The 191,359-nt window shown below is 44.9% G+C and carries 168 protein-coding genes, 1 tRNA gene, 3 pseudogenes, 1 riboswitch and 1 other annotated feature (1 of these 174 running past the window's edge); of the genes and pseudogenes, 100 read left to right on the plus strand and 72 right to left on the minus strand.

The genetic code is table 11. The features are described 5' to 3' along the window. From R7E00_RS05910 to R7E00_RS05995, 18 genes and pseudogenes are all read left to right on the plus strand, one after another. On the plus strand, positions 1–403 hold the 3' portion of the coding sequence (locus R7E00_RS05910; RefSeq protein WP_065870470.1) for a DUF2586 domain-containing protein. Its footprint begins 728 nt before the window's first position; 403 of the gene's 1,131 nt are visible here — the last part of the coding sequence; its start codon lies beyond the left edge, outside the window; the stop codon is at positions 401–403. 3 nt (positions 404–406) lie between these two features. After that, entirely contained in the window at positions 407–856 is a 450-nt protein-coding gene (locus R7E00_RS05915; RefSeq protein ID WP_065870471.1) for a phage protein, read from the plus strand. Between the two features lie 12 nt (positions 857–868). Next, entirely contained in the window at positions 869–1,087 is a 219-nt protein-coding gene (locus R7E00_RS05920) for a TraR/DksA C4-type zinc finger protein (RefSeq protein ID WP_065302675.1), read from the plus strand. Then, positions 1,084–1,581, plus strand: coding sequence for a hypothetical protein (locus R7E00_RS05925; protein ID WP_065870472.1), 498 nt, complete (start codon positions 1,084–1,086; stop codon positions 1,579–1,581). The genes R7E00_RS05920 and R7E00_RS05925 overlap by 4 nt, the downstream gene beginning before the upstream one ends. Further along, positions 1,578–1,808 (plus strand): hypothetical protein, encoded by a 231-nt coding sequence (locus R7E00_RS05930; protein ID WP_065870473.1) that lies wholly within the window; start codon positions 1,578–1,580, stop codon positions 1,806–1,808. Before R7E00_RS05925 ends, R7E00_RS05930 begins: the two co-directional genes overlap by 4 nt. Before the next feature lie 2 nt (positions 1,809–1,810). Further along, the gene (locus tag R7E00_RS05935; RefSeq protein WP_025517570.1) at positions 1,811–2,095 is read left to right on the plus strand and encodes a hypothetical protein; all 285 of its coding nucleotides are present in this window, start codon (positions 1,811–1,813) and stop codon (positions 2,093–2,095) included. Then, positions 2,092–2,355 carry a putative phage tail assembly chaperone gene (locus tag R7E00_RS05940; RefSeq protein ID WP_047508669.1) on the plus strand — a complete coding sequence of 88 codons (264 nt, stop codon included), beginning with the start codon at positions 2,092–2,094 and terminating at the stop codon, positions 2,353–2,355. Before R7E00_RS05935 ends, R7E00_RS05940 begins: the two co-directional genes overlap by 4 nt. A 41-nt stretch (positions 2,356–2,396) precedes the next feature. Then, complete coding sequence (locus tag R7E00_RS05945; RefSeq protein WP_258501159.1) at positions 2,397–2,537, plus strand: DUF6890 family protein; 141 nt, start codon at positions 2,397–2,399, stop codon at positions 2,535–2,537. A gap of 11 nt (positions 2,538–2,548) precedes the next feature. Further along, entirely contained in the window at positions 2,549–4,435 is a 1,887-nt protein-coding gene (locus tag R7E00_RS05950) for a phage tail tape measure protein (RefSeq protein WP_065870474.1), read from the plus strand. Beyond that, a pseudogene (locus tag R7E00_RS05955) lies at positions 4,435–4,775 on the plus strand (DUF2590 family protein). Before R7E00_RS05950 ends, R7E00_RS05955 begins: the two are co-directional and overlap by 1 nt. Then, entirely contained in the window at positions 4,775–5,962 is a 1,188-nt protein-coding gene (locus tag R7E00_RS05960) for a baseplate J/gp47 family protein (RefSeq protein ID WP_318124414.1), read from the plus strand. The pseudogene R7E00_RS05955 and the gene R7E00_RS05960 overlap by 1 nt, the downstream one beginning before the upstream one ends. Continuing rightward, positions 5,949–6,551, plus strand: a complete 603-nt coding sequence (locus R7E00_RS05965; protein WP_065870476.1) for a phage tail protein — start codon at positions 5,949–5,951, stop codon at positions 6,549–6,551. Before R7E00_RS05960 ends, R7E00_RS05965 begins: the two co-directional genes overlap by 14 nt. A 13-nt stretch (positions 6,552–6,564) precedes the next feature. After that, on the plus strand, positions 6,565–9,423 hold the full coding sequence (locus tag R7E00_RS05970; RefSeq protein WP_065870477.1) for a phage tail protein: 2,859 nt from the start codon (positions 6,565–6,567) through the stop codon (positions 9,421–9,423). A 159-nt stretch (positions 9,424–9,582) separates the two neighbouring features. Further along, positions 9,583–10,119 (plus strand): adenine glycosylase, encoded by a 537-nt coding sequence (locus tag R7E00_RS05975; RefSeq protein WP_140098596.1) that lies wholly within the window; start codon positions 9,583–9,585, stop codon positions 10,117–10,119. 9 nt (positions 10,120–10,128) lie between these two features. Then, the gene (locus R7E00_RS05980; RefSeq protein WP_065870479.1) at positions 10,129–10,818 is read left to right on the plus strand and encodes a hypothetical protein; all 690 of its coding nucleotides are present in this window, start codon (positions 10,129–10,131) and stop codon (positions 10,816–10,818) included. After that, the gene (locus tag R7E00_RS05985) at positions 10,809–11,480 is read left to right on the plus strand and encodes a hypothetical protein (protein ID WP_025518650.1); all 672 of its coding nucleotides are present in this window, start codon (positions 10,809–10,811) and stop codon (positions 11,478–11,480) included. Before R7E00_RS05980 ends, R7E00_RS05985 begins: the two co-directional genes overlap by 10 nt. A 1-nt stretch (position 11,481) precedes the next feature. Beyond that, entirely contained in the window at positions 11,482–11,679 is a 198-nt protein-coding gene (locus R7E00_RS05990) for a hypothetical protein (RefSeq protein ID WP_140098592.1), read from the plus strand. A gap of 763 nt (positions 11,680–12,442) precedes the next feature. Beyond that, a complete protein-coding gene (locus R7E00_RS05995; protein WP_053304219.1) occupies positions 12,443–13,072 on the plus strand; it encodes a DsbA family protein in 630 nt (209 codons plus the stop codon). A 78-nt stretch (positions 13,073–13,150) separates the two neighbouring features. Here the strand turns inward: R7E00_RS05995 and R7E00_RS06000 are convergent, their stop codons facing one another. Both R7E00_RS06000 and rnt read right to left on the minus strand, forming a co-directional pair. Continuing rightward, on the minus strand, positions 13,151–14,476 hold the full coding sequence (locus R7E00_RS06000; protein ID WP_171342875.1) for a Na+/H+ antiporter family protein: 1,326 nt from the start codon (positions 14,474–14,476) through the stop codon (positions 13,151–13,153). 28 nt (positions 14,477–14,504) lie between these two features. Continuing rightward, a complete protein-coding gene (rnt, locus tag R7E00_RS06005) occupies positions 14,505–15,149 on the minus strand; it encodes a ribonuclease T (protein ID WP_005384888.1) in 645 nt (214 codons plus the stop codon). A gap of 341 nt (positions 15,150–15,490) precedes the next feature. Here rnt and motY point away from each other — a divergent pair, with 341 nt between their 5' ends. Beyond that, the gene (gene motY, locus R7E00_RS06010) at positions 15,491–16,372 is read left to right on the plus strand and encodes a flagellar protein MotY (RefSeq protein WP_005384887.1); all 882 of its coding nucleotides are present in this window, start codon (positions 15,491–15,493) and stop codon (positions 16,370–16,372) included. 120 nt (positions 16,373–16,492) lie between these two features. Here the strand turns inward: motY and R7E00_RS06015 are convergent, their stop codons facing one another. The 11 genes from R7E00_RS06015 to R7E00_RS06065 form a co-directional block, all read right to left on the minus strand. Continuing rightward, entirely contained in the window at positions 16,493–16,927 is a 435-nt protein-coding gene (locus R7E00_RS06015) for a DUF2753 domain-containing protein (protein ID WP_005384886.1), read from the minus strand. 150 nt (positions 16,928–17,077) lie between these two features. Beyond that, on the minus strand, positions 17,078–17,494 hold the full coding sequence (gene gloA / locus R7E00_RS06020; protein ID WP_005380739.1) for a lactoylglutathione lyase: 417 nt from the start codon (positions 17,492–17,494) through the stop codon (positions 17,078–17,080). A gap of 32 nt (positions 17,495–17,526) precedes the next feature. After that, positions 17,527–18,168, minus strand: a complete 642-nt coding sequence (nth, locus tag R7E00_RS06025; RefSeq protein WP_005380743.1) for an endonuclease III — start codon at positions 18,166–18,168, stop codon at positions 17,527–17,529. 64 nt (positions 18,169–18,232) lie between these two features. Then, positions 18,233–18,925: an electron transport complex subunit E gene (locus tag R7E00_RS06030; protein WP_005396543.1), complete on the minus strand. Its 693-nt coding sequence runs from the start codon at positions 18,923–18,925 to the stop codon at positions 18,233–18,235. After that, positions 18,925–19,557 carry an electron transport complex subunit RsxG gene (gene rsxG / locus R7E00_RS06035; protein ID WP_054577634.1) on the minus strand — a complete coding sequence of 211 codons (633 nt, stop codon included), beginning with the start codon at positions 19,555–19,557 and terminating at the stop codon, positions 18,925–18,927. The genes R7E00_RS06030 and rsxG overlap by 1 nt, the downstream gene beginning before the upstream one ends. A 7-nt stretch (positions 19,558–19,564) precedes the next feature. After that, the gene (gene rsxD, locus R7E00_RS06040) at positions 19,565–20,611 is read right to left on the minus strand and encodes an electron transport complex subunit RsxD (protein WP_054577635.1); all 1,047 of its coding nucleotides are present in this window, start codon (positions 20,609–20,611) and stop codon (positions 19,565–19,567) included. Continuing rightward, a complete protein-coding gene (rsxC, locus tag R7E00_RS06045) occupies positions 20,611–23,361 on the minus strand; it encodes an electron transport complex subunit RsxC (protein WP_171342876.1) in 2,751 nt (916 codons plus the stop codon). Before rsxC ends, rsxD begins: the two co-directional genes overlap by 1 nt. 8 nt (positions 23,362–23,369) lie before the next feature. After that, positions 23,370–23,966: an electron transport complex subunit RsxB gene (gene rsxB / locus R7E00_RS06050; RefSeq protein ID WP_005380760.1), complete on the minus strand. Its 597-nt coding sequence runs from the start codon at positions 23,964–23,966 to the stop codon at positions 23,370–23,372. A 3-nt stretch (positions 23,967–23,969) separates the two neighbouring features. Beyond that, complete coding sequence (gene rsxA / locus R7E00_RS06055) at positions 23,970–24,548, minus strand: electron transport complex subunit RsxA (RefSeq protein ID WP_005380762.1); 579 nt, start codon at positions 24,546–24,548, stop codon at positions 23,970–23,972. Between the two features lie 305 nt (positions 24,549–24,853). Beyond that, a complete protein-coding gene (gene pflB, locus R7E00_RS06060; RefSeq protein ID WP_262606213.1) occupies positions 24,854–27,151 on the minus strand; it encodes a formate C-acetyltransferase in 2,298 nt (765 codons plus the stop codon). Positions 27,152–27,502: 351 nt separating this feature from the next. Next, a tRNA-Asn gene (locus R7E00_RS06065) sits at positions 27,503–27,578 on the minus strand. Positions 27,579–28,137: 559 nt separating this feature from the next. On the opposite strand from R7E00_RS06065, the gene uvrB reads away from it, so the two are divergent. From uvrB to luxU, 3 genes are all read left to right on the plus strand, one after another. Next, a complete protein-coding gene (gene uvrB / locus R7E00_RS06070; protein ID WP_017636056.1) occupies positions 28,138–30,168 on the plus strand; it encodes an excinuclease ABC subunit UvrB in 2,031 nt (676 codons plus the stop codon). 291 nt (positions 30,169–30,459) lie between these two features. Next, a complete protein-coding gene (gene luxO / locus R7E00_RS06075) occupies positions 30,460–31,866 on the plus strand; it encodes a quorum-sensing sigma-54 dependent transcriptional regulator LuxO (RefSeq protein WP_005380768.1) in 1,407 nt (468 codons plus the stop codon). Then, complete coding sequence (luxU, locus tag R7E00_RS06080; protein ID WP_017636054.1) at positions 31,863–32,207, plus strand: quorum-sensing phosphorelay protein LuxU; 345 nt, start codon at positions 31,863–31,865, stop codon at positions 32,205–32,207. Before luxO ends, luxU begins: the two co-directional genes overlap by 4 nt. 138 nt (positions 32,208–32,345) lie before the next feature. Here luxU and R7E00_RS06085 read toward each other — a convergent pair whose 3' ends face one another. Further along, positions 32,346–33,242: a YvcK family protein gene (locus R7E00_RS06085; RefSeq protein WP_005388931.1), complete on the minus strand. Its 897-nt coding sequence runs from the start codon at positions 33,240–33,242 to the stop codon at positions 32,346–32,348. A gap of 175 nt (positions 33,243–33,417) precedes the next feature. After that, a riboswitch (molybdenum cofactor riboswitch) is annotated at positions 33,418–33,552 on the plus strand. On the opposite strand from R7E00_RS06085, the gene moaA reads away from it, so the two are divergent. The 11 genes from moaA (at position 33,541) to R7E00_RS06140 (ending at position 43,642) form a co-directional block, all read left to right on the plus strand. Then, on the plus strand, positions 33,541–34,530 hold the full coding sequence (moaA, locus tag R7E00_RS06090) for a GTP 3',8-cyclase MoaA (RefSeq protein WP_065274716.1): 990 nt from the start codon (positions 33,541–33,543) through the stop codon (positions 34,528–34,530). (Overlaps the previous riboswitch by 12 nt.) A 101-nt stretch (positions 34,531–34,631) precedes the next feature. Then, positions 34,632–35,144 (plus strand): molybdenum cofactor biosynthesis protein B, encoded by a 513-nt coding sequence (gene moaB / locus R7E00_RS06095; protein ID WP_005388935.1) that lies wholly within the window; start codon positions 34,632–34,634, stop codon positions 35,142–35,144. A 26-nt stretch (positions 35,145–35,170) separates the two neighbouring features. Continuing rightward, a complete protein-coding gene (gene moaC, locus R7E00_RS06100; protein ID WP_005380779.1) occupies positions 35,171–35,650 on the plus strand; it encodes a cyclic pyranopterin monophosphate synthase MoaC in 480 nt (159 codons plus the stop codon). Next, entirely contained in the window at positions 35,647–35,904 is a 258-nt protein-coding gene (moaD, locus tag R7E00_RS06105) for a molybdopterin synthase sulfur carrier subunit (protein ID WP_005388938.1), read from the plus strand. The genes moaC and moaD overlap by 4 nt, the downstream gene beginning before the upstream one ends. A gap of 1 nt (position 35,905) precedes the next feature. Further along, positions 35,906–36,361 carry a molybdopterin synthase catalytic subunit MoaE gene (moaE, locus tag R7E00_RS06110; protein ID WP_318124415.1) on the plus strand — a complete coding sequence of 152 codons (456 nt, stop codon included), beginning with the start codon at positions 35,906–35,908 and terminating at the stop codon, positions 36,359–36,361. A gap of 531 nt (positions 36,362–36,892) precedes the next feature. Next, positions 36,893–38,569 carry an ABC transporter substrate-binding protein gene (locus tag R7E00_RS06115; RefSeq protein WP_222712460.1) on the plus strand — a complete coding sequence of 559 codons (1,677 nt, stop codon included), beginning with the start codon at positions 36,893–36,895 and terminating at the stop codon, positions 38,567–38,569. A 128-nt stretch (positions 38,570–38,697) separates the two neighbouring features. Next, positions 38,698–39,618 (plus strand): oligopeptide ABC transporter permease OppB, encoded by a 921-nt coding sequence (oppB, locus tag R7E00_RS06120; RefSeq protein ID WP_005380786.1) that lies wholly within the window; start codon positions 38,698–38,700, stop codon positions 39,616–39,618. A gap of 15 nt (positions 39,619–39,633) precedes the next feature. Beyond that, on the plus strand, positions 39,634–40,536 hold the full coding sequence (gene oppC, locus R7E00_RS06125) for an oligopeptide ABC transporter permease OppC (protein WP_017633861.1): 903 nt from the start codon (positions 39,634–39,636) through the stop codon (positions 40,534–40,536). Between the two features lie 27 nt (positions 40,537–40,563). Then, on the plus strand, positions 40,564–41,535 hold the full coding sequence (locus R7E00_RS06130) for an ABC transporter ATP-binding protein (RefSeq protein WP_005380792.1): 972 nt from the start codon (positions 40,564–40,566) through the stop codon (positions 41,533–41,535). Then, on the plus strand, positions 41,514–42,527 hold the full coding sequence (oppF, locus tag R7E00_RS06135; RefSeq protein ID WP_272926331.1) for a murein tripeptide/oligopeptide ABC transporter ATP binding protein OppF: 1,014 nt from the start codon (positions 41,514–41,516) through the stop codon (positions 42,525–42,527). The genes R7E00_RS06130 and oppF overlap by 22 nt, the downstream gene beginning before the upstream one ends. A gap of 167 nt (positions 42,528–42,694) precedes the next feature. Then, a complete protein-coding gene (locus R7E00_RS06140; RefSeq protein WP_206958076.1) occupies positions 42,695–43,642 on the plus strand; it encodes a glutathione S-transferase family protein in 948 nt (315 codons plus the stop codon). 114 nt (positions 43,643–43,756) lie between these two features. On the opposite strand, the gene R7E00_RS06145 is transcribed toward R7E00_RS06140, so the two are convergent. The 3 genes from R7E00_RS06145 to R7E00_RS06155 all read right to left on the minus strand — a co-directional run bounded on the left by R7E00_RS06145 (position 43,757) and on the right by R7E00_RS06155 (position 48,000). Further along, positions 43,757–44,179 (minus strand): hypothetical protein, encoded by a 423-nt coding sequence (locus R7E00_RS06145; RefSeq protein WP_005380804.1) that lies wholly within the window; start codon positions 44,177–44,179, stop codon positions 43,757–43,759. A gap of 343 nt (positions 44,180–44,522) precedes the next feature. Beyond that, positions 44,523–46,667, minus strand: a complete 2,145-nt coding sequence (pta, locus tag R7E00_RS06150) for a phosphate acetyltransferase (protein WP_005380805.1) — start codon at positions 46,665–46,667, stop codon at positions 44,523–44,525. Between the two features lie 136 nt (positions 46,668–46,803). Then, a complete protein-coding gene (locus R7E00_RS06155) occupies positions 46,804–48,000 on the minus strand; it encodes an acetate kinase (protein ID WP_005380807.1) in 1,197 nt (398 codons plus the stop codon). A gap of 346 nt (positions 48,001–48,346) precedes the next feature. Here R7E00_RS06155 and yfbV point away from each other — a divergent pair, with 346 nt between their 5' ends. The 6 genes from yfbV to R7E00_RS06185 all read left to right on the plus strand — a co-directional run bounded on the left by yfbV (position 48,347) and on the right by R7E00_RS06185 (position 55,600). After that, the gene (gene yfbV / locus R7E00_RS06160; protein WP_005380809.1) at positions 48,347–48,799 is read left to right on the plus strand and encodes a terminus macrodomain insulation protein YfbV; all 453 of its coding nucleotides are present in this window, start codon (positions 48,347–48,349) and stop codon (positions 48,797–48,799) included. 330 nt (positions 48,800–49,129) lie between these two features. Next, entirely contained in the window at positions 49,130–50,095 is a 966-nt protein-coding gene (locus R7E00_RS06165) for an ABC transporter substrate-binding protein (RefSeq protein ID WP_017633858.1), read from the plus strand. 175 nt (positions 50,096–50,270) lie between these two features. Next, positions 50,271–51,206: an ABC transporter permease gene (locus R7E00_RS06170; protein WP_012841584.1), complete on the plus strand. Its 936-nt coding sequence runs from the start codon at positions 50,271–50,273 to the stop codon at positions 51,204–51,206. Beyond that, positions 51,203–51,997: an ABC transporter ATP-binding protein gene (locus tag R7E00_RS06175; protein WP_005387275.1), complete on the plus strand. Its 795-nt coding sequence runs from the start codon at positions 51,203–51,205 to the stop codon at positions 51,995–51,997. Before R7E00_RS06170 ends, R7E00_RS06175 begins: the two co-directional genes overlap by 4 nt. A 141-nt stretch (positions 51,998–52,138) precedes the next feature. Continuing rightward, positions 52,139–53,965, plus strand: coding sequence for a maltodextrin glucosidase (gene malZ / locus R7E00_RS06180; RefSeq protein WP_222712461.1), 1,827 nt, complete (start codon positions 52,139–52,141; stop codon positions 53,963–53,965). Positions 53,966–54,139: 174 nt separating this feature from the next. Further along, on the plus strand, positions 54,140–55,600 hold the full coding sequence (locus tag R7E00_RS06185) for a sensor domain-containing diguanylate cyclase (RefSeq protein WP_005380815.1): 1,461 nt from the start codon (positions 54,140–54,142) through the stop codon (positions 55,598–55,600). Between the two features lie 51 nt (positions 55,601–55,651). Here R7E00_RS06185 and dusC read toward each other — a convergent pair whose 3' ends face one another. Next, positions 55,652–56,611 (minus strand): tRNA dihydrouridine(16) synthase DusC, encoded by a 960-nt coding sequence (gene dusC / locus R7E00_RS06190; RefSeq protein ID WP_005380816.1) that lies wholly within the window; start codon positions 56,609–56,611, stop codon positions 55,652–55,654. 170 nt (positions 56,612–56,781) lie between these two features. Here dusC and R7E00_RS06195 point away from each other — a divergent pair, with 170 nt between their 5' ends. Beyond that, positions 56,782–57,399, plus strand: a complete 618-nt coding sequence (locus R7E00_RS06195; RefSeq protein ID WP_033905759.1) for a YecA family protein — start codon at positions 56,782–56,784, stop codon at positions 57,397–57,399. A 79-nt stretch (positions 57,400–57,478) separates the two neighbouring features. Here the strand turns inward: R7E00_RS06195 and dsbB are convergent, their stop codons facing one another. Both dsbB and nhaB read right to left on the minus strand, forming a co-directional pair. Continuing rightward, positions 57,479–58,015: a disulfide bond formation protein DsbB gene (gene dsbB / locus R7E00_RS06200; protein ID WP_031779052.1), complete on the minus strand. Its 537-nt coding sequence runs from the start codon at positions 58,013–58,015 to the stop codon at positions 57,479–57,481. 83 nt (positions 58,016–58,098) lie between these two features. After that, complete coding sequence (gene nhaB, locus R7E00_RS06205) at positions 58,099–59,685, minus strand: Na(+)/H(+) antiporter NhaB (protein WP_005380822.1); 1,587 nt, start codon at positions 59,683–59,685, stop codon at positions 58,099–58,101. 639 nt (positions 59,686–60,324) lie between these two features. Here nhaB and fadR point away from each other — a divergent pair. Further along, complete coding sequence (gene fadR, locus R7E00_RS06210) at positions 60,325–61,164, plus strand: fatty acid metabolism transcriptional regulator FadR (protein WP_005380824.1); 840 nt, start codon at positions 60,325–60,327, stop codon at positions 61,162–61,164. 110 nt (positions 61,165–61,274) lie between these two features. Here fadR and R7E00_RS06215 read toward each other — a convergent pair whose 3' ends face one another. Then, the gene (locus tag R7E00_RS06215) at positions 61,275–62,084 is read right to left on the minus strand and encodes a hypothetical protein (protein ID WP_191116264.1); all 810 of its coding nucleotides are present in this window, start codon (positions 62,082–62,084) and stop codon (positions 61,275–61,277) included. 210 nt (positions 62,085–62,294) lie between these two features. Beyond that, complete coding sequence (gene metG / locus R7E00_RS06220; RefSeq protein ID WP_053306621.1) at positions 62,295–64,370, minus strand: methionine--tRNA ligase; 2,076 nt, start codon at positions 64,368–64,370, stop codon at positions 62,295–62,297. A gap of 162 nt (positions 64,371–64,532) precedes the next feature. Here metG and apbC point away from each other — a divergent pair, with 162 nt between their 5' ends. From apbC to R7E00_RS06235, 3 genes are all read left to right on the plus strand, one after another. After that, entirely contained in the window at positions 64,533–65,609 is a 1,077-nt protein-coding gene (gene apbC / locus R7E00_RS06225) for an iron-sulfur cluster carrier protein ApbC (RefSeq protein ID WP_005380830.1), read from the plus strand. Positions 65,610–65,789: 180 nt separating this feature from the next. Beyond that, on the plus strand, positions 65,790–66,431 hold the full coding sequence (udk, locus tag R7E00_RS06230) for a uridine kinase (RefSeq protein WP_005380833.1): 642 nt from the start codon (positions 65,790–65,792) through the stop codon (positions 66,429–66,431). 188 nt (positions 66,432–66,619) lie between these two features. Next, on the plus strand, positions 66,620–68,707 hold the full coding sequence (locus tag R7E00_RS06235; RefSeq protein ID WP_258479762.1) for an AsmA family protein: 2,088 nt from the start codon (positions 66,620–66,622) through the stop codon (positions 68,705–68,707). A 62-nt stretch (positions 68,708–68,769) separates the two neighbouring features. Here the strand turns inward: R7E00_RS06235 and cobO are convergent, their stop codons facing one another. Beyond that, a complete protein-coding gene (gene cobO / locus R7E00_RS06240) occupies positions 68,770–69,375 on the minus strand; it encodes a cob(I)yrinic acid a,c-diamide adenosyltransferase (protein ID WP_005380837.1) in 606 nt (201 codons plus the stop codon). Between the two features lie 117 nt (positions 69,376–69,492). Between cobO and R7E00_RS06245 the strand changes: the two genes are divergently transcribed. Beyond that, entirely contained in the window at positions 69,493–69,942 is a 450-nt protein-coding gene (locus tag R7E00_RS06245; RefSeq protein WP_025767219.1) for a low molecular weight protein-tyrosine-phosphatase, read from the plus strand. Positions 69,943–70,002: 60 nt separating this feature from the next. Here the strand turns inward: R7E00_RS06245 and R7E00_RS06250 are convergent, their stop codons facing one another. Together R7E00_RS06250 and rne are read right to left on the minus strand one after the other, a co-directional pair. Further along, complete coding sequence (locus R7E00_RS06250; protein WP_149192472.1) at positions 70,003–71,562, minus strand: SulP family inorganic anion transporter; 1,560 nt, start codon at positions 71,560–71,562, stop codon at positions 70,003–70,005. A 332-nt stretch (positions 71,563–71,894) separates the two neighbouring features. Next, positions 71,895–74,969 carry a ribonuclease E gene (gene rne / locus R7E00_RS06255; RefSeq protein ID WP_042523100.1) on the minus strand — a complete coding sequence of 1,025 codons (3,075 nt, stop codon included), beginning with the start codon at positions 74,967–74,969 and terminating at the stop codon, positions 71,895–71,897. Between the two features lie 639 nt (positions 74,970–75,608). On the opposite strand from rne, the gene rluC reads away from it, so the two are divergent. Then, positions 75,609–76,553, plus strand: a complete 945-nt coding sequence (rluC, locus tag R7E00_RS06260; RefSeq protein ID WP_021033985.1) for a 23S rRNA pseudouridine(955/2504/2580) synthase RluC — start codon at positions 75,609–75,611, stop codon at positions 76,551–76,553. A 58-nt stretch (positions 76,554–76,611) separates the two neighbouring features. On the opposite strand, the gene R7E00_RS06265 is transcribed toward rluC, so the two are convergent. Beyond that, positions 76,612–77,193: a Maf family protein gene (locus R7E00_RS06265; protein ID WP_017821384.1), complete on the minus strand. Its 582-nt coding sequence runs from the start codon at positions 77,191–77,193 to the stop codon at positions 76,612–76,614. A gap of 149 nt (positions 77,194–77,342) precedes the next feature. On the opposite strand from R7E00_RS06265, the gene yceD reads away from it, so the two are divergent. The 15 genes from yceD to R7E00_RS06340 all read left to right on the plus strand — a co-directional run bounded on the left by yceD (position 77,343) and on the right by R7E00_RS06340 (position 90,491). Next, positions 77,343–77,867, plus strand: coding sequence for a 23S rRNA accumulation protein YceD (yceD, locus tag R7E00_RS06270; protein WP_005387307.1), 525 nt, complete (start codon positions 77,343–77,345; stop codon positions 77,865–77,867). 59 nt (positions 77,868–77,926) lie between these two features. After that, complete coding sequence (gene rpmF, locus R7E00_RS06275; protein WP_005396978.1) at positions 77,927–78,097, plus strand: 50S ribosomal protein L32; 171 nt, start codon at positions 77,927–77,929, stop codon at positions 78,095–78,097. 10 nt (positions 78,098–78,107) lie between these two features. Beyond that, complete coding sequence (gene plsX / locus R7E00_RS06280; RefSeq protein ID WP_017633846.1) at positions 78,108–79,133, plus strand: phosphate acyltransferase PlsX; 1,026 nt, start codon at positions 78,108–78,110, stop codon at positions 79,131–79,133. Between the two features lie 5 nt (positions 79,134–79,138). Further along, positions 79,139–80,089, plus strand: coding sequence for a beta-ketoacyl-ACP synthase III (locus R7E00_RS06285; protein WP_017821385.1), 951 nt, complete (start codon positions 79,139–79,141; stop codon positions 80,087–80,089). A gap of 75 nt (positions 80,090–80,164) precedes the next feature. Then, positions 80,165–81,088, plus strand: a complete 924-nt coding sequence (gene fabD, locus R7E00_RS06290; RefSeq protein WP_005387313.1) for an ACP S-malonyltransferase — start codon at positions 80,165–80,167, stop codon at positions 81,086–81,088. A gap of 45 nt (positions 81,089–81,133) precedes the next feature. Next, positions 81,134–81,868 (plus strand): 3-oxoacyl-ACP reductase FabG, encoded by a 735-nt coding sequence (gene fabG, locus R7E00_RS06295; RefSeq protein ID WP_031781117.1) that lies wholly within the window; start codon positions 81,134–81,136, stop codon positions 81,866–81,868. Positions 81,869–82,114: 246 nt separating this feature from the next. Then, complete coding sequence (gene acpP / locus R7E00_RS06300) at positions 82,115–82,348, plus strand: acyl carrier protein (protein WP_004406112.1); 234 nt, start codon at positions 82,115–82,117, stop codon at positions 82,346–82,348. A gap of 93 nt (positions 82,349–82,441) precedes the next feature. Then, on the plus strand, positions 82,442–83,692 hold the full coding sequence (gene fabF / locus R7E00_RS06305) for a beta-ketoacyl-ACP synthase II (protein WP_005372948.1): 1,251 nt from the start codon (positions 82,442–82,444) through the stop codon (positions 83,690–83,692). Positions 83,693–83,799: 107 nt separating this feature from the next. Continuing rightward, entirely contained in the window at positions 83,800–84,615 is an 816-nt protein-coding gene (pabC, locus tag R7E00_RS06310; RefSeq protein ID WP_005372949.1) for an aminodeoxychorismate lyase, read from the plus strand. Next, positions 84,612–85,628 (plus strand): endolytic transglycosylase MltG, encoded by a 1,017-nt coding sequence (gene mltG, locus R7E00_RS06315; protein ID WP_005372950.1) that lies wholly within the window; start codon positions 84,612–84,614, stop codon positions 85,626–85,628. The genes pabC and mltG overlap by 4 nt, the downstream gene beginning before the upstream one ends. Further along, entirely contained in the window at positions 85,625–86,257 is a 633-nt protein-coding gene (gene tmk, locus R7E00_RS06320) for a dTMP kinase (RefSeq protein ID WP_005387350.1), read from the plus strand. The genes mltG and tmk overlap by 4 nt, the downstream gene beginning before the upstream one ends. Before the next feature lie 24 nt (positions 86,258–86,281). Then, the gene (locus R7E00_RS06325; RefSeq protein WP_054729226.1) at positions 86,282–87,244 is read left to right on the plus strand and encodes a DNA polymerase III subunit delta'; all 963 of its coding nucleotides are present in this window, start codon (positions 86,282–86,284) and stop codon (positions 87,242–87,244) included. Continuing rightward, positions 87,235–87,999 carry a TatD family hydrolase gene (locus R7E00_RS06330; RefSeq protein WP_054577648.1) on the plus strand — a complete coding sequence of 255 codons (765 nt, stop codon included), beginning with the start codon at positions 87,235–87,237 and terminating at the stop codon, positions 87,997–87,999. Before R7E00_RS06325 ends, R7E00_RS06330 begins: the two co-directional genes overlap by 10 nt. A gap of 447 nt (positions 88,000–88,446) precedes the next feature. Then, complete coding sequence (gene ptsG, locus R7E00_RS06335; RefSeq protein WP_005372959.1) at positions 88,447–89,877, plus strand: PTS glucose transporter subunit IIBC; 1,431 nt, start codon at positions 88,447–88,449, stop codon at positions 89,875–89,877. Positions 89,878–90,089: 212 nt separating this feature from the next. Further along, positions 90,090–90,491 (plus strand): hypothetical protein, encoded by a 402-nt coding sequence (locus tag R7E00_RS06340; protein WP_005372960.1) that lies wholly within the window; start codon positions 90,090–90,092, stop codon positions 90,489–90,491. A 68-nt stretch (positions 90,492–90,559) separates the two neighbouring features. Here the strand turns inward: R7E00_RS06340 and R7E00_RS06345 are convergent, their stop codons facing one another. From R7E00_RS06345 to R7E00_RS06355, 3 genes are all read right to left on the minus strand, one after another. Further along, a complete protein-coding gene (locus R7E00_RS06345; RefSeq protein WP_005372963.1) occupies positions 90,560–90,655 on the minus strand; it encodes a MetS family NSS transporter small subunit in 96 nt (31 codons plus the stop codon). Then, entirely contained in the window at positions 90,652–92,118 is a 1,467-nt protein-coding gene (locus tag R7E00_RS06350) for a sodium-dependent transporter (RefSeq protein ID WP_005372966.1), read from the minus strand. The genes R7E00_RS06345 and R7E00_RS06350 overlap by 4 nt, the downstream gene beginning before the upstream one ends. A 569-nt stretch (positions 92,119–92,687) precedes the next feature. Beyond that, positions 92,688–93,278 (minus strand): outer membrane protein, encoded by a 591-nt coding sequence (locus R7E00_RS06355; RefSeq protein ID WP_005372968.1) that lies wholly within the window; start codon positions 93,276–93,278, stop codon positions 92,688–92,690. Between the two features lie 127 nt (positions 93,279–93,405). Here R7E00_RS06355 and R7E00_RS06360 point away from each other — a divergent pair, with 127 nt between their 5' ends. Then, entirely contained in the window at positions 93,406–93,498 is a 93-nt protein-coding gene (locus R7E00_RS06360) for a YnhF family membrane protein (protein ID WP_005372970.1), read from the plus strand. A gap of 44 nt (positions 93,499–93,542) precedes the next feature. Then, on the plus strand, positions 93,543–94,694 hold the full coding sequence (locus tag R7E00_RS06365) for a patatin family protein (RefSeq protein WP_005372971.1): 1,152 nt from the start codon (positions 93,543–93,545) through the stop codon (positions 94,692–94,694). Between the two features lie 108 nt (positions 94,695–94,802). On the opposite strand, the gene pyk is transcribed toward R7E00_RS06365, so the two are convergent. Continuing rightward, the gene (gene pyk / locus R7E00_RS06370; RefSeq protein WP_005372972.1) at positions 94,803–96,245 is read right to left on the minus strand and encodes a pyruvate kinase; all 1,443 of its coding nucleotides are present in this window, start codon (positions 96,243–96,245) and stop codon (positions 94,803–94,805) included. A gap of 407 nt (positions 96,246–96,652) precedes the next feature. Between pyk and R7E00_RS06375 the strand changes: the two genes are divergently transcribed. After that, positions 96,653–97,870, plus strand: a complete 1,218-nt coding sequence (locus tag R7E00_RS06375) for an ROK family protein (protein ID WP_005385828.1) — start codon at positions 96,653–96,655, stop codon at positions 97,868–97,870. Between the two features lie 363 nt (positions 97,871–98,233). Further along, positions 98,234–99,187, plus strand: a complete 954-nt coding sequence (locus tag R7E00_RS06380; RefSeq protein ID WP_005372976.1) for a chemotaxis protein CheV — start codon at positions 98,234–98,236, stop codon at positions 99,185–99,187. A 72-nt stretch (positions 99,188–99,259) separates the two neighbouring features. Here the strand turns inward: R7E00_RS06380 and R7E00_RS06385 are convergent, their stop codons facing one another. The 4 genes from R7E00_RS06385 to R7E00_RS06400 all read right to left on the minus strand — a co-directional run bounded on the left by R7E00_RS06385 (position 99,260) and on the right by R7E00_RS06400 (position 105,338). Next, entirely contained in the window at positions 99,260–102,334 is a 3,075-nt protein-coding gene (locus R7E00_RS06385) for an error-prone DNA polymerase (protein ID WP_025767229.1), read from the minus strand. Positions 102,335–102,361: 27 nt separating this feature from the next. Beyond that, positions 102,362–103,765 (minus strand): Y-family DNA polymerase, encoded by a 1,404-nt coding sequence (locus tag R7E00_RS06390; RefSeq protein ID WP_033905737.1) that lies wholly within the window; start codon positions 103,763–103,765, stop codon positions 102,362–102,364. Between the two features lie 4 nt (positions 103,766–103,769). Continuing rightward, entirely contained in the window at positions 103,770–104,462 is a 693-nt protein-coding gene (imuA, locus tag R7E00_RS06395; protein WP_186584799.1) for a translesion DNA synthesis-associated protein ImuA, read from the minus strand. 129 nt (positions 104,463–104,591) lie between these two features. Next, positions 104,592–105,338, minus strand: a complete 747-nt coding sequence (locus R7E00_RS06400) for a YciK family oxidoreductase (protein ID WP_005372980.1) — start codon at positions 105,336–105,338, stop codon at positions 104,592–104,594. Between the two features lie 254 nt (positions 105,339–105,592). Here R7E00_RS06400 and sohB point away from each other — a divergent pair, with 254 nt between their 5' ends. The 8 genes from sohB (at position 105,593) to R7E00_RS06440 (ending at position 114,715) form a co-directional block, all read left to right on the plus strand. Then, on the plus strand, positions 105,593–106,654 hold the full coding sequence (gene sohB, locus R7E00_RS06405; RefSeq protein WP_005385819.1) for a protease SohB: 1,062 nt from the start codon (positions 105,593–105,595) through the stop codon (positions 106,652–106,654). Positions 106,655–106,862: 208 nt separating this feature from the next. Continuing rightward, entirely contained in the window at positions 106,863–107,543 is a 681-nt protein-coding gene (gene cmk, locus R7E00_RS06410) for a (d)CMP kinase (RefSeq protein WP_021033981.1), read from the plus strand. Between the two features lie 110 nt (positions 107,544–107,653). Next, complete coding sequence (gene rpsA, locus R7E00_RS06415; protein WP_005385817.1) at positions 107,654–109,324, plus strand: 30S ribosomal protein S1; 1,671 nt, start codon at positions 107,654–107,656, stop codon at positions 109,322–109,324. A gap of 213 nt (positions 109,325–109,537) precedes the next feature. Continuing rightward, positions 109,538–109,819, plus strand: a complete 282-nt coding sequence (gene ihfB, locus R7E00_RS06420) for an integration host factor subunit beta (RefSeq protein ID WP_005385816.1) — start codon at positions 109,538–109,540, stop codon at positions 109,817–109,819. A 281-nt stretch (positions 109,820–110,100) separates the two neighbouring features. Beyond that, on the plus strand, positions 110,101–110,397 hold the full coding sequence (locus R7E00_RS06425; protein WP_005376663.1) for a LapA family protein: 297 nt from the start codon (positions 110,101–110,103) through the stop codon (positions 110,395–110,397). 18 nt (positions 110,398–110,415) lie between these two features. Next, positions 110,416–111,591, plus strand: a complete 1,176-nt coding sequence (gene lapB, locus R7E00_RS06430; protein WP_262606215.1) for a lipopolysaccharide assembly protein LapB — start codon at positions 110,416–110,418, stop codon at positions 111,589–111,591. Positions 111,592–111,675: 84 nt separating this feature from the next. Further along, a complete protein-coding gene (pyrF, locus tag R7E00_RS06435) occupies positions 111,676–112,377 on the plus strand; it encodes an orotidine-5'-phosphate decarboxylase (RefSeq protein WP_017821659.1) in 702 nt (233 codons plus the stop codon). A 499-nt stretch (positions 112,378–112,876) separates the two neighbouring features. Then, complete coding sequence (locus tag R7E00_RS06440; protein ID WP_017633867.1) at positions 112,877–114,715, plus strand: extracellular solute-binding protein; 1,839 nt, start codon at positions 112,877–112,879, stop codon at positions 114,713–114,715. Positions 114,716–114,775: 60 nt separating this feature from the next. On the opposite strand, the gene R7E00_RS06445 is transcribed toward R7E00_RS06440, so the two are convergent. The 10 genes from R7E00_RS06445 to dsrO form a co-directional block, all read right to left on the minus strand. Further along, the gene (locus R7E00_RS06445; RefSeq protein WP_033905728.1) at positions 114,776–115,015 is read right to left on the minus strand and encodes a hypothetical protein; all 240 of its coding nucleotides are present in this window, start codon (positions 115,013–115,015) and stop codon (positions 114,776–114,778) included. Between the two features lie 206 nt (positions 115,016–115,221). Next, positions 115,222–115,995 carry a hypothetical protein gene (locus tag R7E00_RS06450; RefSeq protein ID WP_005385811.1) on the minus strand — a complete coding sequence of 258 codons (774 nt, stop codon included), beginning with the start codon at positions 115,993–115,995 and terminating at the stop codon, positions 115,222–115,224. Positions 115,996–116,105: 110 nt separating this feature from the next. Next, on the minus strand, positions 116,106–116,684 hold the full coding sequence (locus R7E00_RS06455) for a membrane integrity-associated transporter subunit PqiC (protein ID WP_017821657.1): 579 nt from the start codon (positions 116,682–116,684) through the stop codon (positions 116,106–116,108). Beyond that, positions 116,684–118,330: an intermembrane transport protein PqiB gene (pqiB, locus tag R7E00_RS06460; protein ID WP_005376682.1), complete on the minus strand. Its 1,647-nt coding sequence runs from the start codon at positions 118,328–118,330 to the stop codon at positions 116,684–116,686. Before pqiB ends, R7E00_RS06455 begins: the two co-directional genes overlap by 1 nt. Continuing rightward, positions 118,323–119,654, minus strand: a complete 1,332-nt coding sequence (locus R7E00_RS06465; protein ID WP_203345882.1) for a paraquat-inducible protein A — start codon at positions 119,652–119,654, stop codon at positions 118,323–118,325. The genes pqiB and R7E00_RS06465 overlap by 8 nt, the downstream gene beginning before the upstream one ends. Positions 119,655–119,955: 301 nt before the next feature. Next, positions 119,956–121,008, minus strand: coding sequence for a c-type cytochrome (locus R7E00_RS06470; RefSeq protein WP_256913639.1), 1,053 nt, complete (start codon positions 121,006–121,008; stop codon positions 119,956–119,958). An 8-nt stretch (positions 121,009–121,016) separates the two neighbouring features. Further along, on the minus strand, positions 121,017–121,580 hold the full coding sequence (locus R7E00_RS06475) for a c-type cytochrome (RefSeq protein ID WP_370687796.1): 564 nt from the start codon (positions 121,578–121,580) through the stop codon (positions 121,017–121,019). 277 nt (positions 121,581–121,857) lie between these two features. After that, positions 121,858–124,950 (minus strand): tetrathionate reductase subunit A, encoded by a 3,093-nt coding sequence (locus R7E00_RS06480; protein WP_256913638.1) that lies wholly within the window; start codon positions 124,948–124,950, stop codon positions 121,858–121,860. Between the two features lie 17 nt (positions 124,951–124,967). Then, entirely contained in the window at positions 124,968–126,098 is a 1,131-nt protein-coding gene (gene nrfD, locus R7E00_RS06485) for an NrfD/PsrC family molybdoenzyme membrane anchor subunit (RefSeq protein ID WP_064354169.1), read from the minus strand. Further along, positions 126,095–126,862, minus strand: a complete 768-nt coding sequence (dsrO, locus tag R7E00_RS06490) for a sulfate reduction electron transfer complex DsrMKJOP subunit DsrO (RefSeq protein ID WP_064354168.1) — start codon at positions 126,860–126,862, stop codon at positions 126,095–126,097. Before dsrO ends, nrfD begins: the two co-directional genes overlap by 4 nt. A 178-nt stretch (positions 126,863–127,040) precedes the next feature. On the opposite strand from dsrO, the gene R7E00_RS06495 reads away from it, so the two are divergent. From R7E00_RS06495 to R7E00_RS06515, 5 genes are all read left to right on the plus strand, one after another. Beyond that, positions 127,041–128,873, plus strand: coding sequence for a sensor histidine kinase (locus R7E00_RS06495; protein ID WP_064354167.1), 1,833 nt, complete (start codon positions 127,041–127,043; stop codon positions 128,871–128,873). Positions 128,874–128,898: 25 nt separating this feature from the next. Continuing rightward, positions 128,899–129,501, plus strand: a complete 603-nt coding sequence (locus R7E00_RS06500) for a response regulator transcription factor (RefSeq protein ID WP_064354166.1) — start codon at positions 128,899–128,901, stop codon at positions 129,499–129,501. A 102-nt stretch (positions 129,502–129,603) separates the two neighbouring features. Next, positions 129,604–130,002 carry a hypothetical protein gene (locus R7E00_RS06505; protein WP_005376702.1) on the plus strand — a complete coding sequence of 133 codons (399 nt, stop codon included), beginning with the start codon at positions 129,604–129,606 and terminating at the stop codon, positions 130,000–130,002. Between the two features lie 65 nt (positions 130,003–130,067). Continuing rightward, on the plus strand, positions 130,068–132,179 hold the full coding sequence (locus R7E00_RS06510) for a protein-disulfide reductase DsbD family protein (protein WP_262606216.1): 2,112 nt from the start codon (positions 130,068–130,070) through the stop codon (positions 132,177–132,179). Then, positions 132,176–132,691, plus strand: a complete 516-nt coding sequence (locus tag R7E00_RS06515) for a protein disulfide oxidoreductase (protein WP_238843898.1) — start codon at positions 132,176–132,178, stop codon at positions 132,689–132,691. The genes R7E00_RS06510 and R7E00_RS06515 overlap by 4 nt, the downstream gene beginning before the upstream one ends. A gap of 49 nt (positions 132,692–132,740) precedes the next feature. Here the strand turns inward: R7E00_RS06515 and R7E00_RS06520 are convergent, their stop codons facing one another. Further along, positions 132,741–132,962: a hypothetical protein gene (locus R7E00_RS06520; protein ID WP_064354163.1), complete on the minus strand. Its 222-nt coding sequence runs from the start codon at positions 132,960–132,962 to the stop codon at positions 132,741–132,743. A 423-nt stretch (positions 132,963–133,385) separates the two neighbouring features. Here R7E00_RS06520 and R7E00_RS06525 point away from each other — a divergent pair, with 423 nt between their 5' ends. The 7 genes from R7E00_RS06525 to R7E00_RS06555 all read left to right on the plus strand — a co-directional run bounded on the left by R7E00_RS06525 (position 133,386) and on the right by R7E00_RS06555 (position 140,471). Further along, entirely contained in the window at positions 133,386–134,198 is an 813-nt protein-coding gene (locus R7E00_RS06525) for a TIGR02594 family protein (RefSeq protein WP_005385788.1), read from the plus strand. Positions 134,199–134,200: 2 nt separating this feature from the next. Further along, positions 134,201–134,635: a hypothetical protein gene (locus R7E00_RS06530; protein WP_017821643.1), complete on the plus strand. Its 435-nt coding sequence runs from the start codon at positions 134,201–134,203 to the stop codon at positions 134,633–134,635. 217 nt (positions 134,636–134,852) lie between these two features. After that, positions 134,853–135,986, plus strand: a complete 1,134-nt coding sequence (locus tag R7E00_RS06535; RefSeq protein WP_064354161.1) for an efflux RND transporter periplasmic adaptor subunit — start codon at positions 134,853–134,855, stop codon at positions 135,984–135,986. Then, positions 135,979–137,250, plus strand: a complete 1,272-nt coding sequence (locus tag R7E00_RS06540) for a TolC family protein (protein WP_191115999.1) — start codon at positions 135,979–135,981, stop codon at positions 137,248–137,250. Before R7E00_RS06535 ends, R7E00_RS06540 begins: the two co-directional genes overlap by 8 nt. Further along, entirely contained in the window at positions 137,247–138,461 is a 1,215-nt protein-coding gene (locus R7E00_RS06545; protein WP_149192479.1) for an ABC transporter permease, read from the plus strand. The genes R7E00_RS06540 and R7E00_RS06545 overlap by 4 nt, the downstream gene beginning before the upstream one ends. A gap of 2 nt (positions 138,462–138,463) precedes the next feature. After that, the gene (locus tag R7E00_RS06550) at positions 138,464–139,747 is read left to right on the plus strand and encodes an ABC transporter permease (RefSeq protein WP_258481864.1); all 1,284 of its coding nucleotides are present in this window, start codon (positions 138,464–138,466) and stop codon (positions 139,745–139,747) included. Positions 139,748–139,769: 22 nt separating this feature from the next. Continuing rightward, positions 139,770–140,471, plus strand: coding sequence for an ABC transporter ATP-binding protein (locus R7E00_RS06555; protein ID WP_141135643.1), 702 nt, complete (start codon positions 139,770–139,772; stop codon positions 140,469–140,471). A 65-nt stretch (positions 140,472–140,536) separates the two neighbouring features. Here R7E00_RS06555 and R7E00_RS06560 read toward each other — a convergent pair whose 3' ends face one another. Both R7E00_RS06560 and R7E00_RS06565 read right to left on the minus strand, forming a co-directional pair. After that, positions 140,537–141,220, minus strand: a complete 684-nt coding sequence (locus R7E00_RS06560; RefSeq protein WP_262606217.1) for a topoisomerase I — start codon at positions 141,218–141,220, stop codon at positions 140,537–140,539. Between the two features lie 75 nt (positions 141,221–141,295). After that, complete coding sequence (locus R7E00_RS06565; protein WP_005376731.1) at positions 141,296–142,213, minus strand: leukocidin family pore-forming toxin; 918 nt, start codon at positions 142,211–142,213, stop codon at positions 141,296–141,298. A 1,101-nt stretch (positions 142,214–143,314) separates the two neighbouring features. Between R7E00_RS06565 and R7E00_RS06570 the strand changes: the two genes are divergently transcribed. Together R7E00_RS06570 and R7E00_RS06575 are read left to right on the plus strand one after the other, a co-directional pair. Further along, positions 143,315–144,289 carry a DUF1852 domain-containing protein gene (locus tag R7E00_RS06570; protein WP_025767248.1) on the plus strand — a complete coding sequence of 325 codons (975 nt, stop codon included), beginning with the start codon at positions 143,315–143,317 and terminating at the stop codon, positions 144,287–144,289. 30 nt (positions 144,290–144,319) lie between these two features. Then, positions 144,320–145,348, plus strand: coding sequence for a methionine synthase (locus R7E00_RS06575; protein ID WP_031780992.1), 1,029 nt, complete (start codon positions 144,320–144,322; stop codon positions 145,346–145,348). Between the two features lie 1,007 nt (positions 145,349–146,355). On the opposite strand, the gene R7E00_RS06580 is transcribed toward R7E00_RS06575, so the two are convergent. Next, positions 146,356–147,375: a DUF2955 domain-containing protein gene (locus R7E00_RS06580; RefSeq protein ID WP_258481863.1), complete on the minus strand. Its 1,020-nt coding sequence runs from the start codon at positions 147,373–147,375 to the stop codon at positions 146,356–146,358. 9 nt (positions 147,376–147,384) lie between these two features. Further along, positions 147,385–148,449, minus strand: a complete 1,065-nt coding sequence (locus tag R7E00_RS06585) for an HlyD family secretion protein (RefSeq protein ID WP_054701263.1) — start codon at positions 148,447–148,449, stop codon at positions 147,385–147,387. Positions 148,450–148,548: 99 nt separating this feature from the next. Between R7E00_RS06585 and R7E00_RS06590 the strand changes: the two genes are divergently transcribed. Together R7E00_RS06590 and R7E00_RS06595 are read left to right on the plus strand one after the other, a co-directional pair. Then, positions 148,549–149,409: a LysR family transcriptional regulator gene (locus tag R7E00_RS06590; RefSeq protein WP_005376746.1), complete on the plus strand. Its 861-nt coding sequence runs from the start codon at positions 148,549–148,551 to the stop codon at positions 149,407–149,409. A gap of 150 nt (positions 149,410–149,559) precedes the next feature. Further along, positions 149,560–150,102 carry a hydrolase gene (locus R7E00_RS06595; RefSeq protein ID WP_054701260.1) on the plus strand — a complete coding sequence of 181 codons (543 nt, stop codon included), beginning with the start codon at positions 149,560–149,562 and terminating at the stop codon, positions 150,100–150,102. Positions 150,103–150,141: 39 nt separating this feature from the next. Here R7E00_RS06595 and R7E00_RS06600 read toward each other — a convergent pair whose 3' ends face one another. Further along, positions 150,142–151,038, minus strand: a complete 897-nt coding sequence (locus tag R7E00_RS06600; protein ID WP_262606228.1) for a pyridoxal-phosphate dependent enzyme — start codon at positions 151,036–151,038, stop codon at positions 150,142–150,144. Between the two features lie 223 nt (positions 151,039–151,261). Here R7E00_RS06600 and R7E00_RS06605 point away from each other — a divergent pair, with 223 nt between their 5' ends. Next, positions 151,262–152,500 carry a leucine-rich repeat-containing protein kinase family protein gene (locus tag R7E00_RS06605; protein WP_064354152.1) on the plus strand — a complete coding sequence of 413 codons (1,239 nt, stop codon included), beginning with the start codon at positions 151,262–151,264 and terminating at the stop codon, positions 152,498–152,500. 104 nt (positions 152,501–152,604) lie between these two features. Here R7E00_RS06605 and R7E00_RS06610 read toward each other — a convergent pair whose 3' ends face one another. Together R7E00_RS06610 and R7E00_RS06615 are read right to left on the minus strand one after the other, a co-directional pair. Then, positions 152,605–153,885 (minus strand): HAMP domain-containing sensor histidine kinase, encoded by a 1,281-nt coding sequence (locus R7E00_RS06610; protein WP_318124416.1) that lies wholly within the window; start codon positions 153,883–153,885, stop codon positions 152,605–152,607. Next, positions 153,882–154,559 carry a response regulator transcription factor gene (locus R7E00_RS06615; protein ID WP_005389368.1) on the minus strand — a complete coding sequence of 226 codons (678 nt, stop codon included), beginning with the start codon at positions 154,557–154,559 and terminating at the stop codon, positions 153,882–153,884. The genes R7E00_RS06610 and R7E00_RS06615 overlap by 4 nt, the downstream gene beginning before the upstream one ends. 152 nt (positions 154,560–154,711) lie before the next feature. On the opposite strand from R7E00_RS06615, the gene R7E00_RS06620 reads away from it, so the two are divergent. From R7E00_RS06620 to R7E00_RS06630, 3 genes are read left to right on the plus strand one after another with little or no spacing between them, the layout of a single operon-like run. After that, positions 154,712–155,752, plus strand: a complete 1,041-nt coding sequence (locus R7E00_RS06620; protein WP_020197904.1) for a glycosyltransferase family 2 protein — start codon at positions 154,712–154,714, stop codon at positions 155,750–155,752. 2 nt (positions 155,753–155,754) lie between these two features. After that, positions 155,755–157,161, plus strand: a complete 1,407-nt coding sequence (locus R7E00_RS06625; RefSeq protein ID WP_045412049.1) for an ArnT family glycosyltransferase — start codon at positions 155,755–155,757, stop codon at positions 157,159–157,161. 4 nt (positions 157,162–157,165) lie between these two features. Further along, positions 157,166–157,582, plus strand: coding sequence for a GtrA family protein (locus tag R7E00_RS06630; protein ID WP_005376755.1), 417 nt, complete (start codon positions 157,166–157,168; stop codon positions 157,580–157,582). Between the two features lie 134 nt (positions 157,583–157,716). Here R7E00_RS06630 and R7E00_RS06635 read toward each other — a convergent pair whose 3' ends face one another. From R7E00_RS06635 to R7E00_RS06645, 3 genes are all read right to left on the minus strand, one after another. Then, complete coding sequence (locus R7E00_RS06635) at positions 157,717–158,661, minus strand: hypothetical protein (protein WP_005376756.1); 945 nt, start codon at positions 158,659–158,661, stop codon at positions 157,717–157,719. Between the two features lie 3 nt (positions 158,662–158,664). Next, positions 158,665–162,174, minus strand: coding sequence for a T6SS effector BTH_I2691 family protein (locus tag R7E00_RS06640; protein WP_262606218.1), 3,510 nt, complete (start codon positions 162,172–162,174; stop codon positions 158,665–158,667). Positions 162,175–162,436: 262 nt separating this feature from the next. Further along, the gene (locus R7E00_RS06645; protein WP_262606219.1) at positions 162,437–164,770 is read right to left on the minus strand and encodes a YgiQ family radical SAM protein; all 2,334 of its coding nucleotides are present in this window, start codon (positions 164,768–164,770) and stop codon (positions 162,437–162,439) included. Between the two features lie 425 nt (positions 164,771–165,195). Here R7E00_RS06645 and R7E00_RS06650 point away from each other — a divergent pair, with 425 nt between their 5' ends. The 3 genes from R7E00_RS06650 to R7E00_RS06660 all read left to right on the plus strand — a co-directional run bounded on the left by R7E00_RS06650 (position 165,196) and on the right by R7E00_RS06660 (position 168,802). Next, complete coding sequence (locus R7E00_RS06650; protein ID WP_256913635.1) at positions 165,196–167,652, plus strand: EAL domain-containing protein; 2,457 nt, start codon at positions 165,196–165,198, stop codon at positions 167,650–167,652. A gap of 86 nt (positions 167,653–167,738) precedes the next feature. Continuing rightward, positions 167,739–168,449 carry a hypothetical protein gene (locus R7E00_RS06655; protein WP_064354144.1) on the plus strand — a complete coding sequence of 237 codons (711 nt, stop codon included), beginning with the start codon at positions 167,739–167,741 and terminating at the stop codon, positions 168,447–168,449. 152 nt (positions 168,450–168,601) lie between these two features. Next, positions 168,602–168,802 carry a DUF4250 domain-containing protein gene (locus R7E00_RS06660; protein WP_005376762.1) on the plus strand — a complete coding sequence of 67 codons (201 nt, stop codon included), beginning with the start codon at positions 168,602–168,604 and terminating at the stop codon, positions 168,800–168,802. A gap of 21 nt (positions 168,803–168,823) precedes the next feature. Here R7E00_RS06660 and metR read toward each other — a convergent pair whose 3' ends face one another. Continuing rightward, positions 168,824–169,735, minus strand: a complete 912-nt coding sequence (metR, locus tag R7E00_RS06665) for an HTH-type transcriptional regulator MetR (RefSeq protein WP_065274681.1) — start codon at positions 169,733–169,735, stop codon at positions 168,824–168,826. Positions 169,736–170,016: 281 nt separating this feature from the next. On the opposite strand from metR, the gene metE reads away from it, so the two are divergent. Next, the gene (metE, locus tag R7E00_RS06670; RefSeq protein ID WP_213896695.1) at positions 170,017–172,299 is read left to right on the plus strand and encodes a 5-methyltetrahydropteroyltriglutamate--homocysteine S-methyltransferase; all 2,283 of its coding nucleotides are present in this window, start codon (positions 170,017–170,019) and stop codon (positions 172,297–172,299) included. A gap of 133 nt (positions 172,300–172,432) precedes the next feature. On the opposite strand, the gene R7E00_RS06675 is transcribed toward metE, so the two are convergent. From R7E00_RS06675 to R7E00_RS06710, 8 genes are all read right to left on the minus strand, one after another. Continuing rightward, entirely contained in the window at positions 172,433–172,825 is a 393-nt protein-coding gene (locus tag R7E00_RS06675) for a GspS/AspS pilotin family protein (protein WP_005386726.1), read from the minus strand. Between the two features lie 3 nt (positions 172,826–172,828). Next, a complete protein-coding gene (locus R7E00_RS06680) occupies positions 172,829–173,125 on the minus strand; it encodes a YciI family protein (protein WP_005386727.1) in 297 nt (98 codons plus the stop codon). A 115-nt stretch (positions 173,126–173,240) separates the two neighbouring features. Then, positions 173,241–173,636 (minus strand): acyl-CoA thioester hydrolase YciA, encoded by a 396-nt coding sequence (yciA, locus tag R7E00_RS06685; protein ID WP_005376768.1) that lies wholly within the window; start codon positions 173,634–173,636, stop codon positions 173,241–173,243. A gap of 225 nt (positions 173,637–173,861) precedes the next feature. Then, positions 173,862–174,425, minus strand: a complete 564-nt coding sequence (locus R7E00_RS06690; protein WP_171344312.1) for a septation protein A — start codon at positions 174,423–174,425, stop codon at positions 173,862–173,864. 198 nt (positions 174,426–174,623) lie between these two features. Beyond that, on the minus strand, positions 174,624–174,866 hold the full coding sequence (locus R7E00_RS06695; RefSeq protein WP_005376770.1) for a hypothetical protein: 243 nt from the start codon (positions 174,864–174,866) through the stop codon (positions 174,624–174,626). Positions 174,867–174,977: 111 nt separating this feature from the next. Further along, a complete protein-coding gene (locus R7E00_RS06700; RefSeq protein ID WP_213907179.1) occupies positions 174,978–177,518 on the minus strand; it encodes a hybrid sensor histidine kinase/response regulator in 2,541 nt (846 codons plus the stop codon). Continuing rightward, positions 177,511–178,695 carry an acyl-homoserine-lactone synthase gene (locus R7E00_RS06705; RefSeq protein ID WP_262606220.1) on the minus strand — a complete coding sequence of 395 codons (1,185 nt, stop codon included), beginning with the start codon at positions 178,693–178,695 and terminating at the stop codon, positions 177,511–177,513. The genes R7E00_RS06700 and R7E00_RS06705 overlap by 8 nt, the downstream gene beginning before the upstream one ends. Positions 178,696–178,851: 156 nt before the next feature. Next, positions 178,852–180,111 carry a dicarboxylate/amino acid:cation symporter gene (locus tag R7E00_RS06710; protein ID WP_222712504.1) on the minus strand — a complete coding sequence of 420 codons (1,260 nt, stop codon included), beginning with the start codon at positions 180,109–180,111 and terminating at the stop codon, positions 178,852–178,854. A 543-nt stretch (positions 180,112–180,654) separates the two neighbouring features. On the opposite strand from R7E00_RS06710, the pseudogene R7E00_RS06715 reads away from it, so the two are divergent. Continuing rightward, positions 180,655–182,197, plus strand: a pseudogene (locus R7E00_RS06715) (long-chain-fatty-acid--CoA ligase). A 126-nt stretch (positions 182,198–182,323) separates the two neighbouring features. Here the strand turns inward: R7E00_RS06715 and R7E00_RS06720 are convergent. The 8 genes from R7E00_RS06720 to R7E00_RS06755 all read right to left on the minus strand — a co-directional run bounded on the left by R7E00_RS06720 (position 182,324) and on the right by R7E00_RS06755 (position 190,270). Further along, positions 182,324–183,019 (minus strand): Crp/Fnr family transcriptional regulator, encoded by a 696-nt coding sequence (locus tag R7E00_RS06720; protein ID WP_005376777.1) that lies wholly within the window; start codon positions 183,017–183,019, stop codon positions 182,324–182,326. A 196-nt stretch (positions 183,020–183,215) separates the two neighbouring features. Next, the gene (gene trpA, locus R7E00_RS06725; RefSeq protein ID WP_054574754.1) at positions 183,216–184,022 is read right to left on the minus strand and encodes a tryptophan synthase subunit alpha; all 807 of its coding nucleotides are present in this window, start codon (positions 184,020–184,022) and stop codon (positions 183,216–183,218) included. Next, complete coding sequence (gene trpB, locus R7E00_RS06730; RefSeq protein ID WP_005445041.1) at positions 184,022–185,212, minus strand: tryptophan synthase subunit beta; 1,191 nt, start codon at positions 185,210–185,212, stop codon at positions 184,022–184,024. The genes trpA and trpB overlap by 1 nt, the downstream gene beginning before the upstream one ends. A gap of 64 nt (positions 185,213–185,276) precedes the next feature. Beyond that, positions 185,277–186,716: a bifunctional indole-3-glycerol-phosphate synthase TrpC/phosphoribosylanthranilate isomerase TrpF gene (trpCF, locus tag R7E00_RS06735; protein ID WP_222712503.1), complete on the minus strand. Its 1,440-nt coding sequence runs from the start codon at positions 186,714–186,716 to the stop codon at positions 185,277–185,279. Positions 186,717–186,729: 13 nt separating this feature from the next. Further along, entirely contained in the window at positions 186,730–187,740 is a 1,011-nt protein-coding gene (gene trpD / locus R7E00_RS06740) for an anthranilate phosphoribosyltransferase (RefSeq protein ID WP_017635721.1), read from the minus strand. Positions 187,741–187,777: 37 nt separating this feature from the next. Beyond that, positions 187,778–188,386: an aminodeoxychorismate/anthranilate synthase component II gene (locus tag R7E00_RS06745; RefSeq protein ID WP_005434961.1), complete on the minus strand. Its 609-nt coding sequence runs from the start codon at positions 188,384–188,386 to the stop codon at positions 187,778–187,780. 16 nt (positions 188,387–188,402) lie between these two features. After that, positions 188,403–189,968 carry an anthranilate synthase component 1 gene (locus R7E00_RS06750; RefSeq protein ID WP_130545108.1) on the minus strand — a complete coding sequence of 522 codons (1,566 nt, stop codon included), beginning with the start codon at positions 189,966–189,968 and terminating at the stop codon, positions 188,403–188,405. Positions 189,969–190,094: 126 nt separating this feature from the next. Beyond that, positions 190,095–190,198 (minus strand) — a sequence feature (Trp leader region). Further along, positions 190,145–190,270, minus strand: coding sequence for a trp operon leader peptide (locus R7E00_RS06755; protein ID WP_005376787.1), 126 nt, complete (start codon positions 190,268–190,270; stop codon positions 190,145–190,147). It overlaps the preceding feature by 54 nt. A 95-nt stretch (positions 190,271–190,365) precedes the next feature. On the opposite strand from R7E00_RS06755, the gene rnm reads away from it, so the two are divergent. Together rnm and R7E00_RS06765 are read left to right on the plus strand one after the other, a co-directional pair. Continuing rightward, the gene (rnm, locus tag R7E00_RS06760; RefSeq protein ID WP_005386777.1) at positions 190,366–191,223 is read left to right on the plus strand and encodes an RNase RNM; all 858 of its coding nucleotides are present in this window, start codon (positions 190,366–190,368) and stop codon (positions 191,221–191,223) included. A gap of 59 nt (positions 191,224–191,282) precedes the next feature. Then, positions 191,283–191,359, plus strand: a pseudogene (locus R7E00_RS06765) (threonylcarbamoyl-AMP synthase); the annotation flags it as partial.

Here is a 191,359-nt window from a genome sequence, read left to right on the forward strand (position 1 = left end):
TTTAGAAGGGGTGTACTGGTCGGATGCGACCACATTGGAAGCCAAAGGCGGCGATTATCAGTACCTCGAATACGTTCGCCCGGTGCACAAGCTTAATCGTCGTGTGCGTATCAAAGCGATCCGCCGTATTGCAGACCGCATTCTTAACTCAACGCCTGCAAGTATTGAGCTGAACCGCACTTACTTTCGCAAAGATATGCGTGACATGTCGAAAACGACAGAAGTCGGCGGTATTACCTTCCCTGGTGAAATCATGCCGCCAGAAGATGGGGACGTCACCATTCAGTGGGTAACCAAAACCAAAGTGTCTATCGGTTTGATGGTTCGCCCTCATAACTGCCCGAAACACATCGTGGTCAACATCGCGCTTGATCTTACTAACCCTACAGATTTGGAGGCGTAATCCATGAGAATTTCTGGCAAGAACATGCATTTCTCCTTAGGTGACTACAAGCTCAAAGCACAAAAAGTCACGTTATCGATTACCGATAATTCCGCCATCAATAAAACCTCGGGTGTGCCAGATGGTTACGTCGACGGCGATGTTGAGGCTAGTGGTGAAATGGAGCTGACCACGCAGCAATTTAACCTGCTAGGCAAAGCTGCGAAACAAGCCGGCTCTTGGCGAGGAATGCCTGATTTTGACGCGCTGTTCTACGGCAAGATTGATAAAGATGAGCTCAAAATTGAAGCCTTCGGATGTCGTATCAAAATCTCTGACCTACTTGATGCCGATTCGAATGGCGGTAGTGCATTAGTTCACAAGCTGCCGTTCGAGGTGACAAGCCCAGACTTTGTCAGCATCAACGGTGTGCCGTACCTACGTCCGGATGAAACCGAAGATTTGGTTCAATAACAAGGAGGCATGATGGCAGATGTTATCGACCATGCCTGCGGTATTGAAACCCAATTCACAGAAGTGGCGCTTGCCAACCAACTGGCAAGGGCTAAGCGAATTGAAGAACGGGAAAGCGCACATGAATGCGGCGAATGTGGCGACCCAATCCCAGAAAAACGCCGCCAAAAAGTACCAGGTTGCATCTACTGCACCCAGTGTCAAAGCGAATTGGAGCGAATGAACCGATGAATTTAGCAAAGCTCTTTGTTGAGAAAATCATGAAGCCAGTCCTTGACCACTTAGATATGGCATCCGGTGGTAAAGGCACAATGAACACTCAAGCGGCGATTAATCTGATCCTGATGATTATTGCCCATGAGTCTGGAAAGTTTACTTACTCAAAACAAGTACGTGGTCCTGCATTGGGCTTTACCCAAATGGAACCCGCCACCTTCAATTGGCTTGTTGAGTGGTTAGGTAAGAGTCGCCCTCACTTGTTGGATGCATTGTCGATGTTTGGCCCCGTTGAGCACTTAGACCCGCGTTACATGGTGATCTCGCCAGAGTTCGCAGTGGCCACCGCACGGCTCAATTTAATTCGGTTCCCAGAAGCGTTACCAGATGCTGATGACCTAGAAGGTTTGGCTCGGTACGCGAAGCAGTACTGGAACACGAGCGCAGGGAAAGCAACCGCAGGAGATTACCTGCAAGCATATCAATCGCTAATTGGAGAAGCAGCATGAGTTTCATAACTGGAATCGTTGGCAAGACATTGTTGGAAGTATTGAAAGGCCTGTTCTTTCAAATCAGTTGGTCAATCATCCTTGAACGCTTCGCCACACGTGTTGTGGTATGGGGCTTGGAAACCTTGAAAGGTCTTAGCACAAACGACGTTCTGCAAGAGACGGTTGACGACATCATCAATGCATTACAAGGCAAACGCTTAAAAGAAGTGCCACAGAAGGAATAGCGATGGATTCATCATGGATATCGGCGATTGTGGCAACGATAGCGCTGCTTATCGCCATCATCAATGTGGTTTTCGGCAGAACGGATAAAGGGCAGAACACCGCCCGAGATCATGATCGTCGTATCCATGCCAATGAGCTAGCCACTGAGCGACTGCGTGGTGATGTCGCTGAAAAGTACGCCACCAAGCACGAACTACGGGAAGCCGTAGATGATTTGAAAGATTCAATTAACGGACGGTTCGACCGTTTGGAAACCAAGCTAGATAAAGAGAGAGATGTAGCATGAGCAAGCAAATTGTACTAACGGTCGGTGATGCAGATATCACGTTCGTCCCAACAGAAGCAGATTACAACGACTACATGAACGCATTGGCACAGGGTGAAATCGTGAACTCTGCGCATAACTTTCTGATGAACACCGTTACAGAAGAAAGCAAAGAAGCCTTCCGTGAATTGACGAACGATAACCCAGGAGCAGCGATTCAGGTTGTGGGTGAAGTTCTCAAGGAATACACGCCGAAGCTACAGATCAAAGTAAAAAAATAGATGCCCTTGTTCGGGCTATGGACTCCAACGAGCTCGAACAAATGCTCACCTGGCGTCGTAAGTGGTTGCCGAGTGAGACAGACAGCGAAGAGAACCTTGCAAGGGCCATTTGGTTAGAGCGTCAGTATTGGGAAAACATGCAAGCTGCCACCGCTAACGGGGTTGCCAAGGCGTTTAGCTGATAAGGAACACGATGTTACCAGAAGCACTCAGATTTCAAGTTGGATTGATTGACCAGATTTCTAAACCTCTGGGTAATATTCAACGCAATTTGAATGATGTCACCAATACCTACCGTCAGGGTACTCATACCATGATGGCTGGCGCGGCAGGCATGGTGGGTGCTGGCTTTGCATTGCAACAAGCCTTAATGCCAGCAATTGAGATGGACAGGGCATTAGGTGAAGTGAAATCACTTGGTGTTGCCGATGACCAACTAAAAACCCTTACCCAAACCGCAATGAAGTTTTCGGTTGAATACGGTAAGTCGGCCACTGAATTTGTGGCGGCTTCGTATGATATCAAATCTGCTATGGGAGATATGACAGGCGATGAACTGGCGGGTGTCACAAGAAGCTCGGCTATTTTAGCCGCTGCGACTAAAGCAGATACAGCCACCATTACCAACTACATGGGCACCATGTACTCGGTTTTTAAAGACCAAGCCGATCGGATTGGTAAAGACAACTGGGCTGAACAAGTGGCAGGTATGACCGCAAAATCTGTCGAGAGGTTCAAAACCACGGGTCAAGGCATGTCGGATGCGTTTAAAGGTGTTGGCGCATTAGGTAAAACTCACGGCGTAGCCATTCAAGAGCAAATGGCCGTGCTTGGCCTACTACAAGGCTCTATGACTGGTAGTGAAGCGGGGACTCGTTACAAAGCTTTTATGAACGGTGTTGTCAAAGCACAAGACAAGCTTGGTATGTCGTTTACCGACAATAACGGAAAAATGCTGCCCATGTTCGACATTATGTCGAAACTACGCAACCAATTCGGTGATTTAGATTCACTGGAAATTGATCAGATTAAGCAAGCTTTCGGCTCGGATGAAGCCGTGCTGCTTATCACCGACTTGATAGGCAAAACGAATGAGCTGCAATCCAGCGTCAAAGACCTAAATGATGCTAGTAACTTAAATACGGCAATTAACATGGCCGGAGCGATGACCGACCAATGGGAACGACTCGAACAAGGCGTGTTTGCAGTTCGCACTGCTTTTGGTGCCGCGTTGTTGCCTTCTCTCTTGCCTGTGATTTCAAGCTTGGCTGATGGTGCGATAGAAATCATCGAATGGACAGAGATGTTCCCGAACCTGACCAAGTACATTGGTTTTGCTGCCATGGCGATTTTAGGTGCAGCAGCAGCAGGTGGTGCTTTTACCTTAATGATGGGTGTAGGTAAACAAGTCATGGCGACTTATATGCTCACCATGAAGATGTTTACAGGGGTGAACTTTTTACTAACTAAAGGAATGGCAGCGCTTCGCGTTGCAATGCTAGCGGTAAACATCGCAATGATGGCGAACCCAATAGGATTCATTGCTGGTGCTGTCGTTGCCGCAATCGCCGCAGTCGGTGCGCTGATCTTCTACTGGGATGATCTGAAAGCCTCGTTTGGTGACACAACCTGGTTCCAAGTACTAGAAGGGGCAATCACTTTAATCACACTTCCATTCAGAGCCATGTTTGAGTTCATCAAGGCAGGTTGGCAATGGGTCATGAGCGGCTTTACCGACACTAGTGGATTTGCCTTTCTCGGTGATATGGCCAACTCAATTAAGGACGTTTTTTCCGGAGTGTTCAATTGGATTTCTCAGAGCCTAGCGGGAATTTGGGATTCCGTAAAAGGACTCATTGATTGGATACCAGGTTTGGGCGGTGATGATGAAGTGACTCAAGTGAAATCGAAGTCCGTTCAAAGCGCTACGCCTCGAGCACAAATTCAACCTGGAGGCGCAGCCAAGAACATTGCCAGCTATCAAACCAGCTCAACCAACTACGGCGGTGTGGCGATTTATCCAACCTACATGAACAGCCCGCAAGACATAGCGAGTGAAATAGAAATGGCGGCAGGCTAATGGCGGATTACAAATACCAGGACATTTGATTGAGAACGGGGATGTGGTGCTCGATGCAGGCCGCAACCCAATCTTGATTCAAGACCGTGCGGTGATCGCCCAAGACATCAAACACGCCATCATCGAGAGCAATTTAGCAGTGGATTTAATTGCTGAGCGAAGCCCATCAAAGAAAGCCGATATCCGCACCAGGCTGGAACTGCTTGTTGAAGAAGACGTTCGATTGGTACCAGGTACCGTGCGTTTGGATGAACCGACCGAGGGCACGATTTACGTATTTGCCGACACCATGGACTTTGGCGAGTTGCAATTAGAGATAGTGAATAACGGAGAGCGTTAATGACTGATATTCCAAAACCAGACTATTCCGAACTGGTGAAGCAATCGGGTATCCCAACCGATGAAGCAGGGTGGAAGAAAATACTCAAAGAGGAAATGGACAAAGAAGGTTCCATCATCTCAAACGACTCGCCGTTCTCTCCATTTTGGCGCCTTATTGAAGCCACGGTCGTGAAAGTCACGATGTGGCTTATCAATACTTTATTGGTTGGCTATGTCTTGCCGAATATGTTTGTTGCGACCGCCGTTGATCAATGGCTCGACCTGTTGGCGTGGCAATGCAAACTCACCCGCAAAGGGGCAACCAAAGCCAAAGGGATGATCGCTTTTCAACGTTCTGCGGCTAAAGGACCTGCGTTGGTTATTCCCAAAGATACATGGGTACAGACCGAACCGATTAATGGCACGATTTACCGAGTAACGGTGCTTGCGGATACCACGATGCCAGAAAACGAAACCATGGTGATGGCAGAAGTCGAGGCAGAGAACGAGGGCGCGGCTTACAACCTAGGTGAAGGGTATTACCACATTTTACCAACAGCCATTCCGGGTATTGGCGCAGTGACGAACCCTGCCGAATGGTTGAATGAAGCAGGGGCAGACAAAGAGAGTAATGACGAACTCCGTCTACGTATACGTAACCAATGGAGCGCAGTAGCAAGATGGCACATTGATGCGGCCTACCGTTCGCTGCTCACCAGTCGCGCAGGTATCAACGACGACAATGTTTATTTTGAGCATAACGCCCCGCGTGGACCAGGTACCGCAAACGCGTTCATTCTTTTAGATACGGGGGAACCATCGGCAGAAATGTTGGCGGATTTGAATGAGTACATCCGTGTCGAAGGTCAGCACGGACATGGTGATGATCTGCAAGTCCTCGCCATGCCAGAAACGACTCACGATATTGTCTGCCGGGTTTGGCCACTTCGTTCATTAACGATGGAAGGCCGAGACGCGTTGAAAATGAAAGTGGAGCAGTTTATTAGCGCGGCTTTCCGTGAGAACACCGATTACTCGCCAACAGTGACTAGTCCGGTTCTTCGATTCAGTTTCTCAAGATTAGGGCAAGAGCTGCATGAGCAGTTTTCAGAGATTGAATCGCTCGAATTCGATAACGCCGACATCATCAATAACTTGACGGTACCGCGCATTAATTCTCTGGGGGTGACCGTTGAAAATTCCTGAGATTAATCTGCGTTACTGGATGGGGCGTGGCGAACTGGCTAAGTTCGCACGAGCCATGCGTAACTACTGGGAACATGTGAGAGCGGCATTCGAAATGCCACTGCAGCAGCATGATCCGTTAACCGCGCCAATGGCACTGGTCAATATTCTTGCCTGGCAACGTGAAGTCGAACGCTTAGGCCAAGAGCCGGAAGCTCTGTTTCGTATTCGTGTGGCTCATGCATACGGATTTGCTCGCGACGCGGGCACGATAGCGGGGTGGGAGGAGATGTTCGCTAAGTTGGGCTATCCGCATATCACTCAAGACGAACGTTTAGCCAATGTGGATTGGGATGTCATCAGCTTAAAAATCAAAGACGGTGATTTAACCAACGTCCCTAAGTTGCTCGATACCGTCATCAGGCAATACGGCAGAACCTGTCGTCGTTATCAATACACCAGTTATGTCGAAATGCCCCTAGCGGCGAGAAGTAAGAATATTGAAGCGCAATACTCCATGTCCCACGTTAAGGCCAGGTTCAACGTTGGCATGCTTCCAAGTGTTCTGAACGTCGACTGCGAATATTACCAAGCCACAGTGAAGGGCTGAGGAACTACTAAACATGGCAAATACAACAGATAAGTCAATTTTAACCGCCGCAGGTAAAGCACTGCTGGCACAGCTCAATGCGGAAGAAAAGCCGCTTATCATCGACAAGATGATATTTGCGAATGTAGCAAACCGCCCAGAGTTCCCACAACCCGGTGATGTGGTTCCAACTAATGATATTGTTCACCAAGAGCAGGTTGAACAACGAGGTCGCCTATCCTCAGACTCGGTCATTTACAGTACTACGTTGACCAGTCATGTTGGTCCGTTTCAGTTTAACTGGACCGGGGCGTACTGCTCTGAATACGATGTATTAGTGACCATTGATCATCATGCGTTAACACCAAAGACGGCAGATGAGCCTGGTGTAGCGGGTAATACTTTGGTGCGTTCGGTTGTCCTTGAATACAAAGACATCGCGGAAATCACCAACATCAGTGTGGATGCCTCAAGCTGGCAGTACAACGCCACCGACCGTATGAAGAAAATGGACAGCGATGTAGCACAGTCCATCATCGACCAAAGTGGTAAAGATTGGTTTATCGAAGACGGCTTTTTGGTGACGACATCGGGTAGTGCGTACAACATCAAAGCGGGGGCTGGTTATGTGTCGGGCAACCGTGTCAGCATGGAGTTTGACCGCAGCGTTCAAGTGTCGAAAAAACCATCGTTTATCTACATAGATGCTTATCGTGAAGGCTCTCCGACAGGCGAGCAGATCACCGTGTTTGATTTCGTCATTACCGAGGAAGAAAAAGACAATTACGTTGACTCTTCAACGGGTAAAGATATTCAGCATTTCATATGCAAAATTGCTGAGATACACGCTGATGATAGTTTAAGCGACATTCGGCAAGTTAAGAGCAGTTTTGAATTTGATTCTGTTGAGCATGCGCTGAGAGGGGCACGAAAGTACTTTAAACCGTTTATCGGCATGAGAATCAATACAAAACGGTTTAATGCGACAATCAACCAAGCTTGGACTGTCGTAGGCCAAATGACCCCAGGTGAGTTTTGTTTACCCATTGAGGGCACTGGGCTCTTTTTGCAGGAAGCGTCAAACACAAAATATTTCGAGTCGTTTGGTGCCTATGGAAATGGTGTCGACTTAGATGACGCTGCATTTGATTTTGCTCAATCTTATGCTGGCAAGGTATTAGGCCGCTGTGACACTACATACACGGTTAGCCAGTGCTTTAATTTAACCAATACCGCCAAGTGGGATGGAGGTTGGGCGAAAATCCAACTCATAGGCAACTACTATTTTGCAACCGTTTCTAGTGGCTGCAAGCTTGAGAACTTTGATGTTGATGGCCTAGATGAAGATCATACTGCTTACCCAGTTAGTATTGCTACGCCATCAATCAATGCTCAAATAGGCGATATGATTTATCGCAACTTTCACGGTAAAACATCCACTCAAACATACCCTTTGAAAATTCCAGCTTACGGAGCGAAGAACTTTAGTGTCGGTAACCAAAAATTCTTCAACATCCTACAAGATGATGATGGTGCGGTTATTGGTAAAGGTTTCGTCGGTGGGGTTTACCTTGTTGGTGTCGATTCGGAAGTGCCGCTTGGCAAATCATATGGGACGGTGGGAGATATATATGGTGATGGCATCAAATCTGTGGATGCTGGACTGGGTGTCGTTCAAGATTCTGATTTAGTGAGAATGTATGCAGAAACCCCCGAGATAGCAGAACAGTTCGATATTACATTTGGCAACATCATCGGTAGAAACGTTTACAAACGCATCGTCAAGGGGGCTTCATTTCCTGGCGTGAAATTTGGCGATATTTGGTCCTTTAACCCGCAAGAAGAATCTGAAAAATATACCTTATTTGCGGTAGTGGAATGTTTAGGTACCGCGAAGAACCTTAAATTTGGTGATATTTATTCCGAAGGTCCTGCTGAACGAAATGTATGGATGAAAGGCAATGGTAACCAATGCGGCGATATTTTCGATGGTGCTGGGGCTTATGGCGTCATTTTTGGAGGTGCTGGAGAGCAAGCGGTTTCTTGCCAAGTGGGGAACTTATTAGGCCGTGGATTAAATGACAATTCTCCACAAGGGGCTGCTGTGTACTTTTTTAATGCGGATAAGTGTCAAGCTGGCAACGTTACGGGGCTCTTTGCTTCTACCGTTCTCACGGCCTCAGAAAATATTGGACATAACACTGTTGGAGACATTACCTGCAACGGGCGAATGGAAATCTCCAATGGTTCAACGACTGTTGGTGCCATCGATGTCGACATTACCGCGACTCCCGTCGCTGGCTCTCATTACATTCTTGGCAAAAATGCAAAGCTAACACAGGCCGAAATTATCACTGATGGTCGCGTAACGATGAGCGTTACTGGGTCCTCAGTTGATGTGGACCTAGGTAGAACAAGAATCGTGAGAGCATCCAGTCAAAATGGCGATGAAGTGAATCACAGTGTGTTCACCTCCGCTTCTGCTGCCAATGGAGTGTTGAGAGGTAAGCTCGAAATTGAAGTTAACGCGACCATCCAAGGTGCGCCATCTGGCTCTTCGGGAAGGACGCTTGCTTACTTTAGTGGATTGAAGGTAGATGATTTCGACTTATCTATGAATGTGACCGCCTCAACACGAGGGGCTACGGGTTTCCACTACTGGTTTAATGGCGTTGATGGTCAAGTGAATCGAATCGCGGTCAAGTCTGCAATCTCATTAGTGGGCTCTCAGCTAAGCGGTAAGCTTGGTATCACGAAGCTAGAAAATCTAGTTCAAGGTGGCTCTTCGGTAACCTGTACTGGAGAAGTCAACGTATTCAACATTGAGAAGCATGCTGACGCGAATGTTAATGGCTTAAACAATCAACCAATAGTTGCTAACTCGACAAGGTAACGATGATGATCAGAGAGTTAAAACAAGGGGAAAGCTATTGCTGCTGTAACGGTTGTGGTGAGTGCGAAATTGACAACGACCAATTAAGCCGCTGCTGCTCTTCTCCCGTCTTCATTTGGGACAATAATCTAGGGGTGTTGGTGGAGACTTCGAGTCAAGATGTTGAGTCTTAACGGTATACAAATCTCACTCAAGAACCTGCGCATTAGCGTTCGCCAACAGCTCGCAGGACAAGATATGTCCGGCCAGTCCTCATCGACTGACCAAGCGGAAACAGGTAACAAGGGCAAGGTGTTGGCGGTGAGTGGCATCATTCCTTTCAGCAAGTCAGAGAGCCTGAGCAATCTTTTCAATATGGCCAGTGGGCAGCAAGATAGCGCTCGCCAAATCTACCGTGTTAGCAATAAAACCGCATCGACACTTAAAGTTCGTGAGGTGAAGTTCCAAGGCACTATTCGGGCCGATGAACAAGAAAGCCTCAGACAATGGAACGTAGCGTTTGAGTTAGTTGAGCATCTTTCGGTGCCGGAGCGGGTTGAACAGCGTCAACAAGACCAACCTGCAACGCAACAACAGGTTCAAGGGGTTACGACTCCGGTTGAGTCGGGTTCGAGCGAAGAGGTTCCACCGGGTACCAGCATTGAGCTGACGGGAGTGATGAAAGTGCTTAAGGCCATAGACGAGGCCTTGGGTTAAGGGGGAATCGTGACGATAAATAACAAATTTTCCTGCCGTGCTTATCTGGGTAGTCAAAAGGTGAAAGCCAAAGACCATCGTGTTCTTTTTGATGTGAATACGCCAGCGCGTTGCACAATTAAGGTAGAAGGTTCGCCTATGGTGAACACTATTGTTGCTGTCGATATTGGTTGGGGAGATAGCATCTCTCGCGTTTTTCTTGGGTATGTTGAAAGAGTTCAACCCGCAGAAAAAGGATGGTCAGAATTGTTTTGTCGCGAACTAGCAGCGCTCCTTTTCAAACCACTTAATGTCACGCTTAGGCACCCAACCTTGATGCAATTACTAAGCGATGTAACCAACAAAACAGGGCTGCAGTTTGTGGTACCAGAAGCGGCCTACAGCAAAACATCTATCCCTTGTTTTTACAGCGACGGTAATGGCTATCGAGTGATGGACGAGCTGTCTCAAGCCTTCGGGATTGAAGATCTGTTTTGGCAGCAACAAGGCAATGGTCAGATCTACGTGGGCAGTTGGAAAGACTCTTACTGGGCTGATAAGCCGGTGACCATTCCAGACAATCTAATGACCAACCGAACTGCGTCGAAATCGGTAAAAGTTCCCGCCATTCCAAAGTTAAGACCTGGCGCAATTGTCAACGGCTTACGTTTGGTGGGAGTTGATTTTCAAGGAACAGAGGTGAAATTGACATGGACGTAAATGCAATTAAGCGGATCATCTTCCGACTGTTCCCAGAGCTGACTGGCCGTTGGCATTTACCTCGATGGGGGAAGGTCGTGGCGTTACCTGAGCTGCCAGAAGAGGGCGACATGTCCGATCGCTTTTACCCGCATTACGCCGTGGATGTTCAGCTGCTCGATGAAAAGGGTGTGGAGTTCAAAGATAAATCACCACTTCAGGCGGTACCACTTCCAATACCAGGTGTAGGTGAATACGCCGGTAGACTTGAGCCACCGGCAATCGGAAGCATTGTAGAAATCGGTTTTATGTTCGGCCAACCGGATAAGCCTTTTATTCGTTGTGTTCTGCCATTGGGATTCAAGTTACCCGCGATTAAGCAAGGCGAGAGCCGATACCAACAACGCCAAGGTGTTTACCAGTTGGTCGACGAAGAAGGTAACTTTGAAAGCAAGACCGACAAAGACAACATCACCGAATGTTTAAACCAACGCATCAAAGTGTTGGAAGACAAAATAGAAGAAATCACAAACAACAAAACCACGACTGCCAAGAAAATCATAGAAGTCGCTGACCTCATCACCATGAATGGCGGTAAAGGGGTTGTGCAAGGTGACTGCATTTGTGCTTACACAGGCAAACCTCACTCTGATTTATCATCGACAGTTAAGGCAGGTAAGTAACATGGCAATGAGTAAAGAATCTCTCAAAGCGAAGTTGGAAAGCGAACTCCAAGCACAAGGGTTCGTTCTAACAGGTGAATTCGCCATGGCAGGAAAGATGGCAGAAGCGATCGCCAATGCTGTGTATGACGAAATTACACAAAATGCCAGGGCAAACATATCGAGTGGCAGTTCTGCCGGAGAACATCCAATAATCTAGAAACCGATTCTAGCCATAACATGCGCCCACCAAGGGCGCTTTTCTTTTATCTTGACCATCTTGCCTTAATTCCACGACCGATTAAGAGCTATGAAGCCTAAGCGACAGCGGTGACGTAAAGCAGCCTCTGGGTGACGGAATCCGCACTCCTCCTCCCCACCTGCGACGTTTTCGATCTAGTTTTTTCGCAATTCTTAAATGTCGAAATTCAGCTGTTTACGTAACACGGTAGATATCAAGCGAAGCCTTAGCCATAGCGGGGTTCGAGAATCCCCCCAGACCTCTAAGAATCGCCTCTAGAGTCATTTTAGAAATTTCAAAAGTTGAAAAGAATTTCAGGAAATTGCAATTTTAATGATCTGGAAAGATCAGGTGGTGATTGGTAAGTGTTTGAAAATCATAGGGTGAGTGTGTTTTTCTTCATAAATGAAGACGATCAAAAGAAGAAAGAGACGATCAATTGTGAAGCTTACGAAGCCTTATATAGACTGGCTTGAAGGCGAATTGCCAAGATAAATAAGTTTTTCAATTTATGAGACTGTATAATTACTCTGAGATTTTGAAATGACTTTGAAGTTAACGGTAAGAAATCTCTGTTTTCGTGGGAAGTGCATGAGAAGAGCCAAAGCCTGCTTCTTTGCCGGACAGCTTGTTAACTTCGAAGCCTAAACCAAGCAATTAGATTTAAATGTGTCGCCACTTCATCGCCACTTAATGTTTTTGTTTGATTTAACTAAATGATTTTAAAGGTTTAATTATTAAAGTGGATATAAAGCTTTACTACGTGCATGACCCAATGTGCAGTTGGTGTTGGGGTTACAAACCAACGCTGGATAAACTAAAACAGCAACTGCCAGGTGTGATTCAGTTTGAGTATGTGGTTGGTGGTCTTGCGCCAGATACTAATTTACCGATGCCGCCCGAGATGCAACAAAAACTCGAAGGTATTTGGAAGCAGATTGAGCGCCAGTTAGGCACTAAGTTTAACTACGATTTCTGGAAGCTTTGTACGCCAGTTAGAAGCACTTACCAATCTTGTCGTGCGGTTATTGCAGCGGGCTTTCAAGATTCTTATGAGCAGATGCTAGAAGCGATTCAGCATGCGTATTACTTACGTGCGATGCCTCCTCATGAAGAAGCCACTCACTTGCAACTAGCGAGAGAAATTGGCTTGAATGTTCAGCAATTCAAGAATGATATGGACGGCTCTTTCTTAGAGGGTGTGTTCGAAGATCAATTGAGCCTTGCAAAGAGCCTAGGTGTGAACTCTTACCCTAGCTTGGTTCTTAAAATTAACGACGCTTATTTTCCGATTGCCATCGATTACCTGTCGACAGAACCAACCTTGAAGCTGATTCGTGAGCGTATTATTGACAATATGCCAGCGCAATAACCACAGTTATGAATAACAAAAAGCCGCTCATTGAGCGGCTTTTTCGTAACTAAATGTATATCCATCCAAACAATAGTATTAAAGCACCATTGCTGCAATCCAACCAAAGATGATTAGAGGGATATTGTAATGGATAAAGGTTGGAACGACTGTTTCCCAAATGTGCTCATGTTGACCGTCGGCATTTAGACCAGATGTAGGGCCTAATGTAGAGTCAGAAGCTGGAGAGCCTGCATCACCTAACGCAGCCGCAGTACCTACCAGTGCAATCGTTGCCATCGGCGAGAAGCCGAATGCTAGTGCAAGAGGCACATAGATCGTTGCAAGGATTGGAATCGTAGAGAACGATGAACCAATGCCCATTGTTACCAACAGACCAACGATCAGCATCAGTAGTGCAGCTAAAGGCTTATTGTCACCGATGCTGGTTGATAGCGATTGTACTAGTGTTTCAACACCGCCAGTTTGCTTCATTACTGCTGCAAAACCTGCCGCTGCAATCATGATGAAGCCAATCATTGCCATCATGTGTACACCTTTAGTGAACACGTCGTGCGTCTCTTTCCATGCAATAACGCCGCCGAAAGTAAACACCATAAAGCCAGCTAGAGCACCGATAATCATTGAACCCGTGTAAAGCTGAACACCCAATGCAGCGACAATACCAAGTGCCGCAACTAAGATGTGCTTTTTATTGATGACATGATCGGTTTCGTCAACGACAGTCAACTCAGTTTCTTTGTAGACACGCGGTTTACGATAGCTAACAAAGATAGCCAGTAATAGACCAAACAGCATTCCTGCACCTGGCAGTAACATGGCGGTTGGGACTTGGCTTGCAACCACGTTTTCCAAACCGTTGTCATGTAGGTTCTTTAATAGAATGTTGTTTAAGAAAATACCGCCGAAACCAACAGGTAAGATCATGTAAGGAGTGATCAAACCGAAGGTAAGAACACACGCGACCAAACGTCGGTCGAGTTTAAGTTTCGCAAATACGCCCAAAAGAGGTGGAATCAAAATTGGAATAAAGGCGATATGGACCGGAATTACGTTCTGAGACGACATCGTAACAAACACTAATGCCACCAACACGGCGTACTTTAAGCCAGTAGTGGAAGCGGAGTTTTCTTTGCCATTTAAGCGCTTGATAACACTTTTGGCCAGTAGATCCGTGATGCCTGATTTCGAGATGGCAACAGCGAAAGTACCTAACATGGCGTAGCTTAGCGCGATAGTTGCACCGCCACCTAGACCACTTTCAAATGCGGTAACCGTATCCCCAAGGCTCATGCCTGCGACTAGGCCGCCTACGATGGCACTAAACGTGAGGGCAACCACCACGTTTACGCGCATCAATGCTAACACGAGCATGACGCACACTGATATAACGACAGGATTCATACTTTTCCTAATATGTTGTGTTTACTTATTATTCTTCGTCGACAAGCGGCCAACCGCCGAGGGCCTTCCATTTGTTGACAATACCGCAGAATAATTCTGCTGTTTTTTGTGTATCGTAAAGCGCAGAGTGTGCTTCACGGTTATCAAATTCCATCCCGGCTGTTTTGCATGCTTTAGCGAGAACTGTTTGGCCATAAGCAAGGCCACTTAATGTAGCCGTATCAAAAGTAGCAAAGGGATGAAAAGGGACTCTTTTTAGTTTACAGCGTTCATTTGCTGCATTTACAAAACCCAAGTCGAATGCTGCGTTATGAGCAACCATAATTGCACGTGAGCAATCTGCGGCTTTTTGTTCTTTGCGAATAAGCTTATAAATTTCCTTTAGCGCCTCTTGCTCAGAAACAGCACCTCGAAGAGGGCTGAAAGGGTCACGAATACCATTGAATTCAAGCGCTTCTTTTTCTAAGTTAGCGCCTTCAAATGGTTCCACATGAAAATGAATGGTGGAGGCCGGATGCAACACGCCATGTTCGTCCATTTTCAACGTAACGGCACAGATTTCTAAAAGTGCATCAGTTTGAGCATTGAAACCAGCGGTCTCAACGTCTACTACCACAGGGAAATAACCACGAAAGCGTTTTTTCAAGGTTAGAGCTTCATTTTCTAGTGTCATGTTGGCTTATTTTTGTGTGACGAAGGCTGCATTATTGCAGATTATACCGATGAGAAAAACCGCAATTTAAGAGAAAACCGGAATTCTATTTTGCATCCAATCAATAAGTTTGTATTGCATATTATGTAGACGTTTATTCGCCATACTTTGCATCATGTAAACCGATAAAACATGAGTAAGTAAAACGCTAAGTGGCGGTTAAGGTGATTGGAACACGGTGGCTCACATTAATGGCAGTGTGACAGATATTCCGATATTGGCGAGATTTTTGCATGCCCGTTGAAGTGGTTTTATTGATGCAATTTGACGGCAACAGACTGCCGTTTAAGAGACAGTATTAGATGAAGAAATGGCTGATTACCAGTGGTGTTGTATTTTCGTTGTTTAGCACAAGCAGCTTCGCTTTGATGGGCAAACGTTATGCTGCAACTCCGCAGCAATCTCAATGGGAAATGGTGGTCAATACACCATTAGAATGTCAGCTTGTACACCCTATTCCAAGCTTTGGAGATGCGGTATTTTCATCTCGTGCAAATAAAAAAATCAATTTAGACTTTGAGTTAAAAATGCGTCGTCCGATGGGAGAAACACGTAACGTCAGTCTCATTTCTATGCCGCCACCTTGGCGGCCAGGTGAACACGCCGATCGAATTACAAACCTAAAGTTTTTTAAACAGTTTGATGGTTATGTCGGAGGGCAAACAGCATGGGGCATTTTGTCTGAGCTGGAAAAAGGCCGTTATCCGACTTTTAGTTACCAAGATTGGCAGAGCCGAGATCAGAGAATTGAAGTCGCATTGTCATCAGTACTGTTTCAAAACAAGTACAACGCGTTTAGCGACTGTATTTCCAACTTATTGAAATACAGTTTCGAGGACATTGCTTTTACGATTTTGCACTACGAAAGACAAGGTGATCAGTTAACCAAGGCTTCTAAAAAGCGTTTATCACAAATTGCAGATTATATCCGACATAATCAAGATATCGATCTCGTGCTGGTGGCGACGTACACAGATTCAACCGATGGTAAAAGTGCGAGTCAAAGTTTATCAGAGCGACGTGCAGAGTCACTTCGTGACTATTTTCAGTCTCTAGGGCTACCGGAAGATCGAATTCAAGTGCAAGGGTACGGCAAGCGTCGTCCTATTGCAGATAACGGTTCGCCAATAGGAAAAGACAAAAACCGCCGAGTCGTGATATCTCTAGGGCGAACCCAAGTGTGATGCATATAAAAACGCCGAAGCTGAAAGCTTCGGCATTTTTGATTTACTGACGTTGTTAATAATATTTTAGTGGTATTTTGCCAAGCACGTTTCGGTGATTCCTGCTGTATAATTTGAATGTTAGTTTAAGCGGAATTTGGCAATGACTTCGCAATTGGTGGCGGTATCGATTTTTTCAACCTGTTTGGCAATAGCCGGATTAGGGTGACGCTTCATAAAGTCTATCAACGCCTTAGTACAGCATCCTATCGAGTCGATAAAGCTTGCACACTCTTTATTTGGGCATTGTGGGATAAGTGTTAAGACCTTCTCAGAGGCCAGTTGAAGGTATTTGAGTTCATAGTCAGTATCTCCGGCCCAACGCCAGAACTGAGCTAAGTTATGACAAGAAATCACAGAAATTAATAATCGCTCGTCCGCCTCAATTTCCACACATTCGCTAATATCTTCACTCAGGCTTAGGGCTTGCTGGTAATGAAGAATGCTGCGAACAGGGTCATCTAGTTGAAGTGCCGTATCGGCTAGAAGTGTGTGTTTTTCCCATTCACTGATCATTATCGTAATCCCGCATATCGAAGTTGCGGATAAATCTAAACGATAACTATTATCAAGTAAAGGGTTTTGTTTATAAAAGGACAGGCAGATCGCAGACCTGCCTGTAATCGGAGTTCAACTTGCAGTACAAGTGATTATTAGAAGTGCCGCTTAGCCTTCAAGACCTGCTGAAGCTTGCTTGTTTTGAATAAGCTCAATCATATAACCATCTGGGTCTTTTACGAATGCAATGTGCGTGCTTCCGCCTTTTACTGGACCTGGCTCACGCGTCACATTACCGCCCGCCGCTTTGATAGCGTCGCAAGTTGTGTAGATATCATCAACACCAATGGCGATATGACCAAAAGCAGTACCTAGGTCATACTCAGTTTTACCCCAGTTGTAAGTCAGTTCGATCACTGCACCTTGGGATTCGTCACCATAACCAAGAAACGCTAGCGTGTATTCGTACTCTTTATTTTCGTTAGTACGAAGCAGCTGCATGCCCATAACTTCAGTGTAAAACTTGATGGATTTGTCTAGATCACCTACGCGAAGCATAGTGTGGAGAATTCGACCGTTTGACATTTTTTGCTCCTAGCTTTGATTTACAAATAGCTTTAGCTATCTGGGTATACTTTCTCTTTATATTCGCACAAATCTTCGATAATGCAGCTACCGCAGCGAGGCTTTCTTGCTACGCACGTATAACGACCATGAAGAATGAGCCAGTGGTGCACATCGAGTTTGAACTCTTTTGGCACAACTTTTAATAGCTTCTGCTCGACATCATCAACCGTTTTTCCCATCGCAAATTTAGTGCGATTCGACACGCGATAAATGTGCGTATCGACGGCAATAGTTGGCCAACCAAAAGCGGTGTTGAGCACGACGTTTGCGGTCTTGCGACCTACGCCTGGTAGCGCTTCTAACGCGGCACGATCTTCAGGAACTTCACCATTGTGTTTTTCCAACAAGATCTTACAAGTCTTGATTGTGTTTTCTGCCTTTGAGTTAAACAAACCGATGGTCTTTATGTATTCTTTTAAGCCATCGACTCCCAAATCGAGAATACTTTGTGGTGTATTAGCGACAGGGAAAAGCTTGTCGGTGGCTTTATTGACACTTACATCGGTTGCTTGCGCTGATAGTAATACCGCGATTAGCAGTTCAAAAGGGGAGCTCCAGTTAAGCTCAGTTTGAGGATTCGGATTGTTTTCTCGTAATCGCTCAAGAATTTCGATTCTTTTTATTTTGTTCATTGCTGACTTCCAATACCGTCTCTGCGGTTTATGAAAAAGGCTCCTATGACAGAGCCTTATCTTGTTATGCGTTGGTGACGCGAGCACGTTCTATGGTTGGTTTTTCTTCTTTAGGTTGACGTGCCTGGACTGAATTATCGATGACATTTTTAAGCGCTATCAACAGACCAACACCGATAAATGCACCGGGTGGAAGAAGCGCTAGCAGAAAGCTGTTGTCAAATTGGAAAACTTGAATGCGGAGAGCGGATGCCCAGTCTCCTAATAGCAGATCTGCCCCGTCGAATAGTGTGCCATTACCAATTAACTCACGCATGGCACCTAGCACGACCAAAACGCTTGTCATACCAAGCCCCATCCATAAACCGTCTAATGCAGCAGGCGCAACATCATTTTTTGAAGCATATGCTTCAGCTCGACCAATAATGATGCAGTTGGTTACAATCAGAGGAATAAAGATACCAAGAGATAGGTATAAACCATACGCATAGGCATTCATCAATAACTGAACACAGGTAACGAGAGAGGCAATGATCATCACGAACACAGGAATGCGGATCTCTTTTGGTACGTAATTACGAATAAGAGAAACCGTGACGTTGGAGCCGACCAGCACTAATAAGGTTGCAATACCAAGACCTAAGGCATTGGTTATCGTGGAAGAAACCGCTAGTAGTGGACACAGACCCAGCAGCTGTACGAGAGCAGGGTTATTGCTCCACATACCGTTTTTCATCAGCAATTTATTTTCACTCATTACTGCTCTCCTTCACAGCCCAAAGGCTGGCTAAGAATGTCTTCACGAGATTGGTTTACGTAGTTAACGGTATTTCGCACCACTTTTACGACGGCTCTAGGCGTGATCGTTGCACCAGTAAATTGATCGAAATCACCACCATCTTTACGAACTTTCCATGAGTTCCAGTTACTTTCCGTGACTTGTTTGCCCGTAAAGCTCAGGATCCAGTCGGTGACACGAAGATCTATTTTATCGCCCAGACCAGGGGTTTCTTGGTGGTTTAGGACGCGTGTCCCCAAAATATTGCCCTGATTATCAATCCCAGTAATCACTTTTATCTCACCATTGTAGCCATCTGGCGCGATGGATTCTATTGCGATTGCTGTCGGTTCACCATTCTTCGTGGCGAGGTAGGCTGGCATCGCACGCAATGTCCCCAGTTCTGGTGACGTGACCATAGTGCAGGCTTGCGTGAGTGCGTTGTCATGCATGTTTTCTGGAATGACTTGATTCAAAACAGAAAGCAATTGTTGTTGTTCTTGTATCTTGATTTGGTCTTTTGTTAGGTACTGAGTAAAGGCGACTAATCCGGTTGTTGCACAGGCAAAGATCGCAAGTGTCAGACCATTTTTTCTAATAGCGGTTAACATGTTTACCTCAGTGACCGTAAGTTCTAGGTTTGGTGTAGTAATCGATCAGTGGCACACACATATTTGCAAGTAACACTGCGAATGCAACACCATCAGGGAAGCCGCCCCAACTGCGAATGATAAAGACCAAAGCACCAATAAGCGCGCCAAAGATCAAACGTCCTTTAACGGTGGTAGACGCCGACACGGGATCGGTTGCAATAAAGAATGCGCCAAGCATGGTTGCACCTGATAACAAGTGGAAGATTGGCGACGCAGTTTCCCCTGGGGTCAGCAAGCTGAACACGAGGCTAAATAGCGTCAGGCTCGCTAGGAAGCCTACGGGGATATACCATTGGATGATACGTTTTTTGATCATCACTAAACCACCAAGTAAGTAGGCAAGATTTACCCATTGCCAACCAATGCCAGCTAATCCATCGAATATTGGCTGCGACAGTACTTCGCTTGGGGTTGCACCTGTATGAATGCCGGTCTTAAATGCATCAAGTGGCGTCGCCATTGTCACACCGTCAACCCCTGTTCGAACTTGCTGAAGCGATAAGCCGTCGTAATCATAGCCCGTAAAAATTAAAGAGAGTGTATCTGCAAAATTTACGTGATCAGGTATGAGTGACGTCGGGGCACTCCAACTCGTCATTTGCACTGGGAATGAGATTAACAAGACCACATAAGCGACCATGGCAGGATTGAATAAGTTTTGACCAAGGCCACCATATAGGTGTTTAGCAATTACGATCGCGAAAATAAGTCCGATCACCATAATCCACCACGGAGACCATGGTGGAATAGCAACGGCTAATAACCAAGCGGTAACGATCGCACTGTTATCACGTAGTGCTCGCATCGGCGAACGTTTACGGAAGACCATAACTAAGGCTTCAAGTGATACAGCGACTGCGATGGCAAAAATCAGCTGAATAAGCGTTCCCCAGCCAAAGAAGTAGGTTTGAGCTACTAAACCTGGAAGTGCGCAAAGTGCCACCCATTTCATTAAGTCTGGCGTACTACGACGACTGTGGGTATGCGGTGAGCTGGCAATAAAAAACGACACTACTCGTTCTCCTCAGTATTATTTTTATTAGCTTCTTGTTGCGCTTTGCGGGCCTTCGCGCGCGCAATTGCTGCGGCAACCGCGGCTTTTTTCGGATCCACTTCTGGTTCTTCAGAAGTTGCTTCTTCAACAGGCTCAGTTTGCGTTTCTTGCTTAGCTTTACGCGCTTTGGCACGTGCAATGGCAGCAGCCACGGCGGCTTTTTTCGGATCTTCGGTTTGCTCGGCAGGTGCTTCAGCTTCTTCCGCTTCAGTTGAGTCTGCTTGTTTCGCTTTACGAGCCTTCGCGCGCGCAATTGCTGCGGCAACCGCGGCTTTTTTCGGATCCACTTCTGGTTCTTCAGAAGTTGCGTCTTCAACAGGCTCAGTTTGCGTTTCTTGCTTCGCTTTACGTGCTTTGGCACGTGCAATGGCAGCTGCCACGGCGGCTTTTTTCGGATCGTCGGTTTGCTCGGCAGGTGCTTCAACTTCTTCCGCTTCAGTTGAGTCTGCTTGCTTCGCTTTGCGCGCTTTGGCACGTGCAATCGCAGCGGCAACTGCGGCTTTTTTCGGATCTTCGGTTTGCTCGGCAGGTGCTTCAGCTTCTTCCGCTTCAATTGAGTCTGCTTGCTTCGCTTTTCGTGCTTTGGCACGTTCAATGGCAGCAGCCACGGCGGCTTTTTTCGGAGCGTCGGTTTGCTCGGCAGGTGCGTCAGCTTCTTCCGCTTCAGTTGAGTCTGCTTGCTTCGCTTTTCTTGCTTTGGCACGTGCAATCGCAGCAGCCACGGCGGCTTTTTTCGGATCGTCGGTTTGCTCAGCAGGTGCGTCAGCTTCTTCCGCTTCAGTTGAGTCTGCTTGCTTCGCTTTACGTGCTTTGGCACGTGCAATGGCAGCAGCAACCGCGGCTTTCTTCGGATCGCCGTCTTGCTGTGCAGACGTTTCCGATTCTACAGATTCAGTTGAATCTTCTTGTTGTGCTTTTTTCGCTTTAGCTCGGGCGATGGCGGCCGCAACTGCCGATTTTTTATCATCAGCGTTATTGTCTGGCGTTTCGCCTTGTTCTTTTTGCGCTTTACGTTCGCGAGCAAGACGTTTGCGTTCTTCGCGCAGTTTTGCCATTTCTGAGTTATCAGGTTCACTAGAGCCTGCTTTAGCTGCTGCCGCTTGTTTCGCCTTCGCTTTGGCAATGGCTGCCGCTACGGCTGGTTTTACTGCTGGCTCTGCTTTTTCTGTGGTTTCTGTCTTTTGAGCTTTCACTCGTGCGATTGCTGCTGCTATCGCATCATCGCCGCCAGAAGACTTCATCTCTTTACGGCGCTGATCGGCAGCTTTCTTGAAGCGATTTTCACGTTCTGCTTTTTCGCGTTCCATACGCGCTTTCTTCTCTTCAAAACGCAGCTTCGCTCGCTCAGCAGCTTCCGCTTCTTGTGTTCTGGTGCGAATTTCCGCTTTTGCTTGGCGGTAATACTGTACGAGCGGAATTTCACTTGGACATACAAACGCACAAGCGCCGCACTCGATACAATCCTTTAAGTTTAATTCTTCGAGTTTGTCATACTCTTCAGCTTTTGCATGCCATTGCAGTTGTTGAGGCAGCAGCGAAGCAGGGCACGCTTCTGCACATTGGCTACAGCGAATACATTCCATCTCATACTGGTGCGGAGAGATCTCACGACGAGTCGGAGCAAGGATACAGTTTGCTGTCTTGGTAATCGGCACTTGGGAGTGAGGAAGGGTAAAGCCCATCATTGGCCCACCCATAATTAAACGCTGTAACTTCTTATCTGCTTTATAGCCAAACTCATCCAACAGTGCTTGTACTGGTGTCCCTAATAATGCCCAAACGTTGCGTGGTTGTTTGAAGGTTTTACCAGTGAGAGTCACGATGCGTTTTATCATCGGCTCACCGTCGATGACTGCGCGTTTTATAGCGTAAAGAGAACCAACATTCTGGACCAAAATACCAATATCTGCTGGAATCGCGCCACTTGGCACTTCTTTATTGGTTAAAATTTTGATCAGCTGTTTTTCACCGCCAGAAGGGTATTTAGTTGGGATAACGCGAATAACGATGTCTTTGTTTATAGCCGCAGCTTCTAGCGCTTTGATTGCTTCTGGTTTGTTGTCTTCAATGCCAATAATCGTGAGCTTTGGTGTCAGGATATGTTCGACAATTTCGATACCTTGAATAAGCTCTTCGGCATGTTCTTGCATGAGCTTGTCATCAGACGTGATGTATGGCTCGCACTCTGCTGCATTAACGATAAGAATCTCGGTACGAGCAAAACCTGATTGGATTTTTTTTGCAGTAGGGAAGCCTGCGCCACCCATACCAGAAATACCAGCGAGACGAATAATATCAATCAGTGCGTCAGGGGTTTCTTGTTGGTAATCTGCGACGGGGTTTCTTTCACACCATGCATCTTTCCCATCAGGCGTGATGACTGCGCACAACTCACTTAACCCAGAAGGGTGCGCGACAGTTCGTGGCTCAATCGCGGTGAGCGTACCTGATGTTGGAGCATGCACTGGAACCGTAAAGCCGGTCTCCGATTGCGTTAATGGCTGACCTTTTAATAAGTAGTCACCTTCGGCAACCAGTAGGTTACCCGCTTTACCAATGTGCTGTTTTAGCGGCAATACAATTTCTGACGGGATAGCCGCATGAGCGAGTTCAGTTTTGTTGGACTGCTTTTTATTTTCTGCCGGATGCACACCACCTGGGAAATCCCAAAGCGCGCCTGTACGAATTTGTTCAATCAAAGACAACATGTGAAACCTTACTTAATTGAATCTTTCACGTTCGCTGCATTGTCGGCAGCATCCGTAATGTTAAGTACCGGAATAGAGTGAAGTTGCCACTTCCAGCTTTCTGTGGTCGTTGCCACAGGAATCATTTCAATACAATCAGTCGGACATGGGGCAACACACAAGTCACAGCCCGTACATTCGTCTTTGATTACGGTATGGACCGCCTTTGTTCCGCCTACAATTGCATCCACCGGACACGCCTGAATACACTTAGTGCAGCCAATACACATGTCTTCATGAATAAACGCAACGGTTGGAATTTTGCTGTCGAGATCGTGCGCAGATTCTTCTGGCTCAACACCCATTAAGTCGGCGAGCTTTTCGATTGTTGCCTGACCACCAGGGGGACATTTGTTGATGTGGTCGCCATTTGCAATTGCTTCAGCATAAGGGCGGCAACCAGGGTAGCCACATTGACCGCATTGAGTTTGCGGTAAAATGGCGTCGATTTGATCCACAATAGGGTCCGCTTCAACTTTAAAGCGAATAGAAGCAAAACCAAGTATCGCGCCGAAAATCGCAGCCAGAACCGCTAACGCGATAATCGCAATTAAAATCGTACTCATCGCTTACTTCACCAAACCTGTAAAGCCCATAAAGGCGAGTGACATTAAACCTGCTGTAATCATTGCTATTGATGCACCTTTAAAAGGTACAGGAACGTCGGCGGCGGCTATGCGCTCTCGCATGGATGCAAAAAGTATCAACACCAATGAGAAACCAACAGCGGCGCCGAAGCCGTAGATGATCGATTCAATAAAGTTATGGTTTTCATTAATGTTAAGAAGTGCCACGCCCAATACTGCGCAGTTTGTTGTGATCAGCGGTAAGAAAATGCCAAGCAAGCGATAAAGCGTCGGGCTGGTTTTGTGCACAACCATTTCGGTGAACTGCACCACAACGGCTATCACCAAAATAAAACTCATGGTTCGAAGGTACTCAATACCCAGTGGACGAAGGATGTAGCTTTCCACTAAATACGCACACACTGACGCGAGCGTTAGCACAAAAGTTGTCGCTAAGCCCATACCTATTGCTGTTTCCAGTTTTTTGGACACGCCCATGAAAGGACATAGGCCCAAAAACTTCACCAGTACAAAGTTGTTCACCAGCACAGTGCCGACCAACAACAAAACATATTCGGTCATAGTTATTACGTTCTTAAAATCCGATCTTGATATTATCGTGTTTTGTGACACCAATAACAACCAGTGAACGATGTGGTTTTACATACACGATGGAAAAATAGTCGTCTAATTGATGTATTTTGATGAATCAATAAGAAATTGAATCGTTTGCTGAATGTATTGTTAGCGAGAGGATACTACCTATTAATTTTCATCTAATGTGTGATTTTAAAAAAAGCCCGCCTCTCCCAGGTAGAAAAGAGAGGCGGGCAACGCATATTTACAAGCTAATTATTTAAACTTTCTGAGTGCTTGATGGACTGTGTTTATATCTTACTTGTGAAGGTACGAGTGATGACGTCTTGCTGTTGCTCTGTCGTTAGAGAGTTAAAACGTACCGCATAACCAGACACTCGAATCGTCAACTGAGGGTATTTCTCTGGATGTTCAACCGCATCCAATAACATCTCTCGGTCCAGAACGTTGACGTTAAGGTGTTGACCACCTTCAATCGCAATGCCCTCGTTGCTTGCTTCGTGATGGAAGTAACCATCCATTAGCGCGGCTAGGTTTTTCTTCTGACTTAATTCATCTTTACCCAGTGCGTTAGGCACAATTGAGAAGGTGTAAGAAATACCATCTTTCGCGTAAGCAAACGGCAGTTTAGATACCGATGCCAAAGACGCAACCGCCCCTTTTTCATCACGACCGTGCATTGGGTTTGCACCCGGGCCAAAAGGCATACCTGCGCGACGGCCATCTGGTGTATTACCCGTTTTTTTGCCGTAAACCACGTTAGATGTGATCGTTAGGATCGATTGAGTTGGCACTGCTTCGCGGTAGGTGTGCATCTTCTGAATTTTCTTCATGAAGCGCTCAACCAGATCACAAGCGATGTCATCAACACGGGCATCATTGTTACCAAATTTTGGATAATCACCTTCGATTTCAAAATCAACGGCGATGCCATCTTCATCACGAACAGGTTTCACGGTCGCGTATTTAATTGCCGCCAAAGAGTCAGCGACAACAGACAGACCTGCAATACCACACGCCATGGTGCGGTGCACGTCGCGATCCATCAATGCCATCAGTGATGCTTCGTAGCTGTAACGGTCATGTGAGTAATGGATGATGTTCAACGCTGTGACGTATTGCGTTGCTAGCCACTCCAACATATTGTCGAAACGAGGCATCAAAGCGTCAAAGTCGAGAATTTCATCTTGAACTTTGTCCACTACCGGACCCACTTGCGCTTTCGATTTTTCATCGATACCACCATTGATGGTGTAAAGCAGTGCTTTTGCAAGGTTGGCACGTGCACCAAAGAATTGCATGTGCTGACCAACAACCTGCGGGCTCACACAACAGGCAATCGCGTAGTCGTCATTGTCGAAATCAGGACGCATTAGATCGTCGTTTTCGTATTGAACCGAAGAGGTATCAATCGACACTTTTGCAGCATATTGTTTGAACGCTTCAGGCAATTGCTCTGACCAAAGAATCGTCATATTTGGTTCAGGAGCAGGGCCCATAGTATGTAGCGTATGTAAGTATCGGAATGTCGTTTTAGATACTAGTGTACGGCCATCAACACCCATACCTGCCATGGCTTCGGTTGCCCAGATTGGGTCGCCAGAAAACAATGAATCGTATTCTGGTGTGCGTAGGAAGCGAACCATGCGTAGCTTCATGATGAAGTGGTCAATCATTTCTTGCGCTTGTGATTCATCAATCAAATCGTTTGCGATATCGCGCTCTAGATAGACGTCTAGGAAAGTCGAAGTACGGCCCAGTGACATTGCTGCGCCGTTTTGCGATTTAACCGCCGCTAGGTAGCCAAAGTAGGTAAATTGGATCGCTTCTTGTGCTGTTTTTGCAGGTAGCGACATATCAATGCCGTATTTCAGACCCATTTGACGAATGTCTTCAAGTGCTTGAACTTGATCGGCTATTTCTTCGCGAAGACGAAGTGTTTTCTCAAGATCGTTGCCTTGTTCTAAGAACGTTTGTGTTGAATTGTATTGTTCTTTTTTGTCTGCTTTTAAGAAGTCGATACCGTATAGGGCGAGACGGCGATAGTCACCAATGATACGACCACGGCCATAAGCATCAGGAAGGCCCGTGATGATGCCGGATTTACGACAGGCTAGAATTTCTTTGGTGTAAAGGTCGAAACACGCTTTGTTGTGAGTTTTACGGTATTCAGTGAAGATTTTTTCAACCGTTGGATCCAATTCGCGGCCATAAACTTCGCACGAGTTTTTTACCATGCGAATCCCGCCATTGGCGATGATTGCACGTTTTAGCGGTTGATCAGTTTGTAAGCCAACGATCTTTTCCAGATCTTTGTTGATGTAGCCTGCATCGTGGGAAGTGATTGTTGAGGGCAAGTCTGTGTCAAAATCAATAGGGGCGTGTGTGCGGCTTTCTTGTTTTATGCCTTCAAGCACTTGGTTCCATAATGCTGAAGTGGATTTGCTAACCTCGGCTAAGAAAGACTCGTCTCCCTCATAGGGTGTATAGTTTTTTTGGATGAAGTCACGAGTGTTGACAGAGTTTTGCCATTCACCAGCAGTAAATCCAGCCCATGCATCTAGCATGTCAGTTGTCGGAATAGTCATAAGTAAATCCCTAAGTTATTGATAATTAGAATGGAGGCGACGAGTAGGACGGAACCATTCTTAACCCTTTTAATCGTATGGATTTATTTGGTATGAGTAAAATGAATGCTTTTCATTTTTTCAATGATTAAATTGCATTAATAATAGATTCAATTGGTTATGATTGTTTTTTGCTAGAAAAGAGACAGAATTAAATGTGTGGTACTGTGAGAACACTATCTATGACAATGTTATGAGTTCTGTAATTTGAACTTATTTCGGTGTGATTTTATGACGCCTAGATTGGCTTAGATTTCATGGCGATTAAGATACAAAAAAAGCCGTGTCTTGCGACACGGCTTTTCTATAATCTGGCTCCTCCTGCTGGGCTCGAACCAGCGACCTGCGGATTAACAGTCCGTCGCTCTACCAACTGAGCTAAGGAGGAATTGCTTTGCTTGAAAGCGGGACGAATCTTACCGAGCACTCAAACTACTGTCAACAGTAAAAAAATACATTTTTAGAAAAAAATATTGAGTTAAGGGCTTTACTTTTCTGTATGGCTTGCCAGTAAAGGCTCGAGGTTAGTTATCCACTAAATTTGTGGATAAGTATGTTGATGAGATCTGGGTAAAGAAAATTGATATGCAACTAAGTTTTTATTTAATGAATCTTTAGTCAGAGTTATGCGTAAAATAAGCAAATAAAACAGAGATTTATCGATGTTAATCAAAAGGTATTCAAAGTGGATAAAAATCAATCTTTTGGGGATAAGAAAGTTTTAAGCTAATTTTTGGGGAAAAGTTGTGGAAACTATAATGTGAAGAATGTGTGTAGCTCTTCAACTAGGGCGAAGTACTATATCAGAGTCACTTTTGTATGGCTATAGCATTCTAGACAAACAAGAAAATTTATTAACAATGATGGTTAAATTCTCGATAGACGTAGATTTCATTAGCTAAGGTGTATATATATACAGCCAAAGCGCAGTAAAATTGAGGAAGGGTATGAGTAAAGTCTATGAATTGGTCTCCGATTATCAGCCGTCGGGCGATCAACCAGGAGCGATCAATCAGTTGCTTGAGGGGCTCGATGCTGGGCTAGCACATCAAACCTTGTTGGGGGTCACAGGCTCAGGTAAAACCTTCACACTAGCGAATGTGATTGCCCAAGCCCAACGACCTGCAATATTACTTGCGCCAAACAAAACGCTTGCTGCTCAGTTATATGGTGAGATGAAGTCATTCTTTCCTAATAATGCGGTTGAGTATTTTGTTTCTTACTACGATTACTACCAACCTGAAGCATACGTTCCCACAACAGATACTTTCATTGAAAAGGACGCTTCGGTTAACGCCCACATTGAGCAAATGCGACTGTCTGCCACTAAAGCTTTATTGGAACGGAAAGACGCTATTATCGTTGCTTCGGTTTCAGCTATCTATGGTTTGGGTGATCCGGAATCCTACTTACAAATGATGCTTCATTTGCGACGTGGAGATGTGATTGATCAGCGTGATATGCTTCGTCGCCTAGCGGAGCTCCAATACTCGCGCAATGATGTTGCTTTTGAGCGAGGGCAGTTCCGTGTCCGTGGCGAGGTGATTGATATATTCCCTGCTGAATCAGACCAAGACGCTGTGCGCGTTGAGATGTTTGACGATGAGGTGGATTGCATCAGTGTGTTCGACCCATTGACAGGCGTGGTCAAACAACGAGACTTGCCGCGCTATACCATCTATCCCAAGACGCACTATGTGACGCCAAGAGATCGCATTCTTGAAGCGATTGAAAATATTAAAGTCGAACTAGAAGTGCGCAAAAAGCAGCTTCTAGATAACAACAAGCTACTGGAAGAGCAGCGAATTAGCCAGCGCACTCAATTCGATATCGAAATGATGAATGAGTTGGGCTTTTGCTCCGGTATCGAAAACTATTCTCGCTATCTCAGTGGACGCTCGGAAGGTGAGCCGCCACCAACCCTGTTTGACTACTTACCTCATGATGGCTTGTTGATCATCGATGAATCTCACGTGACAGTACCGCAGATAGGTGCCATGTATAAAGGTGACCGTTCGCGTAAAGAAACGCTGGTGGAGTTTGGTTTCCGGTTACCTTCAGCTTTGGATAATCGTCCACTGAAGTTTGAGGAGTTTGAAGCACTAGCGCCACAAACGATTTTCGTCTCTGCTACTCCTGGAAATTACGAACTAGAAAAATCGGCGGGTGATGTAGCGGATCAAGTCGTTCGTCCTACAGGCTTGCTTGACCCTGAGTTGGAAGTTCGCCCAGTAGCGACCCAAGTCGACGACCTATTGTCTGAGATCCGTATTCGCGCAGCTAAAGATGAACGAGTTCTGGTTACAACACTGACCAAACGAATGGCTGAAGATCTCACCGAATACCTTCACGAACATGATGTTAAGGTACGTTATTTACACTCAGACATTGATACTGTTGAGCGTGTGGAAATTATCCGTGACCTTCGTCTTGGGGAATTTGACGTGCTGGTGGGAATAAACTTATTGAGAGAGGGCCTGGATATGCCAGAGGTCTCGTTAGTTGCAATTTTGGATGCGGATAAAGAGGGCTTCTTGCGGTCTGAACGCTCACTCATTCAGACCATTGGTCGTGCTGCGCGAAACATCGAAGGTAAGGCGATTCTATACGCTGACCGAATCACCAACTCAATGAAAAAGGCGATGGATGAAACTAACCGTCGTCGCGAGAAGCAGGAAGCGTACAACGAAGAAATGGGTATTTCGCCACAAGCGCTCAAACGAAATATCAAAGACATCATGGAACTTGGCGATATCACTAAGTCTAAACGCCAGCGTAACACTAAACAGGTACCATTATCGAAAGTGGCGGAGCCTTCGCAAACTTACGAGGCACTGTCCCCTCAGCAGCTAGAAAAAGAAATCAGTCGACTGGAGGCGGCGATGTATCAGCATGCGCAAGATTTAGAATTTGAGTTAGCGGCACAAAAGCGTGACGAGATTGAAAAACTACGAGCGCAGTTCATCGCAAATAGTTGAACAAACTTACCGATTTAGCTATCCAAGCATTTTAGGTCGCTTGTAAAAAAAAGAAGCCAATAGGCAGTCGGGTCTATTGGCTTGTTTTGTGAACATATCGTTCACTAACAACGTCAGTTGGCTAGGTGACCCGAGGGGTCACTATCGTTACAGCATGGTTTGTGCCACTTTTTAAATAATTGATATTATTTTTGAATTTTTTCCTTTGCCCATAATTTAGCTAATGTTATTTGCAAAATGCAAAGCGTAATGCGATTATTGTTTAAAACACAACAAAATAATAGCTAGGTTATGCAACAAAAACCCGAAGGCCCAAAGTCTCGTTACCTTTTAATGGTCGAGGACACCGCATCTGTTGCGGCTCTGTACCGCTCATACCTGACACCGCTTGGCATAGATATCAATATTGTCGGCACAGGTAGGGATGCCATTGAGAGCCTAAATCATCGAATTCCAGATCTTATTTTACTCGATCTCCGTCTGCCAGATATGACGGGGATGGACGTTTTACATGCCGTTAAAAAGAGTCATCCCGACGTACCTATAATCTTTATGACCGCTCACGGTTCTATCGATACCGCTGTCGAGGCCATGCGTCATGGCTCACAAGACTTTCTAATTAAACCGTGTGAAGCAGACCGTTTACGTGTCACGGTTAACAATGCAATTCGTAAAGCGACCAAGCTAAAAAATGAAGCCGATAATCCAGGCAATCAGAGCTATCAGGGGTTTATCGGCAGTAGCCAAACCATGCAGCAGGTTTACCGTACGATAGATTCCGCGGCGAGCAGTAAAGCGAGTATTTTTATCACTGGTGAAAGTGGTACTGGTAAAGAGGTATGTGCCGAGGCAATCCACGCAGCAAGTAAACGTGGTGACAAACCTTTTATTGCAATTAACTGTGCTGCAATTCCAAAAGATTTGATTGAGAGTGAACTGTTTGGTCACGTAAAAGGGGCCTTTACTGGTGCTGCGAATGATCGTCAAGGTGCTGCTGAGTTAGCGGATGGCGGCACACTTTTTCTAGATGAGCTTTGTGAGATGGACTTGGATTTACAAACCAAGTTGCTACGATTTATTCAAACGGGCACATTCCAAAAAGTGGGTTCCTCAAAAATGAAGAGCGTGGATGTGCGCTTTGTTTGTGCCACTAACCGTGATCCTTGGAAAGAGGTACAAGAAGGTCGATTCCGTGAAGATTTGTACTATCGTTTGTATGTCATTCCTTTGCATTTACCGCCTTTACGCGAACGAGGCGAAGATGTTATTGAAATTGCATACTCACTGTTAGGTTACATGTCACACGAAGAAGGAAAAAGCTTCATACGTTTTGCGCCTGATGTCATCGAGCGATTCAACAGCTATGAGTGGCCGGGTAACGTTCGTCAGTTACAAAACGTGCTACGCAATATCGTTGTTCTAAACAACGGTAAAGAGATTACGTTGGACATGTTACCGCCACCGTTGAATCAACCGCTTGACCGTCCGTCGTCTGTGGCTAAATTAATTGAGCCGAAAGCGATGACCGCATCTGAGATTATGCCATTATGGATGACGGAAAAAATGGCAATCGAGCAAGCGATTGAAGCATGTGATGGCAATATTCCTCGAGCGGCGGGATACCTTGATGTCAGTCCGTCGACGATTTACCGCAAGTTACAGGCATGGAACGGCAAGGAAGAGCGGCAAAAAGTATGAGTGTAAATGTATTAAATCAGCAAAAAATAGATGAACTGTCGATGGAAATTGGCAGTGACAACGTACCTGTACTGTTCGATATCTTCCTAGGAGAAATGGATACCTATATCGAGAACTTATCCCAACTACAGGGGGCAGAGCGATTAGCTTACTCAAAAGAAATCAGCCACGCGTTGAAAAGTAGTGCTGCGAGCTTTGGGGCAGATCGCCTTTGTGAACTGGCGATGTCCATAGACAAAAAAGCGAAAGCCGGTGAGTTAACTGCGGAGTCTGAGGAGTTAGAGGCTATGTTCGATCTTTTGCACGAAACTCGAGATGCTTATCGCTCTTGGCGACAGTAGCTATTTATTCCTATTAACCATTTTTTCTTAGTAAACATCTGTTCTTACTGGATGCCTGAACTAAAACCCTTCGATGACAGAAGGGTTTTCATTATCAATAAACAACTTAAAAGAGGGCGCTAGTCAGGTAACGTGCTCCTAGATAGAAAGTTGTAGCTGATTTTCAATCGCTAGTTTGAGCTTGTTTCTATCGTGACGCCAGTCTCGGTTAGAGGAGGCGAGTGACTCCGTCACTACATTCCATTGACTTAAGACGTCTTGCTCGGTTTTCTCTGCTAAAACCACGTCTATTTTTCTTCCTTGACAGGCACGTTCACACCATTCTAATTTTTGAGCCATCGTCATTCGTCCCGCTGGGCCGTATTCTGGACTCAGGTTAGCAACAAAAATGACTTTTGCTTTTGTGTTTGCTGCAATCGCTTTGCCGAGTTCAGGCAGCAATAAAGGAGGCATGATACTAGTTAAAAAACTGCCAGGGCCAAGAATAATCGCGTCCGCTTCCGCCAAAGCTGTGATGGCTTCTTTGGTAGCAGGCACTTCTGGTGAAAGATCCAAACGTCGCAAGTCTGCTTTCATTTCGTCGACATTTGTTTCTCCCGTAACCCACTTCCCATCTACGGATAACGCGGAAAGATCGGAAGGGTGTTCGGACATAGGAAGGATGTTAACGTCGACTTTTAACATATTGCGAATCAGATTAATGGCATCTAAAGGCCTGACCGATAAGTTATCGAGTGCAGTAAGCATCAAATTACCAAGATTATGACCATCAAGTTCGCCAGTGCCTTTGAAGCGATATTCAAACATCATCGAGCTGATTGAAGGCTCTGTAATGAGCTGATTAATACAGTTACGTGTGTCTCCCCAAGCGATTCCTCCTTGGCAGTGACGAATTCTTCCTGTTGAACCACCATTGTCAGTCGTGGCAACAATCCCAGTTGCATTGCTGCCAAAATCTCGTAATGCGGCCAGCATTCGACCTAAGCCATGACCACCGCCAACAGCGACCACTTTTTTATCTGTGTAGATATTCATTATGTTCTTCTAATAATCTAATAAAAAACGGCTACAATTTATCTTAAGGAGTGTCTTAAAGGTACTCACTTAGCGGTAAATTGTGTCTCTAGAGAGTTTTTTATCACTCAAGTCTGGATTCCATTACAAATATTAAGTATTTTACACCGCAAAGCTATCAGAGGTTTCATATCTCTGGTTGCCATAACTCCGAGCTCACTATTGCTAAGTCCGAGGATAAGCGTTTTGAGCCAGTGGCGTACTGTCACAAGGGCATGATTGGAAATGGCCATGCCTCCCGTGTTTGGAAAGGTGTTCCGTGGCGCAACAATTCGAAGACAAATTTCATCGTAAGTTCTATTACTTGCGTCTGTCTGTGACCGACGTATGTAATTTCAAATGTACCTATTGCCTTCCTGATGGCTATAAGCCATCGGGCAATAAAAACTCGTCTTTTTTATCTCTCCCTGAAATCAAACGGGTCGTAAAAGCATTCGCTGATTGTGGCACGTCAAAAGTGCGCATCACTGGTGGTGAGCCTAGCTTGCGCAAAGATTTCACTGACATCATTCATTCTGTCGCAACGACGCCAGGCATCAAAAAGGTGGCGACGACGACCAACGGCTACAGAATGGCGAAGCAAGTTGCAGACTGGCGTGAAGCCGGTTTAACAAACATCAACGTGAGTGTAGATAGCCTTGACCCGCGTATGTTTCATCAAATCACAGGTGAAAATAAGTTTACTGAAGTCATGAATGGTATCGAACGTGCGTTCGAGGTCGGTTATGAGCAAGTAAAAGTTAATGTGGTGTTGATGAAAGATCTGAACCATCACGAGCTGCCAGCGTTTCTTAACTGGATAAAAGATCGTCCAATCCAACTGCGTTTCATTGAGTTGATGCAAACGGGTGAGATGGATGAGCTATTTAATAAGCACCATGTATCCGGAGTTGCAATTCGTAACCAGCTAATTGCAAATGGTTGGTTGCTGAAAGTGCGCTCGCATAATGATGGTCCTGCGCAAGTATTTGTTCATCCTGATTACAAGGGTGAAATAGGTCTTATCATGCCTTATGAAAAAGACTTTTGTGAAAGCTGCAACCGACTGCGCGTTTCTGCGATGGGTAAGCTGCACCTATGTCTGTTTGGAGACCACGGTGTAGAATTGCGTGATCTTTTGGAACGTGATGAGCAAGAGAGTGAGCTTATTGAACGTATCCAGGCGCAGTTACAAACAAAGTCGGTAAGCCACTTCTTGCATGATGGTAATACTGGTATGACGCCACACCTCGCGTCTATCGGCGGCTAACTTCATTCAATTTTTAGAGCGAGCTCAGTGATAAGCTGGCTCTAACTTTTTCCGAATCGATACTAAGCGTATCAAAGCTAATTAAGAGAATAGGTGAACAAATGGGTCACGCTGAAAGCAAATTCCAACCTGCAAATATTGCCGTTCTAACGGTATCTGACACTCGTACTGAAGAAAACGATACCTCTGGTCGTTACCTAGCTGAGCATGCTCAAGAAGCGGGTCACAACGTAGTAGACAAGCAAATTGTTATTGATGACATGTATAAGATCCGCGCGATTGTTTCTCAATGGATTGCTGATGAAAGCGTACAAGCGATCATGATTACTGGCGGTACAGGTTTCACCTCACGTGATAGCACGCCAGAAGCACTTAAGCCTCTATTTGATAAAGAAGTTGAAGGTTTTGGTGAGTTGTTCCGTATGGTGTCGTACGAAGAGATCGGTACGTCTACGATTCAGTCTCGTGCGATTGCTGGTTTTGCTAACCACACCGTGATCTTCGCAATGCCTGGTTCAACTGGTGCGTGTCGCACAGGCTGGACAAAAATTATTAAACAGCAGTTGGATGCAAGTCATCGCCCTTGTAACTTCATGCCACACCTATCTGTATAACCTTTCCTAAAAGCGAAGGAAAAATAATGACCCAATTTACACATATCAATGCTTCTGGCGAAGCAAACATGGTTGACGTGTCAGCAAAAACGGAGACGGTTCGTGAAGCTCGTGCTGAAGCATTTGTTCACATGGCCCCAGAAACACTTCAACTGATTGTCTCTGGCCAGCACCACAAAGGTGATGTATTTGCGACGGCTCGTATTGCTGGTATTCAAGCTGCGAAGAAAACTTGGGATTTGATTCCACTTTGTCATCCGCTACTACTCTCTAAAGTTGAAGTTCAACTGGAAGCTATCGAAGCAGAAAACAAAGTTCGCATCGAATCAGTATGTAAACTTGCGGGTAAAACTGGTGTGGAAATGGAAGCGCTCACGGCAGCTTCCGTTGCTGCTCTAACGATTTACGATATGTGTAAAGCAGTACAAAAAGACATGGTCATTGGTCAAGTTCGTCTACTAGAGAAAACGGGTGGTAAATCTGGTCACTTTAAGGTGGAATCATGATTAAAGTACTTTTCTTTGCTCAAACTCGCGAGCTGATTGGCATCGACAGTGTCGAGTTAGACGGGCCGTTTGAAACGGTGGAATCCATTCGTGCACATCTAGTGGAAGAAGGCACTAAGAAAGATGGCAAGTGGGATTTAGCGCTCGAGCCAGGAAAGCTACTTGCTGCAGTGAACCAATCCATCGTCCCTCTGGATACACAAGTAAAAGCAGGTGACGAAGTTGCGTTTTTCCCGCCGGTAACTGGGGGTTAAGATGGATTCTCGTGTTTCTGTACAAATTGAAGACTTTTCGGTTGAGCAAGAATATCAACGTCTATCTGAAGGGACGGCTGCCGGCGCTGTCGTTACATTCGTTGGTAAAGTTCGAGATATGAACCTTGGGGATAATGTCATTGGTTTACATCTAGAGCACTATCCGGGGATGACAGAGAAGAGCTTGAGCGACCTTTGCGATCAAGCTGAGTCTCGCTGGCCACTATTAGGTGTACGCGTTCTTCATCGTGTCGGAGATATGGATAGCGGTGATCAAATTGTATTTGTGGGCGTTTCCAGTGCGCACCGCGGCGCGGCATTTGATGCGTGCGAGTTCATCATGGATTATCTGAAAACCCAAGCACCATTTTGGAAAAAAGAGCGTACGACGAATGAAGATCGTTGGATTGAGTCGCGCGACACCGATCATCAAGCTGCACAGCGTTGGGAAAAATAGAACTAACCCGCATTCTAGTGAAAAAAGCTAAGTGCTAATGGCACTTAGCTTTTTTTGTATTTATCTTCATTGTATTGCTCACTTTGTTTCAATATTTCCTATCTTTTGTCTGGTGATATTCTTCACAATAAAAGTTTTTTGCCCAATATATAAACAATTATTTGTTAGACTTGATTTGTCATAAATGTTAAATGATGTGTAAATATCTAGCATAAGATGCTAGTAAATGGTTTAAACTCAGATTAATCGAAAGTTTCGCCTGTTAAATGTCGCTTCTGGTCTTTATTTGGCTGGTGAATGCTTTGGGGTTAGAGTTTACTGCTAGATATGTGTGGTTTAGTCAGCATTATTGGTTTTTTTGCTACATTTTTATGGCAAATTACTTCAATGATTGCTAATGTGTGCCGCAGTCTTTGTAAGGTTTTAGACTTTTGTGCTCAGAAAGTGCACTAAAAAAATCTAAAACTCTGACCGTTCCAGGCCCTTACAAAGAAGTCATGGATGCTAACGAAAAAATTTGGAGTTTTACGCATGTATAAGAATAAAATCACGCGCGCTTTATTTATTGGTGCTGGTCTTTCTCTCGCTCTAGCTGGTTGTGGTGAAAAGCCTGCGGAGAAACAAGCTGCTGAGCCTGCTCCGGCTCCAGCCCCTGAAGCTAAATCTGATTCTAAAGAGCCAAAACTTGCTGCTGTTCAAGAATTGGTGCGTGGTAACGGTACAGAAGTTGCGACAATAGACCCTCATAAATCTCAAGGTGTTCCAGAATCCCACGTGATTCGCGATCTTCTTGAAGGCCTTGTAAACCAAGATGCGGACGGTAACACTATCCCTGGTGTTGCAGAATCTTGGGAAACTGAAGACAACAAAACATACACTTTCCACTTACGTGAAGACGCAAAATGGTCAAACGGTGATCCTGTCACTGCAGGTGATTTCGTTTACAGCTTCCAACGTGCAGTCGATCCAGCAACCGCCTCTCCATATGCTTGGTACATGGAATACACCAAGATGAAGAACGCAAAAGACATTGTTGCGGGTAAAAAAGATAAGAGCGAGTTAGGTGTTAAAGCGGTTGACGATCACACGTTAGTGGTTGAGTTAGATACTGCAGTACCATATTTTGTAATGATGATGGGCCACACGACAGTGAAACCTGTTCATCAAGCAACTGTTGAAAAGTTCGGCGATCAATGGACGAAGCCAGAGAACTTTGTAGGTAACGGTGCTTATGTTGTTGACAACTGGGTTGTAAACGAGCGTTTGGTTCTAAAACGTAACGAACAGTACTGGGACAACGAAAACACGACGCTTGACCAAGTTACTTTCCTACCAATCGAGAACCAAGTAGCGGAAATGAACCGCTTCCTAGCGGGTGAAATCGACTTCACGAACGAGCTGCCTACAGAGCACTTCAAGCGTCTGAAGAAAGAGCACCCACAAGAAGTGTCTGTAACCGGTAACTTATGTACTTACTACTACATCTTCAATACGAAGAAAAAGCCGTTTGATGATGTTCGCGTGCGTAAAGCGATTTCTTATGCGATTGACCGTAACATTGTGACTGATGCGATTTTAGGTCAAGGTCAAAAGCCAGCTTACTTCCTAACACCTGAAATTACGGCAGGTTTCAACCCAGAAATCCCTGCATACGGCAAAATGACGCAAGAAGAGCGTAACGCAGAAGCTGCGCGTCTATTGGAAGAAGCGGGTTACGGCGCAGACAACCCTCTTGAATTTAACCTTCTATACAATACATCAGAGAACCACAAGAAACTTGCGGTTGCACTGGGTTCAATGTGGAAGAAGACGCTTGGTCTAGACGTTACGCTAGAAAACCAAGAGTGGAAAACTTACCTATCTACCAAAGATTCTGGCAACTTTGAGGTTGCTCGTGCAGGTTGGTGTGGCGACTACAACGAAGCTTCATCTTTCCTAACGCTGATGATGAGTAATAACACTACTGGTGGTATTCACTACGACAGCAAAGAGTACGATACGATCATGAACAAAGCATTTGCTTCAACTTCTGACGAAGAGCGCCAAGCACTTTACCTAGAAGCAGAGAAGTTGATGGCAAAAGATATGCCAATCGCACCTATCTACCAGTACGTGAAATCACGTCTACTATCACCGAAAGTTGGTGGCTTCCCAGTAAATAACGCGGAAGACAAGATTTACTCTAAAGATCTCTACATCACAGAGTAATTCGTAACTCGATAGAACTATAAAAATGAGGCCCTACATGTGAGAAATTGCATGTAGCGCCTATCTTTAGTCCAAAAGAATTGGACGACTTCTTTAATTTAACTGTCACAGACTGAAAGAGTGAGTTTATGCTTAAATTCATCGCAAAAAGGATATTTGAGGCGATCCCAACAATGTTGGTTTTGATCACCGTATCTTTCTTTCTTATGCGCTTTGCACCGGGAAACCCTTTCTCGACAGAGCGTCCATTGCCACCCGAAGTAATGGCAAATATCGAAGCTAAATATGGCTTGGATAAACCTGTATTTGAACAATACACCACGTATTTGACCAATGTTATCCAAGGTGATTTCGGACCGTCATTTAAATACCTTGATTACTCAGTAAACGAGCTGATCGCGGTTGCCTTACCTGTTTCGGCTAAAGTGGGCTTCATCGCCTTTATCTTTACTTTGATAATGGGGGTTACCGTCGGTACCATTGCTGCGCTCAAGCAAAATACTTGGATTGATTACACCATTATGTCGACTGCGATGCTTGGTGTCGTAATGCCATCCTTTGTATTAGCGCCTGCGCTTATCTACATATTCTCGCTTCACTGGAATATCTTCCCTGCGGGCGGTTGGCAAGATGGTAGCTGGCAGTATTTAGTGCTTCCTGTTATTGGTATGTCGCTACTGTATGTTGCTACCTTTGCTCGTATCACGCGTGGTTCGATGATCGAAACCCTAAACAGTAACTTTATTCGTACGGCACGTGCTAAAGGTCTAAGTTACCGTTACATCATTATCAAACACGCTCTGAAGCCGGCACTTCTCCCTGTTGTTTCTTACATGGGGCCAGCTTTCGTAGGTATCATCACCGGCTCCGTTGTTATCGAAACCATTTTTGGTCTGCCTGGTATTGGTAAACTATTCGTTAACGCTGCATTTAACCGTGACTACTCGCTAGTAATGGGGGTAACCATTCTGATTGGTTTCCTATTCATTCTATTCAACGCGATTGTAGATATTTTACTTGCAATGATTGACCCGAAAATTCGCTACTAACAGGGACGTTTGGTTATGTTAACGAAAAAAGAAAACCTAGAAGCGATTGAGAAATTCTCCGAAAACTTGGAGATTGAAGGTCGTAGTCTTTGGCAAGATGCTCGTATCCGTTTCATGCGCAATAAAGCGGCGATGGTGAGCTTATTCCTTCTTGTTCTAATGACGTTGGCGGTTATTATCCTGCCAATGATCGCACCGTACACATTTGATGATACTGACTGGTACGCGATGCACGTTGCACCGAATGCTGACCATTGGTTTGGTACTGACAGCTTAGGCCGTGATTTATACGTGCGTACGCTAATTGGAGGTCGTATTTCGTTGATGGTGGGTGTTATGGGTGCATTTGTAGCGGTACTGATTGGTACGCTCTACGGCGCAGCATCTGGTTTCATCGGCGGTAAAGTTGACCGCGTAATGATGCGTATTCTAGAAATTTTATACGCGGTACCGTTTATGTTCCTGGTGATTGTACTGGTAACATTCTTCGGTCGTAACATCATGCTGATCTTCGTTGCGATTGGTGCTATCGCATGGCTAGATATGGCGCGTATCGTACGTGGTCAGACTCTTAGTCTACGTAGCAAGGAGTTTATCGAAGCGGCACATGTGTGTGGTGTAAGCAACTGGAAAATCATTACTCGTCATATCGTACCGAACGTACTGGGTATTGTAGCGGTATACTCTACGCTGCTTATCCCAAGTATGATTCTAACGGAATCATTCCTATCATTCCTTGGTCTTGGTGTTCAGGAACCAATGACAAGTTGGGGCGCTCTTCTACAAGAAGGTGCACAGACAATGGAAGTAGCAATCTGGCAGCTGGCATTCCCAGCAGTGTTCATGGTTGTGACGCTATTCTGCTTCAACTACGTTGGTGACGGCCTGCGCGATGCGCTGGATCCAAAAGACAGATAATTAAAAGATAAGATTAAGGAAGCAATGATGAGCTTATTAGATGTCAAAGATCTGCGCGTCGAATTCACCACGCAAGATGGTATCGTAACCGCAGTAAACGATTTGAACTTTTCTCTCAACCAAGGCGAAACCTTAGGTATCGTTGGAGAGTCGGGATCAGGTAAATCTCAAACCGTATTCGCAATCATGGGCCTTTTGGCTAAGAACGGTATTATTTCTGGTAGCGCAAAGTTTGAAGGCAAAGAAATCCTAAACTTACCAGAAAAAGAACTGAACAAAGTGCGTGCGGAACAGATCGCAATGATCTTCCAAGACCCAATGACATCACTGAACCCTTACATGAAAGTGAGTGATCAGTTGATGGAAGTGCTTATGCTGCACAAAGGCATGGGCAAAGCGGAAGCATTTGAAGAATCAGTACGCATGCTGGAAGCGGTAAAAATCCCTGAAGCGCGTAAGCGTATCACGATGTACCCGCATGAGTTTTCAGGCGGTATGCGTCAGCGTGTAATGATCGCGATGGCGTTGTTATGTCGTCCTAAACTGCTTATTGCCGATGAGCCAACAACAGCACTTGATGTGACGGTACAAGCACAGATCATGGACTTGTTGAATGAGCTGAAATCTGAGTTCAACACAGCGATCATCATGATCACGCACGACCTTGGTGTGGTTGCAGGTTCGTGTGACAAGGTGCTGGTGATGTATGCAGGCCGTACTATGGAGTACGGTAACGTAAACGAAATTTTCTACAATCCAAGCCATCCTTATGCGGAGGGGCTGCTGAAGGCGATTCCTCGCCTCGATACTGAAGGTGAAATTCTGCCGACCATTCCTGGTAATCCACCAAACTTGCTTCGTCTACCGCCGGGCTGCCCTTATCAAGAGCGCTGTCACCGTGTGATGGATCGTTGTAAGCGCGAGGCGCCAATTCTGACACCATTTGGTGATGGTCGTCAGCGTGCATGTTTTTCTGAATGGGAGGCTTGGAACAAATGAACGCAGTAGACAAAAAACTAATTCTGGACATTTCTGAGCTGAAAGTTCACTTCAGCATTGCCTCAAAGTCGGCATGGCCGTGGTCAAAGCCTTCGAGCCTGAAAGCGGTAGATGGCGTGAATGTTCGACTATACGAAGGGGAAACGCTTGGTGTAGTAGGTGAATCAGGTTGTGGTAAATCGACGTTTGCTCGTGCCATCATTGGTCTGGTTGAAGCTACTGACGGCCAAGTAGTGTGGTTGGGTCAAGACCTTACTAAAATGAAAAGCGTTCAGCGCCGTGAGACGCGTAAAGAAATTCAGATGATTTTCCAAGACCCATTGGCATCGCTGAATCCGCGTATGACTGTTGGTGATATCATTGCTGAACCTCTTGAGACATTCTATCCAGAACTGTCTAAGCAGGAAGTGAAAGATCGCGTTAAAGAGATGATGGCGAAAGTTGGCCTATTACCTAACGTGATTAACCGTTACCCACACGAGTTCTCGGGTGGTCAGTGTCAGCGTATCGGGATAGCGCGTGCGCTTATCCTTAAGCCTAAGATGATCATTTGTGACGAGCCAGTATCGGCGCTTGATGTATCTATTCAAGCTCAGGTGGTTAACCTACTTAAAGAGATTCAAAAAGAGTTAGGGCTTTCTCTGGTATTCATTGCGCATGACTTGTCTGTCGTTAAACACATTTCAGATCGCGTTTTAGTTATGTATTTAGGTAATGCCGTGGAACTTGGCGAGGCCGAGGCTCTGTTTGCTGATCCTAAGCACCCATATACGCGTGCGCTGATGTCTGCGGTTCCGATCCCGGACCCGGATATTGAGCGCAATAAGAAAATCCAAATGTTAGAGGGTGATCTTCCTTCACCTATCAACCCACCGTCGGGTTGTGTATTCCGCACTCGTTGCCCACAAGCAACCGAAGAGTGTGCGAAGACGAAGCCAAGCATTTTAGGTAATGACGTTCACGCTGTATCTTGTTTACACGTTAGTGTATAAATTCAGCCTGTGACGGGCTTAAGCGCGACACCTTCATCGGGTCGCGCTTTTTTTATGTGTCTGATTTATACATTCGAATTTCTTGAACATGATGTCCTAAGTTCGATGATTCTCTGTTTGATAGGAAACGCTAATATAGACACAAACAGAACGAGAGGAGAGCAATCATGGGTAAGTTGGTTGAAGGTGTTTGGCAAGATGTCTGGTATGACACAAAATCAAATGGTGGCAAATTTGTGCGCGAAGATGCCGGATTCCGTAACTGGGTTAAAAACGACCCTGATGCGGAGTTTACACCAGAGTCCGGTCGATACCATTTGTATGTCTCTCTTGCTTGTCCTTGGGCACATCGAACCCTCATTTTCCGCAAGCTGAAAGGTTTAGAACCACATATTGATGTCACGGTCGTTTGCCCTGATATGCTCAGCCAAGGTTGGCAAATGGGGCTTCCTGAGCCATTGTTTGGTCACACGCGCATGTATCAAATTTACACGCAGGCCAAACCCGATTACACGGGCCGCGTAACCGTGCCTGTACTTTGGGATAAAAAGACCAATACTATTGTGTCAAACGAGTCGTCAGAGATCATTCGCATGTTTAACTCGGAGTTCAATGCGTTAACAGGGAATCACGACGACTACTATCCAGAACATCTAAAACACGTTATTGATGAGTGGAACGATTTTGTTTATCCGAATGTCAACAACGGAGTGTATCGTTGTGGCTTCGCGACTACACAAGAGGCGTATGAAGAAGCGTTTGATTCTTTGTTTAATGCGTTAGATAAAATCGATGCTCACTTAGCGACGCATCGTTACTTAGCAGGGAACACAATTACTGAGGCTGATTGGCGTTTGTTTACGACTCTTATTCGTTTTGATGCGGTGTATGTTGGGCATTTCAAGTGTAACAAGCAGCGCATCGCAGACTACGAAAATATACAAGGCTACTTAAAAGAGTTATATCAAGTCGAAGGCGTCGAAGAAACGACGGATTTCTATCACATTAAACGCCACTACTACTTCAGCCACACTGGGATTAATCCGACGCAAGTTGTACCAAAAGGGCCTGATTTAGACCTAAATACTCCTCATGGAAGAGAAAGGATTGGCTAGTTTGCTGCTTCCATCGCAAATGAAAAAGTACTTAACGGTTAGCAATGACGTTAAGTACTTTTGTGTCATCTAAATACCGGGAGTAGGAAGTTTACTTTTTCATTCATCGCCACCTTACTTAGCGCGTACGATGTCCATCACTAGCTTTCCGTCCACTTTTACAGGACCGTCCTCTTTAGCGCCGAGCGTATACTCAAACACACCAGTCTTCATGCCACCTTTCTCTCCGTGGACCATTAACATCAGCATATCGCCTGATTCTACTGGTTCCATCAAAATTGCATTTACGTTTTCATTCTTTCCCATTTTTAACGGAGCGTAGCCGATAACAGGACCAGGCTTCATTGATTCGTCTGTTCGGTGGACAACCATCCACCCATTGTCATCAGCATGAGCCATTTCAGCGGTCACCGTTCCTCCGGACATATCTTGATCGACGCCTTTAATACTCGGGGCGGAAAAGCTGAATGAAGAAAAACTAATCAGAAACGCAGCTAAACCAAACTTTATCAGTGATGTATTGATGAAATCCTTCATATGTATTCCTTAGCAGTCAATGAGTTTGTGTATTGCAGTAGCTTTTACGTATTTCCTAGCAAAAAAGTTTAGCTAAAACGTAAATAATGCCGATAAATTGAACAGGGACCGTGCTGCTTTGGAGCCAATGCATTTTTGGGAGTGGGTCAATCGGTGTAATAACAAGCACGAGCAATGTCGGTTAGGTATGGGGGGGCGATAGGGAGAAAAGCTTTGTGCACCAGTAATTATAGGTTGTGCAGTAATTGGTATAAAAAACAAATAAGTGTTCTGGCCAGCAATAGAAAAAGCCCTCGACGAATCGAGGGCTTTGTATCTATATCCAACTAGATGTCAGAAGCGATTATTTAGCTTCTTGGTCTGCTTGGATAGCTGTTAGAGCGATGGTGTACACGATGTCGTCTACTAGCGCGCCACGAGACAAGTCGTTTACAGGCTTACGCATACCTTGCAGCATTGGACCGATAGATACTAGGTCAGCTGAACGTTGTACCGCTTTGTAAGTTGTGTTACCCGTGTTTAGGTCTGGGAATACAAATACTGTCGCTTTACCTGCAACTGGAGAGTTTGGTGCTTTAGAAGCAGCAACGTTTTCCATAATAGCAGCGTCGTACTGTAGAGGACCGTCAATGATAAGATCAGGACGTTTCTCTTGAGCCAGTTTTGTTGCTTCACGTACTTTATCAACGTCTGCACCCTTACCAGATTCACCTGTAGAGTAAGAGATCATTGCAACGCGTGGTTCGATACCGAATGCTGCTGCAGAGTCAGCAGATTGGATAGCGATTTCAGCAAGCTGTTCAGCAGTTGGATCTGGGTTGATTGCACAGTCACCGTAAACCAGTACTTGATCAGGCAGAAGCATGAAGAATACTGAAGATACGATAGACGCATTTGGTGCCGTCTTGATGATTTGGAACGGAGGAACGATAGTGTTCGCCGTAGTGTGAACAGCACCAGAAACTAGGCCGTCAACTTCGTCGTTCTCAAGCATCATTGTGCCTAGGAATACTGAATCTTGTAGCTTCTCACGAGCCACAACTTCAGTCATGCCTTTCGCACCGCGCAACTCAACTAGGCGAGCAACGTAGTTTTCACGAACAGCATCTGCATCAATGATGGTTACACCAGTACCTAGCTCAACGCCTTGTTGAGCCGCTACGCGACGGATTTCATCTGGGTTACCTAGAAGTACACAGTCTGCAATGCCGCGTTCAGCACAGATCGCTGCTGCTTTAACTGTGCGTGGTTCGTCACCTTCTGGAAGAACGATACGCTTACCTGCTTTACGAGCAAGTTCAGTTAGCTGGTAACGGAACGCTGGTGGGCTTAGACGACGAGACTTCTGAGTGCCTTCAGTCATAGACTCGATCCAGTTACCGTCGATGTGGCCAGCAACGTGTTCGTTGATGAACTCGATACGCTCTTTATCGTCTGCAGGTACTTCGATGCTGAAGCTCTGTAGGTTTAGAGACGTTTGCCAAGTGTTACCTTGTGCTTTGAATATAGGTAGACCAGTGTCGAATGCTGGTTTACATAGGCCTTCGATTTCGCTAGGGATATCGTAACCGCCAGTTAGCAGTACAGCACCAATATCCACACCGTTCATTGCAGCAAGAGAAGCAGCAACGATAACATCAGGACGGTCTGCAGAAGTAACAAGTAGAGAACCCGGTTTGAAGTGCTCAATCATGTTTGGCAGAGAACGTGCACAGAAAGTGATGCTCTTGATGCGACGAGTGTTGATGTCACCTTCGTTGATGATATCTGCTTTCAGGTGCTTAGCCATGTCGATTGCGCGAGTCGCAATCAGATCAATGCTCCATGGCACACAACCTAGTACACGAATTGGAGAAGTGTTAAAAATTTCCATCACTTTCAATTCGTTTTGTTTCGCGCTGTCTGCATCGTCAAAGATTTCAGATAGGTCAGGGCGAGTACGGCCAGCTTCGTCAACAGGAGCGTTTAGCTTGTTGATGATAACACCTGAGATGTTTTTGTTTTTAGTGCCGCCGAAGTTAGAACATGCTACTTCGATACGCTCTTTCAGTTGCGCAGGGTTATCAGTACCTGGAGTCGCAACTAGCACGATTTCTGCACCAAGTGTTGCCGCGATTTCCGCGTTTACTTGGTTTGCAAATGGGTGCTTACGAGTAGGTACAAGACCTTCGATTAGCGTAACGTCTGCGTCTTTGTTGATTTGGTTGTAACGTTCAACAACGGTTTCTAGCAGCTCGTCCATGTTGTCGTTACCGATTAGGCTTTCAGCAACAGACATCGCCATTGGTTCACCGATCTTCATATCGCTGTTACGACCAACGATAGTTGAAGTCAGATCTGGCTGATCACCACCTGAACGTGGCTGACAGATTGGCTTGTAGAAAGAAACTTTAACGCCTTTACGCTCCATAGCGCGAAGAACACCCATGCTAACGCTTGTTAGGCCAACGCCTGCGCTAGTAGGGATAAGCATAATAGTACGAGACATTCGTAGAGTACCTTTAGCTATTTGGGGGATAAAAGCTCAACTCTTATTCCATGAAGCTCGAAGAATAGGAGTTGAGCCCCTAAGAAATTCGTTTGAATGAAAATCTGGCTAGCCGAGTGGCTAGCCAGGAATTCAATTAAAGACCTGTCAGGCGAGCAGTGTCTTCAGCGATGACTAGCTCTTCGTTAGTAGAGATAACCATTGCAGGGATACGGCTGTTTTCAGTCGTGATAACGCCTTCGCCGCCGAAGCGAGCTTTAAGGTTAGCTTCGCTATCTACTTCGATACCGAAGATGCCAAGACGGTTTAGAACCATTTCACGGATAGGGCCAGAGTTCTCGCCGATACCGCCAGTGAAAGTGATTGCGTCTAGACGGCCTTCCATTGAAGCAGTGTAGCCAGCAACGTATTTAGCTAGACGGTGACAGAACACGTCCATTGCGCGTGTTGCTTCTTCTTTTTGACCGTAGTTGTCTTCAACGAAACGACAGTCAGAAGTCACTTCAGTTAGACCTTGAAGACCAGACTCTTTAGTTAGCATCGTGTTGATTTGATCAACAGAGTAACCTAGAGCGTCGTGTAGGTGGAAGACGATAGCAGGGTCGATGTCGCCACAGCGAGTACCCATTACCAGACCTTCAAGTGGAGTAAGACCCATAGAAGTGTCTACAGATTGACCGTTCTTGATCGCACATACAGATGCGCCGTTACCTAGGTGACAGTTGATGATGTTTACTTCTTCAACTGGTTTGTTTAGTAGGCCTGCAACTTCACGAGTGATGAACAAGTGAGAAGTACCGTGCATGCCGTAACGACGGATACCGTGTTCTTTGTATAGGTTGTATGGAAGAGCGTATAGGTAAGACTCTTCAGGCATAGTTTGGTGGAACGCAGTGTCAAATACAGCAACGTTTTTCAGCTCTGGGAAGTTTTTCTTAGCCGCTTCGATACCGATGATGTGAGCAGGGTTATGAAGAGGTGCAAATGTTGCAGCGTCTTGAATACCTTTTAGAACTTCATCAGTAATTAGTGCAGATTGAGTGAACTGCTCGCCGCCGTGAACGATACGGTGACCGATTGCGCCTAGGTTAGCTTTAAGCTCTGGCTTAGAAGCAAGAATAGTTTCTACCATAAACGCTAGTGCTTCTTCGTGAGCTGCACCATTGCCTAGTTGAGCTTCGTGCTTGCCATCAAGTTTCCACTTGATGCGAGCTTCAGGAAGGTGAAGACACTCAGCAAGACCTGACAAGTGCTCGTCGCCGTTCTCGGCATCAACAACGGCAAATTTAAGAGAAGAACTACCGCAGTTTAAAACTAAAACTAGCTTAGACATGTATGACTACCTGTTATTCGTCTGATAAAAAATCAGTTAAAGAATGAAAAATTAATCACAAGAATAGCCGATACCCAGAAGGCTGCGTACTAATCCTGGTCAAAAATTGTTCTAATTCCATATAAAGAAATAGTGATGAACCCTTCCATCACTATGATGCGATCCGTGCAGATAGATATCTCGGAGTTGCTTAAATTGTAAATAACAGCAACAATGAGATTGAGGGTCTGCAAAGGATAGCGATAATAAGCAATGATAACAAAAAAAATTTGAAAGAATATTAACTTTCATCAATTTTTTGTACCTTCAGTTGAAATGTTCAACTATTTTTTAGTGAGAGAGCGGTATGAGTAATAAAGTCGGATTGATCCATAGCCTGAAAGATGGCCAGAATTACATGGAGATCTGGCCGGTTCGTAAAGAGCTAAGCGCCATATTTCCGGAACAGCGTATCATTAAGGCGACTCGCTTTGGCATTAAAGTCATGCCGGCCGTTGCTGCGATCAGCGTACTCACTCAAATGGCATTCAACAATTACCACGCGTTACCTCAATCCATTGTTGTCGCCTTGTTTGCGATTAGCTTGCCACTTCAAGGCATTTGGTGGCTTGGTGCTCGATCCAACACGAAATTGCCGCCTTCTTTGGCCTCTTGGTATCGGGAGTTGCATCAAAAAATTGTGGAAACAGGTTTTGCATTAGAGCCTGTCAAAGCTCGCCCTCGTTACAAAGAGCTTGCGATAATATTGAACCGAGCGTTTCGCCAGCTCGATAAATCGTCATTAGAGCGTTGGTTCTAATTTAAATTGTTTGAAATGGAGTGTGCACTGGCCGCTCCATTTTTGATCCTGCCTCTATTACCTACTTTGACGGTCGTTGATGAAGCGAGCGAAGCTTTGTTTACCAAAGATTCTTTCCGGATGAAGAAGTCCCCCCGATCACAAATGTTGCTTTAGTGTTAAATCTTTCTTTTCTTTACTAAGACTTAGTAGTAATAATAAAAACAAGATGCGCAAGAAGTGCACAGTTATATGAACACAACAATACCGCCTTCAAACATTTGAATTCACGAGTCGATACACATATTGAAAGCTCGTGAAACAAGGACGAAGTCACATCAAGGAGTTATGATGAAAACGAAACGTTTATTAGCCACTGCCGTTCTATCAGCTACTGCTATTTTCTCTTCTACCAATGTACTGGCCGCCACTGCAACTGTCGCAGTTTCACAGATTGTCGAACACCCGGCGTTAGACGCGACGCGCCAAGGGTTACTTGATGGTTTGAAAGCGAAAGGCTACGAAGAAGGCAAAAATCTAGAATTTGATTATAAGACCGCACAGGGTAATCCAGCGATTGCGGTGCAAATTGCCCGTCAGTACGTCGGCGAAAATCCTGATGTGTTAGTTGGCATCGCGACACCTTCGGCACAAGCTTTGGTGTCGGCTACTCGCTCTATTCCTGTTGTCTTTACTGCGGTAACAGATCCGGTTGGTGCGAAATTGGTTAAGTCGATGGAACAACCAGGTAAAAACGTAACTGGCCTGTCTGATCTTTCACCCGTTGCTCAGCATGTCGATCTCATCCAAGAAATTCTTCCTCAGGTGAAAAGCATCGGGGTTGTATTTAATCCCGGTGAAGCTAATGCCGTGACTTTAGTTGAATTATTAAAAGAAAGCGCAAAAGCAAAAGGCATACAAGTGGTTGAAGCGACCGCACTAAAAAGCGCTGATGTTCAGTCTGCGACTCAAGCGATTGCAGCGAAATCAGACATTCTTTACGCCCCAACAGACAATACAGTTGCAAGTGCGATTGAAGGGATGATTGTGGCAGCGAATCAAGCGAAGAAACCTGTATTTGGTGGCGCGACGTCGTATGTCGAAAAGGGTGCAATTGCAGGCTTAGGTTTTGACTACTACCAGGTTGGTGTACAAACCGCGGATTATGTGGCGGCGATTCTTGATGGTCAAGAACCAGGCAAGCTGGATGTAAAAGTCGCGACGGGTTCTGACCTTGTAATTAATGAAAGCGCAGCATCTAAGCTCGGTATCAAGCTGCCAAGTTCTGTGGTTGAACGTGCGACAAGCATGCAATAAGTAACGTTCTTTTGGGGTAAAGACCGTCACGCTGGTTGGTAGAGGCTTGCCCCAAAATTGATACTCGCCAGACTTCTCGTGTAGAGCATTCTGCTAGAGAAGAAGGGGAGTATACGTTAGAAGTCTTACGTTCAGGTTGGTATTAGCCAGCCTGAGCATGCAGAAAGGAGCAGTTATGTCTGCATTTGCTTTTTTTGGTGCACTCGAAATTGGCTTGATTTATGGCCTAGTCGCTCTGGGTGTGTATCTTACGTTCCGTGTTCTCGACTTCCCCGATTTGAGTGTGGATGGCAGCTTTCCAATGGGAGCTGCGGTGGCTGCAACGGCGATTGTCGCAGGTATTAATCCTTGGCTTGCGACGATAATGGCGATGATAGCTGGTAGTATGACGGGGTGGGTAACCGCTTTTCTGGCTGTTCGGTGTGGTATTTTACACCTGTTAGCTTCCATTCTTACCATGATCGCTGCATTTTCAATTAATATTCGTATTATGGGCAAACCTAATATGGCGTTGCTTGGAGAGGATACGATTCTCACTCCGTTTGAAGCATTGGGCGATGCGATGTTTATTCGCCCTCTGGTTGTTGGGGTCTTAGTTCTTCTTTCCGCTTTCTTTGTCATTCGCCTGCTGAACAGCGACTTTGGTCTTGGTTTACGAGCCACGGGTGTGAATGCGCGTATGGTTTCTGCGCAAGGGGCGAGCACTGGCTTTTATACCTACTTTGGCTTGGCTTTATCTAACGGTTTTGTCGGATTCGCAGGCGCGTTGTTTGCACAAACGAACAGCTTTGCAGATGTGACCTCTGGCGTGGGCACCATTGTGGTTGGTTTGGCTGCTGTGATTTTGGGCCAGACCCTCATTCCGGGGCGAAAAATTTGGGTTGCGGTATTTGCTGTCATCATCGGTTCGGTACTTTATCGCCTTGCAGTGGCTTTCGCTTTGAGCTCTGGCATGTTTGGTTTACAAGCTTCAGACCTCAACCTGGTTACCGCAGTATTGGTGGCTGTGGCGCTTATTGCTCCAAAGCTAAAACAGAGCATGAGAGCGAAACAACGCGTTACTGATGCTAAACAAGCGGCATCAAAAAATGGTTCTGGGGAGGCATTATGATCGAACTAAATAATATTCAGGTCACGTTCAACCCTGGGACGATTTTGGAAAATCGTGCATTGAAAGGCGTCTCTTTAGAGGTTCCAGAGCATCAATTTCTTACCGTGATTGGTTCTAATGGCGCAGGAAAATCGACGTTGCTTGGTGCGGTGACAGGTGAGACGCCGATGATAGGTGGTCAGGTGATCATTGATGGCAAAGACGTCACCAAGCAGACGGTTGCCCAACGTGCAACGCAATGCGCCCGAGTGTTTCAAGATCCATTGGCCGGGACTTGTGGTGAACTGACGATAGAAGAGAACATGGCTCTCGCGCACATGCGTGGTAAAAAACGCAGCTGGGGGTTGGCGCTCTCTACCAAACGTCGCAAGCTGTTCCAAGAGCGAATTAGCATCCTCGGTCTTGGTTTAGAAGACCGCTTGGGCGATAGCATTGGGTTGCTGTCTGGTGGACAACGACAAGCCGTTAGCCTTGTGATGGCGACGTTATCGGAGAGTAAGTTGTTGTTGCTTGATGAACACACGGCTGCGCTTGATCCTCGTATGGCGGCGTTTGTTATCGACTTAACTAAACGTATTGTCGATGAGTTCGATTTAACCGTGATGATGGTGACGCATTCGATGAAAGACGCATTAGCATGTGGCGATAGGACCGTAATGCTTCACCAAGGTGAAATTGTGCTTGATGTGGCTGGAGAGCAGCGCGCTAACATGCAAGTACCAGACTTGTTGGATATGTTCTCCAAAGTGCGTGGTGAAGAGCTGGCAGATGACAGTCTTTTGTTGAACTAAGCGGTATCCGACAAGTCACTACGCCTACTAAGTGTGATCCTCCTTGGGAAAATTGGCTGATATGTCAACTCGCAGGGAGGATTTCTTGTCTCTAATTCTTCAATAACATAGTGGCATATCCGATGACGAGGAGTGCCCATAATGAACCTGCCATTTATTTTTCATAGTCAAACTATTGATGGTTTAGCTTTTAATGACGAGCAAGTTACAGTCAGACTGAAAACCGAGACATTGGATTTTGATTCCGTCTATGTGCGTATTGAGCCGGACAATGAAGAATATCTGGTCGATATGGCTCAAGTAGGAACAGCTGGTGAATTATTACTATGGGAGGCATCGTTTCGACCAAATCAAGATCGAGATGTCACACATTATGTGTTTAAGCTCCTCAAAGACGGACAACAATACTGGCTCGATGCACGAGGCGTACAAAAGCGTATTCCACCCAAAGAGTTCCACTTTAAGTTGAATGTAGAGCATCAACCACCAAGCTGGGTCCAAGAGCAAGTTTTCTATCAAATCTTTCCTGACCGTTTTTCTGCTAGTAAAAGTGAGTCTGATATTCGCCACGCTTATGCTCAGTATGATTCTGCATCGATCGTCAAGGCGTGGGGAGATGCGGTAGGCTCTCACCAAAATACCGGGGCACGTGAATTCTTTGGCGGCGACCTCAAAGGTGTGGAGCAAAAGTTGGACTATCTTGAACAGCTCGGCGTTACTGCGCTTTATTTTAATCCGATCTTTTCTTCACCAAGTAATCATAAATACGACACCACTGATTACTTCACTGTTGACCCTATGTTCGGCACCAACGATCAGTTTGCTGAACTGTGTGAGAAAATCCGTGGTAAGAATATGAAGATTGTCTTAGACGCGGTGTTTAACCACACGTCAGTGCATCATCCTTGGTTTGATATCCAACAAAAAGGAGAAGGAGCGTATGGCAATCCGCAGTCAAAGTTCCGTGATTACTACTTTTTCGAAGGCGAAACCAATCACTACATTGGTTGGAAAGGCATTGGTAACTTACCGGTTCTGAACTTTGAAAATGAACAGGTGCGCGACTACATCTACCAAAGTGAAGATTCTGTCATCAAGTATTGGCTGAAGCCACCGTACTTGGTTGATGGCTGGCGGTTTGATGTAATCCATATGCTTGGCGAAGGAGACGGCGCGAAAAACAATGCTCATTATGTGGCAGCGTTTCGTCATGCAACTAAGTCAGTAAACCCGAATGCTTATGTGTTAGGTGAGCACTTTTTTGAAGCAACGCAGTGGTTGCAAGGTGATCAAGAGGATGGGGCGATGAACTACTACGGTTTTGCTCATCCAGTCCGAGCTTTTATCGCACGACAAGATATTATGTACGATCCAATCAACATTGATGGTTTGGAGTTTAAAGCATGGTTGGACGAAGCCAGAGCAAAAATCCCATTTTCTAATCAGCTATCGCAGCTAAATCAACTCGATAGTCACGATACTGCTCGGTTTATCACATTGGTTGATGGTGATAAGCGTAAAATGAACATCGCGCTAGCAATGCTTATGACTTACGTTGGCACGCCTTGTATTTACTATGGGAGTGAAGTCGGTCTAGAAGGAGGGCTAGACCCGGATAATCGTCGTTGTTTTCCTTGGAATGAAATTGAAAGTTCACAATGGCTATCGCTTTACCAACAATGGATCAAGATCCGTAAACAATGTAAGCCTTTAGAGTCGGGCTGTATTCAATGGCTTCATTGCACTAACAACCAGTTGGCGTACGCACGTGTACTGGGTCGTGAAGCAGTCGTTGTAATGGTTAATCTCAGTGGTAATGAATGTTCAATCGATTTACCTATGTGGCAACTGGGCTTGGAGGTTAGCCAAGTTATATCGTTGTTAGATGACACAGAACAGGTTGATTATAAAGGTCATATCTCTGTCAATATGTCGGCACAGAGCTGCAAATTATGGCGACTAAAGTGACACCACACTCTATATTGATTAAACTCCTTTAATATATAAACGGTCTCAAACAGCGCGCACACATTTGTTTGGTCTCTTGTTATCTGGTGCTGCATTGCATGCGTCACCAGATAACGAGTATCAATTTAATAGCAGTCATAAGAGACTATTGACCTTTCATATGCATGGTACTCAATGGTAAACCAAAGGCGATTTAGCCTCTCATTTGTCATCTTTTTTCCTCTGGCGTTATTTGTAGTGGTTTTACTCGTGACAACGAAAAATTACTATGATGCGGTTAACCGCTATATCGATTCTGAGTATTCGCGTATCGAGCGTGCAATGTCTCGCGGTATTAAAGTACTCACGGCTTTAGATTACAGCTTCACCAACTATACCAATTACGCTAACCCACTGTTTGAAGAACATAATTCTTTAGTCAAAGAAGGGCTTTGTTATCTTTGGCCTATAGATGTGTTATTACTCGAAAGTGTTTATAGTGAAGGGTTACCTGCGGTTGACCTTGATTATATGATCGTAGGGGACGAAAGCTTATGTCAGCAAGGTTCAACGATTAACCAGTTAGCTGAACAAAAGGCGGGTTTTGCGCCGTCATTGTCATTTCTGCACGATATTGAATCGCACATTGTTGGAATTCATTACATTGACAAGCGCGGTTACGTTATCTCCTCACCCGATACCTACGCAAAAAATTTCACGAGAGAACTTTTGTCAACGCTAAAAGCCCGACCTTTTTGGCAAAAAACCGCGCAAGATAAAGTGAATATTACCTTGGCTGGACCAGGGCCAGTGTTGGACTCGATGGAAGGTCAAGTCATTAGTATGACGGTACCCGTCTATGAGAAAGGAGAACACCAAGGTGTTTTGTCTATTGATTTTGACATCAATACGCTCATGGCTTCGTCGCTAGGTCTTGTTGGTCAGTTTCATTTGGTTTCCAATTTACAATCCATTCCTTCAAACAGTACACGAATCAAACCAGTCGAATTAGAGCGATTGAGTGCGAATCACAGCATGTACTACGAGTACAACCTTTGGGATGAAGCTAAGAACCTAGCGGTTTTTGAAAAATACAGCCTTATTGTCGCACTATTTATTTACGTGCTGAGTACCGTCGTGTTGTTCTATGTGAATATGCATAGCGAGCGACGCTACTTTAAAGAACTGGCAGCAAGAGACCCAATGACCAGCTTATTGAATCGTCGAGGTATGCAAACCGTGTGGCGTAATAAGATGACAAAAAAACAGGTTGCTTTAGCAGTGTTCGATATTGATAACTTCAAGAAGATCAACGACACCTATGGTCATGATGTCGGTGATTCTGCAATTCAGCTTGTTGCAAAATGTATACGTGAAAATATTCGCCATACCGATGTTGCCTCAAGGTTTGGTGGCGAAGAGTTCGTTTTAGCGATTTATGACGAAGATTCAGAGGGCATTAAACTCATTTTAGACAGAGTAAAAAAGGCCATAGATGAGCGCTCGACACGCGTAACGAAAGAAGGCTTTACGATCTCTGGCGGTGTGGTGTTTAGTAAAGAGAGCCGAGTAGAAAACTTTGATGAATTGTTTAAAGCGGCGGATGAAAAGTTATATCAAGCCAAAAGTACCGGCAAAAATAAGATCTGTTACTAGGATTTAGATACAAAAAAGGACGAGATATTCGTCCTTTTTTGTGTTCGGGAGTTATGCAACCTGAGAGTTTAAGTCATCGCGGTAGCGTTGAATATGCTCAACAATTGGTGCGGCTTTGTTGAACGTTCTGATTTCTCTAAATAGGTCTTTTGCTTCAGGATAAGCTTGACGTAAGTAAGAGAACCATTGTTTTACGCGGTTTGGGTAATACAAGCCTTTATCGCCTTTCATCTCGAACTTGGAGTAATAGATGAGCAACTCAACCACCTCGGGCCATGACATTGGCTGGTGGTTATGTTTTACCATATTGCCTAAGTTAGGGATATTGAAAGCGCCTCGGCACACCATTAAAGAGCTAACGCCAGTCGTTTCAATGCAACGTTGACCGTCTTCATAATTCCAAATTTCACCATTCGCTATCAGTGGGATATCGAAACGTTCGCGAATTTGGTTGATGTAATCCCATTTTATCTCAGAAGCTTTATAACCACCTTGTTTAGTACGTGCGTGTACGGTCAGTTCATTTGCGCCAGCAGACTGAATGGCATCGACAATTTCAAAGCAATCTTCAGGGTTCTCCCAGCCAAGACGAATTTTTGCAGTTACGGGAATGGCTTCTGGAACGGCTTCTCGACAAGCTTTAACCACACGGTGAATGAGCTCTGGATGCTGGAGTAGCGCTGCACCACCTTTACTTTTGTTGACCATTTTGGCTGGGCAACCAAAGTTTATATCAATACCTCTGGCGCCAAGATTTGCCGCTTTAATTGCGTTCTCAGCCATCCAGTTTGGTTCTTGTCCCAACAATTGCACATGTACTGGCACACCAGATGCAGTCTGAGAACCTTGCAACAGCTCTGGGCATAAACGGTGAAATACATGATCGGGTAATAGCTGGTCGATTACCCGAACAAACTCCGTAACACACAGGTCATAGTCGTTTATCTCGGTCAGGATTTGGCGCATCAAATGATCTAAAACGCCTTCCATTGGGCCTAGTACAACTCGCATAGCTTGCCTAATACAGTTTGGTGGTAAAAAGGAGGGCGATTGTAGCGATGTAAGTTAAGTTTGTCATTAAAAGAGTCGAAGCGGCCAATGCAGTCAAACACACAACGTTAGGTTACGTGCTTTTGAGCTCTGAGGTATAATGCCGCCAAATTTATGGGAAACCAGATGCCATGCAATACACATTGATTGAAAAAGGTGAAGTTCACGTTGATGAATCTTGCCAATTTATCGAAGGCGCAGTGTTAGCTGCGAATCTGACGACAAAACCACTCGCTCCTGAAAAGTGGTTAGAGCCGCTATTAGGTGAGGGATTCAAAGCGATTCAACCAGCTGTGGAAGAGCAAATTCACAAGCAGCATAACCGAATTCAACGAAACGAATATTCCGTGCTAGAGCTAACAGGCAAAGAACCTGAACAACTTGCTGATTTTGCCGAAGGCTTTATGTCTGTTTGGCCAATGATTGAAGAACAGTGGCAAGACGTTGAGCTCAATGATGGATTACAGCGTATGCTGCAAGCATTACTGACCACTTTGATGCTGGCGATCGATGAGCCAGCAACGCAGCAACAGATGCGTGACGCAGGTATTGAAACGCCACCGGCCCTGACAGATTTAGTCGACCAGCTTGATTTAATGGTCGGTGAAGTCGCGCTGGGCGCGGATGAGTTGATGGTAGGCAATAAAGCTCAAAGCCTAAACCCATTCAAAGGTATCGGGCGCAATGATCCCTGTCCTTGTGAGAGCGGAAAAAAATTCAAGCAGTGCTGTGGTCAATCACGCGGCTAAATCGAATCGCCGCGCTATCCACTTAACAAAAAGCCGACCAGATGGTCGGCTTTTTGTTAATTTTTACGCGTCAGTAGGATTAACGAATTGGATTAACGCGTTTTGCAGGGAAGAATTGTGCAATTACAATTAATGCCAAAGCGATTAAATTGCCTGCAAAAATTACTACTAACCATTGTGGCATTGATAAATCAAGGAGCTGCCACACAACCTTAGAGCAATCACCATATGCTTCAAACATCCAAGGAACCCACTGATTGAGCGGAGCCCAGCTAGGGAATGTGACGAATAAATCGCAAGTCGCGAATGGTGATGGATTAAACTGGTAGTCAACGTGCTGCATTGCAAGTAACAAACCCTTGTAAGCACTTAATCCCCAGCCTATCAAACCTAGCCAGCGGAAAATTGGGTTCTTGGGTGCCAATATACCAACCATTGCAGCGACGCCCACTCCCATCATCGCGACTCTTTCATAAATACACATGACACATGGTGCAAGCATCATGACGTGCTGAAAATAGAGGGCACATGCTTCAAAGAAAACGACGAATAGCAGAAGCAGTAGCCACGATAAACGTCCCTTTGAAAACTGGTTAAGTGAATTTAAAATAGTCACGTTTTTGTTCCTGTCTGAAATAGAAAAAGCTCTGAATACTCAGAGCTTTTTATCGTGGATAAGTTTCCTAATCAACTCAAATTTTAGTGACCACCGGATACTACGGGAGTCAGATCACCACTATGAGGTAAAATCCAACCAGCTTCGTAGAAAGAAGCGGTTGCAGGCTCTAGGAAGAACATGATTCCCATCAGACCGACAATCGCAAGAACGACGGTGTAAGGCAGCGCCATGATAACCATTCGACCGTAAGACAGACGAATTAATGGAGCGAGAGCCGATGTGAGTAAGAATAGGAATGCCGCTTGACCGTTTGGCGTTGCAACAGAAGGCAGGTTAGTACCAGTATTGATTGCCACCGCCAGTAAGTCGAACTGATCACGAGTAATGAGGCCCTCAATGAGTGCAGTTTTTACTTCATTGATGTAAACCGTACCAACGAACACGTTATCCGACACCATAGATAATAAGCCATTCGCCACATAGAACAGAGCTAGCTGAGTACCTTTATCTTCAACGGCAAGCACCGCATCGATGACTGGTTTAAACAGTTCTTGGTCAATGATTACAGCAACGATCGAGAAAAATACTGCAAGCAGTGCAGTGAAGGGCAGGGCCTCTTCAAACGCTTTCCCCATGGAGTGCTCTTCAATGACACCAGTAAATGCGGTCGCTAAAATGATCACAGAAAGGCCAATTAAGCCGACAGCCGCTAAGTGCAAAGCGAGTGCAACGATCAACCAAACCGCAATAAGACCTTGAACCCAGAGTTTTGCGACATCTTGATTTGTTCGCGTTTTACGCTCTTCACGGTCAAAATCGACGAGGATCTGACGAACGTTGTTAGGAAGCTTCGCGCCGTAGCCAAACACTTTAAGCTTTTCAACTAAAGCACAAGTGATGAGACCACAGAAAAATACAGGTAGTGTCACTGGAGACATACGGATTAGGAATTCACCAAATAACCAACCCGCTTGGTCTGCAATAATTAAGTTTTGAGGTTCACCAACCATCGTGGTTACGCCACCTAAGGCAGTACCTACACCAGCATGCATCAACAAAGAGCGCAAAAAGGCACGATAGTTTTCTAGGTCATCACGCGTTAGTTCAGTGATCGTGTCATCTTGTGTATGGTCATGGTCACCGATAGGGTTACCAGACGCCACTTTGTGATAGATAGAGTAAAAGCCGATCGCCACGCTGATAACAACGGCGATAACCGTCAAGGCATCCAAAAACGCAGACAAAAATGCCGCAGCAAAGCAAAACGCGAGTGATAGTAGGGTTTTAGAGCGAATGCCAAGTAAAATTTTGGTAAAAATGAACAGCAATAGCTGCTTCATGAAGTAGATGCCCGCAACCATAAATACCAGAAGTAGCAGTACTTCGATATTTGCTACTAATTCGTGCTTAACTTGCGCAGGGCTAGTCATGCCGATAGCAATGGCTTCAATAGCAAGTAAACCGCCAGGTTGTAATGGGTAGCATTTTAATGCCATTGCTAGCGTGAAAATAAATTCAGCGACCAACAACCATCCAGCTACAAATGGGTTTATTAGGAAGAATACAATCGGGTTAATTATTAAGAAGGCTATAATGGCAACTTTGTACCAATCAGGCGCTTTACCAAGGAAGTTCTTGATAAAAGCGTTTCCGAGCGATATCGGCATGATAATTCTCTTTATAACAAAATTATGAATAGACACTACAATAGTGCTTAAGTATCTGTTTGTTAGACTTATTAACTAGTCTTTAAAAACAATAACTTAGTAAAACAACAATCCTTTGTTTATTGTAGTCTTGCCAAGTTACTTCCCCTGAACTCAAGCACCGCTCACTTTCGACCGCAAACTCTACACTCAGGCATTTATTAGTCAATAACAAAACGTGATGCTACCGACTAAAATGACTTTTTAAATGTAATAACGCGATCAAAACGGCGTTACTATACCATGAAAGTCTTAAAAAAATCCTCTTGGATTTTAAATGACGGTCAGTGACGAGAAAAGGCAAATTAAGAAAGAATATTAACCGTGATATACAAAGTAATTTTTCATATTTTGAATATAAAAATGTGACACGGTTGTCTTTATTTCTCCGAGATTTGTGAGCTGTTTAATTAAATAAAAATTCATATTTTACTGCTTTCGCTCGCATGTTAGAGCCTCTTAAATTGACACAACATATAGAGTATTAACTCTATGTTATGGAGTCGTTTCCACTATTGATCGTAAATTTTCTCAAACCGCTAAGTAGTGGTATGATGAGTAGTATCGACCCTCAGAAATCAATATTGGATAAAAAGTAGAATGGTCATAAAGGCGAAAAGCCCTGCGGGATTCGCAGAAAAATATATTATCGAGAGCATTTGGAACGGCCGTTTTCCTCCAGGCTCAATTTTACCTGCTGAGCGCGAGCTGTCCGAACTGATTGGTGTTACTCGAACGACTTTAAGAGAGGTTCTTCAACGACTAGCCCGTGATGGATGGCTGACTATCCAGCACGGCAAACCTACGAAAGTTAACCAATTTATGGAGACCTCTGGTCTGCATATTTTGGATACTTTAATGACGCTAGACGTTGATAATGCGACAAACATTGTAGAAGATCTGCTTGCGGCACGTACTAACATCAGTCCTATCTTTATGCGCTATGCATTTAAAGCGAACAAAGAGAGCTCTGAGCGTACAATTAAGAACGTAATCGAATCTTGTGAAGCTTTAATGAATGCGGCTTCCTGGGACGAATTCATCGCTTCTTCGCCGTATGCTGAAAAAGTTCTGCAGAATGTGAAAGAAGATAACGAGAAAGATGAAGCGAAGCGTCAAGAAATCTTGATTGCTAAAACGTTCAACTTTTACGATTATATGCTTTTCCAGCGCCTAGCATTCCATTCAGGAAATCAAATTTACGGTTTGATCTTTAATGGTTTGAAGAAGCTCTACGATCGTGTCGGTAGCTACTACTTCTCAAATCCAGCTTCTCGTGAGCTAGCTCTGAAGTTTTACCATCAATTGCTCGAAACTTGTGAAAGTGGCCAGCGTGAGCAACTACCAGTAGTGATTCGTCATTATGGTATGGAAAGTGCGTTGATCTGGAACGAAATGAAAAAGCAATTACCAACGAACTTCACGGAAGACGACAGCTAAGCGCTGACAAGTTGAATAAACGAAAACCGCAGTGCCTTAGGCCTGCGGTTTTTTTGTTTTTATTTATAAGTCGGCGACGGACCTAGCACCAATAATAAGGCATGGAACGTTTATCCTGCTAGCGAGAGTCTGGGCAACGGTAGATATAATGACTCTACGACATCTGAAAGGACATGGTCGTAAGTATTGAAGATGGTCAATGACAAGTCCGATGTGACGCCATAAAGCTCTGCTTCTGTTAAGTCGACATGACTCCCTGTCACGTATTCATTTAGCGTCTCTATTGAGCGCGTGGAAGCTGGAGAGGTAATGCTAAGTGGAGCGATAACCGCTAGTTGGTTTAGCTTACGCATCATGACCGATGCATAGTTTTTGAAACGCTCATTTCCGCCTTGTTCTCCTAAATCTTGAATGCTGATTCGTAACTGAGTCAGGGTCTCCAAGCTATCCATAATGTTTTGCCAGTTCATGTGATACTCATTATGCAAGTCATCTCTTTGCTCAACCGCTAGCCATGCGATGGTTACTTCATCCATCAAAAACAAGCAATGACGAATCAACTTACCATGCTCCATCTGGTTTCTTGCAACACTATGGTCATCCCATTGTTCAAGTAGTTTCCCTACTTTAATCTGTAATACGCGATACATGGGTTTGTTTTCAAACCGTGAGGTTTCGACTAAAAGATGAAGCTTGTTAGTCAGAGCATCATTAAGAGCGTCCAATTTTTGTTGATCGTTTTGTTGGAATTGAAGCGAGTAGTGAGTAGCAGCTCGGTGGTATCTCAGAAGGTGAACAACATCTCGCAACAATGTTAACAGCTGATATTTGCGCGCATGTTGCTGCTCTCGTTTAGAAGATAAGTGATATATTCCAGCTAAAATAGCGATGGACAATAGTGTGGAAATCAAAACAAACATAACCAACTCCTTGTTAGTGTTTGGACCTAACAAGGAAGATTGCAGTTTTGATGCCACTAATTAAATTCTATTAAAACAGTAATTTAGGGTTGTGATGGGAGAGGTGCTGTACAAGTTTGGTGCACAAATTCCCCAAAAGTGTGAATTCAGTCAAAAAAAGTCCCCGCTGAACTGGCGAGGACTTTTTAAATTTGATTGTAAAGCTACAACTTACATTACGCGCATGCCAGGTTGAGCGCCTTCGTGTGGCTCAAGGATCCACAGGTCACTACCACCAGGGCCTGCCGCTAGGATCATACCTTCAGACATACCAAACTTCATCTTACGAGGTTTTAGGTTTGCTACCATTACCGTTAGCTTGCCTTCTAGCTCTTCAGGTTTGTAAGCTGACTTGATGCCAGAGAATACCTGACGAGTTTCACCACCGATGTCCAATTGGAACTTAAGCAGTTTGTTGGCTTTTGGTACTTCTTCACAAGAGATGATACGAGCGATACGCATATCTACTGCAGCAAAAGCATCGAACTCAATCTCTTCAGCGATTGGTTCTTTGTCTAGCTCGGTTTGGCTAGCCTTGTTCTTTTCCGCTTCAGCTTTCTCTTTCGCCGCCATTTCTACCGCCGCATCTTCTTTAGACGCTTCGATCATAGCTTCAACATTCTTCGGATCGATACGGTTGAACAGTGCTTTGAACTTAGTGATCTCGTGGCCTGTTAGTGGAGCAGCGATGTTTTCCCAAGTTAGCTCTTGGTTTAGGAACGCTTCAGTACGTGCAGCTAGCGATGGCATTACTGGTTTCAGGTAAGTCATCAGTACGCGGAACAGGTTGATACCGACAGAACAGATGTCTTGTAGTTCCTGATCTTTGCCTTCTTCTTTTGCTACAACCCACGGTGCTTTTTCATCAACGTATTGGTTAGCTTTGTCTGCCAATGCCGTGATTTCACGGATTGCACGACCAAACTCACGCGTTTCGTAAAGCTCAGCGATACGGTCAGCAGCAGCAACAAATTCGTTGTAAAGTTCAGGCTCTGCAAAATTGTCAGACAGTTTGCCTTCAAAACGTTTCGCGATGAAACCTGCGTTACGAGATGCCAGGTTAACGATCTTGTTAACAACGTCAGCGTTTACGCGCTGAGTGAAGTCTTCAAGGTTAAGATCTAGATCGTCGATACGGCTGTTTAGCTTCGCAGCGTAGTAGTAACGTAGACACTCAGGGTCTAGGTGCTCTAGGTAAGTGCTTGCTTTTACGAACGTACCTTTAGACTTCGACATTTTCGCGCCGTTTACGGTTACGTAACCGTGTACGAATACGTTGTTAGGCTTGCGGAAGCCAGAACCTTCTAGCATTGCTGGCCAAAATAGGCTGTGGAAGTAAACGATGTCTTTACCGATGAAGTGGTACAGCTCTGCTGAGCTGTCTTTTTTCCAATACTCGTCGAAATCTAGGTCGTCGCGCTTGTCACATAGATTTTTGAAAGAGCCCATGTAGCCGATAGGCGCGTCTAGCCATACGTAGAAGAATTTGTTCTTCTCACCAGGGATCTCGAAGCCAAAGTATGGTGCATCACGTGAGATATCCCATTGCTGCAAGCCAGATTCGAACCATTCTTGCATTTTGTTCGCTGTTTCAGCTTGTAGCGAGCCAGAGCGAGTCCACTCTTTTAGCATGCTTTCAAACTGAGGCAGGTCGAAGAAGAAGTGCTCTGAATCTTTCATTACTGGCGTCGCACCAGAAACCGCAGATTTAGGATTGATCAGTTCTGTTGGGCTGTAAGTCTCACCACAGTTGTCACAGTTGTCACCGTACTGGTCTTCAGACTTACATTTTGGACAGGTACCTTTTACGAAACGGTCCGGTAAGAACATCTCTTTTTCTGGATCGAACAGCTGAGAGATAGTGCGGCTAGAGATAAAGCCATTTTTCTTCAACTCAAGATAAATGTGTGACGCTAGCTCACGGTTCTCATCTGAGTGCGTGCTGTGGTAGTTATCAAAGCTGATATCAAATCCAGCGAAGTCTTTTTGGTGCTCTTCGCTAACTGCGGCAATCATTTCTTCAGGAGTAATACCCATCTGTTGCGCTTTAAGCATGATTGGCGTGCCGTGAGCATCGTCAGCACAGATGAAGTTTACAGTGTTGCCGCGTAGGCGTTGGTAACGAACCCAAATGTCCGCTTGGATATGCTCAAGCATATGACCAAGGTGGATCGAACCGTTAGCGTACGGAAGGGCACAAGTTACCAGCATTTTCCTTGACGGAAAGTTTTTTGGATCGTTTGCCATACTTAATATTCGCTTTTCTTGATAGGTATAAATAAATTTTGATGGATAATACTACCCCATGAACTGACTAACTCCAAGGTGTCAAACTGCGGAATGCCTTAGTTTTTTTGGGGTTCTGGTTGAGCCTAGACGGTGGTAGCATGACATCTAAAAGGAGGGCTTATGCATCAGTTCACTTCAAAGCAAGATTTTTGTCACTGGTTTAACCAATTCCAACATCCACAGTTGGTGGAAAACTGGGCAGATATTCATGGCGCAATTTCGATTACGACACAGGGTTCTATTGATATAACGTTGCCATTCGCAAGTAATGAGCTTCAAACCGTACTGCATGACTGGATCAAACAGCAGCAAGCCTCGGGTAAAGTGGCTGAATTCCCATTTAATATTCGCCTTGGAGTTAAAGCTTTAGAAACTCAAGTGGCTAACTCGGTTAAGGGTGTTAAGAACATCATTGCCGTCAGTTCTGCGAAAGGTGGCGTTGGTAAATCTACTACCGCAGTTAACTTAGCGTTGGCGATTGCTCAATCTGGGGCGAAAGTGGGATTGTTGGATGCAGATATCTATGGTCCGTCTGTACCTATGATGTTGGGGCAAGAAGATGCTAAACCAGAAGTTCGTGATGGCAAGTGGATGGAACCCATTTTTGCTCACGGCATCTATACTCATTCTATCGGTTATTTGGTGGATAAATCAGAAGCGGCGATATGGCGCGGTCCAATGGCTTCAAAAGCATTGTCGCAGTTATTAACTGAAACAGATTGGCCAGATTTGGATTATTTGGTGATTGATATGCCGCCAGGAACGGGGGATATTCAATTGACTCTGTCACAACAAATTCCGGTAACAGGTAGCGTGCTAGTCACAACGCCGCAAGATTTAGCCCTTGCCGATGCAAGGAAGGGAGCGGCAATGTTTAACAAAGTCCATGTCCCAGTCATTGGTGTTGTGGAAAACATGAGTTATCACATTTGTAGTCAATGTGGCGCGAAAGAGCATATTTTTGGTATGGGCGGAGCTGAAAAAATGTCGCAAGAATTTGGCTTAGCATTGTTAGGACAAATTCCGCTTCATATCTCGATGCGAGAAGATATTGACGCTGGCGTGCCAACGGTAGCAAGACGCCCAGAAAGTGAGCATGCAGGGTATTATAAGCAACTTGCCGATCGCGTATGTAGCACGATGTTTTGGCAAGGCAAAGCAAAACCTGATGCGATTAGCTTTACAATGGTGAACTAAGTTTACTATGCCTGTTGGTTGATAATTGCACATTTTAACGTTTGCTCGGAGGTTAATCCTCTGAGCAGGCAGAAACTTATGACTAAACCCTAATTCCAACTAGTAACTATGGGGTGAACTCCCTATAATCAGGCAGTTTATCTTTTTATGTGACTAGAAATCATCATCGGGTGCAAACTAATGTCTGATAATAATCAATGCGTCATCGTAGGTATTGCTGGCGCTTCTGCTTCTGGAAAAAGTCTGATCGCGAGCACTATTTATAATGAGCTTCGCGCGAAAGTAGGCGATCATCAAATCGGTGTCATCACGGAAGATTGCTACTACAACGACCAAAGCCACCTAAGCATGGAAGAGCGAGTAAAGACGAACTACGATCACCCGAGTGCGTTGGACCACGACCTACTGTGTGAGCACCTAGAAAAATTGGTACGTGGTGAAGCAGTAGAAGTGCCTGAGTACAGCTACACAGAGCACACAAGAACAATTAACACCACCACAATGACACCTAAAAAGGTGATCATTCTAGAAGGTATCCTTCTTCTTACAGACCCTCGTCTTCGTGATTTGATGCATGCGACAGTATTTATGGACACACCGTTAGATATTTGCTTGCTTCGCCGTGTTAAGCGTGATGTGGAAGAACGAGGCCGAACTATGGAGTCTGTTCTTAAGCAATACCAACAAACAGTACGTCCGATGTTCATGCAGTTTATCGAACCTTCTAAGCAATATGCGGACATTATTGTTCCTCGCGGTGGTAAAAACCGTATCGCAATTGATGTATTAAAAGCTCACATTGCAAGACTTTTGAAAGCTTAAGCCTATAGACGGCTATATCGCTTTATTTTTAGGAGAAGAAGTGGCACCTTAAGTGCCACTTCTTTTTTTGTTTTTAAATTAGTCAGTTGCAGGTTAAAACCAGACACTTTTCACGCTTTTGTGGAACTGTCAGCGGCAAATGGAGTCTGCGCTTATAATTGTAAAAACACTCGAGCAAGGAAAAACAAATGAAGAAACTGCTCTTAATTCTAGCAATACCGATTGTGGTCATTTTGGTCGCAATTTTAGCGTTAACCATCTTCGTCAATCCGAATCAGTTTAAACCCCTTATTGTTGAGCAAGCGCAAAAGCAAACGGGATTAGAGTTGGTGATTGAAGGGGATATCAGTTGGCAATTTTTCCCATCAATTGGCTTTGAGTTGGGACATACAGAATTGCGAAACCCACAAGGCTTTAGTAAACCCAATTTATTCAAAGTTGATACCGTTGGTGTAGACATCTCTGTTATGCCACTTTTTAGTCAACAGCTTGAAATTGGAAACGTCACGCTTGATGGTGCTGAGTTCTACATTGAAACCAAGAAAGATGGCAGCAAGAATATTGATGCACTGACGAAAGCCCAAACACAACAAGCAGAACAAGAGAGCAATGCTGCGCCTACGCAAAATGGTGAAACGCAAACTTCTGGTTCTGATTGGAGTATTAATCTTGCTGGCGTTACGGTTTCTAACGGTTCATTAGAAATGCAGGATAAGCAAGCCGGTAGTTACACCAAACTTTATGATATTTCATTAAACCTTTCCGAATTCGCTTTTGACAACTGGACAACGGCTGATTTTGGCGTGAAGGGCGAAATGAACGACCAAAAGTTCACCGCGAAAGGTCAGGCAGACTTTAAGCTAGAAAAAGGTTTGGCAAACTACGCGCTAAAGAACATCAACTTTGATGCGACATACTCTGACCCTGCCAATAAAATTGAATCGGCAACGATCGGTTTAGACACGTTTGAATTCGATAAAGTAAATAACCTGACTTATGCCATTAAGGGTGTCGCTGGTGGTATGAAGTTAGATATGCAGGGTGCTGGTCAACTTAGCGTGGACAAGGCTATCAGCAAAGTACAGTTGGATAAGTTAACTCTTAAATCGACTTTTGAGGGTGATGCTTTACCTCAGTCCCCGATGAAAGTCGACATGGTGTCTGATCTGTCTTTCGACCTAACGAAAAACCATCTGAGTTTTGTTCTAGAGAAGTTAACAGCGAATGCTGTCGCCCTAGATGGTAAGGCAGATGTGACACTCGGTGATATTCCTAAAGTACGCTTTGCTCTCCATAGCCCCAATATCGATCTTGATGAGTTTTTAGGGTTAGATAAGCAAGCTGCCGAAGGTAATAAGCCTGCTTCTGGTGGCGAGAGTGCTCCTGCCGGACCTGAGGTTGAGCCTGATTTGTCTGCGTTGAAAACGTTAGATGTAAAGGGTGACATTACCATCGACAAATTCAAAGCGGCAAATGCGAAGATGGAAGCGGTAAAAACGAGCTTCACTGTAAATCGTGGCGTGTTTGAGCTTACATCATTTAGTTCGAAGTTGTACCAAGGCTCAATCTCAGCGACAGCGAAGTTAGATGCACGCCAATCACCAGCGACTTACAGCGTTAAAAAGTCAATCAAAGGCGTGAAAGTTCAACCGCTACTTATAGACGTTGCTGAGAACGACAAACTTGAAGGGACAGGTAACATTGATGTGAATGTTACAGGTAAGAGTCTCACGCCTACCGGTATCAAGAAGAATCTATCTGGTACGGTTGTTATCAATTTTGCTGACGGTGCGGTGAATGGCATCAACGTTGCTCAGTTGATTCGTGAAAACTATGCGAAATTTAAAGGGCAAAAAGTTGAAGGCACCAATGAAGCTAAGAAAACAGACTTCAGTGCGATGACGGCGACATTGAAACTCAACAAAGGTGTAGTATCAACGGATAATATGCAAGCTCAGTCTCCATTGTTACGTGTTCGTGGTAAAGGTATCGCAAACTACATCAATGAAACAGTCGACTTTACTATCAGCACGTCAGTTGTAGGCAGCCTAGAAGGCCAGGGCGGTAAAGATATAGATGAGCTGAAAGACATCACGATTCCAATCAATGTGTCTGGTAAGTGGGCAGAACCTAAATTCAAGCTCGTATTCGATGATGTTCTGAAGCAGAAAGCTCAAAAAGAAATCGATCGTGGCGTGGAGAAGCTAACGGACAAAATCAAAGACGAGAAAACCAAAGATGCGGTCGATGGTTTATTGAAGAATCTTTTCAACTAACCGTGCGTGAAAACCAAAAGGGTTGGCATTTTGCCAACCCTTTTTAAATTACTCTGCGAGTGTTACCAATCGACGCCTTTGAGGGCTTTTACGCCAGATTCAAATGCGTGCTTTACATTTTTCACTTCAGAAACGGTATCGGCCATTTCAATCAGGGTTCGATGTGCGCCACGCCCAGTAATAATAACCGACTGCATTTTAGGTCGGTTGCTCAGCGCTTCGACCACTTCGTCTAAGTCGATGTAGCCGTAGCTCACCATATAAGTTAGCTCGTCAAACAAGATGACATCGATAGAGTCGTCTTGCAGCATGCGTTTACATTCTTGCCATACGCCTTGCGCTGCTTCGGTATCAGCGGCTTTGTTTTGAGTTTCCCATGTAAAGCCGGTCGCCATTACTTGGAATTCAACGCCGAGTTTCTCAAGTAGGTTGCGCTCACCGTTGTCCCAAGTACCTTTAATAAACTGCGCGACAGCACAATTCAAACCATGACCCACTGCGCGTGCGATCGTACCGAATCCTGATGTCGATTTACCTTTACCATTTCCGGTAATGATCAGTAGCAGACCTTTTTCCTCTTGAGCAGCAGCGATTTTTGCGTCTACCTGTTCTTTGACTTTTTGTTGGCGAGCTTTATGGCGTGCTTCTTTATTTTCTTCGATAGACATAATACTTCCTCAATTCCTTTTCGTGCTGTGCCCAAGCTAATTTGGGTTCATTGATTTATCTCGCTATGATAGACCAACATATCGTGAAGAAAAACCACCGATAATTCAGGGAATAAAATGAAGAAAATACTTGTTGTTTGTATGGGAAACATTTGTCGGTCACCAACTGGAGAGGCAGTGTTAAGAGCGAAAGCTCAAAAGCTAGGCGTTGAAGTAGAGGTTGATTCGGCAGGTACAATTGGCTACCACGCAGGAAACCGACCGGATTCAAGAGCGATGGCAGCAGGAAAGCAGCGAGGTTATTCTTTTAAAGGAATGCAAGCGCGCCAAGTCACCATTGATGACTTTGAAAAGTTTGACCTTATATTAGCCGCAGATAAAGCAAATTTGGCCGATTTATTGGATATTTGTCCGTTGAAGTATCGACACAAAGTATCGTTATTTTTAAGTCATTCTGAGTCAGGTTACGACGAAGTCCCGGACCCATATTATGGTGGGGAAGATGGCTTTGAACTGGTGCTTGATTTAATCGAAGAGGCATCAGACGCAATTTTGAAGAAGCTATAATCGCCGTGCTTGAAGACAATAGAAAAAGGGATGAGCTCAGCTCATCCCTTTTTATTCGTGTTAACCCGCTAGTATGTCGGTTGCGACTTTGTAGCTTGGGTCTTCCTTCACGTTAATTTCAACCAAGCTGCCAGCTTTGTCCAAAAGTTTACGACAATCTGGGCTTAGGTGACGAAGGTGCAGCGTTTTACCTTGAGCATTGTAACGCTCAGCCAGTGTTTCAATGGCTTCAATTGCAGAGTGATCTGTCACGCGAGAGTCTGCAAAATCGACAATCACATCTTTTGGATCTTCAGGCGCGTTAAACAACTCCAGGAAGTTAGCCGCAGAGCCAAAGAAAATAGGGCCGTGAATCTTGTACTCTTTTGAACCTTCCTCGTTTAAGCACGTGTCGGCATAGATGTGCTTAGCGTGTTGCCATGCAAACATTAATGCAGAAACGATAACACCAACCGCTACGGCAACAGCAAGGTCAGTAAGAACAGTAACAACGGTCACAAGAACAATAACGAAGAAGTCTTGCTTCGGTACGCGGCGTGCTAGCTTAAATGTTGCCCATTCGAATGTACCAATGACAACCATGAACATCACACCAACCAGAGCAGCGAGTGGGATCATTTCAATTAGCGAAGAAGCGAATAAGATAAACATCAATAGAGCGATAGCCGCAACGATACCAGATAGACGGCCGCGACCACCTGAGTTTACGTTGATCATCGACTGACCAATCATCGCACAACCACCCATTGCGCCAAACACAGAACACGTCATGTTTGCCATACCTTGACCGATACATTCGCGGTTAGATTGACCACGAGTATTCGTCATCTCATCTAAAACTGTCAGTGTTAGTAGAGATTCAATTAGACCAATGGCCGCGAGAATGATCGCGTATGGAAGAATGATTTGTAGTGTCTCTAGTGTAAATGGTACCGCAGGAATAGAGAAGGTTGGTAGTGAACCTGCGAGTGTTGCAGCTTCATCACCAGACATTGTACGCAGGAAGTCAACAACAGTGCGAGTTTCCAGATCCAAGCCAACCACTAAAGCCGTCACCGTTACGATCGCAACAAGTGAAGAGGGTACAGCTGTTGTGATTTTTGGTAGAAAGTGAATGATTGCCATAGTCAGCGCAACCAAACCAAGCATTAGCAGCATCTGGTCTTGTGGTAGCCAAGTAAGCATGCCGTTGATGTCTGGCGCTTTAAACTGACCCAACTGAGCTAGGAAGATAACAATAGCCAGACCGTTCACAAAACCGATCATCACAGGGTGAGGTACGATACGGATGAACTTACCCAATTTAAACATACCAGCGGCAACTTGAAGAATACCAGCGAGCATGATGGCTGCGAATAGGTACTGGACACCGTGAGTCGCGACAAGCGAAACCATTACGACTGCCATGGCACCTGTTGCACCAGAAATCATGCCAGGACGACCACCGAAAATGGAAGTAATAAGACCAACGATGAATGCAGCGTAAAGACCGACCATCGGATCTACGCCTGCGACGAACGCAAATGCGACAGCTTCAGGAACCAATGCTAGCGCAACGGTTAAGCCTGATAGCACATCATTTTTTACGGAGTGCTTAGAAAATTGGGGAAATTCGAACATGTTTGTTTTTAAGTTCTCTTTGCAATGAGTTAAACCCGACACATATTCGTATTTGCACAAGCCACTGGAAGGTTGATTTTTAATCAAACATTGCAGTGTAAACCGTAGTATTAAAAGAGCAGCATCAGAATGGTGTCGAAAACTTGAGTCGGCGCATGCTACCGAAAAGTGTGATTAAGTTCAAGAATGATACGAATAATGGCGTACAAATGTGATCACGAATTGGTATTTATATGAACAATTTATTGGGCAAATATGAAGATAAAAAAGGCTACCAGATGGTAGCCTTTAATTTATTTATGCCGTTAAGCAGTTGAACGTAATGATTTAGCCTAGTTAAAGTTAGGCTTTGTCATCTCTGCCGATGCACGGTTTTTAGCCACTTGGCTACCTGCACCTTTAGCTTGGTAACGTTCGGTTTTGAACGGCGCTGCTGCAACCGTGATTTCGCGTAGCTCTTGAGGGCCAGGTGCTTTCGTCATCGGTGCGCTAGCGTTTAGCTTAGCAGCAACTTTAATGGCTTCGACTTTAGGCTCTGGTTTATCTACTGGCGCTTCGGCTACAATCTCTTTTGCTGCTTCAACGATAGGCTCTTCAGTAGGTGCCGTTTCTACAATGGCATCAACCGGTTCAGCATGTTCAGTTACAGGAGTTTCAACGATAGGCTCTACCGATGCTGTTTCTACTACTGCCGATTCAGCTTTTTCTGCGATTACTGTTTCAACAACAGGTGCTTCTACTACTGGAGCTTCCACTTTCGCTTCAACGGTTTCTTGAACCTTGTGTTCAACAACTGGCGCATCTGTTACGACAGGTTGCTCGCGACGAATAATCACTTTACCCATTGCCATTTCTGGACACGCAAAGCCACCTTGGATTGTAGGTACTGCTGCTACAGCTTCTTCCTTAACTCGCTCTTCCTTCTTAGGTGCTGGTTTCGGAATGTAACGTGGCATTACTTTACCCATAGCCATTTCAGGAGAAGCGACACCTCCCTTACGTAGGCGGAACGGGTTAGGGCGGCGATCACGGCCACGGCGACGACGCTGGCCGCTTGCACGCAGGTGACGTGGCGAACGACGATTACGACGTTGCTTAGACTCTGCTTGCTTGTTGTCTTGCTGTGCCTCTACCGCTGCTTCTGTTGGCTTTTCAACTTTAGCTTCAACCGTTTCTTGAGTCTTAACCGCTGTTTCTTCGGCTTTCTTCTCAATAGCTTCTTGGTCCTTAACGCGTACAGACTTGTTCAATTTGCGACGTTGGCGGCGCTCTTTCACTTTTTCTGCTTTCGCATTTTGCTGCTTCGGTTTGCTCTCTTCTGGTTTTGTTTCAGTACGAGCTTCCGCTGCTAGCTGCAGACCTTTTTCCGCTACTTTTGCGTTTGCTTTCTGCTCTTGGGCTTTATCTGCCTGTTGAGCTTTAGGTTTACGCTTTTGGTTACGGTTTTGCGGTTTATTTGTTTGTTGTTGAGCTTCGTTTTGCTCATTAGCCTGCTCATCACGAGGCTTACGACGACGTCGGTTATCGCGATTGTCGCGGTTATCACGATTATCACGCTGGTTGTTATTGCGACGACGATCGTTGCGATCACGTTTGTTACGTCGATTATCGCGATTTGGTTTTTTCTCTTCCTGAGGTTTCTGTTCTTCTTTTGTTTCTTCAGAACCACCGAATAGGAAGCTACCAAGTGCTTTAAACAGACGGCTGAACAATCCAGGTTTCTCTTCTTGTTCAACGTTTTGTTCTTTCTTCTTCGCCTCAGGAGCTGGTTTAGCTGCTGGTGCAGGTGCGGTTTGAGACGGAGCAGCAAAGCCTTTAAGAACTGGCTCTTCAATTCGTTTTGGTTTTACGTCAACTTCCGCTGGCTCTTTACCTTCTGCTTCTTTCATTGCTTCCAGTTTCTTAGGAAGTAAGTAAGAAATCAGATCGAACTCTTCGCCTTCACGAACACGGATAACTTCAAAGTGCGGTGTTTCCATATCAGAGTTAGGAACAACCGTAATTTTCACTTCTTGAATGCGTTCGATATGGTTTACTGAACGACGTTTTTCGTTCAATAAGTAAGAGGCGATTGGCACAGGTACGACTGCAAGTACTTGTGCTGTGTTGTCTTTTAGCGCTTCCTCTTCAATTAAACGAAGTACAGAAAGTGCTAGAGATTCGTTGTCGCGAACGACACCAGTTCCGCTACAGCGAGGACAGATGTGATGGCTTGCTTCTGCAAGAGAAGGGCTCAAGCGCTGGCGTGACATCTCCAACAAACCAAAGCGAGAAATACGACCGATTTGTACACGAGCGCGATCAAGACGAACGGCTTCACGTAGACGGTTTTCTACTTCTCGTTGGTGACGAACTGGGGTCATATCGATAAAGTCGATAACCACTAAGCCACCCAAGTCACGTAGACGTAATTGGCGAGCAATTTCGTCGGCTGCTTCTAGGTTCGTGTTTAGAGCTGTTTCTTCAATATCGCCGCCCTTGGTTGCACGAGCAGAGTTGATATCGATAGACGTTAGTGCTTCAGTCGGGTCAATAACAATAGAACCACCAGATGGCAGACGCACTTCACGTTGGAAAGCCGATTCAATTTGGCTTTCGATTTGGTAGTGGCTGAATAGTGGAACTTCGCCTTCATATTTCTTAACGCGGTTAAGGAAATCAGGGCGCACCAATTGAATGTGCTCTTTTGCACGTTCGTAGATGGTGTTGCTATCAATTAAGATTTCGCCAATATCACGACGCAAATAGTCACGGATTGCACGAACGATAACGTTACTTTCTTGGTGGATTAAGAATGGAGCAGGGTTAGAGTCCGCTGCACCTTTGATTGCACCCCAGTGGTTAAGTAGTACATTCAAATCCCACTCAAGCTCTTCAGCACTCTTGCCAACGCCAGCAGTACGTACGATTAGGCCCATGCCCTGAGGCAGTTCCAAAGTACTTAATGCGGCTTTTAGTTGAGTACGCTCGTCACCTTCGATTCGACGAGAAATACCGCCAGCACGAGGGTTGTTAGGCATCAGAACAAGGTAACTACCAGCAAGAGAAATGAAAGTAGTAAGAGCTGCGCCCTTGCTTCCACGTTCTTCTTTTTCCACTTGAACGATAACTTCTTGGCCTTCCGTTAGCACTTCTTTGATGCTTGGACGACCTTGGTAGGTGTAACCTTCAGGGAAATATTCGCGGGCAATTTCTTTGAGAGGGAGGAAACCGTGACGCTCGGCGCCGTAATCAACAAATGCGGCTTCTAAGCTTGGTTCGATACGTGTGATACGTCCTTTGTAGATATTCGCTTTTTTAGATTCATGACCTGGACTCTCGATATCAAGATCGAAAAGTCGCTGGCCATCAACCAGAGCGACACGCAACTCTTCTTTTTGAGTTGCGTTAATTAACATTCTTTTCATTGAAAATTCTCGTTGTCTTTTCTTTTATATCTTTCTTGTCGACTTGCCACTGCTTTTTCGCTCTTTCACGGTGCCTGATCCCATGGCTTGTATTTTGCAGCCTCCCGGCTGGAAGGGGATGCTCTCGGGCACTTCAGTCATCACAAGCCTCTTGTGGTTTCTGTTGGAAACGTAGACTTGTGACCCGCTATTTGGGCGGTAGGTACTCAACGTGAATATGCGAGGAGTAGGGTGGCAAGAGTGTTGAATTCGATGTGTCTCACGCCAATGCTGCACTCGACCTTCAACGATCTACTCACATTGCTTGAGGATAAATGATTGGTAATGAATAAAATGTAACCAAACCTTCCTTAGCAGCTGTGAACTATAGCAGTGCGCGTGGCTATCAGCAATCTGCTTTCACGCAAACGATAGAAAATTTGCCGCTAAACTCAAAATTTCTATTTTATAACTGGCTGTTTCATAAGCAATTGAGATGTGCAAACTGTTCAAGACAGAAAACAAATTGAGAACTTGATTGAGAGTTTTAATAATTTAAACAAAAGCTTGGCGAAATTTAGACCAGTATGTGCCACCGAGTGTTTCTTTTACGACAAGAATAATGTGAAGTCGCACGAAATTGAGTTTACAATACCGCCCATGAACGAAATAAGAACAAAAGTCCAGTTCGTCGACATCGACGAAGATATGGCGGGTCAGCGCATTGATAATTTTTTGCGCAACCAATTAAAAGACATTCCTAAAAGCATGATTTACCGAATTGTGCGTAAGGGCGAAGTGCGCGTAAATAAAAAGCGTATAAAAGCAGAGTACAAGTTAAAAGCAGGCGATCTCGTTCGTATTCCACCGGTGACCGTCGAGAAAAAAGATGACGATGTCGCACCAAGTACGAAACTTAACAAAGTCGCTGAGTTGGAAAATATGATTATCTTCGAAGATGACCATATGTTGATTCTAAACAAACCATCTGGCACCGCTGTGCATGGTGGCAGTGGTTTAAAGTTTGGTGCGATTGAAGCGCTTAGGGCTCTGCGTCCTCAAGCTCGCTTTCTTGAACTTGTGCATCGTATTGACCGTGATACTTCAGGGATTTTGCTGGTTGCTAAAAAGCGTTCTGCACTTCGTCACTTGCAAGCCCAGTTTCGTGAAAAGACAGTAAAGAAGTTTTACTTAGCTCTTGTCATGGGGCAATGGAAAAGCAGTTGTAAGGTTGTGAACGCGCCACTGCTCAAAAACGAAGTGAACAGTATTGTTCGTGTTAACCCTAATGGTAAGCCGTCAGAAACGCGTTTTAAGATTTTGGAAAAGTTCGAACAAGCTACATTGATTCAGGCGAGTCCGATTACTGGTCGAACTCACCAAATACGAGTTCATACGCAATACACTGGTCACCCAATCGCTTGGGATGATCGCTACGGTGATCGTCGCTTTGATGCTTACACAGGTCAAGTTGGTTTAGATCGTTTGTTCCTACACGCGGCAAACATCAAGTTCCAACACCCATCAAATGATGAGTGGATGGAAATCAACGCACCGATGGAACCGAAACTAGAAAAAGTGTTGGCGGGTTTAAGAAACGCGTAACCATGTTTTCCTCGCGGATGCAAAAGGGAGCCCGTGGCTCCCTTTTATCGTATTTGGGTTAAAGGACATCGAGTCCTTGAACATTCAACATATCAATCAAATCAATCAATGGTAGTCCGACAAGTGTGTTCGGGTCTTTACCGACTAATTTCGTAAACAAGCAAATTCCCATGCCTTCGCTTTTAAAGCTGCCTGCGCAGTAAAAAGGTTCTTCCCTGTCGACGTAGCGTTCGATTTGTTCAAGCGTTAAATCTCTAAAGTGCACCTCGAAAGAATCAAAGCCGACTTCTGTATGGTTTGTCACGGTGTTATGTACCGCAAGACCAGTATAGAAAGTGATGACTTTTCCACTTTGAGCCAAAAGTTGATTTATCGCGTTATCTCTATTTAAAGGCTTGCCAACGATTTCACCATTAATGACACAAACTTGGTCACTGCCGATAACTAAACTTGCTTTATCCGTCTGGCAAGATATTGCTTTCTCTTGGGCCAGTCTCTGCACAAGTTCAGTTGGCGTTTCTTGGTCAAAAGGTGTTTCATCGCAATCAGGTGGTAAACAAACGAATGGTAGTGAGAGCTTTTCAAGCAGTTGTTTACGAAAAGGGGAAGTTGAGGCTAAAACCAGTTGGTAATTTTTCATTTTGAATTACAATTCGTGGGAGCATTTCCAATAGGATAATCGATCAAAAATGATTCTGGCTAATGCTCTGTATGTTAAGCGTAAAAAAGTACAACTTTTTTGCCTTTTTCTTTGACTAATTTTGATTTGGAAGATAATATTCGCGCCCTATGCAAAAGGTAAAAATACCGCGAACGGTTGACCCAGCTAAAGCTGCACAGAAACGATTGGATTACGATGGCATCATCCAAGCTAGTCTTTTCAAGCGCTTAGTGGAAACAACTGAAGGCGTAAAACGCGACGCAGAAGTCTCATTGTCATTTGGGATGGATGAACAGCGACTCGTTGTTATCTCTGGTAAAGCTAACATCGAAGTCGATTTAGAGTGTCAGCGTTGTAATGAGGTATTCGCACATGAGTGCGAAGTTGAATTCCTTTCTACTCCTTACTACGGTGAGAAAACAGAACAGGAAGCACCAGAAATTTATGATTTGGTAGATCTAAATGAATATGGTGAATTAGACCTCATACAACTTGTTGAAGACGAGTTCATCTTAGCATTACCTCAAATTGCGATGCACGATGAAGCGGATTGTAGCGTTGATTCAAATAACATGGTTTTTGGTGAGATTCCTGAAGAAATTGAGGAAGAAAAACCGAATCCATTCGACGTTTTGAAAAGTCTGAAAAAGTAATAGGTGTGGTAGCCGATTCTTCTTCAGGTTTTTAACCCAATAGTATAGGAGTAGGGTCAATGGCCGTACAGAAAAACCGTAAAACTCGTTCTAAGCGCGGTATGCGTCGTTCACACGATGCGCTAACTACAGCTGCTCTATCTGTAGACGCGACTTCTGGTGAAACTCACCTACGCCACAACGTAACTGCTGAAGGTTACTACCGTGGTCAAAAGGTTATCAACAAGTAAGGTTGAACCTTTGCAAAGTATTACCGTTGCACTTGATGCAATGGGCGGGGATTTCGGTCCACGCGTAACAGTGCCTGCCGCCGTGCAGGCACTGTCTCATTTCCCAGAGCTAAAAGTGATTCTTATTGGTGATCAATCTCTGATCACGTCTCAATTATCTCAACTCGGTACCTCGACCAGTTCCCGCTTGACTATTCTTCACAGCGAGAAAGTTATCTCGAACTCAGAAAAACCTTCATTGGCGTTACGTAATAGCCAAAATAGTTCTATGCGTATGGCTATCGATTTGGTTTCTGAGCAGAAAGCGGATGCTTGTGTTAGTGGTGGCAACACCGGTGCATTAATGGCACTATCGCGTTTCATTCTTAAGTTACTTCCTGGCATTGAACGTCCTGCTTTAGTTTCCGCTTTACCGACGATTACCGGAAAGCGTACTTGGATGCTGGATCTGGGGGCGAATGTATCGTGCGATGCTGATAGCTTGTTCCAATTTGCTGTAATGGGCAGTGCATTAGCTGAAGAACACTTGGGTCGTCCTCCTCGCGTTGCTGTACTCAATATTGGCGCAGAAGAGATTAAAGGTAACGATTTAGTCAAACGTTGCGCAGAAATGCTTTCTCAGACCGATGCGATTAACTTTGTCGGTTATATTGAAGGTAATCAAATTTTGCATGATGTTGCTGACGTCATTGTTTGTGATGGATTTGTCGGCAACGTATGCTTAAAAGCCAGTGAGGGAACAGCTCAACTTTTTATCGAAAAAATTAAAACCAGCATAATGGCATCAACGATAAAGGGTTGGATAGCTAGAAAGTTGTTTTCTAGGCTGTTTAATGAACTAAAAACACTGAACCCCGACCAGTATAACGGCGCAAGTTTGCTAGGATTGCGCGGCATTGTCATAAAAAGCCATGGAAGTGCGGATGTATCTGCGATTGTCAATGCACTTGGCGAGGCAGTACACGAGGTCAAACGACAAGTACCAAGCCGTATTAGCGATCGTTTGGAAGCGGTTTTACTCGAGAGGCATTATTAGTCTTCATGTATAGCAAAATTTTAGGTACTGGCAGCTACCTGCCATCTCAGGTGCGTACAAACGCAGATCTAGAGAAAATGGTAGATACAAGTGATGAGTGGATCGTTGCTCGCACGGGTATTAAAGAGCGTCGAATTGCTGCAGAAAACGAAACTGTAGCAGACATGGCATTCTACGCAGCTGAAAACGCTATCGATATGGCGGGTATTGATAAAAACGATATCGACCTGATTATCGTAGCCACAACGAGCAGTAGCCATACTTTCCCTTCATCTGCGTGTCAGGTGCAGGCAAAGCTTGGCATTAAAGGTTGTCCAGCTTTTGACTTAGCCGCTGCTTGTTCTGGTTTTGTGTACGCATTATCTGTTGCAGACCAACATATCAAATCTGGTATGTGCAAAAACGTACTTGTGATTGGTTCAGATGCTTTGTCTAAAACGTGTGATCCGACAGACCGTTCAACCATCATCCTATTTGGTGATGGTGCCGGAGCCGTTGTCGTAGGCGCTAGCCAAGAGCCTGGCATTATCTCTACCCACATATACTCGGATGGTCAATTCGGAGAGCTTCTAAGCCTACCTGTACCTGTGCGGGGGCAAGATGCGGATAAATGGCTTCATATGGCTGGGAACGAAGTATTCAAAGTCGCTGTAACTCAGCTATCGAAACTAGTAAAAGATACGCTTGAAGCCAACAACATGCATAAGTCTGAACTAGACTGGCTAGTGCCGCACCAAGCGAACTACCGCATTATTTCAGCAACAGCGAAGAAACTTTCGATGTCACTAGACCAAGTCGTGATTACACTTGATAAACACGGCAACACATCAGCTGCAACTGTGCCAACAGCACTAGATGAAGCGGTACGTGATGGTCGTATTAAACGCGGTCAAACTCTGCTTCTTGAAGCGTTTGGCGGCGGATTCACTTGGGGCTCGGCCCTTGTGAAGTTCTAAGTTTCACAAGAATTCAAAATTTAAGGTGCACTTGGTGCATCTTATTTCTTTTTACTTTGCTTAAAGGAAAACAACATGAGCAAGTTTGCTATCGTATTTCCAGGTCAAGGTTCTCAAGCTGTAGGTATGCTTGCAGAACTAGGCGAACAATATGACGTAGTAAAACAAACATTTGCAGAAGCATCTGACGCACTAGGTTACGATCTATGGGCGCTTGTTCAAAATGGACCTGCAGAAGATTTAAACGAGACTTTCCGTACTCAACCAGCTTTGCTAGCTTCATCTGTTGCAATCTGGCGTGTATGGCAGGAACTTGGCTTAGAGCAACCAGCAAACCTAGCCGGTCACAGCCTAGGTGAGTACTCAGCACTTGTATGTGCGGGTGTTATTGACTTTAAAGAAGCCATCAAGCTGGTTGAATTACGTGGTCAACTTATGCAAGAAGCAGTACCAGCTGGTACTGGCGCAATGTACGCGATTATCGGTTTGGCTGATGATGCGATTGCAAAAGCGTGTGAAGACGCAGCGCAAGGCGAAGTGGTCTCTCCAGTAAACTTTAACTCGCCTGGTCAAGTCGTTATCGCTGGTAGCAAAGACGCAGTAGAGCGAGCTGGTGCGCTATGTAAAGAAGCCGGTGCGAAGCGTGCGCTTCCTCTTCCTGTTTCAGTACCTTCACACTGTGCACTTATGAAGCCAGCAGCGGAAAAACTTGCTGTAGCTCTTGAGTCTATCGAATTTAACTCACCACAGCTGCCAGTTATCAACAACGTTGATGTGGTTGCTGAGACAGATCCTGCAAAAATCAAAGATGCGCTTGTTCGTCAGCTACATAGCCCAGTTCGTTGGACTGAAACAGTTGAACTGATGCACGAACAAGGCGTAGAAAATCTTCTTGAGCTTGGTCCTGGTAAAGTTTTAACAGGTCTAACAAAACGTATCGTGAAAACGCTAACTGCAGCAGCAGTGAATGATATCGCATCGCTAGACGCTGCGAAGTAATCCATCAAGCGATAAATTTGCGATAAGAAAAGGAAACACAACATGATGAATCTAGAAGGTAAGATCGCGCTAGTTACCGGCGCAAGCCGTGGTATTGGCCGCGCGATCGCGGAACTTCTTGTCGAGCGAGGTGCTACGGTTATCGGTACTGCTACTTCTGAAAGTGGTGCGGCTGCTATCAGCGAGTATCTTGGTGATAACGGTAAAGGCTTAGCGCTTAACGTGACTGATGTCGAGTCTATCGAAGCGACATTAAAAACGATCAACGAAGAATTTGGTGTGATCGATATTCTGGTGAATAACGCTGGTATTACTCGTGACAACCTATTGATGCGCATGAAAGATGATGAGTGGAACGACATCATCGATACCAACCTAACGCCAATCTACCGCATGTCTAAAGCGGTTTTACGCGGCATGATGAAAAAACGTGCGGGTCGTATCATCAACGTAGGCTCTGTTGTTGGTACCATGGGTAACGCAGGTCAAACTAACTACGCAGCAGCGAAAGCGGGCGTGATTGGTTTTACTAAATCAATGGCTCGTGAAGTTGCGTCTCGTGGTGTAACAGTGAACACTGTTGCTCCTGGTTTCATCGAAACTGACATGACTAAGGCACTAAATGATGACCAACGTGCGGCAACTTTGTCGAACGTGCCAGCAGGTCGTTTAGGTGACCCACGTGAAATTGCATCAGCAGTAGTTTTCCTTGCTTCTCCTGAAGCAGCGTACATTACTGGTGAAACTTTGCATGTAAATGGTGGCATGTACATGGTTTAATGCGACAGTTTATGCAAAATAAGCTATTTTACATTGTGAAAAATAGCCTATAGTTGCAGTTAACTGTCATGAACTTGTCATGCTTATGCGCAAGATTTGTGCATGATTTAAGTCAAAAATGTATTGAAATTCGGTTAAATTCGCTAATTTTGTGGTTTGACCAGCAAGGACCCCCTTGCAACTTTCAATAGTTCGAATAAACTACGGAATCATCGCATTAGGCGAAATCTGTAAAGGAAAAGAAAAATGAGCAACATCGAAGAACGCGTAAAGAAAATCATTGTTGAACAGCTAGGTGTAGACGAAGCAGAAGTTAAAAACGAAGCTTCTTTCGTTGACGATCTAGGTGCTGATTCTCTAGACACTGTAGAACTAGTTATGGCTCTAGAAGAGGAATTCGACACTGAGATTCCTGACGAAGAAGCTGAGAAGATCACTACTGTTCAAGCTGCAATCGACTACGTAAACAGCGCTCAGTAATTAGCTTTCCCAGGCGGTCTCCTAGACCGCCTGTGTTCTTTCTAACTTCTTCTATCCTCTCATAGAAATATTCAATTCCCGGAGAATTATATCGTGTCCAAGCGTCGTGTAGTTGTCACTGGCATGGGTATGTTGTCACCGGTAGGCAACACAGTAGAATCATCTTGGAAAGCCCTGCTAGAAGGTCAAAGTGGTATCGTAAATATCGAGCACTTTGATACTACGAACTTCTCAACTCGTTTTGCAGGTCTTGTTAAAGATTTCGATTGCACAGAGTACATGTCTAAAAAAGATGCTCGTAAGATGGACCTTTTCATCCAGTACGGCATTGCAGCGGGTATTCAAGCTCTTGATAACTCTGGCTTACAAATTACCGAAGAAAATGCGGCTCGAGTTGGTGTTGCTATCGGCTCAGGCATTGGCGGTCTTGACCTTATCGAAACTGGCCATACTGCATTAGTAGACAAAGGCCCTCGCAAAGTTAGCCCATTTTTTGTTCCTTCGACCATTGTAAACATGGTTGCAGGTAACCTATCTATCATGCGTGGTCTTCGTGGTCCAAATATCGCGATTTCTACCGCATGTACTACTGGCCTGCATAATATCGGCCATGCAGCACGTATGATTGCCTACGGCGATGCAGATGCGATGGTTGCTGGTGGTGCAGAAAAAGCTTCTACGCCTCTTGGCATGGCTGGCTTCGGTGCAGCTAAAGCACTATCTACTCGTAATGAAGAGCCTCAAAAAGCGTCTCGCCCATGGGATAAAGGCCGTGATGGTTTTGTTCTAGGTGATGGTGCTGGCATGATGGTGCTTGAAGAGTACGAACACGCAAAAGCACGTGGCGCGAAGATTTACGCAGAACTGGTTGGTTTTGGTATGTCTGGTGATGCTTACCACATGACATCTCCAAGCGAAGACGGCTCTGGTGGTGCACTTGCGATGGAAGCGGCGATGCGTGACGCTAACATCACAGGTACTCAAGTAGGTTATGTGAATGCTCACGGTACTTCTACTCCTGCTGGTGATGTTGCAGAAATCAAGGGCGTGAAACGTGCTCTTGGTGAAGAAGGTGCGAAGCAAGTTCTTGTGTCTTCAACTAAGTCTATGACGGGTCACCTATTAGGTGCTGCAGGCTCTGTTGAAGCAATTATCACGGTTATGTCTTTGGTTGACCAAATTGTTCCGCCAACCATTAACCTTGATGATCCAGAAGAAGGTCTAGACATCGACCTTGTGCCGCATACAGCGCGCAAAGTTGAAGGTATGGAGTACGCTATCTGTAACTCGTTTGGCTTTGGTGGTACAAACGGTTCTTTGATCTTCAAGAAGTTCGCTGAGTAACACTATCTAACCTAATTTAGATAAGCGAAACTTGTATTCTAACGGCTCGATGCTTAGCATTGAGCCGTTTTGTTTTATTTGTTGTCTGCTAATTTGAAGGTACGTGAATGTTTTGGGTAAATGGAGTTCCGCAAACGCATGTAGAGCTAGGCGATCGCTCATTCCAATACGGTGATGGAGGCTTTACCACCATCCTGACCCAAAATGGAGAGTTGGTTTACTGGCAAGAACATACTGAGCGCATGAGTGCTTGCCTTGACGCTTTGAAGATCTCTTCACCTGACTGGAAAGTTGTGCATGATTGGGCAAGCAAAGCGGTTTTATCTGACGCACGAGCGGGGGTGAAGATTCACGTTAGCCGCGGTATTGGCGGGCGAGGGTATAGCCCTAATGGGATTAAAGGCCCTATCGTGACGATTTCCAATTTTGCGTTTCCTTCTCATTATTCATCTTGGCAAGAACAAGGTGTGGACTTGGGCGTTTGTAATACTCGTCTAGGGATTCAACCTTTACTTGCGGGACATAAGCACAACAACCGTTTAGAGCAGATTCTCGCCAAGGCTGAAATCGACAATACAGAGTTTGCAGATGCAATAACGTTAAATGTGCAAAACCATGTCATTGAAACTACAATGGCCAACCTTTTTTGGGTTAAAGGTAATAAAGTATTTACGCCGGAGCTGACCTTATCAGGCGTTACGGGCGTAATGCGTCGTAAGGTGCTTGAGTTACTTAAAGTAAGTCATATTGAAGTCATCGAGGGGCGTTTTATACTTCCAGATTTGCTGAGTGCTGACGAGGCTTTCATGTGTAACTCAATATTAGGTGTCGCACCTATTCGCAGCATAGTGACATCGAACTCTAAGACTATATTTCCGATAGGAAAATTGACTCAACGACTGCAAGGGAATTTAACTACGTGATTAAAAAACTGTTGGCTTTTGTTGTGCTGATCGCAGTGATAGGCGCAGCAGCTGTTTTTTATATAATTTCACAGGCTAAACAATACGTTGAAAAGCCTATTCTATTGGAACAACCTCAGCTGTTTACTGTAGAAAGTGGTACAAGCTTTCATCATGTCATGCGCGCCTTAGTTGAAGATGAGGTGATTGAAACATCGGAGTACATCCGTTTAATTCCTCACTTATATCCAGAATTGTTGCAAGTGCGAGCGGGTACTTACCAACTTGAGCCTGGTATGTCACTTTCGCAAACATTGGAGCATCTGAATACTGGAAAAGAATACCAGTTTGCGATCACTTTTGTTGAAGGCAGCCGCTTTTCTGAATGGGTAGATCAACTAAAAAGTGCTCCTTATTTAAAGCATGATTTAACCGATCTTTCAGAAAAAGAAATGGCTGCGAAGCTCGGAATTGAGAGAGAAAAGCTAGAAGGGTTGTTTTTAGCAGAAACCTACCATTACACAGCGGGTGCGAGTGAAAGCCAGTTATTAAAACGAGCGCATCGAAAACTCAATAAAATACTGGACGCTAGCTGGGAAGCTCGTCAAGAAAAGCTGCCATTACAGGATAAATATGAAGCCTTGATTCTCGCGTCTATCATCGAGAAAGAGACGGCTATTGATTCTGAGCGTGAGCGCGTCGCTTCTGTGTTTATCAACCGATTGAACAAACGCATGCGGTTACAAACTGATCCGACAGTTATTTATGGTATGGGTGACGCCTACGATGGCAACATTCGTAAGAAAGATTTGCGTACGCCGACACCATATAACACCTATACCATCAATGGTTTGCCACCAACACCGATTGCGATGGCTGGTGAAGCTTCCATTGAAGCGGCTTTGAATCCAGAAAGCAGCAACTATTTATATTTTGTAGCAAGTGGAAAGGGCGGACATGTATTTTCGAAATCCCTTGCTGAGCACAACCGTGCTGTTCGTGCCTATTTAAGAGAACTAAGAAAGAACAAATGATGAAAGCAAACTTTATTGTCGTTGAAGGCCTAGAAGGCGCGGGTAAAAGCACTGCGATTAAAACCGTTTTAGATACGCTAAAAGCGGCCGGTATTGAGGATATCGTAAATACCCGTGAGCCAGGAGGCACACCGCTAGCAGAAAAAATGCGCGCTCTGGTGAAAGAAGAGCACGAAGGCGAAGAACTTAAGGACATGACGGAGTTGCTTCTTCTGTACGCTGCACGTGTTCAGTTGGTTGAGAACGTGATCAAACCAGCTTTGGAAAACGGTCAGTGGGTGGTTGGTGACCGACACGATATGTCGTCGCAAGCTTATCAAGGTGGTGGCCGTCAGATTGACGCATCGTTAATGAAAAATCTCCGGGATACAACGCTTGGTGATTTTAAACCTGCTCTCACTCTCTATATGGATATTGACCCTCGTGTTGGGCTTGAGCGTGCGCGTGGGCGTGGTGAGTTAGATCGTATAGAGAAGATGGATATTAGTTTCTTCGAGCGTACACGTGAGCGTTATTTGGAGATTGCTCATGCCGATCCTTCCATCGTTATCATTAACGCAGAACAGACGATTGAAGGCGTGTCGCGTGATATTCGGGACGCTCTAAACGAGTGGCTAGCTCGTCAATAAGTGAAACGTAAATTTAGGTGACTCATGTTAAATGATTATCCATGGCTACAGCCAATATGGGATAACCTCAAAGTAGGGTTAGAGTCGGACAGAATACCAGGTGCGCTTTTATTACAAAGCGAGCAGGGCTTGGGCATCGAAAAACTTATCGAGTTTTTTAGCCAAGCACTTCTTTGCCAAAATTACGCGAGTGAAGCATGCGGTTTTTGTCATAGCTGCCAGCTAAATCAATCTCAAAACCACCCTGATTTACACTGGATCAAGCCAGAGAAAGAAGGAAAGGCGATAACGGTGGACCAAATTCGCGCTTGTAACCGTCTTGCTCAGGAATCATCTCAGCTTAATGGTTACCGCCTATTTGTAATAGAACCGGCGGACTCTATGAACGAGTCGGCATCGAATGCGCTGTTAAAGACGCTAGAAGAGCCTGGGGCAAAGTGCTTGTTTTTGCTCGTTACCCACAATCAGGAGCGTCTGCTCCCAACGATTCGTAGCCGTTGCCAACACTGGGTTGTTGCGCCTCCGTCAGCGGAACAAGCGATGCAATGGATGCACGAACAAGGGGCGAAGCAAGTTCCTGCTTATGCCTTAAAACTGAATATGGGCTCTCCAATAAAAACATTGGATGCGTTAAATAATGGTGAGCTCGAAGCTTACTTGGCTTTTGAACGCAGTTTTATTAAGGCAATGTCTTCGCCTGTTTCAGACGTTTCTGAGTGTGCTTCTTTAATCGCTAAACACTCAGAGCAATCACTAGACTGGGCATGGTATTTACTGACAGATGCTCAGAAAGCACAGTTTGGTGTATCAGAAGCTCAAATGCTTCCGGGCGCGACAAAGTTTCAACCGGACAACTATAACGGTTTGTACTCATCAGCGAAGGCGCTGATGAACCTGAAAGCTCAGGTGCAAGCCTTTCCTGGCCTGAACCTTGAGCTACTATCAATGAATTGGTTAATTGAATCACGAGAGGCATTATGTTCGTAGATTCTCATTGTCATTTAGACAAATTGAATTACGACGATCTCCACATCAATGTGGAAGACGTTATTAACAAAGCTAAACAAGCAAACGTAACTGAACTACTTTCTGTTGGAGTAACGCTGGATTCTTTCCCGAAAATGATGGAAATGATCGAGCCTTATGACAATGTTTATGCTTCGTGCGGTGTGCACCCACTTGATGTTGAAAGCGACTTTTCGATGGACGTATTGCGCCACCATGCGTCGAATGCAAAAGTCGTCGCTATTGGCGAAACGGGTTTAGATTATCATTACAAGCCCGAAACGGCCGCGTTACAGAAAGAGCGCTTTGAGCAACACGTTGATCTTGCAGTGGAGCTCAACAAACCTTTAATTATCCATACCAGAAACGCACGTGCGGATACTCTAGATATTTTGCGTAAGGGTGGGGCAGAGAAATGTGGTGGTGTTATCCACTGTTTTACAGAAGATCTTCCATTTGCTGAAGCTGCACTGGAGCTGGGGTTTTATATTTCTATCTCGGGGATTGTTACTTTCCGTCAAGCTACAGAGTTAAAAGAAGTGGTGAAGACTCTACCTTTAGAGAAGCTTCTTATTGAGACAGATTCTCCTTACTTGGCTCCTGTCCCTCATCGTGGCAAAGAGAATCAACCCGCTTACGTTGTCGAAGTCGCTTCTTATATTGCGCAACTCAAATCGTGCTCTCTTTCTGAAGTGGCACAAAAAACCACCGAAAACTTCCGAAATCTTTTTTTGTGATGAAAAAATAGCAAGAGCATAAAAAAGGAGCTTAGGCTCCTTTTTTGTTGATAAAAACAACAGATACGCTCACGAGTTTAATGTTTACTAAAAATGTTGATTTAATAACATTCAAAAATCACAAATGTAATTTTGTTACTAAAAATAACATTGAGGCGTATTTTATTTACGCCTTAAAATTAATTATATAAATAATTAATTCTTTATAAAACAGTAATATAAGTGCAATGCAAACCTTTTCATCGGCTGTTTTTGGGTGTGATCCAAGACTTGTTTTGAAACTAAATTTCGTAACTGTGTGGAAAGTTTGAGGGTCATCAATATATATTTAGAGCCGGAAAATATAATGCAGTTGTGGTTACATTTTCATTGGGTGCTAACCTTTAGGCTACGGGGGTGTGCCGTTAGTGCCCAAATAATACTTATAAATTTATCAGGAGCATAAACATGTTTAAGAACCTTTTTGCTAACCTGCAAAAAGTTGGTAAGGCTCTGATGCTTCCAGTATCAGTTTTGCCAGTTGCAGGTATTTTATTAGGTGTGGGTGCTGCCCATCTAAGCTTTATTCCAGAGATCGTTTCTAATCTTATGGAACAAGCTGGTGGTTCAGTATTCGGCCAAATGGCACTTCTATTTGCAGTAGGTGTAGCTCTAGGCTTCACTAACAACGACGGTGTTGCAGGTCTTGCAGCTATCGTTGGTTACGGCATCATGACGGCAACGCTAGGTGTAATGGCGGGCGTTATGGGTGTTGAGAAAATCGATACAGGTGTACTAGGTGGTATCCTTGTCGGTGGTGTGGCTGCTTGGGCATTCAACCGTTTCTTCAAAATCCAACTTCCAGAGTACCTTGGCTTCTTCGCTGGTAAGCGCGCAGTGCCAATCATCACTGGTTTTGCTGCGATCATCCTAGGTGTTATCCTTTCTGTTATCTGGCCACCAATTGGCGGTGCAATTTCTGCATTCTCTGATTGGGCTGCACACCAAAACCCACAGCTAGCATTCGGTATCTACGGTGTTGTTGAGCGTTCTCTAATCCCATTCGGTCTACACCACGTATGGAACGTACCGTTCTTCTTCGAAGCAGGTTCTTGTGTTAACGCTGCCGGTGAAGCTCAAAATGGTGTACTAACTTGTTACCTAGTTGCTGATGAAGCATCTCGTGCTGCTGGTAATGGCTTCGGTCAGCTAGCGGGTGGTTACATGTTCAAGATGTTCGGTCTACCAGCTGCAGCAATCGCAATTGCTCATTGTGCTAAACCAGAAAACCGTGCAAAAGTAATGGGTATCATGGCGTCAGCTGCACTGACTTCATTCCTAACTGGTATTACTGAGCCAATCGAATTCTCATTCCTATTCGTTGCTCCACTACTATACGGTATCCACGCTCTACTAGCTGGTTCTGCATACATCGTTTCGAACACTCTAGGCTTTGTACACGGTACTTCTTTCTCTCACGGTCTGATCGACTTCCTAGTTCTATCTGGTAACGCTCAGAAGATGGTGCTAATGATTGCCGTTGGTCTAGTTTACGCAGTAATTTACTACGTAGTATTCCGTGGTGTAATCACAGCGCTTGACCTAAAAACACCTGGCCGTGAAGATGAAACGGAAAGTGCAGCTGTAACTTCTGGCTCTGATATGGGCGGTGAACTGGTTGCAGCGTTTGGCGGTAAAGCTAACATTACTGGTCTAGATGCATGTATCACACGTCTACGTGTAGCAGTTGCAGATACAGCAGCTGTTGACCAAGACAAGCTAAAACAACTAGGCGCTGCTGGTGTTGTAGTTGTAGCTGGTGGTGTACAGGCTATCTTCGGTACTAAGTCTGATAACCTAAAAACTGAAATGGATGAGTGGATTCGTAACCACGGTTAATCGCAGTCATTCATAGTAATGCATAAAAGGAGGCTTCGGCCTCCTTTTTTAGTTCCTATTTTATTAACTGACAGTTCCTTTTTAGTGTGATCCTAAACTCATCTTTACTTTTGTCAGCTTTTTCATACATCGAGCTTACCCATCGTTGACATATTGATATGCCATTATGTTTGAATAGCGAATAATGTTTTTTTGAATAATTGATAACGTGTATGAAGAACAAATTCATTTTAGTTTTGGGACTAGTTTCTAGTACGGCAATGGCGGCAAGCGAGCCAACGGATCTATCAGTTGGTATGGCTGTCGATCAACAATTAAGTGTTGTTGTAGAGTTAGATAACAAATATCGTGGCATTATCGGAAACGATGGTATGGCGTTTGATTACATCGCTAAGCGTGGAACATTCGATCAAAACATGCCTGTGACTTGGTATGTCGGCGTTGGTGGCTGGTATGAATGGGATGACGAGTTTGGTGTGAGAGTACCACTTGGTGTGAACTGGGATTTATCACGCGGCTGGGACCTTTATGGTCAAATACACCCAGAGCTAGATCTTTACAAAGGTGCTGACTTGCAACTTGGCGGCGCCGTTGGCATCAAGTACAGTTTCTAGAATTGAACTAATGTATGTATAAAAAAACGCCGGTAACTACCGGCGTTTTTTATGTGGAACTTAACGTTCTATTGTTTATCCATGGCTCGCTTGATGCAAACGGCAGCGCCGCCCCAAGTGATACCTAAACCAATAACCATCATAATAATTGCGCTGATTGTCATTTTGCTGTCTCCTTGCGGTTCACTGCGTTGATCACTAGACCAAAGATAAAGAGTGCGGCGATAAGTGCCCAGCCTAAAGTTAGATCATAGCCACCGTAGCCTTCAGTAATTAGGGCGTATAGCTTGGTCGCTAAGATAATGGCGAGCATGATTGGTGTAACGAAGCGTAAGCAGATCTCGAACCATTGACCAACAGAGAAATCAGAGCGCTCGTTAACGTAATTACGTACTTCTGGCACGCGCTTCAATAGCCACGCCATCAAGACAATCTCAACCAGACCACCAACCATGATGCCAACGTTGTTTGCAAAGTGGTCTACTAGATCGAGTAGCAGCAGACCGCCATTGGTAGCAAACGCCATAGAGACAACGAAGCCAATACCAATCACAACATTTGCAGCTTTTTTACGGCTCCACTTCAGCTTGTCGATAATGGCTGAAGTTACGGCTTCCATAATTGAAATATGCGAACTTAGACCAGCAACCACCAGTGCAAAGAAGAACAGTGGACCAAGAATATATGGGGCAGGTAGTAGGTTAATTGCCGCAGGTAAAGTAACAAAAGCCAAGCCAACGCCTGCAGATACCACCTCTGTTAACGGCTTACCTTGCTCTTGAGCCATGTAACCCAATACTGAGAAGATCATGATGCCGGCTAGGATCGAGAAGCCACAGTTGATCAACACGGTCATAAACGCGTTATTCGTTATGTCTGACTTTTCTGGTAGGTAGCTAGAGTAAGCTAGCATGATGGCGAAGCCGATACTTAGCGTAAAGAAGATCTGACCATATGCCGCTGCCCATACTTTCACATCCCAAATTTTGCTGAAATCGGGTTCGAACATGTAGTTCACGCCATCTAGAGCTCCTGGCAAGAAAATCATACGTCCGATTAAGAAAATCACCATCAAGAATAGGATTGGCATCATAATTTTAGATGCTCGTTCAATTCCTGATTTCACGCCTTTGGCAATGGCGGTGTAAGTAATTGCCCAAGCAATTACCATGGATAAAGCAATCTTCCATTGAATACTGCCTAAGTCTGTTGGTGAGTTGTCACCTAGCTTTAGGTATTCACTAAAGAAAAATGCGTTGGTATCGGTTCCCCAACCTTGAGTGAACGACAACCCAAAGTAAGAAATCGACCAACCGATAACAGCCACATAGTAAACGGCAATAACTGCAGCCACACCAACTTGGAACCAGCCAAGCCATTCAAATTTAGAATGAATTTTCGCAAGTGTTTTTGGTGCCGAGCCTCGGTATTTTTGTCCCATACTGAACTCAAGGATCATAAATGGAATACCGGCAGTGATCATGGCAAAAATGTAAGGAATAAAAAATGCGCCGCCACCGTTTTCATAGGCCATGTATGGGAAACGCCAAATGTTTCCCAAACCGATAGCAGACCCAACTGCTGCTAAGATGAATCCCGCCCGGGATCCCCATTGTTCTCGCTTCATATTTGACTCCTATAAGACTCCCTGAGGAATGAAGCTCTCTACGTAACACAGTAATAATTGCGCAAATAGTTGGAAGAAAGGACCGCTGTTATCCATCAGCTTTTCTATCCTTAATTCTAACTTCTTATAATTTTATAGAGCTATATTCTGGCTACTGTAAGAGAAAGTAGATTATTAATCTTAAAATTTTGATGTGTGTTTGATAAAACTGAAATATTTATCTGTTTTCACTGATCAGACTAACTTCTAATAATACTTAGCGCAATAGAATCTAAATGTTAATTCAGATGCGTTGTCTGGTTTTAATCTTGTTAAATTTGAGTTTGATTGTGGTTTTATGTGGGTGTGTGGTTGTTTGTCTGGAATAAATGACTGGGATCTAATAATTGCTTTGGTGTTTAAGACTATTTTGATTAATTAGGGCGTACGGCTATCTTTTGTGCACCTATCTAGATGATGCTTCGTTACTTTGCCAAACAATGGTGTTTAGACGATATCCTTTATCGGCTCTGTGCAGGACTCGTTCAGCGTTCTTTGTGACGAGTCCTATAAAGGAACATGCATAAAAATTAGAAGCGGAAACTAAAACCGACATTTGATTGGAATTGGTTCATCCAATCAGTATCGAACTTAATGATACAGTTTGAGCCGTCATTAGGTAGAGTACAGGCGCCAGATGTATCGTTATCAACGACCGTTCCTAACCATCTCAGTTGGGCTGTTAATGCAAAGTTCTTTGAAAATTCATATTCCAGCCCTGCAAAAGCGCTAGCCGAAAATCCGTATTTTTTGTCTACCCAATCCACATCGGCGTAAGAAGCGCCCAAACCTACACCGATATAGGTTTGCCATTTTTCTGCGACAGGATAGTACATGCTGCTTTGGAAGTGCAGATAATGGATATCTGCCGAGTTGGACAGCTTTTCAAGTTCCGTCGATTGATTGGAGTAAAACAATCCGATCCTTCCTTTTTCTAAGGGAGTCTCGACTGAAAGAGCGTAATTCACTGCGGGGTCGAGATCGTATGTATTACCACTTTCATCCTCTACTTGGCCGCCTCCTGTATAGCCTATGTATGGTGTAACGATGATATTCGCTTGTGCATTGATAGCAGTACTCATCATCATGATTCCTACTAGCCAGCTGAGTTTTTGGTTCATGCCCTATCTCCTTATTATGACTAAGCTAATTGTGATGGGTTAGTCAAAATTGCGCGACTAAATTAAGCAAATCTTGAACATATTTCACACCGGTGTTATTAATTTGTTACATATTAAGGAGGTGTTTATGGAACACGATCTAAAATCCGCATTAATCATTGTGGTGACTGTTTTTGCAGTGCTTTTGTCATTTGGCATCATTGCTATTACAACAGCTTAAGATAACCACTTTTACCAAACGTTTTAACAAAACGGCGTGAGCCTATGATACGTAACAGCGGTATAATCACAGAAAGCCATGCAGAGCTTGATGTAAAAGTTTATGAGCACTTTAGGCATGGTAAAACTGCTTTAGTCACGCAAGGTGGAGGGCAGAGAGGGATTTTTACCGCTGGCGTTTTAGACGCCTTTTTACTTTCCAACTTCGATCCTTTCGATGAATTCTATGGCACCTCTGCCGGAGCACTTAACTTATGTTCTTACTTGTGTCGTCAACATGGCATGGGCAAAGCTTTTATTACCGAGCTGACAACGTCTCCTGAATTTTTTAATCTGTTTCGCTATATCCGAAAGCAGCAGTACTTAGGTTTAGAGTGGGCATTAGAACGGATTCAAGATTTCCCATACAAGCTTGACCTTGATTTAGGTCGCAGTGCATTGGGAAAACGAGGGGCGTTTGCTGCGGTAACGAATATAGAGACGCTATCAGATCAATATCTACCAATCTTGGATGACTCGTGGTTTAACACTATGCTAGCGACATGTGCGATTCCCAAGTTATATCACGGACCTGTCGACGTAAATGGCAATAAGTTTGTGGATGGCGGCGTGTCTGCCTCTATCCCTGTTCAAGAAGCGTGGCGTCAGAATGCTCGCAACATTATTGTCATTCGCACAGAGCCGTTTTCAGAGATTGAAGCGAGAGCCCAAAGTGAGGTGGGGGATGTGCCTGTCGAATGGTATCGGGAGTCTATCAACTCAGTACAGCAATCATGGCAGCAAAAAGTGAATCAGTGGAAGCTGGATTGGGCGTCGTTCTTCCAACAAAAAATTAATGCAGCACATCAATCGAAGCTTGCAGGGAAAATGCTGTTAAATGGAGGCCGTTGGTTGTTCGGTGCCGATAACTTGTATCGTTTAAGTCATCTGATTGGTGAGAATTTTGATTCAGGTTTAGCCGACATGCTGATGATTCATTATCAAACATTTGAGCTCACTCAGGCCTTTATATCTGCTCCACCTGACGACACTTTTATTTTACAAGTTGCGCCTAAAGAGGGACTTCGTTCTTCTTCTTTGTTAAGTGACCAAGAGTCACTAGAGCATGACTATCAGCTTGGGCTTCAAGCTGGGTTTAACCTAGTTCAACTCTATGACCAGCTGGATGTTGAAATTGATGGTAGAGAGAGTGCATAAACCTTCTTACGTTCACGATGTGCGCAATATACAAAGCATATAAATAAGGCTCCATTTTCGGAGCCTTATTTGCGGGTTCTTGTGGTTAACTCCGGTTAGGTATAACGACTACGCTTGTAGAATGCGCATGCAGTTGGTTGAGCCAACAACATCCATTACATCGCCTTGAGTAATAATGACTAAATCACCTTTGTGCAAGAACCCTTGCTCTTTAAGGCTAGTAATCGCTGCTTGAGCCGTTGGTAAACCCGCATCACTTTTTGACTCGAAATATACAGGTGTCACGCCTCGGTATAATGCTGCTCGATTTAGTGTCGATTCATTCCGTGATAAGGCAAATATTGGCAAGCCAGAGCTTAAGCGAGACATCATCAACGCAGTCCTGCCGGACTCAGTTAACGAGATCATCGCTTTAATTCCTTCCATGTGATTCGCAGAGTACATGGTTGCCATTGCGATGGTTTCTTCAGCGGTTTCGAAGGTTCTATCTAAGCGATAGGTTGATAGACTTGCCTCCGACATTTTTTCTGCCCCCACACATACTTCGGCCATGGATTTGACCGTTTCTACAGGATATTTACCTGCAGCGGTCTCTCCAGAAAGCATCACCGCGTCAGTGCCGTCTAGAACCGCATTGGCCACATCCATCACTTCAGCACGCGTTGGCATTGGGCTAGTAATCATGGACTCCATCATTTGTGTCGCAGTAATCACGATACGGTTTAAACTGCGTGCGCGGCGAATCAGTTTTTTCTGGACACCTATGAGCTCAGGGTCACCGATTTCTACACCAAGGTCACCACGTGCAACCATCACCACATCGGATGCGAGAATAATGTCGTCAATAGACTCATTGGTCGCGACGGTTTCTGCTCGTTCGACTTTAGCCACTAACATGGCTTCAAGGCCTGCATCTCTGGCTAAGCGTCGAGCGTAATGCATGTCTTCGCCGTTACGCGGGAATGAAATAGCAAGGTAGTCTACTTGAATTGCTGCGGCGGTAAGAATGTCGGCTTTATCTTTCTCTGTGAGCGCATCGGCTGACAATCCGCCGCCTTTTTTGTTGATCCCTTTATTGTTGGACAGTGGACCACCGACAATCACACGGGTATGAACTTTATTACCCTCTACTTTGGTAACTTGCAGCTGAACGCGTCCATCATCGAGTAATAAAATGTCATTTGGTGAAACATCTTGCGGTAGTTCTTTATAATCTAACCCTACAGATTCTTGATTGCCTTCACCTTTTGGTAAATCACTATCTAATGTGAATTTATCGCCCACATTCAAAATGACTTGGCCGTCTTTAAACGTTGATACACGGATTTTAGGGCCTTGTAAGTCACCAAGAATTGCAACCTGACGCCCAAGTCTTGCTGCAATGGTACGGACTTTGTTCGCACGTTGAATGTGGTCTTCACTGGTTCCATGTGAAAAATTCATACGGACAACGTTTGCACCGGCTTTGATGATCTCCTCAAGTATATTGTCCTTATCCGTTGAAGGACCCAGCGTAGTGACAATTTTTGTTCGTCTTAATTTGGAAGTCATAGATTCTCCGATGAATGTGTGTGTACAGGTAACTTGAACTCTATCCTTACTTTACGCAATCGCTCTCAAGGTTAGCCTCGCTTAGCCCACACCTTAAAGCTACTTGAATATAAGTATATGCACAGAATGTTTACATTAAGAGTAACCCCGGTAAAACAGACAGATATTCGACAGGCAATGGCCTTATTGATAAAAATACGCTGCTTTAAAGGCATTACTTCATAATTTAGTGAATAAAAATAAGTTATTTTTCAAACAATTTAACAGGAGTAGATTCTTCGTTATTTGATTGAATACACAAACAAACAGGTTTATACGTGATGCTTGTCACGGGGATTTATTAATTCACTTCACAATTAGTTCGCAAAGTAAAAAAATTGTCCCGTTATAGAATTTCGGAGTGCAAGATGTACATGGCTCAACCGGGCCATATTGATCATATCAAACAGGTCAATGCTGGTCGTGTATATAAACTAATTGACCTAAAAGGTCCTATTTCTCGAATTGATTTGTCCAAGCAGAGTGAGCTTGCTCCTGCTAGTATCACCAAAATCACTCGAGAATTAATTGAAGCGCACTTGATTCATGAAACGACAGTACAAGAAGCGACGAGTCGTGGTCGACCTGCTGTCGGTTTGCAGGTCAATAATGAAGGCTGGCAATTTTTGTCAATGCGTTTGGGGCGGGGTTATTTAACCATTGCTTTGCATGAGTTAGGCGGTGATGTACTGATCGATACTAAAATCGAGATACACGAGCTTGATCAAGACGATGTGCTTGAGCGCCTGCTTTACGAAATTGATGAATTCTTTCAGACTTACGCGGATCAACTTGATCGTGTTACCAGTATTGCCCTTACGCTGCCTGGTCTCGTGAACTCAGAGCAAGGTGTCGTTTTGCAGATGCCTCATTACAATGTCGAAAATCTTGCTCTTGGACCAGAGATATACAAAGCAACGGGCTTGCCAGTTTTCATTGCCAATGACACGCGAGCTTGGGCATTAGCAGAAAAGCTTTTTGGTCATTCTCAAGATAATGACAACTCCGTTCTTATCTCTATCCACCACGGTTTAGGTGCGGGCATCATTCTGGATGGGCGCGTTTTGCAAGGCCGTCACGGTAACATTGGTGAACTCGGGCATATTCAAATTGACCCAAATGGAAAACGTTGTCATTGCGGCAATATAGGCTGTTTGGAAACCGTTGCCAGTTCTCAGGCAATTCGTGAAGAAGTCGTAAGACGAATCGCTGATGGCGAAGACTCTATTCTTGCTAAACAAGAGGAAATGAGTATTGAGAGCATTTGTGAAGCCGCTGCAAACGGTGATCCTTTGGCCGTCGATGTGATTGAAAAACTTGGACGCTACTTAGGCTCTGCAATTGCTATTGTGATCAACTTATTTAACCCTGAGAAAATCTTGATCGGTGGTGTGATTAACCAAGCAAAAGATGTGCTTTATCCTGCGGTTCGTCGCTGTATCGAAGAACAGAGTTTACCTGTTTATCACCAAGATCTTGAGCTGGTGGAGTCTCGTTTCTATAAGCAAGCCACAATGCCTGGTGCCGCGTTGATTAAGCAAGCGTTGTACGATGGTCAACTATTGATGAAGGTTGTGGAAGGTTAAGTACTTTTTAACATGATGATGTGCCTGGCTGTTGAGACTGCATTTGTAGGTGATTTAGGGTGAGACTTAACGGCTCACCCTTTTTGATCGCCTATTACTAGAAAGGGAATTTGAGTTATGTTGCATTGCTATATCTGCGCCATTCATGTAATTTCCTAAAAAGCTCAAGTAAATAAACAAAATGGCTTTCAATGTGCTGCGTGACTTTGCGTCTGATGCAAAGAGAAGTAATACGCTAAAACTGTTGTACTTTAAAGCTGTGCTCGAAAAGCCAAATATTTTAAGGTTATTTGGTTATATAACCTTGCTGTGTCTGTACTGATTTCGAGTAAAATAAGAATTATCCATAATTTAGGTAGTAGTATGTCCGGAGTGTTAAATACGGTTGACCAGCGTACAAACTTGGTTGGTGAAAATCGACTAGAGCTTCTGCTGTTCACTTTAAATAGTCGCCAATTATTTGCGATTAATGTGTTCAAAGTGAAAGAGGTCATCAAGCTTCCGCCGTTAACCAAGCTCCCAGGATCGCACTACAATATTCGTGGGGTTGCTTCTCTACGAGGTGAAGCGGTACCAGTGATTGATTTACGAGGCGCAATTGGTTTTCCTGCTTTACGTGGTGAAGCGGAAGAAGAAAATTTGATCGTGACAGAGTACAACCGCACGGTGCAGGGCTTCTTAGTCGGTCCGGTTAAAAACATTATTAATACGGCATGGACTGAAATTCAGCCGCCTCCTTCCACGTCTGGTCGCTCGAATTACCTCACGGCTATCACGCAAATCAAAGAGGGGGATGCCTCTCAAATTGTCGAAATTATTGACGTTGAAAAAGTTTTAGCAGAGATCGTGCATTACGACGTGACTATCTCGGAGGACATTCTCGATCAAGAATTGGCCCAAGCAATGGTCGGGCGTAATGTTCTGATTGTGGATGATTCCTCTACAGCTCGTAATCAAGTTCGCGATACGCTTTCTCAATTAGGTATGAATATCATCGAGTGTCGTGACGGGCTAGAAGCGTTAACGGTTTTAAAACGTTGGTGTGATGAAGGTAAAGATGTAGAAAAAGAGCTATTGATGATGATTACGGATGCTGAAATGCCTGAAATGGACGGTTATAAACTGACCCATGAAGTGCGCCAAGATCCACGTATGTCTAAGTTGTTTATCACATTGAACACTTCTCTGAGCGGTAGTTTTAATGAAGCCATGGTACAAAAAGTAGGTTGTGATCGTTTTATCTCTAAATTCCAACCAGATCTGTTGGTTGAAGTTGCTCAAGACCGGTTACGCCAGATGCTTTCTAAAAGTGCATGATTAGATCTAGTGAAACCAGAGGGAGCGCACCTCTCTCTGATTTTTAACATCTCTCTCCTTAATTCCTCTGTACTAATGGAAATCCCGAGATTTACTTTGTAGATTGTTCAAGTAGTGCGTGCAATCAATCAACTTACCAGCAATGACGTGCGTGACTTCTCCCTCTCTTTCAAGAATGCCTTTCACCATTAATACTTTAGCGCCTAAATACGCTTGCTTTTGGGCTCGTGCTGTAGCTTGCCAAACGACCACATTAATGTTGCCCGTGTCATCTTCTAACGTAAAAAATGTCACGCCAGCGGCGGTGCCTGGAGATTGTCTTCCTGTTACCACACCTACCACTGTGACCAGTGACTTATGCGGTTTCTCTGTCAGTTGCCTCATGCGGGTAAAGTGAGGGAGTTTGCCCGTTTCTTCTAATAATTTAATTGGATGGCGGCTAAGAGATAGTCCCGTGCTTGCGTAATCCTCAATTAAATTTTCATATTCAGAGGGTTGAGTCTGGTAGCTAACATTGGGTTCTTCGACCTTGTGAAACAATGGTAGGTCAGATAAGGAATCCATTGCTGCCCAGCGAGCGTTATAACGATTTCCCGATAAGGCCTGAAATGCATTGGCTGAAGCCAATAATTCAATGTCACTTCGGCTTCTTAATATCTGCTTTACTTCTTGAATCGATCGGTAACCATTAAGTGGTTTGCGCTCAATAAGCCTTTGTGCGCTTTCTGCGTTAAAGCCTTTCACCAAGCGAAAACCAAGTTGCACGCCGAGCCTGCCATTCGGACGTGAGACGAGATGATGTTGATATTTTGAATGATTGACGCACACCGGCAATACTTCGACGCCATGTCGGCGAGCATCTTGTACTAATTGCGATGGGCTATAAAATCCCATTGGTTGGCTGTTCAATAATGCAGTGTAAAATTCGGCTGGGTAATAATATTTTAACCATGCAGAACAATATGCCAGCACTGCGAAAGACGCTGAATGACTTTCAGGGAAGCCGTACTCACCAAAGCCGCAAATCTGATCGAAAATGCGCTCAGCAAACGCTAAGTCATAACCTCTCTCTTGCATACCATTGATCAGTTTTGGTCTGAATTTAGCGAGATCGCCATTCTTTTTCCATGATGCCATCGCTCGACGGAGTTGATCGGCCTCGCCGCCGCTAAACCCTGCGGCTACCATGGCTAGCTTGATGACTTGCTCTTGGAAAATAGGGACGCCCATAGTCCGCTCCAGAACGCTTTTTACTTCTTCCGATGGATAACTGACAGGCTCTTTGTGATCTCGTCGTTTTAAAAAAGGATGCACCATATCACCCTGAATAGGGCCTGGACGAACAATTGCAATTTGAATCACTAAGTCGTAATAACAAGCAGGCTTTAGGCGAGGAAGCATGCTCATTTGTGCACGAGATTCAATTTGGAATACGCCTATCGTGTCAGCTTTTTGGATCATGCGGTACACGTGTGGATCATCTTGTCGGCGAGTGATCTCGGAAATCGAGAGGGATCGCTGGTGATGTTTCTCGACCAGTTGAAAGCACTTTTTGATGGCGTTTAACATGCCGAGTGCGAGTACATCGACTTTTAGTAGCTTCAAGCTTTCTAAATCGTCTTTATCCCATTGAATGATAGTGCGATCTTCCATCGAGGCATTTTCAACAGGTACCAACTCATATAAAGGGCCAGATGAAATTACAAAGCCACCTACGTGCTGAGATAAATGGCGTGGGAAGCCAATGATCTCGTTGACCAATTGGATAAACTGCTGCCCTTTGAGAGATTCTGGTTGTAAGCCAAGTTCAATAATTTGAGCTTGCCAGCCTTGGCTGCGATCTCGGCGATTAACGTTCTTAATGAAAAAATCTAATTGGGTCTCTTCAATCCCTAGTGCTTTACCGACTTCACGCACGGCACTTTTAAAGCGATAGCTGATCACTGTTGCAGCAAGTGCTGCACGCTCACGACCATATTTTTTGTAAATATACTGGATAACTTCTTCACGGCGCTCGTGTTCAAAGTCCACATCAATATCCGGCGGTTCCTTACGTTCTTTACTGATAAATCGTTCGAATAAGACAGCGATTTGTCGAGGATCGACGGCGGTAATTTCCAGGCAATAACACACTACAGAGTTTGCAGCGGAACCTCGCCCTTGGTAAAGAATACCTTGCTGTTTCGCAAACATTACGATGTCGTGAATAGTAAGGAAGTAGTAGTGGTATTTAAGCTCTTGAATAAGCGCCAGTTCATTCTCGATGGTTTGATTGACTTCTGCTGGCACGCCTTCAGGAAAACGCAGCTTTTTACCACGTTCGACCAACATACGTAAGTAAGAGTCGGGTGTATAACCATCTGGGATCAGCTCGGTAGGATATTCGTATTTTAAATCGGAGAGCTTAAACTCGCATAAATCGGCGATGTAAGTACTTTCTTCCAGCCATTCTGGTTTGTAAATCCGAATCAACTTTTTAAAAGGACGAAGCGCTCGCTCAGTATTCGAAATACGGTCAAAACCGAGTTTATCGACGCTACACCCATGTTTTATAGCAGTAAGTACATGCTGTAATGGCAAGCGTTCAACATCATGCATGAGAACGCCTCCGCAGGCAGTTATAGGTAATTGAAATTCATGTGCTAACTGCTCGCAGTGCGCAATGTACTCAGTATCGTTGTTACTCAAATGGCGCTGAATCGCTACCCACAAACGATTAGCGTGGTGTTGATTGAGCCAGCGCCCCCAATAGTGATCACTCTCTTGATGTGTGGGCAGCCACAATACCAAACAATGTCGAACCGACATCAAATCCCATTCGAACAGTTGATAGTTGCCTTTTTCACTGCGTCTCCTTGCGTTTGTGATGATACGACACAACTCGGCATAAGCCTTGCGACAAGGGCAAAGCAGTACGATTTGGCATTCATCATTTAACCAAAACATACTTCCAACGATTTGTTTGATATCGAGTTTATGTTGTTCGATGGTTGCATGGGCTTTGACAACGCCCGCGACTGAACATTCATCCGTTATAGCTAGAGCTTGATAGCGATAGAAAGCAGCTTGGAGTACCAGCTCTTCTGCATGAGAAGCCCCAGTCAAAAAAGAGAAGTTAGACTGACAAAATAGTTCCGCGTAACTCATAATGACCCAACAAAAATAACTGTCGATTTAACAAAAATAGCCATGAAGAAACCAGTGCTTGTGCTGATCGCGAAATATCCATAACCAGCGGCCTTGCTTGGTGTGTGCAATGTAGTAATCACGCATGATCTCATCACCATCCCACCACCCAGAAACTATTCGCTCAGGTCCGTGGACCAAAGAAACTTGCTCTTGCAATACAATGGGAGTCGGTAATTGCATTGCTGGGCGTAGTATGGATGGTATGGCGTGCCCCTTTTCATCCGGAGCATCAGCAGGGCGATACTGACTGGCCTTTTCTGGTCTAGGATCGCAAGCAATATTGGGTTTTAAAACGGCACTTTTTCCCAATTTAGCTTGCAGTAAAGAGAGCAGCTCTAAAGCATTCATGTTTCCTTTCTGCCCAGCAAAGAGATCGCGTGATGCACTAAGAGGCTCACCTTGACGGATGACTTTTAACGTTAGCCCTGTGACTGGGCCATTAAGCGAGAGTGATTCTAAGCTTAAACTCGCTAACTGTTGCCAACGCTGACATAGGTAATCACCTTGCGCAGAAGTGAGTTGAAGGTGTTGCTCTTGTTTCTCACGCTGGTGGAGTGTTAAACACAGTTCAAAAGCGACCTTATCTCTTAATTTTAGAAAGGTTTCGAGTTGACGAAGTAATTTGGTCAACGGCTTTTTAATCCACTGAACGTTTTCGATCTCAAACAAGAGCTCTAAATAAACTTGGAAGGATTCGGTAGGGTGATAAAAGTCGACAGGGTGTTTAAACTGCCCAGTCAGTCGACCAACGTAGTTCACCAAATCGATATCAAAGCGTCGTGCGATGTCTTGCAATGGCAGTTCAAGCAGGTTTTGCAATGTGGTGACGCCTACACGTTGTAACTTCTCTACGGTAGCGTTTGATAAATCTGTCAGTTTTAACGGTAGTGGTGATAAAGCTTTTTGTATGGCAGATTTGTCTTCACTGATGACGTTCGCTCCTGATATTGCCATCAATTTGGCAGCAAAAGGCGAAAAACCACATCCGAATTGAAAACTCAGTTTCAGCTCCGATAAGTGAGCTCTGACTTTATTCCAATAGTTTTCAAGCCCTTCATACAGAGCGAGCATTGGAGTAGCACGCAGCAAAATACCTTGGTTTGGCATCAACACAACGTCAGATGTGATCAAATACAGCCATTGAGCAATTTCTTGTAACTTGCTCAATTCGGTGTGCGGATGATAAGGATGCACTTGTAAATCTCGACACAAGGACGCAGCACTGCCTAGGCCCATACCAGGCTTAATGCCTTGTTGTTCGGCAATCTCGTTGTATTGAAGAATCTGGCAACGTTGGCTTTCGACAATCACCACGGGTTGTTCTTGGTTATCACCAAAGAGTGCGTCTAGCTGCAGGCGAGGGAAGTGCAAGTAAATCCACAGAGCCATATCACTAACCTTGGTTCGCCAGTGGGAAATTGACCACAGTCGAGTGCACAGTTTCAGATGATGGTTTCACCAGTTGCGGGTAATGGTGTTGGAAGCCGATACTAACGCTACCTCTATTCCAGCCTCCTTTCCTTTTCAGCACTTCAACATTAATCCCTTGCTCGTCGCCTTTCAGTTTTAAACTGAGTGACACAGGCAAAGACAAGCGGTTGATAGTATCTGTTTTAAGCATAAAGAGAGGGCAACTCCCTTGTTCACTTGCTACCTGTAAGCGTTTCACTTGATGTATTTCAAGCTCTTCTTGCCATAACAAAACATTACTGCATACCCCACTTTTCAGACATTGCTCTGCAGCCCAAAGAGCATCTTTGGGGTGAGTTGGAGTAACAACCCACACTTGGTTTATATCCAACCCGATGTAGTGTAAAAACAGAGAATTCACTAGCGCAGGTGGTTGAATAAATGCGGTCATACCATTGGTCTGAGTGGCTTTTAAATAGGGAGCGAGCAAACGCAATTCACCAATACTACCAATAGATTCCATCTCCACTACGCCATGAGGTGGAAAGCCTCCGCCGAGCAAATCATCTAATTCAGAAAAACCGGAACTAGTCTGCAACTGCTGAGGATCTGCTTTCGTTAAATTTGCTTGCCAAACAAGGTGTTGGCTTTTTAAGTTCTGAATAATATCTTGCATAATAAATACCTGTATATATGTACAGTATATTTCTGTGGGAGAAAGTCGCAAGATTTTTATGAAGAGAGAAATGAAAAAAGGCAGCGTTTGCTGCCTTTTCAATCGATTATGTGAGGTAACCTGAATGAGTTATTTACGCTTCGGTTGAGCGTCGATGCACTGACCGTTCACATCGGTAACCGCAGGATCCATTAAGTGCAAATATAGCGGCATGATATCCAGTGGCGTTTTGAGAGTATTCGCATCTTCACCCGGATATGCTTTTTCACGCATGCGAGTACGAGTGGCACCAGGGTTAATTGCGTTAACGCGGATCGGTGTATCACTCAGCTCGTCAGCTAAAACTTGCATCATGCCTTCTACGGCAAATTTAGAGATAGCGTATGGCCCCCAGAATGCGCGGCCAGAGTGGCCGACAGTTGAAGAGGTAAAGATAATACGCCCAGCTTCTGATTTACGCATCACAGGCAGTAATGCTTGAGTCATTAGCACTTCGGCTTTCACGTTGATCTGCATGATATCGTCGAAGTCTTCCTCTTTGATTTGATCAAATGGACACAGCGAACTCAAGACACCTGCGTTGTGTAATAGACCATCCAAGCGACCAAACTGTCCTTCGATTGTCTCTGCCATATCAATATAATTCTGCTGAGTTGCACCCTTGAGATCCAATGGAATGATAGCAGCTTGTGGATAGCCAGCAGCTTCAATCTCATCATAGATAGATTCAAGGTTTTGCACATTTCTACCCAAGAGAATAACAGTTGCACCGTGCTCGGCATAAGAAAGCGCGGCTTGACGGCCGATGCCATTACCAGCGCCAGTAACAAGAATGACTTTACCTTTTAGAGCATCAGCTGAAACGGAGTAGTTCACGGCGATAAATCCTTATTATTGTAAGAGGGTCCATGATAGTTAATTGACGCTAAAAAACGCCTGTTTCTCAATGGAAAATCTTGGTAATCGTGACAAGATGGTTACAATACACCAATTCATGTGTTATACCAATTCCAGAACTTTCGTTAGGTATGCTATCAATCAGAACAAGTGGTTACAAACCGCGCTGCCTTCTCGCTGATGTTTCTGCGTAACATACTAACGTCATCTGAAATGAGATAAAGGAGCTCTCGTTGGAATTTTTATTAGATTATGGTCTGTTTCTGGCCAAAATTATCACGGTGGTTGCTGCGATAATTGTTCTGCTCATTATTGCAAAATCGGCTGGTGGCAAATCGGGTGCGGCGAAAGGGGAGTTAGAGATTACCAACCTTTCAGAGCAACACAAACAATCTGTTGAGCAGTTAGAGCATCATTTGCATGACGATGCTTTCATCAAGGCTCGAGATAAAGCCGTCAAGAAAGAAGAAAAAGAGAAGAACAAATCTCGCGAGAAAGAAATCAAACAAGCGAGCAAAGACGGTTCATTAGATAGCAAGCGTGAACCACACCTATTTGTTCTTGATTTCAACGGTAGCATAGACGCAAAAGAAGTCGCGTCTCTACGTGAAGAAATCACCGCTATTTTGGCTGTCGCACGTGAAGGTGATGAAGTGTTACTTCGCTTAGAGTCTGGCGGTGGTATGGTTCATGGTTACGGCCTTGCCTCTTCTCAACTGGACCGAATCAAAGCTGCGGGTCTTCCTCTGACCATCTCTGTTGACAAAGTTGCGGCAAGTGGTGGTTACATGATGGCATGTGTAGCAGATAAGATTGTTTCTGCACCATTTGCAATTGTGGGGTCTATTGGCGTTATCGCACAAATTCCTAACTTCAACAAACTGTTGAAGAAACATGATATTGAGTACGAACAACTAACAGCGGGTGAATATAAACGCACGCTAACGATGTTCGGTGAGAATACCGATAAAGCGCGCGATAAGTTTAAGCAAGAACTTGAAGAAACACATGTCTTGTTTAAAGACTTCATCCGTGAGCGTCGTCCTAGTTTGGACCTAGACAAAGTAGCCACTGGTGAGCACTGGTTCGGTACACAAGCGAAAGAGCTTGGTTTGGTGGATGACATTAGTACATCTGATGATATCGTTGTTGCGGCATGCAAAGATAAAACCGTACTTTCTGTGCATTATGTGCAGAAGAAAAAGCTGGCAGACAAGCTAGCAGGTGTCGCGGGCAAAGTTGCTGACAGTGTGATCTTAAAGTTAGCTGAGCGTGGTCAAAAACCGATTGTTTAATCGAGCTTAAGTTCATGACATTTAAAACGGCGAGGGCAGAAGCTCTCGCCGTTTTTGTTGAACTTTATGTTTATTGATGAATCCAATTACGCATTAGGTGTAATGCTTTACACGACATTTTTCCTCGCTCCAAAGACTGATTACCCGTATAATGTGCGCCTCGAAAACCGAGCAAATTGCTGAAAAGAAACTATTGGTGGAGAAGAACATGTCCTCTCAAACTCCGGTTGTAACCGTAGATGGACCTAGTGGTGCAGGTAAAGGCACTTTATGTATGTTGCTGGCGAAAAAGTTGGGTTTCCAACTCTTAGATTCTGGCGCAATTTATCGTGTACTTGCACTCGCTGCGATTCACCACGGTGTCGACACCGAGTCAGAAGATGCTCTTGTCCCACTAGCAACCCACCTAGACGTTCAATTTATCGCGGAAGGTGACTTAGTTAAGGTCATTCTAGAAGGCGAAGACGTGTCAGGGGAGCTTCGCAAAGAAGAAACAGGCATGGCAGCATCTAAAGTTGCGGCTTTGCCACGTGTTCGTGAAGCATTACTACGTCGTCAGCGTGCATTTGAGACCGCTCCGGGTCTGGTTGCTGATGGTCGTGATATGGGCACAATTGTATTCCCGAGTGCGCAAGCAAAAATCTTCCTTGATGCGAGTGCTGAAGAGCGTGCAAATCGACGCCTTAAACAGTTGCAAGAGAAAGGGTTAGATGTTAGATTTGCTGACCTTTTAAGCGAGATCCAAGAGCGTGACGACCGAGATCGTAACCGCCCAGTGGCGCCATTACGCCCTGCTGAGGATGCGCTTGTGCTAGATTCTACGTCGATGACTATCGACGAAGTAGTAGAAAAGGCACTACAATATATCGAATCGAAGCTAGCTGAGTAATAATACTCGACTAGGCTAAGAGCGTTGGTCGCAAGGATGATGACTGGCGAATTTAATAACCCCATGCGGTAGGATACCCGTGGAAGTTTAATTTATTGAAGATTAATTAAATGACTGAATCTTTTGCTCAACTCTTTGAAGAGTTTCTAAACGAAACAGAATTCCAACAAGGCAGCATCGTTAAAGGTACTGTAGTAGCTATCGAGAACGGTTTCGTTCTTGTTGACGCTGGTCTTAAGTCTGAATCTGCTATCCCTGCTGAACAGTTCAAGAACGCTGCTGGCGAACTTGAAGTTGAAGTTGGCGCTGAAGTAGACGTAGCTCTAGACGCTGTTGAAGATGGTTTCGGTGAAACTCAACTTTCTCGTGAGAAAGCTAAGCGTCACGAAGCTTGGATCGTACTTGAGAAAGCTTACGAAGAAGCTGAAACTGTTGTTGGTATCATCAACGGTAAAGTTAAAGGCGGTTTCACTGTTGAACTAAACGGTATCCGTGCTTTCCTTCCTGGCTCTCTAGTAGACGTACGTCCAATCCGCGACACTGCTCACCTAGAAAACAAAGAGCTAGAGTTCAAAGTTATCAAACTTGACCAAAAACGTAACAACGTAGTTGTTTCACGTCGTGCAGTTATCGAATCAGAGAACAGCGTTGAGCGTGACGAGCTTCTAGAAACTCTACAAGAAGGTTCTGAAGTTAAAGGTATCGTTAAGAACCTTACTGACTACGGTGCGTTCGTTGACCTAGGTGGCGTTGACGGTCTTCTACATATCACTGATATGGCTTGGAAGCGCGTTAAGCACCCATCTGAAATCGTTAACGTTGGTGACGAGATCCAAGTTAAAGTTCTTAAGTTCGACCGTGAGCGTACTCGCGTATCACTAGGTCTTAAGCAACTAGGCGAAGATCCATGGGTAGCAATCGCTAAGCGTTACCCAGAAGGTCACAAACTAACTGGTCGCGTAACTAACCTAACTGACTACGGCTGCTTCGTTGAAATCGAAGAAGGCGTTGAAGGTCTAGTTCACGTTTCAGAAATGGATTGGACTAACAAGAACATCCACCCTTCTAAAGTTGTTAATGTTGGCGACGAAGTTGAGGTTATGGTTCTTGAAATCGACGAAGAACGTCGTCGTATCTCTCTAGGTCTGAAACAGTGTAAAGCTAACCCATGGCAGTCATTCGCTGAAGCACAAGCTAAAGGCGACAAAGTTACTGGTAAGATCAAGTCTATCACTGACTTCGGTATCTTCATCGGTCTAGAAGGCGGCATCGACGGTCTAGTTCACCTATCTGACATTTCTTGGAATGTTGCTGGCGAAGAAGCTGTACGTGAGTACAAGAAAGGCGACGAGATCTCTGCAGTTGTTCTAGCAGTAGACGCTGAGCGTGAGCGCATCTCTCTAGGCATCAAGCAAATGGAAAATGACCCATTCAATGCTTACGTTGCTGACAACAAGAAAGGTGTTCTAGTTAACGCTACTGTAACTGCTGTTGACGCTAAAGGCGCTACTGTTGAAATCGCAGAAGGCGTTGAAGGTTACATCCGTGCTTCTGAAGTATCACGCGATCGCGTAGAAGATGCTTCTCTAATCCTAAGCGCTGGTGATGTTGTTGAAGCGAAGTTCACAGGTGTAGACCGTAAGAACCGCGTAATCAACCTATCTATCAAAGCTAAAGACGAAGCTGACGAGCAAGAAGCAATGGCATCTATCAACAAGCAAGATGACAATGCATTCGGTAACGCAATGGCTGACGCTTTCAAAGCTGCTAAAGGCGAATAATATACTCGCTTAAGCAAAAAAGGAGCCGCAAGGCTCCTTTTTTATATTTGGTCATATTTAAGTAGTAATACTAATGACAGTAAACTATCTTAATAAAAGGCATTTCTTCATTGCGCATTTTGCATAAAATTTGTCTAGAATTGTCAGCAAGTGTTTGTTGGAATTAGTATTACTTACTATAATAAGTGATAAAGATACTCAAAGAGGGCAACTATGACTAAGTCTGAACTGATTGAAAGACTCTGCGCTGAGCAAACACACTTATCAGCGAAAGAGGTAGAGGATGCTGTAAAAGATATTTTAGAGCACATGGCCTCTACACTAGAGAGCGGTGACCGTATCGAGATCCGTGGCTTTGGTAGTTTTTCTCTTCATTACCGCGAGCCTCGCGTAGGTCGTAACCCTAAAACGGGCGATAAAGTGGAATTGGAAGGTAAATACGTTCCACATTTCAAACCAGGTAAAGAACTTCGTGAGCGTGTAAATATTGGTTAATGCACTCTTATTAGTTTCAAAAAAGCGGCATACGTTTGTGTATGCCGCTTTTTTGTAATGTATCCAAGTTAGTCATACATCCAAGATCGTTTACTAATCTAATTGTGGATTCAGCCGTTTTCCTTGCTGCTTTCTATACCCAAATAACTTTAACTTCTAAGCATGTCTACAAACTAAGCATCTTGAGGTTACTTGGGTATAGATTATTGCTAATATACGTAGTCTGAAGAAGCATTTTCCTGCATAATCTTACCGACTTACTCCTAGAAGGGTGATGTAACATGAAAATTATAAAAATCGTTGCTGTTTTAGCTCTCTTTTTAATTGCATTGGCGTTAGGTTCCCAAAACCAAGAGCTCGTGACTTTTAACTATCTTCTAGCAAAAGGAGAGTTCCACTTATCTACGCTATTAGGTGTAGTATTTGTGGTTGGCTTTGCTTTAGCGTGGGTTATATTTGGTAGCATCCAACTGAAAACTCAGCTACAGGTCCGTCGTTTAAAGAAAAAACTGAAAAAGTACGAACCAACTGAATCAAACAACGCTGCTGATAAGCCAGCCATTGAAAAACAGGCATAAGGATAAGGCTTAACTTTAATGCTTGAACTACTCTTCTTGTTGTTGCCTATAGCTGCTGCGTATGGCTGGTATATGGGGCATCGCAGCGCTCAGCAAGACAAGCAGAAGCAATCTCATCAAATCTCTCGTCAGTATATGACGGGTCTTAATCTGCTGCTCTCTGACCAATCAGATAAGGCTGTCGATCACTTTATTGAATTGCTCCAAGTTGATAACGAGACCATCGATACTCACCTTGCGTTGGGTAACCTGTTCCGGTCTCGTGGTGAAGTCGACCGCGCAATCAGAATTCACCAAAATCTTATTTCTCGTTCAGGCTTAACACTGGACCAAAAGAACCTCGCCCTTCAACAGTTAGCGAAAGACTACATGGTCTCTGGTTTTCTTGATCGTGCAGAGAAAATCTTCGAACAGTTAGTCGAAGAGCCAGATTACAAAGAGGCGGCTCTTCAACAATTAGTGACCATTTATCAGCAAACACGAGAATGGGAAAAGGCGATTTATTACGCGAACCAATTGGCTAAGTTAGGTAATAAACGCTCAAGGATGCGTGCAAATATTGCCCATTTTTGGTGTGAAATAGCCATGCTCGACCAAGCTGATGGGAATACTAATAAGGCAATACAGCATTTTAAAAAAGCGTTAGCGGAAGACCCGAAGTGTGTTCGAGCAAGTATTGCTTTGGGACGAATTTACCTAGAGTCTGAAGACTATAAGCACACCATCAAATATCTGAAGGGGGTACTTGAGCAAGATAAAGACTTTATCAGTGATGTCTTGCCAACTATTGCAGAATGCTATCATCATCTGGGTCAGGAAGATGAACTTGTCGAGTTTCTGAGAGCTTGTATTGATAAGAAAGCAGGCGTATCAGCCGAGTTGATGTTGGCTCAATTAGTTGCTCATCACGAGAACGTTGGGGCTGCTCAAGAGTTACTGACGAAACAATTGCTGAAAAACCCAACCATGAAGGGCTTCTACCGTTTAATTGACTACCACATTGCAGAAGCAGAAGATGGTCGAGCGAAAGACAGCCTATCAACACTACAAGCGATGGTGGGTGAACAGTTAAAAGTGAAACCGCATTACCGATGCCGGAAGTGTGGATTTTCTACCCATTCCCTTTATTGGCATTGTCCGTCCTGTAAAGGATGGGGAACGATCAAGCCAATCCGCGGATTGGATGGTGAATAATTCTTAATGCAGCTGGCAGAGTTTCTGTCCGCTGCATTTTTTTAACTTTTTATTTAATAAGAACCAAAACAGTTAGGAGATGAAATGATCGACCAAAAAGTTATTGTCGCACTGGATTATGATAACCAAGCAGATGCACTTGCGTTTGTAGATAGAATTGATCCTGCGTCATGCCGACTAAAAGTTGGCAAGGAGATGTTTACGCTATTTGGTCCTGATTTTGTACGTGAACTCCATAAACGTGGTTTCTCTGTATTCCTAGATTTAAAATTTCACGATATTCCAAACACCTGTTCGAAAGCAGTTCGCGCTGCGGCTGAAATGGGTGTATGGATGGTGAACGTACACGCGAGCGGTGGTGAGCGTATGATGACGGCATCACGTGAAATTCTTGAGCCATATGGTAAAGATCGTCCACTTCTTATCGGTGTAACGGTACTAACCAGTATGGAACAAAGTGATTTAGCTGGTATTGGTTTGAATGTTGCGCCTCAGGAGCAAGTTATTCGTCTAGCAACCTTGACCAAAAACGCAGGCTTAGATGGTGTCGTATGTTCAGCGCAAGAGTCCTCATTACTGAAGAGCGAACTAGGCCAAGAATTTAAATTAGTGACCCCTGGTATTCGACCTGCTGGCTCAGAACAAGGTGACCAACGCCGTATCATGACGCCAGTAGACGCTATCCAATCAGGTTCAGATTATCTTGTGATTGGTCGCCCTATCACTCAAGCGTCAAATCCTGCAGAAGTGCTGAAGTCGATCAATGAGAGCTTATCTAAAATGTAAGCACTGTCTCGATTGTATGGAGAAAAGTGAGGCTAAGATGCCTCACTTTTTATATCGAATGAAAATACTAATCGCGGTAAACAACCATTCCTTTTAACCAGCTATGTCTGATCATTTACTCGCTGTAACAGGTATATCGGGGCCAATTGAGATAAAGGTTCTGCGGTTTACTCTGAGTAAAGTAGGGCTTGGTACTATGCCGATCACACTTTTGTAACATAACTCACTGTGATGCCTCGAAAATGCAACCATGTGTTATTGATGGCTTGCGTTACAAATGTCTAAAGAATACTATGGCGAAGATGCATTCACTGCGTTGTAAGGTCTAGGATGACCTAGTGAAACTCTTTGAAATTAATATAGAAGCTGGCAGGACGTCACTTCATATTACGTTCCTATTATTTCCTATCTGCGTATTTTAAATCGCAGCTTTCTGTGAGCTTTCACACGCTGTCTTCCTTGTTACGACCTTAGTGCGCAAACACAACAAGGAAGAAACATGACTAAAAAACTGCCATTTTCAGTACTAGCAACACTGACCGCTGCCAGTTTTCAACTGAGTGCGGCAGAATTGCCAGCTGATATCGAATGGATTTCAAACAACAACGAACCTCTATTTGCCTCTGAAGAGGCGGTACGAGGTGGCACCTATCGCACTTACATTCAGAGCTTTCCGCAAACATTACGAAGTGTTGGTCCAGATGCGAACTCAGGTTTGCGCCAATACTTAATGGATGGTTCACCAAAACTGGCTCAGCGTCATCCAAATACTGGCAAATGGATCCCTCAACTTGCTAAGTCATGGGCATTTGGAGAGGACAACAAAACCGTATTCTTTAAACTCGACGAAACGGCCGAGTGGTCAGATGGTGAAAAAATTACAGCGGATGATTACGTCTTTATGATGAAGTACTACACGTCAAAAGACATTATCGACCCGTGGTATAACGACTTCTTCACAAACAGTATTGTGAGTGTTGAAAAAATTGATGACTACACGATCAAAGTCAATCTTGCTGTAGCTCAAAGTCATGACTCACTTATGGTTATGATTAACATGCCAAGTAATGGTTTTCAGCCTCGTCCTGAACACTTCTTTGAAGGAGAAAAGGACGCAAATAACGATGGCATGCCTGATAACTTCGTCAGAAAGTTTAACTTTAAATCTGAGCCAACCGCAGCACCTTACTACATTGATCAAGTGAAGAAAGGTAAGAGCGTGACATTCAAACATGTCGGTGAAGATTGGTGGGGATACAACAACCGCTACTATAAAAACCGTTATAACGTTGAAAAGGTTCGCATTAAGGTAATTCGCGATCCTGATATTGCCATGAAGCACTTTGAGAAAGGCAACTTAGACTACTTTGAGATGGTGCTACCAAGCTTTTGGCATGACAAAACCAATAGTGATGTGTACAAAAAAGGCTATATCCAAAAGTACTGGGGCTTTAACGAAGCACCGCAAGGAGCTGGTGGTCTTTGGATGAACACAGCGATGCCGATGTTGGATAACCTAGAAGTGCGTAAAGGTGTTATGGCAGCCACTGACTATGACGGCATGATTGAAAACATCATGCGTGGAGATTATTCACGTAAACCGCATGGACTCGGCTTTGGTCATGGCGAATACGATGATCCTAACAATACACCGCCAAAGTTTGATGCTGATGCGGCGGTTAAACACTTCGAAAAAGCGGGCTTTGACAAAGTGGGCGCAGATGGTATTCGTGTTAACGACAAGGGCCAACGCTTGAGCTTTGCCATCACCTACGGATACAACTCTTGGACACCGCGTATTGCATACCTGAAAGAGCAAGCGAAACTTGCTGGTCTTGAGTTCACGTTAAACTTGGTGGATGGCTCATCTGCGTTTAAATACATTCTTGAGAAAAAGCATCAGCTAGCGTTTTTGAATATGGGCTCTGGTGAGATCCCTGCGTATTGGGAATACCTACACTCGGATAATGCAAATCGACCACAAACGAATGCTCACACCAACTACAGTAGCCCTGAGCTAGACAAGTTAATTGAAGCGTATGACTCTGAGTTTGATCAGGAGAAGCGTTACGACTTGTCGCATCAAATCCAAAACTATGTCAGCAAAGCAAATATCATCGTTCCTGGCTATATGGTGCCTTATTCTCGAGTTGCTCATTGGCGCTGGGTTAAAATTCCTAAAAACGGCATGACAAAAGCGACAGAATGGGTGCTTCATCCAATGGATATCGGTAATTTCTGGATTGATAACCAAGTAAAAGAAGAGACAGAAGAAGCGATGGACGAGGGTAAAACCTTCCCAGAACTAACGGTAATTGATGATCGTTACAAATTGTAAATCAGTAGTTTAGATAGAAAATGATAGCCCCGATAATGAATTTTATCGGGGCTTTCTTTTTTACTTAATAAGGTAAGACACTTCTAAAAGGTAGGTTTTTGCATCACCAAGCAAAGAGAACGCTCTATCGATGGTTTTAAATCGATCATCAAGCGAGTCGCTGGATATCAGCTGGCTGAATGTTTGCAACGAAAAAGCTTCGTTTGCTTTGAAGAACTGATGTACGTTTTCAAGCTGAACTTTATGAATATGCTCCACCTTATTTAGGGCGGTGGTTAAATCGGAAATGTTAATCGACATTGCTACTCGGGAACCTTATCAATAAGACCTATATGAGGTCATAGAGTGGGGTTTTATATTTTGCGACAGAGAGTAACACCGAAGAGCAATTTATAGTCTGATGAAGATCAATTTGCCTTATTTAAGCATCTGTAACGCGACACTATACGTATACCTAGAGCTAGTACACGTTACAACGCTTGAATATAGGCTAGGGTTTCACCTGATCAAAAGTAAAAGCCAAGTCCGACTAAAAGCCCTTGAGAAGCTGTATCATATTCAAATACTCCCTCATTTTTGTAATCAACCCAGGTCGACTTGTAAGCTAAGTTGAGATCAGACCATTCGTTAAAACGATAACGAACACCAGTTTGAATGGCATAAGTGAAGTGAGTATCGTTGCCAAGTCCGGCGTCGATACTGGCATGAAATCGCCAGTTTTCGCTCAATTCATCAATGAGTCGCAAGCCAACTAAAAAATCGACCCAATCTTCTTGTAATGACAGTCTATCTTCTAGTACCCGGTTGTCATTACGATACAGCTTGCCGGTGATGTCATTGTCCCACCAGCGTAATCCAAACATATAATCCAGTTTACCAAATGAATATTGTTCGCGTTGGAATGCCTTTGCTTCTAGAACACCTTGCCGTATTTCGATGTCCGCACGATAACGAGCGTTAGGCAGAGCGCCCTTGATATTATTAACATCACCACTTAAGTTCATGAAACTATAATCTATGTAGTAGCCCCACTTACTTTGGTAAATACTCTCGAATCGCAACATCGCCCCAATATCGAGGTGGTCTACGATGAACTTAGGATCGACATCCACCTCTGATGAAAAGCGACCAATACTGGTATCCCCGTGGATATTCAGTCCTAGCATGTACACTTCTATGCTATTTCGCCAACGAGATTCTTGTGTCTCGGCTGAGAGCGCTACTGATGTAGGTAATACAAGAATGAGTGAGGAGAGTGATAGCAGGTTACATGGTTTCATCCAATTTCCTTTTCGGCTGTTCGGCTTTTCGTCAGCTTTCAGCTTAGTAGAAGTCGCTACACTCTGCATAAAAAAGGGAAGCAACTTGCTTCCCTGTAATTAACATTGACTTAGAGTTGTTTGGCAATGTCTGAGGTTAGGCTTTCTAAGCCTATGGATAAAGCGTTGACGAGCGCTTCATAGCCCTCATCTTGAAGCGGCTGAGAGATTTGTATTGGCGCGCTGTTTTCTACCTTACCTTCGGCATTAATGAGTAACCATTCCCCCTCAATTTCGATATTACCTTTGTAGCTGCCATTAAATTTATTTAACGTAAGCTGTAGTTTGGCTTCACCGCTTTGATCCAACAGATTATTCATTTCAGTCGGCCAGTAATGACTTTGCTTGTGACGTAGTTCCGCGACAACTCTCTGAGTGATTTGCTCGGAAATACTGTGCGCCCATTGATTGTGTTTTGCCTGAATAACTTGGGTCTCAGAGGTTCGATAAACAATGCCATTATCATTCAAATAACTCGCCAATGTCACTGGACGAACAACTAAAGTTGGGCGCTGAGCGATATCAGAAGAGCTCAGAGTCACTGGTTCCGCCTTAGGTAGAAGGTACATAGCTCCTTTAGTTTGCGGAGCGCTACTGCAACCCGTTAGACCGACAAATAGCGCGATAGACAGAAAGAATACTCGTTTCATTAGTTTTGGCCTTTAACTGGTATTGGGTCACTGATTTCATCTTCTCCAAACACAAGAGAGTTTGGCTTTTCGTTTAGCTGTTTAAGTACGGGTTTAAACTCTGTCATCACGCTTTCTAATTCTTTTAGCGTGGCTTCCATTTCGCTGTACATGGTTGAGTTGGGCCCATAACCATCGAGTGTTTTTTGTAATTGCTGTAAGCTTTGGCGAATATCTGTTGGGATCTCTTGCGTCTCTTTTTGATTCAAAAGTTTATCAATACTGTCCGCCACGCGTTCTGCTGAAGCTAACGTTTTTTCGGACGTTTTTAACGTTGAATTGAGAGAGTCTAGTGTTTCTTCCATTGGTAAGTTATTAATCTTATTTAGGAAGTCGTTCACTTGGCGCTGAACCTGCGCAAAACCACCACGCATGGTTGGGAAAACATCTAAATCAGCAAACTTACTCGGTACGTAAGGCTCGTCATTTGGATAGAAGTCGGCGTCAACATATAGTGCGCCTGTTAATAAGTTACCTGTTTTTAAAGTACCACGTAGGCCTTTAGCAAACTCACTCTTCAATTTATCTTTTAACATTGGCAAAGATTGGGATTGGAAATCGCCATAAACACGGCCGAGCTCGATACGTACCAATACAGGGATTTTTTTCGCAGAAAAGTTCTCTTCTGGGGTTGGAAGTCGCATTGGTACACGCATCACAGTACCAATTCTCAAGCCTCGATATTCGACAGGTGCCTTACGTTTAAGCCCTCGTACCGATTCATCAAAAAGCATAACGAATTCAATATAATCATCGTACATGCCTTCTCGAAGTTGTTTAATATCATCATACAAGCGGAAGTTGACCATATTTTCAGTGAGCTGTTCACCGGATTCAAGACCTGGAACGGTATCGAAGGTAACACCACCCGTTAGCATGCTCTCTAATGAGCCAAACTTGACTTCGAACCCTTCAGCATTGAGCTGTAAATCTACGCCAGAATTCAGCCAGAACTTGGTACGAGTGCGCACTAAGCTGTCATAAGGCTTGAAAATAAAGAGTTGGTATAACGCTTTGCGAGTGTCAACATCAAAGCTGGTTTTCTCTACGCGACCAACCGTAAAGCCTTTATAAATGACGGGGTCACCAACGCCTAGCTTACCAGCCTCGCGGTGTGTTAACACAAGGCGTAACCCCTCTGCATCAGGAGAGGCGACTGGGGGAACATCTAAGACCGTAAAGCGCTCTTTCTCTATTTTAGATTTACCCGGCTGAAGTTGGATATAAGCGCCAGAGAGCAAGGTTTCTAAACCTGAAACGCCATCACGGCCAATACGAGGCTTCACCACCCAAAACATGGTGTCATCTCGCAACATGCGTTCTGCATCCTTGTTCATTTGTGCCTTAGCGATGATGTGATCGTAATTTTCACTGAGAGTGACTTCAGTAATCAGTCCGACTTTTACATTCAATGCTCGGATTTCGGTTTTGCCAACCTCAATCCCATCTGCGGTTGGCAGTTGGAGAGTAATTTGTGGGCCTGTACTGTTGATATATTGGAACAGCATCCACGCTCCCATGGCTAGCGCAAGGATCGGGACAATCCATATCGCAGAAATCTGCTTTTGCGGTTTTATTTGAGCGGTTACGTTGTTCTCATCACTCATATTTGGCTTTCTCGTTTAAGTTGTCAGAAATCGGCTCCTGCACTTCGTTTTGTGGCAATTGCCACAACAAACGTGAGTCAAATATCATTGCAGAAAGCATAGTAAAAATGACCACTGCCGCGAAAGAGAGCGCAGCAGGACCTGGATAAATCGCCATTAAGTTTTGCAGTTGAACCAGTGCAACTAAGATCGCGACGACGAAGATATCGATCATGGACCAACGGCCAATAAACTCAGTTATGCGGTAGATCTTTAAGCGTGAAATACTCTCTTCGTGCGGAAGATATCGCGCTTTTTGCGCATTGTAATACAGCCACGCGAGTGCCAGCATTTTCGCCATTGGAATAAATACGCTAGCAAAGAAAATTACCATCGCAATAGGGTAAGAACCTAAATGCCAAAGCAATATTACCCCCTCCATGATAGTCGAACCTTCTGCATGTCCAAGGCTTACGGTGTACATCATAGGGTAGAGGTTTGCAGGGATATAGAAAATGACTGAAGCAAACAAAAGTGCCCAAGCTTTTTGTAAATTGTCTGCGGGGTTGTATTTGTGAATAGGGCTTTTACAACGAATGCAGTGTTGGTGTTTTTTAGCTTCAATAGGGTTGAGCTGGTGACACGTATGACAACCAATATGGTTGTGGTTATGGTGCGTATCACCCTCTTTTACATCAGGTAGCTCGATAGCTGGAATAAAGTGCCCCCAGAGCCAGCTTTTGTCGACCATTGATATGCATTTGACTACCAGAACGGTATATACACAAAACGCCCAGAATGAAGTGCCCATGCCTATGTCTGCGAGGGAAGCTATTTTAATTAAGCTGACCAACACGCCAATCAAAAATACATCCACCATTAACCAGGGTTCGACTCGAAACAGAAGACGGCATAAAACTTTTGCCATTCGTTGCTGCTTTTTAGAGGGGGTATGTTTACGTGCTTTTAATGCTTCAAGGTGAAGAAAGAGAATGAGACCAACATAGATTGCAGGCAAAACGATAACTGTTGCGAGTAGCAGCACACCCAAAAGCACATTTTGAAACTCAGCCAGCATTTTGGCAGCGTGCAACAAGGTGATCTCTTGCGACAACCCTTGCACGCTGAACGACATAAAAGGGAAAGAAATGCTTAGCACTAACATGATCAAACATGCCGATGATATGGCGATCACGCTTTGGTAAGGCTTGGCATTCACTTTAGTCAGCGAATGCGAACATCGAGGACATTGTGCTTTTTGCCCCTGTTCGATATCGGGAATGCGAACAACAAGGCCGCACTCTTCGCATGAAATTAACTGACGGGAATTAGGTTGAATACTCATCGGGTAGGTTTTAGATTCATTTGCTTTAAGAATACTCTTTTTTCACTAGGCACGCTTGTTTTGATTCAGGAGTTTACGAGTTTCTTACTTTTGGCATTAGAGGATATGGGAGATCTAAGACATAAACGAAGTCGCGTTTGGTACAAGATTTTACGGCGAAGATGAGTATGTTGGAAGCCGAAAATAATGTGATATTGCTTGTCTGTGGAGGGGTAATTACTTGTTTTTAAGGGTAAGTAACCCTGCCCAGATAATCTGAGCAGGGAAAAAGAGCATTTTATTTAAGGTGCTTAGTTGTACTTTACTTGACCGTTCCGCTCTTAAAGGCATTGGAGCCGACTTGCGTACCGTTGAGCGTTTTGCCGTAATAGCCTTGGTGCTGGTGATATTTCTCCGCGTTTGCGGTGACATTGCCTTTGAATCGAGGATCTTGTGGACGCTCATGGCTGTTGACGTATGCTGCGACATCCCATGCTTCTTGCTCTGTCAGCTGCACACTTTTCCCAAGCGGCATGTTTTCGTAAATAAAATAGGCTGCAGTGTTAATCCGGTGCATACCTGCGCCCCAGTTATACGCATATTCGCCCCAAAGTGGTGGAATGTATGAATGGTCGTTGGTGTCTTTGATGCCTGAACCGTCGGCGCGATGGCAAGTTTCACAGTTCTTTTCGTAGACCAATGCGCCTCGCTCTATTGATGGTTCTTGCTCAGGGGCGGCGATTTTTGGGTAGCCACGCCCAGAGAGATTACCCCGCTTTTCAATTGGTAATGCTTGTGCGATGGCTTCGGGCAACGGGAAGTCTTTTGCTTTTCCACCAATTTGCAACGTTTTTGCGTCTAGTTCTGGAATGGGTTCATCCGCCATACCATGTTTGTCAAGCAAGCCGCCCATCGCTAACCAGTAGGCGTAAGCACTAAGGGCAACAATTTCTGGCGAATCGTAAGCGGGCGCTTTACCGTTCATGGAATACTCGAAACAACCTTGGATACGGTCAGCATAGCTGTTTACGCGATCGTTTTTCTTACGATATGCCGGGTATGCCATGTAAGCTGCCCACAGTGGCGCAGCGTTTGCTTTTCGTCCTGCCTCCATATGGCAGTTCACACAGTTTTGTTCGTTGCCAACGTATTTTCCGCGCATTTGTTGTGAGTTAACAAAGAGCGAGTAACCGCGTTTTACTTGCTCACCAAATGCGGTGTTTGGGATTGTGCTGAGATCACGCGGTTTTAAGTATTCACCGTGCTTTTCTTTTTCTATCGCAGGTAGCTCTTTCTGGCGGTCCGGTAATGGAGCGTTAGCTAGTACGAGCGTAGAAATGAAAGGCAGTGCGAACAAAGAATAGAAACGTTTCATGACTGCTCCTAGTAACGTAATGAGGCAAAGTAGTAAGCAAGATTTTCGATCTCTTTGTCAGTGAGATTTTTTGCGATAGTACCCATCATATTGAGCGGGTCACCACTGCGAGTGCCGTTTTTCCATGCCATCAATTGCGTTTTTAAGTAATCAGCATGTTGGCTTGCGAGGCGAGGGAACTTGTCGACGCCCATACCGCTGGCTCCATGACAAGTCGCGCAAGCTGGAATATTTCGATCCCAATCGCCTTGGAAAATTAACTTACGATACGGGTTACGAATATCAGCTTGGTCGCCGCGTTGTTCTGGATTCGTGAACTCATAGCTCGGGAGGTTAGCAAAGTACTCCATCACTTCCTTACGGTCTGCGGGATCGCTGAGTTCCTTCGCCATGCCTTGCATGACCACATTTTGGCGTTCGCCACTAAGGAATAGTTCGATTTGAGTGTTGAGATAATTCGCGTTTAAACCAGCGATCATAGGCGCGATATTTGGCTGTCCCATGCCATCTTGGCCGTGACAACCGCTACATACGCTGGCTTTTTCCGGAATAGACGAGGCGCTTGCGCCCATAGTGGTTGCTAATAAACAGGCCACCACCACTGGAAGAATTTTTGACATGCTGACTCACTTTAATTTTTATTAATATGCCTAAGTGCTACTTGGTAGTCACTTGGACGATATTGTCGGCCTTGTCAATAATGAAAGGTATTGTGGATTTCCACATATTTAATAAGTGTAAATGGCCGTATTTGTTTTTATTGGTTGTTCTATAAGCGATAAAAACAAAGTGGTGAAGAGCTGCACAAATCGGCAGCTCTAAGTGGTAGAGACGTCTTAACGTGCGGCGTTACGCTTTGCGGATTTTGGCCGGCAGGGACTGACGTGCCGCCGCGCCCACGACCCAATCCAACAACACGCCTTTGCCTTCTCGAGTAGGGTCAATTAAGCCAATGTCGTTAATATTGACGCCATCTTGGCTGCGCGTTTTTACGGGTTGTTGTTTATCGCCGATCCAGTGCGAGCGTTGTCCTAGCTCGGTATGACCAAACCCATGTTCAAATCCGAGTGTGCCAGGGCGAATCCCGTTGACTATCATCGCAAGTGCTTTGGTGCTTGCAGATGGGGTTTCGATAACAAACTCATCACCCGTTTTAATGCCTGCGCGCTCGGCATCGATTGGATGGATGTACACTGGATTTACGCCTTTAATCGAGTTCAACCTTGGCGATAGATTGGATACTGCACTGTGAATGTTGGATTTAAAGTTCGTCAGGCTGAAAGGCCATTCTGAGCTTGGGAACTGGTCTTCCATTGGTGTGCCGTCGGCCAGTTTTTGTGGATGCCATGTTGGGCAACCCGTGTAGAAATCACCGGTCATGGTGTTTCTTGCGCTGCCGACACGTTCATTCCATATCGCAACAGGTCGTGTCCATTTGTGCTTCATTTGTGCACCTTGATACGCTTCGGTTGCATTTTCAAAGCGTCCGCCGCGAGCAAAAATAAACGCCACTCGTTTCATCTCATCCGCTGTTAGCGTGCTTTGCATCGCTGGCATTAAACGCTCTAAGCCTGACCACGCAATGTCTTCTGCCGAAACTTCAGGCACGCCACCTTTCACATAAGCCAAGTTTGCCGCAGCTCGCAAATAGAAATCTTCGGCGCGATGGAGAGCGTGCCAGTTGCCTTGTGCATCTTGAATTGCATTGTCACCAAAACCGCCCAGCTGCATTTTCTTAGCAACATCAATCAGGAAGTTCTCTAAACAAATCGAGCGACCGTCGGCGGTTTTCTCTGTTCGCGCTTCCACTATCGGCCAACGAGCGGTGACGGTTTTCACCGGAACGTCGTGCCAAGGCGTTGCCATACCCCAGCTTTCGTAGGTGACCGTGTCAGGTACAATATAATCCGACAACGCGGTGGTTTCGTTAATGAACGCATCAACAGACACAATCAAACCGAGTTGTTTTGGATCTTTAAGCTTGTCTTCCAGCAGCGTTTTCAAACCGGGTACACCATACATTGGGTTCGCCATGTGGTTGATCCACGCTTTAACGCGGTATGGATACCCATCAATAGCCGCAGATAGGTGCTCTGTCAGCAGTGGCGCGGCAAACGGATACCAAGGGGCGCGAGTTGGGTAAGGTGATTCACCTGCCTTAACGCGACGTTTGTATTCGCTGGTTTTGTGGTAGGGGAATTTACTGCGCGACAAAAAGACGCCTTTCGGGCCGACTTTGCCAGCAAATTTGGTGAAGTCGTAACGAGGACCCGCAGCGGAAGTTGGGTAGCCACCCGCTTTGGCCATCGCGCCGCCTTTCATATTTATGTTACCAATCAACGCATTGAGCATCATGATGGTAAACGAGTTATAGAACCCATTGGTGTGCATGTTGCCACCGTGGGTATCGACCACCGCTTTTGTTCCGTGACTGGTAAAGCGCTTTGCTAGTTCAACAATTTGTTCGACGGGGATTTCACATTGTTGGCTGTAGAACGCAAGACTGTATTTGAACGCCTCTTCTTTGAGTCTTTGTAGAGACGATTTTACGCGCACTTCGCCCGATGCAAGCGAAACCGTTTTATCGACAAACAGTGCCGCTTCGTCAGCTTGGGTATGAACACCAAATTCGCCGCTTTGCTCATCCACGATGACGTACGGGTCAGAGTCAGACAACGCTTCGCCCTCGAATGGCAGATTCAAGTCCGACGCGCGTAAAAACGTGCCGTTTCTCGGGTGCTGATTATCGCTTATCACGAGATGCGTAGCATTACACCAGTGCGCGGTACCGGCTCGTTTCATCGCGTTTGCCCCCGGCTGCGCCAAGAAGGTTTTGTTGTAGCGTTGGTTTTCGATGATCCACTGGATCATGCCAAGCACGAGGGCAGAATCGGTGCCCGGTTTGATTGGTATCCAGCGGTTGTTGTCACCGGCGGCCAAGCTCGATGAACCCGCAGGCAAACTTGGCGTGATGATGGAGTATTCCAAGCCACCTTCTGTTCGCGCATTGGCGAGTTGGCGCGCCTGACGCTTAAAAGGGTTGCCAGCTTGCGCAGGCGACATACCGATGAAGATGATGTATTCCGCATTATCAAAGTCTGGCTTCAAATGTGCGTTCTTATCTAAGTCGTTCATAAATGCGCCGCTGCCAGCACGAAATGCGTAGCCGCAGTAAGAGCCATGATGCCCAAAGTTACGCGTACCGTAGCTATTGAAAGCAAAGCGTTTGAAGATGTCGTCTCGGCCTTCATTACCGGCGTTGGTCATTAACAATTGATTGGCCTTCGGGCCATATTCTGGGTTTTTAGGGGCAACGGGCGTTGTTAAATCGCGAATGTCGCGTAAGCCATCAACATGGCCTTCACCAAATAAATCACCGCCCTCGACGACTTCTTCAATCAATTGCTCGTAGCTGATCGGAATCCATTTTCCTTCGCCGCGTTTGCCAACTCGTTTCAGTGGCTGAGTAATGCGGTATGGGCTGTTGCGAATTTCTAGCATCCCATTGCCACGTGCGCATGCTGTTGAACGACCGTCAAGGCCCGCTTCTCCTGTCAAACTTAAATAAGCATCTTTGACTGGCGTTTCGAACGGAATGTGTTGCTGATGAGAGAGTGGGTGATATGGGTTGCCAGTAATACGCAAAATCTCGTCGCTGCGGTTATCAATGCGTACACGCAATCCGCACAGTGACCAACAACCAAAACACATCGATGGCGCAACGCGCTGATTTGGATTAGGGATTAGGTTGCCTTTGCTGTTGACCGTGTACTCTGGTTCAAGCGAGTTACCGTGGTGAATATCACGCGTTTTTTCTCCCGCAGTGCCTTCGAGCGCACCTTCGACCATGTGTTTGGTGGTGGTGGCGTAACCCGCAGCGAATGCGCCAAGCCCACCCACTGCAATGCCTGATTTCAAAAACTGACGGCGTTTGTTATCCATGATGAAATCCCCTTTGATTAGCGTTCAGTTAAGGTGAGTGATGAGGCTTTTACTTCGATCTTTTGTTTTGGCTGAACCAGCTCCGAACTGAGCTGTGCCAGTGCAAGCCATAATCCGAGCATGCCGATAATGCCTATCCAGCCATTTCCATCCATAGTGAGTTGGTATGGATACAGCCCTGCATCGAACTTGGCGATGGTTTGCACTTCCATGATGGTAAACCAGCGAATCAGCCATGCACTTGCCAGTGCGGCAGCAGACACAAAACCGAGCCCTATGACGTGACGAAATCTGGCTGATGTGGACTTTTTGGTATCGCGCAAGAAGATGAAAGCGAGCAAAACACAACCTAAAACGACAAAAGTGAGCAGGGCAATGTTGTGCATCCATTGTTCGCTAGAATAGAGCGAAAATGCGGAATTGTTGGATGCCCAAATCGGTAGCAATATCAGCGTTAATACACCGCTGGTAACCACTGATTTTTTCAGTAAATTAGTATCGCCAGATGTCAGCGTCTTTGACTGACTAGGCAGCAGTAACCAAATCAGCAGAGAAAATCCGACCGCGCCCATAAATGCAGTGACAAACCAAAGAATTGGTGACGCGGGTTGGTGCCATAATGAACGTGATTTTACGATCGCAATTTCAGCTCCAGTATAAAGGGCGATGGTTAAGCCTGATAACACGGTGATTGCAGATATTGTGAGCATCACTTTGTGAGAAATAGCCCATTCACCAAGCGACAACTTAGATAACAGAGGTAGTACTTTTCCCGGTTGATTTCGCAGTGCGATAAGATCCTCGCGGAGATATAGCCATGCAGTCACTACCGCTAAACCTGAGAAAACAGGCAAGAAAAGCGACCCCAAAGACATCCATGACCACGGAGTGATGTGTACGTAAAAATGCCATGCGCGTCCCGGCTGGTGAAGGTCGCCAGTTAACGCTAATGGCCCCACGATGGCGCCGATGGCCAGCGTCAGAACAAGCGCAGCGCGCAGTCTGTGACTGGTGTGTTTTTCAAATAATAGGGCGATTAGGAATAAAACAGCAGCCGTATAAGCCGAACCGATGTAGAAGAAATACTGCACCGCCCACGGGAGCCAAGCCATCGCTTGAGGTTGGACTAACACTTCGGTGATGTTCATGCGCGATCTCCTTGTGGGTCGTAAATAGCAGGTTGTCCGTCGATGTGGCTGGTGAAGCGTTCATCCATGCCGATGTAAAACACGTGAGGCTTGGTGCCTTCATTGGGTTTTAGCACTTTGATATCGTCTTGGTGCTTCGCAATTAAGCGGCGGACTTCACTTGATGGATCATTCAAATCACCAATTACACGTGCTCCGCCAACACAGGTTTCCACGCAGGCAGGCAATAGACCTTTTTCTAGACGGTGAGCACAGAAGGTACATTTATCTGCGGTGAGGGTGTCTTCATTGATAAAGCGAGCATCGTAAGGGCAAGCTTGTACACAATACGCACACGCTACGCAGCGACTGTTATCCACCATGACAATGCCATCTTCGCGCTGAAAGGTTGCTTGAACCGGACACACTGCCACGCAAGGTGGGTTGTCGCAGTGGTTACAAAGGCGCGGTAGCATAAAGGCTTTTGCTTCTCGCGTGGCTGTAGAGCCATCATCTAACGTAACTTCGTATTGCTTTACGGTGGTTCGGAATTGACCGATTGGCGCTTGGTTCTCGATGCTGCAACCCACAGTGCACGCTTGGCATCCGACACATTTACGCAAATCTATCACCATGGCATAACGCTTGCCGACTTGTCCTTTTCGGTCAGCGGACTGGTTATTTCGAATAATGTTTCCCGCAGTTGCCGTGCCAATGCCTGCGACTGGAATTAACGCGGCTCCGGCTGTGACCGCGCTGAGAAAGCGACGTTTGGTGGAATCCATAACTCACCTGCTTTTTTGTTGTATTTGAATTGACTGATTCCATTGTGAGAAATGCACTGCGAGGCTTATATTGTGGATTTCCACATACCCAGATCAAACTTGATCTAAAACAAATGTGGTTTAGGGAAGGTAGCTGTTATTCTTGTCGCACTCTCTTGACGGAACGATTCGACTCATCATGAAAAAAGCACTGTGGCTTCAGCTTTGGATTCTTTGCTTAGTTGCCTTTGCATCTTTGGCTCAGGGCTCAGTTTCTGAACAAGCAGATCTGCAAGGAATGCAAGAGCAAAAAGCAGAGCAGCCACAGGTCAAGCAAAAAGTCGAAGTGGGCGTGTTAGCGATACGCGGCCATCTTTATGCTGAGCAGAGATGGCAACCGACCATTGATTGGCTCAATCAGCAAATTTCCGATGTGCATTTTGTTCTTCATCCCCTTAACTTGGATGAAATGGGCGAAGCGGTGAAGTTTCAGACCATGGATTTCATCTTAACCAACCCAGGTCAAGCAGTGCGGTTGGGCAGGCAATACGCGCTGTCGTGGATGGCAACGCTAACCAGCAGAGCACCACAAAACTCGAATTACGGAATTGGTTCGGCGCTTGTGGTTCGAGCCAATTCAAGTTATCAAACGGTGCAAGATGTCTCAGGACGTCCCGTTGCGGCGGTATCAGAAAAAGCCTTTGGTGGTTATCTAACGATGCGCTATCAAATAGTCAAAATGGGGCTTAATCCAAACGATTTCTTTTCCGATGTCCGCTATCTTGGTTTTCCTATTGATGCCAACCTGTATCAATTACGTGATGGCAATGTGGAAGCGGCTGTCGTCCCTGCTTGTTTATTGGAACAGATGTTAAGTGAAGGGCTTTTACAACCGGGTAATTACCGAGTTTTAAATCAACAGCCGAACGAGCGCTCGTTATGCGCTGTTTCCACACCGCTTTATCCTAACTGGTCATTTGCCAAAACAGAGCGCGGCTCAGCTCAGATTGCCAAACAGATTGCGCAAGTATTGTTAGCGATGCCACCTGAACACCCTGCGGTTATTGCGGCAGGCGCGTCAGGTTGGACGTCCCCCGTCAGCTTGCTGAGCATCGACAAACTTTATCAGGCGTTGGATCTCCATCCGTTGCAACAACCTTGGTGGAGTGAGGCTCTACGCTGGCTGCGTAGTCATCAAGAATGGGCATGGGCGCTGTTCATGTTTGTGATTGTGTTGAACGCGTACCACTTTTGGCTTGAGTATCGATTTAGCAAGAGTAAGCAAGCGTTGGAGCAGACATCGTTACGATTAAAAGAGAAAAGTGAACAGTTAGAACATTCACAAAGGGTCGCGATTGTCGGAGAAATCGGCACTAGTCTTGCTCATGAACTCAATCAGCCACTGGCAGCCATTCGCAACTATAGTGAAGGCGGTTTACTTCGCTTGGCCAAAAAGCGCCCTCATGAAGATATTGTCCCTGTACTTGAGAAAATACAGGGCCAAGTTGAAAGAGCCGATGCAATTATTCAGCGATTAAGAACGTTGATTCGTAAGCGCAGTGTCGACAAAACGTCGTGCGATCTTCAAGTACTCATTGATGACACGATTGAGTTACTCCATTTTCGGATGCAGAAGCAAAACATTTCTATTGTGGCCAGTACAGAAGGGAACATTCGTCCGTTACTTGTCGATGCAGTTGGCGTACAACAGGTTTTAGTTAATGTGATCAGCAACGCGATTGATGCGTGTACTTTGTTCCAAGAGAAATATCACTCATCAGGTTATCAAGGTAAAATTGCCCTGCATTGCGATTACCAAGTCAATCAACTTTCCATTCGAGTGTTAGACAATGGTACAGGGTTGCAGCAAGAGAATCCGACTCAAGCATTTGTGAGTAGCAAAGAAGAAGGGCTTGGGCTAGGGTTAGCCATTTGTCGCGATGTGATGGAAATGCATGGTGGCGAGTTTGTCATCAGCTCGACAGCACCACATGGTTGTTTGGTTGAGCTTGTGTTTCCATATCAAAACTAATCTGAACTAGGCATAGGAGCATTCAATGAGCAGCGGTGAAAAGCAGCTACCTGTTTTTGTAGTCGATGATGATGAATCGGTGCGTGACTCGCTCGCTTTTATGCTGGAAGAGCATGATTTCAACGTGACGACTTTTGCTGATGGGCAATCTTTTCTCGATAAAGTGGACATTCATCAAGCCGGATGCGTGATCCTTGATAGCCGAATGCCCAACCTTCGTGGTCAGCAAGTGCACCAAGTTTTAAATAAAGCCAACAGCCCGTTGGCCGTTATTTATCTGACAGGGCATGGTGATGTTCCGATGGCGGTCGATGCATTGCAAGCTGGGGCGGTCAATTTCTTCCAAAAGCCAGTCAAAGGCGATGAACTGGCACGAGCCATTTTACAGGGACAGGCGCAGTCTGCCACAAACCTCGATATGGCAGCAGCAAAATCGGCTTATGAATCGCTCACACCTAGAGAAAAAGACATTTTGCGTTTGATCATTGAAGGAAAACGCAACATTCGTATTGCTGACGAACTTTGCATAGCAATGCGAACGGTTGAAGTACACCGAGCCAATCTATTGAAGAAGTTCTCGGCAAAAACCGTCGCAGAGTTGGCATATATTTATGGCAGGCTAGATTAAAGCTTAGCGAGTGAAGCCTCTTAAGGTTATTTAGAGGATACAACTTGAGCTTTATGACGACTCGCGTATTATCTTCTTCGTTCTTACTTTATCTGAATTCTTATGAGTTTGTTGACTAAACGACATCACACGCCACATAAGCGGGCAAAATGGCTACTGGCGATTATTGGCTGGGTGGTCGTTGTGTGTCTGATGCAAAATTCAGGCTTTGCATCGTCATGCTCTATGAAATATGAGACGGAATCGCCTGCGGTTTCACTTGCTGATGAGCGTTCGAGCGTCAAGTCGATTGATACTAAAGAAACTAGCAAGTGCGAATTGTCTGAAAAGTTAATTCAGTTTTCTCAACATCAACTCGATGTATTTATTGTTGTTCTGTTTGTCGGTCTTTTTGCTTCGGCAATTTGGTTGTGCAGTGCCTATATTGGTGCGCAACATTGGACGGAACCGATAGGCCGTAAGTATCGAGTCCATCTGACTTTCTGTGTGTTCCGAGAATAAAAGCGTGCTTTCTGACCACTAGCGTCAGTTATTTAGCACCTTTGTCTTTATAACTAGGAATCACTATGAATCAAATTACTAAACTGACTCAGTTTGCGTCCATGTTTTTTATGACGCTTGCTTTGAGTTTGCTCTCTCTGAGTATTTCAGCTCAAACTACTGATACAGGTTGGCTAACCAACCCACAACATCCTCCAGTGCAAACGCGCTTTGTGCTCACTGGTCAACAAGATCCGCAAGCCAAAACAATCACTGGTTATCTGGACGTCAAGTTGGCTGGGGACTGGAAAACTTACTGGCGTTCACCTGGTGAGGGCGGCGTAGCACCATCTATTGATTGGCAAAATTCACAAAATTTATCCAAAGTGGATTGGCAATGGCCGCACCCACAAAAATTCGAACTATTAGGTATCGAGACTCTTGGGTATAAAGGCGATACTTTGTTCCCCATGACGCTGCACGTCGAAGACATGTCCAGACCTGTCACGATTGATGCGGTACTGACACTTTCTTCTTGTACGACGATTTGTGTGCTGACCGACTATCAAATTCAATTGACGTTCTTGCCTTCTGATCTAACAGTCGATGAAGACGTGATGTTCAGTTACGCTCAAGCAGTGAGTAACGTGCCGCAGCCATCGCCGTTTATTGATGTTACTCAGGCGAGTTGGGATGCGAACCAATCGAAACTGCAAATCAAGCTAAAGAACAGTCAGGGTTGGCAACAACCACAAGTGCTGGTGGATGGTGTCGATGAAGCAACGCGAGACTATAGCTTCAAGCTTGAAGGAATGCATCAAGAAGGAAACATCGTCACCGCGAGCTATATCGTTGATACTTGGCTGGGCGATGTGGAGTTAGATGGTCAGTCGCTGTTTGTGACCATCAAAGACACCAATTTACTAGCAGAAGAAACCACTCAAGCAACTGCTGAGGCAATAGTTGAACCGTTGCCGAGCACGTCTCTAACGAGTGTTTTTCTATTCGCGTTGCTCGGCGGTTTAATTCTTAACATCATGCCTTGCGTTCTTCCGGTTTTGGGGATGAAGCTAAGTAGTATTGTTGCCGCTCAAGGTATCGAGCGTCGTCAAATTCGCGCTCAGTTTGTTGCCTCGTCACTTGGTATATTAACGTCGTTCTGGATTCTCGCTGGTTTTATTTTGGTGCTTAAGCTAACAGGTAATGCCATTGGCTGGGGCGTGCAATTTCAAAGCCCTTGGTTCTTAGGTTTGATGGTGTTGGTCACCACTTTATTTGGGGCAAATATGCTGGGGCTGTTTGAAGTCCGTCTATCATCGGGTACCAATACATGGCTGGCCTCGAAAGGTGATAACTCCCTAGTTGGTCACTATGTTCAAGGTATGTTTGCCACATTGCTTGCGACGCCTTGCTCCGCGCCTTTTCTAGGAACGGCCGTGGCGTTTGCCTTGGGTGCCGACGTATTAACGTTATTTGCAACCTTTACAGCATTAGCATTGGGTATGGCACTGCCTTGGCTCTTAGTCGCTGTGTTTCCAAATATCGCGCTGAAACTACCAAAGCCTGGCTCGTGGATGAATGTCGTTAAAATCGTGTTTGGCATAATGATGCTGGCGACTAGCATTTGGCTACTTTCATTAATGGCAAATCATGTACCGATGTTATGGATTGCACTTATAGCTGTGGTTGCTTTTGTTGTAATGATGGCAAGAGTTAAGAAAGTGTATGGTGAGAAAGCGCTTGCTGTATCCGGAACTGCGTCATTAGTGTTGATAGCTGGTGGCTTATTACTTGGTAGCGTCACTGCCGACCAATGGGCGACACCGCTTCCTGAGGACTTAGCGTGGCAGAAGCTTTCTAACTCGGCGATTGAAGATCACGTCAATAATGGGCGAGTGGTGTTTGTTGATGTAACGGCAGATTGGTGTGTCACGTGTAAAGCGAACAAGATCGGTGTGATCTGGCAAGATCCTGTCTACTCATTGCTGCAAAGCCCTAATGTAGCGACGTTAAAAGGGGATTGGACACATCCGGACGGCTCGGTAACTGACTTTTTACGAGCTCATGGGCGTTACGGTGTGCCGTTTAACATCGTCTATGGCCCGGCGGCGCCACAAGGTATCCCGTTACCTGTTATTCTGACTGATGATGTTGTTTTAAGCGCGGTGAAACAAGCGAGTGGGGGAACCATTCAATGAGTTCGACAAAGCAGCGTAGAACATTCCGATATTGGCTCGTTCAAATCGTACAGATGGTGCTCATTGTCACCGTCATTTCCATCGCGATGGATTGGTATCGCACTAAAGATATTCCTAAACAGGAGTTACCACCATTGAGCTCCGTATTGAGCGCTGGTGAACACTTCGATGCCATCGCGCAAAGTTATGAACAACCTGTCGTTGTTTATTTTTGGGCGACTTGGTGTCCCGCTTGTAAATTTGTAAGCCCAAGCGTGAGCTGGCTGAGTGATTACTACACCGTAGTTGGCGTTTCTGGATCGTCGGGACCGAATGAGCGTGTGGCGCAGTTTATGAGGGCAAAAGAATATCGTTTCGAAAACATAAACGATCCTTCAAGCGATATTATGCGTGAATGGAAAATTAGCGTGACCCCAACCATTTATGTTTTAAGAAATGGTGAAATTTCCTCCGTCACAACTGGCGTTACTACTCCGATAGGAATATTAGCGAGAATTTGGTTAGCTCGATAACGCAATAACAATCCGATATTCAAAATATTGAGTATCGGATTTTTTCTTTTTATTTTCTCGCTCTAACGGGAATAATAATGTGTGCGTATGGCATACCATTCCACATCTCGTATGGGCCATCATAACTTGAACCGGTTGGTCGAGAATCGAGCAACACTTGGTCTAGGGTAATAATCATCATGTGTGGTTCTTCCACAATCCATTGGTTATCGTCCGTTATTCCTTCTGAAAATGGGTCGGTGTTATTGGCGCCGCCATCACCCGCTAACATGCCAAAAAGTACAATTAACTGAAATGAAATTAGTTAAATAGTCAGATTAATAAATCAAAGCTCAATTTAATAAAAAATTAAAGTTTAATAAATTTAATTATAGATTGACCTTAAAAAGGAATTTTATTTAAATTTAAAATAGTAATTGATAGTTTCACTATGTTAATTTAAGTGTTCTCTTATAAACATTTTTCGTCTATTAATACGCATGGTTTAAAACATCTGGCTGTCCTGTTTTGAAGCGTGACCAAAAGATGCTAAATAGATGTTTTTAGTGATATGAGCTGAGTTTATTTGTAATCTATATTTTCAACACCTAATTTCCCTCGTATGGCTAATCGTATAAAACAACATTTTATCTTTATTGTTGTCACGCTAAAGCGTACTTTCTTAATTATATGATTAGTTATAAAGGTAACGAGAATGGGATTAAAAATCCGGGGCTCTGTTGGTATAAATGGCACTAATTCGAAAAATGATGTTAAAGCAGTTCAACAATTTTTAAATGATAACCAAAAGAGAATAGGTTTTACCCGACTGTTGGTTGTTGATGGCTCGTTAGGGCGGAGTCCTCATTTGTCGAAAACAGTAGAGGCAATAAAAGTGTGTCAGCGTAAGCTACTTTATATGGTAAAGCCAGATGGTCGGATCGATGTAAATGGTAGAACTCATCGTAAGCTCAATGGATTACCATCCTATAGCTCAGTGAAAAATGATCCTCATGATGCTCAAAAACTAGTAACCAAAGTACCTTGGATGAAAACAGCGTTGGGAGAAATTGGACAAAAAGAAGTTTCAGGCACTAAGGCCAATCCAAGGATTTTAGAGTATTTTACAGCATCTAAGTTCTGGGGCACTGATGACTCTGGAGGTCAAAATGCTTGGTGTGGTTCGTTTGCCGCTTGGGTTTTTAAACAACACGGAATCACTCCAGTAAAAGAAGCTTATCGAGCAAAGGAGTGGAAGGGTTTTGGTAAAAACATCTCAGAACCTATACATGGAGCTCTAGGGATTAAATCGAGAAAAGGTGGTGGGCATGTTGCTTTTGTCGTGGGAAAGAGCCCTGATGGTAGGCATTTGTACATGTTAGGAGGAAACCAAAGCAACCAAGTCAATATAGCAAAGTACTCTATTGATGTCTGGGACAAGTTCGTAGTACCGAGTAACTACGATGAAACAAAAGGTACTTTACCTGTATATACAAAAGGCTCTGTCTTAGCAGGAACGGAAAGTTAAATATGAAGAAATTTATAAGTTTGCTAGGCTGTGTGAGCTTATCAGCTTGTGCTTCACAGGGAGTGTACTCTCAGAATGAGGTACTCAAAGATGCGATATTTCAAACGCCCTATTCTGCAGTGGTGAAAATTACAGGTTTTGAAAAGTTTGCTGAACACGAGGAAGATGTTCTCTTTAAAGTTCAAGCAGAAGTGATTCAGAAACTTCGTGGAGACGTTGGGTCTGAGATTACTTTCAGTATGTATGGCGAGCTAGGAGATGAGCCCAATATACACAATGATCCTGTCATTCTCACACTATGTCGTGATAAAGATACATATTATTGGCCTGGAACGGGGGCTGAGTTTGGGGCTAATCAAGAGAACATATTAAACGCTCAAGAAACAGCTGCTCACTTGGATACAGATCAGCGCCATTTTGCACATTGTTCAGAATGAAAAGGGTGGCGGTTGAAACGAGCGGTTACAGAGCTTGTTAGTCGCCATCGTAGACAACGTCTTTGCTGAATGATTCTTTAGTTTTTGATTGTCAGAGCCGACTGACAAAACCATACCAACTGTGACAACCAAACCGCTATTAAAGCAGGATATTATTCCTTCAACTTTGTGTTTTAGGAGTAGTCATTAGACTACCCAATAATTGTTGGAATAAATAATGACGAAACGTTGGTTTGTCTCCGCTGTGAGCTTCGCGCTGCTCGGCGGTGGTACGTATTTCTATCTCCAATCTGCTGCTCAACCAGAATTGCTGCCTACATTGATTGTGGAAAAAGGCACGATTGAAAAACAAGCGGTGGCTGTTGGTAAAATTGTCCCTGCACACTCCGTGTCTATCAAGTCACAAATCGACGGTATCGTCGGTGAAATTTACGCGAAAGTTGGTGAAAAGGTGAAGCAAGGCCAACCGCTGATCAAAGTGCGTCCAAACCCAACCCCCCAAGCATTAACGGATGCATCGGCAGAACTCATGCGTAGCGAAGCCGATCTGGAATCCGCCAAACAAAAAATGTCCAACTTAGAAAGCTTGGTCAAGCAGGATATTATTCCAAGTAACTACGACGAATACGTAAGTGCGCGCTCGGCAGTCAAATCTGCGCAAGCGGACGTATTGCAAAAGCGCCAGAATCTCGAACTCATCCGCAGTGGTGAGGCGTCGATCGGCGATGCGCGTTTAACGTCGACGATCTACGCGCCAATTGATGGCACGGTACTCAACCAGAAAGTTGAGGTCGGAGAGCCGATCATTTCGACTCAATCAAGCCAAGCCGCGACTGAAATGATGTCATTGGCCGACATGAACAGTCTGATTTTTAAAGGTAGCGTCAGTGAGCATGATGCTGCGCAGTTGTCTCCGGGAATGCCCGTTATGTTGACGGTTGCGCCTTATCCTGATGTGGCGATTTCTGGTGTGCTAACCAAAGTGGCGATTCAATCTGAGAACCTCAACTCACCAGAGGGCAATACCTCGGCAAAAAGTTTTGATAACGGTTTTGAGGTTGAGGTGGGAGAACTCAAGATCCCACAAGATGTGTTGCTTCGTTCTGGTTTTTCATCGACGGCTCAAATCATTCTGAAGACTTCTGAAAACGTGCTCACGCTACCGGAGCGCGCTCTGCAATTTGATGGTGACGCACCGAATGTTCTGATCCCCGATAGCTCAGAACAAGGGTTTCATAAACAACCTGTGAAACTCGGTCTGTCAGATGGCATCAATGTCGAAGTGCTTGACGGCGTGGAGCTTGATGAAGAGGTTATCGACAACAGTATGATGGGAGCGGTGCATGGTTAAGCTGCAACGATCAACAATCGCCTTTGCATTGTTGGCTGCCACGCTCAGTTTGCCGACCTACGCAATTTCTATTGAACAAGCTTGGCAACAAGCAAAGCAGAACGATCCAAATTACGAAAAAGCGAAAATCGGCGTCCAGCTTGGCGAGGTTGGCGTACAGAGTAGCCGCAGTGCGTTATTACCGGGTTTAAGTGCTAGTGCGTCAGCGGATTGGAATGAGTCCTCAAGCCATTCCAACAGTTACGGTGCTACCTTATCTCAAACTATTTGGGATAGCAGTTTGTGGTCGGAACTGGATCAAGCGAATGCCAATTATCTCAAAGCACAGTTAGAGCTATCTCAATCGCATAACGAGCTTGCGCAGAAGTTTCTCACTGCTTACCTAGATGTGGCAAGCGCACAGGGCGACCTCAAATTAGCGCAGTCCAAGCTGGAAGAAGGGAAGGAGCTTCTCAACATCATCGAGAAACGCTATCGAGCAGGCAAAGTGAAGTCGGTTGATGTCGAAGAAATGCGAGCGAATCAAGTTTCTGAGCAAGCAAGTATCCTCAATGCAAAAGCCGATCTCGAAGTGAAAAAAGCAGAGCTTGCCGCGTTAATCAATCAAATGCCGGAGAGTGTCGACCAAATTCGAACGGATTCTTTAATTCAGCCGCCGATGTTGGTGGACTCCCAGGAGCAATGGCTAAAGCTGGCGAAAGACAGCAGTCCAGAGCTGTTGGTGGCGGCGCAGATGGTGAAAGCGAGCGAGTTCGCGAAAGATTCAGCTAAAGGTGGATACTACCCGACCGTCAAAGGCAGTGTGGGCTACAGCGATGGTGACAATCGTTCAAACGGCGAGTTTAACGCTGGGATTAGTTTGAGTTTGCCGATTGACCTCAATGGTGCAGTGCGAGCGAAAGTGGACGAAGCATCGTTGAACATTTTAAGCACCAAGCAAGATATGCGTAGAGTGGAAATTGATATTCAGAAACGAGTTATTCAGCAGTTTACGCGGGTCGATATCAATTGGAATCAAGTTTTAATAGCGAATGAGCTGGTTGAGTCGCGCGCCAGAGTGTTGCAAAGCAAAGAGAAACTTTACGATGCTGGCCTGCTTGAAGTGTCGGAAGTTATCAGTGCACACAACAGCTTGTTTGAGGCGAAAAACAGTCTGCAAACCAACTTGTACAGCTATTGGCGTAAGAGAATCGGCTTACTGCAAACCGCAGGGAAACTCGATGACGATACCATGGCGTTGATCTCTCGGGCTTTTCATTCATGAGCAGCCTGTTGCAGCAAACTTGGCAAACGTTGATGGCGCACCGCATGAAGAGCGTGCTAGCCATTATCGCGATTGCTTGGGGCGTGATCTCTGTGGTGGTGTTAATCGCACTTGGCGAAGGCTTTTATCGCCATCAGACCCAGTCGTTTTCATTTATGATCAACAATGTGCAAGTGGTGTTTCCATCGAGCACCAGTAAACCGTGGCAAGGATTACCTTCAAGGCGACAAATTGATATTCCACAAGAAAAAGTCGACATGATCAAACAGTCGGGCTTCGTGCAACTGGCGTCGAGCGTTTACGCCAAATGGGATGCGAATATCACCAATCTCAAAGGACAGAATTTATCGAGTACGGTCAGCGGTATTGATACGTCTTACTTTCCTTTAATGCAACGCAAGCTGCAATCCGGTTCGAGAAACCTGTCACCAAGTGATATGGACAACCACACTCGCGTGGCGGTGTTAGGCGATCAAATTGCGCAAATGGGTGGAATCCAAATCGGGGATAGGCTCAAAGTCAACGGCATTCCGTTTTTGGTGATTGGGATAACCGTTGGTGAGGACACTGGCATTTCATTCGGCGATAGCCGCACGGTTTTCATTCCTCAAACAACGTACCGCGATTTGTGGGATGCGAAACCTTGGATGGTATTGATGAAGCCGAGAGAAGGGATGGATGCATCGTCATTTCGACAAAATATCGTGAACTTTTTCGCCAAGCAGCTTCATTTTGACCCAAGTGATAAAGATGCGGTCGAATTACCCGATTTTAGTGAAGGTGCGGCGGTCATCAGTGGAATTTTGCGTGGCATTCAGATTTTTCTCGGAGCGAGTGGCGCGATGACCATGGCGGTCGGTGCGCTTGGCGTTGCCAACATCATGTTTTTATCTGTCACGGAGCGCACGCGTGAAATCGGTGTGCGTTTGGCGATCGGGGCGACTCAAAAATCCATACTCAGTCAGTTTATTCTTGAGGGGCTTATTTTGGTAGCCGTGGGCACGGCATTAGGTCTGATGTTTTCGTATGCCGTGGTATCTGTCTTAAGCAGCATGGCATTACCGGAATGGATTGGTTTGCCTGTGATCACGCCAGATTCCATTGCTTGGTCTTTACTTGTGACGCTTATCTTGGCATTGATGGCATCGTATTTCCCAGCAAGGCGAGCATCGCGTCTCACGCCAGTCATTGCTTTGAGTGCGAGGGCCTAGTCATGTTGTTACCGATGAGACAAATTTTCCAAGAAATGGCTGCAGAAAAGCTGAGATTGGGTTTGACCATTCTGGCTGTAGCGTGGGCGACCCTCTGTATCGCTGCTATGTTGGCGGTAGGTGAGGGTATTCGTCAGGGCGTATTGAAAACCGCACAAAATGGTAACGGCAACTTGATTTATTTGACCGGAGGGATGGCCACCGTCGACCACGGTGCTTTTCACCAAGGTAAATTTCTGACATTAAAAATGGACGATTCAGAGGTCGTTCGAGCGTTACCCGATGTAAAAAGTGTTGCGCCAACTGCGAAGTGGAAAGAGCGCATCACCGTTGGTGATAGAAACTCATGGCAAGAGCCGTTAGCGGTCACGAGCGAGTTTCAATCCATGACCAATTTGGTGCCGATGGCGGGGGGGCGATGGTTAAATCCACTCGATCAAAAAGAGACGCGCAAAGTCGTTGTACTGGGTTATGAACTGGCAGCCGACTTATTCAACCCGAATGAGGACTTTAGTTGGTTTGCGACAGTCACATTGCAAGTCAACCCTGTGGGGAAAAAGGTAAAAATCGGCAATGAGGAGTTCACCGTTGTGGGCGTATTGGAGAAAAACAGCGCTCAAATAGAGCTGGGGGATCTTATCAACTATTCCAGCTTTGTGCCGTTAGCGACGTGGAAGCGATTTCATGTCAACGGTGAAATTGGTGGCATCAATGTGCAGCCACAAGCGAATGTAGACCGAGAAACCTTAGCAAAGACGATAAGGCAAGTGATTGCCCGTAAGCACGGGGCAAGTGTCAGCGATGAGCAGATCGTCCAAGTCGATGATATGTTCCTTAAGCAAAAGAGTATGCAGCAGTTCCTGATAGGTTTGCAGAGTTTTCTTGGCATTATCGGCTTCGTGACGTTAGCTGTTGCTGGCGTTGGCATCGCCAATGTGATGTATGCCACCGTAAAGCGATCTACGCGTGATATCGGCGTGCGCATGGCAGTCGGTGCAACCCCAACGGCCATTCGCATGCACTATTTAGTGCAGTCTTTATTGACAATGTTGATGGGGGGCGCGCTTGGGTTAGCCGTGACGTACGCGCTGGTGTCTGCCATCAGCTCCATTCCTTTAGAGGGCAATGCCTTTTATGAACAATTGGGTAAACCTGTCCCTGAGTTGTCGTGGGTCGTTGTCGCGATTGTCATCCTCACCTTAATGATCATTGGTGTGGCCTCGGCATGGTTACCTGCAAACCGAGCCGCAAAAGTCAGCCCGTTGGAGGCGCTACAAAGTGAATAACAACAATAACTCTGGAGAGAACATGTCGAAGCCGCTTGTTGAGCTGACCAACATCTGCAAATATTACTCAAGCGGGGAGGCGGAAGTTCGCGCGCTAGACGGCGTTGACTTAACCATTAATCAAGGCGAGTTTCTTTCGATTCTTGGCCCGTCCGGTTCAGGCAAATCAACGTTGATGAACATGCTCGGTTGTTTAGATAAGCCCACCGATGGCGAGTACCAACTTGGCGGCCAAAACGTCGCAAGTTTAAGTGCGAATGACCTAGCTGGCATTCGTAACCAAAAGATCGGGTTTGTCTTCCAAAGCTTTAACTTATTGGAATACGCGACGGCGCTCGATAACGTGGCGCTGCCGTTGGTTTACTCTGGCATCAAAGGCAAAGAACGTCGCCAGCGCGCCGCCAAATTGCTAGAGCAAGTCGGGCTAGGGGATCGTTTAGACCATAAACCAACCCAGCTTTCTGGTGGTCAAAAGCAGAGAGTTGCGATTGCAAGAGCCTTGGTCAACGACCCTCAAATCATCCTAGCTGACGAGCCAACCGGCGCGCTCGATTCAAAATCTGGTGCTGAGATCGAAGCTCTGTTCAACCAACTCCACGCCGAAGGCAGAACATTGATCATCGTGACGCACGATAACGCCCTCGCAGAACGCACCAAACGCATCATCACGATCAAAGATGGCAAGGTGATTTCGGATAGAGCGCCGGTAAGTAGGGAGAGATGAGCTTTTCTTAATTGAGAACTGAGTTTTAAGGGAAATAGCGATACAGAGGCTATCTCCCTTTACTTTTATTCGCGATGTTCGCTTTGTCTCTCTTTTATCAAGTCATGCTTTTGTTCTTTAAGTAGAGTGATTGCGAGCTTAGTGTCCTCAATCAATTTACTGTTATCGTTGAGATCTTTGCTCTTCAAAGGCAAAACTAGATAATGAATGCTGCCATCTGCATTCTGTACTCCGGTAGCGATGATGACATCACCTTCAGACGCCGTACCAAAATACTCTGATACGACTTTGGTTTCGCTGACACCGTAGCTATCCAAATAGGATGACTCCGTATTGTCAAACAAGATAGGACCCCCTTGCTTAGCTAATGTTCGCAATTGTTTTTGCTTTTTCTCGTCGAATGGATAGTCGGTCGTACTGATGTAACTTACCTGTTCAGCTTCAATAAAATCGTACAGTTCATTGCTCAGTTCATTTAATGGGGCAGATATCCAAGGTGTAGCTGGAATGACGTCGGAAGTATCATCATTGCGACTTAGTGGTGTTGGAGCGGTAAGAACCTCTTGAGCAGCATCGCTCTCAGGAGGCGTTACACTTATTGTCGCAGCGTCTTCTGTCTTGATTTGCTCATCAAGGCTTGCAACAGGTTCGGTCTGGGCATTCTTGTTATTTGAATTAATTAGAAATATGGCGAGTACTGCACCAAGTGCTAGCGCCGATCCAGTCAAGAGTTTTTTGTTACTTGTCATGTGTCATGTCTTACCGTTTATTTCATTAGTAAATATAGCGGCCACTTATTTATTCCGTGGCCGCAGGCTAATAAGTTAGTGGTAGAGATCGTCATTCCAAGAGATAGTTACGGCTCGGCTAGTCTCTGTCCATTGACTGCTATCACGATTTTTCTTCCAGGTATTTTCTGGAGTGGTATACCAGCTACACCAGTCGCGACCAAAGTAGTAATTGGTTTTTCGCCAACCAGCAACCAGCTTGACCTCTGATGTATCTAGGCCATCTTGAATGTCATTTTTTCTATATACGACGCCGACTTGTGGTTTAAAATCTGAACGCATAACGACAGGTAACTCATTGTAATCAATCAAATTACCCATGTCACAACTGGTCCAACGATACAATAACCAGTCTTTAGCTGGCGTATTATGGCGGATAGTCTTGTTTTCAATTAACCAATTAATGCTTTCGTTAGCTTGGTTAAAATCGGCAACCGTTTGAAACTCTGGCTGGTCGTACGTTACACGGTTGCTCCAGGAGATTCCCCCACTAATATTTGGAGAAGTAGAAGCACTGAATCCAAGGTTAAAATCTAGCGACTCACTGACAGATGCCGTTGCAATGGTGTTTTCTGGAGCATGGCTCATGTGGCGTAAAGGGGCGCCATTTAAATAGCTCAGTGCCAGCTTAAAAGCCGTTGGAACGGTGTAACGGTAATCTCCCCCAGTAGCAAAACCATAGATTTGTTCTTTGTTTGGAACATTAGTCATGTCGAAGCCAGAACCGCCATTTAGGATCAACTTGGCTTCTTTAGCGCCATTTGGTAGCAAAGATTGGTTCCAGACATTTTCTAAAGAATAAATTAAGCGGATTTTTTTCGAGCGTGCATCACCATCATCAAGCTGAAGCAATGTCGAAGTGTAAGATTTCAATGTATCTTCAGCATGTGCTGGTGCTAAAGAACCAAGTAAAGCGAGTGCGATAATACTCGCGGAAAGATGCTGTTTTTCCATTATTTTTTCCTATTAGTCAGCCCATAAAGACTTTTGTTTTAAACCATCTTGATGGGCACTTTATAATTATGGACAGGTTATAAATTCAAGCTCAATAAATGAGCGGTGAAATAGTGCATCTTGTTTTTTATTAAAAAAAGAAAAAGGATAGATTCGTGGGATTAATGTCTCATAGTTTTTAAATTCACCACTCAACTATAATAAATAAGAATTTGGTTATTAAGTCTTGTCTTTTTAAGTTATTGCTTAATTTTAATTTTCTAATGTTGTGTTGAGATTTTCTATTGATAAAAGTGAATTTTATAAATGTTAGCCATGTTATTTTTAGGGTTTTTGTTATACCAAATTAAGTAAAGTATCGTTATGTGGTTATCTCGGTTTTATGGGTTTAATTCAAATTAAAACAGTGGTTTATGTTTTTTTTGTTCTTATTTTTTTAGAGCTTAATATAATAGTTTAGTGATAAAGTCCGTCAATGAAGTTGCCATGTTCATGTATAAAGTTATATGTGCTTTTATAGTAGGAAATTAAACTTTACGTTTAAGATGGTAAAGATAGAAAAAGAAATAAATAAGATTATTAAATAATCATTTTTCGAGAATATAAAATGTAACGTACTTCTAATTAAACGAATGCTTGAATAAACGATGGAGTGTGAAAAGTGCTATTTAAGTTACGCTGTCCTATATTCCAGTTGGTGCCTTGTTCATACAATGCGTTTTCTCGGCTTAAACTGGTTTACGTACTGCTAATCTCTTATCCGTTTCTTAATTACACATATTGGCAATATGCTCGCCAAGTTACGTGTATTGGTGTCAATAAAAAACAGTATCTACGATAGCTCTCTCAGGGTTGGAACTGCCACTATGAATTTCCTTCATGTTCAATGTGAAACAATACCAATATTACTCAACTCGTGAAGCAAGTATAAAAAAAGGACTGCTCTGGTGTTAGGCACTGCGACGGTCGTTTTTTGTACGAACCGTTCGTCGTAAGTGTTGTGCAACCTAACGATTGGGAAAACCAAAAAACAAAAAATGTCCCCATGCACAGAGTTAGGAAAAGTCTGCTTTATCTAAGGAAATAGGATACCAACTCACGATGAATAACGATTTCACATTTGCTATCAAAAGCATTCGCTTTGATGAGAATTACCAACCATCAGACAACACGCGAATCACTACCAACTTTGCTAATCTGGCTCGCGGAAACTACCGCCGAGAGAATCTGCGCAATGCACTCCGAATGATCGACAATCGTTTTAATGCGTTGGCATATTGGGATAACGCGCAAGGTGACCGCTACTCCGTTGAACTTGAAATCATCTCCGTTGATATGGATATCCAAGGTAGTGGAGAAGCCTTCCCATCGATTGAAGTGCTCAAAACTAACATTGTTGACCACAACACTAACGAGCGTATCGAAGGCATTGTGGGCAACAACTTCTCTTCATACGTGCGTGATTACGACTTTAGCGTTTTGCTGTTGGACCACAACAAAAACCAGCCACAGTTCAGCATCCCAGCGAACTTCGGTGATTTGCATGGCAAACTGTTCAAAGCTTTCGTTAATTCTGAGTCTTACAAACAGCATTTCAAAAAGCTGCCTGTGATTTGTCTGAGCGTATCGGACAACAAAGTATACCGACGTACTGAAAACCAACATCCTGTTTTGGGCTTTGAATATCAGCCGAACGAATCTTCGTTGACGGAGCAGTACTTCAAAAAGATGGGCTTACAGGTGCGCTACTTTATGCCGCCAAACAGTGTTGCACCATTGGCATTCTACTTCTTCGGTGACTTGTTGAACGATTATTCAAACCTAGAGCTTATCAGTACGATTAGCACGATGGAGACATTCCAGAAGATTTACCGACCTGAGATTTACAATGCCAACGCGGTTGCCGGTAATTGCTACCAGCCAAACCTAAAAAACCTAGACCACTCGCTAACTCAAATCGTTTACGACCGAGAAGAGCGCAGCCAACTGGCAGTTGAACAAGGGAAATTTGCCGAGGAGCATTTCATCAAACCTTATCAATCTGTGCTTGAACAATGGTCTGCAAGCTACGCGTAATCGATAACGAGAATCTAGAAAGGAATTACGATGAAAACACTATTACCGACTTCAACGGCTGGGAGCTTACCGAAACCTTCTTGGCTAGCGGAACCAGAAAAACTTTGGTCGCCGTGGAAACTGCAAGGTGAAGAACTGATTGATGGCAAACGCGATGCGCTACGTGTCGCTTTGCAAGAACAAGAGCTGGCAGGCGTTGATATCGTCAGTGATGGAGAGCAAACTCGGCAACATTTTGTGACGACCTTTATTGAGCATTTAAGCGGCGTAGATTTTGAAAACCGTAAAACGGTGACCATTCGCAACCGCTATGAAGCAAGTGTTCCGACGGTGGTTGGCCCAGTAAGCCGCACAAAGCCCGTGTTTGTTGAAGATGCAAAGTTCTTGCGTCAGCAAACTAAGCAACCTATCAAGTGGGCACTGCCAGGCCCTATGACGATGATCGATACGCTTTATGATGATCATTACGGTAGCCGTGAAAAGCTGGCTTGGGAATTTGCGAAGATCCTCAACCAAGAAGCGAAAGAGCTTGAAGCGGCGGGTGTCGACATTATTCAATTCGATGAACCTGCGTTCAATGTGTTCTTCGATGATGTGAACGAGTGGGGCATTGCATGTTTAGAGCGTGCGATTGAAGGGCTGAAATGTGAAACTGCGGTGCATATCTGCTATGGCTACGGCATCAAAGCGAACACAGATTGGAAGCAAACGCTAGGCACTGAATGGCGACAATACGAAGAAGTATTCCCTAAATTGCAGCAGTCAAATATCGATATTATCTCGCTTGAGTGTCATAACTCGCGAGTGCCTATTGAGTTGCTTGAGTTGATTCGCGGTAAGAAGGTGATGGTTGGTGCGATTGACGTCGCTACTAACGAAATTGAAACGCCAGAAGAAGTAGCGAACACATTGCGAGAGGCGTTGAAGTACGTTGATGCCGACAAGCTTTACCCATGTACCAACTGCGGTATGGCACCTTTGTCTCGTGAAGTATCGACCGCTAAGCTCAATGCGTTAAGTGCGGGTGCGGAGATCATTCGTAAAGAGTTGGTGGGTTGATATTAATACTTAGGCTCCGCACCATGAACTAAAATTAGGGTCAATCTAGCGAGTTTAAATGAAAATAGGAATCGGATTACAGCTCGCTAGGAAATAGCGATAACTTTCGCACTTCAAAGCTCTTGGTGGGTAGATCCTGAATCACGCTCGTCCCTCGCTGTTCAGGATGACGGATGTTGGAAGATATATTGCTCGCCACAACCCTAGGTATTGGAGCAGCTTCAAGATAGGGCCTTTCCGGCGAGTTAAAACGAGACTAGGAATCGGGTTACTGCTCGCTAGGAAATGACGATAACTTTCGCACTTCAAAGCACTCGGTGGGTAGATCCTGAATCACGCTCGTCCCTCGTTGTTCAGGATGACGGATGTTGGAAGATACATTGCTCGCCACAACCCTAGGTATTGGATCTGCTCCAAGAGAGGGTCATTCCAGCGAGTCTAGACGAGAATAGGAATCGGATTACAGCTCGCTAGGAAATAGCGATAACTTTCGCACTTCAAAGCTCTCGGTGGGTAGATCCTGAATCACGCTCGTCCCTCGCTGTTCAGGATGACGGATGTTGGAAGATACATTGCTCGCCATCCCTCAGGTATTAGAGCAGCTCTAAGGTAGGGTCATTCCAGCGAATCTAGACGAGACTAGGAATCTGATTACAGCACGCTAGGAAATAGCGATAACTTTCGCACTTCAAAGCACTCGGTGGGTAGATCCTGAATCACGTCCGTCCTTCGCTGTTCAGGATGACGGATGTTAAGAGATACGTTACTCACCTACCCAACTATTTGGCTTGTATTCAAATTTGGGTCATTCCAGCGAGTCTAGACGAGACTAGGAATCTACTAACAACTCACTGGAAAATGGCGATAACCTCAGAACTTCACAGCACTCGGTGAGTCGATCCTGAACCACGCTCGTTCCTCGATGTTCAGGGTGACCGTTTTAAATAAAAATGCCGCTCACAGTAAAGTGAGCGGCATACATTTCCCGTTTCCAGCCTCGGCCAGATTTAATTCAACTCTACGTTCTTAATCTCAGGATGCTTTAGCAACATCACACGAATCCAGTGATGCACCACCCACATCACCATCGCGGTGAGCAGAACCGCAACGAAAATCGAGCTGAAACGGTACAAGATCGAAAAGAACGCGTCTTTTTGTTCTGGCACCAACGAGGTCGTCAGCGGAACCGATAGGGCAGACATGGCAGAAAACGCGATAGCCGCTTTAATTTGCCCCTTGGTGAGCCACAAGCAGAATGGCCCCATTGCAATGGTAAAGGCGAGCCAAAAGAGTAGCCCATGCCCATACCAACTGCCCAATATCAGCTGAACAGCCATCCCTGCGATGCAGCCTAGTGCGGTGCCGATGATGCGAATTTTTGCCATGGCGAGCGAGCCCGCTAAAGTCATTGGGGTTAGGATGATCAAAATGGAAGCTTGTGCGGATAGCGAGTCATATAAGTCCGCTACTTGGAATACGATAAACGCAGCCATCGCCACTACCCAACCCATAGCAACTTGGCTGATGTAGTCAATATCGCTTTTTACTGGGGTCGACATCTCAAGGTGCTCGGCGGGGGATTTTGGCTCCGGGAACAACCAATACGCGAATGCGCAAACAAAAATATTGCTGAACGCCATCACCCACATGTTGACATTGAACTCTTCAATATCCATGAAGTTATAGCTGGCAAAATTCAACACAATTGAACCCACTAACAGCCCCATGTAACCAAACAAATAGGTTTTCTGGTTCATCATTGCAATGCACTTGAACAGCATCATGATTCCGACGGCTACGATCATTAATGTTGGATGAAACTGCAAGTATTCCAGCAAAAATGTGGCTTGTATGGTTGTCCACACCGCAGAGAAAAACACGATCAATAAAGCCGAAAGATTAAAGTTGTCCATTCTGCCCAATATAAACAGCGGCATCATGATGGCAAAAAATCCGTAAGACCAACCGAAGATCATGCTTAGCGCGAGCCCTAAAGAGCAGCCGAACCAAATTCGTAAGGTTTTCATTGTCGCCGCCTAGTAAATGAAGTGGAACCAGCTTGCGAGGTGAATCTGTGCTTGCGCCATCAACTGCCAGAAAATGCTGTTGTCTGGGTACAAAACAATGGTAGCGCGAGAGCCGACAAACAGTGCTGGTGGTAACTCTTCGCTGCTGGTTAGGTTCACTCGTGTACGCTGCGCATCACGTACCCAGCGGTTGTTCGCTTCCACTTTGGTTAGTGCGCCATTAGGCGTTTGTTGTGCGGCTGCTACACCGTAATCGCGGCTAGCTAAATCAAAGTCGTACACCGAGCCTGGGTTGGCATCAAATGTGACCAAGGCGTGGAAAGTCTTGTCTACGTTCGCGACGGATTTTTCACGAAAATCAGCGGCTACCCAAAGTGATCCAGTTGGTACAAACGTCAGCAATGGCATGTTGGTGTTTGCCGTCGTGCCAACTTCTAGTTGCAGGTTGGTCACGACACCATCACTGGGAGCGAGTACCGCGGTATTTTCCAAATCAAGTTGCGCCTTTTCGATGCCGTTTTTGGCAATTCGAACGGCGGTGCTTTGACCTTTTTGATCGCCTAATTGCGCCTCAATGACTTTTAAGTTTTGTCGTTCCGCTTTAAGCGCTGCACGTGATACCTGATTTTGGGCAAAGGCATTATCGAGTGTCGATTGAGAGATGACTTTCTGCTTCGATAGTGTCAGTAAGCGGTTGTACTCGCGGTGTGCATTATCAAATGTCGCTTGTGCGCGGGCAATATTGGCAAGAGCGGCTTCGCGTTGAGAATACAGCGTTGCTTCTTTTTCATAAGCGGATTGCAGAGACAGCTCCGCCTGTTCAAGTGCTATCTTGTATTTACGATCATCAATCGTAAACAACACATCGCCTTTTTGAACGGACTGGTTATTCTCGATGAGAACGTCGGTCACTTTACCAGATACCTCGGGCGCGACTTGGACAACGTATCCTTGCACTCGTCCTTCGGTCGTTAAGGGGGCGTAGCGGTCAGCAATGATAATGTACAAAAATAGTACGATGAACAGGACAATCAAAGTTCGCATCCAGTGTTTGAATTTTTGGTCAGCCGTCATTACAAGTTCCGTTAAACATATTGGATAGCGGATTATAGAGAAGTCACTCACAATTCAGTAGAATGATAATACGAACATAAATGACCTAAAAATAGGACAATGAACGTTAGTTTTGATGATATTTATCTATTCACTCAGACGGTGGTTCACGGCGGTATAAGTGCAGCGGCAGAGGCGAATCAACTACAACGCTCAAAAGTGAGTCGTCGCCTGCAAGAATTAGAGAAATCGCTCGGGGTACAGCTTTTGATCCGCACAACACGCAGCATAGAGTTGACGGAGCACGGGAAACGCTTGTTTGAGTTGGTGGGGCAGCCTATTGACCATATTCAGCAAGGTTTAAATGCCATGCACGAATATCAACAAGAGCTGACGGGCAAGGTGCGTTTAGCCATTCCTTCCGCATTGATGAGCTCTGCCGCGTTTAACGCGATCATCACCGAGTACACAACGCGGTATCCGGAGATTTCGGTCGAGATTGAAAACCATCAAGAGAGTGTCGATCTCAAGCGTCAATCGTTTGATTTACAGCTTCTTCCGAGCGTGGTCAAAGTCACCGATGACAGCTATGTGCAGTTCAGTCTTTTGCCTTATCGTAGTCACTTTGTTGCGTCAAAAGCCTATCTAGAATCGCATCCGCCAGTAAAAACGGTGGAAGATCTTAAGCAGCATCGCCTTTTAACTAATCGTTACAATGCCGATTTGCTCGATTCAGATTTGCATGTCGCGTTGCGATCGGACGATCTCAACTTGCTGCGCTCGATGGCGATAGCAGGAAACGGCATCGCGTTTATTCCACAAATTCATTCCAAGCCTGCATTGCGAGATGGTTTGTTGGTCGAGGTGCTGCCTCAATTCGCGCATCCGAAGCAGCATCTTACTCTGATTTATCCCTCGGCCTTATTTCTGCCCAATAAAGTCAAAGCCTTGATTGAACTAATTCGAGAGAAATTTAAATAGTCAGTTCAAACCACTCTTAACTAAGAGCAAATGTGTGAGCGAAGGTCATCTTTCTAGGTTTTAGTGCTCTAACATGAAAGGATTCTGATACATTAACTATTGCTCAACTTGTTGAGTATGGTTTGTGGTCGCACAAGATAGGAGATGGAAATGTTATCGAAAGGAAACACGGGCCTGATTGTGGTGGATGTTCAGGGCAAACTCGCTACATTAATGCATGAAAGTGACGCTCTGATTGAAAATATCACGAAACTGGTAAAGGGCGCCAAAGCACTAGATTTGCCTATTCTGTGGCTAGAACAGAATCCAGAAAAATTGGGCCCAACTGCGGAGCCGATTCGTGAAGTGCTTGAAAGCACGCATTTACCTATTACCAAGTACACGTTTGATGGTTGCAAAGAGGCGACGTTTAAGGTCGCGGTGGAGAACGCGAAAGTTGATACCTGGTTGGTTTGCGGTATTGAATCCCACATTTGCGTCTATCAAACCGCGGTTTCTCTGCGCCAGTCCGGTTATCGCGTTGAATTAGTCACGGATTGTGTATCTTCCCGAACCGCTGCCAATAAAGCGCTCGCTCTTGCGAAGTTAACCGCTAACGGTGTGGTGCTCACTGGGTTAGAAATGTGTTTGTATGAAATGGTCGAAGATTGCCGAGCACCTGAATTCAAAGAAATTCTGGCGCTCATCAAATAGTGGAATCACTGTAATCAGCAACAACTTTATTTGAACACGCTATTCAAATTCTCGTTGATATCTTGGCAACATCGACTCGTTGCCAAGTAACCCGCCTTGGTGAATATAAATCACCGTTTTATCTGTGTTCTCTTCCAACCAAGGGGTGAGGCATTGCCACATATACGGGTCGTATAACAGGTCAAATTCGAGGTCGGTTTGCTCAAAGAGTGCTTTCCATGTGATGTAATCTTCTTCGTACAAGCGACCAAAATGGTGTTTGTTGCGCACGGTTAAAATGGTTGGGTGGCTGTTTTCACAGAGCTGGTTGAACTGCTCAGTTAAGTAATCTGCATCGCCTACGCAAGGGCAAGTTAGCACTTCTATGCCGTGTGGGCTTAAATGTTTATGAAGATATAAAGCCGTCGTGCCAGTACCTGATGGCAGGGCGACCGTAAACTGCTCTTTACCTCTCAATCGCGTCCAATCAAGAATTTCTCGTGCTAACTGTTTGATGCCAGCTTCAGCGACGTGGGAACGTCCACCCTCTGGAATCAGCAATGTCGACTCATCTACTCTTCGTACCTGGTGGATGTATTCACTAGGGTGGAGTTCGCTACCGATGTCTCGCATGGCGGTGATTTTCATACCCAAATCGAGAGCGCCGCGATAGTTTCCGATGGGGGAGCTTTTTAGCCAAGATGGAATGTGATGAACATAAAACTCAAATGCCCAACCTTTAATCTGGGCGAGAGCTGCTAGCGAATACATCGCGTTGGATTGAGCAGAGCCGTAACTGATGAGGGTTTTGATGTCGCTGTTTTGCGTTTCCATCAACGCCATAAACTTACGTGCTTTGTTCCCAGAAAAGTGAGAATGCAGCATGTCGTCACGTTTAAGGAAAAATTTGTGCCCATTAAAGCTATGTTGGGTGATAGGACTTTCTGAGAGTTTCATGTCGATGCTGACGGAATAAACCGTGTCACCTTTGCCATTTAAAAAGGGCGCGTAGTGTAACGCCATTAAACCCAGATAAAAAGTCTGTGTTTCAGTACAACCATTTCGGTTATTCCTGATGTTTTGACGCGCTTTTACTGGGGCTGTAATGCAATGGCTCGCCTTTCTGCTTCAAGCCACGTAAACTACGCCGCTTATTTCAACTCAATCAGAAGGCTTGGTTTTGCAAACTCTAGAACAATTAAAAACAGGACAATTAGTAGGAACGAAACAACTGAAGTTGGCAGAAGGGCTAACTGAGTTTCCTATGGAAATTTTAGAGCTTGCAGAAACGCTTGAAGTGTTAGATTTGTCTGGTAACGCACTGTCAGATTTACCACCAGAGTTGGAACAGTTGACCAAGCTAAAAATCATCTTTGCTTCCAACAACCAGTTCACCCATCTGCCAGAGGTCTTGGGTAAATTGCCAAACCTTGAGATGGTTGGGTTTAAAACCAACAAGATTAAAGTGGTGAGTGAAGCCTCACTACCAACTCAGTTACGTTGGTTGATTCTGACCGACAACGAGATTGAAGTTCTGCCAAACAGTCTGGGTGAAAGACCACGCCTAAGAAAGCTTGCATTGGCGGGCAATCGCATCAAACAACTGCCAAACAGCATGGAAAACTTGGTCAATTTAGAATTGATTCGTTTATCTGCGAACCAGTTAGAGCACTTCCCGGATGTGTTGATGAAGCTGCCTAAATTGGCATGGTTTGCTTTCGCAGGTAACCCATTCTGCAAACACCCATCTTCGTTAGACAGTGTGCCGAAAGTGACGACAAACAGTTACTCGCTTAATCATGTTCTTGGCCAAGGTGCGAGTGGTGTGATTTCTCATGCTAACTGGACTGACGCTCAATACGACTTCCCGAATGAAGTGGCGGTGAAAGTGTTCAAGGGCGAAGTGACCAGCGACGGCTACCCACATGATGAACTTGAAGCATGTTTGCAAGCCGGGCATCACAACAACTTGGTGAAATCCATCGCGCAAGTGGATGACGGTAATGAGCTTGCTTTGGTGATGGAGCTGATCCCAAACTGTTACTACAACTTGGGTTTGCCACCAACGTTGGAAACTTGCACCCGAGATACATTCCCACAAGGTTTTACGTTGACGGTCGAGCAAGTCAATTCCATTGTTGAGCAGATGGTGGACGTGTTTAATCACCTGCACGACAACAAGGTGTGCCATGGCGATTTGTATGCGCACAATACTTTGGTTAATGAGCAAGGTGAGATGATCTTCGGCGATTTTGGTGCGGCGAGCATTTACGGTTACTTATCGGACGAACAGCAAGCGGCAATCCGAACCATTGAATCTAGAGCGTTGAAGTACTTTATCGAAGATATGTTTTCTGTGTGTGAGGCGTCGGAATCGGCATCGCAAGCATTCAATCGACTAGCAGCGCTTGCAGCATAAGATTTCATTCAATCGAAATTAAAAAGAGGTATCGAATTGCTCGTTTGATACTTAGCAAAGTAGATACCTCTCAATTGAATTAGGCGCTGAGGAAGTTACTCTGATCAAGCCTCTTGATGCTCTGACGCAAGATTAATCACCGCCTCACAACCACCTTCTGGATGTGTACCAATCTTAAATTGCCAGCCATAGCGTTGGCACAAATCGTCCACAATCATCAAACCTAATCCGTGCCCATCAGAATGTGGAATGGTCGAAAAGCCTTCACCTTCATCGCGCACCGAGATGGTGTTTTCATCCATATTGATATGAATTGATCCCGAAGGTGTCGCAGCGATGCCGTTGCGAATCAGGTTGCCAAGAATAATGGTCAACACGGCATTGGTCGCGCGCGTTCTAGGGTTGCCGTCGATCTGTACATCAAAGCTGAGTGCTTTCTCATCCGCCTGAGCTTGGCTTTGGAAGATGATTTGGTTGAGTTCTTCTTCGGTGATGCTGCGCACTGGTGAATCATCTGCATTACGCTCGTAACGTACTAAGCCGAGTAGGGCATCCACCATGGTCGACATCTGCTGCGTTGCATCCTGAATTCGGTGCACTTGGCGGGTTTGGAAATCCGTGTTCGCACTTCTCGCCAGTAAGCTGCTTGAGCCTTTCATCACGGTTAACGGTGTACGCAGTTCATGACTCGCGTATCGTGCAAAGGCTTGCTCGCGCTTGATGACTTGGTTGATTTTGTGGCGGTACTCATTCAACTCATCCGCAAGGGTTTGGAACTCTTTGGCTGAGCCCTCAGGCACACTAAAGGTCTGCGTGGCATCGCCTTGGTGATGATCGAGTTGGATTTTAAGCGCATTGACGGGTTCAATCAGGCGCTGTGATAAACGCAGCAGCAGGCTACCAAACAGGAACACCAGCACGGCGACAATGGACAGCACCATTGCGACGACGAGAATGAATTCCTCTGAGGTGATCTCGATTTCATCAATCAAGGAAACCAGAATCACCGGATGCTCAACGCCTTTATAGGTGTAGGTGCTCATGTAAACCATGCGCGAGTATTCACCGTCTTCTACCTCATCAAGAAAGTGCTTTTGACCAATCAGGTATTTTTGGTAGCGCTCGGCAACCAATGAGATGTCGTTGTATGCGGTGGTGAGCAGGTCAAGCTGAATACTACCTTGCTCTGGGTGGGACTGGAAATGTTCAATCGCTTCTTTTTTGTCGACCATAATACGACGCTCGCCCACGCGGTCTTCAGACCAAAGCAGGGAGCCGGTAATCAACAAAAAGCAGAAGATGCCAATCACGACCGACACAAAAGAGAAAAACAGAGCGAGTCGCCCTGTCATACTTTGTGTGCTAGCAAGTAAGCGATTGATCATGCACCAGTCTCCAATCGGAAGCCAACTTTCGGCACGGTGATAAGCACATGTTGTTCAAATGGCTTATCAAGTTGGTTGCGAAGTTGGTAAATGTGGCTGCGCAGAACGTCGTTGTTCGGCTCGTTCTCTTGCCAAAGTTGGAAGGCGATTTCTTCGCGTGTCACCACATCTGGTGCGCTTTTCACAAGCATTTCCAGAATGGTGTAAGTGGTTGGGTTTAGCGCTAGCAGTTTATCTTGGCGGTAAGCTTTACGCGTTTTTTGGTCGATAGAGACTTCACCGTATTCCAACTTACTCGATGCGACAGTGCCACGGTAACGGCGGATCAGTGCCATCATGCGCGCTTCTAGAATATCAAGATCGAAAGGTTTAGTCAGGTAATCATCGGCACCGTGTTGGAAGCCTTTGAGCATATCGTCACGGCTATCAAGTGCCGTCAGCATAAGCACTGGTGTGTTGTTGCCCGCGTCGCGAAGTTTATTACACATGGTCAGGCCATCCATGCGTGGTAGCATGAGGTCGAGCAGGATGATGTCGAAGGTGTTTTCCATCGCCAGTTTCAAGCCGAGCTCACCGTTGTCTGCATAATCGAGTTCCATACCTGCACACTCAAAATAATCGAACAGCATGCCTGCGATTTCTCGATTATCTTCGACTAAAAGTACGCGTTTCATGTATTTCTCTCCAAGTGGGCGGGTTTTCGAAAATAAGACTTCGTCTTAACCGAACATTATTCACTAAGAACGTGAAAAAGATGTCAACAACATCTCTTTCACATTGATGTTTGTAGACTGGATTCATTCATCGGATTTAGTGGAAGAGTAGCATGTCAACCTTCAACATTCACGCTGCAACCTTTTCAAAGGTGAGCCAACACACTGAGCCTAAAACAGTTTTGTCTGTTGTGGTGCCATTCTTTAACGAACAAGAAGTCTTGCCAGAATTTCATCGTCGTTTAGCCGCCGTTTTGGATGAAATGCCAGAACGCTGTGAAATCGTCTATGTCGACGACGGTAGCAAAGACGACAGCCTAATGATCGCGCAAAACTTTTCTCAATCTTCTAGCGACGTTCGTTGTATTGCATTAAGCCGTAACTTCGGCAAAGAGTCCGCCATGAGTGCGGGTCTGGAACACTGCCAAGGTGAAGCGGTGATCGTGATTGATGCCGACTTGCAAGACCCGCCGGAGTTGATCCCACAAATGGTATCAAAATGGCGTGAAGGGTATGACGTGGTGAATATGCAGCGCAGCGAACGCCACGGTGAAACTTGGTTCAAACGCTTCTCGGCCGCTTGCTTTTACAAAGTGCTTAATAGCATGGCGAAATTGGATGTGCCGGAGAATGTGGGCGATTTCCGTCTACTGAGCGCAAAAGTGGTTAAACACATCAATGCGCTACCAGAGCGTAACCGATACATGAAAGGCATCTTTTCTTGGCCGGGTTTCAAGCAAGTGACGGTTCAGTTTGAGCGTGACGCTCGTTTCTGTGGTGAGACCAAATGGAACTACCTCAAGTTGATTGGCCTTGCAATGGACGGCATTACCTCGTTTTCCATTCGTCCTTTGCGCTTAGCGACACTTGCCGGTGCATTGGTGGCGTTCAGTGCCTTTATCTATGGCGCATTCATAGTGATGAAAACTGTTGTGTTTGGTGAGCCTGTCACTGGCTACCCATCCATGATGGTCGTCCAACTTGCCTTGGGCGGTGTGCAACTGCTGTCGATTGGCCTTTTGGGCGAATACATTGGCCGCATTTTTGTCGAGACCAAGCAACGTCCTCTTTATCTTGTTCAGTCTGTTTACGAGCAGCCTGCAAAACATCAATCCATCCAAACCATGAAGTTTAAATTGGGAGAAACCGCGTAATCATGAGTATTAATAAAACCCATCTGTGGTTGTTGTTGGCGTTTGCTCTTTTACTTCGTCTTATTTCACTTGCTGCCTACCCTTTGATGGACACCACAGAAGCCCGCTACGGCGAAATGGCGCGTTTAATGGTGGAAACAGGCAATTGGCTTACCCCACAGTTTGATTACGGCGTGCCTTTTTGGGGGAAACCACCCCTGTTCACTTGGATGAGTGCTTACGGCATTGAGCTGTTTGGATTGAATGAATTTGCAGTGCGCGCGCCTCATTGGTTAGCGGGTGTTGCGACGATTGTTTTTGTTGCTTTCATGGCGCATCGCGCTGGCTTTAATGCAGTCATCGCAGCGTTGGTACTGGCGACGTGTGGCATCTTTTCAATTGCTGCGGGTGCGGTGATGACAGACATGGCGCTGACGTTGGCAATGACGATGGCGATGGTCGGCTTTTACTACTGCTGGCTTGGCAAAGACAAACACAGCCGATTGTGGGGTTACCTCGGTTTCTTTGGTTTGGCTTGTGGATTATTAGCAAAAGGTCCAGTGGCGATCGTGATCATGGGCATCGCAGTGTTTCCTTGGCTTGTGATTCAGCATGGTTTCTTCGGTGCCTTCAAAGCCTTGTGGCAGCGTTTTCCAATTGTATCGGGTTTGGCGCTTATGCTGGCGATTGCTCTGCCTTGGTACATCATGGCAGAAATGGCGACGCCTGGATTTATTGATTACTTCATTGTTGGCGAGCACTTCAAGCGTTTTGTTGTCAGCGGTTGGGAAGGGGACCTGTATGGCTCTGCTCATGATCAACCACGTGGGATGATCTGGGTATTCTGGCTGCAATCGGCTGCGCCTTGGTCAATTGTATTGCCTATCTTGGCTTGGAAACGTCGTAAGGTACTCAAAGCTATTGAAACCGATCATCAAGGTTTATTTAGCTTCCTGATGTGTTGGCTGATTTCTCCAATGATCTTGTTCACCATGGCTGGGAATATTCTGCCTGCTTACGTATTACCGGGTGTGCCTGCGTTGGGTATTTTGATTGCAATGCTGGTGGATAAACACGATTTCAAATGGTTGACCGGAACGGCAGCGGTGTTGCCAGCCCTGCTTATGATTGCGATGTTGGTTTTGAATATGGGCAAAGCAGATAGCCGCAGCGACCGTATAATCTTCGCGCAAATTAATGACAACGCTCCGGTCTTTTACATTGGTAAGCGCCCGTTCTCAGGTCAGTTCTATAGTCATGGTCAGGCGAAAAAGCTTGAAGATAAGAATGACTTAAACAATCTGAAGAAATTCCACCTGATTGGTAAATCGCAGCAAGTGGATAGCATGATTCATGAAAATGCGTTGAGTTGTACCAATGAGTTCACAGCAAAATCGAAACGCTCACTCTACACCTGTGTGGTTGGATAACGGAATGCGCAAATTACCAAAATTTGCTTCGCTGGAAAGGTTTGCTTCGTTAACAAGGTTTGCTCTGGTAGGTGGTGTCGGCTTTATGGTCGACACCATTATCTTTTCTGTGTTGTTCCATTGGCTTGGTCTGGAGTTGATGCTGGCTCGTGGGATAGCATTTTTGTTTGCGGCAACCACGACTTGGCTTGGCAATCGCTGGCTGACTTTCTCTCAAGCAGAAAAAACCAACCCTTTCGCTCAATGGCAAAAATTTATGGCGAGTGCCTGTATCAGTGCTTTGCCGAACTTTATTGTGTTCAAAGGCGTAACGCTCTCGTTAGGGACGCAAGGAGTGATGGTCTATTTGGCTTTGATCTTAGGCATATTGGTAGGCATGGTGAGTAACTATTTACTCAGTGCAAAATGGGTGTTTAGTTGAGGATAGAAAGGTTCGGGCTTACTATCCTATCCTCGAGTTAAAAATTCGTTATTTGAACCAATTTTTCTTTTTGTACATCAGAGTAAATCTAAAGCTTTTCATGGGGGGATGTAAAAAGGTAAACAAGCCAAGGTTTATACCTTGGCTGCCGTTAGTTCAGATTTTGATTGTTCGATTTCAGACTCGGTTTGCCACTTGCCGTTATATAGGTACTCTCGCTCTGGGAGCGGGGCATTTGACGCCCTTAAATCAAATACCTCATCGGTTTGATATTCTTTATAACAAACTGGCGTACCAAACAGTCTAGCCTCTGGCTTAGCTTCAAATAGCTTTTTGTGGTCGGCGACTTCTGTACAGTCAAGCTTATATTCCGTGGCTAGCTGATTGACCATAGACTCTAAGTCAGACACAGTTTTGAAAAATACGTAATAGTGGAATCGGTTGTGTAAGCGTGAAATCTTAGTATGTTCTATATTAATATATTCGCATGTGTCATGCTTAAAAAAGAACTTAATTACTTTTCTTTTCTTATTGTAATCAGCAAAGAGCCAGTCTTCACGTTCTCCGACCCTCACTTCTGTTGGTTCATCAGGCTGACGTTTAAGCATACCAAATGAAACCAATATAAAGCCACCGGCTCCGACAAGAACCATCGGTCCAGCAACTCCAACCATCACGACACAAACTATTGCTCCAATCCAGCCCATGACTTGAGCCGCGGAGTTTACCCAATTCGGTAAATTACGTCGTTTTTTTATGACTAACCCGCGATCGGAGAAGGTGTAATCATACCGATTGTCCAAACCAAATGTCAGATAAGACACACCAGACATGATTATCGTCAGCCCCGATAAAATGTAAGTTAAGATCATTTCACTACTATCATGTAGGAAATAGGTAAGGAAAAATAATGGACTGACAGCAGCTATAGCAATTGATAGGTATAAGTATCGAAAAGGCTCTTCAATATCGTGCTTATGCCAGACTGTCAGATTCATCCCGTTAAGAATTTTTTGCTCCTGCTCTTCTTGGTATGCTGAAAATTCTTCTGGGGTAATATAGAAAGGTAAATAAGCCAAAGGTTACTCCTGTAAGCTAAGTTCACTATTAATCGAAGATAATGAACTTCTGATCGTTGCTTGTTTGGTATTGTCTGAAATTGCTGTATAAGTTGCACGCTGTTTTGCATTATTTTGGAACCAGTACTTACGGTTAAATTCGCTCTTCTCATCAAGAATGTATTCTATCTCAAATGCTAAATATTTAGCCGAGTCTTTCATTGGTAAAGTCAATTTATAGACACTTTGAGAATCTGAGGAATCTGTTGAACTATCCAACGTTTCTAGATCTACTCCAGTGTGCCAAGCTCCCGACCCCAGTCCTCCCTCTGTTACAGAAGTATTTGTCCGAAGTTTTATTCCATCTCTTGCTGTATTGGTGGGAACTTGGATATGTAGCTCAATACCAAACAATTCTTGTTTTGCTGCCGGATACTGTGTTGTTGAATTCGGAACGGTACGCATCAATGGTATTTGGCAGATCAAAGGTTTATCCATTATGGTTTTTAACTCAAAAAGAGCCTCTTGCACTAAAGAGGAATTATGCTTTTCTCTCTCTACCAAGCTTGAGGATTGACTCCACAGGGCTTTATCTGGGTGATAGCCCCAAGGAAGTTTATCTAACCACTTTTGATAATCATCTTGTTTAAGTTTACTCATTATATGATTACTAAGAAGGTAAACTGCAGTAAGGCCCATAATGACAAACATGATCGGACCTCCAAACAGAATATTTGCAGACCAAATCCCAGTTAATCCACCGATAGCTTGAAACCCACCTACAAGTGTCAATCCAACTAAAGATGCAAAGTTGAAGTATTCGACAACTCTTGCGCTCCCATGTAAACCGTCTATGTTCTTCCATGAACGATAGGCCTCTATACCCGAAGCAAGAGCTCCAATAACTCCGGTCACAGCTAGCCATTTATTGAATACCTTTAAGTCATCAAGGATCAAGTTATCAAAACCACGGGCATTATTATTTACTAACTCTTTTAATGCTTTATATGAATGTGACCTTAACCTAGGTTCACCCTTCACTTTCTCCCATAACTTACCTGTACGAACACCTGTCCAAGCGTTGACTGTGTAAAATAACTTTTGCTGGATATCCAAAAATTCATCTGAGGACATTAACCCCGTGTCTTGAATACTGCTCATGGCATCACCAAGCGCGATGCAGTTAAATATTAATGCCAGAAAGCCTAGACCACCGGCATTCTCGAACAGTTTATTCAAATCATTGAGCTTATTCATCACGATCCGCGTTCTAAGCTCGATGGTTCTTTGAGGTAGATCATCAGGTAACTCAATGTACTGCGGGTACTCCAATGTAGCTACAGCGAGAGCCTTCTTAATAGTCTTTTTATTTTTTAAAGCTGTTGTGTATTTAGAGTCAGCTTTGCGGTTATTTTTCTGGAAGTCAGCAATGATTGCATCGTTTTTTTCGAGCTTAATCAGATAATCATTTACGCGTGTTTTCCATTTTTTAAAATCGTGAGCGTAACCTTCTTTTATTGTTACGGGCATATTGTGTGCCATATGTTCTGCAATAACGGCAAATAAATAATAGCTATGACGGTTCAGAGGTTTAGCGAAAACAGGCATCAGCGAAATTGATACTTGTGAGGTCATGCTAACACCAAACTCTACAACGCCTTTTGCAAGCGCACCTATTGCAGATTTAAAAATAATATCCAGCTCTTGGAAACCTTTGGCGATATCTTTGAGAAAGGCTGTTTCCGCAGTGTTTGGGTTGGAAACAAAGTCCATGATCTTAGAGTACATATTCACGCGGTTGCTTGTATCAGATATCTGGTCCATCAACTGATTATCAGGTTCAGGATTGTCTGAGACGATCGACTGTTCATCAAGCGCCTCTGTAATATTCTTCTCCATCACTTTAAATAAACTACGACTAAACCCTGAGGCATAGAGAGCAAGTAAACTGGTTGGTTTCTCCCATTGGCTTTCAGCCCATTGGCGGTCTTCTTCTTGTATCACCAGAGTAAATGACTCAACGGCTTGCTTGTGCAGTTGATACAAGCTGTACTGTGTGTCTTCGCTGTATAGGTCGAAGGTTCTTTCGAGATGATGCGGCGTTAAGGACTCCATTACTGCGATAAAGTCGCGTTTGACCGAAACCACTTGGGCTAGCATGGTTTCTTTTTGTTCTGACAGCTCTTGCATCTCGCTCAGCATTTGCTTCCAGTTGAGCTGCTGACGCCAGCGTTCAGTCGCTATCCATTGTTCGTATTTACCAAAACGGCTCGCAGAAATTCGATATTTGTCCTGTATCGCTTTAGCAATGTCACTTTGGGTATGTTGGTGTGATTCAATCGCTCCAGCGGAAAATTTAGCAGGATAGCCGGACTGAACTGAGCTTTTGTTCTGCTCTGCCAAATCAAGTTGGTGAGAGGAGTCATAATAGTCAGCCATGTCGGTATAAAACGACAGCTCTTCGCCGTTACGCTTAACGCTAGCTGGCATGTCTATCTCGTCACTTGCACCAAACATACACAGTTGCATGGCGGTCTGCATCAAGTTCCACTGGTTTGAAAACTGGTCAGTGAAAAGGCGGTAAGGGCTTGCGGCACCAATAAAATGCAGTGACATATCTTGAATGTCTGCGGCGTAATCTTTTATCGCGACGAAGTAGCCTGATTCTTCTTCTGGAATCGCAGAGGTTAAATCGCTTTCGACTGCGACAGGTTTAAAGACAGAACCATCTTCATCTGCTTTGGTGGCGATGCCAGAATCCGCAAAGCGACCATCATCGACGGCAGAAGATTCAATATCAGCGACTTGGGTTAACTTATCTATTGGTGCAATGTTGTGCTGATTCTCGTTTGAGGACAGAACAATGGTTTGCATGCGATCGATATGATTACTCGGATTGTTAAGTACGCGCATGAACGTGTGCCATGTCCACCGGTGCTCAGAGAAGCAAATCGATAGTACGCTTCCGTTGACGTAAGTAAGGAAGGGCTTTGCATCTTGTGGTGTCCCACGCTGCTCTGATTTTGGGCTTTCTGATTCTCCCAACTTATAGAGCGTGAATTGCGTTCCTTTGATTTCGTATTCGTCTAAGCTTTTGTTGATTGCATCATAGACATACAGCCAACCGTCGCGCAGTTGACGCAGGGTGTAACCAACGGTATTGAGTTTGGCTGGGCCTTGGCCTTTCCATTCTTCAGGCAAACCAAAAGGTTGTGTCTCTTCTGTTTCTAGCTGATCGATGGCATAGCGGACTGGGATAAAGTGCGCAGGTGATGCTTCCGTTGCTTCTTTCTCAGTTTTTAAATTGAGAGGCTCTGGTTCAGACGGCGGTGGCGGATCGATTTTTTTTGTTTCTCCCTCCCAAAACATACTGCGCTCTGGGGGGGAGCCAGCAAGATCATCGGATTCCGTGGTTGGAACGATATTCAGCGATTTCAGTGTACCATCGCTTTCAAATGCCTGAACGGCCTCCTCATAGGTATAGCTGTTGTCATACCAGAACATAGAAGTTTTTGGGGGAAGTGGATTATTCATCGTTAGCCCATGTTTAAGAGTTTTATTCTATTACGCAAATATCGCACCAAAATAAAGCAATTAAAAATCAATGAGTTAGATTTTTATGGTTTTGCTTCAATCAAATAATTGTTTGTTTTTCCAATAAGTTGGTTGGTGTTTACCATTTTTTGTATTGATTGAATCAAAGTTTGAGTTGTGAGTGATGCCTCAATGAGCCGACAAAACAAAAGGGCTCCAGAGTTAACTCTGGAGCCCTTTCTAGTATTTAAGCTCTAAATAATTAGTGACGCTTTGGTTTACGTTGACCAGCTGGTTTGCCTTGTCCTTGCGGGCGACCTTGGCCTTGCGGCTTGCTACCTGCCGGGCGGTTTGCACCGTTGCCGCTAGGACGTTGGCCGTTGCTTGCAGGGCGTTGACCACCTGTAGCTTTGCCAGAACCGTTACGGTTACCAGATGGTTTACCATCTTTTGAACCGCCTTCAGAGCGTTTGTTCAAATGACCACCGAAGCCTGGTTGGTTTTTGGTATGTTTGGTTGCAAAGCGGTTTGCCCCGTGACGACCAGATTTACGACGTTGCGCAGGTGTTTGTGCTTCAATGTCTTCTGCAGGAACGAGACAGCCTTGTTTGTCACCAATCAAATGTTTTTTACCCATGCTGATTAGGGCTTCACGGATCATTGGCCAGTTTGCTGGATCGTGATAACGCAACAGCGCTTTATGCAGGCGACGTTGACGTTCACCTTTTGCTACAGGTACATCTTCACGTTTTTTGTACTTCACGCGTTTCAGAGGGTTTGTCTCTGAGTAGTACATCGACGTTGCGTTACACATTGGCGAAGGGTAGAAGTTTTGTACTTGATCACATTCGAAGTTGTTCTTTTTCAGCCACAGAGCAAGGTTCAGCATGTCTTCGTCTTCTGTGCCTGGGTGCGCAGAGATAAAATAAGGGATTAAGTACTGCTTCTTGCCTGCTTCTGCACTGTATTTCTCGAACATCTCTTTAAAGCGATCGTACGTACCCATGCCTGGCTTCATCATCAGATCAAGAGGACCTTTCTCTGTATGTTCCGGTGCAATCTTCAAGTAACCGCCTACGTGGTGAGTCACGAGCTCTTTCACGTATTCTGGTGATTCAATCGCAAGGTCGTAACGTACGCCAGATGCAACCATCACTTTCTTCACGCCTTCAACTTTACGCGCTTCGCGGTATAAATCGATCGTGTGTTTGTGGTCTGTGTTTAGCTTGTTACAGATGCCCGGGAATACACAAGAAGGACGACGACAGTTCTCTTCCGCTTTTGGATCTTTACAGCCCAGGCGGTACATGTTTGCAGTCGGGCCACCAAGATCGGAAATTGTGCCGGTAAAGCCTGGAACTTTGTCGCGAATTTCTTCAATCTCGTTGATGATAGACTCTTTCGAACGGTTTTGAATGATTCGACCTTCATGCTCGGTAATCGAACAGAAAGAACAGCCACCAAAGCAACCACGCATGATGTTTACAGACGTCTTGATCATGTCGTACGCAGGAATTTTTGCTTTGCCGTACATAGGGTGAGGGACACGCGCGTAAGGCAGGCCAAACACAAAGTCCATCTCTTCGGTCGTCAATGGAATTGGAGCTTGGTTTACCCAAAGTTCACGATCACCATGGCTTTGAAGTAACGCTCGACCAGAGTACGGGTTCGTTTCTAAATGCAATACACGGCTTGCATGTGCATAAAGAATGCGATCGTTTCTTAGCTTTTCAAACGAAGGTAAACGGACCGCAGTCGTCGCAGCATCGTGGCGTGATGGGCGAATCGTGATTGGTTGTGCAACTGGCTCGTCTTTTTTAGTTTCACACTGAGTTTCTACTTCGTATGGGTTCTTTGGTACGAACGCTTCTTTACGAGGTTTTTCAATACGAGAAGAATCAATAACCGTGTAGCCTTCTGGCGCGACTGGCAAGTTCACGGCAGTACCACGAATATTGGTCATGGTGCTGATGTCTTCGCCGTTTGCGATGCGATGTGCTACTTCGACAAGTGCGCGTTCTGCGTTACCAAAAAGTAGGATGTCTGCTTTTGCATCAAATAGTACCGAACGGCGAACTTTATCTGACCAGTAATCGTAGTGTGCCACACGGCGTAGGCTGGCTTCGATACCACCTAAAACAATAGGTACTTCTTTGTAAGCCTCACGACAACGCTGAGAGTAAACCAAAGTCGCGCGGTCTGGGCGTTTACCACCTTCGTTATTCGGTGTGTACGCGTCATCGTGACGAAGCTTTTTATCCGCGGTGTAACGGTTGATCATGGAGTCCATGTTACCCGCAGTGATCCCGAAGAACAGATTTGGCTTACCAAGTTGCATGAACGCATCTTTATTTTGCCATTCTGGTTGAGCAATGATACCGACACGGAAACCTTGTGCTTCTAGCAGGCGGCCAATGATAGCCATACCAAAGCTTGGGTGATCCACATAAGCGTCACCGGTTACAATGATAATGTCACAGCTATCCCATCCTAGGGCATCCATTTCTTTGCGACTGGTCGGCAAGAAAGGTGCCGTACCAAAACACTCTGCCCAGTATTTTTTGTACTCATGAATAGGAGTGATGTTATTGGTCATATTTTGCTCTCTGTTCCAGGGAGCGCGAATTATAGCGATTTGATTATCAGGTATCTATAACAAACTCATCTATTCCAGCTTAGTTCATCGAGTTTTATTTGGTTTGTAAAAATATCAATGCTCTATCGGCGATTTTCTGTCTAATTTCACCTTGAAAGCCTCATGGTTATAGAACGGTTCATGAAAAATGTCGCAATCTTAATACAAAGTATAAGCAATGGTGTGCTTATATGGGGTAAAGCCTATAATCAAATTAGTGCATATCAAATGCAAAAGGCTGAGCTGCTCTGGAAATAGTTCTAAGTCGATAGGCTTATCGTTGACACAATCCATCTATAAAGAGGATCGGCAGGTCCCAACTGGAATGTCGCGAATTGACTGTGAATTTTGAGCCTTGGGCTAATTACAAAAAAAGGGGCTAGGGTATGAGTGAATCTACGACAACAGTGCATCCAAAAATGCAAACGACTTCCAGTCTAACTCCTGTTATAGAGTGGTCTTACGATATTGATACTCGCGAGTTCGAATGTGATCAGCAAGGAATGGCAAAGGCATTTGGGATAAGTACGCCAGTAACCAGCCTAAATAACTTGTTTGATCATATGCTGATGGGGCAACAAGAAACGCTAAAACAACGAATTCTAGAAGTGGAACTCTTTGGCGGACGGGGGCGGTTTTCTTGTTGCATGATGCTAAAAAACGTTAACTTAGTGCACGTTACTATTAGTTTTGAAAGGCTCAATAAGCGCATTATCCAAGGCACTATCATTCCACAATTAACAATCACTGGTTGCGAGGAGTTAGCGAAAATTCTCGAAACGATTTTTGATTTGCCAAATGTAGGCGTTTTAGTTGCCGATGAAGATACGCGCATCTTAGGTTGTAACCGTGCCTTTGAGTTACAAATGGGCTATCAAAACCGAGATCTGGTTGGGCTTAAAACTCATATATTCAGTACCTCTCACCATAGCCAAGCGTTTTATGATCAGTTGTGGCAGCAAATTAATGATGAAGGATGTTGGTGTGGTAACTTGCTGAGCAAAACAGCAAACGGTAGCAACCAAGCTCATCATCTTTGTATTTACCGACTTACGTTTCACTCTGGACGAATTCTTTATCTCGGATTTTCTACGGATATTTCTGCTTCGTTGTTGTGGATGAAAAATCGTTGTGAACAACAGCATGATTGGGCTGCCTTTTTACCGACGAGGAAAGAATTTGAACTCCAATTAGCTACCTTAGCGAATGAAAGCAGAAATAAAGAACTCAACATTGTTATGACACTCAGACCCAAGTTTTCGGAGAGATATTTGCTTGAACAGCAATTAGGTTTTGCAGATTTTATTATGCGAAGTCGCTACACCAGTATTGCGGGGCAGTTATCTCGGGATGTGTTTGTCGTATGCTTGCAGACCCCTCATTGTCAATGGTTGAGCCCGGTTCGTTTGATCCAAATTGCCATGAAAGGGTTCTTTAATGAGCTTAGAAATGAAATGGGCACAAAAATGCATGCCACTATCGTTAAAGGCCAAACTGGTGTGTCAATCCTTGGCTATGATACGAACCGACCAAGACAAGCGCTAGCACATGCAGCGCAAGCGATGTTGTCCTCTATTTCCGGTGAAGGCAGCTATTTCAACTTTTACGACAGTGAACTTCACTCTGAATTAGTGAAGCGCCAACATCTCGAGGCGTTTTTGGAGGCACAAATAGAGAGTGGGCTAGTGGACGTTTACTTTCAACCGATTATCGATGTTCAAACCGGAAGAGTGGTTAAGTTCGAGGCTCTCGCACGCTTCTATGATGAAAATGATGCGTATTGTACGCAAAAGATGATCGCTATTATTGAAGATCTAGAGCTCATAGCGGCACTTGATGATGTGGTCTGCCAAGCTGCGTTGAAGCACTTTCCGCGCTTACAAGAAATTTATGGCGAGGAAGTGGGCGTGACCATCAATCGCTCCCTCAATACGAAATTGGACTCTCTTCAGATCCTTCAGCGGTCGCATGATTTGATTAAAGCCAGTGGTGTAGACCCTAAGCGAGTAACTATCGAGCTAACAGAAACCGCGTATTTTGAACAAGATGAGGAGCATACTCGAGCTCTAGAGGAAGTGCGGAAAGAGGGCATTGAGATCGCGATTGATGACTTCGGTACTGGGTATTCTTCTTTTTCTTATCTAGAAAAAGGGCAGTTTGATTTACTGAAAATAGACCGAAAATTCATCAAGAACATTCATAAAGGGAGCACCAGCTATAACATTGTGAAAATGGTCACCGAGCTTGCACAGCAAATGAATGTAAAAGTGGTTGCTGAAGGCGTGGAATCTAAGCAAGAACTTCAAGTATTGGCAGAAATCGGTGTCGATTACATGCAGGGCTTTCTATTTTCTGCTGCCGTGCCTGTCGATTTGATGGATAAAGCGGACAGTTATGAGCATCTGTTCTCTGACATCGCGATTGAGTCTAAGCAAAGTGATGTGTTGCAATCTGTGAGCCATGAACAAGTCAGGTCTATGGACCCTGGAGAACCGCTCTCCTTGGCAGTGGAGTACATGAATTTGAATCCAAGCTTGCCTTTAGTTGTTCTCAATGAAAATCGTTGTGTTGGGTTAATTACGAAAGAGACGGTGAATTTACACCTAACGCCCTCGATGGGCACAGAGCGAGAAACTGAACGAGAAAGCCGAATTTGGAAACGTCCTGTTAATCAGATAATGAGCACCGAATTTGTGTTGGTTGATGAGGATTTACCTGTCTCTGTTATTCGAGAGTTGGTTAAAACCGGGATTCGTTTCCCTTGGGTACTGTGTAATACCAAAGAAGAGTACCGTGGAGTTTTAACGCAGGAAGACGCGTTGAAGTATCTTGCTTCTCTGTGAATAAAATTGTCTTACCGTTTTAGCTCATTTGGGGGCCGACTTTCGGTGGTTTGGCGATAGTTGATTTGATATTATCGCCCCCCAAAATGACTTTTGAGCGTGCATTCAACATGATTCAACAATTGCTGGTTACTTTCCCTCCGATGCTATTTGGCGCACAAGCGCTACTGACTTTGCTTCTAATCAAGGGCGATATTTGTCCTGGTCAGCGAGGACGTCTTCATAAAATGTTGCCAGCAGTAGCTGTATTGTGGCTCGCTGTTGCGTCACTTCGCATTGAAGCATTTATGATCGTGTTTGCTATTTTCTACTTCTATTCTCAGGTTCAAACCAAGAAAACGCGTGAAAAAGGGCCACTATGGGCGATGCATTTAGCGAATGGTTTGGCCTTTGCGTATGTAAGTATTCAGGTATTTGAGCAATCAAGCTGGCCAGCATCGATAGCGATGGCGCTAATGATATTTTTCCTTGGGGCGTCATTTTCTCAATTGCTACTTACGATAGCTCGCAGCAGATTACAGGCATTTCACCGCATTTTACCAGTTACTGGCATTGTGTCTGGAATGCTATTAGTCATCGCAACGTTGTTTGCTTCTTACCAGTTAAATGAAGCTGCACTGAACGCTGCAACACAGCCAATCTTGCTGTCTTTAGCTATGCTAATTTCTTCAATTATCGTGTGGTGTTGGCATATTTTTACGCATAAGAAACCAGAAAAGGTGCAACTGAGCGTAGCTTTGTTGCTAGCACTCGCGTCGATGACGAGCCTGCAAGGTTTATTCTCTCTCGCGGCTTGACCTCTACTCTAAAGGCAAAGTTAGACGGCTTATATCCAAGTGCTTTCTTGATGCTTGGGTATAAGGTGATCACGTTTTAGATCTCACTCACTTTAAATTCGCGTGATTACTACTACGCTTGTTTATATATCTTGTCGAAGAGGAGAGTCGCGATGGATTTAAGCAATGTAGGTAATCTGGACAGCACTATTTTGCTAGGTATCGTCAACGAAAAGCTACGTTTAGAGTGCGACAGTTTTGACGAGTTAGTATCAGTGTATGAGATGGATGTAGAGTCTGTAGTCGGCAAGCTTGATATGCTCGGTTATCAGTACGATCCATTGACTAACCAATTTAAAGCATATCAACGCTAAGCCTTTCATAACCCAAATCTTTTAAGCCACCTTGATTCCGTCAAGGTGGCTTTTACATTGTAGCCTCGCGGTTGCGAAAAAAGCTTGTAAGTAACGCTTTTCTTTCTCTGAGTGACGCGTTGCAGCAAACAAGCGACGCCATAAGCCTTGGCCGAAAGGTTTACTGGTAATAAGACCTTGGCGAGAAAATTCAGAAATCGCCCAATTGGGTAGTGCCGCCACCCCTAATCCAGCAGAGACCATCTGAACTAACATGAGAGTGTTGTCGGCTTGCTTCCATTTCGCAGGTTCTATTCCTGCTGGCTGAAGAAAGTGTTTTACGACGTCTAGCCTTTGTTTTTGAACCGGATAAGAGAGCATGGTTTGATCTGCGAGATCTTGCGGATCAATAATGTCTTTTTCCGCCAATGGGTGGTTGGTTGCGGTAATTAAACGCATTTCAAAGTCGAATAGAGGCTCGTAGTGGACTTCAGATCGAGGTTGGATATCGGAAGTAATAACGAGATCGAGTTCGCCTGCCAATAGAGCTGGGAGTGGTTCAAAGCCAAAACCAGAGGAAAAGTCCAATGTTACGCTAGGCCAAGCAAGTTGGTACTCCCTAAGTGCAGGCATTAGCCATTGGAAGCAAGAGTGACATTCAATGGCCATATGTAATCGGCCATTGACGTCCTCTTTCAAGCTCGCTAAATCATTTTCTGCTCTTGCGAGTTTCGGAAGGATATCTTCTGCAAGACGCAATAGGATTTCTCCCTCTGAAGTGAACTTCACCGGACGAGTCTTTCTCAGGAACAGTTGCCCTCCAATTCGCGCCTCCAAATCTTTGATCTGATGAGACAGTGCCGACTGAGTGAGATGCAAAGCGGTCGCTGTCGCCGTTAGAGAGCCAGTGTCTCGAAGCGAAGTGAGTGTCCGCAAATGTTTTAGCTCTATCATGAATTCCTTTCATCCTTTGTTGCTCGCTATGAACAGAATAGCAATCGTGTAAATAACTTAACGACAAAAAATGGATATGTAAACGTCTAGACGTCTATTTGTTGTTTTTATTTGCGAATCATGTCGCTTCATGATGAATTTTTTTAATAAACAAGTTGAATAAATGGACGTTGTTCTAATATCAGATGAGAGCGATAGTTTAGCCATCCAGACATCTTATTCTTTACCGAGAGATGCTCTGATCCAAACAAATTGAACAAAATTGAGAAAGGAATAGGGACATGGCGACAACGACTCACATATTAGGTTATCCACGCATTGGTGAAAAAAGAGAATTAAAATTCGCTCAGGAGAAATACTGGCGAGGAGAAATTGATCAAGCTGAGCTTAAAAAGGTTGGGGCAGATCTACGCGCCAAAAACTGGCAAACACAAACGGATGCTGGTCTGAGTTTTGCCACCGCTGGCGACTTCGCTTGGTACGATCATGTACTGACGACCACGTTGCTATTAGGTCATGTGCCAAAGCGTCACGCTGATGGTTTCCCTAACCTGGATACGTTGTTTAAAGTGGGTCGCGGTCAATCTCAGGCGGGTTGCAGCTGTGCGGGCGATGCGGCATCGGATATGACCAAATGGTTCAACACAAACTACCATTACATTGTCCCTGAGTTCAGCAAGGACGATACGTTTGAAGTGAGCTGGCCGCAACTGTTTGAAGAAGTCAACGAAGCGCTTCAAGCTGGCCACCAAGTGAAGCCTGTTTTGCTTGGTCCAGTCAGTTACCTTTACTTGGGCAAAGAGGTCGAAGAAGGGTTTGACCGCTTAACCCTGCTACCACGCTTACTTACTGCTTACCAAGCTATTTTGGCAAAGCTAGCAAGTCAAGGTGTTGAGTGGGTTCAGATTGATGAGCCAATTTTGTCTCTGGAGCTAGAAAGCAAATGGGCTGATGCGTTCAAGCTAGCGTACCAAGTGATTCGAAGCGATGTAAAAGTGCTGCTAACGACGTACTTTGACTCTATAAGCGATACGCTAGACAAAATTGTAAAGCTACCAGTGGATGGTTTACATATCGATTTATCTGCCGCGCCTCAGCAGCTTGACGACGTGGTTGCCAAACTACCGGAGGGGTGGGTGCTGTCTGCTGGCGTGGTCAACGGTCGTAACGTGTGGCGTTCGGATTTAAGTGCCCAACTTGAACGTCTACAGCCAGTAAAAGAAAAACTGGGCGACAACCTTTGGGTTGCGAGCTCATGCTCTTTGCTACATAGCCCGGTTGATCTGGAACAGGAAACAGAACTCAGTGAGGAAGTGAAAAGCTGGTTTGCGTTCGCAAAACAAAAAGTAACAGAAGTCGCCTTGCTTGGCCGCGCACTCGATGGTGATCAAGATGCGATTCTCGCTTGTGATACCTACAGCCAGCCAATCAAAGCACGTAAAACGGCAACGCATGTGAATAAGCCACAAGTTCAAGCACGTTTAAACAGTATTACTGCGTCACTTGCCGAGCGCAGCGCACCTTACGCGGAGCGTGCTGCGCATCAAGCTGAAGTATTGGGCTTGCCTCTGTTGCCAACCACGACAATCGGTTCTTTCCCTCAAACGGGTGAAATTCGTGTTCAGCGCAGTGCTTATCGTACAGGTCAATTATCTGAGTCTGAATATATCCAAGCACTTAAAGGACATATTGCTGACGCAGTAAAACGTCAAGAGGCGCTCGACCTAGATGTGCTTGTTCATGGTGAAGCAGAGCGTAACGACATGGTGGAATACTTCGCTGAGAACTTGGCGGGTTTTCAAACGACCAAATTTGGTTGGGTACAGAGTTATGGCTCTCGCTGTGTGAAACCTGCCATTGTAGTTGCTGACATTGAACGTGAAAAACCGATCACGGTTGAATGGTCGACGTACGCCCAGTCGCTAACCAGCAAACAGATGAAAGGCATGTTGACTGGACCAGTAACGATTTTATGTTGGACGTTCCCACGTGAAGACATCACACGTCAAGAAATTGCGCAGCAACTTGCTTTGGCACTGCGTGATGAGGTGTCTGACCTGCAAGATGCAGGCATCAATATCATTCAAATTGATGAGCCAGCCATTCGAGAAGGTTTACCACTCAAAAAACGCGATCACAAAGCGTACTTAGAATGGGCCGTAAATGCGTTTAAGGTCTCTGCGGCAAGTGCAAAACCAGAAACTCAGATTCACACTCATATGTGTTACAGCGAGTTCAATGAAATCATTGATTCGGTTGCGGCACTCGATGCGGACGTCATTACCATTGAAACATCTCGCTCAAATATGGAGCTGCTGAAAGCATTTGAAGAGTTCAATTACCCGAACGAAATTGGCCCTGGTGTTTATGACATTCACTCACCAAACATTCCTACGGAAGAATGGATTGAAGGTTTAATCAAGAAAGCGGCAGAAAAAATTCCGGCTCAACGTTTGTGGGTAAACCCAGATTGTGGTCTGAAAACACGAAACTGGAAGGAGACAGAAGCCGCATTGGCAAATCTGGTTTCAGCGGCGAAGAAGCTCCGTGCTGAGCTGGCGTAACACATCGTTACAGCAAATAAAAACGGAGACTGTGGTCTCCGTTTTTCTATTCTTAATTGTTAACTTTCGTTTTCAGATTATCCAATAATAGCGAATCATCGTCTCATGCCGAAAGCAACAAAAATTACTGTAGCTACTTCACCTGAGTACAAGTCTGTGCGGAAACCAACTCATCTGCCATCAACTGACCGCGAGAATTACGTACCTTAATACGATACATCAAGCCCATATCAATTTGCTTGCGAACTTCTGGGTTGCTGCAGTAGGTATAGATACTGGTATTCAGTACTTGATTTAACGGCTTTGCACCGAGTGCGCCATCGTTATAAATCATCATCATCTCTACAACATTTTTGTTGGATGAGACACGCATTATTTGCAGTGGACCGTACTCTAAAGGGAGGCCCGCAGACAAGACTCCTGCTCGGTTTGATGCCATAAGCTCAAGTTGGCGCTGATTATCATCGGTTGATGAACAGCCAGCCAGAGCACCAAATACCAAGAAAAGACACAGTAATTTTTTCATAAATTAAAACACTTTTTTGAACGGTTTCACGATTACATGATCGTAAACACCAGCCGCTACATAAGGATCGGCTTCTGCCCACGCTTTAGCATCCTCTAGAGAGGCGAATTCAGCGATGACAGTTGAGCCCGTAAATCCAGCTTCTCCAGGATTGTCAGAATCTATCGCAGGCATCGGACCAGCTGTAAGAAGGCGACCTTCGTCTTGTAGCTTTTGTAAGCGATCCAAGTGTTGTGGGCGAACGCTCATGCGTTTTTCCAACGAGTTCTCAACGTCCTGTGAAAAGATGACATACCACATAGCATAGTTCCTTAATTGGTAGGGTAAAGTGTTAATTTAACGCCTTTTTTGTGTCTCTCACAAGTGAACAACAGAAAATGTGAGATCCTTTCTAACTGTTAGCGTTGTAGGTTGACTAATTCTGAACCGGACGTGGTTTACCTTCACTGTCAATGGCTACGTAGTTGAAGGTCGCATCACAAACCATGAAGCGTTCGCCAACACCGTGAGCTTTGACGGGTTTGACCCATACTTCCAAATCGACACTCATGGATGTGCGGCCGATCTTAGTGCATTCGCCGTAGCAGCATACGACATCGCCCACACCAACAGGTTTTTTGAACGTAATGCTTGATACCGAAACGGTGACAACGCGACCACAAGAGATCTCTTTTGCCAGAATCGCGCCCGCTAAGTCGAGCTGAGACATTATCCAACCGCCAAAAATATCGCCATTGGCGTTTGTATCTGCAGGCATTGCAAGGGTACGAAGCAGCATTTGACCTTTCGGAGAGCTAATTTCTTGACTCATTGTGACATCCTAAATCTTAAAGGCGCTCAAACTAAGCGCCAACATAGTAAATACCTAGAACCAAAGGTCCTTAAAAAACCGCAGATACCGGACCAGAGAAAGTTGGTTTACAGCAGCAAGAATGGTCTGAAAACGGTACGTTGTTTGAGCGGTTTACTGATACATGGAGCAAAACAGCGACCCTAAGGTCGCTGTGAAGTCGCGGATTATAGCAAAACTGAGTTTTTAATCATCAGTGGACACATCGGATGAGTTATTTTTTTGTTCTTTTGGCATGTGTTTATAAATGTAAAAGCCAGTCGCAATCATGTAGGCAAATGTCGCGATCAACATTCCAAATACTTTGAAGTTAACCCAAACATCCAACGGCAATTCGTAAGCAATATAAATATTTAGGCCAGCGAAGAATGAGAAGAAGCCAACCCAAGCCCAGTTAATCTTTGCCCAAACAGCGTCAGGTAACGTAATTTCCTTGCCTAGCATACCTTTGATGGCTGATTTTCCCAATGCGTGGCTCACTGCTAAGCCAATCGCCAGAATCGCGTAAATGATGGTGACTTTCCACTTTATAAAATTGTCGTCGTGGAAGAAAAGGGTCATGCCGCCGAAGGTAGTGACGATAACAAATGTTATTAGTTGCATCTTTTCGACTTTCTTATACAGCGCGTAGGTGACGACAAGCTGAATGGCTGTTGCTACGATCAGTGCACCTGTCGCCACGTAGATGTCGTACAGCTTGTATAAAGCGAAGAAAATGATGAGTGGTATAAAGTCTAGGATCTGCTTCATGATGGCAAAATCTACCTAATTATTGAATTGAAGACAGTCTAACGGAATCTGACAAGATGTGAATACTGAGGAAGTTAAGGTAAGAATAGTAACGCTTAGTATATCGTATAGACCGCAAGATTCTTCCATGTCGAAACAGCATATGGAAGGAATAAAAATTGCCGCGTGAAGCGGCAATAGAGTTGAGAGTTTTAAACCTTAAGCCACACGTTGATATTGGGAAATAAGCGTTTTTACATCTTCTAAATAGCCTTCCCGTAGTAAGTTATCGACCGTTGCTTCTAGCTCTTCGAGAGACATCGTGAAGCAAGTGGATTTACCTGTCATCAGGCTCAGATATTGATGATACTCTTCTTCTGTATAGTGGCCTAAGCGATCAAGTAACAGTGTTTTGATTCCATGATGAATCAAGCCGTAGTATGTATGTCGATGAAGTAACATGGCGATCTCCTTATCAAGCTCATACGCTACTCTTTTGCAGCCTGCTTGACCTTCTGGATAATTCGATTTACTCCAATAATGCACATCTAGTGCCAATTCTATATTTGCAGATTAAAAAGTGTTGGAAGGTGCAAAATTCTCGTTCTGTAACCATCTTTGGATGACGACTTGAAGTGCATTTAACGTGGTGGGCTTTTCGAGTCTGTCATCCATGAGTTTCGAAATTAGCTCCAACTCTCTAGCTCCAGACTCACCAGATAAGGCAATGATTGGAACGGAGGATGTGATTTGCTTAATCCGTTGGCTTGCGTCAAATCCATTCATTACCGGCATTTGGACATCCATAAGAACGAGATCAATCTTGTGAGAGTGGAATAGTTCTACCGCAGAGGCTCCATTATTTGCTTGTAAGCTGTTGACTCCCAATCTTTTTAAATACATCTGTACCAAGGTGCGTTGCACCTCTTTGTCATCAACAATGAGCACTGTTGGTGCATCTTTACATACTTGTACGTGTTGAGCTGAATGATTTTCAGAATGTGATGGAGTTGCTTTCCAGCTATCAAAGTCCGGTGCTCTTAATGTCTCTGGTTTTGGTGCGTTTGGTACGACTGGGAAATACAAGTAGAATTCTGTGAACTCGTTCAATTCAGACTGGCACTCTATTCGTCCTCCGAAGGAGCGCATAACACGTTGGCAATAGCCCAAACCTAAGCCACTGCCTCCGCTTTTTTGATACGAGAAAAAGTCATCAAATATCTTGTGTAAGATACTGCTATCTATACCTGGCCCACTATCTCGGAAGATCAGAATGTTTTCGTAAGCCCCCGTCTGGGTACGAATCTCAATTTGACTGTCGGGATAAGAATCAAAATAGTAGATAGCGTTACGAATCAAATTGAAAATGACAAAGTTAAACAGGGTCTCATTTAACTTCGCGACAAAATCGTGTGCCTGTGGCAGGTTAATTCTCTCTATTATTTGATCGTTTTCAAAACCATAACGGCTTACTGCTTGGTCGATGGCTTTATGTATGGAAGTGAGAGCTAAAGGCTCATGCTCTGGTGAACTGTCGCTAACTTCTCGTAAAATAATATCGATAAGTTGTCGACCGCGTTGTATAGCGGCTTCACCTTTATCAATTTCTCTTTTTAGCGTATCCAGTGAGGCGTTTGACTCTATATGCTGTTTTAAAGCTTCAAATTGTAATTGTACTTGAGCGAGAGGGTTACGCATTTCATGTGCAATGGAGTTAGCCAGCGCACGGCTTTGGCGTACCTTTCTATCGGCTTCAATGGTGCTCTGGATGCGAACTAATAACGTTTGCAGAGCTGAGATTTCTTCATTAGAAAACAGCTTATTATCTATTTTATGTGAAGAAATCAGCAAGTGAGTAACAGATTTTCCACGACCGAAGAGAGGCATAACGAGCGCAGTATTGCTTGAGCGCATACGCTCGTAGAGCTTTCTCATCGACCCTTTAGAAGAGGAGGCATAATCAATTTCTTCAGACAACTCATCTAGCACGAGAACTGACTTGCTTGACGGCAGGTACTCTTCGTAAAACGTTTCTGTGTAATTGCTAGTGACTAGCTGCAGCTTGTTGTTTGGTATGTTAAGTAACGATGCCAACTGATGCATAGCATCATCTATTGAGCGTTTAAACTCTTCCTCTAACCCAAGGATTTGCTGAACGGGAGTGTGTCGTTTCCCATAAATAAAATACGAAGCGTAACGACTGACTCGCTTAAAAAGCAAGTGCCAAGTGATACCGATAAGCGCACATAAAGGTACCGCAACAAGCCATTGGTTATCTTCAGAGATAGGAATAAATATCGCCCCTAGCGGCAGAACAAAAATGGCGCAGACTAAGAGCGCGCTTACCGTTAAGTACGTGAGATATTTAGCGCTGTAGAAGCGAGAGGTAAGTAGGGCATAGCCCACAAACAACATTTCGCTGATTGAAAGTGCTGGTGGTAACCAAGTTAGGGAGAAGTCGCCAAGGAAATACGTCATTCCAAGGTGTATCACTGCCGTAGATAACATGAATACCAAAATGCCAGCTATCATATAGTTGCTTTTTGCTAGCGTGAGCTTGCTGCTGTTCGCGCGCATGGCAATCAAGTTAAGCAGCGTTAGTACCACGAAAGCTAGCAAACTAATGAAAAAATATGAGGTATGTGGGCCAAATTCAATGACGAACTGGCTTGGACCACTAATGGTGACATTTTCGACAGTAAGATTCGGCACTAAGTTGATGTACAGTGAATACGTTGCTAGTGCGACAAAGACGACTTTTTGCCAGACTTTGACCGCTGTTTTTTTAACATCTGCGGTTAACTGGCAAGAAAAATAGAATGCAAACGCAAAGGCGAAAAAAGACGCTAAGTTCGCTAACTTAGCCATAAAAATACCACCAACAGAGCCTAATTCTGGCAATAAATCGGTATGGAAATAGGCGTTGCTGCTTATCCAAACAATGATACAGCTGGAATAAGCGATGTAAGGCGCGTGATGCGAGCCTAAGATTGATTCACTCTTCTGTTTTAGGCGATAGCAGTAATACAGTAGCCAAGCGAATACTATTAGTACAGTCGCGTACAATGCCATTGCTTTTGGGTAAAAGAGACCGTGCAAATGAACATCAAGCATGCTCATTCACCTTTTTATCCATTCTTTTTGTTCGTACGCAATGTTTGTAGTCGCGAAATTGTATGTCTTGAAATGCTTCAACCATCATACCTAAATTCCAGAAACCGCGGTATGTCTTGGTACCGTCACCGTTAATGTCGCGGTATCCTGAGTGAAAGTAGGCACTTAAATCAATAGATTGATAGAAATTTAACATAAATACTTGCTCAATAATGGTAAAGCCGAGCTTATAGCCTGCTTTATAGAGCTCGCTCATCATAGTTTTTTGCGCCAGATACAAAAAATACAGCTTTTGTTGAATGTTGCCTCCCACCGTAAGACGCAGTACTTCGCAAACCGCTTCAGTGTTCTTTACACGAGATTGAAACTGAGCATCAAACCCAATAAGAGTGTGCTCATGAGTTAGAGCACGACACTCCAAAATACCCAGTTGATAGAGAACACTGTACCCATGATTAGGAAAGCAAAACTGCCATTGTTCGTTACTAAACTGTGGTGAGTAACTGAGCCAGTTATTTCGTTGATGCCAGCCTTGCACTAAAGCGGAGGAGACCATGATTGGTGAAGATGACGATTTGAGCAAGAGCGCAAAGTGCTGCCCTTTTTGCGAGAGTGATAAAAGAGGCAAGATTTCAAACCACTGTTCAGCTTGGACGAAAAGCTCAAGATTACTCAGTGTGATCGCTTTGGAAATCGGCATTAACGCTGCATGATTTGGCAGCATTACCTCAAGATCGCAATCTGCGATATCTTCAATTAACACGCTAGTATAGCTGTGGTCGTCAAACGGAAGCGGAGTAGGAATCGCAGCTTCGTTTGAAGGATATTTTTGCTTGATTGCTTCGATCTCGCATTGACACCAGAAAACCATCCAATGCGGGTAACAATCTGCGGCAAGTTGTTCAAGTAAACGAATCTCTTTGGAGAAACCTGTCGGATAATGTTGCACTAAATCTCGATAATCCATTAACTCAAATAGTGCAGAAAGACTTTTTGATGCGTGTTTAGGAAAGAGAGATTTAAGCAGTTTTATTCGATACAGAGCAACCTGTTGAAAAAGAGCATCTCGTTTTTGTTTCGTTAGGGTAAGAATAACTGAGTCAACCAGTGCCTGCTGCTTTGATTCGATCGGCAAATTTGTTTTGGTGAGATATCCCAAAGATTGCTCAAGACTCATGATATAACCTAGTTCTAACGTTTTGTTATATTTTGTAATGGTTTATATCATTTTGAAAAATTTATGCCATCGGTTTCTATTTGTATAGTTACGTAATGCAAGAAAAGACAAAAAAACCGCTCATTATGAGCGGTTTTTGGTCTATTCAAGAAAGGGTTAGGCTTCTTGCTTTTTTAGCTCAGCTTCTGCCGTTTCTTCTTCAATTAGCGCATCAACGATAACTGCACATGCAGCATCACCTGTGATGTTCAGTGCTGTACGAATCATATCGAAAATACGGTCAAGAGCGAATAGCAGCGGTAGACCTTCAATTGGAATGCCAGCGGCAAGAAGCACGGCAACCACTAGGAAAGAAGGGCCAGGAACACCCGCTTGACCAACAGCACCCAATGTAGACGTTACGATAATTGCAATGTAAGCGCCCATGCCTAGATCGATATTGAACAGTTGAGCAAAGAAGATAGCAACCAAGCCATAGTAAATCGCATTACCTGACATGTTGATCGTTGCGCCTAGAGGCAGAACAAATGATGCAGTTGAATTTTTTACGCCAAGCTCTTTTTCACAGGTATCCATTGTGACAGGCAGTGTTGCCATAGAAGACGCTGTTGAAAGCGCAACTGCTTGCGGTTTCTTCATTGAAGACAGGAATTTCTTCGCAGATGTCTTCGTGAAAACATGCACCATTGCTGGGTAAACAATGAAACCGAAGATTAGGATGGCGGCAACGTAAACAACGAACAGTTTAAACACCACCATTAGCGCACCAAAACCAAACGTACCGACGGCTTCTGCCATCAGACCAAATACACCGATAGGTGCAATGATCATTACTTTGTTGATCATCCAAACCATTGCGTCAACGATGCAGTTAACACCATTGATGATTGGTTCACGACGTTCTTTTGCTTGCTTAGAAATCGCAATACCAAAGAACATACAGAAAACGAGGATCTGTAGGATGTTTGCTTCATTTAGTGATTGGAAAACGTTGGTTGGGATCATACCAGTGATGGTTGCCCAGAAAGTAGGTAGTTCACCTTTTGAAGCGTATTCTGCTGAGAACATGCCTTCAACGCCAGAGACGTCGATACCCATGCCTGGTTGGAATACTTCACCCATAAATAGTGCAAGCGCAACGGCTAGGGCGGATGTTAAACCAAAATAACCTAGAGTGACGACACCAACTTTACCTGCTGACTGGCTGTTCCCAAGACCAGCGGCGCCAGAAATCAAGGCTACAGCGACCAAAGGAATAACCAACATTTTGATTAAGTTGATAAAGATAGCACCTAAAGGAGCGAACACTGTCGCATCATGACCCATCATGGCACCAACGGCTGTGCCCACGATCATGGCGATTACGACTTGTACGCCAATGTTGTTTAGCAAACTCTTTTCTTTTAACACTTCCATAACCTCTGTGCTAATAAAATGTAAAATCCTAAAATTACCCACTAACCATAAATGGATTTACGGATAATTATCTCGCCTTGCTTTTTACACTTATCGTTTACAATTGGCAATATGCAGCAAGGTATTATTGATGGATTAATCGATATTTTCTTGACGAACGATAAAGTTTTGTTCAATAGCAAACGTTTGCTATTGATTTTTCTTATAAGGGTCGCGCTTAGGATTGTTCAAGTTTATTTTTCTTTATTTGTTTTCTTTTTGTTAATTTTAACCGCTTTTGTATTTGCTATTGCAGTCAGAGTTTTTAGTGGCTTGGGTTGATATTTATAACAATTCATCTCTTTCAAGCTCACACTTTTATTAATTTGTCTTCTGAAATGTTAATTGCTTTACATTCTTGGCTCTAATTGCGTTGTAAACATAATGTTAAATGGTAATGACTAGTGAGACTCAAATGCTGACGATCCAGTGTTAGAGATAACTTGCTTAGTTAATGCTCCTGAGCTGATTAGACGAGAAAGACAAGTAAGAGGTGAAGAGACTATGATGAATCTTGCTGCTGCGTTACAAAGAAATGCTGCGAGTAAACCAGATAAAACGGCGTTGATATGTGGCGCTGAAAAGATAAATTATGCGCAGTTTGATGCGATCGCCGGCAAGATCGCAGCGTCTTTAATCAATAAAGGCGTAAAGCCAGGTGACCGCGTTGCGATTTCATGCCCAAACATTCCTTTTTTCGCGTTTGTTTATTATGCAATACAAAAAGCTGGCGCGGTTGCAGTCCCATTAAATGTGCTTTTGAAAGCGCGAGAAATTAAGTATCACTTAGAAGATTCAAAAGCGAAGTTTTATTTCTGCTTTGAAGGGACGAAAGAACTGCCAATGGCAAAAGAGGGTGTCAAAGCCTTTGAACAAGTCGATACATGCGAAGGCATAGTCGTATTGACTCAATCTCAAGATGAAAGCTATTGGAATGGTGTAATAACTCTCAATGCGTTTATAGCCGATGTCCAACCGTTGCCGGATTATATACCGCGTAATGCGGATGATACTTGTGTGATTTTGTATACATCAGGGACGACAGGCTTACCAAAAGGCGCTGAGCTGACTCAGCAGAACATCATAATGAACGCTCTGGTGGCACAAAATATTATGGGCAGCCAGGCCGATGATATTCACTTAGTAACTTTGCCTTTATTTCATACATTTGGTCAAACCGTCCACTTAAATGCTAGTGTTTTGGGCGGGGCAACATTGGTGTTGGTGCCTAGGTTTGAGCCTAAACATGTTCTTGAGCTGGTGGAAAAACATAGGGTGACGATATTTGCTGGTGTGCCAACGATGTACATCGGTCTGCTTCATGTGCAGCATCAATTTGATACCTCGTCATTGCGTGTTGCAGTAAGCGGTGGTGCGTCATTGCCAACCGAAATCTTTCGGAACCTTTGAAGAAACATTTAATGTGCCGATCTTAGAAGGGTACGGCTTTTCGGAGACAAGTCCTATTGCATGTTTTAATCATTTGGATCAGGAGCGTATACCAGGCTCGGTAGGTCAACCGGTTCAAGGTGTCGAAGTAAAAGTTATCGATATTGAAGGTAATGCACTACCGATAGGCGAAGAAGGTGAGATTGTTGTGCGTGGTCATAATGTTATGAAGGGATATCTTGACCGCCCAGAAGTTACTGAATCTGCGCTACAAAATGGTTGGTTCCATACTGGTGATGTGGGCCGCTTTGACAGTTCAGGTAATTTATTTATTGTCGATAGAATGAAAGATCTGATCATTCGAGGTGGATTTAATGTTTATCCCAGAGAAATTGAAGAAGTTTTCATGACTCATCCTGCAGTTTCAATGGTAGCGGTGATAGGGATTCCAAATGAAGAGTATGGCGAAGAGATAAAAGCCTACGTTGTACTTAAACCAAAAGAATACATTGACGCCGATTCATTACATAAGTGGGGTAAAGAGCAATTAGCCTCGTTTAAATATCCTCGTTATGTCGAAATTCGTGAACACCTCCCGATGAGTGCGACAGGAAAGATTTTGAAACGTGAGTTGAAATCTGAATTGAATATAGCTTAGTCAATTCAATGGTTTTTGTGTCACAGCGCCACTTGCCTAAGCGCAAATGGTGTTGTGCTTTTAACCAACTAGATGCATAAGTTTTTTAGCTATCGTTAGACAATACTTGCCGTTTGTTGAATGGATCTATTGCTCGAGTTCTTTAAAGTATTCTTCTAAGCGCTTCGGATTGGTAATGGTTACTGAGCCATAGTTTAGCTCTAGCATCCCGATACTTTCTAATCGTTTTAGTATCTTGTGTACACTCTGACGAGTTAGCCCCATCATGTTAGCGATATGTTCTCTTGTTACCCTGACAACGCATGGTCGAGTATCGATCGCTTGATTAAGTTGGTATTCAGCAAGCAGCAGCAACCTTTTGGCGACTCGTTCTTCAATTCCTCTAATCGCGTCATCTTCGATAACAGAAATAGCAGACCATAAACGGCGGCTAAGTAAGTCGAGTATAGTGGGGTAACTTTGAGGGTATTTGGCGAGTAACTGGCGAAATTTATCTCCAGGAAGCTCCATTACAGTCACGTCCGAATGCGCGGTCGCACCAAAAATACGAGGCATACCGGGAGAAAAAACATTGTCTCCAAACCAGCCACCAGCTTCGAAAATCATCAGTGTGACTTCTTTACCTTTTGAACTAATTGAGTTCACTCTCACTGCACCTTGAGCTATGACCATAAGAGAAGATTGAAGCGCACCTTTATTGCAAATCAGTGCTTTTTCGTCGAAGCAGCGAACCTTAGTCATTTGCGCTGCTTCACTAAGCCCTTTATCTGGCAGCCCTGATAGTACTGGACATTTGGCTAGCAGTGTTTTGACTTCTTCCATGTAGCAACCTTACTGCACATTGCTTTATTGAGTTAGTTAAGTTACCCAAGCTTAACACTCTTTGAGTGCTCTGCTTGAGATAGATTTGGAAAGTGCGGGCGTTGAACAAAAAATGACGTGGTATAAACGCGATAGTAAGAAAACGCCCACTAAACATAATGTTAAGCGGGCGTTGTTGTGTCATATCAAACTGAAATTATTTTTGAGTGGCAGCTTTCATTGCAGAAACGAATTCACCTAGCTTGTCGAGCATAATTTGTGGCTGCTCAACGTTCGCTTCAATGATTTTGACCACGGCTGAACCAGAAATTGCACCAGCGGCGCCAGATTCTAGTGCTTGTTTCACCTGTGCTGGCTCAGAGATGCCAAAACCAAGTAGCGCTGGTGGTGCATCAAATTGGTTCAGTCTATCCAGCATATGACCTACAGGCATGTTTGCTTTGGTTTCTGCGCCAGTAACACCTGCACGAGAGAGTAGGTAAGTGTAGCCGCCACCTAACTCTGATACTTGCTTCAGTGTTTCATCACTTGCCGTTGGTGGTGCGATGAAGATTGGGTGAATATCAAACTTCTCTGCAGCCGCAACGAACTCAGTACTTTCATTAGTTGGTACGTCTGCAATCAAAACAGAATCGATGCCTGCTTTTGCACAACGCTCATAGAAGTTCTCGATACCACGAGAGTAAACAAGGTTCGCGTACATCAGAAGGCCAATAGGTAGCTCTGGGTACTTAGCTCGGATCTTGCCAATTTGTTCGAAGCAGATATCCGGTGTTGCGCCTGAATCTAGAGCACGAATGTTCGCACCTTGGATAGTCGGGCCATCCGCAAGAGGATCTGAAAATGGAATACCGAGTTCAAGGGCATCTGCGCCAGACTCGACCAGTGTTTCCATGATTTTGTAAGACTGCTCGGCGTTTGGATCGCAAACCGTTACGAACGGTACAAATGCGCCTTGGTTCTTTTCGTTTAGGCGCTCAAACATCTTTTCATAACGGCTCATTAGATTGCTCCTTTTTCTTCTAAGATGGCGTGTACGGTGAAGATGTCTTTGTCACCACGACCTGATAGGTTAACGACCAATAATTGCTCTTTTTCTGGATTCTCACGAGCCATACGCAGTGCATGAGCCAGTGCGTGAGAAGATTCTAGAGCAGGGATGATACCTTCGTGACGCGCAATTTCTTGGAATGCTTCTAGTGCTTCATCATCCGTCACGTTGTCATATTCAGCACGGCCAATTGCGTTTAGATGTGCGTGCTGTGGACCAACTGAAGGGAAATCAAGACCAGCAGAGACAGAGTATGACTCTTCAACCTGACCGTTTGGATCTTGCATCAATGGCGCTTTCATACCAAAGAAGATACCCGTTTTACCATGTTTAAGTGGTGCACCGTGCTGGTCAGTATCGATACCTTTACCTGCTGGCTCAACACCAATTAGGCGAACGCTTTCTTCTTCGATGAAGTCAGCAAACATACCAATCGCGTTTGAACCACCGCCCACACATGCGATAACCGCATCAGGAAGACGACCTTCACGTGCCAAAATCTGATTCTTCGTTTCTTCACCAATCATGCGTTGGAAGTCACGCACGATGGTTGGGAATGGGTGAGGACCTGCCGCTGTACCTAGTAGGTAGTGCGCGTCTTCATAAGTTGCAGACCAGTCGCGCAGCGCTTCGTTACATGCATCTTTAAGTGTCGCTGAACCCGAGTGGACAGGAATGACTTCTGCGCCCATTAGCTTCATACGGAATACGTTCGGGCTTTGACGCTCAACGTCTTTTGCACCCATGTAAACGCGGCACTTAAGGCCAAGTAGTGCACACGCTAGTGCGGTTGCAACACCGTGTTGGCCTGCACCTGTTTCTGCGATGATTTCGTTTTTACCCATGCGTTTCGCAAGCAGCGCTTGACCTAACACTTGGTTGGTCTTGTGCGCGCCACCGTGAAGTAGGTCTTCACGTTTTAGGTACAGTTTGGTTTTCGTACCTTTGGTTAGGTTACGAGTTAGAGTCAAAGCCGTTGGGCGGCCCGCATACTCTTGCAGAAGGGTCATAAATTCACTACGGAATTCTGGATCTTCTTGCGCGTCGATAAACGCTTGCTCTAGTTGCTCCAATGCTGGAACTAGAATTTGCGGAACGTACTGACCGCCGTATTCGCCAAAGTAGGCATTCAGTTTTGCCATCGTTATATTCCTTCTCGTATTTTTCGCTACGAATAGCTTTAAATTTTTTAGCTGATATCCAGCTTTAGTAGTTGCGAATGGCGCTGAATGCCGCAAGCAACTTCTGTGAATCTTTTTTGCCTGGTGCGCTTTCTACACCAGAGTTTAAATCTAATCCCAAGCAACCTAGTGTCGCTGCTTGTTGAGCATTTTCTGGCGACAGTCCGCCCGCTAGCATAATTTGACTTGGGTCGCCGATCAGTGACCAGTCGAACACTTGTCCGGTTCCACCTGTTTGAGTGCCAACTTGCGCATCTAATAGGTGACGGTCAATGTTGTCCGAAAGCAGTTCTGGCTTCGCATCTGTCACACCGTAAGCTTTCCAGATTTCAACACATGCTGGTAGCTCTGCTTTTAGCTGATTAACGTAAGCTTGGTCTTCTTGACCGTGCAGTTGCACCGCTTTTAAACCCAAAGAGGTCACGACAGAAGCAACAAAATCGATATCGTGATTTTGGAACACGCCTACGTAGTTAAGTGGAGCACCGCTCATGGTTAAGCGCGCACCTTCAAGGTCGACCGCACGCTTCGAATTCTCGACAAAAATCAGACCACCAAATACCGCACCAGCTTGGTACGCTTTCGCTGCGTCATCTGGGTGCGTTAAGCCACAGACTTTATTTTCGCCCAGCGTCACTTTGCGTACTGCAAGCTCTAGGTTGTCTTCCGCCATCAGTGAACTACCAATCAAGAAGCCGTCTGCGTATTCCGCTAAATCACGAACTTGTTGATGTGTATAAATGCCAGATTCTGAGATTACTGTTGCGTTAGGAGCCAGTTCGCGAATTGTCGGTGCCAGTTCTTTAGTACGATTCAAATCAGTACTTAGGTCGCGAAGGTTACGGTTATTAATGCCGATAACGCGTGCGCCTAGCTTAACTGCACGATGAAGCTCTTCTTCGTTGCTGACTTCGGTCAAGATACCCATGTTCAGGCTGTGCGCTGCTTCCTCTAGTGCTTTGTACTCTTCGTCATTAAGGACAGAAAGCATCAGTAGCACGGCATCAGCACTGTAATGACGTGCTAGGTAAACTTGGTAGGTATCTACCATGAAGTCTTTGCACAGAACGGGTTGTTTGACTTGACCGCGCACTTGAGGAAGAAAGTCAAAGTTGCCTTGGAAGTACTTTTCGTCTGTTAGGACTGAAATTGCATCTGCGTGGTTGTTGTAAACCGATGCAATGTAATCCAAGTCGAAGTGATCACGAATCAAACCTTTAGAAGGAGATGCCTTCTTACATTCGGTGATGAATGCCGTCTTTTCGCCACTCAGAGCATCGTAGAAGCTGCGGTCCGATGGCAGCAAATCAGACTGAAATGTGCTTAGCGGTTGAGACACCTTACGGTCTGCTACCCACTGATATTTGTCGCGGACAATTTTCGCCAGTACTTCTGCCATTTCTGCTTCTTTCTTAGAAACGTGTTCAGACAGGTTGTTAGCTTGCTGAGTGTTGAAGTCAGTCATCTTCTTCAATTCCTTAAGCGTGTGCGGCAAGTTGTTGTACCAATTGGTACGCCTTGCCTGAATTCATTGCCTCAATCGCTTGTTGCGTGTTGGCTTTTAAATCTTCGTGGCCGAATAGACGCATTAGCAGAGCAACGTTTACTGCCACTGCGCCCAATTGTGCGTCTGTCCCTTTACCCGTCAGAATATTGGTAATGATCGCTTTGTTTTCTTCAGGATCGCCACCTTTGATTGCTTCTAGTGGGTGCGCTTCTAGACCGAAGTCTGCAGGCGTTAATTTGTATTCTGTGATCTTACCGTCTTTGATTTCGGCAACGGTTGTTTCACCGTGAATTGCTACTTCGTCCAAACCACTGCCGTGTACTACAGCGGCGCGCTTCATACCCATTTGTAGCATGGTTTCTGCGATAGGACGAACCAGTTCTTCACTGTAAACGCCCATCAATTCGATGTTAGGACGAGCAGGGTTAATCAGTGGGCCAAGAATGTTAAAGATGGTGCGTGTTTTCATGGTTTGACGCACTGGCATCGCATGGCGCACACCACCGTGGTATTGAGGTGCAAATAGGAAAGCAACACCGATATCGTCTACCGCTTTGCGCGTATCTTCTGCGCTCATAGCTAGGTTGATACCAAATGAATCAAGAAGATCAGAAGAACCAGATTTGCTTGAAACGCTGCGGTTACCGTGTTTCGCTACTTTTAGACCACATGCTGCAGCAACAAACGCCGCAGTGGTTGAAATGTTGATGGTGTTGTGACCGTCGCCGCCAGTACCTACGATATCCGCGAAATCATAATCTGGACGAGGGAATGGGTTTGCGTTTGCCAGCAGTGCTTTTGCCGCGCCTGCAATTTCGTCTGGCGTTTCGCCTTTGATTTTTAGTGCAGTCAGCGCTGACGCCATCAAAATTGGATCTAGTTCACCACGGATAATGATGTCGAATAGCTGTTGGCTCTCTTCCTGAGTAAGCGATTCTTGCTCGTACAGTTTGGTAATAATAGGGTTGATGATTGCTTCCATATTTCCTCTCCTAAATTTCTTATGTGCCAAGTGCTTTTTAAGCAGTGAGTGGGTTCGCTGAAGTTTGTTCTTCAAGTGCCCATTCAATGGCATTGGCCAACAGTGTTGCTCCGTAGGTCGTCATAATAGATTCCGGGTGGAATTGGAACCCGCAAACTTTATCTTCTTCATGTACAACAGACATTACCAAGTCATCCACTTCTGCTGTGATGGTTAGGCTCTCAGGAACCTTGGTCGCAACCAGCGAGTGGTAACGTGCAATCGCAAGTGGTGATGGTAGGTTTTGGTAAATCGCATGGTTTTGGTGCTCCATCATAGAGACCTTACCGTGAATGATTTCGCCTGCGCCAGCAACGGTGCCGCCGTATGCTTCAACAATCGCTTGGTGACCAAGACAAATCCCGATCATCGGCACTTTGCCTTTCATGCGTTGGATAAGCTCTGGCATTGAGCCTGCCTCTGACGGTGCGCCTGGGCCTGGCGATAGCAGAACCACTGGGTTTTCAAGCTCGTTTACCGCTTGTTCAATGGTTTCTGCTGGGATGTTGTTTCGGTAAATCTTGACTGAGTGACCTAGCGAGCGGAATTGATCCACAAGGTTGTAGGTGAACGAGTCAAAGTTGTCGATAAAAATGATATTAGCCATCTCTGAACCCTATTCCTTATTGTGACTTATGAGCTGCTTGGATAGCAGAGATTACCGCTTGTGCTTTGCCGCGCGTTTCGTCTGCTTCCGCTTGTGGATCAGAGTCGAACACCACGCCAGCACCAGCTTGAACTTGAGCAATACCGTTTTCAACGTACGCTGAGCGGATCACGATACAAGTATCTAATGTACCTTCGCCAGTGAGGTAACCCACAGCACCGCCGTAGCTACCGCGTCGTGCGCCTTCTACATCACGAATCAACTGCATGGCACGAATCTTTGGTGCACCAGTGAGCGTGCCCATGTTCATACATGCTTGGTATGCGTGTAGCGCGTCTAGGTCTTCACGCAGTTGACCAACCACACGAGATACCAAGTGCATTACGTGGCTGTAGCGGTCGACTTTTAGAAGGTCTGCTACGTGGCGAGTGCCAGCTTGAGCAATACGAGCGACGTCGTTACGTGCTAAGTCAACCAACATCATGTGCTCTGCGTTTTCTTTCATGTCGGTACGCAGTTCAAGTTCGATGCGGCTATCTAGGTCGAAATCAATCTCGCCGTTAGGGCGCTTACCGCGGCGGCGAGTGCCTGCGATTGGGTAGATTTCAATTTGGTTAGTGTCGGTTTCGTACTTAAGCGCACTTTCTGGTGATGCGCCAAACAGAGTGAACAGCTCATCTTGCATGTAGAACATGTAAGGGCTTGGGTTACTTTGTTTCAGTTCTTTGTAAGCCGCTAGTGGAGAAGGGCAAGGTAGAATGAATCGGCGAGATGGTACAACTTGGAATACATCGCCTTTCACTACGAACTCTTTTAAGTCGCGAACAGTTTGGCAGAAGTCTGCATCAGACACGCTAGGTTCTACCGTTACATCTGTTATTTGCTCTGCACTCGGCAACAGTTTTGGCGCTGCACACTGGGCGCTAATTTCTGCAATACGAGTCTCTAACGCTGTTTTCTCTGAACCATCAACAAACAACGTCGCTTGAAGCTGGCAAGATTCCGTTTGATGGTCGACAACAAGTAGTGTTTCCGCGACGTAGAAAACGTAATCTGGACACTGGTTTGTTGCTTCGGCATTACCAAGCGGCTCGAAGTTTGCGACTAAGTCGTAGGCAAACAGACCACCAAGGAAAATCGCGTGTTTGTCTTGCTGTGAAATATCAAAACTATGCTGAACCAAACGCAACGCATCGAAAGAAGAGGCTTCACGTAGACGAGAGTCTTCATCTAACGTGTCGCATGGCTGGTTAAACTCCAAAGTTAGCGTTTCGCCATCGAACTTGCTCTCAACGTCACCGCGGATGTTCTGGTTTAGGTGAGACAGTAGGTTTTTACCGTTATTGGTCAAGGCGTGCATGCTAACGGTATGGCCGAAGCAAACAATGCGAACCGCTGAATCTACGATCAGCAGGGATTTTAAATTTTGCTTTGAATCGATCTCAGCAGATTCCAGCAATAGGCTGTCAGTTTTGTTCTCACATAGTGTGTGGAACAAGCGAGTCGGGTCTTGAGTATAAGGGACGGAAGCCGTTAGCACTTCAAGCTGTCCAAGTTTCTTAATTTCAATGGCCTTGTTCACAAGACCTCCTTGTAGCTGTTTAAATCTTCCTGCCGTACATAGTCGCATAAAGCAAACGTTCTCCCAATCTAGAGTTGGCTATATTCGATTAATGTTTAGGCAGTTGAATGTGAAATGAGCAACAAAACAAAAAAGCCCGCTTAAGTAGCGGGCTTTACAACGTTTGGTTCTATAAACTAGAAGTATACGTTTGCCCACCAAGAACTAGTCCAAGTGCGCCACCAAGCAAGATCTGATGAGTTTGCCTTATTAAGACAAACCGCAACTTTCGCTTTTTGGTTTTGGTTAAATTCTTGTAACATGGTGAACCTTAAATTACGTACTTTGTATTTGTGTACTAGTTAACTAGTGCGAGAGTAAAAAGTCAACCCCAAAACGGCATTAAAACGATAAAAATATGAGAATTGATTTACATAGTCACACCACTGCATCGGACGGTCGGTTAGAGCCTAAAGATTTAGTGGAAAGGGCGCTGAGTTTTGATATCGAGGTTTTGGCGATCACTGATCACGATACGGTTGACGGTTTGGCGTTAGCTAAGCAATACGTTCAAGATAATAATTTGCCGATAAAAATCATCAATGGCATTGAGATATCGACCGTCTGGCAAAACAAAGACATTCATATTGTCGGCCTGAATATCGATCCGGAAAATGAACAATTATCTGCCCTCATAGAACAGCAGAAGCAGCATCGCATAACACGATCTGAGTTAATTGCAGAGCGACTACAAAAAGCAACTCGAGTAGGTGTGCTTGAAGAGGTAAGGCAAATCGCCGGTGATGCTCCAGTGACAAGAGCGCATTTCGCGAAATGGTTGGTAGATAATGGTTACGCAAAAACCATGCAAATGGTGTTTAAAAAATACCTAACGCGTAATAACCCAGGTTATGTACCACCGAATTGGTGTTCGATGAAGGATGCGGTTGATGCTATCCATGCGGCTGGTGGAATGGCGGTATTAGCGCATCCTGGTAGATATAAGTTGACAGCGAAGTGGATTAAGCGTCTTCTAGCAGCGTTTGTCGAAGCGGGTGGTGATGCGATGGAAGTTGCACAGCCACAGCAAGCGCAACAAGAAAGGCGCAACTTGGCTGATTATGCTATACAATACAAACTATTAGCCTCTCAAGGCAGTGATTTTCACTACCCATCACCGTGGATGGAGCTAGGAAGGAACCTATGGTTGCCTGCTGGCGTCGAACCAGTTTGGAAAGATTGGGGAATAGATCCTTCGTTGAATAATACTCAGTAATACGAAGTCGAGAACCCATAAAAATATAGAGCCGAGAGGCTCGATAATGAGGAATTACAATGAGCCAGTTTTTTTACGTTCACCCAGAAAACCCACAGGCTCGCTTGATTAATCAAGCAGTAGCAATCATTCGTAA

Origin of the sequence: Vibrio sp. Vb1755 (genome assembly GCF_033338635.1) — a bacterium.
GTDB classification, from domain to species: domain Bacteria; phylum Pseudomonadota; class Gammaproteobacteria; order Enterobacterales; family Vibrionaceae; genus Vibrio; species Vibrio alginolyticus.

Coding starts and splice junctions, on each gene's coding strand:
- R7E00_RS05915 (WP_065870471.1), top strand. CDS start 407: ATGAGAATTTCTGGCAAGAACATGCATTTCTCCTTAGGTGACTACAAG.
- R7E00_RS05920 (WP_065302675.1), top strand. CDS start 869: ATGGCAGATGTTATCGACCATGCCTGCGGTATTGAAACCCAATTCACA.
- R7E00_RS05925 (WP_065870472.1), top strand. CDS start 1,084: ATGAATTTAGCAAAGCTCTTTGTTGAGAAAATCATGAAGCCAGTCCTT.
- R7E00_RS05930 (WP_065870473.1), top strand. CDS start 1,578: ATGAGTTTCATAACTGGAATCGTTGGCAAGACATTGTTGGAAGTATTG.
- R7E00_RS05935 (WP_025517570.1), top strand. CDS start 1,811: ATGGATTCATCATGGATATCGGCGATTGTGGCAACGATAGCGCTGCTT.
- R7E00_RS05940 (WP_047508669.1), top strand. CDS start 2,092: ATGAGCAAGCAAATTGTACTAACGGTCGGTGATGCAGATATCACGTTC.
- R7E00_RS05945 (WP_258501159.1), top strand. CDS start 2,397: ATGCTCACCTGGCGTCGTAAGTGGTTGCCGAGTGAGACAGACAGCGAA.
- R7E00_RS05950 (WP_065870474.1), top strand. CDS start 2,549: ATGTTACCAGAAGCACTCAGATTTCAAGTTGGATTGATTGACCAGATT.
- R7E00_RS05960 (WP_318124414.1), top strand. CDS start 4,775: ATGACTGATATTCCAAAACCAGACTATTCCGAACTGGTGAAGCAATCG.
- R7E00_RS05970 (WP_065870477.1), top strand. CDS start 6,565: ATGGCAAATACAACAGATAAGTCAATTTTAACCGCCGCAGGTAAAGCA.
- R7E00_RS05975 (WP_140098596.1), top strand. CDS start 9,583: ATGTTGAGTCTTAACGGTATACAAATCTCACTCAAGAACCTGCGCATT.
- R7E00_RS05985 (WP_025518650.1), top strand. CDS start 10,809: ATGGACGTAAATGCAATTAAGCGGATCATCTTCCGACTGTTCCCAGAG.
- R7E00_RS05990 (WP_140098592.1), top strand. CDS start 11,482: ATGGCAATGAGTAAAGAATCTCTCAAAGCGAAGTTGGAAAGCGAACTC.
- R7E00_RS06000 (WP_171342875.1), bottom strand. CDS start 14,476: ATGAATCCTGTCGTTATATCAGTGTGCGTCATGCTCGTGTTAGCATTG.
- rnt (WP_005384888.1), bottom strand. CDS start 15,149: ATGACACTAGAAAATGAAGCTCTAACCTTGAAAAAACGCTTTCGTGGT.
- motY (WP_005384887.1), top strand. CDS start 15,491: ATGAAGAAATGGCTGATTACCAGTGGTGTTGTATTTTCGTTGTTTAGC.
- R7E00_RS06015 (WP_005384886.1), bottom strand. CDS start 16,927: ATGATCAGTGAATGGGAAAAACACACACTTCTAGCCGATACGGCACTT.
- gloA (WP_005380739.1), bottom strand. CDS start 17,494: ATGTCAAACGGTCGAATTCTCCACACTATGCTTCGCGTAGGTGATCTA.
- nth (WP_005380743.1), bottom strand. CDS start 18,168: ATGAACAAAATAAAAAGAATCGAAATTCTTGAGCGATTACGAGAAAAC.
- R7E00_RS06030 (WP_005396543.1), bottom strand. CDS start 18,925: ATGAGTGAAAATAAATTGCTGATGAAAAACGGTATGTGGAGCAATAAC.
- rsxG (WP_054577634.1), bottom strand. CDS start 19,557: ATGTTAACCGCTATTAGAAAAAATGGTCTGACACTTGCGATCTTTGCC.
- rsxC (WP_171342876.1), bottom strand. CDS start 23,361: ATGTTGTCTTTGATTGAACAAATTCGTACAGGCGCGCTTTGGGATTTC.
- rsxB (WP_005380760.1), bottom strand. CDS start 23,966: ATGAGTACGATTTTAATTGCGATTATCGCGTTAGCGGTTCTGGCTGCG.
- rsxA (WP_005380762.1), bottom strand. CDS start 24,548: ATGACCGAATATGTTTTGTTGTTGGTCGGCACTGTGCTGGTGAACAAC.
- pflB (WP_262606213.1), bottom strand. CDS start 27,151: ATGACTATTCCGACAACTGACATGCTAGATGCATGGGCTGGATTTACT.
- uvrB (WP_017636056.1), top strand. CDS start 28,138: ATGAGTAAAGTCTATGAATTGGTCTCCGATTATCAGCCGTCGGGCGAT.
- luxO (WP_005380768.1), top strand. CDS start 30,460: ATGCAACAAAAACCCGAAGGCCCAAAGTCTCGTTACCTTTTAATGGTC.
- luxU (WP_017636054.1), top strand. CDS start 31,863: ATGAGTGTAAATGTATTAAATCAGCAAAAAATAGATGAACTGTCGATG.
- R7E00_RS06085 (WP_005388931.1), bottom strand. CDS start 33,242: ATGAATATCTACACAGATAAAAAAGTGGTCGCTGTTGGCGGTGGTCAT.
- moaB (WP_005388935.1), top strand. CDS start 34,632: ATGGGTCACGCTGAAAGCAAATTCCAACCTGCAAATATTGCCGTTCTA.
- moaC (WP_005380779.1), top strand. CDS start 35,171: ATGACCCAATTTACACATATCAATGCTTCTGGCGAAGCAAACATGGTT.
- moaD (WP_005388938.1), top strand. CDS start 35,647: ATGATTAAAGTACTTTTCTTTGCTCAAACTCGCGAGCTGATTGGCATC.
- moaE (WP_318124415.1), top strand. CDS start 35,906: ATGGATTCTCGTGTTTCTGTACAAATTGAAGACTTTTCGGTTGAGCAA.
- R7E00_RS06115 (WP_222712460.1), top strand. CDS start 36,893: ATGTATAAGAATAAAATCACGCGCGCTTTATTTATTGGTGCTGGTCTT.
- oppB (WP_005380786.1), top strand. CDS start 38,698: ATGCTTAAATTCATCGCAAAAAGGATATTTGAGGCGATCCCAACAATG.
- oppC (WP_017633861.1), top strand. CDS start 39,634: ATGTTAACGAAAAAAGAAAACCTAGAAGCGATTGAGAAATTCTCCGAA.
- R7E00_RS06130 (WP_005380792.1), top strand. CDS start 40,564: ATGAGCTTATTAGATGTCAAAGATCTGCGCGTCGAATTCACCACGCAA.
- oppF (WP_272926331.1), top strand. CDS start 41,514: ATGGGAGGCTTGGAACAAATGAACGCAGTAGACAAAAAACTAATTCTG.
- R7E00_RS06140 (WP_206958076.1), top strand. CDS start 42,695: ATGGGTAAGTTGGTTGAAGGTGTTTGGCAAGATGTCTGGTATGACACA.
- R7E00_RS06145 (WP_005380804.1), bottom strand. CDS start 44,179: ATGAAGGATTTCATCAATACATCACTGATAAAGTTTGGTTTAGCTGCG.
- pta (WP_005380805.1), bottom strand. CDS start 46,667: ATGTCTCGTACTATTATGCTTATCCCTACTAGCGCAGGCGTTGGCCTA.
- R7E00_RS06155 (WP_005380807.1), bottom strand. CDS start 48,000: ATGTCTAAGCTAGTTTTAGTTTTAAACTGCGGTAGTTCTTCTCTTAAA.
- yfbV (WP_005380809.1), top strand. CDS start 48,347: ATGAGTAATAAAGTCGGATTGATCCATAGCCTGAAAGATGGCCAGAAT.
- R7E00_RS06165 (WP_017633858.1), top strand. CDS start 49,130: ATGAAAACGAAACGTTTATTAGCCACTGCCGTTCTATCAGCTACTGCT.
- R7E00_RS06170 (WP_012841584.1), top strand. CDS start 50,271: ATGTCTGCATTTGCTTTTTTTGGTGCACTCGAAATTGGCTTGATTTAT.
- R7E00_RS06175 (WP_005387275.1), top strand. CDS start 51,203: ATGATCGAACTAAATAATATTCAGGTCACGTTCAACCCTGGGACGATT.
- malZ (WP_222712461.1), top strand. CDS start 52,139: ATGAACCTGCCATTTATTTTTCATAGTCAAACTATTGATGGTTTAGCT.
- R7E00_RS06185 (WP_005380815.1), top strand. CDS start 54,140: ATGGTAAACCAAAGGCGATTTAGCCTCTCATTTGTCATCTTTTTTCCT.
- dusC (WP_005380816.1), bottom strand. CDS start 56,611: ATGCGAGTTGTACTAGGCCCAATGGAAGGCGTTTTAGATCATTTGATG.
- R7E00_RS06195 (WP_033905759.1), top strand. CDS start 56,782: ATGCAATACACATTGATTGAAAAAGGTGAAGTTCACGTTGATGAATCT.
- nhaB (WP_005380822.1), bottom strand. CDS start 59,685: ATGCCGATATCGCTCGGAAACGCTTTTATCAAGAACTTCCTTGGTAAA.
- fadR (WP_005380824.1), top strand. CDS start 60,325: ATGGTCATAAAGGCGAAAAGCCCTGCGGGATTCGCAGAAAAATATATT.
- R7E00_RS06215 (WP_191116264.1), bottom strand. CDS start 62,084: ATGTTTGTTTTGATTTCCACACTATTGTCCATCGCTATTTTAGCTGGA.
- metG (WP_053306621.1), bottom strand. CDS start 64,370: ATGGCAAACGATCCAAAAAACTTTCCGTCAAGGAAAATGCTGGTAACT.
- apbC (WP_005380830.1), top strand. CDS start 64,533: ATGCATCAGTTCACTTCAAAGCAAGATTTTTGTCACTGGTTTAACCAA.
- udk (WP_005380833.1), top strand. CDS start 65,790: ATGTCTGATAATAATCAATGCGTCATCGTAGGTATTGCTGGCGCTTCT.
- R7E00_RS06235 (WP_258479762.1), top strand. CDS start 66,620: ATGAAGAAACTGCTCTTAATTCTAGCAATACCGATTGTGGTCATTTTG.
- cobO (WP_005380837.1), bottom strand. CDS start 69,375: ATGTCTATCGAAGAAAATAAAGAAGCACGCCATAAAGCTCGCCAACAA.
- R7E00_RS06245 (WP_025767219.1), top strand. CDS start 69,493: ATGAAGAAAATACTTGTTGTTTGTATGGGAAACATTTGTCGGTCACCA.
- R7E00_RS06250 (WP_149192472.1), bottom strand. CDS start 71,562: ATGTTCGAATTTCCCCAATTTTCTAAGCACTCCGTAAAAAATGATGTG.
- rne (WP_042523100.1), bottom strand. CDS start 74,969: ATGAAAAGAATGTTAATTAACGCAACTCAAAAAGAAGAGTTGCGTGTC.
- rluC (WP_021033985.1), top strand. CDS start 75,609: ATGAACGAAATAAGAACAAAAGTCCAGTTCGTCGACATCGACGAAGAT.
- R7E00_RS06265 (WP_017821384.1), bottom strand. CDS start 77,193: ATGAAAAATTACCAACTGGTTTTAGCCTCAACTTCCCCTTTTCGTAAA.
- yceD (WP_005387307.1), top strand. CDS start 77,343: ATGCAAAAGGTAAAAATACCGCGAACGGTTGACCCAGCTAAAGCTGCA.
- rpmF (WP_005396978.1), top strand. CDS start 77,927: ATGGCCGTACAGAAAAACCGTAAAACTCGTTCTAAGCGCGGTATGCGT.
- R7E00_RS06285 (WP_017821385.1), top strand. CDS start 79,139: ATGTATAGCAAAATTTTAGGTACTGGCAGCTACCTGCCATCTCAGGTG.
- fabD (WP_005387313.1), top strand. CDS start 80,165: ATGAGCAAGTTTGCTATCGTATTTCCAGGTCAAGGTTCTCAAGCTGTA.
- fabG (WP_031781117.1), top strand. CDS start 81,134: ATGAATCTAGAAGGTAAGATCGCGCTAGTTACCGGCGCAAGCCGTGGT.
- acpP (WP_004406112.1), top strand. CDS start 82,115: ATGAGCAACATCGAAGAACGCGTAAAGAAAATCATTGTTGAACAGCTA.
- pabC (WP_005372949.1), top strand. CDS start 83,800: ATGTTTTGGGTAAATGGAGTTCCGCAAACGCATGTAGAGCTAGGCGAT.
- tmk (WP_005387350.1), top strand. CDS start 85,625: ATGATGAAAGCAAACTTTATTGTCGTTGAAGGCCTAGAAGGCGCGGGT.
- R7E00_RS06325 (WP_054729226.1), top strand. CDS start 86,282: ATGTTAAATGATTATCCATGGCTACAGCCAATATGGGATAACCTCAAA.
- R7E00_RS06330 (WP_054577648.1), top strand. CDS start 87,235: ATGTTCGTAGATTCTCATTGTCATTTAGACAAATTGAATTACGACGAT.
- ptsG (WP_005372959.1), top strand. CDS start 88,447: ATGTTTAAGAACCTTTTTGCTAACCTGCAAAAAGTTGGTAAGGCTCTG.
- R7E00_RS06340 (WP_005372960.1), top strand. CDS start 90,090: ATGAAGAACAAATTCATTTTAGTTTTGGGACTAGTTTCTAGTACGGCA.
- R7E00_RS06345 (WP_005372963.1), bottom strand. CDS start 90,655: ATGACAATCAGCGCAATTATTATGATGGTTATTGGTTTAGGTATCACT.
- R7E00_RS06350 (WP_005372966.1), bottom strand. CDS start 92,118: ATGAAGCGAGAACAATGGGGATCCCGGGCGGGATTCATCTTAGCAGCA.
- R7E00_RS06355 (WP_005372968.1), bottom strand. CDS start 93,278: ATGAACCAAAAACTCAGCTGGCTAGTAGGAATCATGATGATGAGTACT.
- R7E00_RS06360 (WP_005372970.1), top strand. CDS start 93,406: ATGGAACACGATCTAAAATCCGCATTAATCATTGTGGTGACTGTTTTT.
- R7E00_RS06365 (WP_005372971.1), top strand. CDS start 93,543: ATGATACGTAACAGCGGTATAATCACAGAAAGCCATGCAGAGCTTGAT.
- pyk (WP_005372972.1), bottom strand. CDS start 96,245: ATGACTTCCAAATTAAGACGAACAAAAATTGTCACTACGCTGGGTCCT.
- R7E00_RS06375 (WP_005385828.1), top strand. CDS start 96,653: ATGTACATGGCTCAACCGGGCCATATTGATCATATCAAACAGGTCAAT.
- R7E00_RS06380 (WP_005372976.1), top strand. CDS start 98,234: ATGTCCGGAGTGTTAAATACGGTTGACCAGCGTACAAACTTGGTTGGT.
- R7E00_RS06385 (WP_025767229.1), bottom strand. CDS start 102,334: ATGAGTTACGCGGAACTATTTTGTCAGTCTAACTTCTCTTTTTTGACT.
- R7E00_RS06390 (WP_033905737.1), bottom strand. CDS start 103,765: ATGGCTCTGTGGATTTACTTGCACTTCCCTCGCCTGCAGCTAGACGCA.
- imuA (WP_186584799.1), bottom strand. CDS start 104,462: ATGCAAGATATTATTCAGAACTTAAAAAGCCAACACCTTGTTTGGCAA.
- cmk (WP_021033981.1), top strand. CDS start 106,863: ATGTCCTCTCAAACTCCGGTTGTAACCGTAGATGGACCTAGTGGTGCA.
- rpsA (WP_005385817.1), top strand. CDS start 107,654: ATGACTGAATCTTTTGCTCAACTCTTTGAAGAGTTTCTAAACGAAACA.
- ihfB (WP_005385816.1), top strand. CDS start 109,538: ATGACTAAGTCTGAACTGATTGAAAGACTCTGCGCTGAGCAAACACAC.
- R7E00_RS06425 (WP_005376663.1), top strand. CDS start 110,101: ATGAAAATTATAAAAATCGTTGCTGTTTTAGCTCTCTTTTTAATTGCA.
- lapB (WP_262606215.1), top strand. CDS start 110,416: ATGCTTGAACTACTCTTCTTGTTGTTGCCTATAGCTGCTGCGTATGGC.
- pyrF (WP_017821659.1), top strand. CDS start 111,676: ATGATCGACCAAAAAGTTATTGTCGCACTGGATTATGATAACCAAGCA.
- R7E00_RS06440 (WP_017633867.1), top strand. CDS start 112,877: ATGACTAAAAAACTGCCATTTTCAGTACTAGCAACACTGACCGCTGCC.
- R7E00_RS06445 (WP_033905728.1), bottom strand. CDS start 115,015: ATGTCGATTAACATTTCCGATTTAACCACCGCCCTAAATAAGGTGGAG.
- R7E00_RS06450 (WP_005385811.1), bottom strand. CDS start 115,995: ATGAAACCATGTAACCTGCTATCACTCTCCTCACTCATTCTTGTATTA.
- R7E00_RS06455 (WP_017821657.1), bottom strand. CDS start 116,684: ATGAAACGAGTATTCTTTCTGTCTATCGCGCTATTTGTCGGTCTAACG.
- pqiB (WP_005376682.1), bottom strand. CDS start 118,330: ATGAGTGATGAGAACAACGTAACCGCTCAAATAAAACCGCAAAAGCAG.
- R7E00_RS06465 (WP_203345882.1), bottom strand. CDS start 119,654: ATGAGTATTCAACCTAATTCCCGTCAGTTAATTTCATGCGAAGAGTGC.
- R7E00_RS06470 (WP_256913639.1), bottom strand. CDS start 121,008: ATGAAACGTTTCTATTCTTTGTTCGCACTGCCTTTCATTTCTACGCTC.
- R7E00_RS06475 (WP_370687796.1), bottom strand. CDS start 121,580: ATGGGCGCAAGCGCCTCGTCTATTCCGGAAAAAGCCAGCGTATGTAGC.
- R7E00_RS06480 (WP_256913638.1), bottom strand. CDS start 124,950: ATGGATAACAAACGCCGTCAGTTTTTGAAATCAGGCATTGCAGTGGGT.
- nrfD (WP_064354169.1), bottom strand. CDS start 126,098: ATGAACATCACCGAAGTGTTAGTCCAACCTCAAGCGATGGCTTGGCTC.
- dsrO (WP_064354168.1), bottom strand. CDS start 126,862: ATGGATTCCACCAAACGTCGCTTTCTCAGCGCGGTCACAGCCGGAGCC.
- R7E00_RS06495 (WP_064354167.1), top strand. CDS start 127,041: ATGAAAAAAGCACTGTGGCTTCAGCTTTGGATTCTTTGCTTAGTTGCC.
- R7E00_RS06500 (WP_064354166.1), top strand. CDS start 128,899: ATGAGCAGCGGTGAAAAGCAGCTACCTGTTTTTGTAGTCGATGATGAT.
- R7E00_RS06505 (WP_005376702.1), top strand. CDS start 129,604: ATGAGTTTGTTGACTAAACGACATCACACGCCACATAAGCGGGCAAAA.
- R7E00_RS06510 (WP_262606216.1), top strand. CDS start 130,068: ATGAATCAAATTACTAAACTGACTCAGTTTGCGTCCATGTTTTTTATG.
- R7E00_RS06515 (WP_238843898.1), top strand. CDS start 132,176: ATGAGTTCGACAAAGCAGCGTAGAACATTCCGATATTGGCTCGTTCAA.
- R7E00_RS06520 (WP_064354163.1), bottom strand. CDS start 132,962: ATGTTAGCGGGTGATGGCGGCGCCAATAACACCGACCCATTTTCAGAA.
- R7E00_RS06525 (WP_005385788.1), top strand. CDS start 133,386: ATGGGATTAAAAATCCGGGGCTCTGTTGGTATAAATGGCACTAATTCG.
- R7E00_RS06530 (WP_017821643.1), top strand. CDS start 134,201: ATGAAGAAATTTATAAGTTTGCTAGGCTGTGTGAGCTTATCAGCTTGT.
- R7E00_RS06535 (WP_064354161.1), top strand. CDS start 134,853: ATGACGAAACGTTGGTTTGTCTCCGCTGTGAGCTTCGCGCTGCTCGGC.
- R7E00_RS06540 (WP_191115999.1), top strand. CDS start 135,979: ATGGTTAAGCTGCAACGATCAACAATCGCCTTTGCATTGTTGGCTGCC.
- R7E00_RS06545 (WP_149192479.1), top strand. CDS start 137,247: ATGAGCAGCCTGTTGCAGCAAACTTGGCAAACGTTGATGGCGCACCGC.
- R7E00_RS06550 (WP_258481864.1), top strand. CDS start 138,464: ATGTTGTTACCGATGAGACAAATTTTCCAAGAAATGGCTGCAGAAAAG.
- R7E00_RS06555 (WP_141135643.1), top strand. CDS start 139,770: ATGTCGAAGCCGCTTGTTGAGCTGACCAACATCTGCAAATATTACTCA.
- R7E00_RS06560 (WP_262606217.1), bottom strand. CDS start 141,220: ATGACAAGTAACAAAAAACTCTTGACTGGATCGGCGCTAGCACTTGGT.
- R7E00_RS06565 (WP_005376731.1), bottom strand. CDS start 142,213: ATGGAAAAACAGCATCTTTCCGCGAGTATTATCGCACTCGCTTTACTT.
- R7E00_RS06570 (WP_025767248.1), top strand. CDS start 143,315: ATGAATAACGATTTCACATTTGCTATCAAAAGCATTCGCTTTGATGAG.
- R7E00_RS06575 (WP_031780992.1), top strand. CDS start 144,320: ATGAAAACACTATTACCGACTTCAACGGCTGGGAGCTTACCGAAACCT.
- R7E00_RS06580 (WP_258481863.1), bottom strand. CDS start 147,375: ATGAAAACCTTACGAATTTGGTTCGGCTGCTCTTTAGGGCTCGCGCTA.
- R7E00_RS06585 (WP_054701263.1), bottom strand. CDS start 148,449: ATGACGGCTGACCAAAAATTCAAACACTGGATGCGAACTTTGATTGTC.
- R7E00_RS06590 (WP_005376746.1), top strand. CDS start 148,549: ATGAACGTTAGTTTTGATGATATTTATCTATTCACTCAGACGGTGGTT.
- R7E00_RS06595 (WP_054701260.1), top strand. CDS start 149,560: ATGTTATCGAAAGGAAACACGGGCCTGATTGTGGTGGATGTTCAGGGC.
- R7E00_RS06600 (WP_262606228.1), bottom strand. CDS start 151,038: ATGAAACTCTCAGAAAGTCCTATCACCCAACATAGCTTTAATGGGCAC.
- R7E00_RS06610 (WP_318124416.1), bottom strand. CDS start 153,885: ATGATCAATCGCTTACTTGCTAGCACACAAAGTATGACAGGGCGACTC.
- R7E00_RS06615 (WP_005389368.1), bottom strand. CDS start 154,559: ATGAAACGCGTACTTTTAGTCGAAGATAATCGAGAAATCGCAGGCATG.
- R7E00_RS06620 (WP_020197904.1), top strand. CDS start 154,712: ATGTCAACCTTCAACATTCACGCTGCAACCTTTTCAAAGGTGAGCCAA.
- R7E00_RS06625 (WP_045412049.1), top strand. CDS start 155,755: ATGAGTATTAATAAAACCCATCTGTGGTTGTTGTTGGCGTTTGCTCTT.
- R7E00_RS06630 (WP_005376755.1), top strand. CDS start 157,166: ATGCGCAAATTACCAAAATTTGCTTCGCTGGAAAGGTTTGCTTCGTTA.
- R7E00_RS06640 (WP_262606218.1), bottom strand. CDS start 162,174: ATGAATAATCCACTTCCCCCAAAAACTTCTATGTTCTGGTATGACAAC.
- R7E00_RS06645 (WP_262606219.1), bottom strand. CDS start 164,770: ATGACCAATAACATCACTCCTATTCATGAGTACAAAAAATACTGGGCA.
- R7E00_RS06650 (WP_256913635.1), top strand. CDS start 165,196: ATGAGTGAATCTACGACAACAGTGCATCCAAAAATGCAAACGACTTCC.
- R7E00_RS06655 (WP_064354144.1), top strand. CDS start 167,739: ATGACTTTTGAGCGTGCATTCAACATGATTCAACAATTGCTGGTTACT.
- R7E00_RS06660 (WP_005376762.1), top strand. CDS start 168,602: ATGGATTTAAGCAATGTAGGTAATCTGGACAGCACTATTTTGCTAGGT.
- metR (WP_065274681.1), bottom strand. CDS start 169,735: ATGATAGAGCTAAAACATTTGCGGACACTCACTTCGCTTCGAGACACT.
- metE (WP_213896695.1), top strand. CDS start 170,017: ATGGCGACAACGACTCACATATTAGGTTATCCACGCATTGGTGAAAAA.
- R7E00_RS06675 (WP_005386726.1), bottom strand. CDS start 172,825: ATGAAAAAATTACTGTGTCTTTTCTTGGTATTTGGTGCTCTGGCTGGC.
- R7E00_RS06680 (WP_005386727.1), bottom strand. CDS start 173,125: ATGTGGTATGTCATCTTTTCACAGGACGTTGAGAACTCGTTGGAAAAA.
- yciA (WP_005376768.1), bottom strand. CDS start 173,636: ATGAGTCAAGAAATTAGCTCTCCGAAAGGTCAAATGCTGCTTCGTACC.
- R7E00_RS06690 (WP_171344312.1), bottom strand. CDS start 174,425: ATGAAGCAGATCCTAGACTTTATACCACTCATCATTTTCTTCGCTTTA.
- R7E00_RS06695 (WP_005376770.1), bottom strand. CDS start 174,866: ATGTTACTTCATCGACATACATACTACGGCTTGATTCATCATGGAATC.
- R7E00_RS06700 (WP_213907179.1), bottom strand. CDS start 177,518: ATGCTTGATGTTCATTTGCACGGTCTCTTTTACCCAAAAGCAATGGCA.
- R7E00_RS06705 (WP_262606220.1), bottom strand. CDS start 178,695: ATGAGTCTTGAGCAATCTTTGGGATATCTCACCAAAACAAATTTGCCG.
- R7E00_RS06710 (WP_222712504.1), bottom strand. CDS start 180,111: ATGGAAGTGTTAAAAGAAAAGAGTTTGCTAAACAACATTGGCGTACAA.
- R7E00_RS06720 (WP_005376777.1), bottom strand. CDS start 183,019: ATGGAAGAAGTCAAAACACTGCTAGCCAAATGTCCAGTACTATCAGGG.
- trpA (WP_054574754.1), bottom strand. CDS start 184,022: ATGAGCCGTTATGAAAAGATGTTTGAGCGCCTAAACGAAAAGAACCAA.
- trpB (WP_005445041.1), bottom strand. CDS start 185,212: ATGGCAAAACTGAATGCCTACTTTGGCGAATACGGCGGTCAGTACGTT.
- trpCF (WP_222712503.1), bottom strand. CDS start 186,716: ATGACTGACTTCAACACTCAGCAAGCTAACAACCTGTCTGAACACGTT.
- trpD (WP_017635721.1), bottom strand. CDS start 187,740: ATGGAAGCAATCATCAACCCTATTATTACCAAACTGTACGAGCAAGAA.
- R7E00_RS06745 (WP_005434961.1), bottom strand. CDS start 188,386: ATGGCTAATATCATTTTTATCGACAACTTTGACTCGTTCACCTACAAC.
- R7E00_RS06755 (WP_005376787.1), bottom strand. CDS start 190,270: ATGTTACAAGAATTTAACCAAAACCAAAAAGCGAAAGTTGCGGTTTGT.
- rnm (WP_005386777.1), top strand. CDS start 190,366: ATGAGAATTGATTTACATAGTCACACCACTGCATCGGACGGTCGGTTA.